The sequence below is a fragment of the Coprococcus sp. RTP31081st1_H1_RTP31081_211007 genome (assembly GCF_040227275.1).
Taxonomy (GTDB): domain Bacteria; phylum Bacillota; class Clostridia; order Lachnospirales; family Lachnospiraceae; genus Coprococcus; species Coprococcus aceti.
Map to the genome: position 1 here is coordinate 695,496 of NZ_JBEHVP010000001.1, position 230,686 is coordinate 926,181.

At 42.5% G+C, this 230,686-nt stretch carries 195 protein-coding genes, 1 tRNA gene, 1 pseudogene and 3 riboswitches; of the genes and pseudogenes, 32 read left to right on the top strand and 165 right to left on the bottom strand.

What is annotated here, in order from left to right; all coding sequences use genetic code 11:
• Positions 1–459: 459 nt before the first annotated feature.
• Positions 460–3,444 (top strand): NB-ARC domain-containing protein, encoded by a 2,985-nt coding sequence (locus ABUA31_RS03080; protein ID WP_055223852.1) that lies wholly within the window; start codon positions 460–462, stop codon positions 3,442–3,444.
• 193 nt (positions 3,445–3,637) lie between these two features.
• Here the strand turns inward: ABUA31_RS03080 and ABUA31_RS03085 are convergent, their stop codons facing one another.
• The 41 genes and pseudogenes from ABUA31_RS03085 to ABUA31_RS03285 all read right to left on the bottom strand — a co-directional run bounded on the left by ABUA31_RS03085 (position 3,638) and on the right by ABUA31_RS03285 (position 55,000).
• Positions 3,638–4,183, bottom strand: a complete 546-nt coding sequence (locus ABUA31_RS03085; RefSeq protein ID WP_349818497.1) for a DNA phosphorothioation-associated 4-like protein — start codon at positions 4,181–4,183, stop codon at positions 3,638–3,640.
• A 1-nt stretch (position 4,184) separates the two neighbouring features.
• Positions 4,185–6,179 carry an AAA family ATPase gene (locus tag ABUA31_RS03090; RefSeq protein WP_055223848.1) on the bottom strand — a complete coding sequence of 665 codons (1,995 nt, stop codon included), beginning with the start codon at positions 6,177–6,179 and terminating at the stop codon, positions 4,185–4,187.
• Positions 6,170–6,367, bottom strand: coding sequence for a hypothetical protein (locus ABUA31_RS03095; RefSeq protein WP_055223846.1), 198 nt, complete (start codon positions 6,365–6,367; stop codon positions 6,170–6,172). Before ABUA31_RS03095 ends, ABUA31_RS03090 begins: the two co-directional genes overlap by 10 nt.
• Positions 6,364–8,517, bottom strand: coding sequence for a DEAD/DEAH box helicase family protein (locus tag ABUA31_RS03100; protein ID WP_349818496.1), 2,154 nt, complete (start codon positions 8,515–8,517; stop codon positions 6,364–6,366). Before ABUA31_RS03100 ends, ABUA31_RS03095 begins: the two co-directional genes overlap by 4 nt.
• Positions 8,518–9,660 (bottom strand): aminotransferase class V-fold PLP-dependent enzyme, encoded by a 1,143-nt coding sequence (locus ABUA31_RS03105; protein WP_349818495.1) that lies wholly within the window; start codon positions 9,658–9,660, stop codon positions 8,518–8,520.
• Positions 9,661–9,675: 15 nt separating this feature from the next.
• A complete protein-coding gene (locus ABUA31_RS03110; protein ID WP_349818494.1) occupies positions 9,676–13,332 on the bottom strand; it encodes a DUF6079 family protein in 3,657 nt (1,218 codons plus the stop codon).
• A gap of 9 nt (positions 13,333–13,341) precedes the next feature.
• A complete protein-coding gene (locus tag ABUA31_RS03115) occupies positions 13,342–14,238 on the bottom strand; it encodes a DUF4007 family protein (protein WP_349818493.1) in 897 nt (298 codons plus the stop codon).
• A 1-nt stretch (position 14,239) separates the two neighbouring features.
• Positions 14,240–16,051, bottom strand: coding sequence for a phosphoadenosine phosphosulfate reductase domain-containing protein (locus ABUA31_RS03120; protein WP_349818492.1), 1,812 nt, complete (start codon positions 16,049–16,051; stop codon positions 14,240–14,242).
• 14 nt (positions 16,052–16,065) lie between these two features.
• Positions 16,066–16,284 (bottom strand): helix-turn-helix domain-containing protein, encoded by a 219-nt coding sequence (locus ABUA31_RS03125; RefSeq protein WP_349818491.1) that lies wholly within the window; start codon positions 16,282–16,284, stop codon positions 16,066–16,068.
• A 214-nt stretch (positions 16,285–16,498) separates the two neighbouring features.
• On the bottom strand, positions 16,499–16,960 hold the full coding sequence (locus ABUA31_RS03130) for a hypothetical protein (protein ID WP_349818490.1): 462 nt from the start codon (positions 16,958–16,960) through the stop codon (positions 16,499–16,501).
• A gap of 24 nt (positions 16,961–16,984) precedes the next feature.
• Positions 16,985–17,155, bottom strand: a complete 171-nt coding sequence (locus ABUA31_RS03135) for a hypothetical protein (RefSeq protein ID WP_349818489.1) — start codon at positions 17,153–17,155, stop codon at positions 16,985–16,987.
• A 13-nt stretch (positions 17,156–17,168) separates the two neighbouring features.
• Entirely contained in the window at positions 17,169–17,378 is a 210-nt protein-coding gene (locus ABUA31_RS03140; RefSeq protein ID WP_349818488.1) for a hypothetical protein, read from the bottom strand.
• A 231-nt stretch (positions 17,379–17,609) separates the two neighbouring features.
• Entirely contained in the window at positions 17,610–18,548 is a 939-nt protein-coding gene (locus tag ABUA31_RS03145; protein WP_349818487.1) for a DUF6674 family protein, read from the bottom strand.
• Positions 18,549–18,617: 69 nt separating this feature from the next.
• Positions 18,618–19,313: a SpoVG family protein gene (locus ABUA31_RS03150; RefSeq protein ID WP_349818486.1), complete on the bottom strand. Its 696-nt coding sequence runs from the start codon at positions 19,311–19,313 to the stop codon at positions 18,618–18,620.
• A gap of 48 nt (positions 19,314–19,361) precedes the next feature.
• Entirely contained in the window at positions 19,362–19,682 is a 321-nt protein-coding gene (locus ABUA31_RS03155) for a hypothetical protein (protein WP_349818485.1), read from the bottom strand.
• A 46-nt stretch (positions 19,683–19,728) separates the two neighbouring features.
• Positions 19,729–20,343: a class D sortase gene (locus tag ABUA31_RS03160; protein ID WP_349818484.1), complete on the bottom strand. Its 615-nt coding sequence runs from the start codon at positions 20,341–20,343 to the stop codon at positions 19,729–19,731.
• A 51-nt stretch (positions 20,344–20,394) separates the two neighbouring features.
• Positions 20,395–25,914, bottom strand: a pseudogene (locus ABUA31_RS03165) (helicase-like domain-containing protein); the annotation flags it as partial.
• Positions 25,915–26,246: 332 nt separating this feature from the next.
• Positions 26,247–26,678, bottom strand: a complete 432-nt coding sequence (locus tag ABUA31_RS03170; RefSeq protein WP_349821196.1) for a TnpV protein — start codon at positions 26,676–26,678, stop codon at positions 26,247–26,249.
• Positions 26,679–27,399: 721 nt separating this feature from the next.
• Positions 27,400–27,774 carry a hypothetical protein gene (locus tag ABUA31_RS03175; RefSeq protein WP_349818483.1) on the bottom strand — a complete coding sequence of 125 codons (375 nt, stop codon included), beginning with the start codon at positions 27,772–27,774 and terminating at the stop codon, positions 27,400–27,402.
• A 152-nt stretch (positions 27,775–27,926) separates the two neighbouring features.
• Entirely contained in the window at positions 27,927–29,789 is a 1,863-nt protein-coding gene (locus ABUA31_RS03180; RefSeq protein WP_349818482.1) for a C40 family peptidase, read from the bottom strand.
• A 110-nt stretch (positions 29,790–29,899) separates the two neighbouring features.
• Positions 29,900–30,328, bottom strand: coding sequence for a hypothetical protein (locus tag ABUA31_RS03185; protein WP_349818481.1), 429 nt, complete (start codon positions 30,326–30,328; stop codon positions 29,900–29,902).
• A gap of 41 nt (positions 30,329–30,369) precedes the next feature.
• Complete coding sequence (locus ABUA31_RS03190; protein WP_349818480.1) at positions 30,370–31,749, bottom strand: RNA-binding domain-containing protein; 1,380 nt, start codon at positions 31,747–31,749, stop codon at positions 30,370–30,372.
• Between the two features lie 148 nt (positions 31,750–31,897).
• Complete coding sequence (locus tag ABUA31_RS03195; RefSeq protein WP_349818479.1) at positions 31,898–34,276, bottom strand: VirB4-like conjugal transfer ATPase, CD1110 family; 2,379 nt, start codon at positions 34,274–34,276, stop codon at positions 31,898–31,900.
• A gap of 88 nt (positions 34,277–34,364) precedes the next feature.
• The gene (locus ABUA31_RS03200; protein WP_349818478.1) at positions 34,365–34,934 is read right to left on the bottom strand and encodes a PrgI family protein; all 570 of its coding nucleotides are present in this window, start codon (positions 34,932–34,934) and stop codon (positions 34,365–34,367) included.
• Positions 34,935–34,948: 14 nt separating this feature from the next.
• On the bottom strand, positions 34,949–35,791 hold the full coding sequence (locus ABUA31_RS03205) for a hypothetical protein (protein ID WP_349818477.1): 843 nt from the start codon (positions 35,789–35,791) through the stop codon (positions 34,949–34,951).
• Positions 35,792–35,872: 81 nt separating this feature from the next.
• Positions 35,873–36,205: an electron transporter RnfA gene (locus tag ABUA31_RS03210; RefSeq protein WP_502879339.1), complete on the bottom strand. Its 333-nt coding sequence runs from the start codon at positions 36,203–36,205 to the stop codon at positions 35,873–35,875.
• Between the two features lie 240 nt (positions 36,206–36,445).
• Positions 36,446–38,599, bottom strand: coding sequence for a VirD4-like conjugal transfer protein, CD1115 family (locus ABUA31_RS03215; RefSeq protein ID WP_349818475.1), 2,154 nt, complete (start codon positions 38,597–38,599; stop codon positions 36,446–36,448).
• Positions 38,600–38,603: 4 nt separating this feature from the next.
• Positions 38,604–39,722: a PcfB family protein gene (locus tag ABUA31_RS03220; protein ID WP_349818474.1), complete on the bottom strand. Its 1,119-nt coding sequence runs from the start codon at positions 39,720–39,722 to the stop codon at positions 38,604–38,606.
• A 14-nt stretch (positions 39,723–39,736) separates the two neighbouring features.
• Positions 39,737–40,132, bottom strand: coding sequence for a hypothetical protein (locus tag ABUA31_RS03225; RefSeq protein ID WP_349818473.1), 396 nt, complete (start codon positions 40,130–40,132; stop codon positions 39,737–39,739).
• A 1-nt stretch (position 40,133) separates the two neighbouring features.
• Positions 40,134–41,477 carry a hypothetical protein gene (locus ABUA31_RS03230; protein WP_349818472.1) on the bottom strand — a complete coding sequence of 448 codons (1,344 nt, stop codon included), beginning with the start codon at positions 41,475–41,477 and terminating at the stop codon, positions 40,134–40,136.
• Positions 41,478–41,506: 29 nt separating this feature from the next.
• Positions 41,507–42,928: a relaxase/mobilization nuclease domain-containing protein gene (locus ABUA31_RS03235; protein WP_349818549.1), complete on the bottom strand. Its 1,422-nt coding sequence runs from the start codon at positions 42,926–42,928 to the stop codon at positions 41,507–41,509.
• 10 nt (positions 42,929–42,938) lie between these two features.
• Positions 42,939–43,271, bottom strand: coding sequence for a MobC family plasmid mobilization relaxosome protein (locus ABUA31_RS03240; protein WP_176932080.1), 333 nt, complete (start codon positions 43,269–43,271; stop codon positions 42,939–42,941).
• Positions 43,271–43,783: a hypothetical protein gene (locus tag ABUA31_RS03245; protein ID WP_349818471.1), complete on the bottom strand. Its 513-nt coding sequence runs from the start codon at positions 43,781–43,783 to the stop codon at positions 43,271–43,273. Before ABUA31_RS03245 ends, ABUA31_RS03240 begins: the two co-directional genes overlap by 1 nt.
• Before the next feature lie 443 nt (positions 43,784–44,226).
• A complete protein-coding gene (locus ABUA31_RS03250; RefSeq protein WP_349818470.1) occupies positions 44,227–45,195 on the bottom strand; it encodes a DUF3991 domain-containing protein in 969 nt (322 codons plus the stop codon).
• A 4-nt stretch (positions 45,196–45,199) separates the two neighbouring features.
• Positions 45,200–45,736, bottom strand: a complete 537-nt coding sequence (locus ABUA31_RS03255; RefSeq protein ID WP_349818469.1) for a JAB domain-containing protein — start codon at positions 45,734–45,736, stop codon at positions 45,200–45,202.
• Positions 45,711–45,836 (bottom strand): hypothetical protein, encoded by a 126-nt coding sequence (locus tag ABUA31_RS03260; protein WP_349818468.1) that lies wholly within the window; start codon positions 45,834–45,836, stop codon positions 45,711–45,713. Before ABUA31_RS03260 ends, ABUA31_RS03255 begins: the two co-directional genes overlap by 26 nt.
• A gap of 9 nt (positions 45,837–45,845) precedes the next feature.
• Positions 45,846–46,844 carry a DUF5688 family protein gene (locus ABUA31_RS03265; RefSeq protein ID WP_349818467.1) on the bottom strand — a complete coding sequence of 333 codons (999 nt, stop codon included), beginning with the start codon at positions 46,842–46,844 and terminating at the stop codon, positions 45,846–45,848.
• Between the two features lie 79 nt (positions 46,845–46,923).
• Positions 46,924–52,305, bottom strand: a complete 5,382-nt coding sequence (locus ABUA31_RS03270; RefSeq protein ID WP_349818466.1) for a SpaA isopeptide-forming pilin-related protein — start codon at positions 52,303–52,305, stop codon at positions 46,924–46,926.
• Between the two features lie 76 nt (positions 52,306–52,381).
• Positions 52,382–53,140, bottom strand: coding sequence for a hypothetical protein (locus tag ABUA31_RS03275; RefSeq protein ID WP_349818465.1), 759 nt, complete (start codon positions 53,138–53,140; stop codon positions 52,382–52,384).
• 475 nt (positions 53,141–53,615) lie between these two features.
• Positions 53,616–53,987: a hypothetical protein gene (locus ABUA31_RS03280; RefSeq protein ID WP_349819968.1), complete on the bottom strand. Its 372-nt coding sequence runs from the start codon at positions 53,985–53,987 to the stop codon at positions 53,616–53,618.
• Positions 53,988–54,088: 101 nt separating this feature from the next.
• On the bottom strand, positions 54,089–55,000 hold the full coding sequence (locus ABUA31_RS03285) for a ParM/StbA family protein (RefSeq protein ID WP_349818463.1): 912 nt from the start codon (positions 54,998–55,000) through the stop codon (positions 54,089–54,091).
• Positions 55,001–55,624: 624 nt separating this feature from the next.
• On the opposite strand from ABUA31_RS03285, the gene ABUA31_RS03290 reads away from it, so the two are divergent.
• Positions 55,625–56,122, top strand: coding sequence for a helix-turn-helix domain-containing protein (locus ABUA31_RS03290; RefSeq protein WP_349818462.1), 498 nt, complete (start codon positions 55,625–55,627; stop codon positions 56,120–56,122).
• A gap of 537 nt (positions 56,123–56,659) precedes the next feature.
• On the opposite strand, the gene ABUA31_RS03295 is transcribed toward ABUA31_RS03290, so the two are convergent.
• The 7 genes from ABUA31_RS03295 to ABUA31_RS03325 all read right to left on the bottom strand — a co-directional run bounded on the left by ABUA31_RS03295 (position 56,660) and on the right by ABUA31_RS03325 (position 65,717).
• A complete protein-coding gene (locus tag ABUA31_RS03295) occupies positions 56,660–59,875 on the bottom strand; it encodes a response regulator (RefSeq protein WP_349818461.1) in 3,216 nt (1,071 codons plus the stop codon).
• A gap of 170 nt (positions 59,876–60,045) precedes the next feature.
• Positions 60,046–60,148, bottom strand: a riboswitch (cyclic di-GMP riboswitch).
• A gap of 89 nt (positions 60,149–60,237) precedes the next feature.
• A complete protein-coding gene (locus ABUA31_RS03300; protein WP_349818460.1) occupies positions 60,238–61,587 on the bottom strand; it encodes an MATE family efflux transporter in 1,350 nt (449 codons plus the stop codon).
• Positions 61,584–62,033, bottom strand: a complete 450-nt coding sequence (locus ABUA31_RS03305; protein WP_015533176.1) for a MarR family winged helix-turn-helix transcriptional regulator — start codon at positions 62,031–62,033, stop codon at positions 61,584–61,586. The genes ABUA31_RS03300 and ABUA31_RS03305 overlap by 4 nt, the downstream gene beginning before the upstream one ends.
• Before the next feature lie 203 nt (positions 62,034–62,236).
• Positions 62,237–62,671 (bottom strand): hypothetical protein, encoded by a 435-nt coding sequence (locus tag ABUA31_RS03310; RefSeq protein ID WP_022217204.1) that lies wholly within the window; start codon positions 62,669–62,671, stop codon positions 62,237–62,239.
• 88 nt (positions 62,672–62,759) lie between these two features.
• A complete protein-coding gene (locus ABUA31_RS03315; protein WP_015533178.1) occupies positions 62,760–63,332 on the bottom strand; it encodes a chromate transporter in 573 nt (190 codons plus the stop codon).
• Positions 63,332–63,970: a chromate transporter gene (locus ABUA31_RS03320; RefSeq protein WP_238050435.1), complete on the bottom strand. Its 639-nt coding sequence runs from the start codon at positions 63,968–63,970 to the stop codon at positions 63,332–63,334. Before ABUA31_RS03320 ends, ABUA31_RS03315 begins: the two co-directional genes overlap by 1 nt.
• A gap of 91 nt (positions 63,971–64,061) precedes the next feature.
• A complete protein-coding gene (locus ABUA31_RS03325) occupies positions 64,062–65,717 on the bottom strand; it encodes a putative polysaccharide biosynthesis protein (RefSeq protein ID WP_349818459.1) in 1,656 nt (551 codons plus the stop codon).
• A 169-nt stretch (positions 65,718–65,886) separates the two neighbouring features.
• On the opposite strand from ABUA31_RS03325, the gene ABUA31_RS03330 reads away from it, so the two are divergent.
• Positions 65,887–66,072, top strand: a complete 186-nt coding sequence (locus ABUA31_RS03330; protein ID WP_015533181.1) for a DUF4250 domain-containing protein — start codon at positions 65,887–65,889, stop codon at positions 66,070–66,072.
• Positions 66,073–66,142: 70 nt separating this feature from the next.
• Here ABUA31_RS03330 and ABUA31_RS03335 read toward each other — a convergent pair whose 3' ends face one another.
• Entirely contained in the window at positions 66,143–67,792 is a 1,650-nt protein-coding gene (locus ABUA31_RS03335; protein ID WP_349818458.1) for an AI-2E family transporter, read from the bottom strand.
• A gap of 264 nt (positions 67,793–68,056) precedes the next feature.
• On the opposite strand from ABUA31_RS03335, the gene ABUA31_RS03340 reads away from it, so the two are divergent.
• A complete protein-coding gene (locus ABUA31_RS03340; protein WP_015533182.1) occupies positions 68,057–68,503 on the top strand; it encodes an NfeD family protein in 447 nt (148 codons plus the stop codon).
• 53 nt (positions 68,504–68,556) lie between these two features.
• Positions 68,557–69,513, top strand: a complete 957-nt coding sequence (locus ABUA31_RS03345; RefSeq protein WP_022217199.1) for an SPFH domain-containing protein — start codon at positions 68,557–68,559, stop codon at positions 69,511–69,513.
• Positions 69,514–69,836: 323 nt separating this feature from the next.
• On the opposite strand, the gene ABUA31_RS03350 is transcribed toward ABUA31_RS03345, so the two are convergent.
• Both ABUA31_RS03350 and ABUA31_RS03355 read right to left on the bottom strand, forming a co-directional pair.
• The gene (locus ABUA31_RS03350; protein ID WP_118757592.1) at positions 69,837–70,475 is read right to left on the bottom strand and encodes a sugar O-acetyltransferase; all 639 of its coding nucleotides are present in this window, start codon (positions 70,473–70,475) and stop codon (positions 69,837–69,839) included.
• A gap of 225 nt (positions 70,476–70,700) precedes the next feature.
• Positions 70,701–72,989: a hydratase gene (locus ABUA31_RS03355; protein ID WP_349818457.1), complete on the bottom strand. Its 2,289-nt coding sequence runs from the start codon at positions 72,987–72,989 to the stop codon at positions 70,701–70,703.
• A 507-nt stretch (positions 72,990–73,496) separates the two neighbouring features.
• Between ABUA31_RS03355 and ABUA31_RS03360 the strand changes: the two genes are divergently transcribed.
• The 6 genes from ABUA31_RS03360 (at position 73,497) to ABUA31_RS03385 (ending at position 78,721) form a co-directional block, all read left to right on the top strand.
• Positions 73,497–74,204, top strand: coding sequence for a LytR/AlgR family response regulator transcription factor (locus ABUA31_RS03360; RefSeq protein WP_022217196.1), 708 nt, complete (start codon positions 73,497–73,499; stop codon positions 74,202–74,204).
• Positions 74,204–75,487 (top strand): sensor histidine kinase, encoded by a 1,284-nt coding sequence (locus ABUA31_RS03365; protein WP_238050442.1) that lies wholly within the window; start codon positions 74,204–74,206, stop codon positions 75,485–75,487. The genes ABUA31_RS03360 and ABUA31_RS03365 overlap by 1 nt, the downstream gene beginning before the upstream one ends.
• Positions 75,488–75,712: 225 nt before the next feature.
• Complete coding sequence (locus ABUA31_RS03370; protein WP_022217194.1) at positions 75,713–76,288, top strand: 2-oxoacid:acceptor oxidoreductase subunit gamma family protein; 576 nt, start codon at positions 75,713–75,715, stop codon at positions 76,286–76,288.
• On the top strand, positions 76,288–76,590 hold the full coding sequence (locus tag ABUA31_RS03375) for a 4Fe-4S binding protein (protein ID WP_004848700.1): 303 nt from the start codon (positions 76,288–76,290) through the stop codon (positions 76,588–76,590). Before ABUA31_RS03370 ends, ABUA31_RS03375 begins: the two co-directional genes overlap by 1 nt.
• Positions 76,591–77,772: a pyruvate ferredoxin oxidoreductase, alpha subunit gene (porA, locus tag ABUA31_RS03380; protein ID WP_015533185.1), complete on the top strand. Its 1,182-nt coding sequence runs from the start codon at positions 76,591–76,593 to the stop codon at positions 77,770–77,772.
• Positions 77,773–77,785: 13 nt separating this feature from the next.
• Positions 77,786–78,721: a thiamine pyrophosphate-dependent enzyme gene (locus ABUA31_RS03385; RefSeq protein WP_055143972.1), complete on the top strand. Its 936-nt coding sequence runs from the start codon at positions 77,786–77,788 to the stop codon at positions 78,719–78,721.
• Between the two features lie 385 nt (positions 78,722–79,106).
• Here ABUA31_RS03385 and ABUA31_RS03390 read toward each other — a convergent pair whose 3' ends face one another.
• Positions 79,107–79,298 carry a hypothetical protein gene (locus ABUA31_RS03390; RefSeq protein WP_055143970.1) on the bottom strand — a complete coding sequence of 64 codons (192 nt, stop codon included), beginning with the start codon at positions 79,296–79,298 and terminating at the stop codon, positions 79,107–79,109.
• A gap of 120 nt (positions 79,299–79,418) precedes the next feature.
• Between ABUA31_RS03390 and ABUA31_RS03395 the strand changes: the two genes are divergently transcribed.
• Together ABUA31_RS03395 and ABUA31_RS03400 are read left to right on the top strand one after the other, a co-directional pair.
• Positions 79,419–80,330, top strand: a complete 912-nt coding sequence (locus ABUA31_RS03395) for an AraC family transcriptional regulator (protein ID WP_349818456.1) — start codon at positions 79,419–79,421, stop codon at positions 80,328–80,330.
• Positions 80,331–80,428: 98 nt separating this feature from the next.
• Positions 80,429–81,481 carry an alpha/beta hydrolase gene (locus ABUA31_RS03400; protein ID WP_349818455.1) on the top strand — a complete coding sequence of 351 codons (1,053 nt, stop codon included), beginning with the start codon at positions 80,429–80,431 and terminating at the stop codon, positions 81,479–81,481.
• On the opposite strand, the gene ABUA31_RS03405 is transcribed toward ABUA31_RS03400, so the two are convergent.
• The 5 genes from ABUA31_RS03405 to ABUA31_RS03425 form a co-directional block, all read right to left on the bottom strand.
• Positions 81,482–83,332, bottom strand: a complete 1,851-nt coding sequence (locus ABUA31_RS03405) for an alpha-amylase family protein (protein ID WP_055143964.1) — start codon at positions 83,330–83,332, stop codon at positions 81,482–81,484.
• Positions 83,333–83,446: 114 nt separating this feature from the next.
• Positions 83,447–84,412 carry a PfkB family carbohydrate kinase gene (locus tag ABUA31_RS03410; RefSeq protein WP_022217187.1) on the bottom strand — a complete coding sequence of 322 codons (966 nt, stop codon included), beginning with the start codon at positions 84,410–84,412 and terminating at the stop codon, positions 83,447–83,449.
• Between the two features lie 389 nt (positions 84,413–84,801).
• On the bottom strand, positions 84,802–85,002 hold the full coding sequence (locus ABUA31_RS03415; protein ID WP_015533189.1) for a cold-shock protein: 201 nt from the start codon (positions 85,000–85,002) through the stop codon (positions 84,802–84,804).
• Positions 85,003–85,152: 150 nt separating this feature from the next.
• On the bottom strand, positions 85,153–87,705 hold the full coding sequence (gene glgB, locus ABUA31_RS03420) for a 1,4-alpha-glucan branching protein GlgB (RefSeq protein ID WP_022217186.1): 2,553 nt from the start codon (positions 87,703–87,705) through the stop codon (positions 85,153–85,155).
• Positions 87,706–87,729: 24 nt separating this feature from the next.
• Complete coding sequence (locus ABUA31_RS03425; RefSeq protein ID WP_015533191.1) at positions 87,730–88,410, bottom strand: hypothetical protein; 681 nt, start codon at positions 88,408–88,410, stop codon at positions 87,730–87,732.
• A gap of 297 nt (positions 88,411–88,707) precedes the next feature.
• On the opposite strand from ABUA31_RS03425, the gene rpsT reads away from it, so the two are divergent.
• A complete protein-coding gene (gene rpsT, locus ABUA31_RS03430; RefSeq protein ID WP_349092953.1) occupies positions 88,708–88,971 on the top strand; it encodes a 30S ribosomal protein S20 in 264 nt (87 codons plus the stop codon).
• 153 nt (positions 88,972–89,124) lie between these two features.
• Here the strand turns inward: rpsT and holA are convergent, their stop codons facing one another.
• Positions 89,125–90,144 carry a DNA polymerase III subunit delta gene (gene holA / locus ABUA31_RS03435; protein ID WP_015533192.1) on the bottom strand — a complete coding sequence of 340 codons (1,020 nt, stop codon included), beginning with the start codon at positions 90,142–90,144 and terminating at the stop codon, positions 89,125–89,127.
• 263 nt (positions 90,145–90,407) lie between these two features.
• Between holA and pdxS the strand changes: the two genes are divergently transcribed.
• Together pdxS and pdxT are read left to right on the top strand one after the other, a co-directional pair.
• A complete protein-coding gene (pdxS, locus tag ABUA31_RS03440) occupies positions 90,408–91,286 on the top strand; it encodes a pyridoxal 5'-phosphate synthase lyase subunit PdxS (RefSeq protein WP_004848658.1) in 879 nt (292 codons plus the stop codon).
• A gap of 1 nt (position 91,287) precedes the next feature.
• Positions 91,288–91,851, top strand: coding sequence for a pyridoxal 5'-phosphate synthase glutaminase subunit PdxT (pdxT, locus tag ABUA31_RS03445; RefSeq protein ID WP_349818454.1), 564 nt, complete (start codon positions 91,288–91,290; stop codon positions 91,849–91,851).
• 90 nt (positions 91,852–91,941) lie between these two features.
• On the opposite strand, the gene ABUA31_RS03450 is transcribed toward pdxT, so the two are convergent.
• The 9 genes from ABUA31_RS03450 to argC form a co-directional block, all read right to left on the bottom strand.
• A complete protein-coding gene (locus tag ABUA31_RS03450; RefSeq protein WP_238050452.1) occupies positions 91,942–92,892 on the bottom strand; it encodes a YitT family protein in 951 nt (316 codons plus the stop codon).
• Between the two features lie 81 nt (positions 92,893–92,973).
• Positions 92,974–95,343 (bottom strand): DNA internalization-related competence protein ComEC/Rec2, encoded by a 2,370-nt coding sequence (locus ABUA31_RS03455; protein ID WP_349818453.1) that lies wholly within the window; start codon positions 95,341–95,343, stop codon positions 92,974–92,976.
• Positions 95,344–95,451: 108 nt separating this feature from the next.
• Positions 95,452–96,387 (bottom strand): GerMN domain-containing protein, encoded by a 936-nt coding sequence (locus ABUA31_RS03460; RefSeq protein ID WP_117874671.1) that lies wholly within the window; start codon positions 96,385–96,387, stop codon positions 95,452–95,454.
• A gap of 9 nt (positions 96,388–96,396) precedes the next feature.
• On the bottom strand, positions 96,397–97,872 hold the full coding sequence (locus ABUA31_RS03465; RefSeq protein WP_022217180.1) for a sensor histidine kinase: 1,476 nt from the start codon (positions 97,870–97,872) through the stop codon (positions 96,397–96,399).
• A gap of 1 nt (position 97,873) precedes the next feature.
• The gene (locus ABUA31_RS03470; protein ID WP_015533197.1) at positions 97,874–98,560 is read right to left on the bottom strand and encodes a response regulator transcription factor; all 687 of its coding nucleotides are present in this window, start codon (positions 98,558–98,560) and stop codon (positions 97,874–97,876) included.
• A gap of 29 nt (positions 98,561–98,589) precedes the next feature.
• On the bottom strand, positions 98,590–99,207 hold the full coding sequence (locus ABUA31_RS03475; RefSeq protein ID WP_015533198.1) for a ComEA family DNA-binding protein: 618 nt from the start codon (positions 99,205–99,207) through the stop codon (positions 98,590–98,592).
• A 328-nt stretch (positions 99,208–99,535) separates the two neighbouring features.
• On the bottom strand, positions 99,536–100,426 hold the full coding sequence (argB, locus tag ABUA31_RS03480) for an acetylglutamate kinase (RefSeq protein ID WP_022217178.1): 891 nt from the start codon (positions 100,424–100,426) through the stop codon (positions 99,536–99,538).
• Positions 100,427–100,654: 228 nt separating this feature from the next.
• Complete coding sequence (argJ, locus tag ABUA31_RS03485; protein ID WP_055143951.1) at positions 100,655–101,881, bottom strand: bifunctional ornithine acetyltransferase/N-acetylglutamate synthase; 1,227 nt, start codon at positions 101,879–101,881, stop codon at positions 100,655–100,657.
• 21 nt (positions 101,882–101,902) lie between these two features.
• A complete protein-coding gene (argC, locus tag ABUA31_RS03490) occupies positions 101,903–102,943 on the bottom strand; it encodes an N-acetyl-gamma-glutamyl-phosphate reductase (RefSeq protein ID WP_022217176.1) in 1,041 nt (346 codons plus the stop codon).
• 419 nt (positions 102,944–103,362) lie between these two features.
• On the opposite strand from argC, the gene ABUA31_RS03495 reads away from it, so the two are divergent.
• Positions 103,363–104,601, top strand: a complete 1,239-nt coding sequence (locus ABUA31_RS03495) for an argininosuccinate synthase (protein WP_004848633.1) — start codon at positions 103,363–103,365, stop codon at positions 104,599–104,601.
• Positions 104,602–104,732: 131 nt separating this feature from the next.
• Here the strand turns inward: ABUA31_RS03495 and ABUA31_RS03500 are convergent, their stop codons facing one another.
• The 6 genes from ABUA31_RS03500 to ABUA31_RS03525 all read right to left on the bottom strand — a co-directional run bounded on the left by ABUA31_RS03500 (position 104,733) and on the right by ABUA31_RS03525 (position 111,766).
• The gene (locus ABUA31_RS03500; RefSeq protein WP_004848629.1) at positions 104,733–105,266 is read right to left on the bottom strand and encodes a hypothetical protein; all 534 of its coding nucleotides are present in this window, start codon (positions 105,264–105,266) and stop codon (positions 104,733–104,735) included.
• Between the two features lie 344 nt (positions 105,267–105,610).
• Complete coding sequence (locus ABUA31_RS03505; RefSeq protein ID WP_055279842.1) at positions 105,611–106,513, bottom strand: NAD-dependent epimerase/dehydratase family protein; 903 nt, start codon at positions 106,511–106,513, stop codon at positions 105,611–105,613.
• A 31-nt stretch (positions 106,514–106,544) separates the two neighbouring features.
• A complete protein-coding gene (locus ABUA31_RS03510) occupies positions 106,545–108,350 on the bottom strand; it encodes an alpha-amylase family glycosyl hydrolase (RefSeq protein ID WP_349818452.1) in 1,806 nt (601 codons plus the stop codon).
• 72 nt (positions 108,351–108,422) lie between these two features.
• Positions 108,423–109,583 (bottom strand): ABC transporter permease, encoded by a 1,161-nt coding sequence (locus ABUA31_RS03515; protein WP_349818451.1) that lies wholly within the window; start codon positions 109,581–109,583, stop codon positions 108,423–108,425.
• Complete coding sequence (locus ABUA31_RS03520) at positions 109,570–110,733, bottom strand: ABC transporter permease (protein WP_238050457.1); 1,164 nt, start codon at positions 110,731–110,733, stop codon at positions 109,570–109,572. The genes ABUA31_RS03515 and ABUA31_RS03520 overlap by 14 nt, the downstream gene beginning before the upstream one ends.
• 85 nt (positions 110,734–110,818) lie before the next feature.
• Entirely contained in the window at positions 110,819–111,766 is a 948-nt protein-coding gene (locus tag ABUA31_RS03525) for an ABC transporter ATP-binding protein (RefSeq protein WP_349818450.1), read from the bottom strand.
• 302 nt (positions 111,767–112,068) lie between these two features.
• On the opposite strand from ABUA31_RS03525, the gene ABUA31_RS03530 reads away from it, so the two are divergent.
• Both ABUA31_RS03530 and ABUA31_RS03535 read left to right on the top strand, forming a co-directional pair.
• The gene (locus ABUA31_RS03530) at positions 112,069–113,226 is read left to right on the top strand and encodes a sensor histidine kinase (RefSeq protein WP_015533204.1); all 1,158 of its coding nucleotides are present in this window, start codon (positions 112,069–112,071) and stop codon (positions 113,224–113,226) included.
• 53 nt (positions 113,227–113,279) lie between these two features.
• The gene (locus ABUA31_RS03535) at positions 113,280–113,933 is read left to right on the top strand and encodes a response regulator transcription factor (RefSeq protein WP_015533205.1); all 654 of its coding nucleotides are present in this window, start codon (positions 113,280–113,282) and stop codon (positions 113,931–113,933) included.
• A 115-nt stretch (positions 113,934–114,048) separates the two neighbouring features.
• On the opposite strand, the gene ABUA31_RS03540 is transcribed toward ABUA31_RS03535, so the two are convergent.
• The gene (locus ABUA31_RS03540; protein WP_015533206.1) at positions 114,049–114,663 is read right to left on the bottom strand and encodes an SH3 domain-containing protein; all 615 of its coding nucleotides are present in this window, start codon (positions 114,661–114,663) and stop codon (positions 114,049–114,051) included.
• A 280-nt stretch (positions 114,664–114,943) separates the two neighbouring features.
• On the opposite strand from ABUA31_RS03540, the gene ABUA31_RS03545 reads away from it, so the two are divergent.
• Complete coding sequence (locus ABUA31_RS03545) at positions 114,944–115,669, top strand: pseudouridine synthase (protein ID WP_015533207.1); 726 nt, start codon at positions 114,944–114,946, stop codon at positions 115,667–115,669.
• A 51-nt stretch (positions 115,670–115,720) separates the two neighbouring features.
• On the opposite strand, the gene ABUA31_RS03550 is transcribed toward ABUA31_RS03545, so the two are convergent.
• Together ABUA31_RS03550 and ABUA31_RS03555 are read right to left on the bottom strand one after the other, a co-directional pair.
• Entirely contained in the window at positions 115,721–116,833 is a 1,113-nt protein-coding gene (locus ABUA31_RS03550; protein WP_015533208.1) for an N-acetylmuramoyl-L-alanine amidase family protein, read from the bottom strand.
• A gap of 106 nt (positions 116,834–116,939) precedes the next feature.
• The gene (locus ABUA31_RS03555) at positions 116,940–118,211 is read right to left on the bottom strand and encodes a M18 family aminopeptidase (RefSeq protein WP_349818449.1); all 1,272 of its coding nucleotides are present in this window, start codon (positions 118,209–118,211) and stop codon (positions 116,940–116,942) included.
• Between the two features lie 274 nt (positions 118,212–118,485).
• Here ABUA31_RS03555 and ABUA31_RS03560 point away from each other — a divergent pair, with 274 nt between their 5' ends.
• Both ABUA31_RS03560 and aroA read left to right on the top strand, forming a co-directional pair.
• Positions 118,486–119,580 carry a prephenate dehydrogenase gene (locus tag ABUA31_RS03560; RefSeq protein ID WP_243147844.1) on the top strand — a complete coding sequence of 365 codons (1,095 nt, stop codon included), beginning with the start codon at positions 118,486–118,488 and terminating at the stop codon, positions 119,578–119,580.
• Between the two features lie 41 nt (positions 119,581–119,621).
• Positions 119,622–120,899: a 3-phosphoshikimate 1-carboxyvinyltransferase gene (gene aroA / locus ABUA31_RS03565; RefSeq protein ID WP_055143935.1), complete on the top strand. Its 1,278-nt coding sequence runs from the start codon at positions 119,622–119,624 to the stop codon at positions 120,897–120,899.
• Positions 120,900–121,039: 140 nt separating this feature from the next.
• Here aroA and ABUA31_RS03570 read toward each other — a convergent pair whose 3' ends face one another.
• The 11 genes from ABUA31_RS03570 to ABUA31_RS03620 form a co-directional block, all read right to left on the bottom strand.
• Positions 121,040–121,270 carry a hypothetical protein gene (locus ABUA31_RS03570; RefSeq protein WP_243147843.1) on the bottom strand — a complete coding sequence of 77 codons (231 nt, stop codon included), beginning with the start codon at positions 121,268–121,270 and terminating at the stop codon, positions 121,040–121,042.
• A 103-nt stretch (positions 121,271–121,373) separates the two neighbouring features.
• A complete protein-coding gene (locus ABUA31_RS03575) occupies positions 121,374–122,270 on the bottom strand; it encodes a hypothetical protein (RefSeq protein WP_349818448.1) in 897 nt (298 codons plus the stop codon).
• A 66-nt stretch (positions 122,271–122,336) separates the two neighbouring features.
• On the bottom strand, positions 122,337–122,549 hold the full coding sequence (locus ABUA31_RS14365) for an LURP-one-related family protein (protein WP_502879960.1): 213 nt from the start codon (positions 122,547–122,549) through the stop codon (positions 122,337–122,339).
• A 13-nt stretch (positions 122,550–122,562) separates the two neighbouring features.
• Entirely contained in the window at positions 122,563–123,027 is a 465-nt protein-coding gene (locus ABUA31_RS03585) for a DUF2752 domain-containing protein (RefSeq protein WP_349818447.1), read from the bottom strand.
• Entirely contained in the window at positions 122,967–123,512 is a 546-nt protein-coding gene (locus tag ABUA31_RS03590) for an alpha/beta hydrolase (protein ID WP_055143925.1), read from the bottom strand. Before ABUA31_RS03590 ends, ABUA31_RS03585 begins: the two co-directional genes overlap by 61 nt.
• A gap of 100 nt (positions 123,513–123,612) precedes the next feature.
• Positions 123,613–124,677, bottom strand: coding sequence for a tRNA preQ1(34) S-adenosylmethionine ribosyltransferase-isomerase QueA (queA, locus tag ABUA31_RS03595; protein WP_055273038.1), 1,065 nt, complete (start codon positions 124,675–124,677; stop codon positions 123,613–123,615).
• Between the two features lie 127 nt (positions 124,678–124,804).
• The gene (gene pheT / locus ABUA31_RS03600; RefSeq protein ID WP_055143923.1) at positions 124,805–127,234 is read right to left on the bottom strand and encodes a phenylalanine--tRNA ligase subunit beta; all 2,430 of its coding nucleotides are present in this window, start codon (positions 127,232–127,234) and stop codon (positions 124,805–124,807) included.
• A gap of 104 nt (positions 127,235–127,338) precedes the next feature.
• A complete protein-coding gene (gene pheS, locus ABUA31_RS03605; RefSeq protein ID WP_055279821.1) occupies positions 127,339–128,358 on the bottom strand; it encodes a phenylalanine--tRNA ligase subunit alpha in 1,020 nt (339 codons plus the stop codon).
• A gap of 971 nt (positions 128,359–129,329) precedes the next feature.
• On the bottom strand, positions 129,330–129,602 hold the full coding sequence (locus ABUA31_RS03610) for a hypothetical protein (protein ID WP_055273587.1): 273 nt from the start codon (positions 129,600–129,602) through the stop codon (positions 129,330–129,332).
• A gap of 158 nt (positions 129,603–129,760) precedes the next feature.
• The gene (locus ABUA31_RS03615) at positions 129,761–130,753 is read right to left on the bottom strand and encodes a YihY/virulence factor BrkB family protein (RefSeq protein WP_015533217.1); all 993 of its coding nucleotides are present in this window, start codon (positions 130,751–130,753) and stop codon (positions 129,761–129,763) included.
• A gap of 18 nt (positions 130,754–130,771) precedes the next feature.
• Positions 130,772–132,385 carry a SpoIID/LytB domain-containing protein gene (locus ABUA31_RS03620; protein ID WP_022217148.1) on the bottom strand — a complete coding sequence of 538 codons (1,614 nt, stop codon included), beginning with the start codon at positions 132,383–132,385 and terminating at the stop codon, positions 130,772–130,774.
• A 434-nt stretch (positions 132,386–132,819) separates the two neighbouring features.
• Here ABUA31_RS03620 and ABUA31_RS03625 point away from each other — a divergent pair, with 434 nt between their 5' ends.
• Together ABUA31_RS03625 and ABUA31_RS03630 are read left to right on the top strand one after the other, a co-directional pair.
• Complete coding sequence (locus ABUA31_RS03625) at positions 132,820–133,419, top strand: hypothetical protein (protein WP_133300860.1); 600 nt, start codon at positions 132,820–132,822, stop codon at positions 133,417–133,419.
• 29 nt (positions 133,420–133,448) lie between these two features.
• The gene (locus ABUA31_RS03630; protein WP_173794411.1) at positions 133,449–134,678 is read left to right on the top strand and encodes a 6-phosphofructokinase; all 1,230 of its coding nucleotides are present in this window, start codon (positions 133,449–133,451) and stop codon (positions 134,676–134,678) included.
• An 89-nt stretch (positions 134,679–134,767) separates the two neighbouring features.
• On the opposite strand, the gene ABUA31_RS03635 is transcribed toward ABUA31_RS03630, so the two are convergent.
• The 3 genes from ABUA31_RS03635 to ABUA31_RS03645 form a co-directional block, all read right to left on the bottom strand.
• Entirely contained in the window at positions 134,768–136,333 is a 1,566-nt protein-coding gene (locus ABUA31_RS03635) for a glutamate synthase subunit beta (protein WP_349818446.1), read from the bottom strand.
• A gap of 2 nt (positions 136,334–136,335) precedes the next feature.
• Entirely contained in the window at positions 136,336–140,883 is a 4,548-nt protein-coding gene (gene gltB, locus ABUA31_RS03640) for a glutamate synthase large subunit (protein WP_015533222.1), read from the bottom strand.
• Positions 140,884–141,217: 334 nt separating this feature from the next.
• Positions 141,218–143,548, bottom strand: a complete 2,331-nt coding sequence (locus ABUA31_RS03645; protein WP_349092944.1) for an LCP family protein — start codon at positions 143,546–143,548, stop codon at positions 141,218–141,220.
• A 204-nt stretch (positions 143,549–143,752) separates the two neighbouring features.
• Between ABUA31_RS03645 and ABUA31_RS03650 the strand changes: the two genes are divergently transcribed.
• Together ABUA31_RS03650 and ABUA31_RS03655 are read left to right on the top strand one after the other, a co-directional pair.
• Positions 143,753–144,481, top strand: a complete 729-nt coding sequence (locus ABUA31_RS03650; RefSeq protein ID WP_015533224.1) for a glycosyltransferase — start codon at positions 143,753–143,755, stop codon at positions 144,479–144,481.
• 63 nt (positions 144,482–144,544) lie between these two features.
• Positions 144,545–145,768 (top strand): UDPGP type 1 family protein, encoded by a 1,224-nt coding sequence (locus ABUA31_RS03655; protein ID WP_015533225.1) that lies wholly within the window; start codon positions 144,545–144,547, stop codon positions 145,766–145,768.
• 57 nt (positions 145,769–145,825) lie between these two features.
• Here ABUA31_RS03655 and ABUA31_RS03660 read toward each other — a convergent pair whose 3' ends face one another.
• From ABUA31_RS03660 to ABUA31_RS03720, 13 genes are all read right to left on the bottom strand, one after another.
• Positions 145,826–146,038 carry a toxin-antitoxin system HicB family antitoxin gene (locus ABUA31_RS03660; RefSeq protein ID WP_022217155.1) on the bottom strand — a complete coding sequence of 71 codons (213 nt, stop codon included), beginning with the start codon at positions 146,036–146,038 and terminating at the stop codon, positions 145,826–145,828.
• Between the two features lie 30 nt (positions 146,039–146,068).
• Positions 146,069–146,815 carry a glycosyltransferase family 2 protein gene (locus ABUA31_RS03665; RefSeq protein WP_022217156.1) on the bottom strand — a complete coding sequence of 249 codons (747 nt, stop codon included), beginning with the start codon at positions 146,813–146,815 and terminating at the stop codon, positions 146,069–146,071.
• Positions 146,816–146,846: 31 nt separating this feature from the next.
• A complete protein-coding gene (locus ABUA31_RS03670; RefSeq protein WP_022217157.1) occupies positions 146,847–148,328 on the bottom strand; it encodes a sugar transferase in 1,482 nt (493 codons plus the stop codon).
• Positions 148,329–148,330: 2 nt separating this feature from the next.
• Positions 148,331–149,761 (bottom strand): Asp-tRNA(Asn)/Glu-tRNA(Gln) amidotransferase subunit GatB, encoded by a 1,431-nt coding sequence (gatB, locus tag ABUA31_RS03675; protein WP_022217158.1) that lies wholly within the window; start codon positions 149,759–149,761, stop codon positions 148,331–148,333.
• A gap of 3 nt (positions 149,762–149,764) precedes the next feature.
• Positions 149,765–151,228: an Asp-tRNA(Asn)/Glu-tRNA(Gln) amidotransferase subunit GatA gene (gatA, locus tag ABUA31_RS03680; RefSeq protein ID WP_172678739.1), complete on the bottom strand. Its 1,464-nt coding sequence runs from the start codon at positions 151,226–151,228 to the stop codon at positions 149,765–149,767.
• Between the two features lie 22 nt (positions 151,229–151,250).
• Entirely contained in the window at positions 151,251–151,538 is a 288-nt protein-coding gene (gene gatC / locus ABUA31_RS03685) for an Asp-tRNA(Asn)/Glu-tRNA(Gln) amidotransferase subunit GatC (RefSeq protein WP_015533226.1), read from the bottom strand.
• Positions 151,539–151,792: 254 nt separating this feature from the next.
• Positions 151,793–153,307 carry a hypothetical protein gene (locus ABUA31_RS03690; protein ID WP_349092942.1) on the bottom strand — a complete coding sequence of 505 codons (1,515 nt, stop codon included), beginning with the start codon at positions 153,305–153,307 and terminating at the stop codon, positions 151,793–151,795.
• A gap of 376 nt (positions 153,308–153,683) precedes the next feature.
• A complete protein-coding gene (locus tag ABUA31_RS03695; RefSeq protein ID WP_349818445.1) occupies positions 153,684–154,625 on the bottom strand; it encodes a zinc finger Ran-binding domain-containing protein in 942 nt (313 codons plus the stop codon).
• Positions 154,626–154,768: 143 nt separating this feature from the next.
• Positions 154,769–155,302 carry a nitroreductase family protein gene (locus ABUA31_RS03700; protein ID WP_015533229.1) on the bottom strand — a complete coding sequence of 178 codons (534 nt, stop codon included), beginning with the start codon at positions 155,300–155,302 and terminating at the stop codon, positions 154,769–154,771.
• A gap of 27 nt (positions 155,303–155,329) precedes the next feature.
• Entirely contained in the window at positions 155,330–155,713 is a 384-nt protein-coding gene (locus ABUA31_RS03705) for a VOC family protein (RefSeq protein ID WP_022217162.1), read from the bottom strand.
• Between the two features lie 209 nt (positions 155,714–155,922).
• Complete coding sequence (locus ABUA31_RS03710) at positions 155,923–157,131, bottom strand: NADP-dependent isocitrate dehydrogenase (RefSeq protein ID WP_015533231.1); 1,209 nt, start codon at positions 157,129–157,131, stop codon at positions 155,923–155,925.
• 163 nt (positions 157,132–157,294) lie between these two features.
• Positions 157,295–158,275, bottom strand: a complete 981-nt coding sequence (locus tag ABUA31_RS03715; protein WP_055143905.1) for a biotin--[acetyl-CoA-carboxylase] ligase — start codon at positions 158,273–158,275, stop codon at positions 157,295–157,297.
• Positions 158,265–158,894 carry a hypothetical protein gene (locus ABUA31_RS03720; protein ID WP_055143903.1) on the bottom strand — a complete coding sequence of 210 codons (630 nt, stop codon included), beginning with the start codon at positions 158,892–158,894 and terminating at the stop codon, positions 158,265–158,267. Before ABUA31_RS03720 ends, ABUA31_RS03715 begins: the two co-directional genes overlap by 11 nt.
• A gap of 283 nt (positions 158,895–159,177) precedes the next feature.
• Here ABUA31_RS03720 and ABUA31_RS03725 point away from each other — a divergent pair, with 283 nt between their 5' ends.
• Positions 159,178–160,578 carry an MATE family efflux transporter gene (locus ABUA31_RS03725; protein ID WP_055273615.1) on the top strand — a complete coding sequence of 467 codons (1,401 nt, stop codon included), beginning with the start codon at positions 159,178–159,180 and terminating at the stop codon, positions 160,576–160,578.
• Between the two features lie 71 nt (positions 160,579–160,649).
• On the opposite strand, the gene ABUA31_RS03730 is transcribed toward ABUA31_RS03725, so the two are convergent.
• A complete protein-coding gene (locus ABUA31_RS03730; protein ID WP_349818444.1) occupies positions 160,650–161,501 on the bottom strand; it encodes an AraC family transcriptional regulator in 852 nt (283 codons plus the stop codon).
• 136 nt (positions 161,502–161,637) lie between these two features.
• On the opposite strand from ABUA31_RS03730, the gene ABUA31_RS03735 reads away from it, so the two are divergent.
• Positions 161,638–162,579, top strand: a complete 942-nt coding sequence (locus tag ABUA31_RS03735) for a glycosyl hydrolase (RefSeq protein WP_349818443.1) — start codon at positions 161,638–161,640, stop codon at positions 162,577–162,579.
• 40 nt (positions 162,580–162,619) lie between these two features.
• Here ABUA31_RS03735 and ABUA31_RS03740 read toward each other — a convergent pair whose 3' ends face one another.
• Positions 162,620–163,762 (bottom strand): HAMP domain-containing sensor histidine kinase, encoded by a 1,143-nt coding sequence (locus tag ABUA31_RS03740; RefSeq protein WP_015533238.1) that lies wholly within the window; start codon positions 163,760–163,762, stop codon positions 162,620–162,622.
• A complete protein-coding gene (locus tag ABUA31_RS03745; RefSeq protein WP_238050552.1) occupies positions 163,759–164,397 on the bottom strand; it encodes a response regulator transcription factor in 639 nt (212 codons plus the stop codon). Before ABUA31_RS03745 ends, ABUA31_RS03740 begins: the two co-directional genes overlap by 4 nt.
• A 172-nt stretch (positions 164,398–164,569) precedes the next feature.
• On the opposite strand from ABUA31_RS03745, the gene ABUA31_RS03750 reads away from it, so the two are divergent.
• From ABUA31_RS03750 to ABUA31_RS03760, 3 genes are read left to right on the top strand one after another with little or no spacing between them, the layout of a single operon-like run.
• Positions 164,570–164,695, top strand: a complete 126-nt coding sequence (locus ABUA31_RS03750; protein ID WP_004849721.1) for a CD1871A family CXXC motif-containing protein — start codon at positions 164,570–164,572, stop codon at positions 164,693–164,695.
• Positions 164,688–165,593, top strand: coding sequence for a 4Fe-4S binding protein (locus tag ABUA31_RS03755; RefSeq protein WP_120000181.1), 906 nt, complete (start codon positions 164,688–164,690; stop codon positions 165,591–165,593). The genes ABUA31_RS03750 and ABUA31_RS03755 overlap by 8 nt, the downstream gene beginning before the upstream one ends.
• 52 nt (positions 165,594–165,645) lie before the next feature.
• Positions 165,646–166,554 (top strand): TlpA disulfide reductase family protein, encoded by a 909-nt coding sequence (locus ABUA31_RS03760; protein ID WP_055223721.1) that lies wholly within the window; start codon positions 165,646–165,648, stop codon positions 166,552–166,554.
• 153 nt (positions 166,555–166,707) lie between these two features.
• Here ABUA31_RS03760 and ABUA31_RS03765 read toward each other — a convergent pair whose 3' ends face one another.
• From ABUA31_RS03765 to ABUA31_RS03780, 4 genes are all read right to left on the bottom strand, one after another.
• Positions 166,708–167,532, bottom strand: coding sequence for a hypothetical protein (locus tag ABUA31_RS03765; RefSeq protein ID WP_349818442.1), 825 nt, complete (start codon positions 167,530–167,532; stop codon positions 166,708–166,710).
• A gap of 583 nt (positions 167,533–168,115) precedes the next feature.
• Complete coding sequence (locus ABUA31_RS03770; protein ID WP_349818441.1) at positions 168,116–169,456, bottom strand: MATE family efflux transporter; 1,341 nt, start codon at positions 169,454–169,456, stop codon at positions 168,116–168,118.
• Positions 169,457–169,636: 180 nt separating this feature from the next.
• Positions 169,637–171,844 carry a glycoside hydrolase family 36 protein gene (locus ABUA31_RS03775; RefSeq protein WP_055143885.1) on the bottom strand — a complete coding sequence of 736 codons (2,208 nt, stop codon included), beginning with the start codon at positions 171,842–171,844 and terminating at the stop codon, positions 169,637–169,639.
• 240 nt (positions 171,845–172,084) lie between these two features.
• Positions 172,085–173,368, bottom strand: a complete 1,284-nt coding sequence (locus ABUA31_RS03780; protein WP_004849677.1) for an adenylosuccinate synthase — start codon at positions 173,366–173,368, stop codon at positions 172,085–172,087.
• A 408-nt stretch (positions 173,369–173,776) separates the two neighbouring features.
• Here ABUA31_RS03780 and ABUA31_RS03785 point away from each other — a divergent pair, with 408 nt between their 5' ends.
• Positions 173,777–174,655 (top strand): LysR family transcriptional regulator, encoded by an 879-nt coding sequence (locus ABUA31_RS03785; RefSeq protein WP_055223716.1) that lies wholly within the window; start codon positions 173,777–173,779, stop codon positions 174,653–174,655.
• A 71-nt stretch (positions 174,656–174,726) separates the two neighbouring features.
• On the opposite strand, the gene ABUA31_RS03790 is transcribed toward ABUA31_RS03785, so the two are convergent.
• The 55 genes from ABUA31_RS03790 to ABUA31_RS04060 form a co-directional block, all read right to left on the bottom strand.
• On the bottom strand, positions 174,727–175,392 hold the full coding sequence (locus tag ABUA31_RS03790) for an HAD family hydrolase (protein WP_349818440.1): 666 nt from the start codon (positions 175,390–175,392) through the stop codon (positions 174,727–174,729).
• A 1-nt stretch (position 175,393) separates the two neighbouring features.
• Positions 175,394–176,593: a cation:proton antiporter gene (locus ABUA31_RS03795; RefSeq protein ID WP_004849666.1), complete on the bottom strand. Its 1,200-nt coding sequence runs from the start codon at positions 176,591–176,593 to the stop codon at positions 175,394–175,396.
• 86 nt (positions 176,594–176,679) lie between these two features.
• Positions 176,680–176,764: riboswitch (Fluoride riboswitch) on the bottom strand.
• Positions 176,765–176,768: 4 nt separating this feature from the next.
• Positions 176,769–178,145, bottom strand: a complete 1,377-nt coding sequence (locus ABUA31_RS03800; RefSeq protein ID WP_349818439.1) for a sodium-dependent transporter — start codon at positions 178,143–178,145, stop codon at positions 176,769–176,771.
• A 396-nt stretch (positions 178,146–178,541) separates the two neighbouring features.
• Positions 178,542–178,769: an AAA family ATPase gene (locus tag ABUA31_RS03805; RefSeq protein WP_349824055.1), complete on the bottom strand. Its 228-nt coding sequence runs from the start codon at positions 178,767–178,769 to the stop codon at positions 178,542–178,544.
• Positions 178,770–178,916: 147 nt separating this feature from the next.
• A complete protein-coding gene (locus tag ABUA31_RS03810) occupies positions 178,917–179,729 on the bottom strand; it encodes a hypothetical protein (RefSeq protein ID WP_349818438.1) in 813 nt (270 codons plus the stop codon).
• A gap of 23 nt (positions 179,730–179,752) precedes the next feature.
• The gene (locus ABUA31_RS03815; RefSeq protein WP_349818437.1) at positions 179,753–180,898 is read right to left on the bottom strand and encodes a DUF3800 domain-containing protein; all 1,146 of its coding nucleotides are present in this window, start codon (positions 180,896–180,898) and stop codon (positions 179,753–179,755) included.
• A 42-nt stretch (positions 180,899–180,940) separates the two neighbouring features.
• On the bottom strand, positions 180,941–181,165 hold the full coding sequence (locus ABUA31_RS03820; protein ID WP_349818436.1) for a hypothetical protein: 225 nt from the start codon (positions 181,163–181,165) through the stop codon (positions 180,941–180,943).
• Between the two features lie 48 nt (positions 181,166–181,213).
• A complete protein-coding gene (locus ABUA31_RS03825; protein WP_349818435.1) occupies positions 181,214–181,504 on the bottom strand; it encodes a hypothetical protein in 291 nt (96 codons plus the stop codon).
• 22 nt (positions 181,505–181,526) lie between these two features.
• A complete protein-coding gene (locus tag ABUA31_RS03830; protein WP_349818434.1) occupies positions 181,527–181,898 on the bottom strand; it encodes a hypothetical protein in 372 nt (123 codons plus the stop codon).
• Between the two features lie 61 nt (positions 181,899–181,959).
• Positions 181,960–183,213: an ATP-binding protein gene (locus ABUA31_RS03835; RefSeq protein ID WP_349818433.1), complete on the bottom strand. Its 1,254-nt coding sequence runs from the start codon at positions 183,211–183,213 to the stop codon at positions 181,960–181,962.
• A gap of 182 nt (positions 183,214–183,395) precedes the next feature.
• Positions 183,396–183,785 carry a hypothetical protein gene (locus tag ABUA31_RS03840; RefSeq protein WP_349818432.1) on the bottom strand — a complete coding sequence of 130 codons (390 nt, stop codon included), beginning with the start codon at positions 183,783–183,785 and terminating at the stop codon, positions 183,396–183,398.
• 40 nt (positions 183,786–183,825) lie between these two features.
• A protein-coding gene (locus tag ABUA31_RS03845) for an IS3 family transposase (RefSeq protein WP_349818431.1) occupies positions 183,826–184,871 on the bottom strand; the annotation gives its coding sequence in 2 pieces (ribosomal slippage) (positions 183,826–184,622 and positions 184,622–184,871; 1,047 coding nt in all).
• Positions 184,872–185,417: 546 nt separating this feature from the next.
• Entirely contained in the window at positions 185,418–186,071 is a 654-nt protein-coding gene (gene sfsA / locus ABUA31_RS03850; protein WP_349818430.1) for a DNA/RNA nuclease SfsA, read from the bottom strand.
• A 19-nt stretch (positions 186,072–186,090) separates the two neighbouring features.
• Positions 186,091–186,537, bottom strand: coding sequence for a PaaI family thioesterase (locus ABUA31_RS03855; RefSeq protein WP_055223699.1), 447 nt, complete (start codon positions 186,535–186,537; stop codon positions 186,091–186,093).
• A 53-nt stretch (positions 186,538–186,590) separates the two neighbouring features.
• A complete protein-coding gene (gene panF, locus ABUA31_RS03860; RefSeq protein ID WP_055223698.1) occupies positions 186,591–188,078 on the bottom strand; it encodes a sodium/pantothenate symporter in 1,488 nt (495 codons plus the stop codon).
• Positions 188,068–188,343, bottom strand: coding sequence for a YhdT family protein (locus ABUA31_RS03865; RefSeq protein ID WP_173796682.1), 276 nt, complete (start codon positions 188,341–188,343; stop codon positions 188,068–188,070). Before ABUA31_RS03865 ends, panF begins: the two co-directional genes overlap by 11 nt.
• 202 nt (positions 188,344–188,545) lie before the next feature.
• Positions 188,546–188,821: a DUF2442 domain-containing protein gene (locus ABUA31_RS03870; protein WP_022216586.1), complete on the bottom strand. Its 276-nt coding sequence runs from the start codon at positions 188,819–188,821 to the stop codon at positions 188,546–188,548.
• A gap of 34 nt (positions 188,822–188,855) precedes the next feature.
• The gene (locus ABUA31_RS03875; protein ID WP_015533263.1) at positions 188,856–189,116 is read right to left on the bottom strand and encodes a DUF4160 domain-containing protein; all 261 of its coding nucleotides are present in this window, start codon (positions 189,114–189,116) and stop codon (positions 188,856–188,858) included.
• Positions 189,117–189,224: 108 nt separating this feature from the next.
• A complete protein-coding gene (locus tag ABUA31_RS03880) occupies positions 189,225–189,716 on the bottom strand; it encodes a hypothetical protein (RefSeq protein ID WP_117548577.1) in 492 nt (163 codons plus the stop codon).
• 334 nt (positions 189,717–190,050) lie between these two features.
• Positions 190,051–191,505, bottom strand: a complete 1,455-nt coding sequence (gene purB, locus ABUA31_RS03885; protein ID WP_015533264.1) for an adenylosuccinate lyase — start codon at positions 191,503–191,505, stop codon at positions 190,051–190,053.
• Between the two features lie 247 nt (positions 191,506–191,752).
• Positions 191,753–193,237 (bottom strand): amidophosphoribosyltransferase, encoded by a 1,485-nt coding sequence (purF, locus tag ABUA31_RS03890; protein ID WP_055143859.1) that lies wholly within the window; start codon positions 193,235–193,237, stop codon positions 191,753–191,755.
• A gap of 389 nt (positions 193,238–193,626) precedes the next feature.
• Positions 193,627–194,982, bottom strand: coding sequence for a phosphoglucosamine mutase (gene glmM / locus ABUA31_RS03895; RefSeq protein WP_055223692.1), 1,356 nt, complete (start codon positions 194,980–194,982; stop codon positions 193,627–193,629).
• Positions 194,983–195,001: 19 nt separating this feature from the next.
• On the bottom strand, positions 195,002–195,916 hold the full coding sequence (locus tag ABUA31_RS03900; protein WP_349819967.1) for a diacylglycerol/lipid kinase family protein: 915 nt from the start codon (positions 195,914–195,916) through the stop codon (positions 195,002–195,004).
• 39 nt (positions 195,917–195,955) lie between these two features.
• Positions 195,956–196,633, bottom strand: coding sequence for a 7-cyano-7-deazaguanine synthase QueC (gene queC, locus ABUA31_RS03905; protein ID WP_349818429.1), 678 nt, complete (start codon positions 196,631–196,633; stop codon positions 195,956–195,958).
• 99 nt (positions 196,634–196,732) lie between these two features.
• Entirely contained in the window at positions 196,733–197,326 is a 594-nt protein-coding gene (gene folE, locus ABUA31_RS03910; RefSeq protein WP_022216590.1) for a GTP cyclohydrolase I FolE, read from the bottom strand.
• Position 197,327: 1 nt separating this feature from the next.
• Entirely contained in the window at positions 197,328–198,032 is a 705-nt protein-coding gene (gene queE, locus ABUA31_RS03915) for a putative 7-carboxy-7-deazaguanine synthase QueE (protein ID WP_199669315.1), read from the bottom strand.
• 62 nt (positions 198,033–198,094) lie between these two features.
• Positions 198,095–198,514: a 6-carboxytetrahydropterin synthase QueD gene (queD, locus tag ABUA31_RS03920; protein ID WP_055143848.1), complete on the bottom strand. Its 420-nt coding sequence runs from the start codon at positions 198,512–198,514 to the stop codon at positions 198,095–198,097.
• A 201-nt stretch (positions 198,515–198,715) separates the two neighbouring features.
• The gene (gene thrC / locus ABUA31_RS03925) at positions 198,716–200,203 is read right to left on the bottom strand and encodes a threonine synthase (protein WP_055223684.1); all 1,488 of its coding nucleotides are present in this window, start codon (positions 200,201–200,203) and stop codon (positions 198,716–198,718) included.
• 236 nt (positions 200,204–200,439) lie between these two features.
• Entirely contained in the window at positions 200,440–201,300 is an 861-nt protein-coding gene (locus ABUA31_RS03930) for a 3D domain-containing protein (protein WP_055143847.1), read from the bottom strand.
• A 309-nt stretch (positions 201,301–201,609) separates the two neighbouring features.
• Positions 201,610–202,578, bottom strand: a complete 969-nt coding sequence (dusB, locus tag ABUA31_RS03935) for a tRNA dihydrouridine synthase DusB (RefSeq protein ID WP_022216595.1) — start codon at positions 202,576–202,578, stop codon at positions 201,610–201,612.
• Between the two features lie 48 nt (positions 202,579–202,626).
• A complete protein-coding gene (locus ABUA31_RS03940) occupies positions 202,627–203,394 on the bottom strand; it encodes a type III pantothenate kinase (RefSeq protein ID WP_015533274.1) in 768 nt (255 codons plus the stop codon).
• 37 nt (positions 203,395–203,431) lie between these two features.
• Entirely contained in the window at positions 203,432–203,797 is a 366-nt protein-coding gene (locus tag ABUA31_RS03945) for a DUF6145 family protein (protein WP_015533275.1), read from the bottom strand.
• An 8-nt stretch (positions 203,798–203,805) separates the two neighbouring features.
• On the bottom strand, positions 203,806–204,561 hold the full coding sequence (dapB, locus tag ABUA31_RS03950) for a 4-hydroxy-tetrahydrodipicolinate reductase (RefSeq protein ID WP_022216597.1): 756 nt from the start codon (positions 204,559–204,561) through the stop codon (positions 203,806–203,808).
• A gap of 212 nt (positions 204,562–204,773) precedes the next feature.
• Complete coding sequence (gene dapA / locus ABUA31_RS03955; protein ID WP_349818428.1) at positions 204,774–205,658, bottom strand: 4-hydroxy-tetrahydrodipicolinate synthase; 885 nt, start codon at positions 205,656–205,658, stop codon at positions 204,774–204,776.
• 87 nt (positions 205,659–205,745) lie between these two features.
• Positions 205,746–205,918: riboswitch (Lysine riboswitch) on the bottom strand.
• Between the two features lie 211 nt (positions 205,919–206,129).
• Complete coding sequence (locus ABUA31_RS03960) at positions 206,130–206,762, bottom strand: single-stranded DNA-binding protein (protein ID WP_015533280.1); 633 nt, start codon at positions 206,760–206,762, stop codon at positions 206,130–206,132.
• An 82-nt stretch (positions 206,763–206,844) separates the two neighbouring features.
• Positions 206,845–207,651, bottom strand: a complete 807-nt coding sequence (locus tag ABUA31_RS03965; protein WP_022216600.1) for a TrmH family RNA methyltransferase — start codon at positions 207,649–207,651, stop codon at positions 206,845–206,847.
• Positions 207,652–207,677: 26 nt separating this feature from the next.
• Positions 207,678–211,262 (bottom strand): DNA polymerase III subunit alpha, encoded by a 3,585-nt coding sequence (locus ABUA31_RS03970; protein ID WP_349818427.1) that lies wholly within the window; start codon positions 211,260–211,262, stop codon positions 207,678–207,680.
• 11 nt (positions 211,263–211,273) lie between these two features.
• Positions 211,274–211,819 carry a DUF5662 family protein gene (locus ABUA31_RS03975; RefSeq protein WP_015533282.1) on the bottom strand — a complete coding sequence of 182 codons (546 nt, stop codon included), beginning with the start codon at positions 211,817–211,819 and terminating at the stop codon, positions 211,274–211,276.
• A gap of 74 nt (positions 211,820–211,893) precedes the next feature.
• Positions 211,894–211,966: transfer RNA gene (locus ABUA31_RS03980), tRNA-Thr, on the bottom strand.
• Positions 211,967–211,995: 29 nt separating this feature from the next.
• Positions 211,996–213,276 carry a DUF8612 domain-containing protein gene (locus ABUA31_RS03985; RefSeq protein ID WP_022216601.1) on the bottom strand — a complete coding sequence of 427 codons (1,281 nt, stop codon included), beginning with the start codon at positions 213,274–213,276 and terminating at the stop codon, positions 211,996–211,998.
• Positions 213,277–213,393: 117 nt separating this feature from the next.
• Positions 213,394–213,885 carry a hypothetical protein gene (locus tag ABUA31_RS03990; RefSeq protein ID WP_015533284.1) on the bottom strand — a complete coding sequence of 164 codons (492 nt, stop codon included), beginning with the start codon at positions 213,883–213,885 and terminating at the stop codon, positions 213,394–213,396.
• Positions 213,886–213,977: 92 nt separating this feature from the next.
• Entirely contained in the window at positions 213,978–216,698 is a 2,721-nt protein-coding gene (locus ABUA31_RS03995) for a tetratricopeptide repeat protein (RefSeq protein WP_015533285.1), read from the bottom strand.
• Positions 216,699–216,776: 78 nt separating this feature from the next.
• Positions 216,777–217,037 (bottom strand): HPr family phosphocarrier protein, encoded by a 261-nt coding sequence (locus ABUA31_RS04000; RefSeq protein ID WP_015533286.1) that lies wholly within the window; start codon positions 217,035–217,037, stop codon positions 216,777–216,779.
• Positions 217,038–217,056: 19 nt separating this feature from the next.
• Entirely contained in the window at positions 217,057–218,007 is a 951-nt protein-coding gene (gene whiA, locus ABUA31_RS04005; RefSeq protein ID WP_015533287.1) for a DNA-binding protein WhiA, read from the bottom strand.
• A 32-nt stretch (positions 218,008–218,039) separates the two neighbouring features.
• Complete coding sequence (gene rapZ / locus ABUA31_RS04010; protein ID WP_015533288.1) at positions 218,040–218,918, bottom strand: RNase adapter RapZ; 879 nt, start codon at positions 218,916–218,918, stop codon at positions 218,040–218,042.
• A 27-nt stretch (positions 218,919–218,945) separates the two neighbouring features.
• Complete coding sequence (gene murB / locus ABUA31_RS04015; protein WP_349818426.1) at positions 218,946–219,860, bottom strand: UDP-N-acetylmuramate dehydrogenase; 915 nt, start codon at positions 219,858–219,860, stop codon at positions 218,946–218,948.
• Between the two features lie 291 nt (positions 219,861–220,151).
• Positions 220,152–221,093: an ROK family glucokinase gene (locus ABUA31_RS04020; protein ID WP_349818425.1), complete on the bottom strand. Its 942-nt coding sequence runs from the start codon at positions 221,091–221,093 to the stop codon at positions 220,152–220,154.
• Between the two features lie 57 nt (positions 221,094–221,150).
• On the bottom strand, positions 221,151–222,101 hold the full coding sequence (gene hprK, locus ABUA31_RS04025) for an HPr(Ser) kinase/phosphatase (protein ID WP_015533291.1): 951 nt from the start codon (positions 222,099–222,101) through the stop codon (positions 221,151–221,153).
• Positions 222,102–222,253: 152 nt separating this feature from the next.
• Complete coding sequence (locus ABUA31_RS04030; protein WP_015533292.1) at positions 222,254–223,648, bottom strand: hypothetical protein; 1,395 nt, start codon at positions 223,646–223,648, stop codon at positions 222,254–222,256.
• A gap of 2 nt (positions 223,649–223,650) precedes the next feature.
• A complete protein-coding gene (locus ABUA31_RS04035; RefSeq protein WP_015533293.1) occupies positions 223,651–225,210 on the bottom strand; it encodes a hypothetical protein in 1,560 nt (519 codons plus the stop codon).
• A complete protein-coding gene (locus ABUA31_RS04040; RefSeq protein WP_015533294.1) occupies positions 225,200–225,772 on the bottom strand; it encodes an RNA polymerase sigma factor in 573 nt (190 codons plus the stop codon). Before ABUA31_RS04040 ends, ABUA31_RS04035 begins: the two co-directional genes overlap by 11 nt.
• A gap of 179 nt (positions 225,773–225,951) precedes the next feature.
• Positions 225,952–226,770: a YesL family protein gene (locus ABUA31_RS04045; protein ID WP_055143836.1), complete on the bottom strand. Its 819-nt coding sequence runs from the start codon at positions 226,768–226,770 to the stop codon at positions 225,952–225,954.
• A 112-nt stretch (positions 226,771–226,882) separates the two neighbouring features.
• Positions 226,883–227,743 carry a carbohydrate ABC transporter permease gene (locus ABUA31_RS04050; RefSeq protein ID WP_022216607.1) on the bottom strand — a complete coding sequence of 287 codons (861 nt, stop codon included), beginning with the start codon at positions 227,741–227,743 and terminating at the stop codon, positions 226,883–226,885.
• Between the two features lie 10 nt (positions 227,744–227,753).
• Positions 227,754–228,695, bottom strand: coding sequence for a carbohydrate ABC transporter permease (locus tag ABUA31_RS04055; RefSeq protein WP_015533296.1), 942 nt, complete (start codon positions 228,693–228,695; stop codon positions 227,754–227,756).
• Between the two features lie 114 nt (positions 228,696–228,809).
• Positions 228,810–230,237: an ABC transporter substrate-binding protein gene (locus tag ABUA31_RS04060; protein WP_349093450.1), complete on the bottom strand. Its 1,428-nt coding sequence runs from the start codon at positions 230,235–230,237 to the stop codon at positions 228,810–228,812.
• Positions 230,238–230,686 lie beyond the last annotated feature (449 nt).

Genomic DNA, 230,686 nt, shown 5'->3' on the forward strand with positions numbered 1-230,686 from the left:
GCATCATACTCTCCCGTCTTTGGATCCAAATGATACAACTCACAGTTGTTGCTGTACCTTACCTCAACTCCATTCTCATAAACGGTTTCATTCCAAAATGACATAATTTTATCCTCCTTAAAATATACTTTTTAGGTTACCGGCCGGCTCCCATGACATACCCAGTAATGTTACTGCCTATGTTTCGATCTGTGCCAAAGATCATCATCAGATGGGAATTTCAAGTCTGTAATTTTTTATTTGCTGAATCATTTTCCCTTGCATATTCGTTATACTATATTTGAAATCAACATTGGCTGATAATAAGTTGAATAAAAGTTGAATTTTTGAACCTTGTACTCATACACAATCTTCACCGAATCAAACACATCCATTCCAGCTATATGTATAGCAATGCTATATCTCATGTGTTATAATATTTGCGTAATTTATTATCTGAATTGCTTTGGAGGTTTTAAAATGTATCTTTGTATCGGTGTTTTGCTCACTCTTATGTCCCAAAAATATTATGGCAAAAGAAACTATGCATATCGGAAAACTGTTTGCGCTAAGACCTTTCAAGAATTTGTTGCCAAAAGAGATTTTGAAGACAGGGGAACAGTTAGTCATCTGTTAAATTGTGACTGTGTTGTTTTGAAAGAAGCTAGAGAGGAATGCCTAGATACAAACGAAGATATACTTATTGACAAACTTGAAAAAACATCTATTGAATTACAGAAAAGTATACTTGATAAAAATCAAATACAGGATTTTGTTTCCTCCGTAATTTATATAATAGAACACGACAGATCGATATCATCAGATATAACCATCGGTTTAACTCAAACTGTTAACATGTATTCTGGATATAAAAGAGAAGAATTACTTACTACTGACTGTATAGACTTAACTGAATTTCTGATTAATATCCTATTTTACGTATTCACAACAGGTGATAATCGTCTAGGAAAGGAAACCATCACTTTCTTAAATACAAGCGTTAACCTCAAATCAGAAATAGCCCAAAGACACATTAAAGTAATTCCATATGAAATGCGATCGCTCGATAAAAGTGATAAGCTAAATGATTGTATATGCCCAAATACTATTTTTCCCCACAAACTTACAGACTATACTGTTGTAGGTGCATCTACAAACACCATACTTTATAGAGAAGCAGAAAATTATAAACTTCCTAAAGAATTAACTAATTCTATGATAATCCATAGCACATCACAAAAGGTGCTTTTCCGTGAAAAGGAATTTAATAATATAACTTATGATCTACGAAGCAATCAAGTTTCTAATATTTTTCTTCACGGAATGGGTGGTTGCGGAAAAACAAGTCTTGCAAGTATGATATATTTTCATTTGAAAGATCAATACGACTGCTATGGATGGATTAACTACTCCGGCAATATTAAGCAAAGTATGATATCTGATATTTCCATCAATTATAGCGATGAAACAATGATTGAAAATGATGCAACGAAAAAATGGGAGACTTTAAAAAAAGCATTCAAAAACAGCTCTCAATCAAAATTGCTTGTGATAGATAATGTCGATAACATTGACAGCATTAATCAACACCCAAGACAAGACAAAGAACTTATAAGAATGTCTTCTTGGAATAATATAACAATTATTATTACATCCAGATTACCAGAATTACCTGGATATGAAACATCATATGAAATAGAAAACCTAGGAAATGCAACTGATGACAAAAAATGTATAGAATTGTTTTATCATTACTCTCCGGAATCAGAAAAATATCGTTCATCCAATGAAGAAACTGTTAGGACATTATGTGCTCTTGCAGGATATAACACAATGGTTATAGAGTTACTTGCCAAAGGCTGCTATCATTCTTCTCACGACCTAAACAAATACTATCAACGTATAAAGAATAACTTCAGTTATGCAGACGATACATTAGTAGAAACTAATCACGACTATACGATTTTAAAAACCGATAAGTCTGACGATGAATATTATGACATAGGAAATGAGACTGTCGCAAGTCAGCTATATAAGCTCTTTAATATTAAGACAAGGAGTCCTCTTCAACAGTTAATATTATGGGATTTTCATTGTCTCCGAGAAAATGAAAGAGTATTCACTCAAGAAGTAACTGATTGGATGGGGTTTAATCTGAAGGACATAACACCACTTGTAAGAGAAGGCTGGATAAAACAGACAAATGATTATTTCTTTATTCATCCCCTGGTGAATCAGGCAATTTCCTGCTCAAAAGAAACAAATTCCACATATTGGGACATAAAGCAAGAAATGATCAGAGAAGGAAAATGCTTAGGTGGAATTATCTCTTCAATCACCGATAATTCATTTTTTAATGAATCTGATAGTTTTGAGACATCATTGAGGAAACTTGTTTTTGTTGATTGTCTGTCTTATAAAGGTGATATATTATCTGCAAATGACTGGATCAATATTGCCGATTTTGCCAGGAAACGCGGAAATATCAATTTGGGTAAATACTATTATAAAAAAGCTCATGATTATTTTTCATCAGTTTCATCCAAGAATGATATCGATATGAAACAGTACTGGAAATGTACATATTATTATGGCTATATGCTTTCATACACAAAGTCTGGCTATAAAGATGCCGAACTCACACTTAAGGAATCACTTGAATTGGCAGAGCAGATTATAGAAGAGGAAGGAAACACTGATAGCAATATTCTCATGTTAGCTACCAGCCTAGACCATTTAGGGTATATATTAAGCAATTCCCTTAATAATGACATATTAAGAATCACTTTGGCTGATATCTATCTTAATGAAGCTGTAAATTATCGTGAAATTCTGTGTTCAGCACATCCTGAACACTATCGATTATTACACGATTATGCATGGAGCCTTGATAACCTTGGCGCATTTTATACGAACATTGATGTTTCAAAAGTTATATTTTCAAAAAATACCAACCCAAATGATATAACTTATCTAACTATGGATGAAATATTAGAAAATAAAAGGCAAACAGAGAAACTCCTCAAGACAGCATTGGATATACGGATATCTCTCGCAAATGCCAGAGGAAATATAGATTCTACTGAGGTAGCATGGACATATTTTAATTTAGCAGAACTGATATATACAAATCTAAACGAAAAGCCTACCTCTAACATTATGGGAATTAATCATTATCTAGATACTGCAATGAGACAATCAAAAATCCAAAATGCAGAAATGTATATAAATAACGCTATAGTAATTTACCAGCGACTTGACCAACGATTCCCTGGACAGCATATGAGTTCAGAGGCTCGCACAACGGCTTTATATGGCAAACTACTGATGTTATGCCCAGAACGTCATGCTGAAGCATTAGAACAATTTGACAAGGCCTTGACATTATATATTACTTTGGATAATGATAATCCTGGTATGTATAAACAGGAAATACACACCTTGCATATTCTTTACCACTTATAGTTTTCATGTATACAGGTGGCAAAAACGTAAATACTCCATAGTAAGAAATTGAACATTCTATGGAGCATTTACGAGTTCTTTCCTAGAACTTTTTGGAAAACAGATGTTCTTGTTGTATAGTGTAAATATCAAAAAAATTTTAATCTTCTTGGGACCACTAGAATCTTAAGGTCTTCCTTCAATATTCCTTCTCTTAGAACTTCAAATCAAATTCAGGCAATTCTTCTTCTTCCACAATGCCAACATCAACACTAAATTCATGCAAGAACTGATATAACGTATCCACCACCGATTCTACATTATTTTTATCTCTAAACATCTCATATAAATATTCAACGCCTCCACAGGCATAAGAATTAAATATCTGCATATTTTTCTTATATACTTCCGGATTTTCAACAGGATCGTCTCTAAAAGCTCTATTCTTGTAATCATCAAGAGTAAATCCTTCCTCTTCCTTTAAAAGCATTATTGTTCTATATATATGTCTTAGATCAATCTTCCTTTTACTCAATTCATTTGTAAAAATTGAGGCAGATTGTACCTTATCTCCTTCATCCTTAGATTCTGTTCTATTGTTTAAATAACCGACGATTGCCCCGATTACATATACTTCTCTGAATGTCTGAAATACACCTACTTCATCTTTTAGAAAACGAGCATATGTAGCATATTTTCCATTAAATTCAACTTCATTTCCAAATAAACCATTATTACCTTTTTCAGAAATACCAGCCATACTACACCTCCACTATTTTCACTTCTGTTTCACTTATTTTTTGTAGCTCATATATTCTTGCAACATGTCCATCAAGCCCTTCCTTTGCATAATTCCAGTCTTTCTCCATAACCGCAAAAATAAGCTGACTAGTAGCAGATGCAAGCTGACGTGCAATATTTTTAGTATGTGTTGAATCTGCATGGGAAAAAGCCGCATCCAAAACAAGAGGATACTGTTCTCCTAACATTTCTCCATTATCACCATCTTCTCTCTCTTTCATTACTTCGTATGCAGTTTTAACCAATGCTCCAACGTACGAAAAATATTTAATTACTCTTAATCCGCCAGTGATATCAACATCCTTGCCATTGAATGTAAGGTTTATATTATATTTTTCATCAATCGAAATATCTCTATGTCCAGTGTACATGTTATCAAATAGTTCTTTTATATGTTTATTCAATTTATCTCTAACTTGCTGTTCTTTCTGTTCGTAATTGTCCTGAACCCAATTATAAATTGCCTCTGCATATTTATAATAAACTTGATATTCCCTCACTTCCTTATTTTTATTCTTGTACATATTGAAATTATTTGTTGCCGTTTCAATTGCCGATCCCAAACTTCCCTTTTCAGAATTCTTTCTTTGTAATTCTTCTCTAAGAGACCTCAATCTTCCTTTATATATAGTTAGATTTTTCTCCGCCTCATTTGTATCAAACTCGCCAATTTCTCTTATCTTGATTAATATTTCTTTGTCTTCTCTTTCAAGTTCATCTATTCTAGTTCTGCAATTTAAAATCTCCGAGTACAAATCTTCCATCTTAGAAACATACTGTTTATTTTTTTCGGAATATTCAGCAATTTTATCCTGCATATCGCTCACTAATACACCTATAGACCTAGGGGGAACATATTCAATGTATTTTTCTACACTCTTATATGCCGCAGAACCTTCTTTTAAATCTGTTCCGCAAAGGCATTCTCCTCTATGCAATAACTCCCGGATTGCCTTTGCTTCAATACCTTTTATCCCCTTATCATTAACATCTAACTCCACTAGCTTATCTGCTGTTTTACCCAAAAGAGGTGTCAAAAACAATGCCAATGATTCTTCACTAAAACATCTTAAAAATGATTTGTTCTTTTTCCGTTCATTTTCCTCTGCAGATTTTATCTCTCTTGCAATCTGGTCACGGCGTCTCTGTAACTCTTTTGACGGCGCGGCTTCTCTAAGCACTTGATTAATCTCCTCAATTTTATCTTCATATTCTACAATTTCATTATTAATTTCTGTAATACGCTTTAGTACATTGCCAATTTTTTTCTCTGCTGCAACTTTTTCAGCAAATGCTTTTTTTGCAGCATCCCCACTTGCATCCTTCTGTTTTTCCCAATAATATCCCATAACGCTTGCGGCAGTTGGTGAATCCTGAGTTTGAGGGCCATGAAGGTGTTTTCTCATATTATCAAAAGCCTCCAGTCCAATTAATATTTTTACCGCACCGCTAAGATCCTTTTTTGATATTTCATTATCTTTTTCACCCTCAAAAAAGAAAAATGAAGATAAATCATATGGTAAAATAGATTTAATAGCAACATTTATATCACTTTGCATTTTACCAACTGTTTTCTGTTCATTATTTTCTATATATGTCAAATTTGCGATACTATCTTCTGCTTTCAACACGCCATTATTTTGCATGAAAAATCGCTGAGTACGTTTCATCGTATATATTTTACCATCATCTTCAAATTCAATCTGAACATACGCCTTTCCTTGTTCCCCCGGTCGCATATCATTTTCAACATTCTCATTTAATATTTTAGGCTTATTAAATTTACTCACTCCGTAAAAACACCAAATGAACGATAATACGAAAGTGGATTTTCCGTGTGTGTTATCCCCCAAGATAACTGTTACATTTTCCTTTTCATTTGAAGCAGAAAACTCTATTCTCTGTTTTCCAAGAAAAGGGCGGAAATTAAAATATTCAATCGATTTTAATAACATTTTTTTACCTCCCCCTCTATAATAGACTTTATAAGATCTTTCATTTCACGCTCACCATATTTAGCTGTTTTCGTGTTTGATCGCTCTGCAGTATATATCCTGATTATCATACGTTTCAAGCGCTCCTCGTCCACTTCTATTTTTTCATATTCGATCAGTTCATTATCCTCTGTAATAAAATCATTCATTCGCTCTCCTCCTTAAATGCACGCTTATTAATGCGATATGTTTCTTGTATTTTTGCTATTAGAAAATCTGATTTTGTTGGATTACTTGATGTATTAGCAAAATCCATCATTCTCTCAAATTCACGATACACAAGATTTAAATCTCTCTTTCTCTCTTCTTCATCAAGATATTTTACATCCTCTAGTTTTCTTGGAAGAGTAACAAAATCATAAATTTCTGCATATTCCTTCCCTTCAGCCTTCCTTAATACCCTTCCTCTTCTTTGTATATATTCTTTTGGATTACTGCTACTAGCCAAAATAAATGCTCTATTTATCGCCGGAATATTTACACCTTCATCCAAACATTTTATTGCAGTTATAACCTGCAACGATTCATCAACAAACATTTTTTTTATTTCTATCCTTCTTTCAGGATCTTCAGACGAAGTGAATTTACACACTTTCATTCCCAATTGAGTATACAGTCTTCTGTTTACTTCATCAATTTGCCTAACCTGATCATCATCATCCATATCTGTTCTATCGTAGCTTGTTGCGCCACAATAAACTAGCATGTGATAGTCTTCCTTATAAGGTTCAATAACTTCTATCAGTTTATCAATCTTTGATTTACAACCAGCGATTATTCTAGCTCTCCTTATCAGCAATTTTTCAACATAGTCACTCGTTTCGCCTGTTTCTGCAATTCCACCACATCTAATTATTTTTCGCGTCAATTCATTGTAATCTTCTAACTCTTCAGGATCCAAATACACCAGGCACGGATAATAATAATACGGTGTTAAAAAGCCACCATCAATTGCATCTTTCAAAGAAAAGTTAATACAGTCATTTCCAAAATACTGCCTTAAAGCGAGAGTTCCATTCTCATCTCTGTGTCTCTCCAAGGTTGCCGATAATGCAAGGCGATATCTTGCCGTTTTAGGTAGACATTTTCTTGTGTTTTCTGCCCCTAAATTATGAGCCTCATCTGCCACAAAGCAATAATTTTTTCTAAACCCCTTTATTAAATTTTGAAAATCATCAGAAATAAATGTTGAATTCGTCGTAATAATGCAAAAATTTTTTCTAATTCCTCTATTATAAGCTAAAATTGCGTTTTTAAACTCAGATCTCCATCTATTTCCTTGATAACCATATGCTATTATTGGTTTTACATTAAATAACTCAATGTCCTCTACCCATTGTTCAACAAGATGAATATACGGAGCAACTATTACAACAGCAATCTGCTCTTTCATTAGCTGCGATAACTTGGTCAAGCTTCCTAACGCCGTAAATGTTTTTCCAGTTCCCGTTGCCATATCATAAATTCCACAACATCCATTCTTTATCCATGCATCCATTGCATCTTTCTGATAATCATAATATTCAACACCTGAAGGTGTCCTAAAAAAAGTAAGTTCATCTTCGTATATATTTCCCTGATCCTCTGGTTCTTTATATTCAGAATATACTACAGTATCTTTCTTATACCTACTTATAAATTCATCTGTTACCTGTTCAAACTGATAAACCTTTATTCCTGGCTCTGTATCTGCCCACATAGAATCAAATGCCAAATCTTTTTTTATTACACGATCTAAATCCCCAGTCCAACTTTTAAATACATCTATGGTTTCATAGTTAGCAACAAATGCATTGATTGATTCATTCATTGAACCAGAAAAAGCAATTCTATTTCCTTCCGAATCAGAAATAATCCCCATCTTCTCATGATACATTCCTAGCATAGCATTACTCAATGTAACTGCAATCTTTATATCGAGAATTCCATCAGCAATAAGATTAGCCAAATAATTTAATTGCTTTTCTTGATATTGATTTTGTGGTTCAGTCATCTCTCTGTAAAGAGCACATTCAATTACTTTTTCTCTTGCCCTATATCCTTCCCTTATTGACTCAATATCCTCTGATGATAACTTGGGTGATGCAATTAATTGAATACACGGTTTTCCATGAGAACTGCTATTTTTCACTAGCTCACTTATTCCTTTAGATATCTCAACAAGAGAAGAGGATGAAAAGAAGCCAACAGCTCTTTTATAATGACAAGCTTCTTGCAGAATGGGTATGTAAAATTCTTTAGCTACATTATCTATAAGCGATCTATATTCAATTTTTACTTCAACATCTTGCAAACTCATTTATACCATCTCCTCAAGCGCCTCACACAACGCATCAATATCATCAAATGAATTGTATTTTCCCAAGCCAATTCTCACAGTTCCGCTATATTCTAAATCCCCAATAATACCATGAATATATGGTGCGCAATGGAAACCTGTTCTGACTGCAATTCCAAATTCATCATCCAATATTTTTCCAATCTCATCAGCTGATAACCCACTATTTTTTAAATTAAACGAAACAATTCCTATATGACTACTCGTATTAGGCAAGTATAACCTCACACCTGAAGTATCCTTTAACTTTTTTACCAAGTATTCTGTAAGTTCTTTTTCTTTTTTATTATTTTCATTAACATCCAGTCCATCTAGAGCTGCATTAAGTCCAGCGATAGCAACTATATTACTGCTTGCAGATTCATAACGATTTGGACTTTTCTTTGGCATAAGCAAATTTAACGAATCACTCCCTGTACCACCAACTATAATTTGCTTCAATTCAATGTAACTGTTATCAATGAACCCCCCTATTCCAAATGGTCCATATAATGTCTTATGTCCTGCAAATGCAATAAAATCAATATTATCACAATCCTGTTCCACTAATCCAAGCGATTGCGCTGAATCTAATACTGTTATAGCTTGAATTGTTTTTGCAGCACGAAATATATCTTTAGTTGGTAAAATATAACCAGTCACATTGCTTATGCCCGTACAGCAAACACATTTAGGTTTATCTTGAATAAACATATCTTCCAACAACGGAACATTTATTTCATAATTATCATGTAACGGCATTAACTTTACTTCAATCTGATAATCGTTCCTTATTTTTTCAAGAGTCCTAGCTACAGCATTATGTTCATATGGCGATATGTACGCCACATCTCCCTTTTGCCAATCAATTCCCTGAAGAATCATGTTTAAGGCAATAGTAATTGATGGAGTGAACACAACATTTGCAGATGAAGGTGCATTAACTAAATCTAGCAATTGTCTTTTTGTTTTATCTATAATTTTGTTTGCCTCACTAGCGAGCTTATATGCTCCTCTTCCGGCATTAACAGCACATGTCCTATTTACATTATCCATAGCATCATAAACTTGCTTTGGCTTCGGAAATGTTGTCGCTGCGTTATCTAAATAAATACTATCTTCCACTACCATCACCTCTTCTCATTTTTCATCCTTCAATATACGTTCTACCTCGTCAAGTAAAACAGCAATCAGATCATTTTTTCCTAATCCTTCAAAATCTTCTATTGTTCCTGCTAAAACCTCTCTAAACATTTCAGTTTCGTCACTTTCAATAATTTCATAATAAAACTGTTGCCCACTTCTACTTGTGTATACCGCTTTACTATCAGATTTATCTATTGTTTCATCCTTTATTTTCTCAATTTTGTCTTTTAATCCTTCTAGTTTCATAACATATTGAGAAAGAGACGAATCATTCCAATAATCAATATGTACACCAGAGACTGATTTTACAATATCATCTATCACACCCAAATCACTTGTTATCGCCGTGTCTTTTATATTTATTAACTTTGATATAGCTTTCATAAATGTAGCAATAGAATGATCATCTATTGTTCCCTTTGCCATGTCACTTTGATTTTCATACCATTCCGAAAAAATATGAATTAGACTATCCTGCGATTGTTTAAATACCTTCTTTGTTTCTTCAATGGTGCATTCCACAATCCACTTATAGTAACCTTGTAATTTATCTTTATAATTTTCTAATCGCTCTAGGCACTGCGTTAAATTTCCTTCAGTTCTAAGCACCTTTGGTATTTGTTCAAATAATGCTTCATACGGGTTCACCTCATATCTTTGAAGAATATTTCCCATTTTCACTAATGTTCTTTTATAATATGAATCTTCAAAATAATCAGGATTACTTTTTACATTTGTTGTTATTTGCGGCAATGCCCTATACCATTTCTGCATTGAATTAAATATCTGAGCAATACGAGATTCATTACTGTTAATATCAATAGCCACATTAAACATGTCAATCAAACTATCAAGATATGCTTCTCTTTCTGCATCACTTTCAGATACATACAATTCGTACTGTTCCGGAGAATCACACATATTTATTACAGTGTCCGTTGTTAACGGTATCTCCTTATCTCCATAGTAGACTACAACATCTGAAGTTTTTTTACCAAGAACATATGCAAAATAGATTGGCAACAACCCCAAGCGTAAACCGTATGGTTCCTTTGTAAGTACGCTAATAACCTCTGATACTTTATTCCTACGCCCCGTACATTCAGAAATATATGTATCAAATATGTCAATAACATTACTTATCCTTTCCTCTGGAGTTTCCTTGTACAAACCGTTTCTTACAAATAAAGCTCTGAAAATTGTCGAATCTTGACTTGTTCCAGTCATGTAATCATTAACAGATTCATTTTTCAATAATCGCTCCATTATGTTTTTTCTGGCTGTTTTAGTTGCCCCTGTAGTAATATTTTGTTTATTAACAAATTCATTATTAATTACTGGAGTAGCATTGAATATCTTATAACACAGTTCATCTATGCATTCAGTTATATTTCCCGAAGAACTTACTACAACTTCTCCATCATAATAATATGCAACATCATACTCTCCAAATCTGCCATAGCTTGATACCAAATAATCGCTTATCTTATTTTCAAGACTCTCACGGAGTCCATTTATCTCTGGTATAAGCCGACTATTCTTTTCAATAAATCGATAGTCCTCTACTATGTCTATCAGCACTTGGAGTTTCAGTACATCATCTTCTATCTCAAATATTTTGTGAGCATACATTACAACTATCTTGTAGCTTCTAAACTCAAGTAATTTTTTTTGAATTTCCTTACTATAATTTTTTTCATCATTTTGAAATAAGCATATTATTCGTCCATCACAAAATGTTGTATTTTCAAAAAATACGTCTGGGTTTTTAAGTGCCAAAAAAGATCTTACATCACAAAAAGAATATCTGTAAAACCTTGTCATTCCAAATTCATAGTTATATTTCTTAGGAAATACATATTTATTAGGATATATATCCTGTAATACATCTTTTATTCCATTCTCATTAGTAACAAGACGCCACCTCTCCTGTATTACACTTTCTAATTCTTTTCCCTCTATTGTCTTAAACTTATAAAAATTATTTCCATCTATTTCTACAACTCCAATTGATTCTAATCTATCAATAGCATCTGAGAATTTTTCCTTTGCATCTTTGGAATAGTTCAAATTTACTGCAAGTCGTAGCATATCCTCATTCCAAGGAAGTTCTTGACTATTATCTGCTATCATCATTACAGCTAAAGTCTTAATAATTCTATTTAAAATTACATTATCTGAATAAATTTTTGTAATCTCCAGTGCTGCAACTGCTTTCTGGTAAATAGATTTTATATCATCCGCCTCATCCTTGAATAAATTAATAAAGTAATCGAAAATAGTATCTGGCATTATTGACCATATTGAACTCGCTAAACCGTTTTTTGAGCAACTTGACCTAACATACTCAGGCATGCTCCCTGGCTCGTCTTTTGAAATAAATGTAAACAATGTTCTCTCGTTCTGGGCAACTTTCTCACTAATGCTTAACAATAAGTACGCTGCTGTTGGCGTAAGCGGATAACATCCTTTTACTACGATTTTTTCAAAATCTTCTCTTGTAAACTCTGCCTCATAACCAGGAACAGCATAGTTATCACTTATTGTGTTTTCAGAGAAATACATCTTGCTTACATTGGAAGGCAATTTCTCTACTTCAAATCCGTCTTTTATTATGGCATTTTCAATTAACTCATAATTATTTTTAGCAGATGTCTTAAACATAACTTCCGCGTCAATTCTTCCCTCAATTCCGATAAATGAATTGATCGTTTCCTGACTTAATCTAGTGCCATATTCTTTAATTGGCTTATGAGCAACTAAAGTAATATATATCTGTGGATCTTTCGAGTCACTAGCCATCTCACATACATCCTGAACTAATTTCATATTAAGTCCAGAAGAAATTTTATCCTGACCTTCTATAAATTTGCTAAACTCATCAAATACAATGTATATTCCGCGATATCCGTATTCTTCTCTAAGCTTGTCCGCCACACTCATATATACCCTTGTTACATCAGCTTCTGCTAGCGGATTGAAAACACTCCCTGATGTAAGTTGAGGATACATCTCCTTAAAAATGAGTAAATAATCACGATTATACTGCATTAATTCCGCTTTCATGGCATTAAGGCTAATTTTTTTTGTTTTTAACAATTTGTGATACTCATCATATGTATCAGGGAATTTTGCTTTCCAATTATTTATCGCTTCTACGGCATACTGATAATCTGTTTTCGGCGTTAATTCACTTAACCCTTCTCGTTTTAATGCCTTATTCAATCCAAGCAAAAATGCCTGATTCACATCATCTTGGCAATTGATAATAACTGGCATAAAACGACCAATATTATCATTTGTAATTTTGACAATGTATTCTGCAGCGTCCTCATCTATTCTGCGGATTTTCACCAAAAGCTCATCTAAAATTTCTTTTTCTTCTTCAACTGATACGTTTAAAGAGAGTATTGCCAAAAGGACTAATAATAAATGAGATTTGCCCTTTCCATATGGTCCTATTAGCATAGATGAATGCATTTGATTATTAACTACTGCCTTTAAATATCTCTTCAAAATATCTACTGAGGATTTAGTTGGAATGTAACTTTGTAATTTTTCTTTATGATTTAGATTCAAATCCAAATTAATAGCATTTCTAAATCCCGGATTAAAACCTACAAATTCGCTCAATCCTAAATACTTCTTCATCTCATAATCCTACCTTTGCGCATAATATTCTTTAATTACATCTAATGGCTTTGGTATCCCTATATCATAAATAACATCCAACCCAGCTGTCCTATCAACTGTTATAAATCCTAAATTCTGCAATCTATTAAGGAACTGATTAACCGCAATCTTTGAAAGATTATATATATTCCCCAGACTATACATTCCTGTTGCTACTCTATCAATACTAATGCTCCGTTTTTCTCCAATTACTCTTTTGCCATTATATTCATATTCAAACAAGTTGCTAAGTTCAAATAAAACAACCTCATCCGGTAAAGTCCGTAAATCCGGTTGAACTTTTGAATAAACCTCTCCATTAAAACTAATTAGTCCTAACTCAGTCAATGGGCTAACTATCTTATCTTCTGGATCATCATTTACTTTCGTTCTACAGTATGTATTTAGTAATACTGCAACATCGCTCTCAATTGACTTCTCTGGTATTTCAAATTCTTTCCACTTTCGAACAAAAATGGTTGTTAATTGTTCTTTTCCAACAGTTTGGATTTTATCATCATTAAAAAAATCGTGAAATAATGATGCTCTGTCATAATTTTTCACAAGATTCGAATGCATAATCCAAATTGTAAATAAATCTTCCAAATATCTATCGTATTTATACACCAATTCACCAAATTCTGATAAAAAACAACCTTTTGATAGTTTTGCTTCATCTACAAAACCAAACGATTGCACCCAATATCTTAATGCTGTAACCATATTGCTTCCAATCCCAAATATATCAGTAGCATCGGATGCAGTGAATACTCTTTCATTTCCTGATTTTGCCATTTCTGACAATGCTTTATTTATCCATCCATCTCGTAACACAAAGGTTCCATGGCCTTTTACACGAGGTTTTTTCACCATTTCTTTACTCATATTAGTTGCCTCTCTTTATTGTTAGTACCTTTCTCATATAACAACCACCGTTAAAATGATTTATACATTCTCCACAATGAACACATTTAGTTTCATCAATATGATATGATACTTCTCCATTTGAATCTTCGGTTATCCTAATCGCATTCATTCGACAAACGCTCTCACATGCTCTACACGCACAGCACATTTGGAATTTAGTTATCTGACAATTAATTTTTCCCTCAGTAATATTTTTCTTGTCTTTAATTGTTACCTTAAAATTTGTTGTTCCTATCCGTCCCTTTAATATCAAAACAGGATTACCAATTCTATCTACGACATATACTTCTCCAGCAAGTCTATTCCCCAGTGTAAAATTCAAATTTCCAAACGGTTTAAAGAGCTCATACAACTGTTCATTTATCGGCTGCTGTAATTCATAATTATACGTATCATTTTCTACTGCACATGGCTCATATGATAAAATTGATGTTTTAGATGCCTCTAATCCATTTCCGCCTTGTCTTGCTTTCCAATTTCCACTATCTACATACTCTTCTGGATCTGGTTTCCCCACCTGTCTTGCATAATCAATTAGGACTTCCCTCCAATGAACATATTTGTCATACATATATATCTTTGACAAGAACTCTGACCATGAACCATTGTTTGGACAACACCAACATCCTACACGTGAATATCCTAATCTATACGCCTGATTGAAATCTATTTTTTTGGTCAAAATATATAACCAAACATCAAAGTCTGTCCACTCAAAAATAGGTAATACGGTCTTTTGTTTTGCTATTTTTGAGCTATCACTATCACGATCATATTTGCTTCTACTTACAGACTCATATTTTCTTATTCCCTGAAATGATAGTACACTTGTCTGATTCTTAAACGTTTTATTCATCGAATCGGTAATAGCTCCTGTCTTGAAAACAGTACAACACCATCTCATAACTCTAGATGGTGGACCATATACCGAACATAATGCTTCAAAGTTCTTTGTTCTATTCTTTGCCGTTCTAAAATAAGCTGGTCTGATAGTTTTTTTTAATCTTTCCTTATATTTTTCTGTAGTGAGAAATTCCAATGTAGTATCACCGAAAATATGTAACACTTCATTGCTCCCAATTGCATCTACAACTAGTGAAGATACTACCGTAGAATCTTTACCTCCACTAAATGATACAAATCTGCTCTTCTTATCATACTTATCAGCCCACATCTGTATATGTTCAATGGCTTCTTTCTCAATCTGACTAAACCTAACTTTATTTGCATAAACAAAATCTGATATGACCTGATTAAAAGTAGAATAATCTACTTTTGAATTAAATGCTTCCTCATCATTTTCATCATTCAAATAAATATACTGTTCAATCAAATTCTTTATTTCCTTTATTTCTTCTAACGAAAGGGAATTAAGTTCATCGATTGAGAGTCTTACCTTTTCACCATCAACAATATATGAATGTCCATTATACCAAACAGATTTATCAATTAGCGCTATAGGATTTGTTTTATCAAGAGTTATTCCAACCAACAGTTGTTCTTCTGGAAAAACAGGTCTAATATCAGTACCTATATATTCGAATGTGTCTGAATCAAACCTTATGCCATTCAATTCATAATCTCTTTCACAGCAAGCACATCTTTTATCAAATATAGGAATCCTGTGCTTCTTACACCAATAAATCGTGGATGAATCTTTTGGTACTGCCAGACATTCTTCCATCTTTCCAGTCTCTTCATTGAATTCCTTTCTCATACATCTTCCTTCTGGAGTAGGAATACCATGGAATGGGCATACTTTCTCTATCATAACAATCTCCTAGTCTATTCATTCTTCGAATTATCATCTACAACTTCCATAATGTCATCAAAGCTACAATTCAAAGCCTTGCAAATCTTAACCAATACATCAGTTGTAACGTTATCTCCACGGTTCAACTTATTAATTGTGTATGTACTTATTCCTGCTGTTTCGACCAAATCCTTCTTTTTCATATCTTTATCAATCAACAACTTCCACAGTCTTTTGTAGCTTACTGACATATTTTTACCTCTCGAATCACATAACTACCACAATGATACGCCACCATGATATATCAATAAAATTCTACAAAATTATAACATTTTTGTTGTACTCTTTCAACAAAAATAGAGCGAACGCACTATTAAGTAACACCATTCTCAAATCGTTTTCAGATTGCTTTCAGAATCAGCGGTTTCAAGAATTATTCAACCACAATGCTTTTACACACATTTCTTACCAGTCATCCCCCATCTCGTCCATGGCATCATCTACACCATCAGCATAATCCGGATCACTGTTGTATCTATCCCAATCATAATCATCATCGTCATAGATTGCATCGTAGCCATCATCATAAGACTTATATGGACTGCCAGTACTTGATGAGCTGTGTTTATAAGATGACTCCGTTGTCGCACTCACTGTACTTCCAGATGATGTATTATTATATTTACTTTTTGTGATCTCAGTAGTTGCTGAGTGACTATATGAGTTATCTGAATTGTTTGAATAACCATTGTTCCTCTTGTATGGCTTGTGCAGATAACAATAACTGCTGCCTGATGCTTGTTTATTATCGCATCCAGACTTTATGCACTTAGGTTCATTTGCTGAACTTGCTGCACCAATTATGTACAAAACAATGACAACTAACGCAATTATACAAAAACCTGCTACGAATGAATCTTTCTTCATAAATACCACCTGTCCTTTAATAAATTATCTACAATATACTCTGTCAAACTCAGGATTGTTTTCTAGTGTTCTTATCATATAATCATCAATGGATACGCAAAATTGCTCGCATTCTTTTTCAATATTATACGACAATATGATTCTTGATACATTTTCTTCTGAATCTGGTCTGTGCAGTTCTGCATATAAAATCATAATTTGACATCTCCTATTTTGAACTAAAGGCAATTATTGCAATCGCCCCTATTATTATAACAACTATCAACAATGCAGGCTGCGTAAATAGCCACAGCATAACAAACAGAATTATCAAAAATCCTATTCCTTTTCCAATTGCCTCAAGTCCTGAAAAATCTCCTTTGCAAGCTGCGGATATAGAAAACACTATAAACATCAGTAAAAATGCTAGTATATGCATAATCATCGCCTCCACTCATATGATTTACGACACCTATATGTTCTGTCCTTGTATTTTCTTTCTTCTATATGCTAAATTTTAGCATTATGTATGTCCAATAATCTGTACATGTAGCTTATTTTACACGTCTTTCCCCATCCACCGGTCGCATCACCGGCGACAAAAAAGGACGCAGGCAATAATCACTTACCCACGTCCCATAATATATCTATCAGCAGCGTAAAAGTTTCACTATCTTCCCTTGCGCTTATCCATCTGCCCCCGATTTATCATCGTATCCATTACATTCTTTTTCCCATTCTGCTTTGCCATATAGGTCTCAAAAGCATCAGCTCCATATACCGGCTGTTCCTCAGCAACTACAGCTAATCGCCCAGGAGAGAGCTGTGATGTTTCTCTTTCCGATGTTCTATATTTTTCCTTATTTTCTGACTTTGACTCTTTCCTGCGATCTTTTAGTTCCTGCATGCGTCTATCCATGACATCGAGACGAAGATTATCTACCTTGTCTATGGCGACATCGAGGTGAAGTTCTAGCCCAGTATAAACTTTCTTTTGCCACTCCCATGGTTTACGGAGATATGTCTGGTTATCACGGGCTATATCATCCTGCACATAATCTTTTTTCTCCCTGCCAGCAAGCGCGCGGAAGCTGTCTGCGATCTGACGACTCGCGGTTCTCATACCTTCTGAGAATCCATCAATTCTTGCAAGTGTTTGGTCTGTCTCACGGATTCCCTCACGTACTTTCTCACGGATTTCTGACAGCTTCTCCTTTACCCCGAGGAAGTCAGCCACCTTGTTCAGAGCCTCTTTCCCCTTCTGCCTAAAGTCACCTACAATCTCTGCAGCCTTTATCTCCATATCATTTTTCGCCTCAAGAAGTTTCTGTTTCATCTCATTACATCGCGACTGTGCCTTACCGACCACATCTGATAAGACTTCTTTCAGACTCTTTGATACCTGTTCATCACGCATCGCCTGCATTTCCTTGCGCATCTGATTTATTTCCTGCGTCATCTGATCTAAGCGATTGCCGATAATATTAATATAAGCTGCCATCTCAAATACATCTCCAGCCTGACGTCCTCTGTCATTTGATTTTAGCAGCTCGATCAGCTCCATTATCATTTCATCCTTAGTCATTGACGCTTTAGTTGTCTCTTCCATAGTCTACTCCTTTCCACCAGGCAGCACCCAATTTATCAGATGCCGCCTGACCTTTGATTTCTTTTTCTTCTAACGAAATGGCAAAGTTTCTGCACTGGAGGTTTTATTCTTATCTGTATTCTTCACAGTTTCTGTTTTCTGCTGTATACCACCAACCTCCTGTCTCTGCTTTTCCTTTGCCTCCTCATATGCCTTCTCAATCTCACCATAAAGCTTTGCACGAAAGTCCTTCGTCACCGGGTAGCAGATATCCTGATAGATATCCCTACCTTTTTCATCCTTCTGCTTGGTTCTGTACGATGGCATTGATACAAATACCTTCTCCTTGCCCTGAAGAATGTTTACATTGTTGACTATGAAACAGTCCTCAAAATAAATTCTTGCAAGGCCGCGGATATTGCTACCTTCCCTCTCATACGGACTCACTGTCACGGAAAACTGTGGCGGCTCTATCTCCTTTGCGTAACCACGATCAGGCTGCCCCTGATCCTTAACACACTCAAACTCAGCCAGAATACTGCCATAGAGTTCTTCACGAAAATCTGACGTGATCGGATTGCATACATCCTTAAATACTGTCGCCCCATTCTCATCTCTCTCATTTGACTTATATCTCGGCATTGATACAAAGAGCTTCCCGTTCTCCTTGTTCTGGACAATTGCGATATTTGTTATCTTGAAGGAATCCCCGAATACCACAGTTGCGAATCCCTTCACATTACTATCCTGCTTTTTAACTTCATTAACCTTAATTGTATATTTCATACATTTATCCTTGCAGGCATCATATATTCACCTGCATTTTCCTTTCCTTTATTTGTTCATGTTTTCTGTAATAATCTCACATGGAAGATTTGCAATTTCTCCTGCTGTCATTCTTCCACCCAAATAATCATAGAGTGCCCCTTCCATGTTCTCTGCTTCATAGCATATATATCTGTTTCTGTCAGAATCTTCCCTGTAAATAACAGTCACCGCTTCATCTGGCATGAACATCTGCTCCTCTTCGTCAAAATAACAGATAATGCCTTTATGGAGTTTTATTCCAATACTTTCCAGATACACGTAATACCCGCTTATAACAATCTGAATATTATCCTCTGTAATTGCCATATCATCTGCAATCCCAGACATATCCATCTGCTCTATGATTTCTTCTGTTTCTTCAAATCTGCAATTTCTAGTCGTCGCTATCACCTGCCTTTACTGGAGTGCATTTGCAGACAAATCTCTGAGTGCCATAATTTGCACAGGTAAAGAGTGTTAGCCTTTCTTTATCTGCCTGTTCCGTTACTGTGACATCATGCGGTTCTACAATGCTTGTTTCTGCCACCCTGTACACATGCTTATTTCCCTTTTTATCAAGGATTTCAATCTCATCCCCGGTTTTAAGCTGTGATAGATTTGTAAAGAAAATTCCATTTCTACTTCCATTGTGACCGCACAAAACGCAGTTGCCTCTTTCGCCTATATCTGCTGTCTCACTCATATGTCCTATCGCATAAGCGATCGCTCCTTCCACAATCGGATATCTGATATCTATGGCTTTGATGGAAATGATGCCAATGACATCTTCTTCGAATAAAATGGCCTTATCCTCTTTACTAAGACTCTCTTTTTTCTCAGCCTGCTTTTCCTCTTTAGTTTCTACGCCATCTTTTTTCTCCACGGTCTGTTCAAACTGCTTTATCAGCTTATCTGTCTCTACCAGACCATGAGAATGGTAATAAAAAGGGACTGCACATATGGCAATCCCTGTTATGATACAGATAACTGTTATTATATTTTTTCTCACCCTGCAACCTCCCCGGTATCATCTGTCCATAGTCTGACAGTTATTGTTTTTCTATCTTCTTGTGTCCTTATCCTCTATGCCATATATCATTTTACTTTCTGCCACGCTGCTCTCTTTTCTTGTACTATCATTTCTTGCAATGTCCGAATCACATGTCCTGCTGTTTTCAAGATCCAGCATAGCATTTAACTCTTCCTGCCTGGCAAGTTTTGTTCTAAGCTCTTCCTCATAGGCAAATGGTTTTTCATATTCAGTCTTCGATGCTTCAAGGTCACCTTTATACTGCTCTATCTTCTTTTCCAGAAATTCAATATTATCCTGTATTCCATTAAACAGATTCTCCAGCTTTACCATATTTCCTACCGGACTTGTTGACAGCTCAGTCTTGTAATCTGTCTTTCCTCTAAGTACAAGGTAGTTGATATCAAGGAAGTTTTTCTCCACCAAAAGCTCAAAGCCCTTAAACGTTCCTATACTGCTTGTCTCACCTGTCTTACACCTTGATATAGCTTCAAGCATACCTGTACCACCGTCAGCCCGCTCAGTAAATGTGATATTTCCTATTTTTATCGCAAAGTCTACGCTGGCAAGTACAGCCTGATCCCTCATTTCCACATCCTGCTTCACACAGGCAAGCTTCTCCTCTGCAGCTTTGATGAGCTTGGGAAACCGAATTATGAAATTATCCTGAAGGCCATATTTCTGACTGTCATAGGCTGCCTTTAAAAGTTTTAGTCTCTGTACATCATTATCTATCTCCATCTTTTCCTTGATCATGGTATTTCCTGTTGCTACTGCCTTTATCTCTGCGTATGACAACGTCGCCTCATCAATATCTTCACATGTCCTTGAAACAGCCCTGCTTGTCATAACCTGACTTATAAAGCGCTGCTTATTCTCAACCAAGCTCCAGCTGTATGCATCAAATGTTCCCTTTGTCACATAGCGGTAAACTGCAACCGACTCATTCTCATTTCCCTGCCTGAGTCCTCGTCCCTCTCTCTGCTCGATACAGGATGGTTTCCACGGACAATCTACATGATGCATGGCTACAAGATGTGTCTGCACATTTACACCAGTGCCGCATTTATCGGTTGAACCAATCAGAACTTTCTTCTTACCGGTACGCATGTCCTTAAATAGTGTCTCACGCTGTGCATCCGATTTTGCATCGTGTATAAATGCAATCTCATCTGCTGGAATTCCTTTTCTTACAAGTTCTGTTTTCAAGTAGTTGTAAACATCAAATTCACCCGATGCTCTAACCTCATTTCCTGAATGTTTCCAGTAACCCTCCGTCAGCATGGATTCATTCCAGTTTTCCTTTGGTGTACCGATATCAGAGAATATCAGCTGACATCCTATCTTACCTTCATTTTCTGCCTTCTCATATTCCATAAAGACATTATCAGCAACCTTATTGAGCTTGCCACCCGGATTATTGGGAGCCGCTGCCTCTAACAGTCTTGCATCGGTTCCAAGCAGCCTCGCCTCATGAGTAATTTTTAAGAAATTATCAACACTAGGATCAACTCCACCCCCACGAATGCGTTCTGCCCTTGCTACAAATTCCTCCATAACCTGCTTTACGTACCAGTCAGGCTCACTTTCCACAATAACATACTTGCCATCTCTAAGCTCTGGCACAGGCAGATCTAACATATCCTTTGTCTGTACATCTGCCACTTCTCGAAACACATTCATCAGTTCTGGAAGATTTGTGAATTTATTGAATCTGCTCTTAAAGCGGAATCCACTGCCCTCAACTGTCAGCTCCAGTGCCGTCGTCACCTCGCCAAAGTTCGCAGCCCATGCATCAAAGTGATATATTCCCATCTGCTCAAGCTTCTCTCTCTGAAGATAAAGCTGCATGACATACAGCTCACACATGGTATTGCTGATTGGTGTGCCAGTTGCAAATACAATTCCCCTGCCACCATTCAGTTCAGATATATACTGACATTTCATCTGCATATCTGTTGCTTTTTTTGATCCTGTGGAACTTATGCCAGCCACATTATTCATCTTTGAAAATATGGCAAGATTCTTAAACCCATGTGCCTCATCTACCATGATGGAATCAATCCCCAGTTCTTCAAAAGTGATGAGGTCATCTTTTCTGCTTTCATCTGTAAGCTCCCTTATCTGCTCCTCCAGCTTTTTCTTCTGTGCTTCCATCTGTTTGATTGTCCATCGCTCGCCATTTCTCGCTTTCATCTCTGTTATAGAATACGATATTTCCTCTATCTGCCTATCTATCATGGCTTTCTTCCTCTCAGCCGATATAGGTATCTTCTCAAACTGAGAATGACTCATAATAATACAGTCATAATCGCCTGTTGCAATACGCGATATAAACTGCTTTCTTCTGCTCTTTTCAAAGTCTCTTTCTGTAGCAACCAGTATATTCGCTGAGGGGTAAAGTCTCAGGAACTCACTTGCCGTCTGACCGATCAATGATTTTGGAACAACCATCACAGTCTTATTTGCGAGTCCAAGTCTCTTCTGTTCCATACATGCCGACATCATCTCAAATGACTTTCCTGCACCTACACAGTGGGCAAGCAGTGTATTCCCACCCATCAGGATTCTCGCCACAGCATTTTTCTGATGAGGTTTCAGTTCAATCTTGGGATTCATTCCTGGAAACTGCAGGTAACTTCCATCGTACTCACGCAGTCTCACATTGTTAAAAGTCTCATTGTAATATGACACATATTTTGCTCTTCGATCCGGATCAGAAAACAGCCACTCCTTAAATGCGTCCTTCATCAGATTCTGTTTTTCTCTGGCGAGCATCGTCTCATTTTTATTGACTTCATAGTGATATTTACCATCTCCATCATCAATCCGGTCCTTAACAGTAACCGTCCGAAGATTTAATGTGTTCTCAAAAATAGAATAAGCGTCCATGCGGCTTGTACCATAAGTTCTGGTTGCAGCCACTGAACGCTTATCCATGGATTTATTCTCGATAAACCACTCCATATTCAGTTTGTTTAAGTGTATCTGTATTCCGCTGCTATACCACTGGCTTCTTGCAGCCCTTGCTCTTTTAGGTGTGTTAAGCAATTCGTAGATAAACTGTTCGTAATCCTCCGGTTCTATCCATGTGGTTCCTATCTTCACATCTATCTCAGAAGCATCTAGATCTTTCGGCTGCACCTGCATAAGCGCAGATACATTTTTCTGAAATAACTCCCTTTCCTCCGGCAAAATATCTGGAGCATCCACAGCAGCTCTGGCAATTCTAAGCTTATCCCTCACATTACCTGAAAGATATTCATCTGCTGTCTCCCATCCAGAATTCGGATTATTTGGATTATACGCTGACGGATTTAAGAATATCAGTCCAGAAAGTTCATCGATCATGACTGCACGTTTCAGTTCTTTTTCAGCCTCTTCCGAGAACGTAATCTCATCAATGTCCTGTCCTGCTTTCTTTACAAATGAAGCTTTTGCTTTTGTAAGATCCGGCTCATATATACTGAGCATATATGGAATATTGACTGTTCCAAATTCATTGATTGAGACATTCAGTGCCTCCACGGCAGTTGCAACATGATCTATTACCATTTTTGCTTTGATCGTCTGTTTATAGAACATATCAGCCTTTTTCACATGTCCATCCTCATCAACCTCCTCCAGCGAACAAAGAAGCGGATAATCACTGTCATCTCGAAATGCCCGGCTGTTTGGCTGCGATGTGATAGGACCATATTTTTCTACAAATCTGTCATACTTCTCATTTAATTTTCCTTGTTTCTTTTCAAGCTGCTTGTCACTGCATCCTTCTGTCTGTATATCAATCAAATGTCTTGTAGCAGCTCTTATTTCATCCATTGCCCTGATTCTTTCCTCCACTGTATTTGACACCTCCCTTCGGTACATCTGGGAGTTTTCTCTATAATACAGTTTTCCGTCTACAAAACAGAATGAAAAATTTCGAACATCGGGATCTGCTGGAATGATATCCTCGCCTTTCTCCTCTGCCTCTTCTAGACGCTGAAATTCTATAAGTTCTGCATGCATATTCTGCACCGCTTCATTCAATGCCTCATACAGATTAAATTCCGGATCAAGATTGACGCAGGTTGTATATCTGCTGTCTTTTCCATAGATACGGTTATCATATTCCATGTGTCCAAGCACCATCTCCGGGTGCTCTACATAATAAGAATTTATTGGTATTCCATCATCTGTATATCCGAGATGCACCCAGTCCGGCTCCACATCCATCTTGCGCTCTCTTTTCTGAAGGAACAGAATATCGCATGTTACTTCTGTACCGGCATTGTCCTTAAATGCTGTATTTGGAAGTCTCACTGCGCCTATCAGTTCTGCCCGTTGTGCAAGATACTGTCTTATTGCAGGATTGCTCTTGTCTAGCGTGCCCTTTGTTGTGACAAATGCCACAATACCACCAGGTCTCACCTGATCAAGCGCTTTTGCAAGGAAATAGTCATGAATACGAAAGTTGTATTTGTTATATTTTTTATCAAAGACCTTATAATCTCCAAATGGTACATTTCCAACCGCTACATCAAAAAAATTATCAGGATACTCTGTATGCTCAAAACCACCGATAGTGATATTTGCTGTCTGATAAAGCTGCTTTGCAATTCTTCCTGATATCGAATCAAGCTCTACACCATATAAATTTGCACTGCGCATGCTAGCCGGAAGACTCCCAAAGAAGTTACCCGTTCCCATACTGGGCTCTAGCAGATTACCGCCATGAAATCCAAAACTTACAAGTGCTCGATTTATACAGGTGCATATAACAGGCGAAGTATAAAATGCATTGTTTACTGTTGCTCTTGCCGCTGCATATTCTTCATCGTTAAGCAAAGCATGTAACTCAGCATACTCCTTTTCCCATTCAGAATTTTTGTCATCAAATGCCTGTGGTATTCCGCCCCAGCCTGCATACTTTGAAAGCACCTTCTGTTCCTCATATCCGGCAAGTCTTCCTTCTGTTTCCAATGTTTTCAGCAGTTTTATTGCTTCAATATTCCATTTGTATCTTGTCTTTGCACCACCAATAGGAAGATCCCAGAGATTATAATGATAATTTCTTTTTTCAGGAACTGGTCCTCCTGATTTATCAGCTGGAACAACATAGGATACATCCATTTCATCTTTCTGCTTTTCATTCTCAAGCTCTTCACTATATTCTGCCATCGTCACCATTTGGTCTTCTATGGCAAGCTCTTCATCTGTAATCTCATTTTCCAGTATATCTTCATTTTCTAGCGCGTCATACTGTTCCAGTTCATTTCTCCGGACTGAATCGTAGCTTTCCGGTTCATCCGGTATTGCGAAATCATCCAGTATCTGCTCTGACGCTTCCGGACGATATTCTCCTGTCATTATGAGAGCACCAATTTCCTCCTCAACTGTTCTCCAAGAAACATACCCTTCCTTCTCACCCTCTTCATCTCTCCACTGTAAACGAATACCACTTCCTTTGAATGTGTCGTACCCATGCAGTCCATATCCTTCTATTGGCCATCCAGCACCACCCATTCCGTATTCCTTACGAATTTCTTTCGCCCTTGTCCCCGCGTCAAACTCGTTTTCATATATTTTACAAATCCTGCCATTACCGCCTGCAAAGCCTGAACCACGAAGAAGTACCTGCCTTATATAGCCTGCTGGAATCACTGTTTCCTTCTTTGGATTCAAATAATTATATTTACCTGATAGTGCTTCTTTTTTATCTGACTCAAACGGCTTTATATATGAATCATTTGTATTCTGCATATGATTCTGTAAATCAGTGCCAAATTCTGCATCAAAAAAGGAAGCCTGTCTGTATGTGACTGCTTCCTTTCCCATACCAAATGAATCAAGTTCATTCAGTTCTTTATTAAGTTCTTTATTAAGTTCTTCATCATCCTCTAATGATACCTGTAAACTATTTCCGTGAGGACGATCTCTTCCGCCATCATCTTTGCCTGTTCTCTGAGTTTCCACATCTCCATGGTACTGCTCGGATGTACTGGTCTGTGTGATTTCAGATACTGTGTTATCAACTGATCTAACATTTGATTTGCTTCCTCGTCCACTTCCTTCATCTTCTCTGTCATCCTTCCAAACCGCAGCAGGCTCTTGTACCTCGCCTCCTCGTTCTCCTTCAGATAATTCATTGCCAGAAGTCCGTACTTCCCGATCTGAGTCAGGCTCTCCGTCTCGTCCGGCATCTGAAGATCTGGGTACAAAATCCCGTCTACTTCCATGTAGCTCATCTCTACTGCCATATACAATTCTCCTTTCTTTGGTGGCTGCCTCGCAGTCCCTTCCATATGCTCTAAGAACATTACAGGAGACATCGCATATGAGAGAACCAAGACGGTAAATCATATCTTCATCTGTTACGTTTACAATCTGACTGAAGTCCTGTTCTTCTGCAGACAAGTCAAATCCACATCTCGTACCTACAACATACAGAATACTCTTCTTCACTATATCATAAATATCATCTACATGCTGTAAGCTCTCACGTTTTTCGTTTTCTTCAATAATCACACTGCCTGTAATCTGTGAAAATTCGGAAATACGTTCTCCGAATTTCTCTTCCATTATCTCCTGAACCATCTGTTTTGTAAAGTCCTTTAATGCGGTTACTGAGTCTTCTCTTGATAGTCTTTCATACGCTGGATACCTGCCATTTTCTGTCTGATAATCCATGAATTTTTCAAGACTGTCTCCTTCCAAATCCCATGTGAGTTTTGTCTGCCTCCCTCCGGTGTCACTGATATCAAACACATACCGCATATATGGGTTTAACGCTTTTGATGGGTAGATGGCAGCTCCCTTACTGCCACACTTTACGAATCTACCCACCTTTTTCCATGTGTCAAAGTCAGCAACCAGAGTAGCATTCGGCTTCTGGGCATATACCATAAGAATGTTATCAAACTCGTAACGGTATATCTGTCCCGCAAGCCGAAGAACAGATTTCCAGGCATCCTGTGACTGTGTCACCTCATGAATCACCTGTTCATATATCTGCCTTACCTTATTATCTACTCCCATCTATGCTACCTCCGCCTACTCCTTTATAAGATCACGAATCTCCCTATATGCCTTGTACTCCTCACGATCAAGCGGAAGTCTCATAACATCCTCACCAGAACTTTTCAATTTCTCATGTTCTGCAATGATCTTTCTTCCAAGTCTGAGTGTTACATAATTCTGCTTGCAAAACTGCATGCTCTCCTTGAACGAAAGTACATCATCATGCTCAAGCATTTCACCGATATATGTGATATGTTCCTGAAGCTTTGTCCTAACCACCTTTGCCTGATCAACGCTTAGCATAATTGTATGCTTCGTCTCCTTTGACTCATCCCACTCTTTCTGAAGCTCCTTTATCAGATACTCCATATTCTTAAGTACCTTGTCCATCTTGTTTTTCTTAGACATAAATCTGTTCCTCCTTCTTATTCAACACTAGCCATGCAAAATCGCCTTCGGCGCGTGCATCATTGGCTACATATCAAGTTTTCATAGAAGACTTGACACATCTTTTTCTTCACAACAATGGGCAGGGAATAGATCTCCTGCCCTAGCTTCACCTATGGTCTTCCAACAAATACAATACAATCCGGTGCCACAACCTGCCTGAACACCACACCATACGCAGTATCTCTTGCATCAACCATCATTCCATTTCCAACGTATATCGCCACATGACCGATATGCAGATATCCTCCTTCATTTGGATCGAAGCAGTAAAAAATCAGATCCCCTGGCTGTATATCTTCATACCTGACACCTTTCCCTGCCAGATCAAGCCCCTGTGCTTCATATCCCGCTGTGGTTGCACCGCCATAGCTGATATCTACTCCGGCTTCAAGCCAGGCATAGTAAACCAGCGAACTACAATCATAAGCACGCCCGCTGTGTCTGAGTTCCTGACTGTATGGATATCCAACCCTTGTCAGTGCAAATGTTACCGCTTTTTTCTGCTTTGCATCCTTTATATCCTTAACCCAGTCGTCTATCTCTTGCTGAGTTAATGACGACTGCGGTGTGACCCCTGTTGACGAACCAAACATTGACATCATCTGCGCCACAAGTTCTTTGCGGTTATCATCAAAGGCATATTCGGTAATCATATCCGTATAATGCTTCAGCTTTACATTTACATAAAATACTGTCCGATTAACTTTCTTCCCGTCATCCTGTTTTACCTGCTCTGAACCCGTGCTTGTTGTGTAAGAGCACATATCATCAAACACTTCTTTAAGTCTCCTCTTTGAAGTATCATTCATAATAGTTGCAGTATCTTCCACACCATATTTCACCATATACACAGCAACAATATCATTATAGTTTCCTGCCTGCTGTCCTTCCGCACCTACATACACTATCTGTCCTGTGTCACAGCCGGAATGTTTATTTATCAGGTCATTGATCTCCCTGTTGAAATCCTGCATATATGCACTCGTCACCGTCGTAACTGTATCTCCCTCCTCAAGCGGAGGCAGAAAAAATGCAAACGGTGAATTATACAAAACAGCAATCACGCCTACAATCGGAGTCACTGTGACCGCAATGAGCAGAACAAGCATAAGAAAGAATCCCGCTACAGCCGTTGCCATCTTCTTTGCAGGTATTGACAATCTGTTAAGCAAAAGATCTCTTACCATCTTCCCTACACTGTCCTGCTGTTTATCCTTCTCCTTCATTTTATCAAGGAAAAACCTGATCTTTCGGCTCCTGCTGTTAGCTTTCACATTGGCTTTGTCTATTTCTTCACCAACCCTTTTCCCAACTACCTCACCCACAGCAACACCAATTACCGGCGCAAGCGGTCCTGTCTCAGCACCTGCAGCTGTTCCTGCAACTGTAGCAGCGGTCTTTGCTGTCACCTTGGCTGTTTCTTTTGCCGCCAGCTTTGCAGTCTCCTTTGCTGTTTCTTTTGCCGCCTTTTTCGCAGTATTCTTCGCTGTCTTTTTCGCAATCTTTTTACCTGCTTTCGCTTTCTTGATACGCTTCTTCGCAGCTTCAATTGCCTGTTTCTTTGCGATATCAGTTGTGCCACCTGCTATTCTCATAGCAGGCATTCCAACCACATTGGCAATATGAGCGGCATCCCTTATTTCATCTCCACCTTCCATCTGACTAAGCGCGATCTGAACACCGGCTGAACCAGCAATCCTGATACTCCCTGTCTTTGTCTTGACAGACTTCTTTGATTCCATAATAGCTGAACGCAGATGTGCAGACATGCCCTTTCTGCCTCGTTCTGACATCTTTGTCTTTGCCAGCCTGTTCTTTGATATGCCACTTATAGTTCTCCCCTTATCCCCCCTGCTTGATGTCAAAACATTTGCTCCCTTAACCTCCACATGCCTTGCCTTATGTGTATGAAGCTCAGCTTTTTTCTTTGTGTGTATCACCATCGGCTTGTTATCCACCTTTTTGATTTTCATATATCTCACCTACCTTCTACATCCATTGCCCAACGCTTTTTATGATAAAAGGGCAAAAAAATAGCCATCTGGGTGATAAAACCCAAATGGCTTATGTAACATTATTTCATTTATATTTTTTCTATAGAAAATAAATTGCCCCTCGTCCTTGAATGTATAATTCCAGATCCATAACCATAATGGCAAAGATTTTTTCTAATATATTCACATATATCCTCAGCATCCTTTATAGATACTAAGTCAAATTCTTTTTTATACCACTCGTGCACATCCGAAACTTTGACTTCACTACCTCTTTCTTTCATAAATGTAATATACTTATCAGAAATATCTTTTATATATTCATGAAAAAAGTCTCTTCCCGCCTCAGATAAAACATATAAACCTTGATCTGTCTTATATACATATCCAAGATCCACTATCTTTTTTACTTGTGGAGAATTATTCAGTTCTTCTTCAAAATACCCTTCCATAAATGAGTAAAATATCATAATCATATCTATAGCATCACGATATGAAAGTAACGCTAAATCAACCATCTCTTTTCCTCCATTCTTTGCATAATGTTATCTGTATATAATCATTTTAAGACCTTCCAAATTCCATTTTTATTTGCACCTTCACGCTTTATATATCCGTTTTCCCTTAAATAAGTTATATTCTTCTGAACAGCCGTCTTTCCTATATTTAATATTTCCATAAGTTGAGGCTGAGTTATCTGGGAATTTTTTCTCATCTCTGCTAATATTTTCTGCTGTGTATCATTTAATTTCTTTTCATTATCTTCAATCACTTCATCCGTTTCTGCTTTCATAATATCAAATGGAATTGTAACCACTATTGAATTATCTCTAAACTCAAAGGCTTCTCTTCCATATACACTCGTTATCTGCGGAACACCTCTACCAGATCGTTCACTAATATGGAGTTGTAAAAAAATATCTGAAAGTTTTCTATTTACCGGAACGGATACCCCCAAATAAAAACCATTCAAAGTCTGTTTTGGTGCCAAGGTTCCCCTTGATAATATTTCAATTCTATCACTATACACTGTAATCATGGGTGCATTTCCATCTATCCAACTATTATGAACAAAAGCGTTTATCATTGCTTCACGAAATGCATCCTGATTAAACAGTGGAACTTCTTTTCTTTGAACAACTCGATTCTTTTCATCTGCCTGTGGTATATTCAATACATCTCCATATTCAAGGACCTTATCCAGTGAATATAATAAGCAATTATTGCCAAATTCACGAACTGAATAAAGCTGTGATGCTTTATCTTTTCCTCTAAATATAGACACACGAATAGGAATCTGACTGTCATCAGACAACAACTGAGCTAACATATTATACTTTCCATCTTTATTACGAAGTCCCAGATTTTTCTCAAAAGTTGAGTTTTTCAATACTATTCCTTTATCCTCATAATATAAAAAAAGTTTTCTGAATGAAAGCTCCTGGTCATATGCTTCCTCACTCTCCATAGTTGGAAATCCATTTCTTAAAATGTCAAATAACTGTGACTCTCTCTCTGGGTATTTGTTAAGATTTACCTTACTAGATCCGATACGTAAATATCGAACACCATTGAATGCGGTTGGAACTTGTTTTGCCGCTGGGATCACAAGTACAACAACTTTCTTTGATTTAATAGTTAGCTCCTTAAAATAGAAACCGATATCTGGAACCACATTTCTTGCAAGATAATGTTCTAAAGGTTCATTCTTGACATCTCTATGATAAGTGAACGTAGTTCCTGTAAACTCATGTGTGTCATTATTCACGCCCCATACCAAATACGCATTTTCTTTTCCCAGCAATGCCGCAACATTTGACATAGAAGAAATATACTCCCCTATACCATTTTCTTCATACCAGTTTTCCTTAAATTCAAACCACTCTTCCTCAGTGGCATATTCTGTTAATTCCTTAACGATCATCTCAAGATTCTGCATCTTCTCACCCCTTATACATATATTTTATACTTTTATCCCCCACTTTATCCCCCACTTTATCCCCCACTTTTATCAGTTCCAAGGTGGGGGATAAATTATCTATTGAATTTTATCTTACCACAATCGAAAACCTACTGCCATACATATCTTACAAAGTATCTACCATCTTCCTCGCCTTCTGCTCAGCGATACGCTCATGAATATTTGTATTATATAACTTATAAAGACTTGTATCCTTTCCGATCTGATTATCAAATGGTATTACAACATTACCACACTTTAAAAGTCCCATACCAGACTGACTGTTTGTGACAAAACGAAGCTGCGCATCTGACACGCCGATTACTTCTGCCATCTTTGCACTGTCAGTATTTGCCTGTTTCAATAGTGCAACAAACTCAGAGTTGGCAAGCATTGTGGTAGCTGTATAGTTCTGTAAAAGATCAACAACATTCTGTGTGATACCAGTACAGAGTCCACCCTGCTTCCTGACCTTCTTCCAGAGCTGCTGTAAATACTTTGCGGAATACTCTGAATTTAAAAGAACATGAAACTCATCTATATAGAGCCATGTCGCCTTTCCTCTCTTTCCATTTTCCACAATACGCTGCTGTATCAACTCCATCATAACAAGCATAGTAATCGGGCTAAGCTCTGTTCCAAGGTCTCGTATACCATAAACCACAAAGCGGTTATCTACGTCTACATTTGTCTGATGATTAAAGATGTTAAGCGAACCATTGACAAAAAGTTCCAATGATAAGGCTATCTCCTTAGCTTCCTCCTCCGGCTGAGCCATAAGAATCTCATAAAAGTCACTCATGACAGGGATATACTTCTCTCTGCTTCTGGCTATATCTATATACATCTTTCTTACGCATCGGTCGATGATAGACTTCTGACGGGAATTTAACGAATCCCCAATACACTGCTCACAGAGTCCTAGCATGAACTCGCCTTTCTCTCTAACCCATCCCTTTGTATCGTTCTGATCAAGATTCCAAACATCCATGGAAAGCGGATTCACATAATTATCTGTATAAGTAGACATATTTACTACTGTGCCTCCATAGGTATGAGCTACATCAAAATACTCGTTCATAGGATCAATAACGATGATCTCATCATCACCGGATAAGAACACCGAACCCATCTCCATCTTACAGAAAAATGATTTACCTGATCCCGGCACTCCAAAGGTAAATCCATTTCCATTTATCAGCTTCTTCCTGTTACCAATATTGATGTTCTTGCTTACCTGATTTATACCATAATAATTGCCGCCTGCATCATTAAGCTCCTGCACATTAAATGGCATAAGAACCGCAAGCGACTGGGTAAGCATAGTTCTCATTGTCTCAACCTGCCTGACACCAATCGGAAGAGCTGTATTTAATGCCTCCCGCTGCTTTAAGTAATGAACATCAATCGTACAGCTGTTACGCTTGCCTATTGTCTCCACAGTCTCACTGATACTTTCAAGCTCTTTTTTTGAGTCCGCCATGATAATAATTGTGACTCCTACATAAAAAAGGCACTGATCATTTTCTCTGACATCATCCATGATCTCTTCTATTTCCTTTTTCTCTGTTCTCTTTGCATATGAAATCTCTGATGAAAAATCATTATTCTTATTACGAACTCTCTGCTGCTTGATGATGTCGGACTCAATCCCCAAATACTTTTTCTGCAATGTTTTGGTTGTCAGATCTTTGGGAACTGGAATCACATCAATACTTGTGATTGAATGAACCGGAAGTGATGTGATCTCGTTTAAGAAACGATCAGATAATGAACTTGGATATTTCTTTATGAAGAGTGCCTTGCAATATTTGCCTTCATCCTCAAAGCTATCCAGAAAAAACTTCAACATTCCATTACAGAGGTCATTTCTAAAGTCAGCGCCTACCTTCTTTGCCTGCTTTATATCGAAATCAAACTGTCCTTCATTTCCAAGATGATAAAAGTCATGCAGAATCTTAAGTCTCTGATTTCCTGTAAGAGGAACAATATCTGCACCGAGCTCATTAAATGCCTTATGGATAGTTGCCTCAAGTGTTGCAAACTGCGCCTTAGCCTCCTCAAAGTTCTTGCGATCTATCGTAAGCGTCAGATAACGTTCCTGCTCAATTCCCTGTCTGCCTTCTAGTATCTTGTCCTCAATGATCTCATTGTATGCCTTTCTGTATTCATTGAATCCATCATCCTTTTCCTGTAACAAAATGGAGCTGCGCATGGCATCCATATTTTTATTCTTGTTGTTCACTGTGATCTTAAAATTGCAATCCAGTGAATTTAACAGCTTGCAGTATCGCTCAAATATATCGATCTGCTCAGCCTCATTTGTGGTGGTATAGTTAATATCCTGAAACAGATAACATTTGCTGTAACGATTTCTCGCCACCTCGAAAATACCATTTTCTGCCACTGCCAAAATCTCAATTGTCTCCTGAATAGATTTCGGCGTTTTGAAAAGCGGCTCACTTGCCTTTTTGAGCTCCTTAAATCCATCTGTAAATAACCCCATCTGTTTATCCTCCTTATTTTCCAAAAATAAGGCACAACCGGAGTAATTCCGGCTATGCCCAAACTACTCCGACCTGATAAGCAGGTCTCTATTTCTTATTTCCAAGCATCTGCATGAACTTGTCAATATAACCATACTTATATGCAAATGCTATTCCCATAAATACCACAACTGATAAAACGCTGACCTCCAGCAGCTTTTTCATCTTTTTCCTTGTGTCATCAAATGTTTTCTGATTATCCGCTGTACTATTCTCAGCTGCATCATCGTTTGTTACAGACTGCTTCTTACAAAAACCAAATAATCCAGATTTCTTCTCTGATATATTGTTTTCAAACTCATATGCTCTGATTACTGGTTCTCCTTCTGTTGACACATAAGTAAGTGTTCTGTTGCCAAACATAAAATGAATTTTCTTTCCCATAACCTCATAAAAACTCATTCCGTTATACGAATAGAAACCACCAAGAGCAATCGGTGCCACTACTGGTATCGCAACATAAGCAGCTCCTGTAAGCCCTATATATGGATAGAGCAGAAATACCAGTCCTACTCCGCATACAACACTTGCAACAGAAAATATAAGCTGTTTTGCCGAAAGACCCATTGCAACTGACTCCTGATATCGGTCGATATCCTTGTTAATTTCAATTATCATGTTATCTTGCCTCCTTATAATCCAAATGCCTTGCTTGTAAGTGTCTGTGCACCCTTTACGCTTCCAACTGTCAGTGCAATCGTAAATGTCATCTCACATAGGTAAATCAGCGTCTGTGCCCAGTCAGAATAGCTGCCTGTAAATGACGGGAGCCCCGCATTTATAAATGCGTTGCACACAATGATCGCCAGTGCCATTGTCACGGCCTCAAAAGTTACCGATAAAAAATATTTACAGTACGCTGTAACCGTATGATTAACTGTACGATTACCACCCATTGTCGAAAATGCTATTGAACCCATTGGAACAATGATTAGCAGTCTTAGGAATCTGAAATACACTGTATATATCATGAAAAAACCACAGATTATAATGATGATTGCAAGAAGTGCTGCAAGAATCAGCATAATCAGACTTTCTCCAAATCCCAAGTCTTTGATAACATCTGCCTGCGTGCTGTCAATTACAAGCTCTGTATACGATCCTGCCGAAAGCAGATTGACAAGGTTGCCTATTGATGTGAAAAATGCCTTCATGATAGTGACATTGTTTGCCACAAACCACTCAGCAAGCCCCACACGTATCAGCAGTCTCAAAATAACCTCGAATCGCATTTCTTCTCTTATGTCTATGCTTTCACTGCAAAAACCTATAACAAAAAACAAGACAACAAGCGATGATCCAACCGCTACAAATATCGGTTCAATACTTTCAATCACACCCCATGGGCCTCCTCCTTTGAAGCTGACTGGTGACTGTCCGAGCATAGCAAATACAAGCGATACCTGGTTGTTCCAAAATCCAAAAACCATCTCAAGCAATGCGAGGATTTTGTCTCCAAGCTTAAATACATCCATAGTTGATTCACCTCCTGTTACAGATTCCGGAGCAGATATATGGATAGTTATCTGCTCCGGCAATTCTGCTCCTATTCATTACTAAAATCCAAGGAAGGTCAAAACCGTAGATATGCCCGCCATCATTACACCTGCCACAATTCCCTTTAACGCAGAGTTCATTGTTGAAGAATCCTGCTGCTGGTATGCCTGTGCGAACTCCATGACGTTCTTTGCAAGAATGATGACACCAACTGCGCCAATTACCGCAATTATCAATGTCTTCAGGTTGTCAAGCGGCTGTGTTACCGCTGTTGTTCCTGTACCAGACGCGTAACATGTCGTGTTCATAAGCATTACCGCTGTTGCCGCGCCCATGCATGCTATAACAGCCTTATTTCTGATTCGTCTTAACTTATCCTTCGTACTCTTCATCTTTGCAGAATTGCTCATGCCCACATTTTTCTTTATTCTCTGTCCCATACTATTAATCTCCTTCTGATCTGAATTACCAGACGTATTACCCCGTCTGGCATAATTTCAATTCTTATATCCAAACGGGGGATAATCCCGGTAAACAAATTTAAATCAGGCTTTCCCTGAATCGTTTATGCTGCAACCACCTCCTTTTTAGCTGATGCAGGATGATTTCTGGCACAAAAAAACACCAGCTTTTTATGCTGATGGTTTCTCATACCCTTCTCGGACTCTTTTCATCTCCTCGACATCTATATCCGGGTAAAAATATTCTAATATCTTTTTTTCTGGCACTCCTGCAAGCATAGCTTTCTTCGCCTCTTCCTGCTGTGCATCCGAAAACTCCCACTGCGACATTCGGCGGAGAATAGTATCTCTGCCATTTATCTTTGGTCGTTTCTTCTGTACCTCTACACTCTCATCTGAATATTCGAGTTCTTTAGCTTCCTGCTCATCAAACCGATCTTTTCTTTCCTGTTCATCAAGTATCTGGAATCGATTTCCAATCTCATTTTCACTGATAAGCATAAATTCTTCATAAGACAGCTTATCAATATACACATTCTCACCTTTTTCTCTGAGCGTCTTATAATGTTTAAGCGCCTTTTCTGACAAAAGCTCATATGACGGACCTACAATATCCGATGCCTCTAATATGTTATGAATATACGGTTTGCCACCTCCATCTGCTGTCTGGGCAAACTTTGGATGTCCAAACGGAATATACTTATTATCAATAATTGGATCAAACCCACGGATAAAAAGAATACACTTTCTGTTATCCAGCTTTCTCACCTCATCCGGTGTAAACAATTCTCTCCCTAACACGTCATAGTTTCTTGATGAGCTGCCCTGTCTTCCCTTTGTTTCGCCACTTGACTTCTTATCAATTGTACCTTTTCCAAGCAGCTCCGATACATATTTATGGGTACTCTGCTCATTTCCTCCAAGGTAAATGAAGGTATCACAGTTACCTGGTATAGTCTCCCACGTATCTTTAAAGAGTGCCTTAATCTGTGCAAAATTCTGAATAATGATGATGCTTGAAATTTCTCTGCTTCGCATTGTTGATAGCAGGGAACAGAAGTCATCCGGCAGCGCAACATTTGAAAATTCATCTAACATAAATGTCACATGAATAGGAAGTCGCCCTCCGCAGTTGAAATCTGCCTGGTAATAAAGTTCCTGAAATATCTGTGTATAAAGCATGCCTATGATAAAGTTATAGGATTTATCGCTGTCTGGAATCACACAGAATAATGCAGTCTTTGTCTCACCATCGCCATTGACACCAATTCCAAGCTCGGCAAGATTCAGGTCGTCTTTGGACAGGAGCCGCAGCACCTGTTTGTTTTCGAGAAACGCAAGTCTTGAATTTGCACTGATGATAATAGACCTTACGGTATCTCCTGCTCCACGCATACATTTGTTATACTGTTTCACCGCTGGATGATTTGCTCCCATCGGATTATTTTCCTCCAGAAATTTCATACGTGTATCAAGCTTAGATGGTTTTCCCTGCTGTGCAACCTCTGCTTCTCCAAGCAGTTTAAGCACAGTTTCAAAATTTCTCTGATTTGGCTTCACCTCGAGCCATACATAGTAAAATATTGCCTGTAAAAATAATCCCTCTGCCTTTTCCCAGAACGGATCTGATGGCGCAGCTCCCTTGGGTGTGGTATTTGAAATCAGATTTGTTATAAGCTTTACAACATCTGTCTCCTCTCGAATATAGGAAAATGGATTATAACCATCCGACTTATCCATCTCGAGCAAATTAATTACTTTCACGTTATAGCCATTATCCTTTAACATCTGCCCACAGCTCCTAAGTATCTCTCCCTTCGGATCTGTACATATAAAGGAACAGTTCCTTGGCATCTGCATAAGATTAGGCTTTACTTCATAGAATGTCTTTCCTGCCCCAGAACCACCGCATATCAAGATATTTCCATTTAACTTCAACTTACGAAAATCCAGTGACATCTTCACGTTCTGACTAAGGATTCGATTAAAATTTTCATCCTTATCCATCAGTACCTGATTGGCCTTCCGCGGAGATTCAAATCTTGCTGTACCGTATTCCTTGCCAGGCATGTAATTTCTCTGGCTCGTGTAGTACATTAAAATAGCCATTGCATAAATTCCTAATGCAATGGCCGTACTCTTCACTGTATTATCATTGAAATAATTTGCAAATGGTTTCTGACATACCTGGTTGAAACTTTCCATAAATATCATAAGGTTCTGTCCATCACTCCATGCCCCACCGATCAGATATCCGAGATACGCTGCAAGAAGTGCACCAGTTACTATAAATACTGCAGATGGCTTTTTCTTACTTGTCTGCATATCTTCACCTCTTTTTCGGTTTTGACTGTTTCACAGTCTTTGGCATATCCTGAGCCTGTGACTTTTCATAGCGCTTACGAACAGATGCTTCAACCTTATCATAATGATCCGAATATAGTTTATCCCCCTTCATGGTTGATACCACACGGTTATCAACATCATAGATTTTGTACTCCTTATCCCTGTCGATGAAAGTAAGCATGGTCTTTCCATTATAGATATCCATGATATTTTCCTTCTTAATCCACACATATCTGGCTTTCTCTCCCCAGGTGCCGGGTATTCTTGTCTTTACCGCCCTTTCATTTTCTATCTGAATCAACGTCTTTGAAAGAGTTACATCCGATAGATTCATATGCTTAGACGCTGCCACTCTCCGCATTCGTTCTGCCAGATCCTGATATCCTCTGATTCTGTTCTGAAATGCCTCCTTATCCATGACAACCTTATGATTTCCATTTGCATCTGCTTTATCAAGCATTCCTATTGTCTGCAGTTGTCTTATTACATTCTCCGCCTGTTCATGATTGAGGCTGAAGTTTTCTGATACCGAATTTGCATTTATGCTTTTTTTCTCCATTGCATACATGCCTACTTTCTCAATCAGCCCGTCCATCAGCTGATCTGCACGTGCACTTTCTGGTGACGGGCTAATCTCGTTTCCCTTCTTCTGCCACTTCAAAAATTCCATCAGTTTGTTTAGCTGCTTTTCATCACCATTTTTCAGATAATCATCGAAGGTTGCTATTCTTCCACTGCTTATCTTCTGCAAAAGCATGTTGGCCCTTGGAACTGCCTCTGTATGAAATATGATCTCTTTCTTCCCATCTGTTCTTGCTGCATCCGGAAGCACAGAATATAAAATTCCATACTTCTTTGCATACTTCTCCACCTTCTTCGTATCATCACCGGCAAATTCCAAAACCTGAAGATCTCCGCCCTTCATCAGCAGCTTACGCATGGATGTTTTTCCAAGAGATTTCTCATAATCAAGCATTCCCGTTAAGAAGTCTAAAGCCTTCTGCATTGCCGATACACCGCCACTTCCTACTTTCATCGCAATCTCAATTCCATCATATGCCACCTCGATGATCTGTACCGCTTCTCTGATTTCTTCTGACATCACTCAACCCTCCTTCACATAATTCTTGCCTGTTCTTTTACATCCAGAACCATCTCTTTCAGCTCTTCTGTTCCAGTTTTTCTTACACTGTCAGCATCAAGGCTTACTCCGTTTGCCTGTAGAAATTCTGCAATCTTTGTTATCGCTTTCTCCTCTTCTATCCGGTAAAGTTCAAGCGCAACTATGAGATTTTCTATCTGCTCTACCCAGTCGGGCACTTTATAATTTGCCAGCTCATACTTTGCCTTAACCTTATCCAGATCTGCATCACCTTCTGAGAGCTCATCTAGCAGCTTCTCTGTAAGTTCTGCACTTCCTGACTGAAATGCGTATTCAAATACATACTGCTTCTTCTCATCATCTAAATGAACATGCTTTTTCTCCATGAGTTCCATTGTTTCTGTAATCATATTAAGACTCACCGGCCATCACTCCTCCCGCCTTTAAACTGTTCTGCAATGCTGCAAACCCAACAATGCTCCGGATTCTTTCGGCTGACAGATCCTTATTGATAATGAGTTCAAGCTGCTCCTCATCAAGCCCCTTTTCTAATCCCACTTTTATCTCATTTACCTGATCAGCTGTAAGCTCCTTATTTATTACAAGCTCCATCAGATTACGTCTGGACTTCTTTTTACTTGCAAAACGGCTCATAATTGTCGAAAATACAGACTGTCTTCGCTTCGTATACTCAAACTCCTGCCTGTCCACAATTCTGCCATCAGAAACATAGGTCATTGCATAATACACCGGGATACCACTTTTCTGGTGAATCTGTTTCCTCTGGTAGTTCTCCTGCTCCCGATATACTATTTTCTCTGTCCCTGATTGTGCATCCGGCTTATCTGTGTCTATCGTATCCTTAATTGTCTGTTCTTTTTCAGATTTTTCCTGTATATTGTCTCCTGCCTTTGCAAGCAGTGCATTTTTTGATAAAATTGCCTGCCCCTGTTCCCTGACAGTTTCTTCAAGTGTCACTTTTTCCTCTTTCAAGCGATTGATTTCCTCCTGCATTCTCCTCTGTTCCTCCTTCCCATTTTCCACATCATTACGAAGTAAAGACATGGACTGTAACCCTTTTGTGATCTCATCCTGTTTTCCTGAAAGCTGTTCCGAAAGCTCAGCTATCTCTATTTTCTGCTTCTCTATAGTCTCGTTAAGTTCATTATTTTCCGCTTCAAGTTTTAACTGCTTTGCCTGATCACGCCTTACTGTTTCGATCTCCTGAAGCTTCTGATTAATTTCATCACAGCGGTTTTCCTGTATATTTATCTTTTCAACAACTCCCCGGAGAGTTTCGATCAAATTTTCCACATAATCAGGTACATCTCTGTTTTCACGAATATCCTTCTCCATCTGCTCAGCAGGAACAGCAAGCACTGCCTGTACATTCATAAGCGTCTTTGCAAACATCAGCCTCATATCATGGGCAGTCTTACAGCCATCAAGTCCCTGCTCAATCTCATCAATTGATATTCCATTATCATAAAGTTCCAAAGCCAGCCTCATTCTTTCTGCATCAATTCCTGTTGCACCAATTTTAACAATCACATAATTAGGCAACTTCTTTCTATGCATTTCAGATACAATCTGCATCTGCTCATACTCAAGTCCTCTAGTTGTGTAATCATCAATCTCTCTATCGCTAAGCCCATATTCCAAGTCATCCTCAATCAGTTCTATTATTTTCTGATCCGAAAAGTCATGTTTCTTTGATTCTAAATATTTTGTCTTATCCATCTGCTGTTTTTCCATCAAATACCTCCCGAAAAAAATAAAACAGCCTAACGCATCGGCTGTTTATCCTGCATTTCTTCTATAATTTTTTCTTCCTCTATATCCCGTTCCGGCGCATTTGGTCTTAAATAATCCCTGCGTATGGAATCTGCAACCCTAAGTTCCTTTGCCGCCGCACATTCCAGCTCCTTAAGTATCACCAGCTCACCATGATAATGCTCCTTTATGTCAGCTACTTCCTCATAGCTATAACCCATACTATTTAGCTGCTTCGCTAACTCCATATACTTCTCATGCTCATCTGCAAAATAACTATCTCCTGCTATATAAGCATGCTCACACTCAAGTAGTTCTTTCATATCATTATGAATTTTATAGAGTTCATTGTTCTTGCTATCAGCTCTGTAAAGTCTGCCCTTTTCTGCTGACGTCTCCCTTTTCTTATCTGTGAGACAATCTTCCACAAATGCAAGTTCTGCAAATGAATGAATATCATGCCTGACAAGAAAATTATATTGTTCTTGCAATCTATGCATTTTCTTGATTTCATCCCTATACTTCCATGCAGCAGAATACGCTTTCTTCTTCAGCTTTCCCACTCGGTACAATCTTGCATAATATTTTTTCTGAATTCCGGATAGCTTTGCCTTGTTATATTTTTTTACACGGCAGTAAACAATTCTTGGCTTTTCCACTGGTTGATATTCAGATATTGCTTCTTCCCTAATTCTCGCTCTGATTTGCTTCTCTTCATATTCCGTTCCCAGAGTCTTTAACCTGATGAAACGTTTCATTCCCTGTGGTCTAACTGCCAGATATTTTCCTTCATCATTGGCATTTTTTACTTCATATCCTTTATCCGAAAGCATCTCTATAAAGTCATCATAATTCCTTGATTGAAGAATACAGGCATCTACATCTCTTGCTACCATCTTATTCCAGACAAATTTTCCATCACGATACACGTTCCATTCCTGATATGCATCTCTGCTCTTTTGTGTTTTATCCTTAAACTCTATCGTAGATAATCCATACTCCATGCAAAGCCTGTTTGTAATCGGTTGGATTTTTCTTTCCCAGTCACCTTTTTTGTAATGAAACTTCTTTCCCGTTCGAAATGATACACTATTGAAAACTATGTGTGCATGTGGGTGGCTTGTATTGTCATGAACTGCATAAATCACTTCATAATTACTTGCCAGATATTCATCTACAAATCTTCCAGCGAGCTCAAACACAGTATCCGGATCAGTCTCATTCTCCTGAAAGGACAGAATAATATGATACCCCTGTCTCTTATCTATCTTTCCAAATTTCTGTTTTGTTGACTTCATCTGCTCATATGCATATTCTATCTGACAGTTAACCGCTGATACCAGTCTTCCATTCTGTGTTTTCTCTGGAACAGTAATATAAGTAATTGCCGTTTTCAAATGCTTGCCATGAAATGCCTTTCCACAATCCTTCATATGAAGAATCTTACTTATTGCCAAGCTTCACCACCGCCTCTTTAACCAGATTATTCAGTTTTCTCATATAAGCAATGAGCTGTTCCCGGTCTTTGACGGAATACAGCTCATAATTGTGATGGTGAACGATCTGATTGATATTCACCCCGATATGATTAACTTCATTTATCAACTGTTTCATGAGTTTACGAATTTCTGGATAATCATCTGGTTTCTGACTGATAGTAAATCGGATATATTCTGCCTCATTCATGCCTGCCTCTTCCGCTTTTGTCGCCAACTGCCGGCTTTCTTCTGGTGTAAGCCTAACCGTCTTTTTTATACAATGATATTTATCTGCCATCACCTGATTCCCCCTACTGGATTAGCACGAATATTCTGCTTAAGGTCTGAAATTGCCTGCTCCGCCCCGACAATCCCCATTCTGTCCAAAATCGTATGCGCTAACTTATATGCCAGCTTATCAATCTCAGAAGAATAACAGGTCTGCTCAAAAAGCCTGTCCAGTGTCTCTTCCTGTCTCTTTAAGTCTGTCAGCTTTTCATTTAGCAGCTTATGTTCTGATTCATTCGTCTTTTCCTTGATAAGTCGTTCATACTCCTCTATCATTTCATAATTCCATTCACATACCAGATCAATGAGCTCATCCAAACTGTATTCAACTGTCATCCCTTCTGATATATCTACCTTAAGCAGATCTCCACTGTTATCTGTACTCAATCTGTAATAATGCTCTTTCAGATAGTATATAAGCAGTGCTGCATCATCGCAGTTCATATTCTTAAACTCTTCATGCTCTTTCATCCAGTTAAGAAGTTCCTCTGGTTTTGATATAATGTGCATTTTCTCATCCATCGTCCACTTACACCTCCTTATCCGCGTTTTCTAAATTCCTTCTAACAGCTCTTCCATGAACACTCCCTGTCCATGGCAAGATACGCATCAGAGACGGCTCTGCCATCCCTGATGCATCTTGTCAGGGGCATAATCCCCTGAAACCCCTGCAAAATATTTTTCTCTGACAATATTAACGACAAAATCAGAATATAATGACATATTTCATTACAAACTCTATTTTTAAATACAATAATAATGACATTTCAGGTCCTCTATTAAAGCAATTAACATATGTCAGATAAAAATAACGACAAATTTGAAATTCCACTGACATAATTCATGACAAATTGCATTTTCAATTACAAAAATCACGACAGCCTATTACTATAAATAATCTGTACAATTACAAAACCAATGACAAATAACCAACCTGCCGACAAATTCAATGACATATAACAGTTTTACCGACAAATGCATTGGCTATAACTCTGCTGCTGTTTTTTCGCCTTAACAAGCCATTCATTATAATCCTTAAATCCCTCTGGAGGTGGTGCATCTGTAACTTCAAAACCAAGTTTCTGATACTTGCATATCAAGCATCTCGCTGCCTCTCTCCCTGGTTCATCTCCATCAAGGCAGAACCTGATGCTTTTTATCTGAGTATGCTCTTTTATAAAAGTTTCAAGTGGTGCATCACCAAGCATTCCAAGTGCAAGCATATTGGATTCATAGTCATTAAATATGTCCATATAACTCATCATGTCGATTGCTGCTTCAAATACGATCAGCTCACTACTGTTGTCATTTGCAATATTGACTCCATATCTCTTATCATTTCCTGCCACATCACACTTAAAAGGTTTCCCCTGCCTATCAAACACCCCCCGCATACTTGCAAATCTTGTTATGCCACCCTTATCATTTCCTTTAAATACAATGTTGTGATAATGCCTGCTTTCATAAATCAATTCCTTGCATACCATGAAATCAACAACTTCTTTTGAAAGACCACGTTCTTTTGTCAGATAAGAATAAAGATATGAATTGTCATATGCAGGTTCTGGAAGTTCAAATTTTCTATCTGCATAAGTATTTCTATCAAACCGTACCTGATGACTCAGTTCTTTTCTGCTACTCATCACCTGACTTCTTCGATAGCCAGCAAAATCCAACAGCCATGCCACAGCTTCTTTGATGTCCATTCCTGCAAACACCATAAGAAAATCTATCTGTGAACCACCACATTCCCCTTTCTCATATCGCCTTGAAAAGCGGCACCAATGCTTTCTATTGTATATCCTCATCGAATCCATCTCTTTCAAAGTATGATATCTACCGATCCTCTTTGGTGTATATCCAAGTGCTGCAGCAACATCAACAAGGTCCACAGACTTTGCTATTGCAAGTTCCTCTTCGGTAAATCTGTCCATGCTTTCACCTTACCTTTCCATCTTCAGCAATCAGCACTGGTTCCATATCAATTGCACGATAGTCTGTTTCTAAAACAATCTGTGGATTCTTAATCATATCCTTTTCTCTGAAACTGAAATATCTGGAATTATCACCACCCACAATAATGTGATCGATCAGATTTATTCCCATTATTTCACAATTCTTCACCATACGATCCGTAATAATCGTATCCTGTTTACTTGGAAACAGATTGCCGCTTGGATGATTATGAATCAATATCATTGATGCAGCGTTAGACAGTATACTTGCCTTAAAGATTTCTCTCGGATGGGCCATAGCTTCACTTAAGCAGCCTGTACTTACAAAACTACAGTTGATTGGAGTTCCATCGTTTTTCAAATTAACTACACACACAATCTCTCTGTCAAACTCACTCATATATTTGCCTAAAGTACTTACCGCTGTCTCAGGACTTGTGATCGGATGCTCTGACATAATCGGAGCATCCTTCACCAGCCTTACAGAGACAACTTCAAGATGGAACGGATTTTTTCTCATTTATATCACGCTCCTTTGCAGGCTCAACATGGATGATGTACTCACCATCCAATTCATTTATAAGAGAAATCAGTTCCTCTATGGTTATCTCTTTTTCCATGACAGCCTCCTATCTCGACTTACTAGAATCAAACACAAGAGGAGCTTCAGATACAATTCCATCTAATCGCTTATTAGGAGTATCTGTAGCAAGAGTTACTTTTCTCAAATCCTTATCGTAGTGATATACCTGATTGGAAAGTCGATCACCAATAGCTACCGCTGACATATTTACCTCAGAAACCATATCTGCAAGTTCAGTTGGGTTACCCATATCTGCACTGACTGCGATTACTTCATGAATAGAGCTTGGAAGAATATAAAGATCACTGCCAATGTGCTCTGCAAGATTATGAAGTCCATCTTCATAAAGCATGCTTACCGCACCATTGATTCCAACATCATTTGTTATCACATACATCATCTGATTCTCTGAAATTTCTCCCACCATTGCTTCTGCAATCTCAGTCGGCATCCCATCCTTTGAGAATATCTCGCGGATCACATCTGCCATACTTTTTATTACCGGGGGAAACAGCTCCTTGGTATTCTTTGCTGCACACTTAAAAAGGTCTGGTTCTGTAATGCCTTCATGTTCTGCATACTTGTTAGTAACAGCAGTACTATACAAACCCTCATCCGTCATCTTAAGTACTACCTTATATATAATTGAGAGATCCTTAAACTCTCTGTGCGGCATATTTGCTAGCATCTCCTTGTTCTGCTCCGTATTTACCAGCTGGAAAATAACATGCTCCTTTATATCTGTAGTATTGACAAGATCATCCAGTCCTGTTTTCTCGTTGTACCTATCACTATATTCTTTTCCGAACTTACTAAGCACCTTATCAATATCATTTGTCTTCTGATACATATCATACATATCATTGATATAAATAGTCGGAACAACACTGCTGCCTTTGGAATTTCCTATAATGTTAATTGCATCAAGCGTTCTGTTCACCTTGCGCACTTCACTTGTTTCAATCTTCATATCAGAAAATTCATCTGGCAGATAATCCTTAAACTTATCTATTACAACTTCCTTAAAAATCTCATAATCCATCATACTTTTCCTCCATTTCACAAAAACAGGGAACATAAACCATCGGCTTACATTCCCTTTATTATCATTTATCTATATTTATTTATGCTTCTGCTTTGTCATCTTTTCTTTTACGGATAAAGAGAAACAGTCCAAGAGCTATAGACGAAAGCCCAACGCCCGCAAACATCCATGGGTTGAAATCATCACCAGTCTGTGGAAGACCAGGCTTATCTGGCTTATTGGTAAGATCGAGTGTATATACAAGGCTATCTGTGTTCCTGCCGTCTGACTTGAATACTACATCATGCTTTGTATCATCAAGGATATAACCAGCTACAGCCTTTGTTTCAACTACAAAATAATGAATATACTCTTTATACGATCCATCAGAGCCATATATACATACCGGAAGTTCTTTTGACTCCGCATGTCCATCCTTGTCTGTTGTCAGTGTCTCAATTACTTTTCCATCCTTGTCGCGAATTTCGAATTCTACACCCGCAATAGGCTTCTTGGTATTTACATCCTTCTTATCAATCACAATACATCCAGTCATATAGTCATCCTTCATTGTTACCTTCTGTATATCTGACGTTTCAGTTATCTCAAACTTTACATCTCTGGCAATTTTATATCCAAGCGGTGCTGATTCCTCGTGAAGAATATATTTTCCAACTGGAAGTTTTTCAACATAATGAGCTTTTCCTGCCTCGGAAGTCCAGTATTCTATCACCTTGCCTTCCGAATCAATTATAGAAAGATGTGCTCCGGAAAGCTCTTTTTCACCTGTAATGTCTGTCTTTGTAAACTCTGCCTTCGTGGTATCATTTTCAAACTCAGCTTTGACTTCTATCACCTTTACATCAGAGCCCTTGTAAGTCGCATCAACTTCAATAGTCTCATCACTCTTAACATAGCCGGCAGGAGCTTTAATCTCTTTCACATAATACCATCCGAGAGGAAGATCAGATACAAAAGCTGCTGTTCCATCTTCACCAGTAACTATCTTTTCAATCTGAGTTCCGGCAGCAATTACAATCTTCCCATCTGAATTTTTAATATCTTCTTTTGCATAAAGGCCAAACTCTGCTCCAGAAAGGTGCTTCTTTGTTGCATGATCCTTCTTGATAACAGTGACCTGTACCTTCTGTCTTTCATTTGTGACATTCATGCCCGCATAAACAATCTTAGTATCCTGATTCACATAAGAAAGATCTGCATAGATAGGATTGCTGTCAAGCACAAAACCATCAATAGTTGCTGATTCAACAAGATAATATCTGCCAAGTGGAAGATTATCTATCTTGGCAATACCGCTGTTATCTGTAACAATTGTCGCAACGCGATCTCCTGCCTTGTAGTAAGCTGTATTTAATCCATCCAGACTTACAACATCATCCTGTGCATAAACCTCATACGTAACACCTGCAAGTGATTTCTTGAAATACTTGAAAATAAAATCATACCAATGTCCTTTTACGATCGATGCATCTGTTATAAACTCTCCATCTTTGTTGACTACAATAGATCCTGTTGGAACCGCATCCTTCATGACAACCTTCTGTATGCTCTTAGAATCCTCTACTGTGAATTTTACATCCGTAGCCTTAAGATAACCATATGGCGCAAATTCTTCTCGCAAAGTATATGTTTCGCCAACTACAAGTTTCTTTATAACATGTTTCTTTCCAGCCTCTGATGTCCAGGTATCTACTATATTTCCATCCTTGTCAATCACAGAAAGTGTTGCTCCACCAAGCTCTATGCCACTTGTAATGTCTGTTTTTGTAAACTCAAATGAAGTAGGAGTATTTACAAAATCATTCTGTATTGCAAAAGTTGGAACATTCATACCCTGATACTCCGGCACGTAATGGACAATTTCATCCGATGATACATATCCTGCTGGAGCTTTAAGTTCCTTCGCATAATATTTTGCAAATGGATAATCCTTTGTAAATGTTACTACTCCGTAAGCATCTGACACCGCAGTCTCAAGGAGTGTTTCTTTTTCAACTATAACTTTTCCAGCTGCATTTGTAATATCCTGTTCAGCATAAAGACCAAACTCTGCTCCTGGAATCACATCTCCGTTTTCTTCATCAAGCTTTTTAACGATCAATGAGAACTTCTGTCTGTCATCAGAAAATGTTACCTTTTCGCAAACAACAGGTGTGTTTTCATCAACATATCTGAATGTGACTACCTGCTCTGCCGCATTTAATACATAACCAAATGGAGCCTTTGTTTCCACAATCTTGTATTTTCCAAGCGGAAGATCCCTAAGAACAGCTTTTCCATCGCCCCCAGTAATCATAGTTGCAACAAAGTCACCAGCAGAATAATATTTTGTGCGGTTGCCATATTCATCAAGCTGCATATCTGCCGTATAAACATCCTCTGCTGCATATACTTCAAACTCTGCACCAGCAAGATTTTCTTCTTTATATGCAAATGTCTTTTCTTCCGTATCTGCAAATAATCCGCCTTTATAACCATCCAGAATTTCTCCCTGCTTTACTACTGTGAGCTCTCCTTTGGCCGGTGTATCTTCGTACTCGATCGTAATTATTGCCTCATAGGTATCTGAATCTACCTCATAAAAAGTATCAGAATCAACAGCAATCTCCACATAATTCTTGTTTAAGATATACCCTTGTGGTGCTGACACTTCCTCTATCCTGTAATTTCCAACAGAAAGTACATCCGGCAGTATCAGGTCTCCATCATCATCTGTAAAGAAAGACTTGTGTGTTACCTTGGACGGATATGTTGTCACCATCGTCACATATTCCTTTTTGTCCATGTTGTAGATTTTGAACTCAGTATTAGGAATAAGTACTGTTTTTCCTGTATCAGAATCCTTCTTGATGATTCGGAGTTTTGCCGAAAACTCTCTATCAAAAAAAACTCTCCACACCTGTGGCTCACTTGGTTTGTTCTCTCGAATTGTTACCTCAAATGGTCTGATCGTTTCCATGTTGTGAGGCGTCACAGATTCAACTACGACATAAGTTCCATACGGAAGAGGAAGTGAACATGCATATCCTTTTGCATCCGTATAGATTGTAGTTGCTCCGTTCTTTCCAACCACTACTGGCTTTGAGTTGACAAAATCATAGCTTCCATCCGTCTTTTTGCCGAGAGCTGACTTTAAATATGCTGTAAAGCCTGCTCCTGATAAAAGATCCGCTTCTGTATCTTTTCCATCATCAGATACTTTTATCAGCTGGAATGGCTGTTTGATCACACGCTCCCTTGATTTTGCATCACGAAGTACCTGTGGAATCATATCCCCTTCATAATCACAAACAATATCGTACTCAGTTTCATCCAGAAGATATCCCTCTGATGGTGAGATTTCCTTGACATAATATTTACCAAGATAAAGATCTGCGATATCTGCCATACCTTTATCATCTGTCGTCAGTGTAGCAACCAGCTCATTCTTTTTAAAGAGAACTCCTGTAACTCCATCAGGATGAACTATATTTTCTCTTGCATAAAGTCCATATACCGCCCCTTTTAATAAAGCGTCCCCCTGCGGAACCTGCTTTCCAATTTCAGCATCAACCTTAGTAACCCTGATCTTTGCAGTAGTTCTTTTGTTCTTAAAGGTGTGTGAAAAAGTTGCCTTTGCCTTGTCCTGTGTCATGGACTTGAATGTAAAGCTGTACGTTGCTTTACTATTTCTATAATAGTTCGCCGGAGCCTGCGTCTCTTTGATTACAAAATTGTTATTAACCGGAAGATCAAGCGAATAAACTCCCTTTCCTCCAGCTCCAGTTGTAATCTCCTGAAGTATCGTTCCCTTTGTCACTATTACTTTACCATCATAATTTCTGATATTATTATCGGCATACAGTGTATACTTACCACCTGACAGGCCATTCTCTGTATCCTCATCTTTCTTGATCACAGATACTTCTGCTTTCTGTCTGGCATTAAGAATCGTTGTAGATACATACTCTACTGTCTTATCCTGATGTTCATAGACAATGGTGACAGTCTTAGGCTTTCCATTTACTGTATAACCATCAATGCTTCTTGTCTCGGTAACAATATAAGTGCCAATATGAAGATCACTCAGAACAGCATTTCCATCTTTTCCAGTTACCAGGCCCTCACTTACTATATCGCCTTTATTATATGCCTTTGTACCGTCAGCACAGTAAATGTCTGCTCCTGCAGTCACCTTGAACTCTGCACCAGCAAGCTTTCTCTTTTCATAAGTGAAGTTGCTGCCATTCCATCCAATAAGCACCTCACCTTCCTTATAAATGGTAAGAGAGCCTTTCTGCTCTACATCAGTAAGTTCTATTTCCTTAGTCTGTCCTGCCTTTATCATCAGAGTGTGAACCTTATTACTTCTAACATAACCATTTGGCGCATCAATTTCCTTAACATAATAAGTGCCTGCACCAAGCGCCTTAGACTTTGCATATCCATTTTTATCTGTCTTCATCGTATCAACAAGTGTCTTACAACTGCTGTCAGAATAAATACCATAAACAGCCCCAGCCAAATGCTTTCCTGTTGACTTATCTGTCTTTGTGATTTCTCCATAACCGATATTCTCAGTCTTCACCTTTATATAAGCTGTAATGGGATCTGCCTGTGGCTGTTCAGATACAAACTCCTGATATCCTTCCTTACCGGTAAGCCAGTAGACACATCCCGTTGTTGTATCAACCTGTCCGATATTTGAGGTGAATGTTCCTGTAGCTCCTGTTGTATTGACTTTATCTGTATAAACTGTCATAGTATTTCCATTCTTTGTAATACTAAATCCAGAAACATCAAAGTCAAAATTTGACAGGACCTTATTTTCATCTGTGAAAGTATATTCAAATCTAGCTTTACTCTCATTCCACTTCAGCACATAAGTATTTGCGCCGCTCTTTGTCTGTGATGCAAAACTTGGTCTTGCTGCCTCAAAAGACAAAAGCATGTCACTTTTTAACTTCTTATAATATTTATATGCCGCATCAGCATCAGGAGCGCTGTCACACAGTTTCTTTGCCGCTGAATCACCTTCATTAGTATTAAATAGATCTGCCTCTATAATCCATACCATAGACTGTGTAGCGATAAACTGATCATTCTGTGAACTTGATGGTGTATTCGTGTCTGGTGCTGAATACCCAAAGTACATACAGTATGCGAGCAGCTTTTCCTGCTTCGCAGTCATACTTGTACTGGCATTCTCATAACTGTTCATCAACTGTCCTCCATATGCTTGAAGACCAAAGTTCATGCAATATGCTGAATGCCCATCTATCAAACCATAGAGAATTTTCCCATGATAGAAGTCTGGCTTGATCTCACTTACCTCGCCAACATCTTTAGCTGATGCATCCCAGTATGAAAGCGCAGCTTCTGCACTTACAGCCATCGCCGGTGTCACGTTACTAAACACGGCTGTAAATGCTGCAACTATAGCAAGCATGCATGCTAATATACGTTTTATTCTCTGTTTCATAATATTTCCTCCATTTTTTTACACAAAAAAGACAGACATAAGTCAAATCGGCTTATATCTGTCCATCTCTATTTTTCTATCTGTAACAACGAAATTCATAGAAAGTTTCTCCGCCAGTATCATATGTGCCAGTATAACGTATGTTGAATACTGATCCCGATTCTAATGAAATAAGTTCTGCTACATATCCAGCAATTTCATTTTCACTTGATAGAGGACTTCCTGATGTTGTTGCAGCTTTGTTCAGATCTGTGTTTACATATACACTGAAGTAACTGTCATCAAGTCCATCTAACGGATAATACTCATTATACTCATCCCGCGTGATCTGACCGGAAGACAACAGGTTATCAAGATTTTGTTCTGTTGTTATCTTACCGTTAGCGGTGCACTTAGCGATTGCAAGATTTACTACATCTTCCGGACTATACCCGACAAATGATGTTTCTGTCGTATTCGGTTCCTCTGTAATCTCTGTTGTTTCAGATGACTCTTTCTCAGATGTCGTATTCTCTAGCTGATCTGCAGCTATTTCTGGCTGATCATCAGTTATCTGGCTATCTCTATTGGTATCCTGATCCTGCCTAGGCATTTCAGTTTCCACGTTCTTATTTTCTAATGTTCCTCCCGTCTCTATCTTATTATCTTTCTTCACTGGCTTTAACTCTGCCTTGTTCACCAATTCAGTTGTACTGCTTATTTCTTCGGTTATCGTACTTTCTGGCATTTCTTCGGTTATTATCTTCGTGGTTACCTGCTTTTCTTCTAACTTTTCTCCACAACCACTTACACAAACAATCATTACAGATAATATAATTACAATTACTTTCTTCATAATTATCACCCATCCCTTCCGCAAGAGGGATAGGCATTTTATGTCCCGTGACTACCCATCCACTCTTACAATGTGAACTTCATTTTTCTATCACGGGACAAGATTACCGATGGTCTGTCCCGTATCTTATTCATTGCTCCTCCTTACGCATTATTATTCATTTTCATATAGCCGAAATACTTGAAAAAACGTCTGTATTTCAAATAGTTATAATATGGCATTCTCATACACCTCACCTCCTCCCCATTGAACTCCATCCCTGTAAATTAGGCTTTTGCTAATAACTAGTTCTTAATTACATCATAGAGTTGTCCATCCAATGATTGAAAGAAATATCCGAAGTATCATATTCAACAGAAGAAGAAACAATTTTACTATTTCTACTCCTACCCGAAGCATTCCAAGTATCAGCTTCAACAATAATTTTACACATGCCAACATCATTACTCCTATACTTTTCAATACTCTCATAAGCTTACTCCTCTCCAAAACCTCCCTGTGAAAACAGAACTGACATTTCTTCTAAGGCTGCATCCGGCTTTTCCTCTTCTCTTTGTGATTCCTGCTCTGGCTTTTCAGCTGAATTATTCATCATCTGCTGTAATACAGACATGTTGATGACTCTCTGATTATTGATATTCATATCATTTATCATTCTTGCAACTTCCTTGAGTACATCAATCCGAATCTCATTCTTTATTTTATCAATATACTCTTTGGTAATTATTACTTCCTGTCTATCCTTTTCAGCCATCCCGGTATTTGTAAGTTCCGAATCATCAGCACTCTTTATATATGCAAGCAATGCTTTCACTACAAAACTTGATATCGACTTGTGAATATTCAAATTCAAATCCTCCAGCGTTCTATACACACGAAGATGTTCCGGATTGTCCAGGCTTATACGAAAACAGTATTGCCTACTGTGTGATTTCCTTGTCATAAATCCTACCTCCCACTCCTGAGTGCAATTCTCGCCATCATCTCAAAGCCTTTGGCATTTGCTTTGACATCAAGAACATAATGGATATTGTTACCCTGATGCTCTCCGAAATTTCTCATTACTACAGCACCGCCGCCAACAAAATACACTGGGATCATATCGAGATTGTATCCGCATTCCATCTGATAACGATATACCTTATCTACAAATTCCCTTATCTGCTGATCCATGATATTCTTGTAATCCATTGGAAGATTTGTTCTTCCAGTCATCATATACTCCTGTATGTCCGACTCATCAATCTTATGATTCATGATCTGTACTGACTCTCTATTGATTGATCGCATGCATTTGATTAACCCTTCATTTTGAGTATCACATTTACTGTTATCCGGTCTTTTATTCACCACCAGCATACTGTCCACGGTCCATGAACCAACATCCACAACCAACACCTTCTTGCCAAATGTCTGCAGCATTCCTGCTACAGCGGCATAGCACTGCGGATATACCGATACGTTTACTATGTGTACCTTATAAAGTTTCTGTTCGAAACTAAATGCCACATTTTCTTTCTGCGACAAATACTCTATGAATGTCTTTCTCTCCGCAGAGAATCTGGTAAGTGGAAGCCCCGCTGCAATCAAAACATCTGCTTCCAGTTTTCCCCGGCTCTTAAGTTCTTTGGCTATCGCGACCAATGTCAGCAGATAAAAGTTTTCATTGTCCACCTTACTCTCAAGCACTTCCAGTCTGTCCTCTCCAACTGCATAATATCTGCCATTATACTCAAGCACGTTATCATAAAATGCAGGCTCATTTGGAAGCCTCTTAATGGATGTATTGAAACAGTAGCTGCTTGTCTTCATCTGTGACCATCCATGATCGATACCTATAACCTCAATATTTGTATTCATATCAACACCCTTTCTTTGTTTTACTTGTTCCATTCACAAATGAGATGTTTTCATAGCTCTGCTATGTATGTGTGCATTGGTAATAAACCCTGCCTACCCCCGCACACTAGGGAACTATGGATAAGCCGCTTTTGCGTTTACGACGCCCTGACACCTGCCAGCACGATCTTCTCTACCGCCATTTTCGAGAACCGGGAAGTCACTCCTGACACCCTCATAGTTTATTATCCTTCCGCAACAGACGCTTACCCGCTCGCTCCATCTTCATCTTTCGATCCGTCAACACTCTTCGCAAACTACAGTTGATTTATACCAAGTAACTGAACCGGAATTTTCACTATATCCATAACTGTTATTCAGTTGTAAGCCCTTTATCGGCTCGCACGATTATGATATATCTTTTCCAACTTACTTGAACGACTCCTAAAGATGTAATTTGAGCACTTATTCATCTTAATAAGATGAATTTATGTTTGGTTCTCATTTGTGAACCTTTGTTTGTATTATACAGTCCACATTTGTGGTCGTCAATGGCATAAGCGAAAAAAATACCACTTTTGTGAACTTTATGATATATTAATGGACGAGTCATATTTTCATGACATGACGATTGGAGGATATAACATGACAAATACAGATCCTATAGCAGATAAAATCCGCACATTTAGAAAAGAGCAGAACATGTCCCAAGATGATCTTGCGACCAAATCTGGGATTAATGTTTCTACAATAAAGAAATACGAAATTGGAGATCGTAAACCCAAGCTTGATCAGCTATTAAAGATTGCATCCGCACTGGGTGTCAGCATAAATGAATTTCTTACTTTTGAAATCTCTACAATAGGGGATGTCCTGTCTATCCTTATGAGACTGGATGAACAAACTGACATGGACATAACAGGTAAAAAAGACGAAAACGGAGATTACATACCGGACAGCATTTCATTCTCATTTTCAAATGATTCCATCAATAATGCCCTTGCTGCATATCTTGCCTATAAAGATAAGAAGAATGCAGCAATCAAACCAGAAGCTGTCGATGTAGTATATTCTGTTGATGAGCAAAAGATATTGATGGAACATACGCGAAACACACTACTTATTTCTACAGAACATATTTAACATTTCATTATAAAAAATAAAGACGTCCTGCATTTTTTCTATGCTGACGTCTTTATCTTATAATCCTATCTTGGGGCAATCTTATTATATCTACATTACTCAGTTAATTTTTGGTGTACCAGTTAGTGTACCATTTTTTTATTAATTATATAAATTTATACTAGATTTTATGTTTCTAGCAATCACCGAAGAACCCTTGATTTATAAGGCTTTATCGATATTTATGAGGATATATAGAATTATGAAAATAAGGCTGATAAATAACGATTCCTAATTTCATTTTTTCTATTTTCCTTTCTTAAAGCCTTGATTTTGCTTGATATTCTGACTTTGCCGATTATATGGTGTACCATTTAGTGTATCATCTGTTTTCAGGGCGCAAAAAGCCCCAATAGCACGGTAATTGTACTACACCCGTGGCTTAATTTCAATGTTTATAATTATTATCGGAATCCCATAACTATTTTTTACCCAGTGCCTCCTTCAAAACTACAACAGCCAGCCGGGGGTGAACCCCCGGCTGGCTGCTACATTTTATCAGTTCAGATATTTCTCCATCACTGTGTTCAATTTTTCAAAATCAAGCGGTTTCGCTATGTGTTCATCCATCCCCGTGTTCTTTGCAAGCTGCACATCCTCAGCAAATGCATTTGCGGTCATGGCTATGATAGGAATCTGGCCTCTTCTTCCAGGCAGTGCTCTTATAGCGGCGGTGGCCTCATACCCATTCATGACCGGCATCTGAACATCCATAAACACTATGTCATACCAGTTCTCGGAGGCATTCTCTATCCTCTCCACAGCCTCCCTGCCATTCTCAACGATCTCCACACTGGCTCCCGTCATTCCTATGATCTCCGATGCGATCTCACTGTTCAGATCATTGTCCTCCACAAGAAGGACTCTCCTGTCCGAATAATCAGATCTTCTGATATTCTTCAGGTAATCCCTGGCGGAACCATCCGTTTTCTCATTCACTATGCGAACCAGTGTTGCCGTAAGACGTGAACGGAACAACGGCTTGGCAATAAATGCATCCACACCTGCTGCCCTTGCCTCATCCTCTATCTCACTATAATCATATGAAGTGAGCACTATGATGGTCACATCCCTGCCAATACGCTCTCTTATACGTCTCGTTGCCTCAATGCCATCCATCTTTGGCATCTTCCAGTCCATAATGATCGCAAAGTAATCATCATTTCTCTCATGCCTTGCATATGCTCTGGCGACAGCCTCCTCACCCGAGGTTACCCACTCTCCGGCAATTCCTATCTCACCCAGAGTCTGAGCCGTACTCTCACAGCATAACTCATCATCATCCACCACCAGCACAGGCAGATCTGCCAGCTCCTTTATCTGGTCGATCTCCCTCTCCTTAAGCCTTAGAAATATGGTGACTGTGATCTTCGTGCCCCTGTTCAGGACACTGTCAACCTGAATATTGCCATTCATCATGTTTACTATATTCTGTGTGATCGCCATTCCAAGACCTGTGCCCTGGATCTTCGTAGTCCTGTTATCATCAGCACGGGTAAATGGCTGGAACATGATCTTCTGGAAATCCTCATCCATGCCAATGCCATCATCCTCTATGCTGAACACATAGCATCCAAGCTCCGACTGGCCGTTTGGCCGCTCCTCGATGGAGAATACTATATGGCCTCCATCCGGGGTATATTTGACAGAGTTGCTCATAAGGTTCATAAACACCTGCTGTATCCTCAGTGTGTCGACATATACGTCCTCATGCTCGATGTTTTTTATATTCACCTCAAGGCTGTGATGGTGCTCATCCATCTCTGATTTCGCCATGGAGATGAGATTGTCCACAAGCTCTGAGAGATTAAACTCCTCCTCGGCCAGGGATATTCTCCCGCTCTCTATACGTGCCATATCGAGGACTTCATTGACCAATCCCAACAAATGTCTGCTGGCTCTGGTTGTCTTGTCCAGGCATTCAAGCACCTTATCCGGACGATCTATGTTGGCTCCCGCAATAGCCGTCAGGCCAACTATCGCATTCATAGGTGTTCTTATGTCATGCGACATATTCGTGAGGAATTCGGTCTTCGCTCTGTTCGCCCTCTCCGCGGCCTGATACGCGTCCTTAAGAGCCTTGCGTCCCTTAATTTCCTGCTTCTTCTCCTGAGTTATATCCATGGATGCCCACAGCACTCTGGTAAGTACACCTTTCTTCCACTCGATAGGCACAAATGACGCACTCCTGTAGCATTCCTCTTCCATATTGCAATACTCAAACTTATACACATCCGATGCCTTTGTGAGGTTATTTCTCAGATTCTCAGGCTTCAGCAGATCTGTCAGTGAATCAGCAGGAGGCAGTGTCTTATATCTGCTCTCTACACGTCTTATCAGATCACTATAACGTCCCTCTGGCGGATAATCCGATTTTATATTTATCATGAAATATTCATATGTATCATTTTCCAGATCGCATATAGCGAAATGATCCACCAGTCTTGTGACACTCTGGAGGAGATGCCCCATAGCTTCATTGTCTGCAGACATCTGCCTGTGTATCTCAGCCTCCCGTTTTGCCGCGGTGATATCCCTCAGGAATATGATCGCATACTGCGATTGCTCACGATCTCCACGGAGAATGTCATTCCTCGTCCAGTGCTTCTCACCATGTATAGTGATGCCACATTCCAGACTCAGCTCCCCGTCACACTCACCAAGCCTTCTGGCTATATATCTTCTGTCGTAGAACCTGGCAACCTCATGCCTGAACTCCTCGCACACGTAATTGTCTATAAATGCCGATATAAGTTCATCCCATGTATCGCTGCTCTCAAAGATGGTCATAAGCGACGGCTCAACCTTCATGGAGTCAAATGTATTCTCCTCAAGATTCACGTAATACTCACACAGATTGGTCTTCGTAAAGGCATTGTGGAAAGCAGCTGCCCTCTTCTGCTGCATCTCCAGATTCTTCTCCACGTTAATATTGATAAATGTACCTGTTATCCTGCGGGCTGTGCCATCTGTACGCCTTATCACCTCTGCCTTTGCACGGAACCACTGATAATCTCCATCCAGCATCCGCAGCCTGTACTCCACATCGTATTTATATGCATTTGTCTTATCAGTGACCACAGCCTTCAGGCTGTCCAATACCCTGTCCTTATCGGCCGGATGAAGCAGTCTTGTCCATGAAGATATGTCATTCGGGAAATCTATGATGTCGTGATATCCCAGCATAGTTCTGAACGCATGGCTCCAATATACTTCCTGCAGATCTCCAGTCTCATCAAAATCAAAGTACCACATACCTGACTTCATTGCGCCATTGATGAGAGTCACATTCTCATGCTCCCAATCAAGCCTTGCGGACATTATCCATACAGGCGTTCCATCCCTGTCCACGGAATCCTCCTTGAATATCCTGACAGTCACCGGGGTTCCGTCACTTGTCAGCATCTCCCCCTCTCCAAGTCCTCTAATCTGGCGTAAATGATCTGCGTCCAGAAAACTTGTATTCTCTCCATAGAACACAGACCTGAGTGATCCTCCTGTACATCGCTGGAATTCCTCATAGCTGTAACCAAGGTTATACAGCATGAAATCACTGACCGACAGTATCGTCAGTTCGTCATCATAATAGCCGATGATCGTTCCAACGGCATTGTTGTTATTTATCGTTCTCTGTATTGTCCGCGAAGCCTCTTCTCCGATCATGGATGCATTACCCAGGCCCCCAGCCTCACCATACACTCTCTCATCATTCATTCTAACTACACGCTTTCCTCTCTGATAACATGATAAATACATTTCAGTTAACACATCTTAAGCGCTCGGATCACACAAAAAGCGACTGTCAAAGAATACACTCCGACAGTCGCTTTTAATAAATATAATTATACTCCTCATTGTACATACTAGTTCCAACAGGGAAATTATACTGCAACCGGCTGTCATAGTCCGAAACAGTTCTCTGTTTTCAGACCTTAGACCCATATGGCTTTGTGTCACCGCTTTTCAACGGGTTTACTAAATATTTATTTTTCAAATTCTTTACATATAGATTACAATTCTCTGATTAAAGTATTATAATCATTTGTTTTATTTGTCAAGCATTTATTTAATTATTTTCATGTCTTTTCCGTTTTCCACTTCTTTGACATAACGATGTAGAATATGACGTTGAGCACGATGCCGACACATGTGGCTATAGGTGCTGCAAGTCCAATATTCGTAAGGCTTGCATCCGGCTGGATACTCATGTAATACGCCAGTGGAAGTCTCACAAGCAGAGTCTGTATAAGTCCCTGGATCATGACCCACAGCGACTTCTCATGCCCATTGAAATATCCTATCATACTGAACAGCACCGCCGTGACTATAGTCTCAGGCGCAAATCCCCTCAGATACTCGAAGCCCCTCTGGATAACAGACGCATCGGTGGTGAAAATTGATGTCAGTTTGTCACCAAAGAACCACACACCAATGAATACCACCACGCCTACAGATAGTCCTATGCCCATACCGGTAAGCATCGCTTTTCTCGCTCTGTCCTCTTTTCCAGCTCCGACATTCTGCGATACAAATGAAGCCATAGACTGCATAAGCGAACTTGGTACCAGCATGGCAAAGCTGACTATCTTGCAGGCAACTCCATATCCGGATGATGCCTCCAAGCCAAGTCTGTTGATAAATGCACACAGCGCTAGAAATGACATCTGCGTGAGAAATTCCTGCATCGCCAGCGGAAGCCCAACTGAGAGCAATCTTCTGCACTGTCTGTTTAATCTGAAATCTTTTCTTGATATCTTAAATGGAAGCTCTCTCTTCTTCAGCAGCACAAGCGCAAGGACAACACTGACCGCCTGGGCAACCACTGTTGCTATGGCTGCACCCGCAGCATCCAGATGACATCCCGCAACCAGTATAAGGTCACCGACAACATTTACTATACATGCCACAAACACAAATATAAGAGGTGATTTGCTGTCTCCAAAACCTCTGAATATCGCGGTGAGCACATTGTAGGCCATAATGAAAAATATTCCGCCTCCGCATATCCTCACATACGACGATGTAAGAGTGACCGCCTCAGCCGGTGCCTGCATCAACACTGACAAAGGTCTTGCAAACGTCACCATGACAACTGCCAGCACCACCGCAAGTATTGCAAATATGGTCGTGGCACCTCCGAGAAGCTCTCCTATCTGATCCGTGTTCTTCTCGCCTATATATCTGGCAATAAGCACTGTGACACCCATAGCAAGTGCTATTATCACAAATGTAACCAGATTGAGCACCTGGCTGCCTGTAGATACGGCTGAAAGTCCCGCCGTCGAACCGAATCTTCCAACCACCAGCAGATCAACCGCACCATATGCAGCCTGAAGTATCAGTGCTCCAAGAATCGGTCCCATGAATGGGAGCATTTTTCTAATTATACTTCCTTGTGTAAAATCTGTTTTATCCTGTACACTCATCTTATGTCTTGACTCCTTTTGCTCATAACATCATAAATTTTTTCAATGGTCGCTATCATAATATCTGCATCTTCATCTGTGATATCGGTAAGAGACTCCCCCAGTCCTGTGAAATACTCATCAACATATTTGCCAACCAGATCTCTGCCAGCCTGAGTGCTCCTGATATACACAAAACGTCCATCCGCCTCTGAAGCCTTCTTTTCCACAAATCCCAAGCGTTCCATATCCTTTATCGTCTTTGTCACGCCCGGTCTTGGGAGCCCCAGCTCATCACTTATATCACTGACCTTTACATCAGTCTCAGACCTCTCAAATCTCGTTATCACATCAAGATAATGTATATGAGTCGGTGTGACTCCATTTGGCAGCTTTGGCATCATATCTCTGACTCTCTTAGCTTGATAGCAGGCATCCATCACCTGTTTTATCTTTTCCTTTGTCATAGCATTCCTTCCTGTAAATTTATCAAATATTATTTTATTGTTATTTCGTATAATTACTTTAGGTAATTATCATTGGTAAGTATATTCATATTTTTCTTTTTGTCAAGGGGTATACAAACTCTTCATATGCCCGTTTAATACATTAACCACCATGCAAAAAAAATGCTCCACCTGATTCTCTCACAGATGAAGCATTTAATTATTCAATCCTTTTTACTAACTACCTTTACTATCCCTATAACCGATTCGATCAATACCACCGCCACAAATGGTATTCCCGCAAGCGTAATAGCAAACATCATATATTCGATTCCATTCAGCAGATGCTCCCATCCTCCTGTAGCCTGCGGCACTATCCACATTTCATTGATAACCAGAGCACCGATCAGGAATCCCAGTATCAATCCACTGATCATCCACGCCGCACAGATTATGGCGACATCTTTCAGCCGCACAATCTGATTATCGTATATCCATTTTCTGAATATAATATACAGAATTACGCATATCAGGGGTACAGCAAATACAACGACCAGATTATAACTATCATTATATGTTTCTTCCATGTAATCAGACAGCGTCATAATGCTCCAGCATATGAGTTGTACTACCAGACATATCAATATTTTCTTCTTCATATGCAAACTCCCCACTACATCTACTTTTTACATACTATAATAAAGTTCTTCACATTACAATTTAATTAAAATTATAATATGCTTTCACTCAGATCAGATATCTGCCAGCAAGCCCCACGATCACCTGCATCCCGCCGGAAAGCAGCATCACCCACACAGGATTCAGTTTGAATTTTCTAAGCAGAACAACACTTACCGCAAATATCACCACGAGATTCCACTTAGTTCCAGCGATACTTATCATGTCAATCCCAGACCAGACCGCCGTGACAAATATCGAAACACCCGCTGATGCGATCATCGCCACAACCGCAGGTCTTATTCCTCCGAGCAGTTCCTGAAGGATGTCCTGTTTGCGGTATTTCAGATAAAGTCTTACTATGACTGTGACTATGATACATGAAGGAAGTATACATCCGAGCGTGGCAACCACCGCGCCGACATATCCAGCCACTCGAAGGCCCACAAATGTCGCCGAATTGACAGCTATAGGTCCCGGTGTCATCTGGGATATAGTGATCAGATCTGTAAACTCTGACATGGTCATCCACCCATGTATCTTCACTATCTGTCCCTGTATAAGCGGCATGGCGGCATAACCTCCTCCGAAACTGAAGAGTCCTATCTGGAAGAAACTTAGGAATAACTGCAAATAGATCATTATTCCATCCCCCCTTTGTCGGGATGTTTTTCAGGATTTCCGTCAGAGGTATCCTCTGTCTTTTTATGCCCACGCCCTCTTCTTTTCTCAAGCTGTCCTCTACAAACACCGACAAGTCCACAGACAATTACTATGAACACGACATTTATCTCCAATATGTAGGATGCAACAAATGCAGCTATCATGATCAATATCTCCAGATCATCCTTCTGCTTTACTATGTCTGCTCCCATATCATATGTGACGGATGCGATAACCGCAGCTACACCGGCCTGCATTCCCTCCAGCATCTCACTGATCACCCAGTTAGTCCTGAACGCGCTGTAACAGTAAGATATGATGGATATGATGACAAATGGCGGTATGATCGTTCCGATTATGGCCACCAGTGCCCCTGCCATGCCGCACAGTTTATAGCCCACCGCTATCGCTCCATTTATCGCGATCGGTCCCGGTGACGACTGGGCTATGGCCACAAGATCAAGCATTTCGTCCTGCTCTATCCAGTGGTTTTCATCCACAAACTTTTTCTTCATAAGAGATACGATGACGTATCCTCCCCCGAAGGTAAAGGCGCTCAGATATAATGTTGTTATGAATATCTTCAGAAGAGTCTTACTCTTTTTTCCTCTTTCCATAATATACCTTTCTCGTGAAAACGTTTTCACGCTCCAGGTACAAGTATATGCCTATTCGAGAAATTTAGGAAACATTTTTTATACAAACATTTTATTTTATCAGTCTGAACTTCTTCGCAAACCTCACAATAAGACCTCCCTTAGGCATATTGAGAAGTTCCTCCTCCGTATATCCTCCGGCTTTGAGTATAGCCACCGCATAGAATATGATCGCCACAAATACTGCAACAAACATCGCGATCACCCAGTTGCCGAGAAGCTTCCTGCAGCACTCATATACAATGATCGTAACAACACCCATGAAGATAGATGCTATAGTAGGTGCAACGTATATTCGCCTGTTGTCCATCTTGCCGGTCTTGTACTTTGTGAGCGAACGCTGGTTGAATATACATATGAGCAGTGAGTTCACTATCGAACCAAATACCAGTGCATAAAGTGCCCAGTCTGTGCAGTACAGCATAACAACAAGAACCACCACATGTATCACCAGTGCAAGGGTGGCATTGATAACCGGTGCCATCACCTTACCCATGGCCTGAAGCACACTGTTGGTTACAGTTGACTGTGCAAAGAACACTATGGATATGAATCCAAGATACATACATTTGGCTGCCATCGGATCCGCACCTGAGAACAGGAGCTGTATTATAGGCTTAGCCAGGACTCCCATTCCAACCGCACACGGTATGGTGACCAGCATGGACATGCTGAGCGCCTGATTCAGGAGTTTATTGGTTTTCTGCATGTCATTTCTTGCATACGCACCGGATATTCCCGGAATATATGCGATTCCAACTGAAGCTGCTATGGCAAGCGGAAGGTTCGTGAGAACTGTATACTGTCCTGAGTAAATTCCATACAGCTTTGCCATCTCCAGGGAATCCATGCCCTTCATCTTCATGACCACATAGAATACCTTCATGTCTATAGGTGTGAGCACGTTATACACCACTGCTGCCACCACGATAGGTGTGACTGTGGCAATGATTATTCTGAATAACTTTCCATAGGATTCGGTGTCTGGACTTGTATCGTTCTTCACAGACTCCATGATACCCTTTCTTCTTCTCGCATAAGCGAACAGTATGAATATCAATCCTCCAAGGACTCCGGCACCTGTACCCATGGCACTTCCGGCAGAACCATACTTTGCATGCTCGGTTGTTCCAGCGGCAAATGGCTTTGCAAGCATATACGCAGCGACGATACTGACTACTGCATTTGCAAGCTGCTCTATGATCTGTGATATAGATGTAGGCACCATCGTGTTGTATGCCTGCAGATATCCTCTGAATATTGCAAGAAAGCCCGATATAAATATAGTAGGGGCAAGTATCTTAAGACTTAAGACTGCATTTGGCTGGTCACTTACAAACCATTTGGCTCCAAAGTACGTGATCAGTGCCGCCACAGCACCCGCTATGACTACATATATAAATGTACAGTAGTATATACGTCTGGCACTCTTGTACTGTCCCATAGCTATCTTACCGGCAACAAGCTTCGACACTGCTGTAGGAATACTGTATGTGGCGATCATTATGACCATGGCGTATATTGCATACGCTGAACCATAATATCCATTTCCCTCATCTCCAAGTATCTGATACAGAGGTGATCTGTACAGAAGGCCGATGATCCTCGACACGATTCCGGCTCCCGCCAGGATTCCTGCCTGAAGCGCCAGATTACTTCCCTTTCCTGATAGCTTTCCTTTCTTTGCCGTACCGGTATTTGTACTCATATCTAACTCCTTATTGCCATTTCTAAATCACTGTTGTAAAATTCAATTTGTATCTTTGATATATATCACAAACTATATATATACCAATTTTATGCAGTTAATTCAACCATAATATTTATAAACACGATGCATATTATGACCCAATATACCACAAGGAGGAACTTTAACAATGGAATACTCTTCACTTCCAAAGGATCCTATGGTGCTTCTCAGCTTCATCAACACGAAGCTCAGAGATGACTATCCAAGTCTTGACGAGCTCTGCAGCTCACTATGTGTAAATGCAGATGATATCAAGAGTAAGCTCGCATCCATCGACTATTCATACGATGCAGAAAAGAACAGATTTGTGTAAAAGCAAATCTGTTCTTTTCTCTTTTGTCAGACAGGGACAGCATCTGCTTTCCCCGTGCTGATATTATGTTTTATTTATCCTGATTCCCGGAAATTTTTTTATCACTCTCCGGTTTTGCCTGACCATTTCCAACTTCTTCAGCGTCATCTTTGCTGTCAGCTTCCTTATCAGGCTCTGCATCACTTCCTACTATATTATTTGCAAGCTTTTCAGCGTCCGCCCTGCTGGCCACGCTCTTCATAACATGCATGAATTTATCAAATATACTGATAGGATCATCATCCGAATCATCGTCATCCTGAGACTGATCATCTGCATGCGCAGTGCCAGACTTCACATATTCATCATCTGGAAGATCTGATGGGTACTGAAGCATATGCTGCTTCTGCTTGAGCTTCCTTTTGTTCTCACGCTCCGCAAGCTTCTGCTCCGGCGTCTTCTTCTTGAACCTTACATCCTCTTCTTCCTCAGTTATATATATCGGCTCTCCCGTCTCCTCATCTATCCTGCGAATCTTCTCATACTCGGATGTCTTGAACGCAAGATTCTTCTCCTGCAGCTTTGCAGTGCATGTCCTGTTGATGTACATGTAACAGCAGGCAAATACAGGAACTCCGAGAAGCATTCCAAAGAATCCGAACAAACCGCCGCCAACTATGACCGCTGTGAGCACCCAGAAGCTTGAAAGTCCTGTGGTATCTCCGATGATCTTCGGTCCGAGGATATTTCCATCAAACTGCTGCAGTACAAGTATAACAATGAGCAGCACAAGACTCTTTATAGGATCTGCAATGAGCACGATGAAGAAACATGGCACAGCTCCTATGATAGGTCCGAAGAACGGTATGACATTTGTCACTCCAACGATAACACTTATCAGAACCGCATATGGCAGATTGAGTATCGTTGATACTATGAACATGATCATTCCTATAATAAGTGAATCAAGTATCTTTCCGTTTATAAACTGACCAAATATCCTGTTCATCTCTGAAAGTCCGTCAAGGATAGTATTTGCATTCTTCACCTTGAATACCGCATATATTATCTTCTTTCCCCTTGAAGCAAGATATTCCTTGTTTGCCATCACATATATCGAAGCAACAATGCCTATAAGGAAATTGTACAGGAACTTAAGTCCTGAGAACACTCCACTTCCTATGTTCACCACGATCTTGTCCACATTTGGCATGATCTTGGTATTCAGCATATCCTGAACCTTGAGATATGCATTGTTCATATACTTGTTGATCTGATCCTCAGGTATATTGAGCTTCTGGAACTTCTCATTTATATTCTCCACCATCGTCTGAAGGTTGGAATAATAGGTATCCATGTTGCCCACAAGCTGCTTGATACTGTCGTAGAGCTGAGGAACCACCAGCCACACTATTCCGGTTATGATTCCAAGGAACACTATGGTAGTTAAAATAACCGACAAAGTTCTCGAAACCTTGAACAATTTTTTCTTATCCGATATGACTCTCTCCTGGAATATCGTATGAAATAATCTGTCGAAAAAAACAAGTATCGGGTTCATGAGAAACGCAATGACTGCGCCCACTATGATCGGTGCAAATGCACTCGATATCTTGTCAAGTATCGCACGAAATCCCGACCATTGCTCCAGTATCTTATTAAAAAGGAGTCCGACAACGATTATTCCTATGACCGCCAGACTTATGTTGAGAATTCTTTTCTTCTTATTATTAACAGCCAACTTCTTCTCTCCCATTCTTTAGCATGTGTTTATTATATTAGTTTTTCCAAACCTGTTCAATACAGCTTACGCAAAATTAACCATACATTTATCACTTAATCTCATAAATTTTATAATTCGTGCATATAATGCACTTTAGGGGATAGTATGTTCAGAAAATTTATGTTGTTTACCCTACTGTTTTTTAGTAAAATGAGAACTAGCCAAGGGCAAATGCGAAAAGTATCGCATACCAGGATTTCCTAAACGAGGGAGGTGTTCTATATGAATTGGGAGATTGCAACCTGGCTTATCATATTTGCCGTATGTCTCATTGCTGAGATCATATCGCTTGGACTTACAACCATCTGGGCATGTGGAGGAGCCCTGGTGGCAATGATCATCGCTTTTTTCAGCGGATCGCTGCCACTACAGATCGTTGCATTTCTTGTTGTCACCACTATTCTTTTCTTCACGACAAGACCGATTGCCAAGAAGCATCTTGACAACCAACTGGTGAAGACAAACGTAGAAAGTCTTATCGGCAAACACGTTATCGTATCTGCTGACATAGACAATCTCAAGTCCACCGGTCAGGTCTTGATCAACGGAGTTGAGTGGACAGCAAGATCCAAACATGGCGATACCATTGAAACCGGAACCGAGGTCGTGATCGACGAGATATCCGGAGTCAAAGCAATCGTAGAAAAGGCAGGAAAGCCGGCAATATAAAGCTAAGGGCTTATCAGCTTAAGACACACACATTTTTAATTAAGGAGATTATTATGGACGGAGCAGGAATTTCACTTATTATCATTTTATGTCTGATCGTAATCGTTATTATTTGCAGTACGATCAAGATCGTGCCACAGGCACACGCTTATGTAATTGAGAGACTTGGAACATATCAGGCAACATGGTCTGTTGGACTTCACATGAAGATGCCTGTTATCGATAAGGTAGCCAAGAAGGTTACACTCAAGGAGCAGGTTGTTGACTTCGCTCCACAGCCGGTTATCACAAAGGATAACGTAACAATGAGGATCGACACAGTCGTATTCTTCCAGATCACAGATCCTAAGCTTTTCAGCTACGGAGTTGAGAATCCTATCATGGCCATCGAGAACCTGACAGCTACCACACTTCGTAACATCATCGGTGATCTCGAGCTTGACCAGACACTTACATCAAGAGAGACCATCAACACCAAGATGAGAGCAACACTTGACGAGGCTACTGATCCTTGGGGAATCAAGGTCAACAGAGTAGAGCTCAAGAACATCATCCCTCCTGCAGCTATTCAGGATGCCATGGAGAAGCAGATGAAGGCAGAGCGTGAGAGACGTGAGCAGATCCTCCGTGCTGAAGGTGAGAAGAAGTCAGCCATCCTCATCGCAGAAGGTAACAAGCAGTCAGTCATCCTTGAGGCCGAGGCTGAGAAGGCTTCTCAGATTCTCCGTGCTGAGGCTAAGAAGGAAGCAACTATCAAGGAAGCCGAAGGTCAGGCACAGGCTATCCTCGCTGTACAGCAGGCAAATGCAGATGGTATCAGAGCACTGAATGAGTCAATGCCTACAAATCAGGTCATCACTCTCAAGAGCCTGGAAGCATTTACAAAGGCTGCAGACGGCAAGGCTACCAAGATCATCATCCCATCAGAGATACAGGGAATCGCAGGTCTCACCTCTTCTATTGTAGAGGTTGCCAAGAGCACTGAAGCTGCTGCCATATCAAAGCAGTAACATATCAGACTATTACAAATAAATAAGACAGATATTAAAAGACGTGCATGAAAGTTCTTTTTGAAGAATCTTTCGTGCACGTCTTTGTAATTACTATTTGTATTTTTCTGTCATCATGATCACTGCGGAAGTTCTATCCACACAGATTTGATATTCTCTCCTGACTCAACATCATTCAACTGATATACGATCTGCACCTTTCCAGTCCTGCCCTTTTCTACCGATACGATCATATAGCTGTTCACCATAGACATTGGAGCCAGCGAGCCCTCGCAGTTTCCACCTTCTGTATGTACCCTCCATCCTCAACTGAATATACCCCATCAGTCATTCTTGCTCACATTGTTATACTGGAAGAAATCAATCCTGTGATCCTTGAAATAATATTTTGCATCACGCTCATTCACTTCCCTGAGTACCTTACACGGATTACCCACAGCTACAACATTCGATGGGATATCTGTGGCAACCATACTTCCAGCTCCTATGACGGTGTTATCACCTATAGTTACCCCCGGAAGTATCGTAACTCCTGCACCTATCCAGCAGTTCTTGCCTATTGTTATAGGTGCATTGTACTGATATCCCTGTTTTCTGAGATCTGCGTCTATCGGATGTCCCGCCGTAGCCAGTGTGACATTCGGACCAAACATTGTATAGTCTCCAACATATATGTGCGTGTCATCCACCATTGTCAGGTTGAAGTTGGCATATATGTTATTTCCAAAATGCACAAACTTTCCGCCCCAGTTTGCATGGAGTGGTGGCTCTATATAGCAGTTGTCTCCTATCTCCTCAAACATCTCCTTGAGCATCTGCTGACGCTTGACCATCTCTGTTGGTCTGGTCATATTGAAGTCATATAATCTGTCCAGACACTTTATCTGCTCTCTGGCGATATCCTCATCGCCCGGAAGATAAAGCTCACATGTGTGCATCTTTTCCAGCTCTGATTTTCCCATTGTAAATACCTCCTGTATTTTATTTTTGTCTTCATAAACCCGCCATGTTGTAAATCCTTTTCTTTTTGACATCGTGGATTATCACATCATGATCACACTGGCTATATGAAAGCAACAGGCACCACCAAGCCGCACTAAAGCGCCCATGATGATGCCTGTTATATCGTCGTATATACATTATATTCAAATGTACATACATGGCGCACTCGGCACCATATATATCATTTAGTTGTACTTGTAGTAATTGATGAGGCAGCCATCTGTTATGATCTGTCTCTCATCGTCTGTGAGTTCTCCAAGTCTCAGCTCTATCTCAGCAAAATCCTTGTTCACAACATATGCCTTGATGACCTCTGTCTTGTTCTTCACCGCATCCTTGATTCCCGGGATGAATACATAGTCGTCATTGTCAAAGTCGAAATCCTTGTCGATCACAAATGGAAGCATACCCCAGTTGATAAGGTTTGATCTGTATCTCTTTGTAGCGTACTCCTTTGCAATGTTTGCCCATCCACCGAGAACCTTCTGGCATGATGCAGCCTGCTCACGGGCTGAACCGTCACCTGGCTTAACAGCATAAATGGTACTTCCAACACCTGTGTTGCTTCCGCATACGTCCTCAAACTTCTCCTTGATGGCATGCATAACTTCCTTGACCTCTGGGAATGCCTTACCCATGCACTCACCTGCCTCACGAACCTTCTCTACAGCCTGGATAGCCTTCGCTCTTCCAACGTACTCAGGATCCTTTCTTGACAGAGTGAACTCTGCAAGTCCAAGAGGATTTGATCTGTATGATGAAGTCTCTCCTGATGGGATAAGCTCATCTGTTGTTGTTACAGGATCATGTATAACTGACGCCACCTTGAGGAGAAGGTTGTCTGTAAGAGGAACCATCTCAGGCCAGTCCTTGATGTTTGGACCAAACTTGATCTCAACCGAAGGATCAGCCTTTCCAACACCGTTGTAAACTCTTCTGTCGTATATAGCCTTGTCGAAGAAATACTTTGGATGTGTGTACTCTATATCTGCAAGGTCTGTTGCTGATGTCAGATAGCCCTTGTTGGCTGCAGTTGCTGCGATAGAACGCGCATCCATAAGCGCAACAGATGAGATCTGACCATTCTGTATCTTTGAGCCCTCTCTGTTAGGGAAGTTTCTTGTTGAATGTCTGATGGAGAATGCATTGTTGGCAGGTGTATCACCGGCACCAAAGCAAGGTCCACAAAATGCTGTCTTAACGATAGAACCTGTCTCGATGAGATCAGCCAGAACACCGTTCTTTGCAAGCTGCATATATATAGGTGTACTTGCAGGATATACTGACAGTGTGAACTCGTCAGCGCCTATGCTCTTGCCTCTGAGGATATCAGCCGCATCGCAGATATTCTCATATCCACCACCGGCACATCCGGCGATGATTCCCTGCTCAACATACAGCTTGCCATCTCTTACCTTATCCTTGAGTGTAAAGTCGACCTTGCCGTCAAGGCTTACAAGTGCACGCTTCTCAACATCATCAAGGATAGCCATGAGGTTTGCATTCAGCTCGTCGATGGTGTATGTGTTGCTTGGGTGGAATGGCATAGCTATCATTGGCTTAACTGTTGACAGATCTACATATACGACTCCGTCATAGTAAGCCACATCGCCAGGATTCATCTCCTTGTATGCCTCACTTCTTCCGTGAATGTCATACCAATCCTTTATCTTGTCATCTGTCTTCCATATTGATGACAGACATGTTGTCTCTGTTGTCATAACATCAATACCGATACGGAAATCTGCTGAGAGCTTGTCAACACCAGGACCAACGAACTCCATGACCTTATTCTTGACATATCCGCAGCCAAATGTTGCTCCGATGATGGCAAGTGCCACATCCTGAGGACCAACCCCCTTCTGTACCTCTCCGTCGAGATAGATTGCGATAACGCCCGGCTTTGCAACATCGTATGTCTTACACAGGAGCTGCTTTGCGAGCTCACCGCCGCCCTCTCCAATAGCCATAGTACCAAGAGCACCGTAACGTGTATGTGAGTCTGATCCAAGTATCATGGCGCCACACTCTGCCAGCATCTCTCTTGCAAACTGATGGATGACCGCCTGATGAGGTGGTACATACACGCCGCCATACTTCTTCGCACATGAGAGGCCAAACATATGGTCATCCTCATTGATGGTTCCACCTACGGCACACAGTGAGTTGTGACAGTTTGTAAGTACATATGGTATAGGGAACTCCTTAAGACCTGATGCTCTTGCTGTCTGGATGATTCCTACAAATGTTATATCATGTGAAGTCATCTTATCGAATTTGATCTTAAGATTCTCCATATTGTCAGATGTGTTATGCTTAGCCAATATTCCGTAAGCAAGTGTGTTCTTTGATGCCTCTTCCTTTGATGGAGCACTGCCAAGCTTTGATGCGAGAACCGCACCTGCCTCAGCATTATCCTCAACCAGCTCTGTACCATGTAACAGATAAGCACCGTTGTCAAATAATTTAATCATACTCTTCCTCCTGGTAATAGCTTTTTGTCATTTATGGAATTGCACACAGATGTATACAAAACCCCATGTTTCTCTACATCATACCATATTATTTTCAAATTTTAAATAGTATTATATTACAGCTTAACGCAAAAAATCTGCCATACATGCTCAGGCACATATGGCAGATCCTATGCATCAAATTGAATATACTGTACAGATACCCTTAACCGAAATACCTGTACCTGATACATCCTATCTGACACTATATAATCAATCTCCCCTCAGAGTTAATTATCCTCTGTTACATACACTATACTATTTGTATAATTTTTCCAATAGTTTTGGCAAAAATCGACACAAACGACGCGTATAACAACCTGAACGACATAAATTTTCGTGTACAACACACATATACTTTAATTATACCTATTGTAGAAATTCCCATTTGTATGATAGAATGTTCCTGATATGTTAATAATTTAAGAGTTTTGTTTATCTATCAATTTTTCACAGGAGTGTTTGATTATGAATTTTCTGATTGTTGAGGATGACAATATCCAGCTTACCGGCTTAAAACATATAATTGAAGAAGAGTACGCAGACGCTGTTGTCAACACTGCATCAACTTACAACGATGCCATAACAATAATAGATTCATTTGATATTGATATCTTTTTACTGGACATTGATCTCGGTGGAGGAAAGACCGGATTGGATGTATGTGGTTATCTCCGAAGAATTCCCAAATACAATGACACACCTGTCATCTTCATCACCGACATCACCGTTCCAAACCTTGATGTCATCAACAAGTATCATTGCCAGTATTATTTCTCAAAGCCTTATGACAGAATCGATGTCGTAGGAGGGATCAACTCGGTGCTCACACAGCCTGACGACCAGACATCAAGGATCCGCGTAAAGGATATCCAGGGAATACTTTTCCATATAAGCATGGATGAAATAATTTATGTATGTGCATCCGGCCACCACAAGCACATTTTCACATCCGACGGCGATTTTATCGTCACCAACCCGACCTTCGAGTCAATTTTGCAGGCTGCTGGTGATGTACCTCTGGTCAGATGCCACAAAAGCTATTACTTCAATCCCGACTACATACAGAGCTACGACAGATCCAATTCACTTATAACGCTGAAACTGGCTCAAGAATCCATACCGGTCGGGCGCAAATACAAAACTATTATAGAAACTTACCAGGAGAACAGATAATGGCTGCATATTTTGATTTTCTTTCCAAGATACTGTTTGATACCTTTGTATTTTTAGTATTCTTGATGGCGATATATAATGTAAAATTTTCCCAGATAGCAAAGAGACTTCCACCTTTGCTTCTGCTGACTTTACCAGTCTCTCTGATTGCCACAGTTACAGACTCCATGTTAATATTCACACTGATAACATACATATACTGCTTTGTATTCTACTCTCTGGTATTCCGATATCCGCCGATGAAGATCATAACGGGATACGCAATTACACTTATCATCATGACTATACTGAACCTCATCCAGATGGTTGTCATCATGCAGTTTACGGACAATCCCTTCACCAACACTTCAACATATATAACCGAAGCCATGGCTTTCATCATAGCTATACTTTTATACAAATTCGGACATATGGATAAGCTGTACGATGCTCTTATAGTGAAAAATCAGGTATCCAGGAATATAATACTCGCAGTATTTGCCCTCATGGTATCTATGGTTTTATACCAGCGTATATCCCCTAAGGACTTCATGAATATATTTATGACTTTCCTGTTTATAGTCATACTTATCCTCATTTTATACTCGGGAATGTACAAGAACTATATGAGCCTCAGAGAATCCCGGAAGCAACTACAGTCATATGAACAGTATCTTCCTATTATAGAGGATCTGATAGATCAGGTGCGCATGAGACAGCATGACTACAACAATGAGCTTCAGGCCATCAGCATGCTGCCGATCAGTTACACTGATTATGATTCCCTCGCTGCTGCCCTTTCAAATGAGCTGGATACCTCCTGCAATGACCATGTCATCAAGAATTCGTATCTTCTGAGGATCAACATGAAACTGATCGCAGGTTTTCTGTTCAGCAAGATGAACCTTGCGCAGGAGCATAATATTAATCTGGATATAGATGTCAAAAATTCCACACTCACATCCAAGGCAGCGGAATTTGAGCTTCTGGATGTCATGAGCATTCTGGTGGACAATGCATTTGACGCAACTGAGGACGGAGGTATGATAAAAGTCATCATAGACTCTGACGGCAAGACTACCACCGTTGAAACCTTCAATGCCGGATCGCAGCTCACCGCGGAAATGCGCAAGAACTTCTTCGCAAAGGGCTACTCGACCAAGCCTCTGAAGGATGGAGCTTATTCCAGAGGTATCGGACTTTACAAGCTGAAACAGCTCACATCCAAGTACCATGGTGAAATACTGCTGGACAATCAGACGGTGGATGGACAGAACTGTATCCACTTTGTCGTCAGCATATAATAAATTTTATGATCCCAAATGCTTTTTTATAGTTTTCAGATAACTTATCCCATCGTTAAATCCAACATTTTTAGGTATTTCTGTTATCCGCGTTAAATTTTTTTGTTTTTCGACTTATTTCCTTAATTTTATTCTTTACTTATTATCTATAAATGGTATAATCAAAAGGATTATTTTTCCTAATAAACGGAACTTAATGAGAAATTTTTGACAGGAGATGTGAAAGTGAAAGATACTATCGAAATCAGATGGCACGGACGTGGTGGTCAGGGTGCCAAGACTGCTGCCCTGCTCCTCGCAGATGTGGCATTCAAAACAGGTAAATATGTTCAAGGATTCCCTGAGTATGGTCCAGAGAGAATGGGCGCACCTATCACTGCCTACAACAGGATCAGCAGTGAGCCTATCAGAGTACATTCCAACATTTACGAGCCACAGTATGTGGTTGTAGTTGACGAATCTCTAATCGAACCTGTACATGTGACTGCAGGTCTCGCCGAGGATGGCGCCATCATTATAAATACACCTAAGACTCCGGACGAGGTCCGTCCACTGCTCAAGGGTTACAAGGGCAGGGTATACACACTTGATGCCAAGGAGATCTCCATGAAGACTCTCGGCAAGAATTTTCCTAACTCTCCTATGCTTGCAGCCATCGTTGCTGTCAGCGGAATCATGGAGGAGGGACCTTTCCTCGAAGATATGAGACAGTCATATCAGCACAAATTTGCCAAGAAACCAGAGGTTATCGAGGGCAACATGGAAGCATTAAAGCTCGCCTTCAGGGAGGTAATGAAATAATGAGAACAGATATAAGCAAGATACATGACAATAGCAAATGGACAGAGCTCACACCTGGAAACCACGTATACGGCGGTGGCACATCCAAGGCATTTAACACAGGTGAGTGGAGGACTTCAACACCTGTCCTAGACGAGAGCAAATGCGTACACTGTCTTCTGTGCGCACCTGTCTGTCCGGATTCATGCATTCCGGTCGTATCAGGCAAGCGTCTCGCATTTGACCTGGAGCACTGCAAGGGCTGCGGTATATGCGCATACCAGTGCAAATTCGGAGCAATCACTATGAAGGAGGGCAAATAAATGGCTATAAGAGAACGTCTTTCAGGAAATGAGGCTGTGGCACATGCTATAAAGCAGATCAATCCGGATGTTATGCCTGCATTTCCTATAACACCTTCAACTGAGATACCTCAGTTCGTTTCAACATTTATCTCCAATGGAGAGATCGATACAGAATTTATACCGGTAGAGAGTGAGCACAGTGCCATGAGTGCAGCGATCGGCGCAGAGGCTGCCGGCTGCCGTACACTCACAGCCACATCATCATGTGGTATGGCTCTCATGTGGGAGGAGCTCTACGTGGCAGCGTCCAATCGTCTTCCACTTGCCCTCGCACTTGTAAACAGAGCACTCTCCGGCCCTATCAACATCAACTGTGACCACTCAGACAGTATGGGCGCACGTGATACAGGCTGGCTTCAGATATACGCAGAGAACAACCAGGAGGCATATGACAACTTTGTTCAGGCATACAGAATATCTGAGCACAAGGATGTCAGACTTCCTATCATGATATGTCAGGATGGTTTCATCACAAGCCATGCCGTTGAAAACATCACCCTCATCGAGGATGATCTCGTAAAGAAGTTTGTAGGTGAATACACCCCTGAGCAGTATCTGTTAAATCCTGAGATGCCTATGGCTGTCGGTCCTTACGCCACATCTCCTTACTATATGGAGACTAAGATGGCTCAGAACACTGCCATGAAGAATGCAAAGCAGGTTATTCTTGACGTTGCAAAGGAATTCGAGGAGATGACAGGCCGTCACTACGGATTCTTTGAGGAGTACAGACTTGACGACGCTGACTACGCCATCGTTATGATCGGTTCTGCTGCCGGAACAACAAAGGAAGCTATAGATGAGCTGAGAAACGAAGGCAAGAAGGTCGGACTCTTGAAGATCAGAGTGTTCAGACCATTCCCTGGTGAGGAGATTGCAAAGGCTCTCGCCCACACCAAGGCTGTGGCAATCCTTGACAGATCGGAAGGATTCAGAGCAGGCGGCGGGCCTCTCTCAGCAGAGGTCAAGGAGCACCTGTATGACATTCAGGCAACCACAAAGGCTGTCAGCTACATCTACGGTCTCGGCGGACGTGACTACACTGTGGACAGCGCCAAGGGCGTATTTGCACAGCTTGAAGACATGATAGAGAACGGTGCTGAGATTCCTCAGTATCAGTACATAGGACTTAGACAGTAGGAGGTAAGATGAAATGGCATATAATTTTAAAGAAATAATGAACAAGCCTGAGCGTCTTGCTCCAGGTCATAGAATGTGTGCAGGCTGCGGTGGTACGATCACTGTCAGAACTGTACTCCGCGCCCTTCACGAAGGCGACAAGGCGGTCATCGGTAACGCCACAGGATGTCTTGAGGTTTCAACCTTCATGTATCCTTACACAGCTTACGAGGACAGCTACATACACAACGCATTTGAGAACGCAGGCGCAACCCTCTCCGGTGTTGAGACAGCGTACAACGTTCTGAAGAAAAAAGGCAAGATAGATGACACATACAAATTCATCACATTTGGCGGTGATGGCGGAACTTATGACATCGGACTTCAGTCACTGTCAGGTGCCATGGAGCGTGGACATGACATGGTATATGTGTGCTATGACAACGGAGCATACATGAACACCGGTATCCAGCGTTCATCAGCTACTCCTATGTATGCTGACACCACAACCACACCAGTAGGCTCACAGTCAAATGGTAAGATGCAGAACAGAAAGGATCTCGCACAGGTCATGGCTGCCCACGACATCCCATATGTTGGACAGTCTACTCTTCTCGGCAACATGCGTGATCTCTATGAGAAGGCTGAGAAGGCCATATACACACCTGGCGCAGCTTTCCTCAACGTCATGTCACCATGTCCTAGAGGATGGAGATACCCTACAGAGAAGATCATGGACATCTGCAAGCTGGCAGTCGAGACATGTTACTGGCCTCTGTTCGAGGTTATTGAGGGCAAATGGATCCTCTCCTACTCTCCTAAGAAGAAGCTTCCTATCGAGGACTTCCTGAGAACGCAGGGAAGGTTCAAGCACCTGTTCAAGCCTGAGAACGAGCACCTTCTCGTTCAGTATCAGCAGGAGGTTGACCGCCGTTGGGAGGATCTGCTGTATAGATGTTCTAAGAATTAAATTGTATGACGGACAAAAGAAAGCCCACCCGGGGTATATAATCGATCACGTTTGTCTTCCTTCGTTTCAGCTTGTTTCTATCTGCATGCGGCTACGCACGCGATAAGGGCGTTTGCGTGCTTCGCCTTAGCAAGAAGCGCTGAAACTCAGTCGACTGCACTACCAATCGCTATATATACCCCGGGTGGGCTTTCTTTCTGTTTCCGTATATATTCTAATTATTAGAACGTCAAATCATATTTTTAATTTAATTCTGAACTGCTGATTGATACATGTTACACCATATGTATTTAAATGTCAGTTAAATGGCACCTCGTAGAAATCATTGAGAGTATATTGCGCATCTTCGCCATCTTCATCTTCGGTTGTTGTTTTCCAGAACATTTTAACCTTGGAGAAAGCCCTTCTTTCCCTCAGAGTCAAGAAGAATATGATATTCCATGCTGCCATCCTCGAGCACATAGTTCTGAACCAGTTCATCATCTCTGAACACTAGCTGTCCATTTTCATCAAGAACATTCCTGGCATAAAAGCTGCTGAGATTGCTAACCTCTTTTCCATCCAAAGTGCAATACATCATCACCTCCTTGACCTGCATATTAACAAACCGATATGACTTTCATATGTCCATTATAACAATTTACTACAAATATGTGCTATAGTGATATACATACATTACATGGAGGTAGAAAACCATTTGAATTGGACCGAAGGACTTATTAACGCAATTGATTATATTGAGACTCACCTTATTGACGGTGAAGTATTGGACCAAAATACAATAGCCATGCAGGCTTACTCTTCTCCCGACAACTTCAGAAAAGTATTTCATCTAATCACGGGATATACTATAGGGGAATATATCAGAAACCGCCGGCTTTCCCTGGCTGGAGAAGAACTCATTTCATCCAACCGCACGGTGACTGATATTGCACTTGAATACGGATATGACACACCCGAAAGCTTCACGAAGGCTTTCACACGCTTTCATGGAAACTCTCCAACTTATGTTCGAAATAACAAGTCCGGTCTCCATAATTTCACCCGGATTGTATTAAGGGTCACAGCAGATGGGGGATCTATGCTCAACTACAGAATCGTTAAGATCAACAACATGTGTATTGCCGGTTATTCCAGGGTTTTCACAAGCCTCGATACCGCGAAAAATAATGTTCTGATTCCAAAATTTACAAGAGAATGCTGCAGTCACAGCTGGGATAAACTAATGGAAATTAAATCCACTGATGAAAAACCAAATAACTGCTTATTCGGTTACAGATCAAATGATTTTATAAATATTGATAAGTTCAATAATGAAATTTCATGCTTTAATTACACATTTGGACGAATGATCACAAAACAAGAAATTTCCGGATTAAATATATCCGATTATTCGATAACAAGCATTCCTGACGGCGAATGGATCTGTTTTGACTGTTCAGATACTACTCCTGCCGGGCAGCAGTCACTTTGGTATAAAATTTACACAGAATTTCTACCATTTTCTCATTATAACATAGCGCCTGACATAACCTTAGAGTGTAGCAATGTATCATTAAAAAAGGAACAAAATTACCTTCTCCTGCAAATCCGCCCCGACAAGGTTTAACCATTGCTGACAGGTCATAATGCAACTCCTGTGATATTGTTTTTATAGTATTTCTCACTTATGTGATAATTACTAAATACAATCAAAGGAGGCCTTTTATGAAAAAGGAATTAACAATTTTGACCACATTCAGCATAGCTATTATATTAGTTGTCACCGGGTGTCAGCACTCGTCAGCATCTAAGAATGACTCTACTGTCACCCAATCGGTCACCAGCTATTCTTCATCCGAAGATACGTCAATCGAAGAAGCAACAACAAGTGAAACCTCAGTCAAAGAAATCACAACTGAGGAGCTTACTAAAGAAGCGCCAACTCCAACAGGTTTACTTCCAGAGGAACGTGCCAGCATAACCATGGGAAAACTCTCTCCCGAGCACATGTATTATAACGAGGTGACAACTCTTGATCCCGCCTGTGCAGACTATATCAACGAATTATCCATTTATGATGCTGAGATAGATGACACTTTTGTTGTCCATATATCTCTTCCACCTGATTATAACAAAGCAAGCTCATATCCAATGGTTGTTATGACCGATGGAGTCTGGAGACTCAGTGATCACCCTGAACTCAGACCTCTTATGACATCTGGCCAGATACAGGACGTTATCCTTGTCAGCATAGGGTATCCAAACACTTACAATTATGATGTCATCAGAAAAAGAGATCTCCAGACTAACCCTGATTCATTCCTGCATTTTATTGTAGATAACCTGATTCCTTACCTGGAAGAAATATACTCTGTAAACCCTGAAAATATGACTCTCACAGGACATTCCCTGGGTGGATACTGGGCTTACTACGCTCTGTTCCATAATGACACTATAGGAAAAAATACATTTGCAAATTATTATATTGGCAGTCCTTCCATGTGGGCAAATACTGACGGCAAATTCATGTCTACGTACGAAGAAGAATATTACAACAGAACACAGACTCTAAATGCTAATGTCTATGTAACCGTAGGTGCAGATGAGGATAAAAACTTCATATCTTCTATCGAGGATTTCTACAATGATTTACAAGAGAGAAATTATTCTGGCTTAAACCTAACCTACGAAAAAATAGAAGGCTATGACCATAACACAGTCTTTAAGCCTTCTATCAAAAATACTCTTCTTATGTTCTATAAAAAAGATTCCGAATAACTATCTGTAGAACCACCAGCATCCATATCTAGGCATGACTGCTCCAAGCTCGCGGAGTGTCTTGCCTGATATGAGATCGGTATATATGTCAGCCTGATCATCAGGCATAGTCCAGATGAGCTGATCCATGTTACTGAAGTTGAAAAATGCCCTCAGCTCATGTCCTGCATATTCCCTCACTATTCCGAGGACGCTTGCACATCCTGTCTCTATGGTGTAGACATTTGCATTACATGAAAATACATCATGCGATGCTCTTATATCCTCCATGTGGCGCAGCGCGTCAAATATCTTCATGGCTACAGGATCTTTATTTTCAACCTTGTCCCATGGGAAGTTTCCTCTGTGCAGATATCTGCTGTCCGCACATTTGTCCGGATCATTCTTATAAGTATAATCATTTGTCTGTCCTATCTCATCACCGCTGTACAGAACCGGGATTCCGCTCTGTGCCAGCAGGTATCCATGAAGCATGAGATCACAGGCAATGGCCTGTTCGATCTTGTCTGCATTTGCCTCGTACTGGCCGGCCTCAAGGCCTGACAGGGATGCTGTTGTTCCACACAGACGGGCATCTCCGAGTCTAGGATCATCGTTATAGAGCTCACCTCTGGAATCACTGTTGTATCCCTTTCCTGTGAAATAGTCATTCAGGAACTTCTTGTGTGCCACCTCATCTATGCCGAACTGTGCCAGCCAGTCATAGTCAAGTCCCCAGCCAATATCATCGTGGCATCTGAGGTAATTCAGGAACACATAATCCTTTGGAAGTGCACACACCTGATCCATCTGGCGCTTTAAGAGTCCCACATTCTTCGTGGCTATCGTATTCCACGTGGATGCCATGGTTGTCACGTTGTAGAGCATATGGCACTCTGGCTTGTCAACTGTTCCAAAGTATGGAACTACCTTGGAAGGCTCCATAACGACCTCTCCGAGAAGAAGGACTCCCGGACATACTATCTCACTGATTATCCTCATCATACGGACAAGAGTGTGAACCTGTGGAAGGTTACGGCAGTTTGTGCCTATCTGCTTCCATATATACGGAACAGCGTCGAGTCTGATGACATCTATACCTCGGTTTGCCATATAGAGCATGTTGCCGACCATGTCGTTGAACACCATAGGATTTGCATAGTTCAGATCCCACTGGTATGGGTAAAATGTAGTCATGACCACCTGATTGCAGTCATTTATCCATGTGAAGTTACCAGGCGCCGTAGTTGGGAATACCTCAGGCACAGTCTCCTCATATATGTTAGGAACGAACCAATCATCATAGAAGAAATATCTGGATCTTGCAACAGGATCTCCATTTCTCGCTGCCCTTGCCCACTCATGATCCTCACTTGTATGGTTCATTACGAAATCCAGACAGCAGCTTATACCCTGTCTGTGACACTCTGCAGTGAGGTCCTCCAGATCCTCCATGGTTCCAAGCTCAGGCTTTACCTTTCTGAAATCCGCAACAGCATATCCGCCGTCATCTCTGCCCTTAGGGCTTTCCAGCAGCGGCATAAAATGAAGATAATTCACACCACATGACTTCACATATGGAAGCTTTTCTTTTACACCCTTCAGCGTTCCCGCGAATGCATTTGTGTACATCATCATACCTAACAGATCATTCTGCTTATACCAGTCCGGATTCTTGACACGGCTTCTGTCCAGCTTCTTGAGATCAGCATTTCTCTCCTGATAATAACCATACAGAGAATCGCACAGCCAGTCAAATGCCTCCATATTGTTGTTATAGAGCTCGCAGTAGAGCCACTTGAGCTCGTCATATCTCTCATCAAATCTCTTTGTATATTCTGCAGTCTTTTTCACTGTCTTTGAACCTGCCATTTATCTTCTCCTTTTCTGACTATAGTCAATTAACTTATCATTCTCATTTTATTTACATAATCTGTATCATTACCGTACACAACCTGTTTTAATCTGTTGCCGTATTTTTATCTATTACTGTCTCTCGGCAATGAGCTTCTCAACCTCGGATCTCTCCGGCATAACCTTGAGTGCTCCCTTGCGTGTTGTGATGATCGATGCAGCAGCATTTGCGAATACAAGCATCTCTGTAAGCTTATCAGTGTCAAGATCTTCAAGTCCATTATCAAGTACATAATTCAGCACGCATGCACAGAAAGTGTCCCCGGCGCCTGTGGTCTCTATAGTATTCTCCTGGATAAACGGCTTTGCCTCAGCGACTACATCCCCGTAGTATGCACGGCTTCCATCTCTTCCCATGGAGAGAAGTATCAAAGGTATATTGTATGTGTCCTGAAGTATCTTTATACCCTCGTCAAAATCCTCTCTTCCTGTGAACCACTGTATCTCATTATCTGATATCTTGAGCACATCACACTGTCTCATACCCCAGTCAATCTGATCATGGGCCTCGTCCAGTGTCTTCCACAGAGGCTCCCTGAGGTTCGGGTCAAATGTGACGATGCATCCAGCCTCCTTTGCAGCAGCCACAGCCTTCTGTGTTGCAGCACGTGACACTTCATATGTCAGTGAGAGTGATCCGAAATGGAACAGCCTGGCATCCTTTATGATACTCTCATCCACCTCATCTGCGCTTAACATAATATCCGCTCCCGGATTCCTGTAAAATGAAAAGTCTCTGTCTCCGTCCTCGTATGTATGCACAAATGCAAGTGTTGTGTGTACATCCCTGTCAAACTTCAGATTGTCAGTGTTGATCCCGGCATCAGCCACAACACCGGCAAGCATTTTTCCAAGGAAATCATCCCCTACTTTTCCAACAAATGCAGTCTTCTTGCCAAGCTTCTGCAGCATAGCGAGAACATTACATGGTGCTCCGCCTGGATTGGCCTCCATCATCATATTGCCCTGGCCGCTGAGCCCGTTCTGTGTAAAGTCTATGAGCAGTTCTCCAAGTGCCACAACATCAAATCTCTTCATGGTACATATCCCCCTTATAATCTAAAATAAATACGTGCCTGTTTATTTAACTGTTTATCAGCAACAACAAATGTATGAAACATGTTTCACCATATATGTGTATTCTACATTTTATCATCGCCAGCCGTCAAGATGATTTTTAAAGATGTGTTGTTTTTATTATAGCAGACATACAATTTTAGCATATGGCGACATCTATAATATTCTTGTATTTATGTAACACGAGGCCTTGTAGATATTCATCTCAGTTCTACGCAATAGCATGCTCCAATTCGTTGCTCATAAAAAACATCCCCTGATCATCTGTAATCATAACCCGGGGATGTTCTCCTAATTCAACATGTATTCGCTTTAAATATATGGCTGTTTTGACATATACCGCATTGTATTTACAGTTTTGTCACATTTGCCGCCTGTGGACCCTTTTCACCGTCCACAACCTCATACTCTACTGTATCTCCCTCTTCAAGAACCTTGAAGCCCTCCATATTCAGTGCTGAGAAATGTACAAATACATCTGCTCCATCCTCATCACATATAAAGCCGTAGCCTTTCTTTGCATTAAACCATTTTACTTTTCCTGTCTTCATACTGCTTCCTCCTTAAAAACTACCTGGATTCTTATGATCTGGCTGGTCGTCACCCGCCTGATGTACAAAAAAGGGGCACAGAACGATATCGTTCTGTGCCCCTTTGCACTTACACTGACATTATATGACCTGTTGTCTCATATTGCAAGTTTATTTTTTGCGTGCTTTTATATCTTTCTTGATGTCATCAGCAACAGCCACCACTGACTTTTCTATATCTGCTATATCATCCTTTACCTCTTCTGAGATCTCAGATGCCTCCTTTTTCAACTCAGCAGTCTTCTTCTCGGCTTCCTTTTTCAGCTCATCTGCCTTCTTCTCCGCCTCTTTCTTCAGCTCAGCCGCTTTCTTCTCGGCATCCTTCTTTATCTCCTCAGCCTTCTTCTGTGCCGCTGCAGCCTTTCTCTTTGCTGCGTCCACACGCTTCTTTGCAGCAGCCTTGGCCTCAGCTTCCTTCTTCTCAAGCTCAGGTGTCATATCCGTGTAATCGTACTCAAACACAACTGTTGAGAGTGGCGGAACCGTGATGTCTATACTGTAAGGAGTTCTGGCATTCTTCTTGTCCACTGCCTTGACCGGCTTGCCGTTGAGTCTGCCCTTTCCGCCAAACTGTACATCATCTGAGTTGAGTATCTCCTTGTATGTCGTGTAGCACGGAACCGGTATACTGTAATTATCTCTCTCAACCGGAGTGAAGTTACATACGAAAAGCAGCTGCTTCTTCGGAGTTGAGCCTCGTCTTACAAATGAAAGTATGCTCATGTCTGGGTGATCGCAATCTGTCCACTCAAATCCCATTGGATCTGTGTCATTCGCATACATCGCATCATTGGTATTGTAAAGCTTATTGAGCGCTTTGACATACCTCTCCATGCCCTGATTGAGCGGATTGTCTAAGACGAACCAGTCAAGGCTTCTCGCCTCACTCCACTCTCTAGGCTGTGCAAATTCCTGCCCCATAAAGAGCAGCTTCTTGCCCGGATGTCCATACATGAATCCGTACGCAGTTCTGAGATTTGCGAATTTGTCCTCCTCGCTGCCAGGCATCTTTTCTATCATTGAACGCTTGAGATGAACTACCTCGTCATGGGATATGACGAGAACATAGTTCTCAGCATACGCATACGAAAGACTGAAAGTCAGCATGTTCTGGTTGTTCTGTCTGAAATATGGATCCATCTGCATATACTCAAGGAAGTCATTCATCCATCCCATATTCCACTTGAACAGGAAACCAAGTCCGTCCATGGATGCCGGAGCAGTTACACCTGCCCACGCTGTTGACTCCTCTGCTATTAGATATGCCCCCGGATTTCTCTCCTCCATGATGCTGTTTATATTCTGCATAAGTGCTATTGCCTCAAGGTTCTCGTTTCCACCATGTTCATTTGGCAGCCACTGTCCATCCTGCTTGCCATAGTCGAGATACAACATGGATGCCACAGCATCCACGCGGAGTCCGTCTATATGGAACTTCTCGACCCAGAACAGAGCATTTGCCGTGAGGAAGTTTGCCACCTCATTGCGGCCATAGTCAAATATATATGTGCCCCAGTCAGGATGCTCTCCTCTTCTTGGATCCGGATGCTCATAGAGAGGCATCCCATCAAAACGTCCAAGTCCGTGCGCATCCCTAGGAAAGTGTGCTGGCACCCAGTCTAGGATAACACTGATTCCCTTGCTGTGCATATAATCAACGAAATACATAAAATCTACTGCATCACCATATCTGCTGGTCGGTGCATAATAATTGGTAACCTGGTAGCCCCATGAGCCGTCAAATGGATACTCTGATATACCCATGAGCTCTACGTGCGTATATCCCATCTCATTGAGATAGTCTGCCACCATAGGAGCGAGCTCCCTGTATGTGTAGAAGCCTGCATCATCATCCTCAACCTTCTTGTGCCATGAGCCGAGATGCATCTCGTATATGGACATAGGCATGCGCATTCTGTCAGTACGGCTGATCTTGCTTCTATCCTTCATCCATGATGTATCCTTCCACTTATAGCTGCTTATGTCTGCAACCACTGAGGCATTTTCCGGTCTCATCTGACACTGGTTGCCATATGGATCAGCTTTGTACAGTATCTCACCATATCTGGTCATGATCTGATACTTGTACACAGCGCCCGGCTCCACGCCCGGCAGGAACAGTTCGTATATTCCCTCATTTGCCGTGATCTGCATAGGATTTACATTACCATCCCAGAGATTGAAATCACCGACTACACTGACACGTCTTGCATGAGGAGCCCACACTGCAAAGTAGGTTCCACGTACACCGTCTATAGTCATAGGGTGTGCGCCAAGCTTCTCATATATATTATAATGCCTGCCCTCCGCAAAAAGGTATGTGTCAAAATCCGTGATAAGCGATTCAAATGAATATGGATCTGCACTGTTTATAATGGTGCCATCCTCATATGTGGTGACAACATTGTACTTGTTGCCATCGTACTCCTTCTTATCAAAATAAATGGCGAACAGTCCTTCATTTGTCATCTGTTCCATGGTGTGTATCTTCTTACCTGTGCGCGATGTAACCTCTACCCTGATCGCCCCCGGCTTGTACACAACGATTATCTGACCTTCACCATAATCATGGATTCCCAGCAAATGCTTTGGCGCATTGATCTTGCTGGCAATGAGCTCATCATAGAGCACCCAGTTTATCCACTCCTCGATTCTTTTTCTCATAACTACCTCCCATTATGTAACCTTCTATCTGAATTTGTGTGGACGTGATTTCTTATAGCTTATAACCCTGACTATGATAGTAACCACAAGTCCAACAAATATCGTTCCAACATACACCCAAAGAACCTTCGTTCCCGTACCGGCCGGTATTATATCCGGCAGGACATCGTGTCCCGGAAAAAGCTCCGCATAGCTTTCTCCAAACACCATTCTTCTTATGCCATACATGATTCCGCTGCCAGATACCGCCATGGCTATGAAGCTGATTATTCCTATTATAACGCCTGCAGCGCCGCCCCATACAACACACTCATACAGTCTCCTTCTCCTTATGACTACAAAGCATGCCACCAGAAGCACAATGGATATGAACACACCATTGCTTGCCTTGGATTTGATGTCTGCAAGCTGTTCAAGCCTCATCACATTCTCAGTGGACAGATATACGTTGCCAAGCCTGTACTCCTGCTCGCTGTCCCCATCCAGAGCATCCAGCACGATACTGTATTCCACCCACGCATCAAATTCTGATAATTCCTCAGTCTGTCCGTTATTCATGACTGAACTTATCGTGCCGCTATTACTCGGCTTGTAGCTCTTCTCCGCAACCCTGCAAACGCTGAACGAACACATTATCGCCGTGGAGATGATCAGCAAGACCAGCGAAAGTGCCATTATCACCTGAAAAAATCTATATTTAAACATCTGTATATTTCTCTGCTTTTCCTGTATTATAATATGTATGGATCATTAAGACCCATTGCATATATGATACCATTTACCCCTTTTTATGTAAAGGAAAGTAACATGTTGTTTTACTTCATTTTTCTTAGGAAACAACATGAAAATAATCTGCGAAAATGCGCATTTTTTTGTTTTTTAGTCTTGACAACGAATTGCGTTTCATCTATTATATGTGAGTATGTTTACATTGAATTGTCCGTGTCCGGTTTTAATGTAAAACCTTATTATATTTAATTAGATTTTATGGAGGTAAGAATTTTGGCTAATATCAAATCTGCAAAGAAGAGAATCAATGTTATCGAGAAGAAGACACTTAGAAACAAGATGATCAGGTCTAAGGTTAAGACAGTTATCAAGAAGGTTGAGGCTGCTATCGCTGCTGGTGATAAGGTTGCTGCTCAGCAGGCACTTGTTGTTGCTACATCAGAGATCAACAAGGCTGCTTCAAAGGGCATCTACCACAAGAACAACGCTGCTCGTAAGGTATCACGTCTTGCAGTTGCAGTTAACAAGATGGCTTAAGCATCTGGCTGATAACTACATAACTTTGACACAAGGATTTGGATATATTAAACGGCTGCATATATTTGAACCAATCATAGTTATATAAAAAATAACCACTGTTTTCACAGTGGTTATTTTTTTGCCTCAATATCTAATATCATCACCAGTCTCCTACTGCATCTCACACAGCTCCACGATCATGACCTCCATCGCCGCGTTATCCATAACCTGTCCGGTCTTGAGCTTGTAGTCCATGTCCTGACAGTTCTCCACTATGTCTTTAAGCTGTGCCATGCTGTAGCCCCTGCACTGAGCCTTGTAATTCTTCACCGCCCACACCGGGCATCCTGCGATCTTCGCCAGGCTGGCGTCCTGCGCGCCATCTGATAATGCCATCTTTACCAGAAGGAGCTTGTTGAACTGTCTCATGATACATGCGTTTATCATGATCGCCGATTCCTTATTCTCAAGAAGATCGTGATACATACTGCAAGCCTTCTCCTTCTGCTTTGCAATGATGAAGTCTATCATCTGATACACCTTGCTCTCCGCATCCTGACTGCACAGAAGATCCACATCATGCTCGCTGACCTGCTTCGTGTCTCCGGCGTAGCTTATCATCTTGTCAACCTCATTCTTGATACAGTTCATATCCATGTTAGCAGCTTCGATTATCTTGTATATCGCCGTGTCTGTGGTGGCAACACCATCGGCACGGAACAGTGACTTCACCCACGTGACCATCATCTTCTCATCAGGGGTCGCAAAATCCAGAGCCTCTCCATTCTTGTCCACAGCCTTGAACAGCTTATACCTGGTGTCCACATCCATCTCTACAAATATGGCAACTGATGTATCCTCTATCTCCACCAGCTTCTTTGCAAAATCCTCGTTGCTGCTCTTGAACAGACCACTGTTCTCCACAAGGACAACTCTTCTGTCCGCAAAAAATGGCATCTCGTTGCAGAATGCAAGAAGCTCAGATGTATCGATCCCATTTCCGGCAAATTTCATAAAATTCAGATTATCGTCCTTATCAGTCAGAGCCGACAGCAGCTTATCTCTGTACTGGTTCACGAGATACCTCTCCTCCCCATACAGAAGATATATCTTGGCAAACTCCCCCGTCTTTATATGTTGGTTTATGACCGCCATCGCGTTCTTTTTTTCCTTTTTCTTTGTTGCAGCCATTACGTTTCTCCTTCATCAAGCTTATGTCTCACAATATGATTTTCAAAATACAGTACCAGTTTCTACCATAATTATATCTTATATGGCAAATTTGACCTGTTTTTCTATGTATTTTGATAATATCAGAGGTTATCTGACCTGTTTTTATAATCACATATTGATTATTTCTATAATGTCACTTTGGTTTTATAATCACCTACAGATTGTGAGTTTATGTACACTCACTCCAATAAACACAAATCTAATTATAACGGAGGTTCAACATGGAGACAACAGAAAGATATAAGTTAAATAAGGAACTTGCCCAGATGCTTAAGGGCGGAGTTATCATGGACGTTACAACACCTGAGCAGGCTAAGATCGCTGAGGCTGCCGGCGCTTGTGCAGTTATGGCACTTGAGAGAATCCCAGCAGATATCAGAGCTGCCGGTGGTGTATCACGTATGAGTGACCCACAGATGATCAAGGGAATCCAGAACGCTGTATCAATCCCTGTTATGGCTAAGTGCCGTATCGGACATTTCGCAGAGGCTCAGATCCTTCAGGCCATCGAGATCGACTACATCGACGAGAGCGAGGTTCTCTCACCAGCAGATGACGTATACCATATTGACAAGAGACAGTTCAAGGTTCCATTTGTATGTGGTGCCAAGGATCTCGGCGAGGCCCTCAGAAGAATCAACGAGGGTGCTTCAATGATCAGAACTAAGGGAGAGCCTGGTACAGGTGATATCGTTCAGGCCGTAAGACATATGAGAAAGATGAACAGCCAGATCGCTGAGATCGTCAGCATGAGAACAGATGAGCTGTATGAGGCAGCTAAGAAGCTTGAGGTTCCTTACGATCTCGTTCAGTACGTACATGAGAATCACCGTCTCCCAGTTGTAAACTTCGCAGCCGGCGGTGTTGCTACTCCTGCCGACGCAGCTCTCATGATGCAGCTCGGTGCTGAGGGTGTATTCGTAGGTTCAGGTATCTTCAAGTCAGGAGACCCTGCTAAGCGTGCTGCTGCCATCGTTCAGGCAACAACAAACTACAATGACGCTGACCTCGTCGCAAAGCTTTCAGAGGGACTTGGTGAAGCTATGGTTGGTATCAACGAGCAGGAGATCGCAATCCTCATGGCAGAAAGGGGTAAGTAATATGCAGGTTGGTGTATTGGCAGTACAGGGAGCTTTCGCAGAGCATGAGCATGTACTTTCCGAGCTCGGCGTATCATGCTTAGAACTTAGAAATGCCGGAGATCTGAACAAGCCTTATGACGCCCTGATCCTTCCTGGCGGTGAAAGCACAGTCCAAGGAAAGCTTCTCAGAGACAGCGACATGTTCGACACTATAAAGTCTCAGATCGAGGGTGGCATGCCGGTTCTTGCCACATGTGCAGGACTTATTCTTCTGGCACAGCACATCGAAGGTGATGACACTGTACACCTTGGCACTCTCCCTGTCACAGTAAAGAGAAATGCCTACGGAAGACAGCTTGGAAGCTTCCACACAGAGGCCGAGCTTAAAGGTATCGGTGAGGTTCCTATGACTTTCATCCGTGCACCTTATGTGGCTGAGGCTTCACCTGAGGTTGATGTCCTTGCAACAGTTGATGACAAGATCGTGGCGGTTAAGTACGGCAACCAGTTTGCCCTCTCCTTCCACCCTGAGCTTGACAGCGACTACAGGATCCACAAGGCATTTGTAGACAGTATCCAGTAATATATTGACTACAGTCTAAAACATATATCAATAAAGAAAAGCCTGTGACATATACAGCAGTTATCTGCCGGTATATGTCACAGGCTTTTTCTAATCTATTTTTCCAGTATGCTCCAGGCCATCAAAGTCCGTCATACTCTCATGCTCAGGAAGCTTTGTGAGCGGTTCTTCCTTCTCCTCTATCTTCTCAAGGATCTCCTTGTACTCATTGTCCTTGATGTGGTTTCCTATGATCTCCGCCACATCCGTAACTGTGACAAATGCGGAGGTATCTATGGAATTGATGATGTTCTTCAGCTCACCGATCTCAAATCTCGTGATAACACAGTAGAGCACTGTCTTGTTACCGCTTATCATTCCCTTGCCCTGCATGATGGTAACTGTTCTTCCAAGCTTCTTGTATATCTTGTCTGCCACCTCTCTGGCATCATCAGTTATGATCATGGCTGCCTTCGCCTGCTCAAGACCGGTCTCAACCATATCAAGCACCTTTGATGTTATAAAGTATGTAAGAAGACTGTACATCGCCCTGTCCAGACCAAAGAGCATTCCCGCAATAGAATATATGATCAGATTCATGCCCAGAACAACTCTTCCAACCGGCCAGTCTTTTTTCTTGTTCAGCATGATGGCCACGGTCTCCGTTCCATCCAAGCACCCGCCGAACTTGATGATGATACCAACTCCAAGTCCAAGTATCACACCGCCGAAGCACACCGCAAGTATGGTCTCTGAGGTTGCATTTTCAAGGGGTTTGAATATCTCCACAAATACTGAGAATACAGCCATGGAATAACCGGACTTCACCATGAACATCTTACCAAGCTGTCTTGAACCTATTATAAGAAACGGAACATTAAGAACGATCGTCAGAATACTCAGGGACACTTCTGTGAGATTATTGATCATGATACCTATACCGATGACTCCTCCGTCAAGTATGGTGTTCGGCACGAGAAATTCTTCGATAGCAAATGCAGCTATAACTGCGCCAAGTGTCAGCATTACAAATTCCAGCAGTAATTTTAGTTTTTTTGTCATACTCATCTTCCTTTCCACATCATAGTCGTTTCTTCCTTCCCCTGTTCTCCTTTCAGAATTCCTATTCTCATAACTCCCTGATCATCTGTATCCGGTTACCGAAATTCCACCATCCGTTATCTCTACACATATAGCTCCATAGTCTATGGTACTCATTACATCAGCTCCACAGGCATCCAAACGCTCCAGTGTCTCCCCGTGCGGATGACCATATCGGTTATTCTCCCCCGCCGATATGATCGCAAGATCCGGGTCGACTGCTCTCAGGAACTCCCCACTCGTAGAATATCTGCTGCCGTGATGTCCGACCTTCAACACATCAGCACTCAGATCACCGCCCTCCGAGATAAGCTCCCGTTCTCCATCTTCTCCCAGGTCTCCCGTAAATAAAACACTGTACCCTCGATACTCCAGACGGATAACCGCAGAAAGATCATTTGCATCTTTTATATCAGTTTTTTCGGACGGATGCAAGAAATTTAACCACACCTTAGCTGCATCCTTGCCACAGGACATTTGAGAACCGCCGTCCATATATATGATATTTACGCCTCTTTTCTCTGCCAGCTCAAGCAGTTCACCCATATTTTCAATATCACCATACATCGGAACCACAAGATTATCTATTCTGATACCGGAGTTCGTATCGCTTAGAAGATATTGGATACCGGACACATGATCCTTATCTCCGTGTGTCACAAATGCATAATCTACATGAGCTGCACCATAAAACTTTAGAACAGGCACCATCACGTACTCACCAACCTTATTGCTACTCGACGAGCCCCCATCTATCAATATATTTACTCCCATGCCAGACCTTATAAGTATGCCGTCTCCCTGACCAACATCCATAAATACAACTCTGAACTCCCGGTCAAATGAAGCTGCTTCGTAACACACGCAGCACAAGGTCATGATCACAGCAGCGCACAGACAGACCATCCGCCTCCTCACCCTGGCGCAGTCTGCACTCTTTGCTCTTACAAGCAGGATCAGCACTCCAACCATAGCCATATAAAATACTACGATCATCATAACCGACACATGGCCTGTATTTATACTGTAAAATGGAAGCTTCATCGCCCATTCGCAAAGCTGCCTGTATATTGCAAGTATCAGCTTCACAGGAAACGCTCCTATGCCCACCGCCATCTCATTGCCCTGTAGTATCCCGGGAAAAATAAGCATAGCCGCAATCACGACGATACTCACAAATATTATCACAGAAACCAATGGCACTATGAGCAGATTCAGAAAGATCGAATACAGCGGAAACTGGTAATAATAGAATATAACAAGCGGTCCGGTGGCAAGTGTTATCGCCAGATTCATTACAAGTGTACTGACTACCTTATTCTTAGTTGGAATAAGCTTTTTCATAAGTGCTCCAGGCACCGCCATCCCCAGCACTGCGGCAAAAGACAACTGAAATCCGGCATCAAGGATGATACCCGGATCAATCAGCGCCTGTATGACTGACGCGGTTCCCGCGGATGTAAGCATATCAGGGCTTCGCCCCTTTACCTGACCGATCACAGATATCACCATCATTATCATGGCTCTTACAGTTGAACTCGCCATCCCAGTCATAACTCCGTAAAGTACGATCACAGATATAGCCATTATACCAGATGCCATATATGACCCTGTAAGCCTTCGCAGCACGCCGAATAATGTCATTCCTATTATTGCTATGTGCACACCGGATATCGCCAGAATATGAGCTATTCCATTCATCTGAAACAGCTTCTTCGTATCCCTGTCAATGCCGCTCTTATCCCCCAGTAGCATTGCCTTTATCACCGAGCCATCCGTCTCTCCAAACACACTGTCTGTGATCTCCCCGGACTTTATACGCAGCCTGAACAGACTGTCTCCTATACGGCTGTAGTCCTCTCCACACTCCAGAATGGAGATATCCTTTCCTACTATATATATTCCCTTGTGCGAATAATATTCCCGCGCATCGAATTCGCCCGGATTATCTGCAGAGTCCGGCCTTGACAGACTGCAGCTTAAGGTCAGCTTCATTCCGGTCTTCAGGCTTCCCACGTCTTCCATGTACAGCAATACCTTTGATCTTCCCCGGTATTCCACAGTTTCTTCTGAGTCGCCTCCGCCAAATGTTATCCATTCCGCATACACATATACCCGCCATTCATCGCCGGACTGCCTGATCTCGTACACCTTTCCTTCTATACCGCCCGGCTGCTGCCCATCGAGCTCTTCTGCGAGTCTCTCCTGCTTTGACATAGCACAACCATTCATATAACCGGTCAACAAGATCATTCCAAATATCATCATACTCAGAACGCATCTGACGATCCTGTTCTTTCTGTCTTTATCACCATGAGCTTTGCCACTATAAAAAAACATGGCTGTACCGGCTTTGTCCATGTAAACCGACAATACCGGTGCAGCCAATATGATCAGACCAATTATAAGCACTGAACTGTCAGCAGCCTCTTTATACGCCTCTCCAAGCGCAAAGCATACTGCTATCCAGAATAATGGTCTCTTTATATTCGTATCCTCCTGTTTTGTTCAAACTTCTGTTTATATCTCAAGCTTTGAATAATCAGCAGTAAATTTCCTGCTGAGATCGATGTTGTTCAATCTGTTATTTGTATTATCCACATTTATCTGTACACTCTTGACATCTTCAAGCTCCATGAGGGAATCCACAACAGAATACACAAGTATCTCATCGTCCACACCTGCTGTTCCATCCGCAAAGCTCTCATTAAATGTTATCGTACACACATCGTCAGCATCATCCACAGTGACACTCTTAACCACAGTTTTCTCATTGAGCGGTACAACTGTTCCATCGTAACTCATTCTCAGTCCTGCAACCATCTGTTCCTCCAGTGATTCAGGCGCTGATCTGTCCAGATCTATGGTCTTCTGAACCAGCTTCTGTCCTGTGCTGTCCGGCATATATATGTTGTACTCTTCATGTGGATTCATGAAGTTGTCCATATCTGAAAATGAATCATTTGTGAGCTCCTCACGCACGATACTGTTCTCATTTGCAATGTCAGTGTATTCATACACAACCTTCTTCACCGATTCGATCTGTGTCAGAGTTCTCACAAATGCCGCCTTGCTTAGCACCATCTCATATGTGTCAGTGGCCTCCCAGTCAACGTTGAACATAAGATTGATCGTCGCCTGACCGTCATATGTATATCTCTGGTACGTAACGCCCTGGGGAACCGGAACCTGTTTATCCGTCATTTCCCCACTGTCCATCAATGCGTTCATCACAGTGTCGATAAGATTCTCCGTCGTGACGAGCTGGTCTCGGGTGAAAACCTCCGGGAACAGATCAGTCCACGTTGAGTTTGCGTAGTACAGAGTCAGATTTTCATCTGAATTGTCTGCTGAATTTTTCTTTCTGCCATTCTTGCTGTCGCTTCCACACGCCACAAGAATCACCACTGCAGCCATGACCACGGCAGTGAGCATAATTCTTTTTTTCGTCGTCATATTAATCCCTTACTCGTGAGCCTGTAATGGAACCTTTACCGTAAATGTAGTTCCTTTTCCCGGTTCACTATACACATTTATAGTTCCTTTGTGCATGATAATTATATTCTTCGTGATGGCTAGTCCCAGACCGGTTCCACCAGTGTCTCGACTTCTCGCCTTGTCTACTCTGTAGAATCTCTCAAAAATATGATTTATGCAATCCTCCGGTATTCCTACACCGGAGTCTGCTACCTTGATATAGAAGTTCCTGTGGTCTGAATTGAGCGAAACCTTTATCCAACCGCCATCAACGTTATACTTTATTCCATTCTCTATCAGATTCGAGATCGCAAGAGTAAACTTCACCTTGTCTATCTCTGCCTTTATGTCTCCAAAGCTCTCAAATGAAAGCTGTATACTTCTCTTCTCCGCCAGAGGCTTAAGTCTCTTGAGTATGAGATCCATAAATTCATTCATATCCACAGGCTCTTTATTCAGGCTGTCAGGGCCTTTGTCAGTCTTAACGAGTGTAAGCAGATCACTTATGATCTCTGCCTCCCTGTCTATCTCCTGAACTATATCCTCCATGAATTCTCTGTACATCTCCGCCGGCACATCACTCTGGGTGAGCAGCGACTCTGACAGAACCTTCATGGATGTTATCGGTGTCTTTAACTCATGTGAGACATTTGACACGAATTCCTGACGGGACTCCTCAAGAAGCTGTGCCTTGTTGAATATATCGTTTATATCCTTTGTCAGCTCCTGTGTCTCCCTGAACATACCGTCCACGCTCATCGGTTCAAGGCTGCCGCCTTTCATTCCCTCTATCTCGTTTCTGACATGGTTCACATCCCTGACTGATAACTTAGCCGCAAAATAAGCAGCTATCAATCCAAGTATCAACGATATCGCAAACAGATAAGTTGCATTTCTCTTCATATATATTGACAGGTTCTCGAGAGCATCGGTCTCAAGAGATATCAGTGCCACCGCATCTGTATAGCCCTCACTGTTGATCACTGGAACTATGCGCCTGTACACATTTTCCTCTGTCTCTGATATATACTTCTGCTGCCCCTTCATTACGCTGAACACGTTCTCATCCACCAGATATCTTCCGGTGTCTTTTCCATAGGAGTCCACCACGACCTTGTAATCAGTATCCACTATAACTATACGGGCAGAGAGAGAATAAGCCATGGTCTTTATCTCGTCCACGGCTCTCCCTATATCATCCTCCGCCTTGTGTTCATTCACTATATGGGCAATGTATTCTGCACACTCCTGTGCGTGTCTGTCAAGATTTCTCTCACTCTTCGAATTCACAGTGCCCGCCAGTATCCACAGTGCTGCATAGGCGATCACTGCCACACTGACTGCCACTATAAGCGATATGATCGTTCTCTGCCCCACTCTGATACTGACTCTGGATCTCTCCTGGGCGGTATTCTTCTCTTCAATTTTTTCTGTTTCAACTGTTGCACGTTTCTTTTTTTTCATATCAGCCCTTGAAGAAATATCCTACTCCCCATTTTGTATGAATGTATACCGGCTCACCCGGATTAGCTTCTATCTTCTCACGAAGTCTTCTAACATGCACATCAACTGTTCTCGCATCTCCCGGGTAGGAATCTCCCCAGATCGTATTCAGGAGTTCATTTCTTGAATATACCTTGTTTGGATGCGCCATGAGCAGCTCAAGAAGGTCAAACTCTTTGGCTGTCAAATTAAGCTCCTTACCACCGACAAATACACGTCTGCTGTCAAGCTCAACCTTCATTCCGTTGATCTCCATTACATTTGACGGTTTTGCAGGTGCCTGCTTGCGGTTGCTTCTTCTAAGTATAGCCTTGATCCTGGCCTTCACCTCAAGAATATTAAATGGCTTTGTTATATAGTCATCTGCACCATACTCGAGTCCCATGATCTTATCCATGTCCTCACCCTTTGCAGTGAGCATGATAATAGGAACATTGGAAAACTCTCTGACCATCTGGCAAACCTCTATTCCTGTGTATACAGGTATCATTATATCCAGCAGAACTATATCGTAATCATTTGCCTTTATCTTCTCTATAGCTTCACCGCCATCGTAGGCTGTATCCACTTCCATATCGTCCTGTTCCAGGCTGAACTTCAGCCCCTTAACGATCAACTTCTCATCATCCACAACAAGAACTTTCTTCATCTTAACATCCTTTCTACCCCGAGACTCATTTACTCTGTCGATATATATGTCTCCAGTTTCTCATATATACTGTCTCCTATGCCGCTGACATTCTTAAGGTCATCTTTGCAGGCAAATGCTCCATTCTTCCGTCTGTACTCAACAATCTGCGAGGCCTTCGTCTCGCCTATTCCCGGTAACGTCATAAGTTCCGCAGCATCTGCACTGTTGATGTTGACCAGTCTCTGTTCCGACGCATCTGTCCCGGCTTCGCTCTCATCCGGAAGCTGTTCACCTCCGACAGGAAAGTACAGCTTCTGACCATCCTCAAGCACATCTGCAAGATTCACCGCAACGGTATCTGCGTCATCGGAGAATCCTCCCGCCGCCTCAAGGCCATCATTCGCCCTGGATCCGGCTTCGAGCTCATATACGCCCTCATTCTTCACTGCTCCGCATACAAAAACTGTTATGTATTCTGGAGTTTCTGAATGTATCGTTACACTGTCGTCTGCTCCGGCTTCTTCCGCGCCTTGCTGCGAAGCTTTCTCCGTAACATTCTCTTCTGAATTACCGGATATAGTTACCTGTTCTTCTCCACAGCCGGAACACAATAATGTCATTGTCAGCACGCATAAATATGCTAAATTTTTAATTATTTTCTTCATCGTGCGACACCTCCTGTGTCAGCACAGAATTACACAGGTTTATTGTATCTAAACACCTCTGAATTTACAACAATATATTTCTATTTTATTTCATTTTTGTTACTTTTTTCACAAAAGAGCCCTTTTATCCCTTATTCATTGATACTTTTTACAATACATAAAAATGTAACATTTTTATAAACTCCCCGATTCAGATCAGACATAAAAAAACAGCATACATGACCGGTAATCTTCCATCCTTACAGATGGCTGTCCACCATGGTCATATATACTGTTTTATAATTTACTATTTTATTATTTGAAGCTTTGTTATATTCTGCCATGCATCCTAGAATAAAGGCTCCTTGAGGATAGCAGTTCCGATACCCTTCTGGGTGAAGAATTCAAGAAGCAGGCAGTGCTGGAGACGGCCATCAAGTATATGCACTCTTGAAACTCCATTTTCCATGGCTGTGATACAGTTGTTAAGCTTTGGAAGCATACCACCGCCGACAACGCCCTTCTCTATGATGTCCTTTGCCTCGTGTATATCCATCTCTGAGATAAGTGTTGACTTGTCTGTTGGATCAATAAATACTCCCTCGATATCTGTGAGGAATACAAGCTTCTCAGCCTCAAGAGCTGTTGCTACTGCACAAGCAGCATCGTCCGCATTGATGTTGTAATCCTCGTAGTTCTCATCCACTCCTATAGGTGCGATAACCGGGATGAAATCATCCTCGATAAGTGATGTAAGGATGGATGTGTCAACATTTGTTATCTCTCCCACATAACCTATATCCTTGCCACCAGGGAACTTCTTCTTGACTGTGAACATTCCGCCGTCCTTGCCGCTGATTCCGACTGCCTTAAGTCCGATCTTCTGCATGAGACTTACAAGACTCTTGTTGACCTTGCCGAGAACCATCTCTGCGATCTCCATCGTCTCTGCATCTGTAACACGGAGACCGTTGATAAATTCTGCCTCCTTGCCGACCTTCTCTACCCATTTGCTGATCTCCTTGCCGCCACCGTGTACGATGACCGGCTTCATGCCGACAAGCTTCAGCATGGCAACGTCCTTGATAACGTTGTACTTGAGATTCTCGTCAAGCATAGCGCTTCCGCCGTACTTTACAACCACTGTCTTGCCCTGGAATTTCTTGATATATGGCATAGCCTCTATCAGTGTCTGTGCCTTCTCAATTACCTGATCTACTGTGTAATCACCTATAACCATTTTTCTGTCCTTCTTTCTTCTATATTTATATATCTTCGGTTTATCTACCTTAGGTTTATCTGTCTTTTGCCTTCAACTTTATCTTCCAACCTGATCAATGTCAACGATTAACGCATCGTCTCAATTTAGTCTTATTTGATTTATTGACTATAATCTATTTTTAAATTTACGCAATATGTTTTATCTTATAACCTGCTTCCATTTTTATATGGCTTATCTCACTGGATTTTACTTTCTATAATCCGCATTTATCTTGATATAGTCATATGTGAGATCGCACCCCCACGCTGTGGCCATCTCATCCCCCATATTCATATGCGCCTTGAGCTTTATCTGCTTCTCTGAGAGTATGTGGCTTGCTTCCTTCTCATCGTAATCAGTTGTCACTCCATGCTTTACGATCTCAAGATGTCCTGCCACACTGGCTATCTCTATATCCACCCTGTACGGATCAAACTTCACGCCGCTCTGTCCCATGGCGCAAACTATTCTGCCCCAGTTGGCATCAGCTCCGTACATGGCACACTTTACAAGATTGGAGGCCACTATCGCCTTTGCCAGATGTCTTGCAGTATCCTTATCCGGCATGCCCGACACATCCACCTGAAACATCTTGGTAGCACCCTCGCCGTCCGAGGCTATCGCCCTGACAAATGCGCGGTTGATATATCTTATTGCCTCGACAAATGCAGGAAAGTCGTCATCGGTCTCCAGCAGCTCCTCGTTGCCCGCCATGCCATTTGCAAATATCATGACAGTGTCGTTGGTGGACATATCTCCGTCCACTGACACCATATTGTATGTATCGACCACGTCAGCCTTAAGCACCTTGCCCAGCAACTCTGAACTGATATTCAGGTCTGTCGTGATAAAGCTGAGTACGGTTCCCAGGTTAGGATTGATCATTCCTGATCCCTTACACATACCTCCGATGGTGACCTGCTGCCCCTTGATCTCTAAAGTTACGGCTATCTCCTTCTTATAGATATCAGTCGTCTTGATCGCCTCCGCGGCATCCACTCCGGCATCTATAGAATATGAAAGCTCCGGCACCAGCATATCTATACCGCTCTGTATGACATCCATCGGAAGTCTCATTCCTATGACTCCTGTAGAAGCCACCGCAACCGTACTTGGATCTATGCCAAGGCTCTTACCTACATGGGCTGCCATGGCCTCAGCATCGTGGATTCCCTGTTCGCCAGTACAGGTATTTGCCACACCGCTGTTTACCACCAACGCCTGACACATTCCCACATTCTGGCAAAGCCGCCTGTCGTATATGACCGGTGCCGCCTGAACCATGTTCTGTGTAAATGCTCCCGCTACATTAGCCGGAACATCACTCACCAGAAGTGCCATGTCTTTTTTCAGTTTATTTCTTCTTATTCCAACATGTAGTCCCGCTGCCCTAAAGCCCGCAGGGGCTGTCACGCCTCCCGGAATTATCTTCATCCTACCACCTTATTTCCAAATTTATGGGAAAACAGGAGCCATGCGGAGACCCTCTGCCTCGTCAAATCCAAACATGATGTTCATGTTCTGAACCGCCTGACCTGCAGCACCCTTTACAAGATTGTCAAGTGCGCCCATGGCGATGACTCTGTTTGTTCTCTCATCTATCTTAAAGTTGACATCCACATAGTTGCTGCCCTCAACCCATCTTGTCTCAGGACATACATCCTTGTCGAGGACTCTGATAAATCTCTCATTTGCATAGTACTTATCGTATGCGGTTCTCACTGTATCGTAATCGACCTTCTCCTTGAGGTTGGCATATGCTGTCACAAGTATTCCTCTGTTCATAGGAACAAGGTGTGGAGTGAAGTTGATAACTATCGGACTGCCATTCGCATATCCAAGCTGCTCCTCTATCTCAGGGGTATGTCTGTGTGTCGTAACTCCATAAGCCTTTATGCTCTCATTGACCTCACAGTAAAGATTTGCGATCTTCGCGCCTCTTCCTGCACCTGATGTTCCGGACTTGGCGTCAACGATGATGGAGTTGGCATCAACCAGACCTTCCTTAACCAGTGGGTAGAGTGAAAGGATGGAACATGTTGTGTAGCATCCAGGGTTTGCAAGAAGTCTGCACTTCTTTATATCCTCCCTGTTGATCTCACAAAGACCATACACAGCCTCGTCAATAAACTGTGGGCTCTTATGCTCTATCTTGTACCACTTCTCATAAGTAGCAACATCCTTTATTCTGAAATCTGCACTGAGATCTATGATCTTCACCTTTGACAGAATCTCCTCATTCACCAGTGATCCGCACAGTCCCTGTGGTGTAGCTGTAAATATGACGTCTACTTTTGATGCAAGCTCCTCCATGTTGTCGTCCATACACTTTGCGTCCACGATCTGGAACATATTGCCGTATACCTGATAATATTTCTGATCGATAAAGCTTCTTGAACCGTACCATACGATCTCCGCTTCCTTATGTCCAAGAAGGATTCTTACTATCTCCTGTCCTGCGTATCCTGTCGATCCGATAATTCCTACCTTAATCATAACTGCCTCCATATATATGTAAAAATTTATATTTCCATTCCCACGGATTTGTCTTAAGGCATATCCTGTTTGATTGTATACCCACTTAGTCAGCCTAGTCAACATTCATCTAATCAGACGATATGTTATCCCTCCTACAAAAAACTTTTTATAATTATACATTTTGATTGCATATTATGCAATGGTTTTTTTGAATATTTGCATAATCGTTAAAAATATACGGTTCATCAACGTTTTTGCCGCCATTTAGCTATGTATCCATGTATAAATCACATGCATATTATACGCTGATTAAATGGATATTTTGAAAAATTGCTTGCATAATATACATTTGCGTTGTATAGTTCATGTAGGCGAAAAATGGAATATATTATAAAGTAATTTTTCAAAACACTATATTTATAGGAGGATTTATTAAAATGGCTAAAGAAAAAGTTGTACTGGCTTATTCAGGCGGTCTTGATACCACTGCCATCATCCCATGGTTAAAGGAGACATACGGATACGATGTTATCTGTGCATGTATAGATGTAGGTCAGGAGAGCGAGCTTGAGGGACTTGACGAGAGAGCAAAGTATTCAGGAGCTGAGAAGCTTTACATCATCGATGTTGTAGATGAGCTCTGTGATGAGTACATCATGCCAACAGTTCAGGCTGACGCTGTATATGAGAACAAGTATCTTCTCGGTACTTCATTTGCAAGACCTATCATTGCAAAGAAGCTTGTTGAGGTTGCACGTAAGGAAGGCGCTGTTGCCATCTGCCACGGAGCTACAGGCAAGGGTAACGACCAGCTTCGTTTTGAGCTTTCTATCAAAGCTCTTGCACCGGACATCAAGGTTATCGCTACATGGAGACAGCCTGAGTGGACTATGCAGTCACGTGAGGATGAGATCGCATTCTGTAAGGCACACGGCATCGATCTTCCATTTGATGCAAAGCATTCTTACAGCCGTGACCGTAACATCTGGCACATCAGCCATGAGGGCCTTGAGCTTGAGAATCCTGCAAATGAGCCAAACTACGATGACCTTCTGGTTCTCTCAGTTACACCTGAGAAGGCACCTGATGAGCCTGAGTACATTGACCTTGACTTCGAGAAGGGCTACCCTGTAGCACTCAACGGCAAGAAGATGAAGACTTCTGATATCATCCGTGAGCTGAACAAGCTCGGCGGAAAGCACGGTATCGGTATCATCGATATCGTTGAGAACCGTGTTGTCGGCATGAAGTCACGTGGTGTATACGAGACACCTGGTGGAACTATCCTCACAGAGGCTCATAAGCAGCTTGAGGAGCTCACACTTGACCGTGATACTATGGAGTACAAGAAGCTTGTTGGAACAAAGTTCGCAGCACTTGTATATGAAGGAAAGTGGTTCTGCACTCTCCGCGAGAGCCTTTCAGCATTTGTTGCCAAGACTGAGGAGCGTGTAACTGGTCATGTAAAGATGAAGCTCTACAAGGGTAACATCATCAAGGCTGGTACTACATCAGATTATACTCTGTACTCAGAGAGCCTTGCTTCATTCACAACTGGCGACCTCTACGATCACAAGGATGCTTCAGGTTTCATCAACCTGTTCGGTCTTTCAATGAAGGTTCGTGCTATGATGGATCAGAAGCGTGAGGAGAAGGACAACGCTAACAATAAGTAATTTATTATAGTGTAGACATGAAACATCCCCCATCATACTCGTTATGAATATGATGGAGGATGTTTTTTCTTGACAAAACAAAAAGACTGAAATAGAATATATCAAAAGAAATGGGTTTTCACCGTACAGTTTTACGACTCAAGCGGGCTGCTCGTTTCTTTTTTTATTGTGGTAATATCATGCAGGTACTTATTACCATCCTCTGAATGTTTTATAAGAAGAATAGCTGTGAATATATTATATCTATCTAAATTGCCCGTTTTATCATCATACACAGGCAGTCCAAACCTTATATCATATCTATACCAACCATATTTAGCATCTTTATTATGCTTTTGCTCTTTATTCTCTTCCCAACGTGGATTTTTGGCTATTTTTATTAGCTCTGGAATTCCCTGTGATGCTGATGCCTTTGCCTTTTTTCTTGCACCTTTTAATGCAATTCTGCTTTTCGAACCTGCATATTCAGACGGAAATTCTTTTCCAATATAAACAACATCATTTGTTTCTGTAATTTCATAACAATCCGATATATAGCCTTTTAAGTATTTTTCTATCTGCTGCCAATCATCTTTTGATAAGCCTTTAAATTTTTTGTCATTAATAATTACTATTTGATTATTATTTTCGTCCGTTATTATACTAACATTCCTGTTTTTTATCATTCAGTAACTCCTTTATTATTTTATATTTGCCAAAAATCATTATGGAAATTAAACTATAGAAATTTCAGATCACTTATTTCTACTAAAAAAGAACTAAAATCTTATTTGAGAACAATGAGTAAAACTCCATCATTGTCAAGAACTCTCTCACTATGTATCTGCATTATATCAATGCTAGCGAAGATGTAAACCCACTTATAACGAATTTACACTTTCTTAATGAATTTATACACATCGTATATCTCGACGATATTTGAATGTATATCTATAAAAAAAGATCCGGAGCCGAAGCTCCAGATCTCCCTAAATACATATCATTTACAATATCGCTGCACCAACGTACATTATTTTAAATTACAGTCTATATATTCCATATATGACTTTTTTCCAACTTCTGATTCATTTTCCACATACCACTCTGCGCATTCTTTCAATCCATCTTCCAATGATATTGTTTCCGAGTATATTTTGTTCTGCTGCTGCACATCGAGATAATATTCATAGTTATAAAAACTGAAATAATTTCTCTGTTCTATATCCTCACTGACATTTACAAACGCAGGGATCTTATCAAAGCAGGCGTAACACATCGTCACCCAGTCTTTTATAGTGACCGGCTCCACATTTCCCACATTCATGATATGAGTCTCCGGCTTTTCCTCTATTACTCTCTCCATCAGGATACAGAGATCCTTCACATGGAAGAACTGCAGCTTCATTCCACCATCTCCGGGCAGATAAAATGGTCTGTCCGCCCTGGCGCAGTCAAATACAAAAGCCTCCCTGTATACATTGTTCATAGGTCCATAAATATATGGTGGTCTGAGTATGTAAGCATCACTCACTCTGTCAAGTAATGCATCCTCCGCAGCAATCTTATCCGTACCATATGACCCCCAGTATCTGTTGAGTGCCCGTTCTGAATCTTCACGGAATGGCTGATCTCCATACTCTGGATACACTGCACTTGAGCTTATCATGATATACTGACCAAATGAACCAAGGCTGTCACATAAGTCTGTGATATCTTCCGCATTATATGCGGTTATGTCCGCCACAACATCAAAATAGATGTCTTTGAGTTTGTCTCCCAGGTCATGCCTGTCCGTTTCTATAAGTTTCACACCTGGAACCTGCGGTCTTGAATTTCTGTTGACCACATACACCTCATAGCCTTTGTCCACAAAATACTGCGCCGCATACCGGCTTACAAATACTGTACCACCCGTTATTAGTATTTTCTTCATGGAGAGCCTCCTTTAAATTGGGATTTTTTATCTACTCACCAAGTTCCAGTACCACACTCTCATTTCCAGCTAATTTCACTGAACTAAGGTCTGACACACCTGTCTCACCAGAACTTGAATAAAGTACATTTGTAACTGTTATGTCTCCGCACTCAGCAAGTGATACCGTCTGATCGCCCTCTGCAAAGTTGTGCACTACCAGCAGCTTCTGTCCATCCGCCTCACGGAAGTACGCTATCACACTGTCGCTTGTGAGCGCTGCCGCTCTATAGTTTCCTTTCATAAGGGCAGGATTGTCTTTTCTAAGCGCTATCAGTGTCTTGTAATATGAATACATTGAATCCGGATCTTTCATCTGTTGGTCAAGTCCCTTTGTCTCTGCATTCTGATCGTCCTTTTCCCATGACGTGTTGTATGTACTGTCATCTCCCCACAGGAATGGTGTCCTTATCATCTCATCCGGCTTGCTGCCGTACATTCCGAGTTCCTCGCCATAGTAAATATATGGATTGCCTGGAAGTGTCATATATACCGCTGCTATCTGTCTCGCCTTATCCAGGCTGTTCACCGACGATGCTATCCTGTCCTGATCGTGATTTGCTCCAAATACTCCATTCAGATAGTTGACATCCACGCCGTCATATTTATTCTGTATATTCTCTATCGCCACGGAAAGAGAATCGCCAAATCCTGGCACCGCCATGCCTTTCTGTACGCAGTTCAGTATCTTCTGCTGAATCGCAAAATCAAACTTCGTGTCAAATGGCTGGACATAATTTTCCAGCACCTTGTCATCCTGCCATACCTCACCCACCAGATATACATCAGGATTTATGCTCTCGCAGTAACCGGCAAATTCGTTCCACCAGGTGATATTTGCCGCTTCAGAATCTTCCTGCTGCTTGAACTCGTGCGCCCCATAGATATGAACTGCGGCGTCCATACGAAAACCGTCAAGGCCAAGCTCCAGCCAGTGACCGGCGGCATCCTTCGCAGCCTGTCTAACATCCGGATTGTTATAGTTCAGATCCGGCATATCCGCGCCGAACACACCATAATAATAGAAGTCTCCTTCCTGGTGCCACACCATATCTCCCCAGCTTGATTTGTCGAGAAGATGATTGCAGTCTTTCTTGTCGGTCTTGTACACCCACCTGTAATAATCTCTGTACTCGCTGTTCTCATCGGACTTTGCCGCCTGAAACCACGGATGATTGATACTGGTGTGATTGATGACCAAATCCATGATGACTTTCATGTCTCTGCTGTGTGCTTCGTCAAGCAATCTCTTAAGATCATCCTCTGTTCCGTAATCGGGATTCACCGCCATGTAATCCGTCACGGAATATCCGTGGTAGGTATCGGATGCAGTGATCGGCATGAGCCATATCCCATCGATCCCGAGCTCCTTCAGATAGTCAAGTTTCTCCGTGACGCCATTCAGATCGCCTATACCATCACCGTCTGAATCGGCAAATGATCTGACAAATATCTCGTAATACACGCCGCGATTACCCTCTTCGTCGGTCTTCTTACGAGGCTCTGCCGTAAATTCTGCCACATCGTATGCATCACTGGAATATGTTCCCTCTGCATAAGGCTCGTCATTATCCTTTTTAGACTCCTGTCCATTTTCTTCTTCGGCTCCGGCATCTGTCTGATCGTTTGTCTGACCATCCGCCAAAGTCTCTGCTTCTGACGACGCAGCACCGTCCGCTCCGTCATCTGTTTTGCCGCACCCTGTACCGAGTCCAAGTGTAAGGGCCAGCATAACCACTGCAAGTCTCTTCTGCAGTCTGAGTAAGTTGTTCTGTTTCAGCACTTTCTTTTTAAGCACTTTCTCGTTCCTCCTATACTCCCTCCAAAGAACATTATAACAGACCATGCCTCATAACTTCCAGTGTATTTTCTAAGCCATAGCCCTGCCGGCGGTCTTGTACCTGTCAACGATCACTCCAACAAGTATGAACAGTACGGCGAATAGCATCTGCACTCCCATGCTTACAAATATGCCTGACACCGAACTGCCGGATGCGAAATTGTCGATGGCATCCGTTGCATTTGCGTACCAATATGCTGGAAGGAAATGTGCTATCGCCATCACAGTGTCACTTAAGAACTCTCTCGGCACAAATATCCCGCAGAGGAATGCCATTCCAAGTGATATGACATTTGCACACATGGAAAGAATCTGTTCACTCTGGGTAAGCTTGCTAACCAGAAATGCCAGCGAGAGTGCTACACAGGCATACACCAGCATATTGAGTATGAACATTCCGCTCCTTGCTGAGACTATATCATATTTTATAAGTATTCTGGAAAGTACTATAAATACTACAGACAATACGCATCCAGTAAACATCATCCCCAGGACAAGTTCCCTGTTCAGCCTGAAAAATTTGTATGATGAGCACTCTATTCTCGCTCTAAGCTTTTTCCTGTTATATACCTGCAAAACAGGCGCTACCCCAATTATCATAACGCATATCATGACCCACCCCAGATAGTTGTAAAAATTATATAACATGGAATGTCCTGAGGTCTTTCCTTCGGCCATATCGACCTCAGCCTTCTGCTCAAGTGCCGTCCTCGCTCTCTTATCGGCATCGTTCACATCATCTCCGGCCCTCTTGTACAGAGACACCATATTCATGTAGCTGTCAAGCCTTGTCTCAAACAGCATGGACGCCTGACTTCCGGGGATAGTCGTTATCTCAAGCAGACCATCCGCAGTATCATTTGCCCATGCATCGCCAAAGCCATCTGGTATCCTGATCACACAATCCACCGCCCTGTTGTAGAGAGCATCCTGAATACCTCGTTCGTCCATATCAACGCCATATACAAGCTGCTGCGTATCATTCAGGTAAGCCATCAATTTTCTGCTCATCTCACTGCCATCCTCATCGCTCACCGCATATTTGATCGTTTTATCCTTATAATAGTTCTGTGGATCTGTGTTTCCCACATTGATGAACACAACCATGACTCCACACAGGATTCCCACATACATGATCATCTGCCCAATATATTTTCTCAAAACCTTGAAAAAAGATTTAAACACTTGCATATCTGTTCCTCCTTACCATGAGAATCCCAACTGCTATGAGCACCACAGCCTCAATAGTCATTATGACGATATTCTCAGTGAAAACCTGGTGGTCACTGTAAACATTCAGCGCATAGAATGAATCCGATATCAGAGCCGCGGGATTGAGTTTATTTATAATCGGCACGTGCTGCTGTATCTCATACTTTACTCCGTTTATACACAGATCAGAAAGGATGGACATCACCATGGATATTCCGATCACAATACCTATCTTGGTCCCCTCAGCAAGCTTTGATATAGCCCCAACTATGACTCCTATTGCCAGACCGATAAAGCAGCCCACAAACAGAGTAAGCAGGATCTCCCATACTCTGTCGCCAAAATCCACTCCTATGCAGGACATGTATATAAAGCTTATGACCTCGACCACAAAATGTATAATCAGCAGTGCAGCAAACTCTGCCAAAACAAAGGTCATTTTTCTCTGTGGGGACACATTTTTTCTCTTTCCCGTAGCGCTCACATTTGCCTGAAGATTGCCCATCATCTCTATAGATGAAAGTGATGCAAACAGACAGCTCATGGCAAATATGGCATAGAAATAATTGTTATACACATTCTGGCTGCCCTCAGTGCTGGCCTTCTCTGTATAATATGATCTCTGTTCTGAGAGTTTTTCCACAAGGTCCGACATATCATCCACGCCGGAAGTCCCAGACATATACTGTTGAAGTCCGATGCCATCCTTATATATATCCATAAGTGCATGCTCGTACTGCTTGTACTCAGAAAGCACTGTCTCAAGTATGCTCGCATTGACAGAACTCTCCGCAACCGTGAGCCTCACATCATCCGTATATATGATGCCCTCGACCTCTTCATCAGCCAGTAACTTTTCCGCATCGCTTTCGCTCATCCTCGCAACCGACAGAAGGGCGTCATCGCCATCCGACAGCGCATCCAGCATATAATTAAGTCCATTTGCCGATTCATCCTCAGTGACCACCGCCACCTTGATATTCCTGAACATCTCATCCTGTTCATATATGTTGCCAAATGCCATGTACATGAATGTTGCAAGAAGCAGCGGGAATACCAGTGTCCAGAAGATCGACACCCTGCCTCGGACCATGATCTTTATGGTGTATAAAAAGTCCCGTATAAACATAATTCTCTCCTTTAATCCTGATTCATCTCAATTTTCCATATACAATACGATTTCAACGATCTCATATCTCTGCCCTGAATTTCGTTTAGTCTCTGAGCTCCTTGCCTGTGATCTCCAGAAATACATCGTTGAGCGTCGGGAGTTCCGTAACAACCCTGCCAAATGATATATCGTGCTCCTTGAAGAATTCCATGAGTCTCACCAGATTGTGTCTTCCACCAGAATATCTCAGCGTCAACATACCATCGCTATATTCCTCCTCATACATATGCGGCTGTCTGCGAAGCTCCGATATCTGTTTGCCTGTAAGTCCAAGCACCTCAACCTTGATGGTCTCAGTGTTCTTGATCATCTTCTTAAGTTCTTCCTTTGTTCCTACAGCTACAGACTTTCCTTTGTCCATGATGACTATCCTGTCACAGAGCTGCTCGACCTCCTCCATATAATGGGATGTGTATACGATGGTGGCACCTTCCTCATTCAGACGCTTGATCCCCTCAAGTATTCTGTTACGGCTCTGCGGATCGACCGCCACTGTCGGTTCATCGAAGAATATAAGTTTTGGCTTATGCGCTATTCCGCAGGCAATATTCAGTCTTCGCAGCAGTCCACCCGAGAGCTTCTTTGGAAGGAATTTCCTGTAATCCGCAATATCCACGAAATCCATTGTCTCCTCAACACATTTGCGTCTCTTCTCTTTGTCCTTTATATAAAGGCCGCAGAAGTAATCAATATTCTCATATACAGTCAGTTCATCGAACACCGCCACATCCTGCATTACAACTCCTATCTCTCTCTTGATATCGTAGCTGTCGGGCTTCATCTCTTTGCCAAATACCTTTATATCGCCCTTGTCAAATGTGAGCAGGGACAGTATACAATTTATAGTTGTCGTTTTGCCGGAGCCGTTTGGTTCAAGGAGTCCAAGTATCTCCCCCGCCTTCACCGTCAAACTGAAATGATCCAGCGCCAGTAGATCTTTATATCGCTTTACCAGATTGGTAACCTCTATTGCATTTTCTGAATTACTCATATATATCCTCCTGTTTTGATATCCTGTTTTTTGCCCCTCATTATCTTATGAGTGTCGTTCATAACATGATAGTCTGCACGCATCAGCATGCTACATTCTTTATTACATGCTCTCATTATATACACCCTTGATCTGTTTTCACAGTGAACAACGTCATCTTCACAATGTGACATTTGTCATATTTCTTTTTCCCTCATATTTATTTATAATAATTATTACACTAGGTTGCACACACTGCCCGGCACGGCTATTCAGACAGCACGATATATACTACAGCATTTTCTACATTATGGAGAATAATTATGAAACATCTCATCAACAAAGGACTCCTGCTGGTCTCAGCATTTGTCATGATATATGCGCATAATACTGCCACGGACACCCGGATCATCATCGCACTGCTCCTGTCGCTCATTGCCGGTGCGGTCTATCCGGCACTTGCCGGGATCTCCGCAGTGAACAGAGCCACCACGAAGGGCGCCGAGAACCACAGCAGAATATATCCATACATATGCGAGGCACTGGTATGCGCGTATCTTGTATCCGCATTCTGGCTACACCCAGTCTATATGTTCGTGTCCATAGTCAGCTACGACATGTACAGATACAGACAACGGCTGTCACCAGTCATACTTGTCCTGTTATCCATATACATGTGCGTCAACTATCCTCTGATGTCAGTTCTCCCGCAGATATGCCTCATCGCATTCTCATTTGCTATGAGCGTGTACTGCTGCCGGATAAATCTGCTGAGGGCTGAGCTTCTTGCCATGAGGGACAATACTGCAGAACACGACATGCTGGTTGCACAGAACACACGCCAGTTGCTGGAAAATCAGGACAACATGGTACTCACCGCCACCCTGTCAGAGCGAAACAGGATTGCCCGGGAGATTCATGACAATGTCGGTCATATGCTCACCAGATCCATACTTCAGACCGGTGCCATCAAAGTTATCAACAAAGACGAGCGTCTTGAGAAGCCCCTGGCACAGCTGCAATCTACGCTGGATACCGCAATGGACAGCATGAGAAAAAGTGTCCACGATCTACACGATGAATCCATAGACCTGCGCACTGCCCTAGATGATGTGATCAACAACGTCAGCGACATGGACATCTACATGGATTACGACATGTCAGATAAGCTTCCAAGAGAGATCAAATACTCATTCATCAACATAGTAAAGGAAGCCATTAACAATACGCTGAAGCACAGCAACGGCGACCATATGGATATCCGCGTGCGGGAACACCCGGCATTTTATCAACTGTATATAACAGACAATGGACAGAACATCCGCTCCGATCCATCCCCGGCACAAGGAAGCGCTTCTGGCGGTATGGGCTTAAATGGTATCCAGGAAAGAGTAAACAAACTTGGAGGCACAATGAAGATATCAACCGACGACGGATTTTCCATATTGATCAATATCATGAAAAGAGATTTTACAGACTGAATTCCAAACAGATATGCAAAATATCCTGATTATAAATAGGAGGAAACCGACAAATGAATGTAGTTATAATAGATGACGACCAACTGGTGGCACTGTCACTTCAGACCATACTCGAAGCCTGCGACGACATACAGGTATCCGCCACGGGAGGCAGTGGAGCTGATGCGATCAGACTGTACGAAGAATATCAACCGGATGTTCTACTCATGGACATCCGCATGGAGAACATAAATGGCCTTGAGGCTTCTGAGACTATCATGGCCTCTCACCCGGATGCCCGCATTCTTCTCCTGACAACATTTTCAGATGACGAATATATAATCAAAGCACTGAGTATCGGAGCAAAGGGATATATACTGAAGCAGAATTTTGAGAGCATCGCACCGGCAGTAAAAGCAGTATACAATGGACAGACTGTATTCGGGGATGAGATAGTTGGAAAACTCCCTGATCTTATTGGACATATGGACACTACCTCATCAGATGTCCAGCCATCGCCATTTGCCGGAATGGAATACGAACTCAGTTCCAAGGAAATGAATATTATCAGACTTGTTGCAGATGGTCTGAATAACAAAGAAATCGCATCAAGCCTGTATCTGAGCGAGGGTACAGTGAGAAACTATATCAGTTCCATCCTTGACAAGCTGCAGCTGAGAGACCGCACACAGCTGGCGTGCTTCTACTACAAAAAGCTAACCAATTGAGCAACAGTCAATACAACAATAAAAAAGCAAGCCGCACGCCATCCTTGAATGACATGCGGCTTGCTTTTTCTGTCTTACTGGGTCGTACCTGGGTGAGGGGTACTCATATACACTACTACTGAAGTGAGGCATCCACACTTACATATTCTGTTGAAATATATCCGATCGAGCCATCGTATAACTGAACTCCTATCCAGCTCTCATCCTGTGATACAACGTCGAACATCTCTCCACTGTTCACTGTAGCTATGATATCTGATTCTGATGACTGCTCTGTATGGACATACACACCATCATATATCACTGATGCTGTTACGCCCGGAAGCACCTCTGAAGGGGTCTCTTCTGTTGTCGCTTCCTCTGTTGTCACTGCCTCGGTAGACGCTGAAGTCACAGACTGTATACTACCTGATGCATTGCTGGCAACTCTGGCCGTATCGTTGGCCGATACTGAACTTCCTGCAGGCACCACTGCGTCGATGGCAAGCTGCACACTGCTGTCTGCCATCATCACTGCCTGACTCTTGTTGATAGTCACACTATCATTCGCATATAATTCATCCGCAAGCGGGTCAGCCTTCTCTCCAAAACTTATGACAGCAAATACACAAAGAGCCATTACAACCACAAGTGCTGTCATCAAAATGTTATGTCTTAAATATTTATAACTGAGAACATTCCTTCTCATGTGATCTACAAATCTTCCAAACTTACTGCGTGATCTAGTCATTAATTTTTCCTCTTTTACCCTTAATCCAAGCTATTTTCTATGTAGTATTTCGTAATCTAAATTTTACAAAGTTACCGCATTTGTTACATTTCTGTTAAATATAATACACTACACATGTGCATGTGTCAACTGATTCTGACAAAAAAATACCAATTTCTAGTGGTTTTACACAACTGTTTGTAACGACATGTTGTGTTTTGTAACATTTAACTTTTCTGCTGAAAAAAGCGCATTTTCGTGGTATTATATGACATCATACAGTCAACAAAAGGAGTACATTATGAGACTTGATAAATTTCTAGTTGAAATGGGGATTGGCAGCCGCAGTCAGGTAAAGCAGTATGTGAAAAAAGGCACTGTCACCGTCAATGGTGCCCCGGTTAAATCCTCAGATGTAAAGATAGATGAGAACAACGATACTATAAAATATAATGGCAGGATTCTGAATTATTCCAGATACAGATATTTCCTCCTGAACAAACCTGCGGGGTGTGTAAGCGCAACCAAAGATAACGTGCATCAGACCGTTATCGATCTGCTAAAAGGAGAAAATACAAAAGACCTGTCACCCGTGGGACGGCTGGATATAGACACAGAAGGACTTCTACTTCTGACAAATGACGGAGCACTGACCCACCATCTTCTGTCTCCTGCACACCACATTCCCAAGACATATTACGCAGAGATTGACGGATATGTAACAGATGATACCATAAACCTTTTCGCCACAGGTGTGGATATCGGAGATGAAAAACCTACACTGCCCGCAGATCTGCGCATATTATCTTCCGACAGCACCGCTGCCAGATCGGAGATCGAACTCATAATAACAGAGGGACGTTTTCACCAGGTCAAGCGAATGTTTGAGGCCGTTGGCATGAAAGTTACTTTTCTGCGAAGAATTGCAATGGGTGAGCTGAAGATAGACGAATCGCTTCCAACAGGTGCCTACAGAAGTCTCTCGGAAGAAGAGGTCAGTCTTCTCCGGTTCGATATGCCACAATAAAAATAGAGAACAGGAAATCCTGTTCTCTATTTTTATTTATGTTACTGACTTCTATTCTGTAATATATTTATCAAGGCCATCTGCTATTCCCTTGGCGATCTTGTTCTGATAATCGTCTGTTACAAGAAGTGCCTCCTCAGATGCTGTAGTCATATAGCCAACTTCCACTATGGTTACCGGAACTGTACTCCAGTTTATTCCGCTCATGGTATCCGTCTCCCATATTCCATCACTCTTAGCTCCTGTGGAAGCCAGAAGTCCTGATAAAACATCCGTGGCAAGACTCTTGCACTGATCATAGATAGCTGAATTATATGGATTAGATGATGTCTGACATACTGTCATCACACCTGTCGCATTACCGTCTGTCGATCCATTTGTATGGATCTTTATAACTGCATCTGCCTTAAGGTTGTTCGCATATTCTGCTCTCGTCGCATTACTTATATCAACATCATTCGATGTTCTGATCATCTTAACTGTATAGCCTCTGGATGTGAGCTCTGCCTCAAGCTTCTGTGCGATCTGAAGATTCAGCTCATATTCCTTTATTCCTGTTGATACACCTGTGTTGCCAACGGTTGCCTTTACTTTTGTCTCTGTAGCAGCAGGGCCTATCGGCTCGGTCTCTTCATTTGCATTCTGCTGATGTCCGGCATCTATAACTATCATCTTGCCCTCACCAACATTGGATGTAGTTCCCTGTTCTGTGGATGCATCCGATGAATTCTCTGTTGTCGCCTCAGTCGATGCATCAGACTTATCTCCTCCGCCTACGACCTCAAGGAGCTCTGAGAATATATAGTATTCCCCACCATCTATAGATACCTTGCTCCACTCATCGTTATAACCGATTCTGTCCAGCTCAACATCATTTGCAACTTCCTGATATATCTCTCCATCAGTTGATGGGCTCGTTCTGACATTCACATAGTCAAGAGTCTTTACTTTGTCATTACATATTGTAAAGCCATCCTTGTCCTTCTCCGGCTGTGCCTCAGTGGTTGCTTCCGTAGTCGCCACCGTCACTGCCTCTGTGGTCGCCTCTGTCTCCGTCGGATTGGCTGTGGTAGCATCGTCACCTTTGCTTCCGCATCCGGCAAATGCCAGCATGGAGGCAAGTCCAAAGCAGAGCACTGCATATTTTAAATGTTTCTTCTTCATGAGTATCCTCCGTAAGTGATTATTGAAGTTAAAAATACATCATCTTATTGTAACACAATCGTAATAACTGCACAAGTACATTGCTCAAATACCTGATTTCACCATACTACATTTCAAATACTGCACCGCAAATCTTCTCAAGTTGTGCATAATCCTCCGCACTTCCAAGCTCCACCGCTGAATGCATAGCCAGTATCGGTATTCCCATGTCTACAGCTCTGACTGGCAGATAAGATGAAGCTATAGGACCTAAAGTCTGTCCTCCTGCCATCCCCGACCTGTTCACCTGACGCTGTATCTTTATCTCCTGATTTCTTGAAAGAGCCATGATGACCGCAGATGCCTCACTGTCTGACACGTATCTCTGACTTGCACTTGATTTGAGTGCCACTCCGCGCCCCATGACAATCTGATTTGTCGGATCACTCTTCTCTGAATAATTCGGATGGGTTGCGTGCGCCACATCAAGTGACAGCATGAATGCATCTCTCATAAGGCGTCTTCCTGCTCCAGCCTCAATGTCCAATCCTGCCATGATACGCTTTATTATCTCCGACAGAAGCACCGAATCTGCTCCCTGCTTTGATCTGCTGCCTATCTCCTCATTGTCAAATAATGCTATAACATTTGTATTATTGCCATTTGTCTCTCTGCACATGGTGTCAACAAGCGCTGACACGGAAGTTACATTGTCAAGTCTCGGAGAAGCTATCATATCCTTATCTGCCCCAACTATCTCCATTCCATCCATGTTATACAGGTATAGATCATAATCAAGAATATCGTTCTTCAAAAGCCCAAGGTCATCTGCCACATACTGTAATATATCTTTGTCCTTCACCTTCTGACCATCCAGACCATATACAGGTATGAGCTCCTTCTGCACATTCATTTTCTCCCCGGGTGCATCCTTTCTCAGATGCGGTGCAAGGCTTGGCACTATGCACATGGCACGCTCTGAATCATACAGATACGTCTTCGGCCTGAACGGATCCGTGGTCTGCGCCATGACCTTGCCCGCGATTCCAAGCGGTCTGTCAAACCATGTCTCCTTGATAAGTCCGCCGTACGGCTCTACATTCAGTGTCTGGTAGCCGCTTCTGTTCATATCCGGCTGAGTCTTGATCTTGAGCATAGGAAAATCTGTATGTGCAAGGCCGATATTCAGCCTGCCATACTCAGGCATCTCCCCTGCGGCAAACGCCACCATCATAGATGCGTATGGCTTCACATAATATCTTCCTCCGGCCGTGAGCTCCCAGCGTTCTCCCATATCAAGCTCCATGTAACCGTGATCCTGCAGCATGGCTTCACATTCCTTCACTACATGAAACTGTGTGACACCGGCGTCAAGTAGTCTGCAAAGTGTATCTATCATAATAAATTATCCTCCTTATAATGGTCGGTCGACAAACGCACACATCAGTATACTTTCTTATGTGCATCGTCTGCGTTCTCCACAAAGATTTTAGTACAAATCTTCAGCTTATACAATTCCCTTACTTCTTATTTTAGCTTAATATCCACATCTGATATTCAAGTTTTTTTATCGCAATGTGAATCTTCTCTTGCCCTGTCATTCAAAAGGCTGTATAATCGCCAATAGATACTTTAACGCTTTTATGCGTCAAACTGTTAAAGGAGAACGTAAAATGAATGATTTTTCAATAGGATTTATCGGTCTGGGACTTATCGGAGGATCTATTGCCAAATCCATCCACCGCATTTTCCCTGATTACAGAATAGTCGGCTTTGACAATAATCTATCTACACTCAAGGAAGCTGTCTCCGATGGGACACTGACTGAATATACAGATGATATCCATACCATAGCAGAATGCAACTATATCTTTCTGTGCGCACCGGTCCACTATAATATAGAATACCTGCGCCAGCTCAAGCCATTTCTTACAGACAGCACCATACTGACTGATGTCGGAAGCGTAAAGCTCGACATATACGAAGCAGTCCAGGAGCTTGGGCTTGCCAGGTATTTTGTCGGCGGACACCCTATGGTCGGCTCTGAGAGATCTGGCTACGAGGCGGCCACCGACAGGCTCATAGAGAATGCCTATTACTTCATCACACCTGCAGACGGAGTTCTGCCGGGCAAGACTGAGGAGTTCTCCACATTTATCGGAGATCTTGGAGCGATACCGATCACATACTCACCTGTTGAGCACGACCGTATAACCTCTTACATAAGCCATGTGCCCCACGTCATAGCCGCCTCACTGGTCAACCTTGTCGCAGCGGCAGACAGCCCAGACAATATATTTAAGTCACTGGCAGCCGGTGGTTTCAAAGATATAACCAGGATCGCATCCTCCAATCCGGTGGTATGGGAGCACATTCTTCTGGCAAATCCTGACAATATCGTAAACGGTCTTCAGGAATATGTTGAGCTTATAGACAAAATGATTTATCATATTAAGCAGCGCGATGCGGCTGGGATAAATGCTTTTTTTGCATCCGCCAGAGATTACAGGGATTCCATTCCTAACAACAGCAGCGGTGTCATAAGAATGCACCATGAACTGTTTGTAGATATCCCTGACGAGGCTGGTGCGCTGGCAAAGGTGACAGCTTTTATCGCAGAGGCAAAGATAAGCCTCAAGAACATCGGAGTCTCCCACAACCGGGAGGATGAGGAAGGGGTTCTCAGACTCTCATTCTACGATGCTGATGCAAGACGGAATGCGCAGGATGTGCTGAAGGCCGCAGGCTATAGAATTTATAACCGATAGGTAAAACATATTACACTAGAATAAAGGAATACTGAGAATTTATGAAGATCAACAGAGTAAAATCACTTAACGGAGAGATAACAATACCGGGGGACAAATCCATCTCCCACCGCTCCATCATGTTCGGCTCAATCGCAGATGGAATAACCGAGGTACACGGATTTTTAAATGGAGCAGACTGTATATCATCCATGAACTGTTTCAGGCAGATGGGTATAGATATTGATTACGACGGCAGTGTCGTTACTGTACACGGCAAAGGACTGCATGGACTGTCAAAGCCTGAAGGCACACTCGATGTCGGCAACAGCGGAACAACCACCAGACTTATATCGGGTATACTTGCCGCTCAGCCATTTGCAAGCAGGCTTATAGGTGATGCTTCTATATGTAAGCGCCCTATGAAGAGAATCATGACGCCTCTCTCCATGATGGGTGCCGACATCACATCCGAACTCGGAAATGACTGTGCACCGCTCCTTATAAACGGAAAGGAACTCCATGGAATACACTACAACTCACCTGTCGCGTCAGCACAGGTAAAGTCATGTGTACTCCTTGCCGGACTCTATGCAGACGGCGAGACAAGTGTCACCGAGCCATATGTGTCAAGAAACCACACTGAACTCATGCTTGAGTCATTTGGCGGCAATATAAAAGCAGAGGGAACTACGGCTACCGTAAAGCCTGTGGATAATCTTGTTGGACAGAAGATACTTGTACCTGGAGATATATCATCAGCTGCTTACTTCCTTGTTGCAGGACTTATCACTCCGAACTCATGCATCACCATCAAAAATGTTGGCATCAACCCGACCAGAGATGGAATACTGGAAGTCATCAAAGCAATGGGCGGCGATATGGAATACTCCAATGTAGTGAGCGGATGCGGTGAGCCAACCGCTGACATAACAGTCAGGACATCAAGTCTCAAGGGCTGTGTCATTGAGGGTTCCATCATACCAAAGCTCATAGATGAGATCCCTGCCATAGCAGTTCTCGCATGCTTTGCAGACGGTGAGACCATCATCAGGGATGCCCAGGAGCTCAAGGTCAAGGAATCAAACAGAATAGATGTCATGGTAAACGCTCTCTCATCCATGGGCGCAGACATAACTGCAACCGATGACGGAATGATCATACGCGGCGGAAAGCCTCTTCACGGTGCAGTGATTGACAGTCACTTGGACCACAGAATCGCCATGAGCTTTGCCATCGCAGGACTTAACGCTGATGGCGATACAGAGATCACCGGAGCCGAGTGCGTGAACATCTCATATCCGGGATTTTATGATGATCTGGGTGGGCTGGAACGTTAAATTTTTCATCAATAGTAAAGGCGTCACTGCTGTTTATGATGCTTCGCATCCTACGATAACAGTGACGCCTTTATTTCACCCAGTGCTCTTGACTTTTACCAGAACCATTTGGACCAGCAAATACAAGAACCATCGGTTTTCTATTTTGCATATTTTATATCTCCATTTGCATATTCAATATATGCTTTTTTATTCTCTTTATCATATCCCGCTATTGGTTTTTTACATACTCTGGCTTTATTTATTGCAGCTTTAACCGCCTCAACAGCTCTGGCATCCATCTCCTGATCAGACAACGTTAACGTTTTACTTTCTTCTTCTCTTGATACTACATTTATTATCTTCCCACTTTTCGTGTTCACTGTTGTCATACAATCACCGCCTTTATACTTTTTATTATATATATAATTCATGATTTAAATAGTCTTATTTTATAATTCATTTTACCACAGTTCATGGACTATTCACAACAGCTTACTCCGTTGCCCTCTCAAACTCATCAGTTCCAGTATCTTCCCAGTTTGTCTTTCCACTGCTTATCACTTCTCCACTGGAAAATACATATGCATAGATATCTTCTATTTCGGCGCTGCCATAATCATATGTTCCACCACCGCCTTTTTCAGTACGATACCTTACATACAGCCCACACTTCCCATTCTCTGACTTGCCATCATATACAATGTATTCCACGGAATTATCACTTTCAGACAATATACATCTTGATGATGACTCCGAGGCGCCGTAATATACTTCGAATTTTCCAGCTGTGGCATCTGAATATTTCTCAAAGATCGCCTGATACCCGACTGTAATTTCCTTATTTTCTGGCTGATCATTTACATCAGGATCAACAGAGGAATCAGTGGAGCTCTCTGCATTCCCCCTGCTGTCACCCGAAGCTTTTTCCGTTATCGCAGAGTCTTGTTCGCTGTCTTTTTCTATATCCGTATCTTCTCTTCTATATCTGGTCGTGAGACGTCTACTACTGGTCTGCCCATTAAAACGCATGGTCACAAGCTCGTCACGCTGTTCAGAGCCAGACACTACCACCTCCACACGATCAATATACCATGTCGTCTTTAGATCGCTTTCGTCAAATCTTGCACCATCATTTGCCACTTCAAATGACCTATATGCAACCGTCTTCTCTTTGCCCTTCAGCACCAGTCTTCCATGGGCAGCTCCAAATGGAAAATCCGGGTCGCCAACAGAATAGATCACAAGCTCATAATCACCATCTGGAGACGTTAACACACTTATCTGCTCAGCTTCGTAACGCGTCTTATATCTAACATAACCTAATGGCAGCAACACCAACATTACCAATATGCCTACTATAATCACAACATACTTTGATATCTTGTTCATGACTATTTCCTGCCTGTCTCCTCATACATTCCTATCTTCTTCATGTTTATATAAAATTCTAAAAAATTAATTATTATTCTGCGAACAATTGGCCGCATCAATGGCAATCACAAGCATAAGTGCCATGATCTCATCACCCGGATCTGAGATATCAAGTGTGTATGTATCTCCCCAGCTGAGAAGCTGCTTTGCTATATTTGCCACCAGCCTGCTTCCAGCTGTGACACTGTAATTCCACGAAAGGAAATCTCCATCACACTGCCATCCACCATACTCAATACTGTACGATGGCTTAAATAATGTACCCCGGCACCACCAGCTTCACCACATAAGACACCACAAATATCCCAAGCCACACATACACATACCACAGTCGGAATCTCACAAGCGGTGTCCTGCCATTCGTGGCAAGCCTGATCGTATTGCCTACCAGATAAATGATACAGATGCACGCCAGATACACAGTCGCCACATGGTAATACAAAGCCGTCAGCAGATGTCCGTGGAGCATGGCGAGTACAGCCCTTGTCGTACCGCATGCAGGACATATCACTCCTGTAAACCGGCGTATCTGGCACCCCTCAAGCCATGAGGTATCCGGCAGGACACGAAGGAGCAGTATATATACCGCCGTGCCAATAAGCAGTGTTATGAGCACTGCTATCTCCGCAATATATAACTGCCCCTCTGTATGTCCTAGAAGTTCAAATAATCTATATATTTTTCCGCTATGTCTTCCTGCGTTCTTATGTTCCATAGAATATCCTTTGTCTCTATTGAATGATTTCCGCCCTCGTATTTATACAGAGGGATGTTCTTAGCCTCACAAAGTCTTGTCAGCTCACCCGTATTCACTAGTGGATCCGCCGTTCCGTGAAAAGCTATGCCATTTGAATTGGCATATTGCATGGTAATCTCAAGTGGTGTGAAATATATATTTCTTACTTTAAGTCCTTTCTCCGCCACATATCTTGCAGATATAGCCGTACCTATACTCTTTGATAGAAATACTATATCCTCAGTCTCCGAGAAATCCACAGTCTTAAGACAATCAAGTGCTTTATTCCAGCCATCATCAAATACCTTCTGTATCTTCTCCGGAAGCTGTCCCGAAAGCTTGCCATATGTCACATCAACAATCTCATATCCATGTGCCATCATATATTTTTTACTATAGTAAAGTAATGGCTTATCGGTGTGATATCCTATTCCCGGGAATACCACACATATCTTCTTTCCCATGTATCTGTCTCCTCTCCGGATATAAGGCCCATCCAGAGTATATAAATTATCAGCACCCCTATTACATCATGCCTTTATTCTAATCGTCCTGATCCTTCTGCTATTTTATCAGCATAGCATCGCCAAATGAGAAGAATCTGTACTTCTCCTCAACCGCCACCTTGTACGCCTCAAGTATATGCTCTCTGTCGTAGAGCGCAGAAACAAGCATAAGAAGCGTTGACTCAGGCAGATGGAAATTCGTGATGAGCGCGTCAATAACTTTGAACTTGTATCCCGGATAAATGAAAATATCCGTCCATTTGCTGCCTGCATGAACTGTTCCATCGTCGTCCGACATAGACTCAAGAGTTCTGGTACTTGTCGTTCCAACGGACACAACTCTTCCGCCTGCAGCCTTTGTCTCGTTAATCATATCAGCAGCATCCTGCTCTATGATACAGAACTCAGAATGCATGTGGTGATCTAGTATGTTCTCTTCCTTCACTGGTCTGAACGTTCCAAGTCCGACGTGAAGTGTTACATGCGCGATCTTTATTCCCTTTGCCTTGATCTGCTCAAGAAGCTCTGTTGTAAAATGCAGTCCGGCGGTAGGTGCTGCCGCAGAACCGTCATGCTCTGCATAAACTGTCTGATATCTGTTCTTGTCCTCAAGCTTATGTGTGATATATGGAGGGAGTGGCATCTGTCCCAGCTCGTCAAGGATCTCCTCGAATATTCCATCGAACTCAAATCTGATGAGTCTGTTGCCCTCCTCAACTATATCGACGACCTCACCCACAAGTTTGCCCTTTATAAGTCCTGTCTCAGGGTCAGGTTCATTTGACTCTGAACCAAATACTATACGAGCACCCACCTTACACTTTTTGCCCGGTTTTACCAGAGTCTCCCATGTACAGTCGTCCTTTCTCTTCAGAAGAAGAACCTCTATGGATGCTCCCGTATCCTCCTTGACGCCCATAAGTCTCGCCGGAAGAACCCTTGTATCGTTGATGACCAGACAGTCTCCCGGATTCAGGTAGTCTATCACATCATAAAAGTGCTTGTGCTCTATCGTATTATCTTTTCTGTCCAGGACCATGAGACGTGACTCACTTCTCTTGAGGAGTGGATCCTGTGCTATAAGCTCCTGTGGCAGATCATAGTAAAAGTCTGTTAATTTCATCATATCGTAATTCCTCACATATTTATTAACACAAAAATAACTGTCTGACGCTGGATATATACAATATCTCCGCGCCAAACAGTTACATATTATACTACTATCACAAATTTTTCAAGGATAGCGCCTATTACGCTCTGATCTCTATTCCAAGCTTTCCAAGCTCCTTGAGAATCTTGGCAATGATTCCATCGACCTCTGACGTCTCAAGTGTTCTATCCTTAGCACGGAATGTCATTGTGTAAGCCACTGACTTCTTGCCCTTTGCGATCTGCTCACCCTCATATACATCGAAAAGTTTGTAGCTCTCAAGCAGCTTGCCGCCACATTTCTTTATGACTTCCTCTATCTGTCCGACAAATATTTCCTTGTCCACAACAAGACTCAGATCTCTTGTACTTCCAGGGAACTTTGCAATTCCTTCATACTTGATGTCGAAGCTTGACAGCATAACCAGTGTAGGCATATCTATAACTGCAACATATACCTCCCCCTTAAGGTTGTAGTTGTCACATACCTCAGGATGTACCTGTCCGATAAATCCAATTGTCAGGTTGCCCTTCTTGAGCTTTGCCTGACGGCCCGGATGAAGGAATGTGTACTCTGACTCAGGCTCGTATGTCACCTGTCCCTTGAGACCAACCTTGTCTGTAAGCTCCTCGAGAACTCCCTTGAGATCAAAGAAATCTCCCTGACCATACATACCGATAGTAAGCTTCATTCTCTCCTCTGGAAGCTCTGTGAGTGGAAGTGACTTTGGAAGGTATACATTTCCGAACTCATAAAGTCTTGCGATCTTGTTCTTTCTATTATAATTTGTTGCCAGTGATGTGAGAACACCGTTCAGTGATACTGTTCTCATGATACTGAAGTCCTCGCCAAGAGGATTTGCTATTGTAACTGTCTTTCTGAACTCGCTGTCAGCAGGCAGTAGCAGCTTGTCAAATACCTTAGGGCTCTCGAATGAGTAGCACATACCGCCAGAGAAACCATTTGCCTCAAGGACATCCCTTGCGATGGCATTGATCATCTGGTCGTATGGGAGCTTACCAACTGTTGCCTCACCTCTTGGGAGTGATACAGGAATGTTGTCGTATCCGTAGAATCTTGCAACCTCCTCTGCCAGATCTGCCATACAGTTCAGATCCTGTCTGAAACTTGGCACATCCAGTGTGTTAGTATCTGCATCGTATGTGAGACCAAGTCTACCGAAGTAATACAGCATCTTCTCTGGCTCAACATCTGTTCCGAGAAGTGCGTTCATCTTATCAGGCTCAAATGGGAGTTTCTTGTCCTGTACAGGATTTGGATATACGTCAACAGCTCCGCCGACTACCTCACCTGCGCCCATCTCCTCAATGAGCTGACATGCTCTGTCTATTGCCTCCATGGCAAGATTTGGGTCAAGTCCCTTTGTGAACTTTGCTGCCGCATCAGTTGCAAGTCCGATTCTTCTCGATGAAAGTCTGATATTTGTTCCATCGAAGCAAGCTGCCTCAAAGAGCAGTGTATCGATACTGTCTGTTACCATGGAATTCTCGCCGCCCATGATTCCGGCGATACCGATCTCCTTCTCACCGTCACAGATCATCAGAACGTCATGGTCGAGCTTTCTCTCCTGTCCATCAAGTGTTACAAATGTATCTCCGTCATTTGCACGGCGAACAACGATCTTGTTGCCGGCTATGGTGCTGAGATCATATGCGTGCATTGGCTGTCCGTACTCTTCCATAACGTAGTTTGTTATATCGACAAGGTTGTTGATCGAACGGATTCCCTGTGAAGCAAGTCTCTGCTGCATCCACTTTGGTGAAGGTCCGATCTTCAGGTTCTTGACAACCCTTGCTGTGTATCTAGGGCAGAGGTCAGGATCCTTTACCTCTACTGATATATAGTCATTGACGTCCTCATCATTTCCTGTCTTTGTTACCACTGGTGGGTAAAATGACTTGTCAAATGTAGCTGCTGCCTCTCTTGCCATACCGATCATTGAGAAACAATCAACTCTGTTGGATGTGATCTCGTATTCGACAACAACATCGTCAAGTCCAAGTGCCTTCACAGCGTCATCGCCCGGCTTCACACCTGACTCCACCGGGAATACATACACGCCATCCTCCGGTGCTTCCGGATAGAAGTCTCTTGATGAACCAAGCTCCTCTATACCGCACATCATACCATTTGACTCAACTCCTCTGAGCTTGCCCTTCTTGATCTTGATTCCGTCAGGGTACTCATTGTTGTCGCCGTGTGCTGCCGCAACCTTACCACCGTCAAGTACAAGTGGGATGAGATCATTGACCTTTACATTCTTTGCTCCGGTCACGATCTGAAGAGGCTCCGCCTGTCCAACATCTACCTGACATACTACAAGCTTGTCCGCATCCGGATGCTTCTCCATAGTGAGAATCTTGCCGACAACGATCTTGTCAAGATTCTTATCCTTCTGTTCGTAACCCTCTACATGTGATCCTGAGAGAGTCATGGCGTCTACAAACTCCTGAGCTGTCACGTCCAGATCAGGAACATATGCCTTTATCCATGAAATTGGTGTATTCATCTATTCGTCCTCCTATTTATCATTGAACTCCAGCCATGCAAAATTTGCCTTCGGCAAATGGCTGGAGCTGCATGTCAAGTTTTCACAGAAAACTTGACACATACTTAAAACTGGTCTAAGAATCTCATGTCGTTCTCGTAGAGAAGTCTCATGTCATCTATCTCATACTTGAGAAGTGTTACTCTCTCAAGTCCGATTCCAAATGCAAATCCTGAATATACCTCAGGATCTATTCCACAGTCGCGGAGAACCTTTGGATGAACCATACCACAGCCAAGGATCTCTATCCAGCCGCTGCCCTTACATACTCGGCATCCCTTGCCGCCGCACTTGAAGCATGTGATATCACACTCTGCTGAAGGCTCTGTGAATGGGAAGTGATGAGGTCTGAACTTGACCTTTGTGTTCTCACCGAAGAACTCCTTTGCCCACTGCGCCAGTGTTCCCTTGAGGTCTGCCATGGTGATTCCCTTGTCTATAACAAGTCCCTCTACCTGATGGAATGATGGTGAATGTGTTGCATCTACCTCATCAGCTCTGAATACTCGTCCAGGTGAGAGGATTCTTATAGGAAGATTGCCCTTCTCCATGATTCTTGCCTGAACAGGTGATGTCTGTGTACGAAGGAGGATATCCTTTGTAACATAGAATGTATCCTGCTCATCCTTTGCAGGGTGATTTGCAGGGATGTTCAGCAGCTCGAAGTTGTACTTGTCGTACTCTACCTCTGGTCCCTCAACTATCTCGTAACCCATACCGATGAATACTCTCTCCAGATCTTCAAGTGCTATCTGGTTTGGATGTCTGTGTCCTGTAAGCTTCTTCACTCCTGGAAGAGTTACATCTATTGTCTCTCTCTTCATCTTCTCTGCACGGAGTGCTCTGTTGATGGCCTTTGTCTTCTCGTCAAGGGCTGTCTCGATGGCCTGACGTGCCTCATTTACCATCTGACCTACCTTTGGTCTGTCCTCCGGTGCTACATCCTTCATGCTTTTGAGAACCTGTGTGAGTTCTCCCTTCTTACCGAGTATCGCCACCTTCACATCGTTAAGTGTCGATACAACCTCTGCGCTCTCGATCTTGGCAAGAGCCTCTGCCTTGATGGCTTCCAACTTGTCTCTCATCGTGTTTCTCCTTTTTCTATTTATAGGGATTTCAATGTGGATCCTATATTAATTACTTCCATATATAAGTCACGGAATTGCTCGTCTACGGCTTCCGCAATTCCTACAGTAATTCGCGCTCCGCCCTATCGGGCTGCTCGCTCATTTCTCTTTTTGGCGTTTACCGGGATTGCTCCGCGCTGCGCGCTCTCTCAATCCCTGCACGGCATTCACACTCCGCCCTCCCGGGCTCCGTGTTTCATGTCGCGCGCGGGTGACAAATGTCTGCTGATGCATGCGAGCAAGCTCGCGCATCGCAGCCGCTTGTCACCCTGTAAACGCAAAAGTCCCTAGCATGTTATACATACTAGGGACGAATTATATCCGCGTTACCACCCTGATTCCAGACATTCATTATACACTGTCATATATACCTCTATATACTGTGCCATATGTCTGACTCTCATTAGACGTTTGTCGCACGTCACACGCCACAACCTACACAGATCAATATCTGTCAACTGATCAGCAGATATCATCAATCCTTCAACCGTGGTGGCTCTGATGTGAAATTAAATACGCACTCTTACCTGACCTGGCTTTCAGCCGCTGACCCGGTCTCTCTGATGGTGACATACGTATCTTTTGCATCGTCACTGCCTGTAGAGATAATATACCTACATGTGGGTGTTAGTCAACATCTTTTTTGTCATACTGTCATGATCAACAACAATTCAATTTTCAGAAATATTATATAACTTGATTGTGAAAATAAACCTTACGAGTACCATACTCCTATTTAATCATCTTCCCGTTTCTTTTTCTTTATTTGTAAAGCAATTGATGCCAAAAGTAATATCCAGCCTATCAATAAGATTATATAAAACATCACCTTACCAAAATCTCCTTTTAAGATAAAATCGATTGCAAACAAACATGCACTAAGCACTAACAGAAGTATAGCTTTTTTTCTCTCATATATTTTCTCCTTTTTATATCAAAATCGCTTTATATCTTTCACTCTTTATTTTCTTTGTATCTGCAAGTCTTCCTTTACTATTATACGTAAGTAAATAAATATCAAATCCATCTTTACTGCTATTTGTTACATATTTAAATCTATACCCCCAGTTTTCAATACCAGGAGACCTAATATCAGTACTTCCATAGTTACTTATTATATCTGAAAGAAGCTTAGACAATGTATACCCTGTTGCTAGACTTGCTGTGACTGCCCCCTTAGTTACCAAAATATCAATTGCCACTCCACCAGAATAGGAGGCTTTTATTTTATAATATGCACTGTAATATCTTACATTTATAGAAATTGTTTTCTTTACCCGCTTACTACTTGTATTTTTATATGAGCCACTATGCGTCTCAATCGCAGTATTCTTTAACTTGAATACACTCTACTTTTATTTCATTTATCTACTTCTACATCAACTTCTTCGTCCATATTTAAATGTCGATTTTTTCGCATCCGCCTCTTCTCCGCACGCTTTTTCTTCCTCTCAAGTCGTCTCTTCTTACGCCCGGCCTTGTGCGCACGCCTTCTTATTCCCCGGATTCCATTATCCATGAATTTGTTGATCTCCGCGCCTATCAACATGACGTACATACACATGTAAAGCCACAGCGCAAGCAATATCACACTTGCAAGGCTTCCATACATATATGTGTTGATTCCCACTATATTGATATAGCTTGATACGCCAAATGACAAAAGCATCCAGAGTATGGTCGTAAATGCAGCTCCCGGCACAGCGGTCTTGATCCTCACCCGCTCAACCGGCAATGCCCAGTATGCCACGATCATAACCCCAAACAAAACCGTAGGGGCAAATGCTATCTTGACGATCGACAGGATATTCGCAACGGTATCCACCAGTTGGAATCTCTCCACCGAATCCAGCCGCACCAGCATTTTTGACACAACTACATCGCCGAGGATATATATGACCATAACCGCCACCAGCATCACACAGAATATCAATGTATACAGAGTGTGTATCGCTCTTCTGAGGAAATAATTGACGCTGTCCTCCTTGCCTGCCATGAAAGTGAGTCCGCGGCCTATAGCCATTGTTCCCTTTGACGCCGACCACACTGTGAGCAATATGGTTGCTGTGGTGGCAAGCAGTGAGCTCTTGCTGTCGAAAATCTCTGCAAACATGAATTCAAAATTGGAATTGATCTCCTCCGGGAACAGTTCCTTTATTATCTCCAACACCTGGGTCTCTGTGAATGGCAGATATTTGACAAATGTAAGCAACGTCATCGCCAGTGGAAACAGTGACAGCAGCAGGAAAAAAGCAGACTGTGCCGCAAATGCCGCCACCTGATCCTTATTCATCTCTGCCATAAACAATCTGACTTTATGGTATATGAGCACTATGCGCTTCTTTAACTTCATAATTAGTGATTCTCTCCGTTACTTTTCAACCGAACTGAGAACTGCTCCGTTGTAATAATGGCTTATTATCTGCGCTGCAGTATATCCCAGCTTTGCCAGTTCATTTGCACCATTCTGACTCATTCCGACTCCATGTCCGTATCCGCCGCCCTTAAGTGTGTAGAGTCCTGTGTCATTATCCTTCTTTACATAGTAGAAATTACTTGGAACGCCTGTCCAGCCCGTGAGCTCTGATCCATCCTGCTCTGTTATAGCCTTGCCATCCGTGGCGAACAGAACTCGGATATTGCTCTGGCCGCTGACTACCACGCTTCCCTTGTCGCCTGTTATCGTAACTTCCTTCACAAGTCCACTGTCATCTCTTCCCGTCACCATTATTGACTTGATCTTGCCAACCGATGTCGCAGACACATCCGAGCATCTTGAAAGGCCGGTCTCAACCGCATTTCTCATCTCATCTTCTGTGTATGTAACCGTCCACCTGTACATAGGAAGATTTCTCTCAACCACATCTGTGTCCGTCTTGCCATCCATGAAATCCCTGAATGCCGCTTCATCGCTGAAATATGGGATGTCCAGCGCCGTATTCTGAATACGTGTACAGGTATATGGCATGCTTCCGCCCCACACCTGGTCACTCGTGGTAGTCGTTCCGCACGATGTTGAGAAATATACAGCATTTATGATCTCTCCGTTATATGTAGGTACAATTCCGGATGTGGACTGGACTGCATCTATGGAATTTCCCGTCTCAGGGAAGTTATTGTAGACCTGGCACGATGTTGTGTCATCAAGGTCTGCATTGTATCCCCTGTAGTTACTTCCAAGCTTTCTATATGTAAATCCTCTGGCGCAGATTGCCATAGCCTTGAGCGCCTCCGGGCTGTAGCTCGATGAAACCTCACTTGACACTACCCCATACAGATACTGTTCTATATCTACCTGATTGATGATCATGTATCCCGACGAATCCTTTGTTATCTCAAGGGCTCCGTGATACCTCGGGGTGCCGCTTGATTTGCTGAGACTCGATACTGTTATCATTCCATCCGAACTCTCAGGCTCAACTATGATGGATGAGGCCTTGTTGTCGCTGCCAAGTGATACAAATTCATCCGCCTTGTAGGTTTTCTTCTTGCCATCGCTCGTCACGTTAAATCCTGTACTGCAGGTAAATTCCACATAGCTCTGATAATAATCTCCGCCATTTGTCAGGATGACTCTGACACTGTTCTCCATACCGGATATAACTACTGACGATCCGCCATAGCCGCTGCCCCCGCTGGTTCTGTCGGTGCCTGACGAGCTGCTGCCTTTATCCTCTTTCTTCTTTGAAGCCACAGTTCCTGCTCCCTGAATTGTGTAGTCATACTCCGCGATCTCTGTACTGTCCGTGTCGGCTTCAACATATTGCTTCAGATCTCCCAGCGGATCATCCGGAGCTTCTATAACTATGGTCTCCACTGAATTACCATCGTTGTTATCATCAGTCTCTTCGCCTACTCTGTTTTTACCTGTTATCATCATATATCCGACAACACATACCAGAATTATAGTTATGAAACTCACTATCTTAAAATTCTTATTGTATTTGATCTTCTGATACCATTTCTTCCTCTGATCTATTCGCATTCCCCTGTCTCCATTTCTCCGCAAATATATCCACATACAGAGAAAAAGCAGCATATACATGCTGCTTCTTCATCTTGTGTAATAAACTGAAATGCGCCCTTGCTTTTGAGTCCTAGCAGCGCTAGGTGGGCAACCGCAATTGTATATCTGCCTTCCACTAGAACTTATATAACGAGGCTTGACTTCAATAACAATGATATAGGAATCCCGTTTATTCAAATGTAGGTTCAAAATCACAAGAGACTTAATACATCTCAGCTATGAGCACATTATACCTTACCTTTACATCTCTTGCAAGAATTTTTCACGTGAACTTTAACCACTATAATTGACATTATATGCCTTCTTGAAATACCAATCTTACCTGTGTTAGAATATAGATACTTATGGGAATTTATAATTATTTCCAAACATGAAAGGCAGGTGTTCACCAAATGGATAAAACCAGCTTACAAATGTTATTCGGCGTATTGCTCGGAGTATTTCTGCTTGCACTCATAGTCATGACTGTGGTGTATGTCAGAAGAAAGCTTGCCGATAAGCGCGAGGAGGCACTGAGAGATCTCGATCTCATGCAGGAAGAGGCTATCAGGGAGGAACAGAGCCAGAGCAAGGGGTACTGGATAAACCGTGATGACATCGAGGACGAGAATCAGGCTCATCTGCTCCGTTACTACCACTATTTCGATAATATCGATGAATGTATCCACGATCTCATAGTTGAGATGTATGACTGTGGATTTGTCAGGACAGAAGAGATATTTGTCGCAGCATACGGTGAGGAAGCACTCACACCTGATTCATTCATTTACATGACAGATGCTGACTGCGATCTTGAAAAGGCAAAGGCTGCACTTCCACCTGTCAGTGAGAAGAACCAGAAGATCATCTATGACCTCTGGTGCTCATATGTCGAAAAGCTTCTGGACACTGTTGAGATACACACAACCGATGCCAACAAAGATATAATCAAGGACGCACTTATGGTTTATGGCCGCAAAAAGATAACCATACTCCTGCGCAGTCCAGAATAAAATAAAACCTTTCAAAGGAGATTTACAAAATGAAAGATAACTGTATAGTAGCTCAGTCAGGAGGTCCTACCGTAGCGATAAATGCTTCGCTGGCAGGTGTCATAGACGGAGTTAAGAAAAGCAACAAATTCACCAGAGTTTACGGTGCAATTCACGGGATCCAGGGAGTGCTGGACAATAATTTCATAGATCTGTCCCTCATGGCCCTCTCAAAATTTCCTCTGGTAAATACTCTGGAGCTCTCCCCTGCAATGTACCTTGGCTCATGCAGATACAAGCTTCCTGATTTTGAGGTTGACTCAAAACCTTATGAGATAATATTTGACAGATTTGAGGAATATCAGGTTGCTGCATTCTACTATATCGGTGGCAACGACTCTATGGATACAGTGGATAAACTCAGCCAATATGCAAAGAAGATCGGATCGGATGTGAAGATCGTCGGCATCCCTAAGACCATTGACAATGACCTGTGCCATACCGACCACACTCCAGGATTTGGCTCTGCAGCCAAGTATGTTGCATCCACCATGCTGGAGATTGCCCACGACACTTACATCTACCAGATACCAAGTGTTGTCATCGTGGAGATCATGGGCCGTGATGCAGGCTGGCTCACCGCTGCATCCTGTCTGGCAAGAAATGACTACAGTCCTGCTCCTCATCTCATATATCTTCCTGAGGTAGACTTCGATGAGGATCAGTTTATAGAGGACATCAAAAATGTATTAAAGACTTCAAGATGTGTCATCGTGGCCGTATCTGAGGGTATACATGATAAGGATGGCAACTACATCAGCGCAACTTCTGCTGTGGCAGACAAGTTCGGACATGCCCAGCTCAGCGGAACCGGCAAGGCTCTCGAGAGTCTTGTTAAGGACAGAATGGATATAAAGGTTCGTTCCATCGAGCTCAATGTCCTCCAGAGATGTGCAGCGCATATTTCCTCAAGGACAGATATCAACGAGTCATTTGCACTTGGACAGGCCGCCGTAAAGTATGCAGCCGAAGGTATGACCGCAGTTATGTCAACCATAAAGAGAGTGTCAAACGACCCTTACCAGTGGATTATCGAGCCTGAAAATGTAGCGCTCATCGCAAATCAAGCCAAGACAATTCCACTAGAGTGGATCACACCTGAGAAGAATGATGTCACACCTGAGATGGAAGCGTATCTCAGACCTCTTATAATAGGTGAGGTTTCCCTTCAGTACAAAGATGGACTTCCTATGTACCTGCCGGTAAACCACCTGCTTTAAAGAAAAAAATATCCCTAATACCTCAATAATATGGTATTAGGGATATTTTTTATAATTCACTCAGGGAACGAACCAAATACGTCTATCCTTTACTGTAGATTAGTGTATCCGAGCAGCAGCTCTTCTACTGCCATGGCGGCCTCGCGGCCTTCGCGGATGGCCCATACGACCAGTGACTGGCCTCTGTGCATGTCTCCGGCTACGAATACCTTTGGAACATTTGTTGTATATGAGTTTGGACATGGAGTCTTGACATTTGTTCTCTCGTTGAGTTCCACGCCAAAGCTCTCTGCCACATATGTCTGACATCCGAGGAATCCGGCTGCGATGAGTACCACATCACAGTCAACGATATACTCGCTTCCCTCTATCTCTGTCATAGTCATTCTTCCTGTCTCAGGATTCTTCTTCCAATCGAGCTTCACACACTTGGCTGCCTTGACATTTCCGTCCTTGTCCTTGATGAATTCCTTGACTGTAGTCTCATATATTCTAGGATCATGTCCGTATACTGCTATTGCCTCCTGCTGACCGTAGTCTGTCTTGCAGATCTTCGGCCATTCTGGCCATGGATTGTCTGGTGTTCTTGTATCAGGTGCCTTTGGCATCATCTCAAGCTGTGTAACGCTGACAGCGCCCTCACGGACTGCTGTTCCCACACAGTCATTTCCTGTATCACCACCACCGATGACGAGAACATTCTTGCCTTTACAGTTCACGAACTGCTTGTCAGCAAAGCCCGAATTTACAAGGCTCATTGTCGTAGTCTTGAGGAAATCAACAGCGAAGTAGATTCCCTTTGCATCCCTTTCAGGTGCTTTTATATCTCTTGGATTGGCTGCACCACAGGCAAGCACAACTGCGTCGTATTCCTTGAGCAGATCCTCAGCCTTCACATACTTGAGGTTCTTGTTCTTAAGATAACCTGTCATCTGATCATCCTTCGGACACACAGCCTTCGCAGATGCCTTTCCGGTTGCAACCTCTGTGTTCAGTACGAACTTTATTCCTCTCTTCTTCATGACATCTATTCTTCTGTCTATGATCTGCTTCTCAAGCTTCATGTTTGGGATACCATACATGAGAAGTCCGCCCGGTCTGTCACTTCTCTCATACACAGTCACGTCGTGGCCTCTGCCGATCAGCTGGTCTGCCACGGCCAGTCCCGAAGGACCTGAACCTATGACTGCCACCTTCTTGCCTGAGTGAACCTTTGGCTGTTTATCATTTACAAGGTCATTTGCAAATGCATACTCTATGATGGCTCTCTCGTTCTCACGGACCGACACTGGATCACCGTTTAAGTTACAGGTACATGCCTTCTCACAGAGAGCCGGGCACACACGGCTTGTAAACTCAGGGAAACAGTTGGTCTTGCTGAGTCTTGCAAATGCCTGCTCAAGATTGTCGTTATAGAGCATATCATTCCACTCTGGGATCAGGTTGTTCAGCGGACAGCCCGATGTCATTCCGCATATGTTCATACCTGCCTGGCAGAATGGAACGCCACAGTCCATACATCTTGCAGCCTGCTTTCTCTGCTCATCACGGCTAAGCGGAGTGTGGAATTCATTGAAATTCTTGATTCTGTCCTTAGGAGCAAGCTCTGCGCTTGTCTTTCTCTCATATTCTAAAAATCCAGTTGGTTTTCCCATTCCTACTTACCTCCGTTCTTAACCTTGTAGAATGCTTCGATAGCTGCCTTCTCGCGGCTCAGGCCCTTCTCCTCAAATGCAACTATCATATTCATCATCTTCTTGTAATCCTTTGGTATGATCTTCTTGAACTTTGGAAGATATCCCTCAAAGTCCTCAAGAATCCTCTTGCCTATCTCTGAATTTGTATAATTTACATGATCCATGATGAGCTGCTTCAGCTCGCTCACCTCGTACTTGTCTGTCACAGCCTCTATGGATATCATCTCTTTGTTAAGTCTCTTGTACAGATCGTTGCCCATATCAAGTACATATGCGATACCACCGCTCATTCCGGCTGCAAAGTTCTTGCCTGTTGTTCCAAGAACTACTACTTTACCACCTGTCATGTACTCACATCCGTGATCGCCAACACCCTCAACGACCGCCGTGGCACCAGAGTTACGAACTGCAAATCTCTCGCCGGCAACACCGTTGATGAATGCCTTACCACTTGTGGCACCGTACAGTGCAACGTTTCCTATGATGATGTTATCCTCATGCTTGTACTTAACTGAACGAGGCGGATAAACTATCAGCTTACCACCTGACAGACCCTTGCCGAAGTAATCGTTGCTGTCGCCCACCAGCTCAAGTGTAAGTCCCTTTGGAATAAATGCTCCAAAGCTCTGTCCGCCGGCGCCGTTGCATTTGACGATGTATGTGTCCTCATCAAGTGACTCGCCGTACTTCTTTGTGATCTCTGAACCGAATATCGTTCCAACAGATCTGTCTGTGTTGACCACATCAAGCTCAACGCTCTTCTTCTGTCCCTTCTCAAGTGCAGGTCCAAGCTTCTTCATGAGAATTCTCATATCTACTGTCTTCTCAAGCTGGAAGTCATAGACATTCTTCTCGTGATACTTTACCTTGTTCTGTGGCATATCTATATAAGGATTGTTAATTATCTTATCAAGGATGACATTTCTCTCATCTGCTCTGTCGCTGCTCATGAGGAGATCTGAACGTCCAACCAGCTCATCGACTGTTCTGACGCCGAGCTTGCTCATGTACTCTCGAAGCTCCTCTGCTATGAACAGCATGAAGTTCTTCACGTACTCAGGCTTACCTCTGAATCTCTTTCTGAGTTCTGGGTTCTGAGTTGCTATTCCGACAGGACATGTGTCAAGGTTACATACCCTCATCATGACACAACCCATTGTTACAAGCGGTGCTGTTGCAAATCCAAATTCCTCAGCTCCGAGCATTGCAGCTATCGCAACGTCACGGCCTGTCATCAGCTTACCGTCTGCCTCAAGGATGACCTTATTTCTGAGATCATTCATGATAAGTGTCTGATGTGTCTCTGCAAGTCCAAGCTCCCAAGGGAGTCCTGCGTAATGGATGGAGTTGTTAGGTGCTGCTCCTGTTCCTCCGTCATAACCTGAGATCAGGATGACCTGTGCTCCGGCCTTTGCAACACCGGCCGCTACTGTACCTACACCAGCCTCAGACACAAGCTTTACTGATATTCTCGCATCACGGTTTGCATTCTTGCAGTCGTAGATGAGCTGTGCAAGATCCTCTATCGAATATATATCGTGATGTGGTGGTGGAGAGATAAGGCTTACTCCCGGTGTCGAAAGTCTTGTCTTTGCGATCCATGGATATACCTTTCCGCCAGGGAGATGTCCGCCCTCTCCAGGCTTTGCTCCCTGTGCCATCTTGATCTGTATCTCCTTGGCACTCACAAGGTATCTCGATGTAACGCCAAATCTTCCTGATGCTACCTGCTTGATGGCTGAGCATCTATTCTTGCCATCCTTGCCGATCGTAAGTCTCTCTATCGACTCACCGCCCTCTCCTGAATTGGACTTACCGCCCAGCTCGTTCATGGCGATGGCCATACACTCATGTGCCTCCTGTGATATACTTCCGTAACTCATGGCACCAGTCTTGAATCTCTTCACAATCTCGCTTGCAGGCTCGACCTCATCGAGTGGAACCGGCTTGTCAGCGAACTTGAAGTCCATGAGACCTCTCAGGTGGAATGGCTTCTGCTCATCGTGGAGCGCTGCTGTGTACTGCTTGAACAGCTTGTAATCGCCGCGCCTTGTAGACTCCTGAAGAAGATGTATAGTAACAGGATTGTACAGGTGCTCCTCCTTGCCGCTTCTGAACTTGTGTGCACCGATGCTTGTAAGGGCAAGGTTTGTGTTAAGTCCAAGCGGATCAAATGCTGATGAGTGAAGATCATCAACTGTCTTCTCAAGCTCCTTTATACCAGAACCGCCAACACGGCTTACTGTATTTGTAAAGTATCTGTCCACAACGTCCTTTGAAAGACCGATACACTCAAATATCTGTGATCCCATGTATGACTGGATCGTTGATACACCCATCTTGGATGCGATCTTTACTATTCCGTGGCATATTGCACTGTTGTAATCATCGACAGCCGCATTGAAATCCTTGTTCAGCAGATGCGAATCTACCATCTGCTTGATCGTCTCTATTGCCAGATATGGATTGACTGCACATGCACCATATCCGAGAAGTGTTGCAAAGTGGTGTACATTTCTTGGATCAGCACTCTCAAGGATGATCGCAACCGCTGTTCTCTTCTTGGTTCTTACCAGGTGCTTCTGCATAGCTGATACTGCAAGGAGTGATGGTATTGCAACATGGTTCTCATCCACACCTCTGTCTGAGAGGATGAGGATATTTACACCGTCCCTGTAGAGCTTGTCGGCCTCGATAAACAGTCTGTCGAGAGCCTTCTCCATGGATGTGTTCTTATAATAAAGAATCGGAAGTGTCGCAACCTTAAGTCCCGGTACATTCATATTCTTGATCTTCAAAAGATCCGTATTTGTCAGTATTGGATGGTTGATCTTCAGCACATGACAGTTCTCCGGCTTCTCCTCGAGGATGTTTCCGTCCTTTCCGAGATATACCGATGTGGATGTGACAACTTCCTCTCTGATCGCATCGATAGGTGGGTTTGTAACCTGTGCAAATAACTGCTTGAAGAAGTTGAACAGTGGCTTGTGGCTGTTCGAGAGAACTGCAAGTGGTGTATCAGTACCCATGGCACTGATTGCCTCTGCACCTTTCTCTGCCATAGGATATATGGTATTCTTGAAATCCTCGTAGGTATATCCAAATGCCTTCTGAAGTCTTGCTCTCTCCTCGTCTGTATACTCCTGAACTCTGATATTCGGAATCTTCAGATCAGCGAGATGTACAAGATTGCTGTCTACCCACTCTCCGTAAGGCTTTGCCAGCGCGTATTTCTCCTTGATCTCCTCATCAGATATAAGACGTCCATTCACTGTGTCGACAAGAAGCATCTTGCCAGGTCTGAGTCGGTCTTTCTTTACGATCTTGGATGGATCTACGTCCAGAACTCCGACCTCTGATGAAAGTACAAGGTAATCATCATCTGTGATATAGTATCTCGATGGTCTCAGTCCGTTTCTATCAAGAACTGCTCCCATGAGCTCACCGTCTGTAAATAATATAGAAGCAGGGCCATCCCAAGGCTCCATCATGGTTGCATAGTACTGATAGAAATCCTTCTTCTCCTGACTCATGGCTCTGTCGTTCTCCCATGGTTCAGGGATCGTGATCATGACAGCCATAGGAAGCGGTATTCCGTTGAGCACGAGGAACTCAAGACAATTGTCAAGTCTTGCTGAATCCGATCCATCCGGATCAAGAACAGGCATAACCTTGTACATCTCATCCTGCATGATGGTCGACTCCATAGTCTCCTCACGGGCGATCATCTTGTCCTCATTTCCTCTTATTGTATTGATCTCACCATTGTGGCACAGATATCTGTATGGATGAGCTCTGAGCCATGATGGTGTTGTATTCGTTGAAAATCTTGAATGAACAAGTCCTATGGCTGACTCATAGTCAGGATCCTGAAGGTCGTTGTAGAACTTTCTGAGTTCACCGACAAGGAACATTCCTTTATATACTATAGTCTTGCTGGAAAGTGATGGAACATACGTGTCATCATTGCTCTCCTCAAATATTCGTCTGACGAAGTAGAGCTTTCTGTCGAAGTCCATACCGGCCTTCACTGTCTCAGGTCTTCTGATGAATGCCTGCATGATGCATGGCATGACATCTATTGCCTTCTTGCCAAGGATTCCAGGTGTTGTAGGAACCTCTCTCCAGCAAATGAACTCCAGTCCTTCCTTCTCCACTATGACCTCAAACATTTTCATAGCCTGCTTGCGCGCCAGCTCCTTCTGTGGAAAGAAGAACATTCCTATTCCATAATCGCCTTCCTTTCCAAGGTCATATCCAAGCTCTGCTAAAGCCTTGGTGAAGAACTTATGTGATATCTGAAGGAGTATACCTACACCGTCTCCGGTCTTGCCCTCTGCGTCCTTTCCTGCTCTGTGCTCAAGATTCTCAACAATCTTGAGTGCATTGTTCACTGTGTCATGTGTCTTTATACCCTTGATATTGACAACGGCACCGATACCACAGTTATCGTGCTCAAAGCTTGGGTCGTATAATCCGGTATTCTCCGCTCTCTTATTCTCAATCATGTCCTGTTCCGTCCTTTCCATGTTTTTGTCATTCACAACGATATTTTGCTTTTAACTTTTGTTTCTCAAGTAAATATTGTTATTTTTGTGTTTTTCTCAAGTCGTTTATCGTTTTTGATATATTACTACCATTTACACTGTTTGTAAACAACTTTTTTCAATAAATTATCTGACAGTTTTCGATTAAAAAACAATGATCTGTAATGTATATACAATTCTTTATGTTGTAGCCTTTCTTTAAGCATCGGATGTCTCATATCCCAATGTCTCCGATGCATAAAAAAAGGAAGCCCCATATCTGAAGCTTCCTTGCTTAATTATTATGTTTAGTTTTTTATTCCTCGACGATCATTCCCTTTGGAGGAGTTGTTATCGTCCTAAGATCTCCATCCTCGTCGCTTCCATCTGATATTCCATCACCCGGAGCCTCCGTCGTCACCTTGACCTTCTGTGACTTAACACCTGATATGCTCTCTATATTGCTGCTTATCTGCTTTACTGTGCCTGATATGACGTATTTGTCAGCACCATACAGATATTCATGTAATGCCTCCACATTGGATTCCATATCAGCAGCCACAAGGCAGTTACCCTTGTCCGAGAGTTCCTTTGCCTCATATGCAAATGGGAATCCTGCGGTATCTACAACCTTATATCCAGCCACACTCTTGACAAGAGCATGTATATCGTCCTTGTTAAGACTTGTTGATATACATTTAAATGAAACATCAACAAATGAATCAAGTGAACCTGTGTCTGCGCTAAGCAGCTTGTCTATAACCTTCATGAGGACTATTCTCTGTCTCTCGGTTCTTGTTATATCTCCCTGGCCAGTGGATCGTATTCTTGAATATGCAACTGCCTGCTGTCCATCAAGAGTATACTCTCCTGCCTCAGTTATTCCTGATGAATATTTGCCTGACAGGCTTATCTGCTCTGCAAGGTTCTTATTGAAGTTGTTCACCTCTTCATCAATGACCTTGACATCAACGCCTCCAACAGCATCGATTATACTTGCCATTGCACTGAAATCAACTGCCACATAATCTGTGATATTCAGGTCGAGATTGGTATTCAGTGTGTTGATGGCTGTAACCGCACCGCCGAGCTGGTATGCGTAATTCACCTTCTGTGTGGTATCCATGGAACCGCTTGCTATCTCCATCAGAGTATCTCTGTATACAGATACAAGCTTGATCTCCTTGGTGCTCTCATTGATGCTCACTATCATTATACTGTCACTGTTAGTTCCTGCATTCATATTCGAATCTCTGGAATCCACTCCGTAGAGTGCAATGGCACGATATCCCTTGGTCGCATCCTTGACACCGTCATTGACAAGTATCTGATCTGCACTTATCTCATTGATATCCATCTCATTGTACTTCATTCTGGCATAATTCTTGACATATATTATACATATGAGTATAAACAGCGCAAGCAGGACAAAGAACGCTATCGCCCACACTCTTGTACTGATGTTAAGCTTCTTTCTCTCCGGATTGACAACCTTTGGATCAGCCTCATCGAGAAGGTTCTCCCTGAAGAACTTTTCGCTGTCTGACTCCTCGTCCTCCTCAGGCTCTTCCTCATCATCCTCAAGCTCCACTTCATCGAAGCCCAATGCTTTGCCTATGTCTCCAAGTCCCAGATCAGCCGTATCTGATTCCGAATAACTGAGCTTATCCTCATCAATATCCTTCTCTATACGCTCAAGCTCATCCATGTCCAGCATGTCATCTGTTCTTCGGGATGATACTGTCGAATCCTCTTCCACAGGCTCTGCCTCTGCAGCTTCCTCGACCTCATCGTCAAGGACAGGCTCCGTATTCTTCTCCAGAATATCTGCCGGCTCAGTCTTCTGTTCATGCTCTTCTACTGGCTGTGTGGCAGTTTCTACAACTTCCGCATCACTCTCCTGCGGCTCAGTGATCTTGTTATCTTCCTCAACAGGCTCTTCCTTTTTCTCAGCTTCTTTCATCTGCTGGCGGCGCTCAAGCTCCTGCTGAACCTTAAGCTTTCTTGCCTCTTCGCGGGCATTCTGCTCTCTCTCGAGCTCCAGCCTCTCAACCTCAGCCTTTGCCTTTGCAACATTTCTCTGGGTGCGTTCCCACGCCTCACGTCTAAGCTCCTCATGTCTTGTCTGCACATCTGTCTCAATATTGTCAACTTCTCTGAGCAGATTGTCCACAGATGAGCTTCCTGTGCTCTGTATACTCCTGCGTGGTCTCTGGGCAGCTTTTGAAGGTCTCTGCACGGTACTCTGATTGCTCTGTGTCCTCGGTACAGTGCCCTGTGTCCTCTTCACCGGACCTCTGTCCACAGCTCTGTCTGCTACAGGCTGTCCGGTCTGTCTCTGCTTTGCCCGGGCCTCACTCTTCACTCTTCTTGCCCTGCTGTCCTCGTGATAATACTCGTCATAATTCTCTTCCGGCTTCACAGGTCTGGAAATATTCTTCTGAGTCTTCTTCTCCGGCTTCTTTTCCGGTCTCTTATCAGCCTTTCTCTCCGGCTCAGGATCACGCCTTTTTTCTTTCTTCTTTTTATCCCCGAACAACAATGATCCTATCAATCCACCATCATCAAGATAATCATCATCGTCATCCAGCCAATCCATGTCCTCATCGTACCTGGATCTCATTCCATTTTTCTTCTTATTATCCATTGGAACTCCTTTTTCAAATATCTAAAAATGTCGTTACCTCGATTTATAATACATTATATTTTTTCCTTTTACAACATGTATTATATCTTAATTAGTATAAACACCTTCATATTAACACTATTTTATTTGACACATGATGTATAAAAAAGTATACTCGTATTAATAATGTCTAAATATCAATGCTTATTTTTTAAGGAGCAGGAAATGGATACTAACAATATTACTTTGTCGGTGGTTATGCCCGCCTACAATGAAGAACAGCACATCAAAGATAATCTTCTTGAGACTAGCCGAATACTCAGCCGTTTTCTTCATCATTATGAGATAATCGCTGTGAATGACGGCAGCAAGGACTCCACAGGCAAACTTATTGCCGAGGCAGCCGAAATGGATTCTCATATTGTAGATACAGGATATGATGTCAATCAGGGAAAGGGACATGCTATCACAACCGGAATTGCCAAAGCTTCCGGCAAATATATAGCATTCCTTGATTCAGACCTTGAACTGAGTCCATCTCTTCTCAAGCCATTTATGAAGCAGATGAGGGACACCGGTTCTGACATAGTCATAGGATCAAAGCTTCACCCTGAATCCAAGCTTGATTATCCTCCTATTAGAAGAGTCATGAGCTACAGCTATTATATTATGCTCAAAATGCTGTTTCATCTTGGTATCCATGACACCCAGACCGGTATAAAGCTTTTCAAAGCAGAAGTCATAAAGCCGATTGCCGAGAACCTTTCCATATCGGGCTATGCTTTTGATATTGAAATCCTTGTGGCTGCACACAGACAGGGATATTCGATATCCGAAGCTCCTATCGTCCTGAATTACAGCAGGGACGATGCATCAGATGGAAGAAGGATCAAGATCAAGGACATTTGGAAGGTATTCACAGACACTATTGAGATCAAGAAGAAATATCATTAATTTAGGGATTATACACGGATAGAGAAAATAAATACAAACTACACATTTATTAAGGAGATTTTTATGAATTACGAAAACGCTTACAAGCTTCTCGAAGAAAAAGGACAGCTACACTTATTAAAGTATTATGATACTCTCAGCGAGGCTGAACAGGCAGCACTCCTGAACCAGATCAGTGAAATTGATTTCTCACTTATCGATATGATCGGACACAATTCATCAGGAAGTGATTCTGATATCGCTCCCGTTGCAGCTCTCCAGATGGACAGCATTGCAGAAAAATATGATATATACAAGAACGCAGGCCTTGAAGCCATCAAAGCTGGCGATCTGGCACTGGTCCTCCTGGCAGGTGGTCAGGGCACCCGTCTTGGATTCTCCGGTCCTAAGGGAACCTTCAACGTCGGTGTCACCAAGGATATGTTTATATTCCAGCTTCTCATCGAGCACACCCTCGATATTGTGAAGATGGCAGATACCTGGATCCATTTCTTCATCATGACCAATGAGAAGAACCACGATGACACAACATCATTCTTCAAAGAGCATGACTACTTCGGTTACAATCCTGAATATGTTCATTTCTTTAAACAGGAAATGGTTCCTTCAGTGGACTTCAACGGCAAGATATATCTCGAGGAGAAGGGAAAGGTTGCCATGTCTCCTAACGGCAACGGTGGATGGTTCTCATCCCTCTGCAAGGCCGGCCACCTCGACAAGCTCACGAAATACGGAATCAAGTATATAAATGTATTCTCAGTTGACAATGTACTTCAGAGAATTGCAGACCCAGTATTCCTCGGAGCAGTTCTCACAGAGGGCTTCCTCTCCGGCGGAAAGGTTGTCAAAAAAGCATACCCTGACGAGAAGGTTGGCGTCCTGTGTACTAACCACGGAAAGCCATATATCGTCGAGTATTATGAACTCACAGATGCCATGCGTGATGAGCGCGATGCCAACGGCGATTACGCTTACAACTATGGAGTTACATTAAACTATATCTTCCCGGTTGACAGACTGATGAAGATCATGAATGAAAGTATGCCTCTCCACATCGTCAAGAAGGCTATCCCTTATGTCGGTGAGGATGGAGAGATCGTCAAGCCATCAGAGCCAAACGGCTACAAATTTGAGACACTGGCTCTCGATATGATCGCTTATATGGGAACATGTCTTCCATTTGAGGTCGACAGAGAGAAGGAATTTGCTCCTATAAAGAATGCTACAGGAAATGATTCTATAGACTCAGCCAGAGAGCTCCTCAAAAAGAACGGCTACACACTTTAATCCATGAATATATAACAAAATAACAGGTCGATGGTATATGCCATCGACCTGTTATTTTTATTCTGCCTCATTCTTCTGCTGTTTTTCTTTTTCTCTTCGGAATATCTCATCTATCGCTTCCCTGACAAGCTCTGACATAGATACCTGTCGCACCGCCGCACATTCACTGAGCTTCCGATGAGTATCTGTATCTATCCTAAGTCTCAGGATCGTATCTTTTCTCTTTTCCGTCGGCCTTCCCGGGCCTCTCTTCTTATTGCCATCCGTCATTTCTTTTCTCCGCCATATAATTTATTCCTATCAGAACAGATATTTTACAACACCATTTACCGCATAACACATGAAGTAAAAGCAGCTTCTTATAACTCCATATCCAACTTTTCTGTATACGGCAAATGTCTTTTTTGCAGACGACAGTTTTGAACCAGACTTACTGTTTCTCATCTGCCTGTATAATAGCAACGGCTCATTTATCGCAACCGAGCTTCCGTATTCCTTCAGTATCTGCAACCAGCAAATATAATCCTCATGGATATCGTCGTTGCCCATCGGATATCTGAGTGCAACCTGTCTGTCCATCACAACCGATGAACAATTGATCACATTTCCTCTGAGCAGCATCTTATAGGTGACCTTTTCAGGAACTCCGATCACTTTTCCCGTTCTGGATCCGTCTTCGTTCACAAGCTCCCTGGCCGTAGAACACAGAACCGCACCTGTCTGCTCCATAAGCTTCAACTGTTTAGCCAGTTTATCAGGCTGCCACTGATCATCCGAATCTATAAATGCAACGTATCTGCAAGTTGCAGCCGCAACCCCGCGGTTACGCGAAGCTGCAACTCCCATATTTTTTTCATTTCTGATGATATTCACACGGTCATCTTCCGCGTATCCATCAAGTGCTCCTGTCAGATCATCCGTCGAACAGTCATCAACTATTATGACCTCCACAGGAATCCCCTGCTTCATAACTGAATCCACCGCAGAATAAATGGTTCTGCTGCTGTTATACGCCGGAATTATCACCGATACTTTTTCTCCAGTCATCACACACACCTACATCGATATATATCGCTTATTATTTATCTGTTTTCTGCACAGTCTTTCCGAGGTCATAGAATGCATCCTCAGACTCATCAAGCCCTTCCGGCTTCACATTTACAGGTGAAGGTATCTGTACCTTCTCGCCATCCCTGAGTGCCGTGGTCATATTTGATGCGATTCCCTCTGATGTCTCCTTCTGGAACATGATCTTTACCGTCAGGAGCATCAGCTTGAGATCAAGCCATATTGAATACTGCTCATAATAGGTAAGATCCAGCTTAACCTTATCTCTAGGGGTTGTGTTGTATTTGCCGTAAACCTGTGCATATCCCGTAAGTCCGGCCTTCATCTTGAGTCTGTAGTCAAACTCAGGGAATGTCTTTTTATAAAGCTCGGCGATCTCCGGTCTCTCAGGTCTCGGTCCGACAAGTGACATATCACCCTTGAGTACGTTGAAAAGCTGTGGCAGTTCATCAAGATGCAGCTTTCTGAGCCATTTTCCCACAGGGGTTATTCTGTCATCATCCTTCTTTGCAAGCTGTGCTCCACCTGCCTCGGAGTCCATCTTCATACTTCTGAACTTGATGATCTTGAACACCTTGCCATTCAGTGTCAATCTGTCCTGCTTGTAGAATATCGGTCCTCTGTCATACAGCCATATCGCAAGTGCTGATATGAGCATAAATGGTGAAGCTATGACAAGCAGTATAAATCCACATATAACATCCATGATCCTCTTAATGATCATATCGTCACCGGTAAGTCCCTGATTTCGTGATAAGAGGATAGGCGTATCGAACAAATGAATAGGCTCAGCTCCTAATATGATTATGTCGGAAAGCTTTGGCACAACATACGATCTGATGGAGTGTTCAAAACAATACTTCACAAGCTCATTTCTTATATAAGCCTTTGTCTCGCAAATGATTACTCCATCGTACTGGAGTATCTTCTCCTTGATCGCCTGCTCGCCCTCGCTGACATGTATTCTGTCTTCTATTACATACTTGTCCTTACGGGCATTGATCTTGTCTATGAACTCTATCGGAGTCTTATATCCATATACCAGCAGCAGATGCCTTGGCGGATACATCTTCGCATACAAAAATCTACACGCAAATATCCAAATCAATATCACTATCGTTTCAAGCCCGGTTACCTTTAACAATGGTACCGGATTTACATAGTCACGACAGATTATACAGAGCTGCAGGTAACCAACTACATTGGCACACACGAGAGCCAGCAGCTGTGAGTAAACTATATCAAGCAGTCTGAAGAATCCGACTCTGTAACCACCATAAAGCTTGGTGAAAAGTATGATGATTATTCCATACATTCCGATAACTGCCCAGTTTCCTCTTCTCCAGAACGGAAGCGTAAGCGTTACCTCATAGTCCCGGTACCACATGAGTCCAAACAGCACCAGCTCCACAGCGATGAGTACACAGGCCTCACCCACTGTTATGAGACGTTTGTATCTGTCCCTCTTTCTAACTCTTCTGTTTTCTTCCATATTTATAGCATCTCCCTAAGCATCTTGTTGACAGATCCAGGATCTGCTTTACCCTTCATAGCTTTCATAACCTGTCCGACAAGTGCTCCGAGAGCCTTCTCCTTGCCGCCTCTGTAATCATCAACAGCCTTTGGATTGTTATCTATGGCTACCTGACATGCCTCCTTAAGTGCATTGTCATCCTGAACAGTTGCAAGTCCGTTATCCTTGACATACTTCTCAGGATCTATATTATCTGCAAATATCTTTTCGAACACTTCCTTTGCAACACCGCCATTGATAACCCTGTCATCAACAAGCTTGATGAGCTTCGCAAGATTCTCCGCTGAAAACTTCAGGTCTTCCGCATCAACACTGTTCTCCTTCATCAGTCTCATGGTCTCTCCCATGATCCAGTTGGAAACCTTCTTTGCAGGTGCTCCCAGTGCAATCGCGTCCTCAAACAGATCTGCCAGCTTCTTGGAGGCCGTGATGATGTCTATATCATAGTCAGGAATCGCATATTCCTCTTTGTATCTTATCTTCTTCTCGTCTCTGAACTCAGGCTGTGCATCCCTTACCTGCTGGAGCCACTCATCGCTGATGTGGATAGGTACAAGGTCAGGATCAGGGAAATATCTGTAATCCTGTGCATCCTCCTTGGATCTCATAGGATATGAATACTCCTTAGTATCATCCCATCTTCTTGTCTCCTGGACAACATTTTCACCAGACTCGATGAGATCGATCTGTCTCTCTCTCTCATTCTCTATGGCTCTGGCAATGGCCTTGAATGAGTTCAGGTTCTTGGTCTCTGTACGTGTGCCAAACTCCTCTGAGCCAACCTCTCTGATCGAAAGATTGACATCAGCACGCATGGATCCCTCATTCAGCTTACAGTCTGAAGCTCCGAGATACTGTATCGTCTCCCTGAGCTTTTCAAGATATGCTATTACATCCTCCGCAGATCTCATGTCAGGCTCAGATACTATCTCTATAAGAGGCACACCTGAACGGTTGAAATCCACAAGTGAGCTGTCTGTATATGGATCATGGACAAGCTTACCTGCATCCTCCTCCATATGTATCTCATGGATCCTCACATATTTCTTAACTCCGTCAACCTCTATCTCAACCTTACCATCCCTGCATATTGGATAGTAGAGCTGTGATATCTGGTAGTTCTGTGGGTTGTCCGGATAGAAATAGTTCTTTCGGTCAAACTTGCAATTCTGTGTGATAGTGCAGTTTGTTGCAAGACCAACCGCAATCGCTTTATTCACAACCTCTTTGTTAAGTACCGGAAGTGAGCCCGGCATTCCTGTACATACAGGACATGTATGTGTATTAGGAGCTCCTCCAAATGCTGTGCTACAGCCGCAGAATATCTTTGTCTTGGTCGCAAGCTCTACATGGACCTCAAGTCCGATGACTGTCTCATATGTCTTTGCCATCTCTTACAGCCCCCTTTCTGAAACCTGTGCAGGTCTCTTGTACTCTCTAGTCTGCTCAAATGCATATGCAGCTCTGATTATGGTCTTCTCGTTAAATGCATCTCCAACCATCTGCACACCTATAGGCATTCCATCCTTATCAGTTCCACATGGAAGTGATATTCCCGGAAGTCCTGCAAGATTTACAGGGACTGTGTACACATCTCCCAGATACATCTTGATAGGATCTGAGAGTGACTCTCCCATCTTCAGTGCTGTTGTAGGTGCAACAGGTCCGAGAATGATATCATACTTCTCAAACGCCTTGTCATACGCCTGTTTGATGAGAGCCTTTGCCTTGAGGGCCTTTACATAATATGCATCGTAATAACCTGAACTCAGCACAAATGAACCGAGCATGATTCTTCTCTTGACCTCAGGGCCAAATCCTTCTGAACGGCTCTTCTTGTACATGTTGTGAAGATCTGTGTACTCTGGTGTTCTGTAACCATATTTTACACCGTCGAATCTCTCAAGGTTAGAACTTGCCTCCGCCGATGCAATGATATAGTAAGCAGGAATAGCATACTCAACCATTCCAAGATCAAACTCCTCAACAATAGCTCCCTTTGCCTTCAAAGTCTCAGCTACTCCATACACGGCTTCCTTTATCTCAGGCTCAAGTCCCTCTGTGAAATAGTCTCTTGGAAGACCGATCTTAAGGCCTTTCACATCATCCACAAGTGCGCTTGTAAAATCATTGTCATCTCTGTTAACTGATGTTGAATCCTTCTTGTCATACTGTGATATGATCTCAAGGATCGTCGCACAGTCCTCTACATTCTTCGCAAGTGGTCCGATCTGGTCAAGTGATGAACCGTATGCTATAAGTCCGTATCTTGACACTCTTCCATAGGTTGGCTTGATTCCGGTAACACCGCAGAATGAAGCCGGCTGTCTGATGGATCCACCGGTATCTGAACCGAGGGCACATGGCACCTCCTCACCGGCAACTGCTGCCGCTGATCCACCTGATGAACCACCTGGAACTCTATTTGTATCCCATGGATTTCTTGTCTCACCAAAATATGATGTCTCGGTTGTACTTCCCATGGCAAACTCATCCATGTTGGTATGTCCTACTATAACCGCTCCTGCTTCCTTGAGCTTCACAACGGCCTCAGCAGTATATGTTGGAACAAAATTTGACAGAATCTTGGATGAACAGCTTGTCTGCACACCCTCCTGGCACATATTGTCCTTTATTGCTATCGGCACTCCTGCAAGAGGACCATTGAGCTCTCCCGCATCTATCTTCTTCTGCACTTCCTCCGCCTGGGCAAGTGCTCCTTCACGATCAACCGTGACAAAACTATTATAATCTTTCTCGCACGCCTCGATGCTGTCAAGACAGGCCTGTGTCGCTTCAACTACGCTCACCTGTCCATCTTTAATAGCTTTTCCCAGCTCTACAGCCGTCATACCCATTAAATTCACTTCAGCCTACCTCCTAGTCAAATGTCTTTGGCACCTTGTAGCAGCCATCCTTCTGCTCTGGCGCATTCTTCAGCATGTTCTCTCTGTCGTCTCCATTTACAACAACATCCTCACGGAACACATTGTTGTATGGGAATGTATGGCTCATAGCCTCCACACCGTCTGTATTAAGTTCATTCAGTTTGCTGACATAATCAAGCATGTCTGACATATCCTTCTTTGCCTGCTCCTTCTCCTCCGGGGAGAGCTCAAGCTTTGCAAGGATTCCAACATAATCAATTGTTTCATCAGTTATCGTCATGTTCTTGTTCTCCTATCTTTAATGAGCAAAAATAAAGAATGTGCCTTCTTATTATTCTGTGTCAAATAATGTAAACACATTCTCCCGCCATGGTATTTTGTACCACAAAATTCCTCTAAAATATATCACATCCTGGGATATTATGCAAGACTATGGGCATTTTTACCTGTATTACGCAAAACACCGCCATGTAAAACGCTGCATACATGGCGGTGCTGTAGCCCAGCTCTATGTCCTATTTCAATAGAATATGTCTACTTTCTTATTTTTTTATATATTAATATCCCCGCACTTCCCATAAGAGCCAGAATAACCACAACTGCCGTTTCTTTTACAGGCAGCCGATCACCTGTATCTGGATGTCTGCCCGGAGGCGTGCTGCGCGTAGTTGTCATGGTTATTGTCGTTCCTGTTGTACTCCATGTAGTACGTTCCGTGGTCGACTCTGTAGTTGTACCCGTCGTAGTTTCTGTTGAGGTATCCTCTGTTGTTGTTCCTGTTGTTGATTCTGTTGTCGTGTCTTCTGTTGTGGTATCTTCTGTTGTGGTATCTTCTGTTGTCGTGTCCTCTGTCGTCGTGTCTTCTGTTGTGGTATCTTCCGTTGTCGTATCCTTTGTCGTTGTGTCTTCCGTGGTTGTGTCTTCGGTTGTCGTGCCCTCCGTTGTCGTATCTTCGGTTGTCGTATCTTCGGTCGTCGTACCCTCTGTCGTTGGCTCTTCATCCAGGAAATCATTTCCCGGTACTCTGTGGAACTCTCCTCCGTTTGAGAATACTTCACTCACCACACAACCATCCCAGTTGTGTCCGAGATTTACCGCTGCCTCTGGAGCTATCACTGTTCCAAATCCCCTGCCCGCAAATGTTATGCTTCCGCCAAATTGTCCATCTGCTGCCGAGCTGTCATAGAAGTTAAAATACATTCTGTTGTAGGCATTATAAAAATTACCATTATCGTTTGCCTTTGCATCGCCCTTGCTTCCAAGTATCAGATCGCCCAGAACAGCATCCTGGATACCTGCCAGATCAATATTCATGAGCAGCACCGTATCATCACCATAATCCGGGAACTCAAAATATATCGGATTTGTGCCCGCGGCGAGCTGACTGTAATCCATGGATACCACATGCAGTCCGCTACCATTTACTGACACACTTCTATCGTTCATATCACCTGTTATATCAACATCCACAGTACCCTCTGTGTCTGCATAAGTCCTAAGTTTCTGACTATAGTCAATAAACTTTCTCTGTATATCAGCCATATCTGCATATTTAGAATATTCACCATCCTCTGCAATCTCCGCATCGGTTCTGACATTTGCCGGACTGTCAAGCTTTGTCTCGGAGCCATCATTCATACGGATATATATTTCACCGCCATCTGCTCTCCTGACTTCCGATCCTGTATAAAGCATATCAGTTCCTGCATCCGACACACAGCCACACATCCGTTCAGCATTTTCAAAGTAGAATTCCTCATATACTCCATACGAATTTCTGAGTCCCGAGTTTGAATTTGCACTGAGTGTCCTTGTGATAAAGTTACTGTGAAGATGTGTCTGTGCATACAGTGTGTCAAAACATATCACACCAAAGTCCCCCATTAGCTCCGTTGCAGAGCTGCTTTGCAGCATATAACTGCCATCATCCGCCTTTGCAAGTGCTCCTATAGTCCCCGCCGTCACGCAAAGCACAAAAACCATCGCCACTGCAACTGCTATGAGCTGCATAGTCTGAAAGCACATCCCATTATCATGGTTACCTCTCATTCAATGTCCGCCTTAACTATTTCGTCTCAAATACATAGTATTCAACAGACTTCCCGCATATTCGTTATAATAAAAAAATCCCCGAACAGATTCGACATAATTTTCACTATGTCTTATCCATCCGGGGATGAGCCAGGCAGGTCAGAATGGTCTCTCAGGATCAACAATATGCCTTATATTCCTATCCACATATATCGATGTCTCCACTGACCAGTCGTATGCCGGTCTGTCATGAAATGGTCCCACATAAGCATATCCCGCAATCTGTCATGACAGCTCAGCCACCAGATACGGATATCTCTCAATATCTGAATTTTTATCCTTACCAGGCTTTGACTGCTTTGTCACTTTTGCCCGCCTCCGTGTTCTTAAGTCTTTACTCTATGATACTCACTATCTCCTCAGAGTCAGCCCTGACTTTATATGTCTCACCTATGTCAAGTTTGTCATATATAGACTTTTCAACTTTATATGTCTTTTCCTTATCCTTCACTTCACATGTGACTTCATATTCAACTGATTTTTTCCTTAGCCTCTCCTTGTCTGTGAGCTGGGGATCTGGGTATTCCGGTGTCTTTCCACCGCCCTCGGCGGTCTCCGTCCTGTCGTACTTCCACCGCCATATTGTATAATAATACTTCGTCCTGTATATAGGCTTATCTCTATACACCGGAACAGACCTCGTTCTCGTCACATATCCATAATCGTCCACATCATTTGCAACTTCAGAGAAGGTTCCATCTCCATTGTCCTCATAGCTGTACTCCACATGGGAACCTATCACCTCATATGAATCATAGGTCTCCTCACGCTCACCAACATATTCCTGTTCAGTATGGTGCACCTCTTGTTTCGTGGTCTTTAGCGTGGCACCCTCGGGGAGTTCCCAGTCGTCTTCATCACACAGAATATATTTCTCCACATCAACACTGGTCTTCCATGTCATATCCCTGACTGTGACTGTCCTCTTCTTTGGCATGGCTATGATCGCCGTAAGTCCGATTATAGCCGCTATCACAAGCATGCCGATCAGCACTATCTTCCATGCTCCAAATGAATGTCCTCTTTTCCGATTGCCCTGCCCGCCTTTTTGTCCGTCGGCAGCCGTTCCTGTACCTGATGCATTCCTGGCATTCCTTGCGTCCTGCTCTTTCCTGACGTCAAAATACCCCTTATCCTTCGCACCTCGTTCAGCACCGCAGCTGCTGCACCGTGTGTTAAGAGCTGAATTGTAATTGCCACAATGATCACATAACCAGTCGGCACCTTTTCCCTTTGTCTGACTCTCCTCCGCGGACAAATACCGCACTCCATCCATATAGAACTTAACTTCCTGTCCCCTCGGCTTTCCGCAGGACGGACACTCACGCTTCGTTCCTTCTATATGTTTCGTACTACAATATGGGCAGTCTCAATACCCCATTACAAGTTTTCCCATACGCAATATCCTCCCCATATATACTACAGATAACTTACCTGCGCAGCAACATCGTAATCATGTGGTGTCTTGTTGTCAGTCTTGTGTCCAACGGCAAGAGCTATCTGGAATGAATATCCCTTCGGTATTGCAAGTGCCTTGTCAAAATATGCTTTCTTCTCCCCGTGAAGTGCATCATACACGCAACCGATTATCAGATTTCCGAGCCCCATGCTCTCTGCCGCTATAGCCATATTCTGAACTGCAATTCCTGAATCCACCTTGCTCCACTTGAAGTCATCCTCAGCGCTTAAGAATATGAGCACCGGAGCCTCATAATAGAAATTGTGAGGCTGCTTATCCTGTCCGCGAAGTGCACGCTTCTCTGCATCAAGCTCTTCCAGAATTGGAGCATCACCCTTAACAACTGTAAAATGTATCTCTTTCTTATTCATACCTGTAGGTCCCTGAAGCCCAGCCTCGATGACCTTCTCAAGCTGCTCCTTCATAACCTCTTCATCACTGTATGCTCTCGCTGAGCTTCTCTTTTTTATTACCTCTAATACCTGATTATCCATTGTCTTTTACCTCCTATTCTGTCATTCCTATACCGTTATCTCTATCTGATTATCCTCTATGCAGACCACACAGCTCTCATAGTATCCATCGCCTGTCGTCCGCGGTCCACTTGTCACCTCATAGCCATCCTCCGCAAGCTGTCTGGTAAGCTCATCAACTTTTTCTTTGCTTCCCACACTGAATGCTATATGTATCAATCCGGTTCTGTTAAGTGTCTTTTCAGAATCATCCATTCCCTGCCTGTTCATTATCTCAAGCCTTGCGCCATCATCAAATGTGAGAAAATATGAACGGAAGTCCGTCGTTTTATTATGATATCCCTCATTTGCTGATGCTCCCAGATATTTCTCAAAAAAATTCTTCGCAGCTTTAAGATCATTCACATACATCGCAACATGCTCAATTCTCATAAATGCAACTCCTCATTATCTTATACGCTACACTCAGATAGACAAACTACTATATGCATGCTGCTATAGGCATGCTATATAAGCTATTTTAACCCAATGCCACATTTTACACAATGGCATAAAAATATCACCTTTATCCATTTGTATGAATAAAGGTGATATCCCGTTAAAAGCAACGTCTGTAATCAGCCCGTTACACAATTTCATTCTTAGAGCATACCCTCAAGTGTCTCTCTGATAGCCTTGATAAAGTTCTCACTGTTGAGGACTGTTGGGTTCTCGAGAGTTGTGATGAGAGCCAGATCCTTTGTCATCTTGCCATCTTCTATAGTCTTGATGGTTGCAGCCTCGAGCTTGTCTGCAAAATCCTGAAGTGCCTGGATTCCATCAAGCTCTCCACGCTTTCTGAGTGCTCCTGACCATGCGAAGATAGTTGCAACTGAGTTGGTTGATGTCTCCTCACCGGCAAGGTGCTTGTAGTAATGTCTCATAACTGTTCCGTGTGCTGCCTCGTACTCATACTTTCCATCAGGGGATACGAGAACTGATGTCATCATGGCAAGTGAACCAAATGCTGATGAGATCATATCACTCATTACATCTCCATCATAATTCTTACATGCCCAGATGTAACCGCCTTCACTCTTCATAACACGGGCAACCGCATCATCTATAAGTGTGTAGAAGTACTCAATACCTGCTGCATCGAACTGCTCCTTATACTCTGCATCGAATATCTCCTGGAAGATATCCTTGAATGTATGGTCATACTTCTTTGATATGGTATCCTTTGTGGCAAACCACAGTGTCTGCTTGGTATCAAGCGCATACTTGAAACAGCTTCTTGCAAAGCTCTCAATAGACTTGTCCACGTTGTGCTGTCCCTGAAGAACACCAGGGCCATCAAACTTATGTATAGTCTCCTTTATAACCTGTCCGTCATCGCCTGTGAATACAAGCTCTGCAGTTCCAGGACCTGGAACATCGATCTCTACGCTCTTGTATACATCACCATATGCATGTCTTGCGATGGTGATAGGCTTCTTCCAGTTCTTAACACATGGCTCGATTCCCTTTACTACGATAGGTGCTCTGAACACTGTACCATCAAGGATCGCTCTGATGGTTCCGTTAGGGCTCTTCCACATCTCCTTGAGATTGTACTCCTTAACTCTTGCCGCATTAGGTGTGATAGTAGCACACTTTACAGCTACGCCATACTTCTGTGTTGCGTATGCTGAGTCAAATGTTACCTTGTCATCTGTCTCATTTCTATGTACAAGTCCAAGGTCATAGTACTCTGACTTGAGATCGATAAATGGATAAATAAGCTCATCCTTTATATACTGCCAGAGAATTCTGGTCATCTCATCTCCATCCATCTCTACAAGTGGTGTGGTCATCTGAATCTTTTCCATGTTTTATGTCCTCCATCTTTGTGTTTTCTAAGTTTTGTTATATACTCACTGCCGATTATAAACTATAAGGGGCTATATTTCTAGTTTTTTTGAATTATACATACCAATTATTAATTTTCTTAAGCCCTATAACCATATTCTTGATCAGCTATTTTTTTCAGCCTTACACATATCCATATATTCCTCTCACGGATACTTCCCCGGATATTATATCGTGAACCTCGCCATCGGCATCCCTCACCAGAAGTCCTCCATCCTTTGAAAGTCCAAGCGCCGTGTACTCTGTCTTTTTATCCCCCTCTATTACATACACCTGCTTATCCCTGTTCACAAGATAACTGTTGTACTCATCAACAAGGAATCCCAGGTCCTTATTCTTTATAAATTCGTCATATAGCTTTTCAAATTCATTTGACACCTGTGCAATGAACCATGATCTGTCACAGCCCTTGCCATTTTCCAGCAGTATTGATGTGGCCTTGTCTGCTATGTCCTCAGGGAAGCTTCGGTTATACACGTTTATGCCTATTCCCACAACAACATAGCTTATGTCAGTTCCCTCGGAACTCATCTCTGTGAGGATTCCGACCAGTTTTTTCCCATCAGACAACACATCATTCGGCCATTTAATCTGAGGCTTTACTCCATCCACCTTGCTGAACGCTCTGGCAAGTGCCACCGCCGACACCAGAGTTATCCTTGACACACAGGAAATATCTATGTCCGGCTTGAGCAGATACGACATGGATATTGTCGTGCCCTTATCAGAATTCCAACTATGGCCTCTTCGTCCCTTTCCTGCAGTCTGCTCATTTGCCACGAACAGAGCTCCGTGAACACAGTCAGTTTCCCCGACTATCTTGGCACGGGTGTTCGTTGAATCCGTCTCATCATAATAGTAAAGCTTTCTGGCAAATGTTCTGGTCTCAAGATACTTTGAGATCTTCTCCTCAGACATTACATCAGGCTCACTCACCAATCTGTATCCCTTGTTGTTCACGCCCTCGATCACATAACCTTCATTCTTGAGTGCCTGTATGTTCTTCCACACCGCTGTTCTGGATACCCCCAACAGCTCACAGAGCTCCTGTCCTGACACATATCCATCACTGTTCTGCAGCTTTTCAAGTATTTTATTCTTCATCAGTTCTTACCTTCTCTCTCAGGATATCGTATACCGCCTCACATTTGCCTTTTGCTCCGGCAAATGGAACTATGTAACTCTCCCTGCCTCTGTCAAACTTAATTATATAATACTTCAATTCAGGATCAGGCTCTATCATGATATACCCTGTAATAGTCTCATACGGTATCACCTTACTGCCTCTCTTCTGAATGATCGTTACAACATCCTGACCAAACAGATATGTCATATCATATGCAGACTTTCTAAATGAAGCCTTGACCACATAAAATCCATATGCCATGGCCGCAATCGCAATAGCAGCCTTTATCATTCTGTAGTGACCTCCCATAGCCCACCACACAAGTGCTATACCTGCCAGTACAAATATTATGCCAACCACCCTGTACGCTATCCTGGTGCTCTTTCTCTTGACTACCTTCTGTCTGATGATTCCATCTGCCTGAGTTTCCTGTTCTTCACGCCTTGCGCGCTCCAGCTCGTCCACGAGCTTTCCAGCCTGTCTGACAAGCACCTTCTGCCTGTAGGCTCTCGAAGTACCATTCTCTATGCTGCTTATATTTCTAATCTCTTCTCTGTGTTTTTTATTGTTCTTTTTTTTATCACTATCTCTACTCATTCCATATCCCCTGCCAGGTCATGATCACTACTGATATCATCCCGGTTCGTATCCATGCGCTTTATGCACAATTATTTTCTCTTTTTTCATCACTTTTACGACTATACTTATATTAGTTCAGAGACTAATATATATCAAGTTTTCAGCATTACAAAAGTGTTTACATTTTACCACGTTTAATCACCTTTTTTCCATATATAAAATCATTAAAAGGTGATTAACTAGCAAACACACGATATCGTGAAAACAACCTGTAAATAACAATTTTGGAGAGGTGAATTACATGAAGAATTTTATCGCACGCATCAGTGGCACAAAAGACCTCACTGAAGGAAAGCCTTCAAAGCTTATATTGAACTTTGGTCTGCCCCTTCTCTTTGGTCTGATATTTCAGCAGTTTTATAATATGGTAGATTCTGTCATAGTCGGGCAGAAGCTTGGGACTGACGCGCTGGCGGCGGTAGGTTCCACCGGAAGCATCAACTTCATGATACTCGGTTTCTGTATAGGAATCTGCAACGGATTTGCAATCCCTGTTGCACAGGCTTACGGTGCGAAGGATTTCAAAGCTCTTAAGGCTTATATAATCAACAGTATATGGTCATCCGTTGCACTGGCTGCTGTTATAACAGTGGCAGTAAGTATCTTTACCATGCAGATACTCAAGGCTCTCAGAACACCTTCGAATATCATCGATGATGCATATATATACATATTTATAATATTCCTGGGCATTCCGGCAACCTTCCTCTACAACCTGACCGCCGGGATACTGAGATCACTCGGAGACAGTATCACACCTGTCATATTCCTTGTGGGTTCATCAATTGTCAACATAATACTTGATCTTATACTTGTTGTTCCTATGGGCGTCGCCGGAGCTGCAGTTGCCACAGTAGCTTCACAGGCAGTGTCAGGAATCATATGTACGATATACATGACAAAGAAACTGAAGTATCTTGAATTCAGTAAAGAGGATTGGACATTCAGCATGCGCCACTGCCTTAAGCTCTGCGGTATGGGTCTGCCTATGGGCCTGCAGTACAGCATAACCGCCATAGGCAGTGTCATTCTTCAGACCGCAGTCAATGATATGGGTTCAACATATGTTGCAGCCGTATCAGCAGGAAGCAAGATTTCCATGTTCATGTGCTGTCCTTTCGATGCAATGGGCTCCACCATGGCAACATACGGAGGTCAGAATGTTGGTGCCAGACGTCTTGACCGTGTTGATCAGGGACTTAAAGCCTGTATCAAGATGGGAATCATATATGCCCTCGTGGCTCTGGCTTTCTCCATCGTATTCGGAAAGCAGCTTGCACTTCTCTTTGTAAAGAAGGAACAGATTGAGCTTATCGGCTACATATATGAATTCGTAGTTATCAACGCCGCATTCTACATATTCCTGGCTCTTGTGAATATCGTAAGATTCATGATACAGGGGCTTGGATACTCGACTTTCGCCATACTTGCAGGCATATGTGAGATGATTGCCCGTTCTGTTGCCGGTTTCGTGCTGGTGCCTCATTTCGGTTTCATCTGCGTATCACTAGGAAGTCCGCTTGCATGGGTATGTGCTGATCTCTTCCTGATACCTGCGTACCTGTGGGTTATGAAACAGCTGAGACGAAAATTCGGGGGAAATAAAATCAGCCGTGCAAAGTCCGCAACGGCAACAATATAATCGGTTTATGAACAGACTCACTTGTGTCTCGATCACATGTGAGTCTGTTTCATTTGCACCCTATTGGGATACTAAAGTCTGTTCTGCATCCTTTCCTGTTTCGGAGTGATTCCCCTCCACTTTTTATACACACGGATAAAATAACTGCTGTCCGAAAAACCATTTTCCTGCGCGATATATTCCATGGAATAATCCGAATACAGCAGCATGTTCTGCGCCTTGTTGAGCCTTATATACAATATGTATTCCTTACACGATCTTCCATAACGAGCCTTAAATGATCTGGCAAAGTGTGAATAACTCATACTGCACATTTCTGCCAGATCTTGAACCTCTATCTGTTCTGACGAATGCGCATCTATATATTCCAGTATGTGATTGAAATACACATCACCATCCGACCTCTTATGCTTAAAATCTCCATTTGTTTTCATTTGTCTTGCCATGATGATGAGCAGCTTATATATCCCAGACTGAACCGCAAGCATGTACATCTCCCGCTTTTCCGTATACTCCTCAAATATATCCTGAACAATATCTGCCATACTTTCTTTTAGTTTTTCAGACCTTATAACCATACAGAAATCTGTAGTCTCCGTCCTGTATACAAAACAATCATACATTTTCCTTACATAAGTCTGGGGAATGCCCAGTGTATACATATTAAACTTTATGACCGCATACTTCACCGATTCCGTACAGGTCTTATCCGCCTTTATACTGTGAAGCTGCAGCGGATATAGGTAGCACATATCCCCTTTTCTGAGAACCGTCTCTCCATCATTGCAGATCACCCGGATAGATCCGCTGACTATATAAAGCATCTCACTGTAATAGTGCCAGTGCAATTCAGAATGCACCCAATCTGTGTAAAATATATCATATGGCTGTTTCATCTCATCAATGTACTCAAACATTTCCATAGCAGTCTCCCCCTACGATCCAAGTTGTATCATGATAGGTTTATACAATTTTTTGCTCTTTATATAATACAATTATTACATTTATTTGTATATGATAAAAGCATATCAAACACATACTAATGAAGGAGAAAATAAGATGCAGAAAGCAGCAAACAAGCACATATCGCATTCAGCACAGAATCTGCTGGATTATTTATCGGAGATTTCTGGTAAAAAGATAATAACAGGTCAGCACACACAAACCAATCCTATGGAGGAGATTGACTATATATACGAACAGACAGGCAAATATCCGGCACTCAGAGGTTTCGAGCTGCTTGGATACTCGCCAAACATAAACTATAATGATGCATCCGCAGAATGTCTCACAGAGGTATATGAAAATCAGAATACCCTTGACACCGCTCTCGAATGGGCAAAGAAAACAAATGGCATTGTCACTTTCACATTTCACTGGTTCTCTCCGATTGGAGGTCGTGACAAGAGTTTCTACACAGAGCACACTGACTTCGACGCTGAAAAGGTGCTCATTCCAGGAACAAGAGAACGTGATGCTTTCTACCACGATATGGACATCATCGCAAAGGAACTCCGAAGATTCCAGCTTGAAGATATCCCGGTTCTGTGGAGACCTTTCCACGAGTCCGAGGGCACCTGGTTCTGGTGGGGTGCCAAAGGTCCTGCTGTTGCGGCAAAGCTCTACAGACTCATGTTCGACTACTATACAAATGTACTGAACATCAACAACCTTATATGGGTATGGAACTGTCCTACAAAAGGCGTATACCCTGGAGATGACTTCGTTGATATTGTCTCCATGGACATATATCTGCCGGAATACACAGCAACCGATTACAGTGAAGAATATACAAAGCTTGTAGAAGCTACCTCTCCGAACAAGGTTGCTGCCCTTACCGAAGTCGGATATATACCGGATATACATCTTCTGGAGAAGTCACACACTCCATGGGCATACTACATGACATGGTCTGAAAAATTCTGCATAGGAGAAAAATTCAATTCCAACGAAAATCTTAAGGCTATGTATGACAGCCAATATGCTGTTACCGGAAAGTAAGTGGGTAAGTCTGTTATATGTAACGGCTGTAATGCTCACTTTATAAAACGACTTCAAAAATCGTTCCTCCAGACGGATTAGACTTAACTGCAATATTACCATCATGCACTATCACGATCTCGCGGACAAGAGCAAGTCCCAGTCCTACGCCGCCAAGCTCACGGCTTCTGGATTTATCCACGCGAAAGAAAGGTTCAAACACGCGATCCTTCAATTCTTCCGGGATGCCATTTCCGGTATCCTCTACTGACAGGTAAACGTGTTTTTCCTTCTGACGCGCTGTCACTGTAACCCGTCCTCCTGTGCGGTTATATTTTATAGCATTCTCAACAAGATTGTATAACATCCTGTAAATAAGGATGTCACTTCCTATCATCGTTACATCCGTACATTCTCCAATAAGTTCTATATCCTTTTCCTGTGCAAGAGGTTCCAGATCCGCCAATACCTCATCAACAAGCGCGTCGACCATTATTTTATCATCCCGGCTCACAGTTTGAAGCTCACTCATATCAAGAAGTGTCTTTACCATTTTGCTGAGTCTCTCATTCTGTTCAGTTACCATCTTTATCGTCTGCAGAGTGACTTCATCATCTCCCGGATGCCGGGAAGAATTATATGAATCAAGCTGTATCTGCATTAAAGACAGTGGAGTTCTGAGCTCATGTGCTGCATTTGCAGTAAACTGTCTCTGTATCTCAAATGCATCCGAGAGGCGTTCAAGCATCTTGTTATATGAAACGCTGAGCTGGTTCAGTTCTTTAACATTGTTTTCTTCTATTCGTGAATCTGCCAGATTCTGTGCCTGTACCTCTTCAATTTTATCAGAAAACTCACTGATAGGCTTTAGTGCATGCCCACTTATAAAATATGTAGCTACTCCGCCAAGCAGGGCCAGCAAGGCAGAAATTATCAGGCTGTTTTTCTTGTAATCTGCCTTATTATTGTACACCTTAACAGAAAAATCATTTGCAAATTCATCCCATTTATCCTCCGGAATACTGATATATATTTCATCAGTACCGCTCCCATTATCATCTCCCTGGGCATCAACGGTTTCTTGCAGAGAATCAATATAATACACGCCATTTTTATAGACAAGCAAAGTAAGGCATCCACATATAAGCGCAATATATAATGTGATTATACAGGTAAGCCTCCACTGCAGCGACATTCTTTTCATCTGTCGGACTCCTCTCGTATTTTATAGCCTTCTCCCACCTTGTTCAAAATCGGATCATATCCAAGCACTGCCTTAAGCTTTCTTCTCAGCGAAGACATATGTACTCTGATTGCTCCACTGAAGCTGTCAACCGAAGCATCCCAGACATGCTCCATCAATTCCTCCTGGCTTACCGGTCTGCCCAGATTAAGAAGCAGATATTCCAGGATTCCATTTTCTTTTCTTGTAAGGGGAACCTTCTCTCCTTTTGCGTATGCCTCACGTTTTATCGTATCAAACTTTATCCCGCCACTTTCCAGACATACATCCTTCTGTACAAATTTTCTTCTTGTAAGACTTCTGATACGCGCCTCAAGCTCCTGCAGATGAAATGGTTTTTCCATATAATCATTTGCACCTGCATCCAGCCCTTCAACCTTATCCGCAATTTGTCCCCTCGCAGATAATATGATAACCTTTGTCTCCTCATTTTTCTGTCTGAGTTCCTTTAAAATCTCCATTCCATCCATCCCCGGCAGATTCAGATCCAGAACGATCAGGTCATATTCCTCTGACAGAATGCATTCAAGAGCCTCTTCTCCGTCATAACAGGTATCCACCTCATACCCGGCATCATACAGGCTTTTCGCAACCATATCACATATCTGCTTCTCATCTTCAACTATCAATAATCTCAAAACTGTCACCTGTTTCTTAACAAAAATCCTTCTTAACAAAAATTTTACAACAGCTATTGTATAATATCCAAGTCAGCTGGTCAACAAACACAATCATGAAAGGAGCTGCAATAACTTGAAGTACAGGAAAATGTCTCAGATCATTTTACTCATCACGGGTATGGCAATGATCAGCTATGGTGCAGTCAGAGGTGAAGCGGCTGCCGTGCTCAGCAAAGCAATAAAATTATGTCTGGAGTGTGTAGGAATTGGATAAGAATAAATCACTGTCAAAAAAAACAGCCAGAATACGCGGATGGATACAGGCAGCAGCCACGCTGCTTACCAATATTCACATCCCCAATTTATTTAAAGGCAAGATCTATCAGGGCAAAGCAAAAACAGTATGCGTACCAGGACTAAACTGTTACTCCTGTCCTGCTGCAACAGGAGCGTGTCCCATCGGTGCATTTCAGGCGGTCGTCGGATCATCCAAATTTAAATTTTCTTACTACATAACCGGTTTTTTCATTTTAATCGGTGTGATCCTCGGAAGATTTATATGTGGGTTTTTGTGTCCATTTGGATGGTTTCAGGATCTGCTTCACAAAATCCCCGGGAAAAAGTTTTCCACAGCCAGGCTGAAACCACTAAGATACCTGAAATATATAATCCTTATTGTTTTCGTTATACTTCTGCCGATGCTTGTAACGAACTCCATAGGAATGGGAGACCCGTTCTTCTGTAAGTATATTTGTCCACAAGGTGTTCTGGAGGGTGCTATACCACTTTCACTTGGAAATGCAGCTATACGCTCTGCACTCGGAAAGCTGTTTTCCTTTAAATGCCTTATTTTAATTACAGTTGTCGTTCTGAGTATTCTGTTCTACAGACCCTTCTGTAAATGGATTTGTCCTCTCGGCGCAATCTACTCATTATTCAACAAGGTCAGCCTTATGAGTATCAAGGTTGAAAGCAGCAAATGTGTCGGATGCGGTAAGTGTTCAAAGGCATGCAAAATGGATGTAGATGTATGCAAAACACCAAATCATCCAGAATGCATACGATGCGGAGCTTGTATGAAGGCATGTCCAAAAGATGCGATCCACTATCAGTTTATGGGAAAGCCATGTTCCCCAAAAGGACATAAGCAAGCTTCCAAAACCAACATGTAACAATCAACCACACTAATATTATTTAAATTATTATTTAAAGGAGCAATTATTTATGAAGACAAAAAGAACATTAATATCTATTATCACTCTCTGTGCAGCATTATCTCTCACAGCATGTAACGGATCAGGATCTGCCACCACTGAGAATTCACAAAAAACCCAGACAGAATCCACCACTGAAGCTGTGGACAATTCCAACACAAAGCTGGATGATCTATATCAGCAGGAGAACCAGATCTTTGCAGATCACCAGGATGTATGGAACAAGGCATTTGGCATGGCGAATAAAAGCGATGCTGATCCAAGCGGAAATTATGCCGATTATCTGGCCGGCATAATAGAATCGAACAAGGAATCCTTTACGGATGATGAACTGAAAACACTTAACGATGATATCGAAACTATCAGACAGATTGAAAAGCAGATAGATGAAATCGAAAATAAAAACGCAGGATCAGAAAGCACCGACCAGAACGACAGTTCCGAAGAAATCACGCCTTTCAAGAGTTTCTCCGGCAAGAATTTTGACGGTAATTCTGTTGACGAAAGCCTGTTTTCCAATAATGCAGTAACTGTCGTTAATTTCTGGTTTACCGGCTGCAAGCCTTGTGTCGCAGAATTGTCCAAGCTTAATGAATTAAATGATGCCATCAAATCGATGGGCGGCGAGGTAATAGGTATCAACACAGAGACATTTGACGGAAACGAAGATGCTATCAAGGAAGCCGCAGCCGTTCTTGACAGCCAGGGTGCAAAATACCGCAATATCTCCGTTGACTCTGATTCCAGCATAGGCAAATATGCCTCCGACATCATGGCATTTCCTACAACCATACTAGTCGATAGAAATGGTAATATTGTCGGAGAGCCTATGCTTGGAGGGATCGACGATCAGGCTAACTACGACTCTCTCATGAAACAGATCCAGTCAGTGATCGACGCTGATAACAAGGATAAATAATTATAGTTGACTTTAAATTGAATATACTAATGAAAGGACAAGAAGCCTTTCTGCTTTTTAAAAAAAGGTCATCTGGTTTTCAAGAAACCAGATGACCTTTTCCCGTGCAATAAAATTTCATATGCTTACTCCCTTCTTTTTGCCCCCCGTCTTTTACACTTCGATTCCCATCGCACGTATTGCGTTTAAATTTTTTTCTGCACGTTCTGCTTTTAATCGTGCAATCTCATTTTTAGTTATTTCATCTGAAAAAAATTTTTCATATTGTTTAATATCATCATTGTATCTTCCTTCACACCTAAGCAATCTCTCCTTTCCTTCCTTTTCTGTCATCTTTTTTTCTGAAACAAGTTGCATCACTCTCCTATTTGCCTCTTGGAAATCATTTTGTACTTTTGCGCTGTAAGATTCTACATCTGGATACTTTGCTGGCAAAATAAATGCATCTACATTACATTCTGTTTCTAATCTGACTTCCAACTCATCAAAGCCATATAGTTCCAAATAATCCACACAAGTCTTTAAATCCACCACCTTGTCAAATGCAGGAATTACATAATGCTCTATGCCAGTCATGGCAAACGCAATCTGTTCTCTGAGAGAAGCTTCATCTCCCTTTTTGATGATATAGTCAACTCCCGGCTGTTCATTCTCGTAAACCGGTATTCCATTTCGCTTTGCCGTAAAATACATATCTAGCTGTGTTGTATTTATCCAATCCATGCTGGCATACACAGACCGGTTCAGATTGATCTCCGGGCGGTATATACTGCCGACCGCACAGTATACCTCAAACCGTTTTTCTTCCAACTGCGGCGACAACGCCTGCTCCAGCCGATAGTTGATGACTTGAATAATCTCGGGAGTTGCCATCCTCACAAAGTGCGGATACCTCCCCTTTACTTTCTTGAACCCATGCGGCTCCAGCGTTTCCTTAAACGCCGCTTTAAGACTCTTGTCCACTTCCAATGTTCCCATTTCTCTTTCTCGCACACAACAGATGCACGATACCTCCTTTTCGTTAAATTTAATTAAAAAACGGAGTAAATACTGATGCACTCAGTGTTTACTTGACAAGCTCCAAACGGTCAGAAGCTGTATCTCTGACAAATGATTCCTGATATCATGGCGCATGCCGAGAACATTACATATAAGATTAATCAATTATATATTAAGACAGATAAACAACGCGCTGTTTATCGCATAAAAAACAATACATACTCCTACAACATGTTTCTTATCCGAATTCTCTCCCTGAAAAAACATGTCTGTAAGCTGCTTAATCAGATATATTCTGAACATGTTGCTCATAATCAAATCAATATCCAAGAATAATAAATCAATCGCATTCCCATCAGCCCCTATAGTTAAACAAAGCATTTACATTTTAGATTGTATCACCCATACCATCTTAAATCCAATGCTTTGTAGTAGGCTGCTAATCAGAACCGCCGCCATCATCTCCACTTTCAGATAAGCTCCGAGTATCACACCCGGAAGATGTATTCCTCAATGATTGCCGGTACTATTGCAAAACAGACATCCCTTTGCACCAAACCGATCATTCGCCAATTGCTTTATCAACCGGCCACGACTTTCTGAGAGCCATATAAGAGATCAGAAAGTTTGCAAGCCATCCCGCCGGCACCGCAAGCCAGACAAATTCGATACCAAAACGGGGCGCATAAATCAGGGCAACTGACAGACGGATCGCTAAGTTGACCATATTTGCAATGAGAAATGGGCGCATGATCCCAAGTCCTCGAAGAACCCCATCGGTTGCCATCTTGATTCCCATGAAAATGAAAAAGTAGCCAAGCCATCTCATATAACCCCCAGACACCTGATATGCCAAAGCGGTTCCATCTTTGCCAAGGAATAAAGATGAAATCTGAGTATGCAGTGTTTCAATGACTATAAATGCGATGATCGCAAAGCACATATCCAACACCAGCGCAGCCCGATATCCTTTTTTGATACGTTTGATTTTCTTTGCACCAAGATTCTGAGAAACATATGGTGAAACTGCATTTCCAATGGATACAAATATCAGTGAAAAAACATTCTCTACCCTCATCGTTGCTGAGTAACCTGCAAGCGCCTGTGTGCCGAATGGATTTACAACTGCCTGAACGATCATCATACCAATCGACACTGTGGACTGCTGAAGAACCGATGGTACGGCAATTCTAAGCATGGAATGTAACTCGTGCCTGTCAAACCAATCAAAACGGCCTTTATATTGACGCATCCGCCAAAGAAAAATCAACAGTGAAAACACTGCGGATATTCCCTGAGCAATGAGAGTTGCAAGGGCTGCACCGAAAACGCCAAGGCCGAGGCCTGCCACCATCCAAAGATCCATAACAATATTCAAGACAGAAGAAAATATCAAAAGGCCCAACGGTATCTTTGATTCACCGATTGAATTGAACATTGTTGAAAGAATATTATACATAAACAAAAATGGAAATCCGGCAAAATAAACACGAAGATACAGCACCGCTTCATCCAGTATGTCAGCAGGTGTCTGAAGCAGCGTCATCATCGAACGTGAAAAGATAAGACCAAATACACCCAAAAGTATGCTTAGGATCATAAAACTTATCAGCGATGTTGATACTATTGTTTTCATTTTACTATAATCCCTAGCTCCAAAATAGCGGCTCACAAGCACGCCCGCACCTACGCCGGCACCGAGTGCCACACAAATGAATACATTTGTAAGGGCGGCACATGCGCCAACAGCCGCAAGTGCAGATGATCCGACATACTGGCCAACTATTATTGAATCAGCCATATTATACACTTGTTGAAAAAAGCTGCCCAAGATCATAGGCATTGCAAAAACAGTCAGCGCTTTAAGCGGTGCATCTGTGATCAAATACTCATCTTTTGACATTATGTTATTCCTCCAAATTGAATATTAATCCACTTGTCCTTATTTACAACAAATACCATTTTTTAAATTCACAGCCAACAAATTCTGCGTCCTCTATTGTTTCATTTTCCAGTATCACATTTTCAAACATCTACAAGTGGAATCTATAAAATTCAAAACGATGAATCAGATTCCGCCTTATTAAACAATCCCCTTTCTTAATTCAAAAAGTCTTGCCATAACAGGCTTTTTAAAATGCACCGTTAATACATTTCCTTTGAATTCAAAATCAACCGGTTCCTTCTTAGGATAAATGCAGGATACCTGCATATCGTCTCTGATAAAAGGAATACTGTCCAATGGTATGGATAAACTATCATCTGTGCAGTTTATGCCGGCTTTCATGTACCTGTCATTATTTTTTCCTTCCATTTGCCGCTTCCATACTGCAAGATATGCTTTGTTTTCAAGCTGAAGGCCTCCGCATACCCACATATCCTCATTGTCAGCAATATCAATCGGCCAATAAGGTATCGCATATTTGATATCCTGACGAATCGTCTTATAACAGGCAATTCCCTCTTTCACTAATGCAAGACGTTCCGGCGGAAGTTGTGCCAGATGACCACTCTGATGAATACGAAGCAGCATGGCATTTATCATATTATAAATTACTTCTTCCTTGTCTCCCTGGCGCATCGGATACGACCAGACTGCCGCCTGTTCCGGAGTAACTCCTGCCACAGCATTTGCTGCTATCGTCGCATAATTCCGGTAATCTTCCTGATCCGATGTAGACTGGATACTATATCTGGAGAGCAACGCATAATCAATGCGAAGGCCTCCGCTGGAACAGTTTTCAATTACCAGATCCGGATAACGTGCAAATACATCATCAAGCCAGTTTAGATATGCTTTTTCATGTTCAAGCAGTCCCTGCCCCACACTTTCCGCGCCAAGTTCAGTACCTATGCCCGGTTCAATGTTATAATCCATCTTGATATATCCCACTCCGTAATCTTTGACTACCCGATCGATCACTTCATTGACATGTTCGATGACTTCCGGATTCCTAAAATCGAGCTGATATCTGCTACGGTCATATACACGCTTTCCATGACGGATAAAGAACCAGTCATCCGGAGCATTCTTTGCTTTCTCACAATTGATTCCCATCACTTCAAGTTCCAGCCAGACGCCCGGTATCATTCCCTTTTGACGAATGTAATCTGTTACTTCTTTAATTCCATTCGGAAAACGCTCCCTGCTTTCCTGCCATTCGCCGACACTGTCCCACCATTCTCCGGGAGCATACCAACCGGCATCTATCACATAGTATTCACAACCGCATTCCGCAGCCGCATCAATCAGCGGAAGTTCTTTCTCCGTTGTCGGATCACCAAACAGGCAATTCATATAATCGTTGAAAATAACCGGTAAATTCTCATCATCTTTATTTGGTCTTCGAATCATACGGCGATATTTTGTCAGCTCACCCATTGCTTTTTCAAAGCTGTCATCTGCCACACCCACAGCAACCGGTACCGATTCAAATGATTCGCCCGGCGCGAGATTTTTGAACCAGTGAGACTGTACTTCGGTCGGTCCGCTGACACAGACATAAAAATGCGTATTCTGATCACTGATCTCATAATGCCAGGAACCGTTATGTTCAATCTGCCAGAATAAGCTTGTATGTGCCTCTGTATTTTCTACATACCCTAATGGTAAATACTTCTTCGTAGACCAGTTTCCGGTATTCGATACTTCAAGCACCTGTGAAGTACGCTGGTATACCCCGGGTTGTGTTTGCGCCAGTCCTACATCTCCGAACTTATATTCTTTGATACTCATCTCTTTCTGCCATCCATTATAAGGAATGCGCACTCTCATTTTCGCATCGGAATTGCTTTTTCCCTCTTTTTCAATTCCTGTATAGCAAAATGAAGATAGATATTCCAGACACTGTGTACTATCGCCTTCATTGATTACTTTATTGACCATACGAACGATAGAAGTGCCCTTATAAAACTGCATTCTTGTTTCTACGCGGACATGTGTCTCTTCCTTATCTTCCTGATAAATGGTTATCTTACGTCCAATCTCATTCCAACTGTCTTCCATCCCCGCATAGGTCAATAAATATCCCGGTGCTGTACAAATATGTTTATTTCCATGCTTTTCATATGGGCGATTATATCCGGCAAGGTTTACCTGTACAAGTTGAAAAGCCTCATCGATAAATTGCTCTTTTCTTACCAGATCTTCTGCCTTACATTCCTTTCCAAATTTGCAAATATCATTTTCATCAAATTCTGCTTTTGAAAAATGCAGCAATTTGATCTGATTTTTATCTGTAATTCCAAATACAATATGAATTCCGTTTTCATTGATTTTGATGTATTTCATTTTTCTCCTCCATGCAATAAATTTGCAATATGCTTTTTTTGCACATCGCCCTATCCACTAGAACTTTTATCGGAAAGCCGATAAAATAATCATAACAAATATAATCTTATTCTACAATCTCCTTACACCACAAATAGAAATCCATTTCCAACAACAAAAGAGACACTCCCTAATAATCTCTTACTGGAAAGTGTCCCTGTTATTTTTCTGTTATTTGATTTCCCTGTGAATCAGGTCAAATTACTTTGCGTTTCTGTAGATGATATCGTTTCTTCCCGGACCGTTTGAAATCATGGTGATTGGGAATCCGATATGCTCTTCAACGAACTCGATGTACTTTCTGCAGTTCTCTGGAAGATCCTCGTACTTCTTGATTCCTCTGATATCTGTCTTCCAGCCTGGAAGTGTCTCATATACAGGCTTTGCTTTCTTGAGTTTTGATGTTGTTGGGAAGTCTGTTGTAACCTCACCGTCGATATCGTAGCCTACACATACCGGGATCTCATCGAGATATCCAAGTACATCAAGTACTGTAAATGCAACGTCTGTTGTTCCCTGGATACGGCAGCCATACTTTGATGCCACACAGTCGAACCAACCCATTCTTCTAGGTCTTCCTGTTGTTGCACCAAACTCACCGCCATCACCGCCGCGGCGTCTGAGCTCATCTGCCTCGTCGCCAAATATCTCACTTACAAACTCGCCTGCTCCTACTGCGCTTGAGTATGCCTTACATACAGTGATGATCTGCTTGATCTCGTATGGAGGTATACCTGCACCGATGGCACCGTAAGCTGCCAGAGTTGATGATGATGTAACCATAGGGTAGATTCCGTGATCCGGATCCTTCAGTGAACCAAGCTGACCCTCAAGAAGGATGTTCTTGCCCTCCTTGATCGCCTCATAGAGGTATGCTGATACATCACATACATAAGGAGCAACCATCTCCTTATACTCCATGAGTGTGTTGAATATATCATCAACCTTTAAGAGTGGCTTGTGATACAGGTTCTCAAGAAGAACGTTCTTCTGTACTATAACTCTCTCGATCTTCTCCTTCAGTGCTTCCTCATCAAAGAGCTCGCTTACCTGGAAACCGATCTTTGCATATTTATCTGAATAGAATGGAGCGATTCCTGACTTTGTTGATCCGAATGACTTACCTGCAAGTCTCTCCTCCTCGTATTCGTCGAAGAGAATGTGGTATGGCATAACCATCTGTGCTCTGTCAGATACAAGGATCTTAGGCATTGGTACATTTCTGTCTGTGATGGACTTTATCTCCTTGAAAAGAAGAGGGATGTTAAGTGCAACACCATTTCCAATGATACTTGTTGTGTGACTGTAGAACACTCCTGATGGAAGTGTATGTAAAGCAAATTTACCATAGTCATTGACAATTGTGTGACCTGCGTTGGCACCACCCTGGAATCTTACGATTATGTCTGACTCCTGGCCTAACATGTCTGTGATCTTACCTTTTCCTTCGTCGCCCCAATTGGCTCCTACAACCGCTCTTACCATAATACTTTTCCTCGCTTTCGCAGCATTTTGAAATATTTTCTGATATCCGTATTGTGGCTGTTCAAATGTTTCTGCCTATACATAATATTTATAAGCAGATCACTCACAATACCTTTTCATTATAACACTATAATGTCATAAGTAAAATCAATATTATTTATATTTATTATAAGTGTATCTTATATTTATCTTTACATTTTGTAGAAACCAACATAAACTGTAAATATAATGGATTTTGTCCACCTCAAACACCATTTTACTTATATTATATATGCATAATTTTTTAAGCAAAATTATTTCAATCGTACCATTATAGAACGGTAAAAAGTTCTGAATTATTTTGCAATAAAACATATTGTTGACACACACATATTAAACGATCTCTATTGAATCTGGAGGAAATTATAAATGAACATAAATTTCGAATATTACAAAATCTTCTACCATGTTGCCAAAGCATCCAGCATATCCGCCGCTGCCAGGGAACTGTGTATATCCCAGCCAGCCGTAAGTCAGGCGATCAAAGCTCTGGAACAGGCGATCGGCATAGAACTGTTCATCCGAACCAAGAAGGGCGTCTCACTGACAAATGCCGGAGAACTCCTCTACTCCCACGTTGCAGCGGGATACGAATCCATCTCCCTGGGTGAACAGCAGCTCTCACAGCTCCTCCACATGGAGACCGGTGAGATAAGGATAGGTGCAAGCGATATGACACTACAGTTCTATCTCCTGCCATATCTGGAGCATTTCCACCAGCTATATCCGGGGATCAAGGTTCATGTCACAAATGCTCCGACTCCCAGCACGATAAATCATCTGCTATCAGGCAACATAGACTTCGGTATCGTCACCAGTCCTCTTCCCGCCGATCCTCACATGGAGATCAAGCAGGCAAGGGAGATTGAGGACATCTTCATCGCCGGACCAAGGTTTTCATATCTTCAGGGCAAAACTCTGGATTACCACGAGCTTGACGAGCTTCCGATCATTTGTCTGGAGCATGACACAAGCACACGCGCATATGTCGACACATTTCTGAGCCATGAGGGCGTGACTCTGCAGCCCGAATTCGAGCTTTCTACCAGCGATATGATTGCCCAGTTCGTCATGAGAAATCTCGGCATCGGCTCCATCATGGCAGACTTCGCCCAGAGCTATATAGACCGCGGCGACCTGTTCCGCCTGCAATTTAAAAAGCCCATACCAAAGCGTCACATGTGTATCATCAGTGACAGGCGCCGTGGTATGAGCGTTGCTGCAAATAAACTTATGGAGTTGTTGTAAGAATCATCCCCACACCCATATACCATAGTAAAATAGAGCATGTTCGTCCATTTGAACACGCCCTATTCTTATCACATATTTCTATAATCTGGAATCAGTTCATCGCACAGCCCTGTCTTCTCAAGCAGTTCTCTTGATGAGTCACCATAGATTCCCACTATATATCCGGCTCCGGCTGCCGCCGCTGCCCGGATTCCCGACGGTCCATCCTCTATGACCATGGTCTCTCCCGGCACTGCTCCGATACGCTCCATGGCCCGGATGTACATATCAGGAGCCGGCTTAGCATTCATGGTTCCATCGTCGTATGCGCACAGCGTTATGTCAAACCATCTTCCGAGATCAAACTCTTTAAAATAGAATGCGAGATTTGTCATATTTGACCCTGTGGCTATGTTCATATTTATCCCCTGTTCCTTAAGTTTATCAAGGTATGCCACTAGACCATCCACCAGCTTGAAGTTTGCAGTATCTTCCATGTACATCTCTCTGTACATAGCCTCTTTCTCCTCGGTAAGTTCAAGTATCCTCTCCTCGGTGAGCGTACACTTTCCCATGAGGTATTCCAGAATATCCTTGTTCGTGTGCCCCAGCACATGATGCTGAAACTCCTCCGTGCTCATCTGTCTGCCAGCAAGCTTCTCCGCATAATCCTTCCATGCTATCTCATGATACTTTCCGTCAAATATCATTGTGCCGTTCATGTCAAATATAATGTTCTTTATCTTATTATTCATCTTATTCATCCTCACTAAGCAAATGCTTGTATGTTCCGTCTATTCCTATCGCTCCAAGCGGCGCAGTCACCACGATCGCCAGCACAGCAACCGACAATACTATATTACCACATGCCAGCCCTGCCGCAAGCGGAACTGATCCGATGGCTGCCTGAACTGTAGCCTTCGGAAGATACGCGATGACACAGAACAGCCTTTCCTTCCATGTAAGTGATGTATGTGCCACGCAGATCAGAACACCAACCATTCTAAATGCCAGTGCGACAAATATCATAAGGAGCGCCGGAAGTCCTGCTGCCAGGGTGTATCTGATATCCACAGCCGCACCCACAAGCACGAACAATATGACCTCCGCCGCAAGCCACAGCTTTCCAAATTTCTGTGAGAGTCTTCCCGACACCGACTCTGGACATTTGAGTTTCAGGACACATGCCATAGCCACCACCGCAAGGAGTCCCGACACCGACACCTTTCCCTCAAGCCATCCCTCTATCGCTATAAGCAGGAACGAAAATCCCAGCACGATGATGACCTTCATGCTGTTTCTCACGCAGTGTTTCCTTGCATAGGAAGTCTCAAAGAACAGATAAAGTCCATATCCAACGTCCACGCCAAGCAGTACTCCAAGCACGATGGATATTGGTATATTCACGAAATCCATGACATGAGCACTTCCGCCCTGCGCCATGCTGAGAAATGTGGTAAAAAGCACTATGACAAATATATCATCGCAGGACGCCCCCGCAAGTATCATCTGCGGAATCGCCTTGTCAGTTCCGTACTTTTTCTCTATGAGATTCACCATTCTCGGAACAACGACCGCCGGTGATACCGCGCCTAGCACCGCGCCCATGACCGCTGCCTCTGTGCGGTTTATTCCAAGTATAACTGGTGCGCACAGTATGTATCCGATGATCTCGAATGATGCCGGAACAAATGATAGCAGCACCGCCGAGCGTCCCGACTTCTTCAGATCCTTAAGGTCAAGGGACAGTCCTGCCTTGATAAGTATGATGATAAGCGCTATCTTTCTGAGATCCGCAGATATGGACAATATGGACGGATCAAGGAAATCCAGCACATACGGGCCAAGAACGATTCCCGTCGCCAGCATTCCTATGATGCGCGGCAGCTTAAGCCTCTGACAGATGGCGCCCATCGCCAGTCCGACTATGAAAATGAGTGCAAGTGATGTCAACATGATAGACAATACCTCCTTAATTTAGCAAATGTATCAAAGCATTTTCTTCTTATGGAAACAAAAAAGCTGACACTTCTGCGACAAAAATAATCGTAGAAGTCATCAGCTATATTAGCAGTTTAGGTTGCCCATTCAGGTTTTCCAGAGGAGAACCTCATTCCCTTTTATAATAATTCTACATCTTTATCCAGCCAAGTGCATTTGCAACAGAGCTGAGCAGGATAATGATGGCAAATACAGGGCAGAGATATTTGATCATGACTACAAATACCTTCTTTCTCCTGAAGGCACTCTCGCCGTGAATTATCTCATCCTCTATCTTATCTATTCCAACTACCCTTGACACAAGCAGGCTTGTGAGGAGTGCCGCTATAGGCATCATCACCGAATTGGTGAGGAAGTCGAACAGGTCAAGGAACTGCATGCCTATGATCTTGATTCCTGCCAGCGGGCCATATCCCAGGGATGACAGACTTCCAAGCGCAAGCATAATAACTCCCACAAGCACCGTTGCCTTCTTTCTTCCCCATCCAAGCTCATCCTCAAATGTTGACACTGCACTCTCCGTAAGTGCTATCGAACTTGTAACCGCTGCGAACAGCACAAGAACAAAAAACACAATACCTATGACAGTTCCAAATCCCATGTTCTGGAATACTTTTGGAATAGTGATAAACATCAGTGATGGTCCGGCCTGAAGGGTATCCGGATCTCCCCCAGAGAATGCAAATACCGCCGGGATTATCATAAGTCCCGCCATGATCGCTATACCAGTGTCGAATATCTCTACATTTCTGGTCGAATCCTCTATCGCCGTATCTTTCTTCATGTAAGAGCCAAATGTTATGAGTATTCCCATGGCAATGGAAAGCGAGTAGAACATCTGCCCCATGGCAGCAACCACTGTCATCCACGAGAAGTTCTTCACATTTGGCACAAGGAAGTATTTTACTCCTGCAAGTGCACCCGGTCTTGTCACGGAATATACCGCAATGATGACTGACAGAACGATCAGTATAGGCATCATGATCTTTGACACCCTCTCTATTCCGTTCTGCACACCGGCAAATATAATGATAAGTGTAAATGCACAGAATGCCATGAAACACAGCTCCGTTGACACACCATTTGATATGAAATCGGTGAAATATCCATCCTCAGCCAGCAGCTTTGCATTTCCTCTGAAATACTCCACCAGATATTTGATGACCCAGCCGCCAATAACCGAATAGTACGGCACTATAAGCACAGGTATAACGGCATTTATCCAGCCGCCAAACGACAGCCATTTCTTCTTTCCAAATGATTTGAATGCTCCAACCGGACTCTTTCTCGTCATTCGTCCGATCGCCGTCTCCGCAACTATCATAGTATAACCAAATGTAAGTGCAAGCACGATGTATATTATGAGGAAAATTCCCCCGCCGTACTTTGCCGCAAGATAAGGGAATCTCCATATATTTCCAAGGCCCACAGATGCACCTGCCGCCGCCAGCACGTACCCCAGCTTGCCCGAAAATGAACTTCGCTTACCATTCTTCATATCTTCCATATACCTTCACCATATTTTACCTGGAACTAATCCCCGTAATCTTTCCTTCCACATTTATTTGCATATACATGTGATTCTAACATGACCCGAGAGGAAAAGCCACTATATATTTGAACATCATCCAACCAACACTATTGTCACAAGAAAACATACACCATACAGCAACCAAGTAATTGTATTGTTCCAAGGGAAACTCTTTTCTGGATGATTAAATGCAAACATTATTTTGGATAGGCACCTGTGGCGCAAGGGGAAACTCCCCTTGTCCGAAATCTCTGATTTCGCTGTATTTCCCGGATTGAGATTTCTCAAAACCGGGCATGGCACCGCAGGTCGCACGATACAGGCAGATGGAATTGCCTGTATAGAAGCGCGCTCTTAGCTTTGCTAAAAGAATTATATTTCTGTTTCACCGCATATTTTATTAAGTGCTATAGGTGCTGTACCTAACGAAACAATATACTCATCTACTGCCTCTTTATTAAAAATATACTGTGAAATTTCATTCCAAATACTCTTTCCGATAATAATTCCGGTTAGTGCCAGATTTATAGCTTCTAGTATTGTAGACTTTCCCGCTTCATTATCTCCAACAACAATATTTAAACCTTCTTCAAGAGTAATTTAAAATCTTTATAGCATTTAAAATTATGAATTTTGACTTTTCTAATAAACATTTTATATCTCCTCATATTGCTCATATGTATTTCTGCCAAAAACAACATCTTCTCCCATCATGAGAAATATACCATATTACCTATTCCTATACACTTACATATAAATCCAAGATTTCATCTCTATTTTTTCTTCTAAAATAATATTTCTGCTTTTCTTCCCATTGCCACCGACTTCATATACCACCATATGTATATACTGCTTGTGCTCTTTCTTTTGATATTTTGTCAAATATATGCCTAAATTGTAACCTCCACTCACCTTTCTCTTTATTTCCTTATCCAAAATCTCAAAGTACTTACTATTATTATTTATTTTCTCTTTTACAATTTTGCTCATTGGAGAGTCAAACAAAAAAGTGTGATAAATTGGTATTGTTTCCTGATATCTAAGCATAGCATATGGTATATTGTACTTATTTACTGCTTTATAACTATACGCATGAGATTCCATAAAAACTTCATACATATGTTCCATTACAGAATTCGGTATATTAACACCTACAATACCTCTAATATCCTGCTTTATCCTTCTCCAATTCTTTTCAATAATTTCTTTTATTTCCTCGGACTCTTTTGTTTTTGTTCTTATTTCCGTGTTCCCCAATGGTGATGGCTTATATAATGAGCAATTTTTCATCTCAGCCTCATTCCAATACGGAAAGCCTTCTACCGCTCGACCTGTATGTTTCCCATAAAGAGTTACTTTATGGGTTACATTCTGCATCATTTCTTCCCCATACATATTGACAATCTGAATTGGATTTCCACATTCAGGACAAATCGCATACAAAGAAAGTCGTTTATCCTTATTAGTTCTGTAATAAGGATAATCATGGCATGTCTGTTTTTCAAATTCATCTACTGAAAGTTTCAGTGCCTTTCCTTTTTCTATTGCAAAAACATCCATATCATCAAACCTCCCGATTCAAACTATTTTTCTTTTCTGCTCTTTACCATTTCGAAAAATCTATTAAGTATTCCTATCCCATCCCCAGGACCAATCGAACATAAAAATCCAGGATTCTCCCGATCAGCTTCCATACGTAGCTTATCAATCAGTAAAATATTTTCAACCTGAAGCTTTGATAAACCTTCAACATCTCTTCTACGCTGATTTACACTTGTGGAATTTATGTACTTAAACAGTTTTCCTAAAATTCCTGCTACTACATCCGATAACTGCACGAATATGTCTGTCTCAGATTTCACAAACTTGAAATTATCTGCCATATTCTCCCCCATTGCTATCTGCTTTTTTACTATGTCCTGTACTGTCGTTTCCTCATCAAATATGTGCCTTGACTTCTGATATTTTCGGATAGGGTCAGCATAGAATTCCGCATAGTTTTCCTGCATAACATAATCATCGTTATCATGTAAAAATACTAATTCATCACTCTCTGCTGCCCTGGCAAGCATTCCTGCTAGAAACTTTTCCTCTTCCTTCATTTCTCTCCTGCTCCCGAGCAAGAACAGTAAGTCATTACAAAATGCTTCTACATCCTCCCGCTGTATATTGGGGTACTTATATTTGAACATCAAGATTTGTAATGCGTCTGCTTTCCCTTTAAACATATAATAAAATACACTCTTCATTTTAAAATAGTCATATCCAAATTCACTTATCTCATCAGGTTTTACAATGGAATCGAATATTTCAACAAGTGTATAAAATAAATTGTTCACATTAGTGTAATGAATATAAAAGGGCGATTTATCTATCCATGATAAAGTTTCAAATAATCGTCTTTCATTCACACACTGTAAAAAATCACCTTTTGCATACAGTTTTTTAAACTTAATCTCTTCTACATTTGCTTGCAACTTTAATGGTTTGCGGAATGTTTCAAGCGAAGCTTCTACTTTTTCTTCCTCTTTTCTTACTAACCCTGCGAGCACAAAGTCAGCTGTATGATCCGTATTAAACTGCTGCTTACTGTCATCAACCCAAAACTTTCTGCAATTGTTGCTTTCATCATAATAGAATACATACTTTGTTTGGTTGTTAATTCCCCACATATCACACAGTTCCTGTTGCATGGTAACTAATGGATCTATATTCTTTTCTCCCTCCATTGAATGAATACCTCCCAAATCTTTATATTTTCAACACAAAACTTAAATTCCATTGTACTTACTCATTAATCCCTCTATTTTTTCCTTATCCAGAAAAATCAAGTTATTCTTTAAAGGGTATTCCGTCACACCTTCTATTATTTTTTTCACTGCATTTTGCGTAAATTTTCCTGAAATCGCAATAATAACTTTAGATATCCTTACTTTATTTCTTGAATACACATCATAATATGGCATTGAAAAAGAGTCTTTCGCTTGTTGAATCAATTCGTTAATCTCTCCCTGAGCACCACCAGATACATCTCCATACTTTACCTACACTCCATAATACTCATAATCATCAAATTCTGTTCTGCGTGCAAATGTAATATCTTTTCCAAATTCCTTGTTTCCATGATTATATTTTACATTTGCAAATCCCAACTTACGAAACAATGGAAGTAATATCTTAATTGTAAATTCATTTTCTTTTGCACAATCATCTATTTTAGAAAACGGAGAACCTAAAGTAATATCTGTTGCACCTTCTATTTTGCAATATATCTGTTCCATATTACTCAGCAATTCACTCATATCATCCGTATAAATTTTTGTACTATATGCCAAATGGATATAAGCTCCATCATCATCATAGTTTTCTAAATGGATATCCCCCTACCTCTTTTGAACGCTCTTCTATTACATCCCTTTTTGTCTCCATATATAGTTTAAGTCCTATTGGTCCATCCCAATATTTTCTAGTAATAAGTTCATCATAAATAACCTGAAACTCATTTTTACCAACTTTTACAAAAGTCATAGGAACAGATACCATTATTACTGAAGAATCTTTTGACTCACATATTTCAATTTGAAAATTATCCGGAATATCCTCAACTCTTATTTGTTTTAATACAGCTTTTGGGATAATTGCCCTTTCTTCATCTTCAACATATTCTTCTCCATCTATCACCAAAGAACACATATCATCTTCTTCATTAGAATACACAACCGTTGCCATTTCTCTGCCTCATAACTTTATATCCATATTTCTATATCGGAATATATTATCTCCTTACATACTAAAACTCCAAACTATCCTCATTGAGCAGAAAATATTTCATGCCCATGAACACGAATCCTTCCTCATTTCTCCAAGGCTTTTTCGTTCCATTCACTATAACAATCTTCTTAAATGAATCCGGAATATTTCGGAATGAATTAAGTTCCTGCGTCTGCTTTTCCTCAGAGGTCATATCATAAGCCACCTGAATGTAATATCTCTGACTGCCCTGGTTCACTACAAAATCAACCTCTAATTGCTTATGAACCCTCTTTCCTTCACTATTCTTTGCAAATACATCCACAATACCAACATCCACATTGTAACCACGCACAAGCAGCTCATTATAAACAATGTTCTCCATAATATGAGTCGGCTCCTGCTGTCTGAAGTTTAGTCTGGCATTTCTAAGTCCTATATCCGAAAAATAGTATTTCAGATTGGCTCCTACATATTTTCTCCCCTTAATATCATACCGGTCCGCTTTAGAAATCAAAAATGCCTCTGTCAAATAATCAATATGATTGGATATAGTTTTATTGCTGTAATTGATCCCTCTCTCACTTTTGAAAGTATTTGATATTTTTGTTGGATTGGTAGGTGCTCCTATGGCAGAAGCAAGAACGTCCACCAAAGTTCCAATCTCATCAACATTTTGAATTCTGTTTCGCTCTACCACATCCTTGATATAAACATTGGTAAAAATATTTTTAAGATACTCAGCCTTCTGGCGTTCTACAGAAAATTGTGCCACTTGTGGTAAACCACCGTATATCATATATTCTTCCCAAGCATCATCATAATCTCCATCATAAGCCGCATAGAACTCTGCAAAAGACAACGGATAAATTCTTATCTCATCTCCTCTGCCTCTAAATTCAGTTACAATGTCACTAGATAAAAATTTAGAATTACTGCCGGTTACATACACATCAATGTTACTGATACGAAGCAAACTGTTCAGCACTTCCTCAAATCGTGGCATAAACTGTACTTCGTCCAAGAGCAGATAATACTTCCGGTCATCTTCCACCCGCTCTTTAATATGCTGATAACACTTCTTTGGATCTCTCAGCTCCTCATTTTCAATGCCATCTAAAGCAATTTCAATGATGTGGTCATTATCTACACCATTTTCCAATAAATATTTCTTAAACAACACAAATAACAGGAATGATTTGCCGCATCTCCTGATTCCCGTGATAATCTTAATCATTCCGTTATCTTTTCTTATCTTTAATTGTTCAAGGTATGAGTCTCTCTTAATCTCCATAGTATCACTCCTTGTTTTTGTGCGTTGCACGAATTTTGGCAATGTTATTTTACCACTAAATTATTTTTACTTCAATAAACATTACTATTTTTTGTGTATTTGCACTTTTTTATGTAATAAAAAAACAAAAAAGGTATTGTCCATGCAAAACAACGCTACATAACACAATACCTTTTTCATATTTACTTCATACTTGTCCCAATATTCACTAATTCTTCTGATAATTGTTCTGCGAACAAATCATTTTCTGCTAAACCCTTAATATTAAAATATCCCAAACTATCTTCTAAGACTATCTTCACCTTTCTACAATCTCTCTTTATGCCGATAACCTCAATATTCAACTTTGAAACGTCAAATTCTTTAGCCTTTTTCATTAAGTTTTGCATATAATATTGTATTTCAGAACAACTCTTTTCACCACTGTTTACATTTCTTTTACCAGTCACACTCTCTGAAAACGACATAATAATATCTATTTTGTAATATTCCAAGTTTTCTAATGATTCTTGAATTATTGAAGAATCATAGTTTGCTAATATATAATCTTTTATAGCTATTGTTGTGGTCAAGCTTTTTTGTAACACTACGACCTAAATTCTGCCACAGGGTTTATGCAACCCCGTAGCGTGCCTCGTAATGCTTTTTGTAATTATTATAAGAATGCGGACGTACATGATTATATTGTACATACGCAAATTCTTCGATAGCTGTGTAGAGCTCATCTTCTGTATGATAATAATGCTGGTAAATAAGATCATTTTTCAACGTATTGAAATATCTTTCCATAGGAGCATTGTCATATGGATATCCTGCTTTGCTCATACTTTGAGTAATACCGAGTTTCTCACAAAATTCGGTGAACTCTTTTGAAGTGTACTGACTTCCTTGATCTGAATGAACCAGAAGCTTACTTAAATCGATTCCAGGTTGGGAATGAATAGCCTTCTCTAAGGTCCTTTTCGTTAAATCAGAGGTTATATTTCTATCAGTTATGCTTGCAATAACACTTCGGTCATGTAAGTCAAGAATAGTACAATTGTAACGCTTGCTGCCATCTGTCAAAAAAAGATAAGTAAAATCTGTACACCATTTTTGGTTGATCGCATCTGCATGAAAATCCTGATTCAGTTTGTTCTCATATACTTTATGCGCAACACCATGTTCGTACTCCAGTTTATTATTCCTGGAGATTGAGAACAACTGCATTTCGGTATTCATATATTTGTGAACCGTTAAGCGACTGATATCGTGTCCTATACGAATCAGATACGCATGTATGGTTCTATGACCACCAACTCTGCCATGAGAGTGATATATTTTTCGAATAGAGTTTTTGATTTCATCCTTCTTTTGATGATAATCAGCTTTTCGATTTCCTTCGCAAAGAATGCCGCTGCTTTTTTTAGGAAGTCATTTTCCTTTTGAAGTTCTGCAAGCTGCTTTTTGAGCTGAAGATTCTCCTTCATGTAATCATAATCGGCTTTGGTTTCTTCGTTAGCTTGGCATTCTTCACGGAATTGATTTGTCCAATTTGAGATACTTGCATGCGATACTCCGTATTCTGCTGCAGGACCTTTGAGGGATCTTCCCTCTTCAAGATGAAGACGAACAATCTTCTTAAATTCTGGTTCATAATGTTGATTCATCTGTAACATACCTCGTTTCCTCCTAAGATTATATCTTATTAGGTCGAGCTGTTACAACTATGTTATATCACAACATGTCTTGAAATAATTTCATCTATTTTTGTCACATATTTCTCACCAAAGCTACTTATATCTTCTAAATCACTTACCATCTACGACAGCCTGCCATGATCTGCACACACAAGCCTTCAAGTGGTGGAGCTCCCCTATTCGGTAGGCGGTTAACCTTCACCACAGGAGTTTGTAGCCTGTGTTTACACAGAAAATCCATTTATGGAAATCTATCAAGGAGGTTTTTGCTTATGCTTACAACAGAGCTTTTTATAGCCATTATCAGCTTATGTCTTACTTGCTTTAATCTTGGTTATGCCGTTGGCTCTAAGAGCAAGAATAAGGCAAAAAAATAACCGCCCAGCCTGGTAAACTGTGAGCAGTTATTTTATACCATTCATATATCAAGGCTAACCGTCTATCGGTAGCACCTTTGGGTATTATACTAGCATTTAGCAGCTTGCATATCAAACGTATATTTGCTTATCATTTTCACCTATCTCACTACTCCACTATCTCCAGCTCATCCCGTGTAACCCGGCATGTGAGATTTAACACCTCCACACCGGCAGCCTTCGCCTCATAGAAAGTCTCCGCGAACTCCATGTGTATTTCCGCATTTGGCCTGACCTCAGTTATCCCTGTCATCGGAATGACAAATGCAACATAGCATTTATATCCCTCGGAGACCGCCTTCATCAGCTCCCGCAAATGCCTGACTCCCCTGTCGGTGGGTGCATCCGGGAAATATCCTATCCCATCAATCTCCTGAGTGCAGCCCTTGACCTCCATGAGATACTTCGTGCCATCCTTTTCCATATAGAAATCAATCCTGGAATCCCCGTATACATACTCCGGCTTTATAAAGTCATAATCCTTAGTTTTAAGCCATTCCAAAACCACCTTATTCGGCACCTGACTGTCCACGTTTACCCAGCCAAGCTTTGGATCCTCCACCGCTATGAGATCGTATTTCGTCTTGCGGTTTGGATTTGCAGACTTCTCAAGGCTGACCGTGTTCCCCGGTATCAGCAGACAGCTAAGCCTCCCTGTGTTCTTTACGTGCACGGTCTCTGTAACTCCGTCTATCTCCACATGGGCTGTGAACCTGTTTGGCCTTTCTACGAACTTGCCTGAGATAACATTTGTATATTTCACCTTGCCTTACATCTCCCATCTATTCCACAACAGAACGGTTCATCATGTAGAATGAGAACCTTGCCTTGTCTACAAGCTGTCCCTTGTCATCGTAAATATTTGCCTCGTACAGTGACACCTTCTTGCCCTGGCGGATCTCCATTCCCTCGCATATGAGATACTCCGTGTTCATAGCCGGAGCTATATATGTCATGGTTCCATCTATAGTTGAAGAAAACTTTCCGTAGGTACATGCTGCGATCCCGCTCACTATATCCGCAAGTGAGTACAGGCATCCACCATGCACAGAACCATATGGATTCAGGACATCCTCTGTGACCATCATCTTGCCCTTCACATATCCAAGGCTCATATCGGCCAGCTCTATCTTCAGGTTCTGGACATAGATGTTGTCCTTGTTAAACCTTATCAGCGCCTGTTTCACATCCTCGGACATAGCTTTTTTGTTGTCGTTTATCTCATTCATGCTTCATTTTACCTTTCAACTCTATTTTCATGTTCATACATCCTGCGCACATATCAAAAGCACTTGTCTAGAATATCCGGATCAAGTCCTTTTCTTCCCGTTACAAATCCAATTCCAAAGTACAGCACCGCACCTACCATCAGTCCCCACACGACCGCATTTATCCCAGCGATCTTGATAAAATACGTTGCAAATATATATGTTGCGATTGCGCCTACGCTGCTGCACACCGCCGCCTGCTTAGTTCCCTTCTTCCAGAACAGACCTCCCACAAGGGGCCAAAAGAATGTGCATTCAAGTCCGCCAAATGCAAACATATTGAGCATGAAAATTATATCCGGCGGATTGATCGTGAGAACCATCACCACCACGCCGAGCAACATCGTAAGTATCGTGCTCACCAGCTTGACATTCTTGTCGTATTTCTCATTTTTCACCGGATCATCACCCACCACGTAATTCTTCCACAGATCCTTCACTATAGCTGCTGTGGCAAGTATGAGGAGCGAATCCGCTGTCGACATGACTGCTGCCATCGGCGCTGCGAGGAATACCGCTGCTATTCCAGGCGGCATGATCTTCTGTACTATATATGGTATAAAATAATCCGAAGTTGGAAGATTGTCCGTATCGACAAGTGCGCCAGCCCATGTTCCTGCAAGATGCATTCCCACGATCACAAAGCTGCATGTGAGAACTCCGATCCACATCGCTCTGTGCATGCTCTTCGTATCCTTAAATCCCATGGCGCGCACAGCAGTCTGGGGAAGCCCCAGCGTTCCAAATCCCACAAGCACCCAATAGCTGAGCAGCCCTCCTGGCGTGTATTTCGAGAAAATGTCATCGTATACCTCCGGCAGATTTGTCTGAAGACCGGCATCTATCGCTGCAAGACCGCCCCCGCTCCTTAAGACAAAGAATATAAACAGGAATGTTCCGATACACATTACTATTCCCTGAATCGTGTCAGTTATGACAACCGCACTGAATCCGCCGATGGCTGTGTACAATATCACGACTGTGCCAAATATCAAAAGTGAAGTCACATGATCCATTCCCGTTATGGATGCTATAAGTGTGGCCCCTCCCGTAAACTGACTTATCATCTGTGCTATGAAGAAAACTATAAGTCCAAGGCTCGTGATGACCACCAGCGCATCGCTCTTGTATCTCGCCTTGAAGTAGCCCACCACTGTCACAGCGCCCGTTCGTCTGGACACTATCGCAAGCTTATTTCCAAGTACACCTAGTACCAGAAATGTGACCGGGACCTGGATAGCAGCTATCCACGCCTGTGCATATCCATATGTAAGACCTGCTGCACCCGGCCCTGATATAAATGAACTTGCGGAAGTGTATGTCGCCATGATCGTCATAGCTAGGACGATTCCGTTCATATTTCTTCCGCCTATGAAATACTTCTTCTCGGACGTTGTGTGCAGACTTTTCTCCGCCCTTCTGCTATAGACAAAGCTCACCACAATATTGAATAACAGATATCCGAGAAAAACCGATAAGATCAATATCTGATTACTGTTCATTTTCACCCTCACTCTCATCCTCTTCATATTGGAAATCTACGAACACAAACTTAAGCAGCCAGAATACCCCGATCACCGCAAGCACCACTGTTCCAAGCACCGAAACCACAAACCACGCCGGCATATGGAACACCGTCCCCCCGGTGCCATTTAGCAGGAACGCGGTTAGCACATGCCATAAAAAACATATAAATACCACAAGCAGCGTCGCTTTGATCTCTTTTATGCACTGCCTGTGCTGTTCTTCCTTTGTCAGTTTCATCATAATAATATATCCCCTTATATTTCATAAATACATCGAACAATGCTCATTATATCACGCTGATCAGTTTTTTCATAGTTGCCCCGACAGCCACCCAAATCCTGTGCATATACAAACTCTGTATTATTGTCTGCACAAAAAAACTGGCGCACAGACGTTTCGTCCATACACCAGCTATTTATAGTTTACTGTATACCGATTTATGTTACGCTATTTTCTCTTTAACATTTTCCAATTCATATAACGTATCCGGATCAATATCCAGACATTTTGATGTATCCCTCGTTCCTGTCACATCCCATGCCAAAGTTCCATTCAAAATTGTACATGAATTCAAAAAGAAATCTTTGTCTCTAAGCGGTTCAAACACTTTCTTATCCAGTAGTGGTTTTGCGTCATAACATACAATTTTGCCATCCTCAAAATACACATATACTGTATAATCATCAAATGGAACCACTTGCACTATATCATATATCATGCCAATTCCCCCTCTCTGTATAGTATATAAATTTTTAAATCAATGGATTTATTCTGTTTAATGGCAAACCATCCTTCGATAATTCCCAATTCTGCATTAACTCATCTTGATGAATTACGCACCATGCAAGTATGAGCTTTAACTGCCTTGAAGGCAATGCACCTTTTATAACCCGTGCTTCATTTATATCTATTATAGCTTTATTTCCGTTATATTCTGCATGAAAATGTGGCGGATTATGATCATCATAATACATAGTTATTCTGATTCCATAAAACAGTGATATTTCTGGCATACTATCAACCTCCAATTATTATTGATAATATTATACTATATCATTCCAAGGCTGTTCAATAACTATCATGACTATATCAAAAGATAACCTAAGTAGATTTAGTCTTTTCTAAAACAGCATACACACCCCGGCGACCACAGCGCAGATAGGAATATATATAATAAAGTGCATAACATGCATCTTCATATTGTATCCGAACATATGAGGTCCCACAACTCCCTTGACCTCCGGATAATAACGTGGGAAGAAGTTTGAATGACAGAGCAGCACCCAGTCAAAGAAACCTATATCATAGATCTCCATCACATACATTATCACTATGAATCGCGCGAAGAACTTCCAGTAGCCGAAATCATGCCGTACGCCATCCCACACGCTAAGCACGATAGCTCCTATAAACAGCAGAAGTGCAACTACTTCTATACACCAACCAACCGCATGAGCTCCGCGAAATCTCTCTTTTCTGTCAGGAATCACCGCCAGATTCTCCTTCGGTGCTGTGCTCATAAATCTCTTATCCTGTACAAATGCGACCATTCCGTACAGAAGAAGGAAATAGGCCACCATAACAATTACCGCCGCAACTATTGTCACCAACATCTCTTTTGCCCCTTTAACACTCTTTTGTATTAATTTTTAGGTTAGTTTTCGCTAACCATACTAACACATCTATTTCCAAATGTAAACCTTAGAATGTACCTATTCGTACCTTAGCAAATGCAAATCTAATGAAATTACGACAAGAATTTTTATGCGTAGAATTGAGCTGTCTGTCAGTCCATGTAATCCGCATTCCGCCGCAAAATGACACCCATTCAATATATAAAAAGCGCCGGCACATAAGCTTGTTGATATGTCCATGACAGAACAGACATATCAACACTGCAAATGCGCCAGCGTCATCTTTACTCTATATATTTTTTAATTCATATCTTTATACATTGATCTCCGCAGTAACACCGAGGATATCCTTGTTCTCATCGAGGATAGGCTGAATGACCTCTGCAAGGAACTCTCTTGTCTGCTCAGGAGCACGACCTACGAAGTTCTTTGGCTCAAGGATAGATACGATCTCCTCCTTTGTCATACCAAAATCAGGGTCTGCTGCGATACGGTCAACGAGATCATTCTCTCTTCCGTACTTCTTGACCTGCTCACCAGCAAGCATTGAGTACTCTCTGATTTTCTCATGAAGCTCCTGACGGTTGCCGCCACGCTTAACAGCATCCATCATGATATTCTCTGTTGCCATGAATGGAATCTCCTTCATGAAGCACTGATAGATAACCTTGTCATATACCACAAGACCATCAACAACGTTCAGGTACAGATCAAGGATTCCATCAACTGCGAGGAATGCCTCTGGAACTGAGATACGCTTATTTGCTGAGTCATCCAGTGTTCTCTCAAACCACTGTGTTGCGGCTGTGATAGCAGGATTGAGCGCGTCGCACATTACATAATTGGCAAGTGATGCGATTCTCTCACTTCTCATTGGATTCCTCTTGTATGCCATAGCTGATGAACCAATCTGGTTCTTCTCAAATGGCTCCTCTATCTGCTTTAAGTGCTGGAGAAGTCTGATATCATTTGAGAACTTGTGTGCACTCTGTGCGATGCCTGAGAGCACATTAAGAACTCTTGAGTCGACCTTTCTTGAATATGTCTGGCCTGATACAGGATAGCACTCAGCAAATCCCATCTTCTCAGCGATCTTTCCATCTATCTTTCTCACTGTCTCGTGATCTCCTCCGAAGAGCTCAAGGAAACTTGCCTGTGTTCCAGTTGTTCCCTTTGATCCGAGAAGCTTCTGCTGGCTGATCATGTACTCTATATCAGAGAGGTCAAGGAGCAGCTCCTGCATCCAGAGTGTTGCACGCTTGCCGACTGTCGTTGGCTGTGCAGGCTGGAAATGTGTAAATGCAAGAGTTGGAAGATCCTTATACTGATCTGCGAACTTTGCCAGCTCATTTATAACATTGATGAGTTTCTTTCTGACAAGCTTTAATGCCTCTGTCATAACGATAACGTCTGTGTTATCGCCTACATAGCAGCTTGTTGCTCCAAGGTGGATTATTCCTGCTGCCTTAGGGCACTGAACACCGTATGCATATACGTGGCTCATTACGTCGTGACGAACCAGCTTTTCTCTCTCTCTGGCAACATCATAGTTGATGTCATCAGCGTGAGCCTTGAGCTCCTCGATCTGCTCATCTGTGATTCTTGGATTGCCGTTCTCGTCCTTGAGACCAAGCTCCTTCTCTGTCTCAGCAAGAGCTATCCACAGCTTTCTCCATGTCTTAAACTTCATATCAGGTGAGAAAATATACTGCATTTCCTTACTAGCGTATCTTTCACACAGTGGGCTTTCGTACTTGTCCTTACTCATGTCTTTACCTCTTTCTTCCTGTAGTCTCCCGCATCTGCCAGCTGACAAATGCTTTTATATCTTATCACACAACTATTATACATGGGTTTCAGATTATTTCCATGCTTTTTTTGCATAAACCAGAAATTCGGAATCAATATCTGCTTTTCCGCTGATATGATTCCGAATTTTTACTTTATTGTCTTCCGACAAGTGCGCACTTTCGTGCGCTATCACCAGGACTCCTCCCGCTTACGCGGGCCCCTCCTCATGATATAATGTGAGACTCCGATCCTCTCTTGAAATCCTCGTGGTCACCTCTGATGTCCTCTGTAGGCGGTTTCATAGGATATTGGCCGCTGAAGCATCCATGGCAGTACTGTCTTCCGCCTGAGAGCTCCGGAAGTCTCTCCATCTTCAGGTACGCCAGAGAGTCGGCGCCTATGATCTTGCATATATCATCTACAGACCTGTTGTATGCTATGAGCTGTTCTCTGTCCGGAATGTCAGTTCCAAAGTAGCATGGATACAGGAATGGAGGTGAACTGATCCTTACATGGACCTCTGTCGCTCCTGCCTCCCTGAGCATGCCAACTATTCTGTCACTCGTAGTTCCACGAACTATAGAGTCATCTATCATTATGACACGCTTGCCATTTACAGCCTCCTTAAGGACGTTCAGCTTAACACGCACGCTGGACTCTCTCTGGCTCTGCTGTGGCTTTATGAATGTTCTTCCCACATATCCATTCTTGACAAATGCCGTTCCATATGGAATACCCGATTCAAGTGAATAGCCCATGGCCGCTGCATTTCCCGATTCAGGAACGCCAACTACCACATCAGCGTCAACCGGGCTGTCCTTTGCAAGGCATCTTCCGGCTGTGATACGCGAATCGTACACAGACATTCCATCTATGACTGAATCAAGTCTCGCAAAGTATATATACTCAAATATACATCTTGCATGCTGCTCCTGGCACATGTTCTTGTACGACTGGATTCCATACTCAGGTGATATGGTTACAACCTCTCCAGGCTCCACATCCCTGACAAATTCGGCACCTATTGTATCGAGCGCACAGCTCTCAGATGCCAGTATGTATGCGTTATCACGCTTTCCTATACAAAGCGGTCTGAAACCAAATGGATCTCTGGCTCCAATAAGCTTTCTAGGACTCATGATGACAAGTGAATATGATCCCCTTACTTTCTTGAGAGCTCTAGTGACAGCCTCCTCAACGGAACCGCACTTAACTCTCTCCCTGGCTATATGGTAAGCTATTACCTCAGAATCAATTGTAGTCTGGAATATAGCGCCTGTGAGTTCCAGCTCACGTCTAAGCTCAGGAGCATTTACCAGATTGCCGTTGTGTGCAAGTCCCAGAGTTCCCTTTACATAATTGAGAACCAGTGGCTGTGCATTCTCTATAGTGCTGGCACCGGCTGTTGAATATCTCACATGACCCACGCCGATATTTCCCTTTAGCTTGCTCAGTGAATCAGGTGTGTACACCTCATTCACAAGACCCATGCCCTTTAAGGAGCTGACCTTGCCCTTAGGACCAGCAGTGTCTGACACCGCTATACCGCAGCTCTCCTGCCCACGGTGCTGCAATGCAAACAGACCATAATAGATCGTGTTCGCCACATCATTTCCATCGAAATCATAGATACCGAAGACTCCGCACTCCTCGTGCATCTCGTGCATCTCGTCCTCGTCATAATAATGGGATCTTAAACATTCGTTCATAAATATATGCCTCTCATGTTATATTATTGTAACTGTCACGGCCACATAATTCTCATCGTATGTCTGGTAACAGTCATATCTTTCACCACATAAAACTTTATCTGTTTTACCACAACATGTCAACAGATAAATTCTATCATTTTTAGGATTATACCCCACTTTTTTCATGCATTTTCACCAACAGCAGTATGTTTCGCAAGTATTTATCTATTTAAACTTGAGAAAATCCACATCTCTCTGTCACAACCTCGCCTCACCGGTCGCGCTGTGCTTCTCTCCTGACGCGGCAGGTTACCACATAGTCCTTCCGGCTTCCACCTGGAATTGAAAAAAGCCCAAAAGATACAAATTTTACGTACTTTGTATCTTTTGAGCTTTTATACCACTCTCTACTCCACTGCGTATCCCTTTGCCTTTATGAGATCCACCATCTTGTATACATACTTCTCACACAGCTCATCTGTGGCTGCCTCGACCATAACTCTGATGACAGGCTCTGTACCGCTCTGTCTGAGAAGAAGTCTTCCGTCGTCTCCAAGCTCTGCTGCTATCTCATCGTTCAATTTCAGCACATCAGCATCGTTCATGACTGCATCCTTGCTTGAAACTTTGACATTCACAAGGAGCTGTGGATATATCGTCAGGCTGTGGAACAGCTCTGAGAGCTTGACCTTACGTCCAAGTATAGTCTCCATGATCATCAGTGAGGTGAGGACACCGTCACCGGTTGTTGCATACTTGGAGAAGATGATATGTCCTGACTGCTCGCCGCCGATGGAATGTCCATGCTCCATCATATTTTCGAACACGTACTTGTCACCGACTGCCGTCTTCTCATAGTTGATGCCCTTCTTGTCAAGTGCTTTGTAAAGTCCAAGGTTGGACATGATAGTTGTGACGATGGTATTGTTGTTCAGCTCGCCCTTATCCTTCAGATAACGACCGCAGACATAGAGTATCTTGTCTCCATCCACGATCTCGCCCTTGTCGTCCACTGCAAGACACCTGTCCGCATCACCATCAAATGCAAATCCCACATCAAGTCCCTTCTCCTTGACAAATGCCTGAAGCTTTTCAATGTGTGTTGAACCACAGTCCGTGTTGATGTTTGTTCCATTTGGTTCATTGTTGATGACATATGTCTTTGCTCCGAGAGCGTCATACACCGACTTTGCAACCAGATATGACGCACCATTTGCACAGTCAAGACCAATTCTCATTCCCTTGAAAGGTCTGGTAGGAATCGTGAGCAGATAACCTATATATCTGTTTCTTCCCATTGTGTAGTCGGTGGTCTTACCGATGCTGTCCTTCTTTGCAAATGGTATCTCGCCAAGCTCACCGTCTATATACTGCTCGATCTCATTCTCGATGGCAGCCTCAAGCTTGTAGCCCTGACCATTGATTACTTTGATTCCATTGTCATAGTATGGGTTATGGCTGGCTGAGATCATGATACCGCAGTCAAAATCACCTGTGCGGACTATATAAGACACACTAGGTGTAGGTGTTACATGCATCAGGTATACATCAGCTCCGCTGGCTGTAAGTCCCGCAACCAGAGAATACTCGAACATGTAGCTTGAAAGTCTCGTATCCTTTCCGATGACGACATGAGCCTTTCCATCCTCATGCTGCTTGCCATAGTAGTAGCCAAGGTATCTTCCAACCTTATAGGCATGCTCCACTGTAAGGTCTACATTTGCCTCGCCTCTGAATCCATCTGTTCCAAAATATTTACCCATTGTAAAATCCTCGATTCTATTATTCTATAACCTCATCCTGTTCGCTTTCCTGAACGACCAGAAGATCTATCGCTCTCCTGTGGATGTGTATCTTGGTCTCCTTATATTCTCCGCCGAACTCACCATCACATGTCCATGCAACCGGATCCTCTGCATCAAACTTGACCCTGTGAGCCCTGAATGAAACCATGCTCCTCTCATTCACATCACCTGTAAGGAGTGCCCTGACCACTCTCTCCAGATCAGCCGGTGTCTTCATTGTCCTTATCAGTACTCCCTCAAAAAGTCCGTCATCGAACTCAACTCCTTTTCGGGTTATACTCTTAAACCCTCCAACGGATACCGAGTTGGACACCATACCGAATATAAACTCGCCTTCCTGCTCGTCCCCGTCTATTGTAGCCTTCATCTTGTAAGATGGTACATTTGCCAAGCTTTTTATCCCCTGCAATACATATGCCGCATGTCCAAATATATTCTTCATATTCTGCGGCGTTGCATATGATGTATCTGAGAACATTCCAAAAGCTGCGACATAAACAAAGTTCTTGTCGTTCAGACTTCCTATATCTATGGAGAACGGCTCTGCCTTCACTATCATCTCAGCCGCCTCTACCGTCTCTCTCGGTATGTCCATGCTCCTTGCAAAGTCATTGGTGGAGCCACACGGAATATATCCAAGTGGAACCCTTATCCCGCTCTTCATATATCCTGTAACTGTGTTGCCCAGGGTTCCATCGCCCCCCGCACATACGATCACATCGTAGTTTGCACCTTCCTCCTGAACAATTCTCTCTGCGTCATCTGCCGATTTCGTAAGATATGTCCTGACCGCATAATCGTTATTGCAGAACACTTCCAGCACATCCACCAAAGAATTCTTCAGAGTAGTCCTACCCGCTTTGGGATTCATGATGAACAGCATATTCTTCATACTTTCAATAACACAACCTTTCCCTTTGATACTGCTTATTTACTTGTGATCCTCCTTGTACTTCATGTACAGATCATACCCCTTCTTGCGGAGCTTGCATGATGGACAATGTCCGCAGCCCTCGCCCTTGATGCCATTGTAACATGTGAGTGTCATATCTCTGATAACATCCAGTCCGCCCAGCTCATCAGCCATCTTCCATGTCTCCATCTTATCGATCCACATCAATGGTGTTATTATATCAAACTCGTAGTCCATTGCAAGGTTAAGTGTTGTATTTAACGATTTGATAAATATATCCCTGCAGTCCGGGTATCCTGAGAAGTCACTCTGGGACACTCCTGTTATTATATCAGATATTCCCCTCTGTTTGGCAAATATTGCTACAAATGTAAGAAATAGCATATTTCTTCCATCGACAAATGAATTCGGCGTGCCCTCCTCAGGTGCATTTTCGTCAACCTTCATATCTGTTCTTGTCAGTGAATTTGGCGCAAGCTGATTCAACAGGCTCATGTCGAGTATGTGATGCTCCACTCCGAATTTGTCCGCGATCTCCTTAGCACACTCAAGCTCTAACGCATGTCTCTGTCCATAGTCAAATGATACGGCGTACACTTTCTTATACTTCTTGAGTGCCCACAACAGACACGTTGTGCTGTCCTGTCCTCCACTGAATACTACAACTGCCTCATCCTTATTCTTCAAATTCTGCATAATCTCATCCTCCATATATAATCAAATATGATATTCCAGGCCGCATTATAACAGTCCCGTATAAACCAATTCCCCATTATCAATTCAGTGTATCGATGACTATCTTCCCGCATTGTACATCATCAGCAACTTGTTCTGCAGAGCTGTGTCGCTCTCAAATCTTCCCCTGAGAGTGGTCGTCATGGTCTTGCTTCCCGGTTTCTTGATGCCCCTTGCCGTCATGCAGCTGTGATGTGCCTCTATCATGACCGCCACGTCCTCAGTTCCAGCAGCCTTGGATATGACGTAGGCTATGTCCGAGCCTATCCTCTCCTGGAGCTGAAGTCTCTTCGCCACCATATCCGCAATCCTCGCTATCTTAGAAAGTCCGAGCACTCTTCCATTTGGAATGTATGCGACTGACACCTTCATGTCGTACATAAGCGCCATGTGATGCTCACAGTAGCTGAACACCTCTATATCCTTGACAAACACCATGTCACCGGCCTGCCTTGCCACTCCGTCCTCAGCAAATGTCTTGCCGAACATCTCGGCCAGCTCGTCATTGGTGTAGTTCATTCCCTCAAATACTTCCTCGTACATACGCGCAACCCTGTCAGGAGTCTCTACAAGTCCCTCCCTGTCAGGATCATCTCCAAGGGCAATCAATATTCCTCTTACGTGTTCCTTTATAGCCTCTTTATCTATCGCCATCTTATACACCTCTTTCTTCCGGATCCCAAATGAACTTGTGAAGCTGTAACTGAAGCTTCACATCATTCATATCGTTCTCGATCATAAAATCCACTATATCCGCAGGATCTATGCTGCCATACACAGGACTGATGAATACTCTCGTCTTCTCATCCAGCGCATACTCCCTAACTATCTCAAAACATTTTTCCAGATCCTCCTGTGAACCGACCACAAATTTCACCGAATCATTCTTGTCTATATAGTTATAATTTGCAAGGCACATGTCATTCTCCATGCCGCTGGATGGACATTTGTAATCCAGCGTGTACGATACATTTCCCCCAAGAGCCTTGAACTCTGCGATATCCACACTTCCATTTGTCTCGATCTCGACCCTTACATCATCCTCCAGCTCAAATGCAAGGAGCAACTTATCTATGTCCTTCTGTATCAGCGGTTCCCCACCTGTCAGGGTTACATTCTTCACCTTTGTTCTTCTGACATAATCGATGATCTCATCCTCTGTGAGTTCCTCGTAAGGAACGCCTGCCTCATTTGCCCACTTGGTATCGCAGTAACCGCAATCAAGATTGCATCCCGCAAATCTTATGAACACGGCAAGTTCTCCGGCTCTTGCAGCCTCACCGTTGATACTTATAAATCTCTCTACTACTCTGTATGTGCTCACGACTGTATTTCCTTTCTCCCGGTGTATATTCTCCATTCTCTCACATCTTCCAGATTTTTAGACCTTCCAGCTTCTCACCGGAATCCTATCATATATATTTACTCACAATAAGAAGCCACGTTGTTCGGTGTCTCATACACACTTGCCTCTATGACCTTGTAGCCCCGGCCTGCCATCTCATCGTATATATACTTTGCGAAGTTCTCAGCAGTAGGTCTGAAATCAACCTTCACGATTCTCAGATTTTCCGCTAACAGCGCATCCTCCGTCGCCTGCTTCAGGCTTCCCGTTTCCATGATAAGGCTGTGGTCAAAGTGATCCGCAATCTCCTTCAGATCCTTCTTCAGATTGGAGAAATCAACCACCATTCCTCTGTTCTGTGTATCGCTCTCAAGAGTCTCCGCACCGACCTTGATCTCCACCGTCCATCTGTGTCCGTGGATATTGCTGCATTTGCCGTCATAATCTTTCAAAAAATGGGCGCTGTCAAAACTTGCCTTTGTCTTTAACTTATACATAACTCCTCCTATAAGCATCCAACTGTTCACCACAAAAAAAGACCAGAATAGGACATTCTGATCTTCTTATGTCCTAGTTTTGTTTAGTGACAGGATGGTACTAATGAACTGTCAATCTATAATATTGTATTTATGCTTTATTCGTATATTATATCTGCCTATTTCCTATCAGATATACCAGCTTATGTCTCTTACTATGCTTTAGATATTAAGGAATCCCTTAACCTCTGCAAGCATATCCTCCTTGTCACATACTGTGTCGTGGAGAACCTTTGCTGATCTGATATCCTCTATAGCCTGAGGTACCTTTACACCTGAGAGCTTCTCAAGCTCGTCGACAAGCTCAAAGTCTGTCTTGGAATCATACTCAGGGTCTATAGCGTTCATAACGCTTCTTGTGAACTTGTATGGGCTTGCTGTTGACGCGATGACTGTAGGTGTCTTATCTCCTGTCTCTGCCACATACTTTTCATATACTGTAGCTGCAACTGCTGTATGTGTATCGATGATATAATCATCTGACTCATATACCTTTTTGATGGTAGCTGCGGTCTCTGCCTCTGTTGCATATCCACCATAGAACTCAGCAAGCTTTGCCTTCATATCGTCTGTGATGGTGTACACTCCATCTGTTGTGAGTTCTTTCATAAGCTCCGAGTTCTTCTCAGCATCATTTCCGGCGATCTTGTATATCAGTCTCTCAAGGTTGCTTGAAATGAGGATATCCATCGATGGTGATGTTGTGAGTATGAACTCTCTGTTTCTATCGTATGTTCCTGTCTGGAAGAAATCAAACAGAACCTTGTTGTCATTTGATGCGCAGATGAACTTTGCGATTGGAAGTCCCATCTCCTTGGCATAGTATGCTGCAAGGATATTACCAAAGTTACCTGTTGGAACGTCCACGTTGATCTTGTCGCCTGCCTTGATGGTTCCGTCTGCAACAAGTCTTGTGTAAGCGTATACATAGTATACCATCTGAGGGACAAGACGTCCGATGTTGATTGAGTTTGCTGATGAAAACTGATATCCCTTCTCATCCATGTACTTTGCAAGCTCTGCATCTGAGAACATCTTCTTTACGCCAGTCTGAGCGTCATCGAAGTTTCCTGTGATACCTACAACAAATGTATTATCTCCCTTCTGGGTAACCATCTGCTTCTCCTGAATAGGGCTTACACCGTGCTTTGGATAGAACACGATTATCTTTGTTCCAGGAACATCTGCAAATCCTGCAAGGGCAGCCTTACCTGTATCACCTGATGTTGCTGTGAGGATGACAATCTCATTCTTTACGCCATTCTTCTTTGCTGATGTTGTGAGAAGATATGGAAGGATTGAAAGTGCCATATCCTTGAATGCTATTGTTGATCCATGGAAAAGCTCAAGATAATATGCTCCTGCCTTATTCACAAGTGGTGCTATAACCGGTGTATCAAACTTTGAATCATATGCTGAATCTATACAATGCTTAAGCTCAGCCTCTGTGAAGTCTGTGAACATAAGCTTCATAACCTCGTATGCAACCTGCTGATAGTTCATCTTTGCAAGGTCTTCCAGAGACACATCAAGTGCTGGTATAGAATCTGGTACAAAAAGGCCCCCCTCATTAGCAAGTCCCTTAAGTATAGCCTGTGATGCTGTTGCTGTCTCATTTGCATTTCTTGTGCTTCTGTAGATAAGTTCCATTTGCCAATCTCCTTAATAAATATATTTAAACATTTCGTTATGTACTAAACTCAAGAATCACCTGTATTCTTACAAATAATCGTGTGCATTATAACACAGCATTTTATAAAAAACAAGCTATAGCCCGCCTCATTCATGCGACTTTTCCAACACTTTCCCAACACTTATCTCACTGCATTTAAAAACCCGCCTTACGGCGGGTCTTTAATATATCTGTATACAATTTCTGCTTTTTATTACTTTACATATACATCATAGTAGCCTGTTGCGAAGTTAAGAGCTGCCTGATGGTTTGAGAAGTAGATATCAAGATGATTGCCATTGATAGCTCCACCCCTGTCCTGAACTGTGTATGTATGACCATCAACTATAAGCTCTGTACCAAATGCAAAGTTACTTGGCGCTGCACATGTCACACCCTCGACTGCAGGTGCGCCTGAAGCTGTTGTCGGGTTATCCATGTTGCTGTATTCACCGCAGCAGATTGGACATGGACAATATGCCGTAATCCAGAATGTTCCGAGATATGTACCTGATGTCTCACCATTCACATAGATAACCTTGTCATCAGGAAGTCCATCTGTTGACTTCTCTGTTGATGGATCAACTGATATCTGATCGTCAGGAAGTCCTGCTGCTGACTTATCCTTATCCTTAACCTTCATCTGTGTGGTAGGCTCTGACTTTGTTGTATCTGCTGCCTGCTGTGCAGCCTCTGTTGCACGAGCCTCTGTTGTGCTCTCCTGAACTCCACCGCTTATGGCTGAAGTCTTCTTAACTGTCTTCTTGCTTGAGAGGGCTACTGAACCAGTCTTGTTGACATCTGACAGAGTACCATCTGCCAGTGCAACTGATGATGTTGCCTCTCCATAGTCTGCTGTGTTGTCTGCGTATAATGTATTACCTGCTGCTGCTGCGATCGACACTCCCTTGCCCTTGGATGAAACCATGCTGTCATCTGATGCGATAACTGCGTATGATGAAAATCCAACTGCCAGGAGTACTGCTCCTATGCTAATCTTCTTTACGTTCCTTTTCAGTGATGTCTTCATTAGTTTCTGTGATTTCATACGTGATGAATCTGAAAACTTTTGCATAACCTTTTCTCCTTAATTTCTTTACGGTTTCAGAATTGTTACAAAACCGTTAAAATTTAACTCATGACGCTATTATAATCTCTGTCAAAAGAAAGGTCAAGCAAAGTGGATATTTTTGTAAATCATGCACAACTCGCATAAAATCTTTAATTCCGTTAATGTAAACATGCAACATTTTAAAATGCTATTTTTGTGCATATTTTACATTTTAGTACCGTAACATTTTTGAAACAAATCAGCATCTTGTATATTTTTACTTTAGAGTTTTTAATAAAATCTTTGTTTTCTGTTACATTTTTTGTTTTTATGTTAACTCACAATGACTTTTTCAGGTGCGCTGTCAGCCCATCTACAGAGCAGTTCCTCAAGCTCCTCGTAAGTCTCAACCTGGTTCACATTGCTCCTGAGCTTTGCCGAATCATACATTCCGACTGAGTACCATGCCACGTGCTTTCTCATCTCATGGATACCTGTGTACTCACCCTTGAACTCAACCATGAGTCTCGCATGTCTCAGCATCATATCCTTCACTTCATATATGTCAGGCTTGTCCGGCAGCTCGCCATGCTCGTAGTAGTATTTCATATCGCGGAATATCCACGGGTTGCCCCTCGCACCTCTTCCTATCATAAAGCCGTCACAGTTCGTCTGCGCCCTCATGTCTATGATGTCCTGAGGAGTGTTTATATCGCCATTGCCAATGATCGGGATGATGCACGCCTCCTTCACCCTGGCTATGACGCTCCAGTCCGCATGTCCCTGATAATACTGCTGCCTTGTCCTTCCGTGCACCGCCACAGCGGCAGCCCCGCTCTCCTGGGCTATATGTGCTATCTCAGGCGCATTTATATGCTCTGAATCAAATCCGCTTCTTATCTTGATGGTCAGCGGTATACTTATAGCTTTTGCCATGGCCTCGACTATCCTTCCAACAAGAACCGGATCCTTCATCAGCGCAGATCCCTCTCCATTGTTGACCACCTTCGGCACAGGGCAGCCCATATTTACATCTATGAACGAATAACCGTTGCTCTCTATCCTCTTTGCCATCTCCGCCATGATCTCAGGATCAGAGCCAAAGAGCTGCAGCCCAAATGGCTTCTCCCGCTCATCCATAGCCAGAAGCGGCTTCGTGTTCTTATTTTTATAATATATCGCCTTGGCGCTCACCATCTCGCTGTACAGGATATCACAGCCCTGTTCCTTGCATAAAAGACGAAATGGCTGGTCACATACACCAGCCATCGGCGCCAGGATCAATTTATCTCTGAAATCCATAAATTTCTCCATTGCTTCTATAATAATATATAATTTGCAAAATTCGACTTATTTCTGCTTGTCCATGATAAGTCTGAGTCCGTGAAGTGTGAGATCCGGATCATACACATCTATGCAGTCCGTGTTCTCATATATCATCTTTCCAAGTCCGCCGGTAGCCACGACCTTCATGTTGTCGTATCCTGACTCCTTGCGCATTCTCTTCACTATATACTCTGTCTGGCCAATATAGCCCATGCACACACCGGCCTGCATACTGGATATCGTGTCCTTGCACAGTATCGTCTCAGGCACCTTTATCTCTATCTCAGGAAGCTTGGCTGTTCCCGTCCACAGAGCATTTGCAATAAGCCTTATACCCGGCGATGTGACCTCAGCCTCAAACACGCCATCGGCATTGATGAGGTCGTACGTTGTGGCAGTTCCAAAGTCCACCGTGAGAACCGGTCCGCCATACATATGATAAGCCGCAACTGCGTCAACTATTCTGTCAGCTCCAAGCTGCTTCGGGTTTGGCAGCGCTATATTGATCCCCGTCTTTATTCCCGGCTCAACTATGAGTGGTGTTATTCCAAAATATTTCTTTATGCCATTCACCAGGGAATGCATGATCTTCGGAACAACCGAAGCGATTATAACTTCATCTATAACATCAGTTGACAACTGTCTCATTCTGAGCCAGTCGCACAGAAATACTCCGTACTCATCCGATGTTCTCGATATCCCGGTGGTCATCCTGAAGGTCTTCTCCAGGCGTTCTCCGTCAAACAGTCCTATCGTAATATTTGTATTTCCAGCATCAATAGCAAATAACATGCCCTTTTTTCCTTCCTGATCTTCCAATTATTTTATATCATTCATTTACAAGACTGTTAATGTCAACACCCTGTATAAATATCTTATAGAACAGCTCCAGACTCTGGAACAGCTCCTTCTTTTCATTCTGCAGCTTCTTGACCTTGAGTCCGCATCCTATGTCGTCAAATAACAGGTCATCCTCAAGTGCCCTCGTCTGTATCTTCAGATTGCCGGCGTCGTCAAACACCAACATAAATATTCCTCCGACCTCCTGTGTAAACGCTCCACACATGGCGTGAAGCTCGTCCTTTATCTCATCAGGAAGCTTTGAAAATTCCTTGTTCAGATAAAACTTCTGATTATATATCGAGCTGGCGCACAGAACAAGCTCGCCATCCTCTGTCCTGGTTGAAATCTCCATAACCGCTCCTATCCTATAACGTCCGCCATATCATACATTCCTGCAGGCTTGCCCTTGAGGAACTTTCCTGCCTCAACAGCACCCTTTGCAAATACTGACTTGGAGTATGCAGTGTGCTTGAACTCTATAACCTCATCAATACCTGCAAATATCACCTCATGCTCTCCAACTATAGTGCCGCCTCTGACAGCAGAGATTCCGAGCTCCTTCTTATCTCTCTTCTTTCTCACCTGGCTTCTGTCGTACACATACTCATACTGCTCATTGCATGCCTCATTGATTGAATCAGCAAGAGCAAGAGCTGTTCCGGATGGAGCATCCACCTTCTGGTTGTGATGCTTCTCAACTATCTCTATATCATATCCGGCTGGTGAGAATACCTTCGCAGCATCCTTCAGAAGCTTCATGAGTGTATTGATTCCCAGTGACATGTTCGCTGACTTGAGTATGGCAACCTTTGCACTGCACTCCTTTACCTTTGCAAGCTGCTCATCTGAGAGACCTGTTGTGCAGAGAACTATAGGAGTCTGTGTCCTCACACCGTAATCGAGGAGCTTGTCAACAGCTACAGCCGCTGCAAAATCTATGATGACATCAGCCTCGACATCGCAGGCATCTATATCTGTAAATACCGGATATCCGTTATCCCTGTTGTCCACAACATCTATTCCCGCTACGATCTCGGCATCAGGATCGCCTGCAACGATACCTGTTATTACCTGTCCCATCTTTCCATTGCAACCATGCATTATGATCTTTACCATGTCTGTCTATCCTCCATATATATAAGCTTTGTCATTTGTTGTCGTCTTTTGTGTGGTCTATGCACGCTGACATGCGCATATATTTCAACATGTACTCCATTTTACACATTTGCTGTCCATTGTGCAACGTTTATATCCACCTCGGCAAATAAAAATGTCTGCAGCCAGTTGAGACCGCAGACATCTGTATTGTTTCTATGATAATTACAGTCCTAGAGAACTCCGTACTCTTCCATTGCCTTCTTGAGCTTCTCCACGTTCTGTGGCTCCATCTCAGTGAGCGGCATTCTCATTGTTCCATCACACATACCAAGAAGCTCTACAGCCTTCTTGACAGGTATTGGATTGACCTCGCAGAACAGTGCGTTGCAGAGGTCGATGGCCCTAAGCTGAAGATCAAGGCTTCCCTGAACATCTCCGTCAAGATATTTCTGAACCATATCGTGTACGTCCTCAGGGATTATATTGGCTGTTACTGAGATAACTCCCTTTCCGCCAAGTGAGAGAAGAGGTACAACCTGATCGTCATTTCCTGAGTAGATATCTATGCATCCCTTTGAAAGACTTGCAAGCTTTACGACCTGGCTTATATTACCTGAAGCTTCCTTGATACCGACAATGTTCTCAACGTTCTGTGCAAGATATACTGCTGTCTCCGGCTGGATATTGCAGCCTGTACGTGATGGCACATTGTAAAGGATTATAGGCACATTTACTGAATTTGCAACGGCTGTGAAGTGTGCGATGAGGCCCTTCTGTGTAGCCTTGTTGTAATATGGTGTAACCACGAGCAGACCGTCCACTCCGTAGCTCTCTGCCTCTGTTGAGAGATATATTGCTGTTGCAGTACAGTTTGAACCTGTTCCTGCTATTACCTTTATTCTGTGATCAGCGAACTCTACACACTTCTTCACGCACTCAAGATGCTCCTCGTGTGACAGTGTTGAAGCCTCGCCTGTTGTTCCGCAGATAACTATGGCATCCGTCTTGTGTGCTATATGAAACTCCACGAGCTCCTTGAGCTTATCATAATCCACATCTCCATTTTCAAGAAATGGTGTTACAAGTGCAACTGCTGAACCGGTAAAAATTGACATATTGTCGTCCTCCTTAAAAATAAATAGTCGATACAATATAGCATAAAAATGGGCTGGCAAAAAGCCAACCCATAAAAACATCTCATTCTTACAAGTAGCTCTCCATCCTCAGATGACAGTCATACAGTTCTTAACTGCACAACCAGCAACAGATCCTGTGGAATATCCATCACTTCGGCGGTCTTCCCTTTCGTCAGGCATCTTCTGCATCCACATGCATCAGCCTGCTTAATCATTAATCCCGCGCCTCTACTATATTGTATTCAGTTTAATCTTAGATAGTGCTACTATATCACCGCATCCAGGCCATGTCAACCATATATTTTACTGCGTGCTTCACAAGGATTCCTCCCACTGACGTGGGTCCCTCCTTATGAAATGTTGTGCAGGCGCATTCCTATGCGCTTTGCGCGGCGCCTGCGTGCTTCACAAGGGTTCCTCCCACTGACGTGGGCCCCTCCTTATGAAATATCATTCAAGACATTCCATCTTGCTCACAGACACCTCGTATGCCACCTTGCTGATCACCTGGTCATTGTCGATACGCTTCTGATACTCCCTGCTCTGGATCCTTCCCCAGATGGCCACATGCTCTCCTACCTGGAGTTTTCCGGCAAATCTCGCATTTCTGCCCCAGCAGATACATGGTATGTAATCGCTCTTGCCGTATGCTCTGTTGACCGCCAGCAGCACATCCGCGATCTCCCTTCCAAGGGGCGTCATCCTGTACACAGGTGCCTTACATATGTAACCGTCAAGATAGATCTGATTTGGTCTGTTCTCCTCCTCAGCATCATCCTCGTCGATGGTCTCGATCTCTCTCACAAACACAGACAGTATAAGGCGGTTTCTGGTCTCCTCATGCTTGTTGTATGACCTGAACTGTCCCTTTGCCATGATGCGCTCCCCTATGTGGGATTCGTTCACATCGAACAGTCTGTCAGACACCATGAGCGGAATAGTATCGTAAGCATCGCTGAGTCTGCTGACGATGAGATCCACCATATAGAAGCCCTCGCCAAATATCTCGTGGCTGAACACGAACTCTGATGCTATCTCTCCTGCCACCACTACCTGATTGTTGTTTAATGTTTTTTCAGTCATATTTTCTCCCTCCGTTATAACAAACTTTTGCATACTTTAAAAGTTATGCCACGCAGTACAAAAATATGCTGTCTTGTTTAATCTAGTTTTGTCGGTCTCTCTTTCGCTGTCTCATTACCTCATACGACAAAAGAGTCGCCGATATTGCAGCGTTCAGCGATTCGACTTTGCCCTCCATCGGAATCCTGAGAAGTCTGTCGGCTCTGCACGCCACCTCATCCGTCAGGCCATTTCCCTCATTTCCTATGAGGAACGCCACCCTGTCCGGGAAGCCTATGTCGTAGAGATCGTCGCCGTCCAGATGTGCTCCGTACACCACAACGCCTGACCGTCTCAGCTCCTCCACGGTCCCGGGCAGGTCATCGCACATGACAAATGGCACCCTGAATATGGCACCCATCGTCGATCTGACTACCTTCGGATTGTACGGATCGCATGAACCTTTTCCTATAAGCACGGCGGTCACACCTGCTGCCTCTGCGCTTCTGAATATAGTTCCCATATTTCCGGGATCCTGGAGCGTATCCAGCACAAGAAATGTCTCTCTGTCATTCCTGCCGAGCACGGAATCAAGCTGATAATGCATGCATTTCACCACAGCCATACACCCCTGTGGAGTCTTGGTCTGTGACACCCCTGCGAACACTCCATCGCTGAGTATCCAGGTATTCCTGCCATCAAGCACACCCATGCTCTTGAATTCATCCCTGTATTCCTTAAGCGCACTCTCCGACAGATACACCTCCTGAACATTCTGAAGCGGAAGCTCCCTGAACATGCGTATCCCCTCGACCACGAACACGTCTCTGTCCTTTCTGAGCTTTGCATCCTTGTTCAGCTTATTAAGTTCTTTTATCCTCGGATTACTGTTTGCTGTAATTACTTCCACTTTTTTCTCCTTTTGCGGTATTTCTGTCACACTTTTCTGAGCAATACCCTGTCTTTGCCGTATTCCATCTGGAGCGCGTACACCACGCCGGAATTCTCATCCACACAGAATCCCCGGCCCATATTCTTCGCCTGTCTGGACTTCTTGAGCTGCACGTACACCGGACATGTGCCCTTGTACTCCTCAAGGATCGACATAAATGCAGACTCGTTCTTCATGTATTCGTCCACATCATCGAACAATACCCAGAGCTGGCTGTTGCTCTGAACAGGCTTCTGTCTGTTGTTCCATGGCTTCCCCGACTGAAAGCTCTTGCCACCTTCTGCCTCCTCAAAGCTTATCATATCCGACAATATGAGCTTGTTTTCCTTCTCACCGAGATTCGCCCTGCCCCTGACAAACACTCTGGAATCCACCAGAAGTCTGTCCCTGAACTTCTCGAAATCCCTCGGGAATACTATAACCTCAACCTGTCCAACCAGATCCTCTATCGTCACATACGCCATATTCTGATTGTTCTTGGTGAGCTTCACCGTCACCCTTGATATGAGTCCGCCGATGACATACATTGCATTGTCCTGAAGCTTCTGTCCATCTCCGTCACCCTGATCCCGGCTCATCTCATCGTCATCCTCGGTGTCCACCACGAAATCCGTCGCCTGAGCCGTGCATGTTCTCTGCATAAGCTCGATATATTTGCCAAGCGGATGTCCCGATATATACACTCCGAGCACAGACTTCTCAAGCGCCAGCTTCTCCTGATCCGAATACTCCTCCACATCAGGGTAAGGTACAAGATTGCTCTGCACAAAATCGTCTCCCATCAGGTCAAACAGAGACATCTGCCCGGACTCCCTGCTCTTTCTCTCCCTTGCTGCTTCCTCCGCTATGGCCGGAAGAGCCATCATCATCTGCTTTCTGTTTGCTCCCATATCATCAAATGCACCGCTGAGTATCAGAGCTTCCACAGTTTTCTTATTTGTATCCTTTGAAGGCATCCTTGTGAGGAAATTCCTGAGATCCTTAAACGGTCCATTCTTGGTTCTCTCCGCCTCTATCCTGTCGACAACAGCGCCTCCGACACTCTTGATACCGGAGAGGCCGTATCTTATCTTGCCGTTGCTTATGGAGAACTTTGCCACTCCCTCATTTATATCCGGAGGGAGCACCTCAACACCCATCTGCTTGCACACGCTTATATACTTTGCAACCTTGCCATTGTTGTCAATTACCGATGACATCAGCGCAGCCATGAACTCCACCGGATAGTAATACTTCAGGTACGCTGTCTGCGCCGCAAGTACCGCATATGCCACGGAGTGGGACTTGTTAAATGCGTACTCCGCGAACTTCATCATCTCGTCAAATATCTTATTTGCCACGGTCTCCGAGATTCCATTTGCCACACATCCCGGAACATTGAGCTCCTTGTTGCCGTACACAAAGTTATGACGCTCCTTCTCCATCTCCTCAGGCTTCTTCTTCGCCATGGCTCGGCGCACAAGGTCACTTCTTCCCAGCGTATAGCCCGCCAGCTTCATAACGATCTGCATTACCTGCTCCTGGTAAATGATACATCCGTAAGTCGGCTCAAGTATCTCCTCAAGCTCAGGGGTATCATAGTGAACCAGCTCACGGTTCTCCTTGCCCCTGATGTAGTCGTCTATGAACTGCATAGGACCCGGTCTAAACAGAGCAACACCGGCAATTACATCGTCCAGACTCTGCGGCTTCAGCTTCATCATGAAGTTTCTCATGCCCTCACTTTCGAGCTGGAACATACCCTCGGTCTTTCCCTGTCCCATGAGTCCAAGTATATTCGGATCATCGTAATCTATATTGTCTATGTCTATATCCTTGCCTGTTGTCTGCTTGACCAGCTTGACTGTATCCTGCACAACAGTCGCCGTACGGAGTCCCAGGAAGTCCATCTTGAGCATTCCCAGATGCTCCACCGTGTTCTTCTCAAACTGGGTTACCACCGCGCCCTCGGCTCCGACTGACAAAGGCGCGTACTCCTCTATGGCTTCACGGCCTATAACCACTCCCGCCGCATGCATTCCTGCATTTCTAGGGAGTCCCTCAAGCTTTCTGGCTATATCCACAAGCTTCTTGATCTCGTCCGAGCCCTCGTACATATCCCTGAAATCCTTGCTCGTCTTGAGTGCTATATCTATAGTCATATCCTTCTCTGCAGGTATTGCCTTTGCAAGGGAATCACACACCGCATACGGGAGATCCATGGCTCTTCCAACGTCTCTTATGACGTTTCTTGCGCCCATGGTCTGATATGCTATTATCTGTGTCACGCACTCCTCGCCATATTTCCTTACACAGTAGTCGATAACCTCCTGACGTCTGATATAACAGAAATCTATATCAATATCCGGCATGGATACTCGCTCCGGGTTCAGGAATCTCTCGAAGAGAAGGTTGTACTGCAAAGGCTCAATTGTCGTTATGTCCAGACAGTAAGCAACCACACTGCCAACCGCCGAACCTCTTCCAGGTCCAACTGCGATTCCCTGCGATTTTGCAAAATGAATGAAATCCCACACTATCAGGAAATAATCCACAAATCCCATGCTCTTTATGACAGACAGCTCATAATCTATTCTCTGTCTGACCTCGTAGCCGTGGGTTCCCTCGGCCATCTTACCGGACTCCTCATATGTAAGTCCGTACTTTTTCTCCATACCCTCATATACCAGATGATCCAGATATTCCTCCGCGGTATATCCCTCCGGCACATCGAATCTCGGAACCTTCTGCTCGCCAAATACGATATTCACATTACACCGCTCTGCGATCTTATGTGTATTCTCCAGAGCCTCCAGGGCATATGGGAACAGCTCAGCCATCTCCTCCTTTGATTTGAGGTAGAACTGACCTCCCTCATAGCGCATTCTGTTCTCGTCCTGAACCTTGTGGTTAGTCTGTATACACAGGAGAACATCATGTGCCTCCCAGTCCTCGGCATAGATGTAGTGCGAATCATTTGTCACGACCATAGGGATACCCAGTTCCTTTGACAGACGCATGATCCCCGCATTCACAGTTGCCTGCTCAGGTATTCCGTGATCCTGCATCTCCAGAAAATAGTTTTCCTCGCCAAATATATTCCTGTATCTTATCGCAGTCTCCTTCGCACCGTCATAGTCGCCCTTTCTAAGCTTTGTCGCAACCTCACCGGCAAGACAGGCGCTGAGCGCTATAATTCCCTCATGGTACTTCTCCAGCACCTCCATATCGATCCTCGGCTTATAGTAAAAGCCCTCGGTAAATCCTCTGGTCACGATCTTGGACAGATTGTGATATCCCAGATCATTCTCCGCCAGAAGGACGAGGTGATAATATCTGTCATCACCCTTTCCAACTTCCCTGTCAAATCGTGATCCCGGACTGACATACACCTCACATCCGAGAATAGGTTTTATCCCCTCTCTGAGACAAGTCTCATAGAACTCTATAACACCGTACATGACGCCGTGATCCGTTATTGCGAGGGAATCATATCCCAGTTCCTTTGCCCTGCGCACAAGTCCGTCTATCTTCGCCGCACCGTCCAGCAGACTGTAGCCTGTATGCACATGCAGATGTGTAAACTCCATATGTCTCCTCCTTATTTGTTATGCAGTATCTCCCGCCTTATATAGTCAAATGTATAATCTTCGCCCTTCTCAGCCAGAGTCGTTAGCATGTCCTCCAGCAGATCCGCCGATTCAGGGTGCAGATGATGTCTGGATCTGCCCCTCAGATAATACTCAAGCGGAAATGAATCCGTATACTTATCACCATTATAATTCTTGCTGGCAGCCACCCTGTCGCAGAACATCTCCACAACGTACTTCTCCGGCATGCGCATTCCCACCAGCTCCACACAGTTCCTGTCAACACTGTAGTCTACCCAGTATTCCAGATGGTGCTTGTTTCTTCCCTTGTGGTGCAGCCATGCGCTTGAATACCCCTTGCTCTCGCGCTCCGCATCATTCGGGCTTCTTGTTCCCTGATAATACTTTGCCCCGACTGAGAACTCAGTCCACGAATACTTTGACAGATCGTGCACAAGCCCCTGCCAGTATAATCCGCACTTAAAGCAGTTATGCATGACCATTCTCTTATGTCTGTTTATGGTTTTCAAATGTCTGTACCATTTTGGAGCATCCATATCATCCCGTCCTTTCCCACTGAGTACAAAAGGCTGCCGCAAAAACTTTTGCAGGCAGCCTTCCTCAATATTGAAGCCGAAAAAGGGACTCGAACCCTCGACCCACGCATTACGAATGCGTTGCTCTACCAACTGAGCTATTTCGGCATCTATAAATTACTACCATACGCTATCGGTTAGAAACACCAGATACCATATAGCGGTATATTTACCAATCCTTTATCGACAAACATGTCATCTGTAGATATCCTCACTGAAGTCTGATTGTCATATCTCTGTTTGAATACTCTGGAGCTCTGGGCCTTGGTGTGCGGACTTGTCTGAACATCCACTGGAATGACCTCTCCATCGCCCTCATACACGAAATCAACCTTCGCTGTGGCCGATGAGATCCAGAAATACAGATCACCGATACTCCTGTTCACATACAGCTCTGCAAGAGCGTACTGCTCTGCTATAACTCCATCCATCATATCAAGAACATTATCTGTGTCAATATCCTGAACCAGAATACCAGCCATGACCCTGAGCAGACCATGATCAAGATGATACAGCTCAAATGACTTGTCATCCTTCTGGTTTGCCAGAGGAAGCACTCCATTCCTGACTCTGTACACCTGACGCACAACGCCCATCCTGACGATCTGATCAACTGACGCCTCGTACTCCCTGGCACGGGCCTTCGGATCAACGTATCCATACATGAACTTCTTGTTCTCCTTGGTAAGCTGAACCGGAATACTGTTCCATATCGCCATGACCTTGGTAAGATATCTCTTCGGAGTGGAGTTTATCAGATATTCAGTAGTTCTGTCAAGTATAGACTTCAAAACCACATCAACTCTTCTGAGATCTCCTGTCTTATAATATTCATCCACCGCCTCCGGCATTCCTCCGGTCACGAAGAAAGTCTCAAGCATTGTCTGGACGCTGTCCCTGACCTCATCCGGCATCGGTGTGATCTTCTGGTTCTCTATAAATGCACAGAGCTTTCTGCCCTTTCCCGCTTTCAGGAATTCCTCAAAGTTCATAGGCATCATCTCATATACGCATATGTCATCCTGGCACTCTTCCTCTCCCGGGATTGGTCCACAGGATGTCGCAATGACACAGATCCTGCAGTCAGTATTATATCTGCTGTACTCAACAAGGTTGCCGAGCAGTCCCACACAGTTCTGCGCATTGTCAAATATAAGAAGCTTATCCTTGAAATCATACTTGTCAAGCGACGTTGTAAGCTTGGCATGAAGCTTCTCCGGTCTCCTCTCCTTTGCTGCATATGCGGCAAAGTCCGGATACTTGTCCATATCTATTATTATATGATCCTCAAAAAATCCCATGGCAAAATCAGCCACAGCCCATGTCTTGCCAACAAACTTGCCACCACGGACAACTGCAATCTTATCCGCTCCGGTCTCATACCATGTTGCAAGGTCATTCATAACATTTCTAAACAAGCATCTCACCTCGATTCGACCACTTTTTCCAAATCTATTATAGGATACCACTAAAAATTTGCAATGTAAATAGTTAAACCCATATCATTGCACTCTCTGATTTTTTATCACTTTATACTATTCATACAGGAATTTTTCCCTGAAATACGTCTTAAGTGCTGGTTCATCGATATCCATATACTTCATCACAACCTCATACAGGAACTCCTTATAATATTCCCAGTCTTTTCCCGACATATCCAGCTCCTGTACATCCTCATAGAATATCTCTCCAAGCTTATTACGAAGTCTTATAGTCGCTACATATAAGTTGATATTACCATTTGCATTCTCTGACTTCACCACATCCACCGTCATGTCTCCATACTTCAGATGGGTCTCTCCACGCATGATCCTTACTTCCTTCTCAATGCGCAAAAGGCATTTCTCCTCAACCATATCCCGCAGGAAATACCCACGATTTTCAAAGAGATATTTCTTTATGGACATGAGAATGATCTCATTCTGAGAATAACCGGTATAATCAGATAATCTCTCCAAATCCCTCGCCATTCTGGAATCCATTCTCAAAGGCTTGCTCGTGAGCTCTCTCTTGTTAAGTCCCGGCATAATATGCTCCCTTTCTCTATCCCTATGGGGTAAAAAACCCGGAGGAGATATGTCCTCCGGGATCATTCTGATCTAATTGATATCCTGTTGTATTACTCGCCTTTGCCGATCGACAGGAATCCACTCTCATTAGCCTTCAGCAGGAATGCAAGACCGATGTTCTTCTTGCCCTCCTCTGTCGCCTTGTAGATCTCACCTGTCTCAACAAGAGACTTGGCTATTGCAACTACGACATCCTTGAACTGCATCATCTGACGCCTGTCCTTGGAACTCAGCTTGAATATGTACTGGTTCTTGGAGCTTATCAGAAGGATGCTGAATGTATGTACGTTATCCTTTGAAGCCCTTATTGCAGATCCGATCATTCTTGAGTTTGCAATGATCACATCCGCATTCTCATCAGGCAGATACTCTGAAACTATCAGCTTGTAGATCTTCAGGTAATCCTGCTCTGCCGTAGCATTGACAGGCATCTCAGCAACTGCAAACTCAACGACTGAATCAGCCATCTTGATAGTACCGCCGTCATCGTTGATGACTGAGTTACACTCCTTTGGAACACAGAGTCTGAAGAACTTGTTCTCCACAACCTTCTGTCCCTTGGCCGGCTCTCTGAGTATGAGGTCTACATAGTTCATCTCCAGCTTGTTCATGGCAACTATCGCTGACTCATCACCAGTCTCAGCAAGATCGATAAGAGCGTCATACAGGCTCCATATCTGCTGGGTAGTTGTAGGCACAAGTCCGATAAGTTTCTCTATAGCCGGAACATATCCCATACTTGCATTCTCTATGTACAACTTGATGGCCTCGTCGTTTGCCAGGCCCTTCTCAACCTTGTAATTGATGACCTTGAACAGGTTCTCCTTATCCCAGTCATCGAAGTTCGCATTGAACGCCTTCTCGAAATACTTGATACTCTTGATTTCGCCCCTGTAGTTATCCTGCTTCTCCTGTACCTGATAGATTCTTCCGAGCTCATATCCGGCACGGGCGCTTCCAAGACCAAGTGCCTCAAGATAAGCCTTCTCAATCTCATATGGTGTTGCAATGTAGAAAATCTGTCTCTGCTTCATCATGGCTATCTTGATAGCCGCTGACTCGCTTCCGGCCTCCACTGCACGCTCCCACTTCTCAACGGCTGTCTGAAGGTCCTCTCCCTTGAGATCCTCAAGATCCTTGATATAGCCCTCAGCCTCCTGAATACCGTTCTCTCTGGCCTTCTTGAAGTAAGACAGTGCCTTGCCTCCGTCTCTCTTCGTTCTGAGCAGACCGTAATAATATATTCTTCCAAGATAGAATGCAACTCTCTTGTGTCCAAGACGCTCTGCATTCTCATACCAGTTAACTGCCTTCACATAATCCTTGAGCTGCTGGTCGTATACGATTCCAAGAAGGAATGCAAGCTCAGGATCCTTAGTCGCCTCAAACAACTGCTTTGCATAGCTTATAGTCTTCTCAACATCCCTGTACGGGCTGTCCTCATCGTAGTACAGCTCTATCAGAAGGTAACTTGCCTTTATGCTTCCAAGCTTAAGAGCCTGCTTTGCGGCTCTCATGGCACCCTCATAATCCTCAAGGTAGTAGCAGTATATAGCCTCGTTATAATACTGCATATCCTTTCTGTTGGCACTGTGGTCACTGGCCAGTGTAGGATCTACAAACGCAAATGAGTTGGCTGTCTCAAATATGATCTCCTCGTACTGCTCTATGATCTCCATAGTAGCACATACGAATCTCATACATGCCAGTCTACGTCCATGATAGAAGGCAAATGACACGATTCCCTTCTCCATGTCCTTGTGATAGTAAGTCGTACATATTCCATCTGCATACTCTGTGACATACGCCTTGAGCTGCAGCTCTTCGTCAAACGCATCGTTACAGTATCTCAGGTAGTTCTCAAGAGTCATCTTTGAATCCTTTGGCACACTGTCATAATATACATACATTGCAAAATCCTTATATGTAAGACTTGGTGCGTAATACTCCTCGCCTGTCGACTCGTTGATCGTCTTCACCCAGCCCTTTGGAAGCTTGTGGATGAATCCCTCAACCTGATCATGTACATATGTGTACTGATACTGAAGTCTTGAAGCCTCGATAACCTTGTAACGCGGCTCCTTTCCCTTTGCCTTTCTGGCCTCTGCTATATCCGTGTACAGCTTGTCCTTCTCCTCGAACTCAAGGCTGTCACCATGGGTACTCATGTACTCAACTCTCTCGTATGAAGCCTTTGCCTTGGCATCACCGGTATCAGCAAGCTTCTTGTACCACATCATGGCCTTGTCCAGATCGATAGGCACGACATAATCACTCTTGTTGCCGTACTCATCCACTCTGTTAAGTCCGCTCTCGTATATTGAGCCGAGGCTCATATACGCTGCCTTTATACCGTAATCTGTGGCTGCAAGCTCATAATACTTGATTGCCTTTGAGAAGTTCTGAACCTCCAGAAGCATCTTGGCAAGCTTGAATATAACATCGCCGTCATGGTTCTGATTCACATACTTCTCGTAATACTTGGTAGCTTTATTCAGATCCACATCCACAACTGCGTTGCGGTACTTTCCCTTCTCATAGAACTCTGCAAGTGCAAGAAGAGCATCATCCCCATATGACTTATACTGCGCATCCATTATTCCTATGTCTGCAACCTGTTCAAGTATGTTTACTGATTCCTCAGCATCTCCGTTGTCCATAAGGTTCATGGCCTTGTTGAACTGGAGCTCCACATTGTTGACCGGTTCCTTCTTTTTGGAAAATCTGGATACGAATGGTATCTTCTTTAATAATCCGTCAAAAAATCCCATATCCTGTTCCTCCGACAAATGTCCATTGATAAATTTATTTTACCACATACACATCCGAGGTGCAATAAATCATCCAAATTACTTATTGTTTTTTGTCAGATATTCTGAAAGTGCATTGACTGCTGCCTCTTCGTCAGCACCGTCTGCAACTATAGTGAGCTCACTGCCATTCTCGAAGTTCATGCTCATCATACCCATAATGCTCTTAGCATTGATTCTCTTATCTCCGGTAACAAGGTGAACCTTGCTGTCATACTGACTTGCAATCTGTACAAGAACTGCAACAGGTCTTTCCTCTGCCTCTCCCATCATTGATACAACAACTGTCTTTTCGATCATTACATCCTCCTTGGGCTCATCAACAGCCCCGCATTTCTTCTGCGATTTCACTTATTTTTCTTAATCTATGATTAACCCCCGACTTACCGATCGGCGGCGTCATCATCTCACCAAGCTCCTTAAGGGAAGCATCCTCATTCTCCAGTCTGGCAAGCGCCAGCTCCTGAAGGTTATCGGGCAGATATCCTATGCCCTTTGTCTCTATTATGTAATTAATGTCATTCATCTGCTTTACAGCAGCGCTCACGGTCTTGTTGAGGTTTGCGGCCTCACAGTTGACCCTGCGGTTGATATTGTTACGGATATCCTTCCTGATCCTTATGTTCTCCATATTCATCAAGGATATGTGTGCCCCCATTATTCCCAACATATCAACTATCATCTCTCCATCCTTCAGATAGACGACGTAGTATTTCTTCCGCTGTATTATGCGGGCTTCCACACCAAATCCGTTTATTATCTCCTGTATGAACTGTGCCCTTCCCTCGTTCTCGCACACCACCTCCATGTGGTATCCCTTGTTCGGATCACTGATTGATCCCGAGGTCATGAACACTCCTTTTATATATGCTCTTCTGCAGCAATCCTGCTGAACATCCATCCTGCTGACCTTCATGAGCTGACACTGTATCAGTCCTTCACACTCATGTTCATTTTCTATCTTCAAGGTCATCAGTATCGTATTGACAATCTCCGGAGAATTGATCTCCATCCTGTATACTCTGCTGTCAGCTCCGGTTCTTCTTACACTTGAGTCCGGAATATATCTGAACAGCCTCTTTATCAGGGAAGCTATCTCCTTTGCGATAACACTTCTCTCTGTAACTATCACCAGCCCGGCCGGTCTGCCAGCCCAATATCTCACATATGCCACCATTGAGATCATCGCAGCCAGCTCAGCTATCTGACAATGCCTCGCTCCCGGGACATTCCCTGCCAGCTCCATCTTAACGTCTGAAGAAAATGACATATTCCACCTGCTATACTATCTGTTATTACATGCTACAACTTCTTGACTATTGAATCCTTCAAAATATCCCTGTGAACTATCCTCACTGTATACTTTGACTTCTGCAAACGGGCATAGACAGCATTGGCTATCGTGACGGATCTGTGTTTTCCGCCTGTGCAGCCGATGGAAATGACCAACTGATTTTTGCCTTCCTTGATATAATTCGGTATCAAAAATGTTATCAGATCTATAAACTTTTCCAGATACTCAGGGCCCTCCTTGCAGTTCATAACATAGTCCTGTATCTCTTTGTCGTTTCCCGTTTTCTCCCTGAGTTCAAGGTCATAGTACGGATTAGGCAGAAATCTCACATCCTGAACTATATCAGAATCCCTCGGTATTCCATACTTAAAGCCAAATGACATGACCGTAATTATGAAATTCGAATACTCCTCATTCTGCACAAATATCTTGTCAAGCTCCGCCTTAAACTCTCTCACAAGGAGGTTGGTAGTATCGATTATATAATCAGCCTCCTCCTTGAGGAAGCCAATAAGCTCACGCTCCTTGTTTATTCCATCTATTATTCGCCCACCCTTGACCGAAAGAGGATGGTTTCTTCTAGTCTCTTTATAACGCTTTACCAGAGTTGCATTGGAACACTCAATGAACAGGATCTCATAATTCATACCCTCTCTTCTGATATCCGCCAGGCACGAATTGAGCTGTGACAAAGCCCTTCCACTTCTGATATCAACACTGATAGCAACATCATCCACCTGGATCTGCTCATCATAAGCGATCTCGGCAAATCTTTTTATAAGCTGGATAGGCAGATTATCAACACAGAAAAATCCGGCATCCTCAAGCGTCTTAAGCGCCGTTGCCTTTCCTGCTCCACTCATTCCTGTCACAATAACAAATCTCATGCTCTGTTCTCCCTGTCTCACTAAATGCTAGAAATCGCCAAGCATCTTCACCTCAGGCTCCAGCATCACGCCAAACTGATCCATAACCTTCTTCTGTACATCACGGATCAGACCTGTCACATCAGCAGCGGTTGCACCGCCACTGTTCACAACAAATCCGCAGTGCTTCTCTGACACCTGTGCTCCTCCCACAGAATATCCCCTGAGTCCTGCATCCATTATAAGTTTACCCGCAAAATATCCCTCAGGTCTCTTGAATGTAGAGCCCGCCGACGGATACTCAAGCGGCTGCTTTGTTCTTCTGGAATCCGACAATTCCTTCATTCTGTCATCTATATCCTGCTGCACACCTGCTGCCAGCTTCATGGTAACCTCAAGAACTATGAGCCCCTCAGCCTCCACAGCACTGTGTCTGTACGAAAAATCCAGTTCATCCGACGACATATCATATATATGTCCATCGGCATCCATCACCTTGACACTGGTGACAACGTCCTTCATCTCACCACCATAAGCTCCCGCATTCATATACACCGCACCGCCTATAGTACCGGGAATCCCGGAAGCAAACTCAAGACCGGTCAGCGAATTATCCCTTGCCAGTCTGCTGACTCTCACCAGCTTTGCCCCGGCCTGGGCTGTTATCACATCACCGTCAACTGTTATCCCATTCATATTGTCCATTATATTGATTATCATGCCCCTGTAGCCAGCATCCGACACAAGCAGATTACTGCCATTACCAAGGACAAAATACGGTATCTCACATTTCCGACAAAGTTCTATAAGCCCCGCAACCTGATCTGCATCAGAAGGACTCGCAAAATAGTCGGCAGGACCGCCCACCCTGAAGGTAGTGTGTGCGCTCATCACCTCATCTGCGCTTGCATTCTTCTCTCCGGTTATCTCTCGAATACTGTTCAATATTTCTAAATCTGACATGTCAACCTCATACAATCTGTCTTCTATATTTTATTCACATGTGCATGTATTTTAAAACAAAAGTAAAAGCACCCTCTGTCACAGAGAACTGCTTTTTTCTTAACATACACAATAAAAGTCTTTAATATATTGGATTTTACGGCACTATTCATCACCATTAAATTCATCATACATTAAAGACTTTTATAATTCAATATTAAAATTTAATATAAATTTACCATCTTTCGCAAAACCTTTGGATATTTTCACAAATTCTACTGGTAAATTTTACCGAAATTACATTCAGGTCAATTACCTTCCAAGTATGCTGCATGCACTTCCATAAATACCTGCATCATTGCCAAGCTGTGCAAGCGCGAACTTTGTCTGTCTGCATGCATGGAATGCATAATGCTCGAAATACTTCTTTACTGAATCTGTAAGTATGGAGCCCGCCTTTGACACGCCTCCACCGATTACAAATATCTCAGGATCAACTACACATGCTATCTGTGCAAGCGCACGACCCAGGATACGTGCCTGTGTATCAACTATCTCAAGTGCAAGCTCGTCTCCTGCCTTTGCTGCGTCAAATACATCCTTTGCAGTAACAGCCTTGAGCTCACGGAGAGTTGACTTCTTATCTGAAGCTGCCATAGCTCTGCCCGCAAGTCTTACCACGCCTGTTGCAGATGTGTACTGCTCCAGACATCCCTTGTTTCCGCATCCACATGTCTCAGTCTCTGAATCGTCAACACATATATGTCCGATCTCACCGCCGGCACCATTCACGCCGAACAGCATCTTGCCGTTGAGTATGATTCCGCCGCCAACACCTGTTCCAAGTGTTACCATTACCAGATTGCTGTGGCCCTTGCCACCGCCCTGCCACATCTCTCCGAGCGCAGCGACATTTGCGTCATTTCCAGCCTTTACAGGATATCCGACCAGCTTCTCCAGCTCGTCCTCAACATTCAGTATTCCCCATCCGAGGTTTACACACTTGAGAACCGTTCCATCCTCCTTGACAGGTCCCGGAACTCCGATTCCAACGCCCTCAACATCTTCCTTTGCAAGCTTCTTGCTTTCAATAACTTCCTTTATAGAATCAGCAATGTCCGGAAGAACATTCTTTCCACCGTCCTCTGTGCGGGTCTTGATCTCCCACTTGTCGAGCAGTTCGCCCTCAACGGTAAAAAGTCCCATCTTTACTGTAGTTCCTCCAACATCAACTCCAAATACATACTTAGCCATGTTTTTTCTCCTTCCACATTCTCCGCTTTTTATTGTAATATCACGGCCGGCAGTCATTTACTGCTTGTCACCACCGCCGTTGCCCTTCATAATATTCTGTGTAACTCTGTTATAAAGCTCCTGAGCTGCATTGTATCCCATCTTCTTCTGTCTGTGGTTTACAGCCGCCGACTCAACTATGATCGCGATATTTCTTCCCGGTCTGATAGGTATGTTGTGACTTACCACCTTATTTCCCAGGAACTCCATATAATTGTCCTCAAGTCCGAGTCTGTCGTATTCTGTATCTTTGCTCCACTCCTCCAGGTTGATGACAAGATCGATATTCTGATCTATCTTAACGCACTCAACACCAAACAGTGATTTCACATCTATTATTCCAATTCCTCTGAGCTCAATAAAATGCCTTGTTATGTCAGGAGCTCTTCCTACAAGAGTTGCATCGCTGACCTTCTTGATCTCAACCACGTCGTCCGCAACAAGTCTGTGTCCTCTCTTCAGAAGCTCCAGCGCCGCCTCCGACTTACCGATTCCACTCTCACCCATGATCAGTACGCCCTCGCCGTATACATCGACAAGAACCGCATGCACCGATATTCTTGGAGCCAGCTCCACATGCAGCCATCTGTCCACCTCATGTACAAATGCAGATGTGACCGCATCGGATGTGAGTACCGGAACCCCATGCTTCTTTGCCATCTCTATGATAAATGGATATGGCTCAAGGCCTCGGCAGAATATAAGGCATGGTGGCTTGTATGAGAAGAACTCATCCATGATGCGCTTGTTCTCCTCCTCAGTATGCATAGCTGCCACATAGGCATGCTCAACATTACCACAAATCTGTATTCTTCCTGCATCAAAGTGCTCGAAGAATCCACCAAACTGTACTGCCGGTCTGTTCATACCCGGATCCTGGATAAGTATCTTATCCGTATCGATCTCCGGAGTATGGTTCTTGAGATCCATCTTCTCTATAAGCTGTGTAACCGTAACACTGTAAACCATATAAACCCTCTGCAACACCGAAACCGATGTTTTTCCTTTCCTAATATAGTCAATATGACTTATTTTATCGCAATTAATTATACTTATGTACGCTCTCTGTTGTCAAGCAGACATGCACAATTACACAGCCAAATATGCAACTCATTTGTGGTCTATTTATTCAGGAATCTCGCCTCATCCTGAACCATGCTGACCTCGCTTCCATCCCTCGCATCTATCAGTACAAGCTGTATCGGGTAAGTGTCGGAATGATCCGAATCCAACTGTGCAAATGAGTACACAGGTATAGCCTCATACTCGCCGTCCCCTGTCTTTATCCTGAAATATGTGAGTCTCACATCGTTGAACTCCACTGAATTATATCCGGTATAATCCGCAAAGTGGCTTTCCATGACTCCCTTGAGGCTTGTCACCGCAGAATCCCAGGTGATCAGTGTCCCTGCATCCTGAATATCCCCCGCGGACTTCATCGGCCAAGTACATGTAAATCCCGTAAGTTTCTCTCCTGTAAATGCGATACTGTATGTGGACTGCTCCGTATAGTAGTATTTCTCTGCAGAAAACGAACCACTATCCTCCGCATTCTTCTGGTTTGAGATGGTGTCTATGCCAAATGCATCCGGCTGATAGAGCGGCTGTCCATTCACGGACGCCTGAAATGTCACAGAGTATCCATCCTTCTCATATCCTACAACCTCTCCATACTCATCACTATATTGGCGGTAAAGCTCCGACTGTGATGTAGGGACCACATCATTAAAGCCCCATTTGTCCATGTAGTCCAGCGCTTTTACCATTCCGGCATCCTCATCCATGCCACTCATATTGGATTCATCAGTCTGAACGTCCGACGGATTCCCTTCATTTGCCGTTATCAGTTCCGCGGGATCCCATGAGGTATACTCCGTGAATGTCGCACCCTTGTCCGCCATATCTTCAGGAACAGGGTCCGTCACCGCAAGCTGGATAGAAAATCCCTCATCTGATATCCACGACAGATCATAAAAATACAGTATGTATTCAACTCCATCTATCTTCCCAATAAAATAATCCTTGCTGTAATCCACATCGGCACCCCTATGAGCGAACAGTTCATCTCTCTGCTCCTGTGTCACACTGTCCTTCATATCATATGGATACTCGAAAACTCCATCCTCCTCGTCAAATATGCTTTTGAGTATCGTCTCCCTGTCTTCAGCTCCTATGCTGCCCATGGTGAACTTCTTAGTATACATCTTATCGGCATCCGGAGTCTTGATCTCCGACGCTTTGATGCTTGCAGACTCCAAAGTTCCGCAATTTTCAACAGGTATATCAACACTTACGCTGGTCGGAATGCTGAGTGTTCTGGCAAGTCCACCCACACTGTCATCATAATCTGCATCCTTCTCGGTGTCCCCGGACGTGTCCGTTCCGCTGCTGTATTCCTTGATATCATCGCCCTCTATGACCGCCGTGTTTGCTTCCTTTTTCTTATCCGCGCAGCCACCGCACGCCATCGCAAGGCAAACCAAAGCTGCACATATCATCCATCTTCTTTTCCTCATATTTACTCTCCTTCACCAAGATATATTGTCATATACTCATAATAACCTGCCATTGAACTGCTCGGACTTACCTGCATGTAACAATCCTCAAGCTCACTCTCGTCAACAAGGAAATACACCGTCAGCAAATGTTCTTCGCCATCCCTCTTCAGGCAGCAGTAGCCATCCACGCTCTTTTCAGTAATCTCTGTGCCGTCATCTACTACATACGCAGGTACTCCATATGTCATCCGTCTTTCATAACTCGCACGAGGCTCACCATCTCCGCAATAATAATTCGTGTCAACCGGTGGCGCCAGCTTGTCCCCCGAGAGTTTTTCTCCCCTCTCAAGATCTATAACTATATCGTCATACGGATATGCTCTGTAGTCCGCTTTATATGTGATATCCACCGCAACCATCCGCAAGCTGCTGTTATTATAATCTCCCCAGCTTGTAAAGCTGTTATCTGTCGCTTCGTTCATCCTCCGACATCTGACATCCACAAAGTTTCCGTCCGTATCCACCAGACCTTTCTCCTTGAGATCTCCCACAACATAGAGCATATCCGCAGGATCTATTCCCCGGGTGTCATCGTATACGTTCACACTGTTTACCGTCATCTCTACGCCATCCACAACAAACGACTCGTCCAATCCTATAAATGTGTACTTGTCATCCACCTGGATCGTATCAACATTATCCGGATTGTCATCATAAAATGTTGAGTCAACTCCGACCCAGTTAGATGGATCATCGCCCTCAGCATCCTTGACATTTATTCCGGTCACGATCTTGTCCAGTTCCTCATCCGTTATATCGCAGCCGATATACACAGTCAGAATAACGGACTCTTCTTTTATCGGAACGTACAGCACTCTATCAAATCCCCAATCAACTCCTCCCCTCTCAAACAACAGGTACTCATAACTTCCCGCCTGTCTGACTGTGGCATCCTCGATGCTTCGGTTTATCACAGTATTCGACTGTCCATTCCACTGGGTTGCCGCTATGGATATTCCCATATATCCTTTCCTGTCCGGGCTGTCATACTTACATTCCTCGACCTGAACCACGCCTTCCGGCAGATAATCAAGAGTGATCTCCACGTATCTTTTGCCAGAATTTATCATGTATGAATTACCATCGCTTCCTTTCATTATGCTCTGTGTTCCATTTTCTTCCTCCTCCGCCATTCTCTTTTTCATCGCGTCCAGAGTCTCCGTGCTCTCGGTGTCATCTGCAGCTGTGGCAACACCATCGTCATTGAGCTCTATCGTTCCACTTGCATAATCACCATTCTTCTCGATCGTAAATCTATACACGCTGACCGCAGCATGGATCGATACCGGTATAAGGATCACACCACACAGCAGCAGTGCTGCAACCTTGATAAATCTCTCCATTCCTCCATGTCTTTTCCCGAGGCCTGTCGGTCTGCCGGACTCCTCCATATCTCTCATTCCGGCGAGCAGACTTTCCTTTTTAGCTTTGTATTCTGCCGAAAATTCATGTTCAGACAGCTTGTCTATATTAACCGTATTGTCCGTGTTATCAACATTCTCCATATTCCTATTCTCCATCCAGCATCATCTCCTTCATCAGCAGTTTTCGCGCTCTCTTTACCGCCCGCTCATATTTCTTCCGGACCGCAGCCTCTGTCAGCCGCATCAGATCAGCTGTCTCTCTTACACTGAGCTGCCGCACTATCCTTAGCTGGAGCACTAGGGCATCATCATCAGATAATCTTCCAAGTATGCCTGTTATCAACTGTCTGTTCTCCACCTCATCAGCCATATTGCTCTTCACCGATGGATCGGCATGACTCCACAGGATGTTGTCTGCAAGTTCCGTGGAATCGTCATCCCCCTGCAGACTGCACACAGCCTCTTTATCTCTTTTATTTTTCCTGTACATATCAACAGCGATATTTCTTGCAATCTTGGTTATGTACGCCGACCTCTTCTCCTCCGGCATCCTTTTTATCATATTCCTGTATCTTATGACTTTCAGAAATGTCTCCTGTACAGCCTCCTCCGCCTGCCATATATCTCCCAATACGGCATACGACAGCCTGTATAACTTCTGTTCGTACTTGTCATAATATTCTGCTATCAATTCGCTGTCTTTCTTATCATTATGCATAATTTCCCTATCCTTTTTCATGTGCTCCCCGCCATGAACACCCCTAGATATTCTGTCTTTTTTGAACGTTCACTATATATAACGATTACATTATCATAAATGTGACACTTTTTCATAAAAAAAGAGGTTAAAGATTTCTCTTTAACCTCTTTTATGGGAAATATCACTATCTTCAGGCTTTATGCCTGTTCCGAATCCAAGTCTTCTTTATTCCCTGTATCCTCTTTATCCTTTTCTTCAGCTTCAGCCTCGGCTTCTAACAGTTTCGCAGCAGCTTCAGCCTCCTCCTTTGCCTTCTTCGCCTCTTCCTCGGCTTTTCGGGCGGTTTCCTCCAGTTTCTTCTCGTTGAGTCTGAATATCTTCCTCATCGTCGTACTGGTTCCGTATGCAATCGCACCAAATATGAATAAAACCCACAGGTACCATATATTCACAAATATAATAGGGTATCTCACGCATATAAATATAGGTGCAAACCATGCGATAAATACTTTTAACCATGATCCCTTATATGTGATAGCCAAAGCCAGTGAGTTTCTCACCGTGGTTCCCAGCTTATTGTTGTATCTGGCTATCAACGGGAACAAAAACGGAACAATAAGTCCCATAAATATAAGTTCTGTCACAAGAATTCCTGTGTAGAATGTAGATATGAATCCCGTCACTCTCTTGACAAGCAGGAATTCAAAATACATTACAAATATCGCAAGCAGAATAAAGAAATACGCTATGGTCGACTGTTTAAAGTTTCTCTTAAACTCATGGATAAATCCGGCGACAACCGTCTCTTCCTCATCCTCCTGCAGTCTTATACACATAGCATAAAGAGCTGACAGCGATGCTCCCACTGTAAATATAGGTATACAGCCAACTACAAAGCACACATTAAGTGCAAATATAGTTCCAAACGCATCCATTGCCCGTCTCAGAAGTGGTTCTTTCTCTTTTCCCCTGTCATTCTCTCTGCTCTCTTCCCTGTTGTTTGATATCTCGCTCATTCAAAATGTCCTCTTCGCTTATTGTTTCGTAAAAAAAAATAATATAATGCGGGTATCGATCGACCCAAGAGTCATCGATACCTACATTATATTTAATTGATTACAATATATATTACTCCTTTACACCACCAAGTGCAACACCTGCAATAATATATTTAGAAAGGAAGAAGTACATTACGAGGATTGGAATAACAGTTGTGAAAAGTCCACAATAGATCTGACCCCAATCTCTTGACTTATCATTTGCCTTTAACGCCTGAACGTACATTGGCATTGTCTGCTTCTTTCTCTCTGTAGCAAGTATGATAGAAGGTGTATACAGGTTATTCCATGATGCAACGAATCCGAAGATTGCCTGAGTTGCCATAGCTGGCTTCAGAAGAGGAAGTACGATCGAGTTGAACGTATGAATTTCTCCTGATCCATCAATTCTGGCAGCCTCTACGATCTCTACTGAGAGGCCAGTCTCCATGTACTGCTTCATAAAGTAAACAGTTGTTGGTGCTGCGATCGCTGGAATGATCATTGCAAGATATGAACCATAAATATGTGTGAGGTTACATATCTTGATGAAACCTACGATAGATACCTGCTGAGGAATCATCATGATAGCATATATGAAGCCCCATGCAAAATTCTTTGCCTTGAAATTGTAAACTGTAACTGCGTAAGCTGTCAGAGAACCGAAGTAGATCTGAAGAGCTGTTGCAGGTACTGTGATAATTAACGAATTGAGCATAGCCTGAAGTACGTTTACTCCACTCGTCTTCGCACCACCCTCTAAAAGTCCCTTGAAGTTAGTGATGAACTGTGATCCAGGAACAAGCTTTATTCCTGTAAGAATATCACTGGACTTAAGTGTTGAGTTAATTAACAAAATATAAAACGGTATGATTGACAGGAAACAAAGTATGATACAGATGACATATCTTAAAACCCTCGTTCCCGTTGCTTTTGATTCTGTCTGATCCAACTTTGTTCACCTACTTTCCTTGTTTTTCTGTTTTCTCTGATGTCAGCTTGTAGAACAGTAAGCTTATAATCAATGTGAATGCGAAAAGCATTACTGAGTAAGCTGCAGCTTTACCATAATCCTGTGTAGGACCTGCACTTACGTACTTCTTGATAAGCATAACTACTGTTGTTGTAGAATTGACATCTGATCCACCTACTCTTACAACCGGGTTACCTTCGTTGAAGAGCTGTGGAATATCGTACATCTGCAGACCACCGATAGCTGATGTTACAAGTGTGTACTGTAAGATCGGCTTGAGCAGTGGAAGTGTTATCTTAAAGAACTGCTGCTTTGATGTAGCACCATCAACACTGGCTGCCTCGTAAAGTGATGGATTGATACCGAGAATACCTGCACAAAGGACGATCATTGTATTACCATACCACATCCAGAACTGGATAAAAGCAATGATTATAAGTGATGCCCAGCCGTGATTCAGGATGCCACCCTCATCACACCATCCCCAACTTCTGAACAGGCTCGTGATAGGTCCCTGAACCTCGAACATACCGTAGAAGAGAACGGCGATTGTAGCTGCTGTAATGATGTTAGGCATGTACATGATTACCTTGAATACACCCTGACCCTTTATCTTAACCTTGATGTCTGTGAACCAGGCAGCAAGAACAAGTGCGAGAAGGATCTGAGGTACGAAGTTTACCAACCACAGAACAACTGTTATAGCAAGTGCCTGCCAGAACTCACTTCCGGTCTTTGCAAACACATAATTGGTAAAGTTACCGAGTCCTACGCTTGTTGTCACATATCTACCATTCTTAGCTGAGTAGATAAATGAGTTGTAGAACGTATAGATAAGTGGATACAGCTGAAAGATAAGGAAAACAAGGAAGAACGGAATGAGGAACATCAAACCATACTTGCCGTATTCAACTGTCTTGTTCTTTTTCATAGTGTGATACGCCCCCTTAAAATATTGGTCTATAGTACACACGCACCAGCAACTTTCATTACTGATGCGTGCATTTTGTTACTTTATAGTTTTATCCTTTATTTTAGGGATAGATTACTTTGAGATACCAAGCTCTGAAGCACACTTGTCCTCGATGTACTTAACAGCATCATCAACTGATGTGTATGTATTTGAGTTGTAAGCTGTAGCTGCCTCGTCGATGAATGCCTTGATTGAAGCATCCTGGTATGTTACGTTGCTGAGGTTGATTCCCTCTGCTGATGCTGCCCATACCTCGATTGGGTTCTGTCCGCCAAGGAATTTCTGAGCTGCATTGTCGCTTGAAAGCTCACCATTGATAAGTCTCTCGTTAGCTGCCTTGTTGTTTACACAGTCACCTGTCTTGTTTGTGATATCAACACCAACATCTGGATCACATGTTAACTCGTAAAGAAGGAATGCACAAAGCTCTGGGTTTGGTGTATCCTTACCAACCATTACGTATGTACCGCCCCAGTGGTATGATGTAGGGCCTGTAACAGCTCCCCAGTTACCATCTACAGCGCCGTTACCCTGCATTGAACCGATGAACCAAGGACATCCGAAGTAGCAGAATACCTTTGAATCATTTGCCATATCAGCAGCCCATGATGAATCCCAAAGGGCTGTGTTGTTTGAATATCCACCATCATAGATCTTCTTACCTGTCTCAAGGTACTCTGTAACTGCACCGTCAAGTGTAAGCTTCTCTGATGAACCGTCATCTGTTACCCAAGGCTGTGACTGAGTATCCCAGATAGCGTACTTAACATCTGAAGGACCAGATACGATCTTGTATCCAGCATTCTTTAACTTGTCTGCTGTCTCGAAGAACTTGTCCCAATCAGCAAGAGCTGCCTGAACTGTCTCAGGATCATCTGATCCAAGAACTTCCTTAGCAATGTCTCTTCTGTAGAATACAGAACCTGCTGTAGCCTGCCATGTAACAGCCTTAAGCTCGCCGTTGTATGTGCCATACTGCTTAGCGAAGTCATATGAGTTAGCCATAACATCATCTGTGAAACCAAGATCTGTAAGGTTAGCTGTCTTTGTGTCATCCTCTGACCAGTACTTAGCTACATCGTTATCAGCAGGGATAAGTGAAGGATACTTATCTCCACTTGTAAGAGCTGTATCAATAGCTGTCTTGTACTCATCTGATGTTCCACCAACACCAAGTGTTACGAACTCAACATAGTCCTTGTACTCTGGGAACTTGTCAAGAACGACGTTCATCTTCTTTGAGAAATCCTCATCCCATGAGTAAGCGTAGATCTTCTTGCTGTCATCCCAGCCATCTGTGCTAGGTGCTGCAATTGCTCCTGTTGCTGAAGCATCTGCCTCTGTTGCCTCTGTAGCATCATCTGATGCTGCCTCTGTTGCCTCTGTCTTAGCCTCTGTTGTTGCCTCTGTTGTAGCATCATCATTTCCGCCACATGCAACGAGTGATAATCCCATTGCCATAGCTAATGAAAGTGCTAACGCCTTTTTGATTTTTCTCACAAAAAAACCCTCCTTTTAAATATGTGTGCTATTCCAATGCTATGCTCTAAAATCACCTTATCGAGCATATCCGGAATGCCGTGTCATGCTTTTTCATGACCTCTGTTGTGATTTTATTGACAACGTCCTTGTCAACATAGGCTTATTATAGGGCATATTATCTAATTTGGCAACCCCTTTTTTGAGTTTTTTTATCTTTTTTGCACATTCGCCTTTTTTTAAGCTAAAAAAATAACTAATTAAACTTTATCTATAAGGCGTGTATTTTATCATTTTTGTCAAATAGCCTATTTTTCGTACATTCCATGCGCCTTTCCGGCTAATATGGCAACTGTACTTTATATATAGAAAACAGCTTATTTACAGGGTTTTCTTTTAGTCATTATGTATAGTGCATGCAAAACCGATCTGTTTTATTGTGCAATTTTAAATTTTAGACTTTTTTCACT

Excerpts from the sequence above, each read along its gene's own strand:
- ABUA31_RS03080 (WP_055223852.1), top strand. The coding sequence starts at position 460 with ATGTATCTTTGTATCGGTGTTTTGCTCACTCTTATGTCCCAAAAATAT.
- ABUA31_RS03085 (WP_349818497.1), bottom strand. The coding sequence starts at position 4,183 with ATGGCTGGTATTTCTGAAAAAGGTAATAATGGTTTATTTGGAAATGAA.
- ABUA31_RS03090 (WP_055223848.1), bottom strand. The coding sequence starts at position 6,179 with ATGTTATTAAAATCGATTGAATATTTTAATTTCCGCCCTTTTCTTGGA.
- ABUA31_RS03095 (WP_055223846.1), bottom strand. The coding sequence starts at position 6,367 with ATGAATGATTTTATTACAGAGGATAATGAACTGATCGAATATGAAAAA.
- ABUA31_RS03100 (WP_349818496.1), bottom strand. The coding sequence starts at position 8,517 with ATGAGTTTGCAAGATGTTGAAGTAAAAATTGAATATAGATCGCTTATA.
- ABUA31_RS03110 (WP_349818494.1), bottom strand. The coding sequence starts at position 13,332 with ATGAAGAAGTATTTAGGATTGAGCGAATTTGTAGGTTTTAATCCGGGA.
- ABUA31_RS03115 (WP_349818493.1), bottom strand. The coding sequence starts at position 14,238 with ATGAGTAAAGAAATGGTGAAAAAACCTCGTGTAAAAGGCCATGGAACC.
- ABUA31_RS03120 (WP_349818492.1), bottom strand. The coding sequence starts at position 16,051 with ATGATAGAGAAAGTATGCCCATTCCATGGTATTCCTACTCCAGAAGGA.
- ABUA31_RS03125 (WP_349818491.1), bottom strand. The coding sequence starts at position 16,284 with ATGTCAGTAAGCTACAAAAGACTGTGGAAGTTGTTGATTGATAAAGAT.
- ABUA31_RS03130 (WP_349818490.1), bottom strand. The coding sequence starts at position 16,960 with ATGAAGAAAGATTCATTCGTAGCAGGTTTTTGTATAATTGCGTTAGTT.
- ABUA31_RS03135 (WP_349818489.1), bottom strand. The coding sequence starts at position 17,155 with ATGATTTTATATGCAGAACTGCACAGACCAGATTCAGAAGAAAATGTA.
- ABUA31_RS03140 (WP_349818488.1), bottom strand. The coding sequence starts at position 17,378 with ATGCATATACTAGCATTTTTACTGATGTTTATAGTGTTTTCTATATCC.
- ABUA31_RS03145 (WP_349818487.1), bottom strand. The coding sequence starts at position 18,548 with ATGGAAGAGACAACTAAAGCGTCAATGACTAAGGATGAAATGATAATG.
- ABUA31_RS03150 (WP_349818486.1), bottom strand. The coding sequence starts at position 19,313 with ATGAAATATACAATTAAGGTTAATGAAGTTAAAAAGCAGGATAGTAAT.
- ABUA31_RS03155 (WP_349818485.1), bottom strand. The coding sequence starts at position 19,682 with ATGTCTGGGATTGCAGATGATATGGCAATTACAGAGGATAATATTCAG.
- ABUA31_RS03170 (WP_349821196.1), bottom strand. The coding sequence starts at position 26,678 with ATGTCTCCTGTAATGTTCTTAGAGCATATGGAAGGGACTGCGAGGCAG.
- ABUA31_RS03175 (WP_349818483.1), bottom strand. The coding sequence starts at position 27,774 with ATGTCTAAGAAAAACAAGATGGACAAGGTACTTAAGAATATGGAGTAT.
- ABUA31_RS03180 (WP_349818482.1), bottom strand. The coding sequence starts at position 29,789 with ATGAAAATCAAAAAGGTGGATAACAAGCCGATGGTGATACACACAAAG.
- ABUA31_RS03185 (WP_349818481.1), bottom strand. The coding sequence starts at position 30,328 with ATGGTTGATTTAGCGTTACTTTCATATCGTGATGCTATAGATATGATT.
- ABUA31_RS03190 (WP_349818480.1), bottom strand. The coding sequence starts at position 31,749 with ATGCAGAATCTTGAGATGATCGTTAAGGAATTAACAGAATATGCCACT.
- ABUA31_RS03195 (WP_349818479.1), bottom strand. The coding sequence starts at position 34,276 with ATGGGGTTATTTACAGATGGATTTAAGGAGCTCAAAAAGGCAAGTGAG.
- ABUA31_RS03200 (WP_349818478.1), bottom strand. The coding sequence starts at position 34,934 with ATGATAATTGAAATTAACAAGGATATCGACCGATATCAGGAGTCAGTT.
- ABUA31_RS03205 (WP_349818477.1), bottom strand. The coding sequence starts at position 35,791 with ATGGATGTATTTAAGCTTGGAGACAAAATCCTCGCATTGCTTGAGATG.
- ABUA31_RS03210 (WP_502879339.1), bottom strand. The coding sequence starts at position 36,205 with ATGAAGAGTACGAAGGATAAGTTAAGACGAATCAGAAATAAGGCTGTT.
- ABUA31_RS03215 (WP_349818475.1), bottom strand. The coding sequence starts at position 38,599 with ATGCAGACAAGTAAGAAAAAGCCATCTGCAGTATTTATAGTAACTGGT.
- ABUA31_RS03220 (WP_349818474.1), bottom strand. The coding sequence starts at position 39,722 with ATGTCAGAAGAAATCAGAGAAGCGGTACAGATCATCGAGGTGGCATAT.
- ABUA31_RS03225 (WP_349818473.1), bottom strand. The coding sequence starts at position 40,132 with ATGATTACAGAAACAATGGAACTCATGGAGAAAAAGCATGTTCATTTA.
- ABUA31_RS03230 (WP_349818472.1), bottom strand. The coding sequence starts at position 41,477 with ATGGAAAAACAGCAGATGGATAAGACAAAATATTTAGAATCAAAGAAA.
- ABUA31_RS03235 (WP_349818549.1), bottom strand. The coding sequence starts at position 42,928 with ATGAAGGATTGTGGAAAGGCATTTCATGGCAAGCATTTGAAAACGGCA.
- ABUA31_RS03240 (WP_176932080.1), bottom strand. The coding sequence starts at position 43,271 with ATGGCAGATAAATATCATTGTATAAAAAAGACGGTTAGGCTTACACCA.
- ABUA31_RS03245 (WP_349818471.1), bottom strand. The coding sequence starts at position 43,783 with ATGGATGAGAAAATGCACATTATATCAAAACCAGAGGAACTTCTTAAC.
- ABUA31_RS03250 (WP_349818470.1), bottom strand. The coding sequence starts at position 45,195 with ATGGACAGATTTACCGAAGAGGAACTTGCAATAGCAAAGTCTGTGGAC.
- ABUA31_RS03255 (WP_349818469.1), bottom strand. The coding sequence starts at position 45,736 with ATGAGAAAAAATCCGTTCCATCTTGAAGTTGTCTCTGTAAGGCTGGTG.
- ABUA31_RS03260 (WP_349818468.1), bottom strand. The coding sequence starts at position 45,836 with ATGGAAAAAGAGATAACCATAGAGGAACTGATTTCTCTTATAAATGAA.
- ABUA31_RS03265 (WP_349818467.1), bottom strand. The coding sequence starts at position 46,844 with ATGATGGATTATGAGATTTTTAAGGAAGTTGTAATAGATAAGTTTAAG.
- ABUA31_RS03270 (WP_349818466.1), bottom strand. The coding sequence starts at position 52,305 with ATGAAACAGAGAATAAAACGTATATTAGCATGCATGCTTGCTATAGTT.
- ABUA31_RS03275 (WP_349818465.1), bottom strand. The coding sequence starts at position 53,140 with ATGAAGAAAGTAATTGTAATTATATTATCTGTAATGATTGTTTGTGTA.
- ABUA31_RS03285 (WP_349818463.1), bottom strand. The coding sequence starts at position 55,000 with ATGAATACAAATATTGAGGTTATAGGTATCGATCATGGATGGTCACAG.
- ABUA31_RS03290 (WP_349818462.1), top strand. The coding sequence starts at position 55,625 with ATGACAAATACAGATCCTATAGCAGATAAAATCCGCACATTTAGAAAA.
- ABUA31_RS03295 (WP_349818461.1), bottom strand. The coding sequence starts at position 59,875 with ATGAATGATGAGAGAGTGTATGGTGAGGCTGGGGGCCTGGGTAATGCA.
- ABUA31_RS03300 (WP_349818460.1), bottom strand. The coding sequence starts at position 61,587 with ATGAGTGTACAGGATAAAACAGATTTTACACAAGGAAGTATAATTAGA.
- ABUA31_RS03305 (WP_015533176.1), bottom strand. The coding sequence starts at position 62,033 with ATGACAAAGGAAAAGATAAAACAGGTGATGGATGCCTGCTATCAAGCT.
- ABUA31_RS03310 (WP_022217204.1), bottom strand. The coding sequence starts at position 62,671 with ATGAAGAAGAAAATATTGATATGTCTGGTAGTACAACTCATATGCTGG.
- ABUA31_RS03315 (WP_015533178.1), bottom strand. The coding sequence starts at position 63,332 with ATGATCTATTTGCAGTTATTCCTAAGTTTCTTCCAGATAGGACTCTTC.
- ABUA31_RS03320 (WP_238050435.1), bottom strand. The coding sequence starts at position 63,970 with ATGGAAAGAGGAAAAAAGAGTAAGACTCTTCTGAAGATATTCATAACA.
- ABUA31_RS03325 (WP_349818459.1), bottom strand. The coding sequence starts at position 65,717 with ATGAGTACAAATACCGGTACGGCAAAGAAAGGAAAGCTATCAGGAAAG.
- ABUA31_RS03330 (WP_015533181.1), top strand. The coding sequence starts at position 65,887 with ATGGAATACTCTTCACTTCCAAAGGATCCTATGGTGCTTCTCAGCTTC.
- ABUA31_RS03340 (WP_015533182.1), top strand. The coding sequence starts at position 68,057 with ATGAATTGGGAGATTGCAACCTGGCTTATCATATTTGCCGTATGTCTC.
- ABUA31_RS03345 (WP_022217199.1), top strand. The coding sequence starts at position 68,557 with ATGGACGGAGCAGGAATTTCACTTATTATCATTTTATGTCTGATCGTA.
- ABUA31_RS03350 (WP_118757592.1), bottom strand. The coding sequence starts at position 70,475 with ATGGGAAAATCAGAGCTGGAAAAGATGCACACATGTGAGCTTTATCTT.
- ABUA31_RS03355 (WP_349818457.1), bottom strand. The coding sequence starts at position 72,989 with ATGATTAAATTATTTGACAACGGTGCTTATCTGTTACATGGTACAGAG.
- ABUA31_RS03360 (WP_022217196.1), top strand. The coding sequence starts at position 73,497 with ATGAATTTTCTGATTGTTGAGGATGACAATATCCAGCTTACCGGCTTA.
- ABUA31_RS03365 (WP_238050442.1), top strand. The coding sequence starts at position 74,204 with ATGGCTGCATATTTTGATTTTCTTTCCAAGATACTGTTTGATACCTTT.
- ABUA31_RS03375 (WP_004848700.1), top strand. The coding sequence starts at position 76,288 with ATGAGAACAGATATAAGCAAGATACATGACAATAGCAAATGGACAGAG.
- porA (WP_015533185.1), top strand. The coding sequence starts at position 76,591 with ATGGCTATAAGAGAACGTCTTTCAGGAAATGAGGCTGTGGCACATGCT.
- ABUA31_RS03385 (WP_055143972.1), top strand. The coding sequence starts at position 77,786 with ATGGCATATAATTTTAAAGAAATAATGAACAAGCCTGAGCGTCTTGCT.
- ABUA31_RS03390 (WP_055143970.1), bottom strand. The coding sequence starts at position 79,298 with ATGTATTGCACTTTGGATGGAAAAGAGGTTAGCAATCTCAGCAGCTTT.
- ABUA31_RS03400 (WP_349818455.1), top strand. The coding sequence starts at position 80,429 with ATGAAAAAGGAATTAACAATTTTGACCACATTCAGCATAGCTATTATA.
- ABUA31_RS03405 (WP_055143964.1), bottom strand. The coding sequence starts at position 83,332 with ATGGCAGGTTCAAAGACAGTGAAAAAGACTGCAGAATATACAAAGAGA.
- ABUA31_RS03410 (WP_022217187.1), bottom strand. The coding sequence starts at position 84,412 with ATGAAGAGATTTGATGTTGTGGCACTTGGAGAACTGCTCATAGACTTT.
- ABUA31_RS03415 (WP_015533189.1), bottom strand. The coding sequence starts at position 85,002 with ATGAAGACAGGAAAAGTAAAATGGTTTAATGCAAAGAAAGGCTACGGC.
- glgB (WP_022217186.1), bottom strand. The coding sequence starts at position 87,705 with ATGAGAAAAAGAATCGAGGAGTGGATAAACTGGGTGCTCTATGATGAG.
- ABUA31_RS03425 (WP_015533191.1), bottom strand. The coding sequence starts at position 88,410 with ATGTTTAAATATAGATTTTTTCAGGTGATAATGGCACTTTCGCTGGTC.
- holA (WP_015533192.1), bottom strand. The coding sequence starts at position 90,144 with ATGGCTGCAACAAAGAAAAAGGAAAAAAAGAACGCGATGGCGGTCATA.
- pdxS (WP_004848658.1), top strand. The coding sequence starts at position 90,408 with ATGGAGACAACAGAAAGATATAAGTTAAATAAGGAACTTGCCCAGATG.
- pdxT (WP_349818454.1), top strand. The coding sequence starts at position 91,288 with ATGCAGGTTGGTGTATTGGCAGTACAGGGAGCTTTCGCAGAGCATGAG.
- ABUA31_RS03450 (WP_238050452.1), bottom strand. The coding sequence starts at position 92,892 with ATGACAAAAAAACTAAAATTACTGCTGGAATTTGTAATGCTGACACTT.
- ABUA31_RS03460 (WP_117874671.1), bottom strand. The coding sequence starts at position 96,387 with ATGACGACGAAAAAAAGAATTATGCTCACTGCCGTGGTCATGGCTGCA.
- ABUA31_RS03465 (WP_022217180.1), bottom strand. The coding sequence starts at position 97,872 with ATGAAAAAAAAGAAACGTGCAACAGTTGAAACAGAAAAAATTGAAGAG.
- ABUA31_RS03470 (WP_015533197.1), bottom strand. The coding sequence starts at position 98,560 with ATGAAGAAAGTTCTTGTTGTGGATGATGAGAAGTTGATCGTTAAGGGG.
- ABUA31_RS03475 (WP_015533198.1), bottom strand. The coding sequence starts at position 99,207 with ATGAAGAAAATAATTAAAAATTTAGCATATTTATGCGTGCTGACAATG.
- argB (WP_022217178.1), bottom strand. The coding sequence starts at position 100,426 with ATGGTTATAGGTGATTACACAGTAGATCAGGTAATTGAGAAGGCACAG.
- argJ (WP_055143951.1), bottom strand. The coding sequence starts at position 101,881 with ATGAAGATAATTCCGGGAGGCGTGACAGCCCCTGCGGGCTTTAGGGCA.
- argC (WP_022217176.1), bottom strand. The coding sequence starts at position 102,943 with ATGATTAAGGTAGGAATTATCGGATCGACAGGATACGCAGGACAGGAG.
- ABUA31_RS03495 (WP_004848633.1), top strand. The coding sequence starts at position 103,363 with ATGGCTAAAGAAAAAGTTGTACTGGCTTATTCAGGCGGTCTTGATACC.
- ABUA31_RS03500 (WP_004848629.1), bottom strand. The coding sequence starts at position 105,266 with ATGATAAAAAACAGGAATGTTAGTATAATAACGGACGAAAATAATAAT.
- ABUA31_RS03505 (WP_055279842.1), bottom strand. The coding sequence starts at position 106,513 with ATGAAGAAAATACTAATAACGGGTGGTACAGTATTTGTAAGCCGGTAT.
- ABUA31_RS03515 (WP_349818451.1), bottom strand. The coding sequence starts at position 109,583 with ATGCAAGTGTTTAAATCTTTTTTCAAGGTTTTGAGAAAATATATTGGG.
- ABUA31_RS03520 (WP_238050457.1), bottom strand. The coding sequence starts at position 110,733 with ATGTTTATACGGGACTTTTTATACACCATAAAGATCATGGTCCGAGGC.
- ABUA31_RS03525 (WP_349818450.1), bottom strand. The coding sequence starts at position 111,766 with ATGAGTAATTCAGAAAATGCAATAGAGGTTACCAATCTGGTAAAGCGA.
- ABUA31_RS03530 (WP_015533204.1), top strand. The coding sequence starts at position 112,069 with ATGAAACATCTCATCAACAAAGGACTCCTGCTGGTCTCAGCATTTGTC.
- ABUA31_RS03535 (WP_015533205.1), top strand. The coding sequence starts at position 113,280 with ATGAATGTAGTTATAATAGATGACGACCAACTGGTGGCACTGTCACTT.
- ABUA31_RS03540 (WP_015533206.1), bottom strand. The coding sequence starts at position 114,663 with ATGACTAGATCACGCAGTAAGTTTGGAAGATTTGTAGATCACATGAGA.
- ABUA31_RS03545 (WP_015533207.1), top strand. The coding sequence starts at position 114,944 with ATGAGACTTGATAAATTTCTAGTTGAAATGGGGATTGGCAGCCGCAGT.
- ABUA31_RS03550 (WP_015533208.1), bottom strand. The coding sequence starts at position 116,833 with ATGAAGAAGAAACATTTAAAATATGCAGTGCTCTGCTTTGGACTTGCC.
- ABUA31_RS03555 (WP_349818449.1), bottom strand. The coding sequence starts at position 118,211 with ATGATAGATACACTTTGCAGACTACTTGACGCCGGTGTCACACAGTTT.
- ABUA31_RS03560 (WP_243147844.1), top strand. The coding sequence starts at position 118,486 with ATGAATGATTTTTCAATAGGATTTATCGGTCTGGGACTTATCGGAGGA.
- aroA (WP_055143935.1), top strand. The coding sequence starts at position 119,622 with ATGAAGATCAACAGAGTAAAATCACTTAACGGAGAGATAACAATACCG.
- ABUA31_RS03570 (WP_243147843.1), bottom strand. The coding sequence starts at position 121,270 with ATGACAACAGTGAACACGAAAAGTGGGAAGATAATAAATGTAGTATCA.
- ABUA31_RS03575 (WP_349818448.1), bottom strand. The coding sequence starts at position 122,270 with ATGAACAAGATATCAAAGTATGTTGTGATTATAGTAGGCATATTGGTA.
- ABUA31_RS03585 (WP_349818447.1), bottom strand. The coding sequence starts at position 123,027 with ATGGAACATAAGAACGCAGGAAGACATAGCGGAAAAATATATAGATTA.
- ABUA31_RS03590 (WP_055143925.1), bottom strand. The coding sequence starts at position 123,512 with ATGGGAAAGAAGATATGTGTGGTATTCCCGGGAATAGGATATCACACC.
- queA (WP_055273038.1), bottom strand. The coding sequence starts at position 124,677 with ATGAAATTAACAGACTTTTACTATGATCTGCCACAGGAGCTTATAGCA.
- pheT (WP_055143923.1), bottom strand. The coding sequence starts at position 127,234 with ATGAATACACCAATTTCATGGATAAAGGCATATGTTCCTGATCTGGAC.
- pheS (WP_055279821.1), bottom strand. The coding sequence starts at position 128,358 with ATGAGAGACAAGTTGGAAGCCATCAAGGCAGAGGCTCTTGCCAAGATC.
- ABUA31_RS03615 (WP_015533217.1), bottom strand. The coding sequence starts at position 130,753 with ATGAAGTTAAAGAAGCGCATAGTGCTCATATACCATAAAGTCAGATTG.
- ABUA31_RS03620 (WP_022217148.1), bottom strand. The coding sequence starts at position 132,385 with ATGCGAATAGATCAGAGGAAGAAATGGTATCAGAAGATCAAATACAAT.
- ABUA31_RS03625 (WP_133300860.1), top strand. The coding sequence starts at position 132,820 with ATGGATAAAACCAGCTTACAAATGTTATTCGGCGTATTGCTCGGAGTA.
- ABUA31_RS03630 (WP_173794411.1), top strand. The coding sequence starts at position 133,449 with ATGAAAGATAACTGTATAGTAGCTCAGTCAGGAGGTCCTACCGTAGCG.
- ABUA31_RS03635 (WP_349818446.1), bottom strand. The coding sequence starts at position 136,333 with ATGGGAAAACCAACTGGATTTTTAGAATATGAGAGAAAGACAAGCGCA.
- gltB (WP_015533222.1), bottom strand. The coding sequence starts at position 140,883 with ATGATTGAGAATAAGAGAGCGGAGAATACCGGATTATACGACCCAAGC.
- ABUA31_RS03645 (WP_349092944.1), bottom strand. The coding sequence starts at position 143,548 with ATGGATAATAAGAAGAAAAATGGAATGAGATCCAGGTACGATGAGGAC.
- ABUA31_RS03650 (WP_015533224.1), top strand. The coding sequence starts at position 143,753 with ATGGATACTAACAATATTACTTTGTCGGTGGTTATGCCCGCCTACAAT.
- ABUA31_RS03655 (WP_015533225.1), top strand. The coding sequence starts at position 144,545 with ATGAATTACGAAAACGCTTACAAGCTTCTCGAAGAAAAAGGACAGCTA.
- ABUA31_RS03660 (WP_022217155.1), bottom strand. The coding sequence starts at position 146,038 with ATGACGGATGGCAATAAGAAGAGAGGCCCGGGAAGGCCGACGGAAAAG.
- ABUA31_RS03665 (WP_022217156.1), bottom strand. The coding sequence starts at position 146,815 with ATGACTGGAGAAAAAGTATCGGTGATAATTCCGGCGTATAACAGCAGC.
- ABUA31_RS03670 (WP_022217157.1), bottom strand. The coding sequence starts at position 148,328 with ATGGAAGAAAACAGAAGAGTTAGAAAGAGGGACAGATACAAACGTCTC.
- gatB (WP_022217158.1), bottom strand. The coding sequence starts at position 149,761 with ATGGCAAAGACATATGAGACAGTCATCGGACTTGAGGTCCATGTAGAG.
- gatA (WP_172678739.1), bottom strand. The coding sequence starts at position 151,228 with ATGGGTATGACGGCTGTAGAGCTGGGAAAAGCTATTAAAGATGGACAG.
- gatC (WP_015533226.1), bottom strand. The coding sequence starts at position 151,538 with ATGACGATAACTGATGAAACAATTGATTATGTTGGAATCCTTGCAAAG.
- ABUA31_RS03690 (WP_349092942.1), bottom strand. The coding sequence starts at position 153,307 with ATGAGAGGTAACCATGATAATGGGATGTGCTTTCAGACTATGCAGCTC.
- ABUA31_RS03695 (WP_349818445.1), bottom strand. The coding sequence starts at position 154,625 with ATGGATGGAGTGCGGTATTTGTCCGCGGAGGAGAGTCAGACAAAGGGA.
- ABUA31_RS03700 (WP_015533229.1), bottom strand. The coding sequence starts at position 155,302 with ATGGATAATCAGGTATTAGAGGTAATAAAAAAGAGAAGCTCAGCGAGA.
- ABUA31_RS03705 (WP_022217162.1), bottom strand. The coding sequence starts at position 155,713 with ATGAGAATTGAGCATGTTGCGATGTATGTGAATGATCTTAAAGCTGCG.
- ABUA31_RS03710 (WP_015533231.1), bottom strand. The coding sequence starts at position 157,131 with ATGGAAAAGATTCAGATGACCACACCACTTGTAGAGATGGATGGAGAT.
- ABUA31_RS03715 (WP_055143905.1), bottom strand. The coding sequence starts at position 158,275 with ATGAAGAATAAAATACTTGAAAAGCTGCAGAACAGTGATGGATATGTG.
- ABUA31_RS03720 (WP_055143903.1), bottom strand. The coding sequence starts at position 158,894 with ATGAGTAGAGATAGTGATAAAAAAAAGAACAATAAAAAACACAGAGAA.
- ABUA31_RS03725 (WP_055273615.1), top strand. The coding sequence starts at position 159,178 with ATGAAGAATTTTATCGCACGCATCAGTGGCACAAAAGACCTCACTGAA.
- ABUA31_RS03730 (WP_349818444.1), bottom strand. The coding sequence starts at position 161,501 with ATGGAAATGTTTGAGTACATTGATGAGATGAAACAGCCATATGATATA.
- ABUA31_RS03735 (WP_349818443.1), top strand. The coding sequence starts at position 161,638 with ATGCAGAAAGCAGCAAACAAGCACATATCGCATTCAGCACAGAATCTG.
- ABUA31_RS03740 (WP_015533238.1), bottom strand. The coding sequence starts at position 163,762 with ATGAAAAGAATGTCGCTGCAGTGGAGGCTTACCTGTATAATCACATTA.
- ABUA31_RS03745 (WP_238050552.1), bottom strand. The coding sequence starts at position 164,397 with ATGGTTGCGAAAAGCCTGTATGATGCCGGGTATGAGGTGGATACCTGT.
- ABUA31_RS03750 (WP_004849721.1), top strand. The coding sequence starts at position 164,570 with ATGTCTCAGATCATTTTACTCATCACGGGTATGGCAATGATCAGCTAT.
- ABUA31_RS03760 (WP_055223721.1), top strand. The coding sequence starts at position 165,646 with ATGAAGACAAAAAGAACATTAATATCTATTATCACTCTCTGTGCAGCA.
- ABUA31_RS03765 (WP_349818442.1), bottom strand. The coding sequence starts at position 167,532 with ATGGGAACATTGGAAGTGGACAAGAGTCTTAAAGCGGCGTTTAAGGAA.
- ABUA31_RS03770 (WP_349818441.1), bottom strand. The coding sequence starts at position 169,456 with ATGTCAAAAGATGAGTATTTGATCACAGATGCACCGCTTAAAGCGCTG.
- ABUA31_RS03775 (WP_055143885.1), bottom strand. The coding sequence starts at position 171,844 with ATGAAATACATCAAAATCAATGAAAACGGAATTCATATTGTATTTGGA.
- ABUA31_RS03780 (WP_004849677.1), bottom strand. The coding sequence starts at position 173,368 with ATGGTAAGAGCGGTTGTAGGAGCCAATTGGGGCGACGAAGGAAAAGGT.
- ABUA31_RS03785 (WP_055223716.1), top strand. The coding sequence starts at position 173,777 with ATGAACATAAATTTCGAATATTACAAAATCTTCTACCATGTTGCCAAA.
- ABUA31_RS03790 (WP_349818440.1), bottom strand. The coding sequence starts at position 175,392 with ATGAATAATAAGATAAAGAACATTATATTTGACATGAACGGCACAATG.
- ABUA31_RS03795 (WP_004849666.1), bottom strand. The coding sequence starts at position 176,593 with ATGTTGACATCACTTGCACTCATTTTCATAGTCGGACTGGCGATGGGC.
- ABUA31_RS03800 (WP_349818439.1), bottom strand. The coding sequence starts at position 178,145 with ATGGAAGATATGAAGAATGGTAAGCGAAGTTCATTTTCGGGCAAGCTG.
- ABUA31_RS03810 (WP_349818438.1), bottom strand. The coding sequence starts at position 179,729 with ATGGATGTTTTTGCAATAGAAAAAGGAAAGGCACTGAAACTTTCAGTA.
- ABUA31_RS03815 (WP_349818437.1), bottom strand. The coding sequence starts at position 180,898 with ATGGAGGGAGAAAAGAATATAGATCCATTAGTTACCATGCAACAGGAA.
- ABUA31_RS03830 (WP_349818434.1), bottom strand. The coding sequence starts at position 181,898 with ATGGCAACGGTTGTGTATTCTAATGAAGAAGATGATATGTGTTCTTTG.
- ABUA31_RS03835 (WP_349818433.1), bottom strand. The coding sequence starts at position 183,213 with ATGGAGATTAAGAGAGACTCATACCTTGAACAATTAAAGATAAGAAAA.
- ABUA31_RS03855 (WP_055223699.1), bottom strand. The coding sequence starts at position 186,537 with ATGAATGAGATAAACGACAACAAAAAAGCTATGTCCGAGGATGTGAAA.
- panF (WP_055223698.1), bottom strand. The coding sequence starts at position 188,078 with ATGAACAGTAATCAGATATTGATCTTATCGGTTTTTCTCGGATATCTG.
- ABUA31_RS03865 (WP_173796682.1), bottom strand. The coding sequence starts at position 188,343 with ATGATGAAACTGACAAAGGAAGAACAGCACAGGCAGTGCATAAAAGAG.
- ABUA31_RS03870 (WP_022216586.1), bottom strand. The coding sequence starts at position 188,821 with ATGATATATGATATAGTGCAAGTGGTTCCATTTGATGATTATACAGTA.
- ABUA31_RS03875 (WP_015533263.1), bottom strand. The coding sequence starts at position 189,116 with ATGCCAGAAATATCACTGTTTTATGGAATCAGAATAACTATGTATTAT.
- ABUA31_RS03880 (WP_117548577.1), bottom strand. The coding sequence starts at position 189,716 with ATGTTGGTGACAATAGTTGCGGCGGTAATTGTTATGGTGGCCTATTTC.
- purB (WP_015533264.1), bottom strand. The coding sequence starts at position 191,505 with ATGAGTAAGGACAAGTACGAAAGCCCACTGTGTGAAAGATACGCTAGT.
- purF (WP_055143859.1), bottom strand. The coding sequence starts at position 193,237 with ATGAACGAATGTTTAAGATCCCATTATTATGACGAGGACGAGATGCAC.
- glmM (WP_055223692.1), bottom strand. The coding sequence starts at position 194,982 with ATGGGTAAATATTTTGGAACAGATGGATTCAGAGGCGAGGCAAATGTA.
- ABUA31_RS03900 (WP_349819967.1), bottom strand. The coding sequence starts at position 195,916 with ATGAAGAATATGCTGTTCATCATGAATCCCAAAGCGGGTAGGACTACT.
- queC (WP_349818429.1), bottom strand. The coding sequence starts at position 196,633 with ATGCAGAATTTGAAGAATAAGGATGAGGCAGTTGTAGTATTCAGTGGA.
- folE (WP_022216590.1), bottom strand. The coding sequence starts at position 197,326 with ATGGCGATAGATAAAGAGGCTATAAAGGAACACGTAAGAGGAATATTG.
- queE (WP_199669315.1), bottom strand. The coding sequence starts at position 198,032 with ATGGAGAATATACACCGGGAGAAAGGAAATACAGTCGTGAGCACATAC.
- queD (WP_055143848.1), bottom strand. The coding sequence starts at position 198,514 with ATGTATAAGTTAAAGACAAAGGCAAGTTTTGACAGCGCCCATTTTTTG.
- thrC (WP_055223684.1), bottom strand. The coding sequence starts at position 200,203 with ATGGAACTTATCTACAGAAGCACAAGAAATGCAAATGAGACAGCAACA.
- ABUA31_RS03930 (WP_055143847.1), bottom strand. The coding sequence starts at position 201,300 with ATGCAAAAGTTTTCAGATTCATCACGTATGAAATCACAGAAACTAATG.
- dusB (WP_022216595.1), bottom strand. The coding sequence starts at position 202,578 with ATGGATTTCAGAGATAAATTGATCCTGGCGCCGATGGCTGGTGTATGT.
- ABUA31_RS03940 (WP_015533274.1), bottom strand. The coding sequence starts at position 203,394 with ATGTTATTTGCTATTGATGCTGGAAATACAAATATTACGATAGGACTG.
- ABUA31_RS03945 (WP_015533275.1), bottom strand. The coding sequence starts at position 203,797 with ATGGAGATTTCAACCAGGACAGAGGATGGCGAGCTTGTTCTGTGCGCC.
- dapB (WP_022216597.1), bottom strand. The coding sequence starts at position 204,561 with ATGGTAAAGATCATAATGCATGGTTGCAATGGAAAGATGGGACAGGTA.
- dapA (WP_349818428.1), bottom strand. The coding sequence starts at position 205,658 with ATGTCAATTTTTACCGGTTCAGCAGTTGCACTTGTAACACCATTTCTT.
- ABUA31_RS03960 (WP_015533280.1), bottom strand. The coding sequence starts at position 206,762 with ATGACTGAAAAAACATTAAACAACAATCAGGTAGTGGTGGCAGGAGAG.
- ABUA31_RS03970 (WP_349818427.1), bottom strand. The coding sequence starts at position 211,262 with ATGGAGTTTACACATCTGCATGTGCATACAGGCTACAGTCTGCTGGAC.
- ABUA31_RS03975 (WP_015533282.1), bottom strand. The coding sequence starts at position 211,819 with ATGGATGCTCCAAAATGGTACAGACATTTGAAAACCATAAACAGACAT.
- ABUA31_RS03990 (WP_015533284.1), bottom strand. The coding sequence starts at position 213,885 with ATGCCGGGACTTAACAAGAGAGAGCTCACGAGCAAGCCTTTGAGAATG.
- ABUA31_RS03995 (WP_015533285.1), bottom strand. The coding sequence starts at position 216,698 with ATGGGATTTTTTGACGGATTATTAAAGAAGATACCATTCGTATCCAGA.
- ABUA31_RS04000 (WP_015533286.1), bottom strand. The coding sequence starts at position 217,037 with ATGATCGAAAAGACAGTTGTTGTATCAATGATGGGAGAGGCAGAGGAA.
- whiA (WP_015533287.1), bottom strand. The coding sequence starts at position 218,007 with ATGTCATTTTCTTCAGACGTTAAGATGGAGCTGGCAGGGAATGTCCCG.
- rapZ (WP_015533288.1), bottom strand. The coding sequence starts at position 218,918 with ATGAGATTTGTTATTGTGACAGGAATGAGTGGAGCAGGAAAGGCAACG.
- murB (WP_349818426.1), bottom strand. The coding sequence starts at position 219,860 with ATGTCAGATTTAGAAATATTGAACAGTATTCGAGAGATAACCGGAGAG.
- ABUA31_RS04020 (WP_349818425.1), bottom strand. The coding sequence starts at position 221,093 with ATGGCTAAGTATGTATTTGGAGTTGATGTTGGAGGAACTACAGTAAAG.
- hprK (WP_015533291.1), bottom strand. The coding sequence starts at position 222,101 with ATGGTTTACAGTGTTACGGTTACACAGCTTATAGAGAAGATGGATCTC.
- ABUA31_RS04030 (WP_015533292.1), bottom strand. The coding sequence starts at position 223,648 with ATGAGGAAAAGAAGATGGATGATATGTGCAGCTTTGGTTTGCCTTGCG.
- ABUA31_RS04035 (WP_015533293.1), bottom strand. The coding sequence starts at position 225,210 with ATGGAGAATAGGAATATGGAGAATGTTGATAACACGGACAATACGGTT.
- ABUA31_RS04040 (WP_015533294.1), bottom strand. The coding sequence starts at position 225,772 with ATGCATAATGATAAGAAAGACAGCGAATTGATAGCAGAATATTATGAC.
- ABUA31_RS04045 (WP_055143836.1), bottom strand. The coding sequence starts at position 226,770 with ATGAGCGAGATATCAAACAACAGGGAAGAGAGCAGAGAGAATGACAGG.
- ABUA31_RS04055 (WP_015533296.1), bottom strand. The coding sequence starts at position 228,695 with ATGAAAAAGAACAAGACAGTTGAATACGGCAAGTATGGTTTGATGTTC.